This is a genomic window from Collinsella phocaeensis (genome assembly GCF_900119895.1).
GTDB classification, from domain to species: Bacteria; Actinomycetota; Coriobacteriia; order Coriobacteriales; family Coriobacteriaceae; genus Collinsella; species Collinsella phocaeensis.
On the sequence record NZ_FQLR01000003.1, the window covers coordinates 57,672 to 288,357 of the forward strand.

At 66.0% G+C, this 230,686-nt stretch carries 175 protein-coding genes, 8 tRNA genes, 1 pseudogene and 1 riboswitch (1 of these 185 running past the window's edge); of the genes and pseudogenes, 50 read left to right on the forward strand and 134 right to left on the reverse strand.

Annotation, left to right across the window (positions count from 1 at the left end):
* Positions 1–193: 193 nt before the first annotated feature.
* A complete protein-coding gene (gene hisS / locus BQ7355_RS00965; RefSeq protein WP_072414512.1) occupies positions 194–1,510 on the reverse strand; it encodes a histidine--tRNA ligase in 1,317 nt (438 codons plus the stop codon).
* A 102-nt stretch (positions 1,511–1,612) separates the two neighbouring features.
* On the opposite strand from hisS, the gene BQ7355_RS00970 reads away from it, so the two are divergent.
* Positions 1,613–2,674 carry a threonine aldolase family protein gene (locus tag BQ7355_RS00970; protein WP_240307277.1) on the forward strand — a complete coding sequence of 354 codons (1,062 nt, stop codon included), beginning with the start codon at positions 1,613–1,615 and terminating at the stop codon, positions 2,672–2,674.
* A gap of 531 nt (positions 2,675–3,205) precedes the next feature.
* Here the strand turns inward: BQ7355_RS00970 and BQ7355_RS00975 are convergent.
* Positions 3,206–4,255: a DMT family transporter gene (locus BQ7355_RS00975; RefSeq protein ID WP_083581367.1), complete on the reverse strand. Its 1,050-nt coding sequence runs from the start codon at positions 4,253–4,255 to the stop codon at positions 3,206–3,208.
* Positions 4,256–4,478: 223 nt separating this feature from the next.
* Complete coding sequence (locus BQ7355_RS00980; protein ID WP_072414513.1) at positions 4,479–7,100, reverse strand: ATP-dependent Clp protease ATP-binding subunit; 2,622 nt, start codon at positions 7,098–7,100, stop codon at positions 4,479–4,481.
* Between the two features lie 233 nt (positions 7,101–7,333).
* Here BQ7355_RS00980 and BQ7355_RS00985 point away from each other — a divergent pair, with 233 nt between their 5' ends.
* Complete coding sequence (locus BQ7355_RS00985) at positions 7,334–8,476, forward strand: response regulator transcription factor (RefSeq protein WP_205407537.1); 1,143 nt, start codon at positions 7,334–7,336, stop codon at positions 8,474–8,476.
* A 74-nt stretch (positions 8,477–8,550) separates the two neighbouring features.
* On the opposite strand, the gene BQ7355_RS00990 is transcribed toward BQ7355_RS00985, so the two are convergent.
* The 5 genes from BQ7355_RS00990 to BQ7355_RS01010 form a co-directional block, all read right to left on the reverse strand.
* Positions 8,551–9,891, reverse strand: coding sequence for a GntP family permease (locus BQ7355_RS00990; protein ID WP_072414515.1), 1,341 nt, complete (start codon positions 9,889–9,891; stop codon positions 8,551–8,553).
* Between the two features lie 71 nt (positions 9,892–9,962).
* On the reverse strand, positions 9,963–10,880 hold the full coding sequence (gene sucD, locus BQ7355_RS00995) for a succinate--CoA ligase subunit alpha (protein ID WP_072414516.1): 918 nt from the start codon (positions 10,878–10,880) through the stop codon (positions 9,963–9,965).
* A 2-nt stretch (positions 10,881–10,882) separates the two neighbouring features.
* Positions 10,883–12,013, reverse strand: coding sequence for an ATP-grasp domain-containing protein (locus BQ7355_RS01000; RefSeq protein WP_072414517.1), 1,131 nt, complete (start codon positions 12,011–12,013; stop codon positions 10,883–10,885).
* A gap of 90 nt (positions 12,014–12,103) precedes the next feature.
* Positions 12,104–13,480 (reverse strand): aldehyde dehydrogenase family protein, encoded by a 1,377-nt coding sequence (locus tag BQ7355_RS01005; RefSeq protein WP_072414518.1) that lies wholly within the window; start codon positions 13,478–13,480, stop codon positions 12,104–12,106.
* A 122-nt stretch (positions 13,481–13,602) separates the two neighbouring features.
* Complete coding sequence (locus BQ7355_RS01010; protein WP_072414519.1) at positions 13,603–15,015, reverse strand: SLC13 family permease; 1,413 nt, start codon at positions 15,013–15,015, stop codon at positions 13,603–13,605.
* A gap of 477 nt (positions 15,016–15,492) precedes the next feature.
* Between BQ7355_RS01010 and hpfH the strand changes: the two genes are divergently transcribed.
* From hpfH to BQ7355_RS01025, 3 genes are all read left to right on the forward strand, one after another.
* The gene (hpfH, locus tag BQ7355_RS01015; protein WP_072414520.1) at positions 15,493–16,443 is read left to right on the forward strand and encodes a (2S)-3-sulfopropanediol dehydratase activating enzyme; all 951 of its coding nucleotides are present in this window, start codon (positions 15,493–15,495) and stop codon (positions 16,441–16,443) included.
* Positions 16,444–16,490: 47 nt separating this feature from the next.
* The gene (hpfG, locus tag BQ7355_RS01020) at positions 16,491–18,995 is read left to right on the forward strand and encodes a (2S)-3-sulfopropanediol dehydratase (RefSeq protein ID WP_072414521.1); all 2,505 of its coding nucleotides are present in this window, start codon (positions 16,491–16,493) and stop codon (positions 18,993–18,995) included.
* 120 nt (positions 18,996–19,115) lie between these two features.
* Positions 19,116–20,264 (forward strand): iron-containing alcohol dehydrogenase, encoded by a 1,149-nt coding sequence (locus BQ7355_RS01025; RefSeq protein ID WP_072414522.1) that lies wholly within the window; start codon positions 19,116–19,118, stop codon positions 20,262–20,264.
* A gap of 310 nt (positions 20,265–20,574) precedes the next feature.
* Here BQ7355_RS01025 and BQ7355_RS01030 read toward each other — a convergent pair whose 3' ends face one another.
* From BQ7355_RS01030 to BQ7355_RS01050, 5 genes are all read right to left on the reverse strand, one after another.
* Complete coding sequence (locus BQ7355_RS01030; protein ID WP_072414523.1) at positions 20,575–22,032, reverse strand: aminoacyl-histidine dipeptidase; 1,458 nt, start codon at positions 22,030–22,032, stop codon at positions 20,575–20,577.
* 486 nt (positions 22,033–22,518) lie between these two features.
* Positions 22,519–24,516 carry a lysine--tRNA ligase gene (gene lysS, locus BQ7355_RS01035; RefSeq protein ID WP_072414524.1) on the reverse strand — a complete coding sequence of 666 codons (1,998 nt, stop codon included), beginning with the start codon at positions 24,514–24,516 and terminating at the stop codon, positions 22,519–22,521.
* Between the two features lie 136 nt (positions 24,517–24,652).
* The gene (greA, locus tag BQ7355_RS01040; protein WP_072414525.1) at positions 24,653–25,126 is read right to left on the reverse strand and encodes a transcription elongation factor GreA; all 474 of its coding nucleotides are present in this window, start codon (positions 25,124–25,126) and stop codon (positions 24,653–24,655) included.
* A gap of 115 nt (positions 25,127–25,241) precedes the next feature.
* Complete coding sequence (tatA, locus tag BQ7355_RS01045) at positions 25,242–25,496, reverse strand: twin-arginine translocase TatA/TatE family subunit (RefSeq protein ID WP_072414526.1); 255 nt, start codon at positions 25,494–25,496, stop codon at positions 25,242–25,244.
* A gap of 359 nt (positions 25,497–25,855) precedes the next feature.
* On the reverse strand, positions 25,856–27,220 hold the full coding sequence (locus tag BQ7355_RS01050; protein WP_072414527.1) for a D-alanyl-D-alanine carboxypeptidase family protein: 1,365 nt from the start codon (positions 27,218–27,220) through the stop codon (positions 25,856–25,858).
* 801 nt (positions 27,221–28,021) lie between these two features.
* On the opposite strand from BQ7355_RS01050, the gene BQ7355_RS01055 reads away from it, so the two are divergent.
* The 3 genes from BQ7355_RS01055 to BQ7355_RS01065 all read left to right on the forward strand — a co-directional run bounded on the left by BQ7355_RS01055 (position 28,022) and on the right by BQ7355_RS01065 (position 29,327).
* Positions 28,022–28,318, forward strand: a complete 297-nt coding sequence (locus tag BQ7355_RS01055; protein WP_072414528.1) for a Veg family protein — start codon at positions 28,022–28,024, stop codon at positions 28,316–28,318.
* A gap of 3 nt (positions 28,319–28,321) precedes the next feature.
* Complete coding sequence (gene ispE, locus BQ7355_RS01060; protein WP_072414529.1) at positions 28,322–29,212, forward strand: 4-(cytidine 5'-diphospho)-2-C-methyl-D-erythritol kinase; 891 nt, start codon at positions 28,322–28,324, stop codon at positions 29,210–29,212.
* 38 nt (positions 29,213–29,250) lie between these two features.
* Positions 29,251–29,327: transfer RNA gene (locus tag BQ7355_RS01065), tRNA-Pro, on the forward strand.
* A gap of 300 nt (positions 29,328–29,627) precedes the next feature.
* On the opposite strand, the gene BQ7355_RS01070 is transcribed toward BQ7355_RS01065, so the two are convergent.
* The 31 genes from BQ7355_RS01070 to BQ7355_RS01225 all read right to left on the reverse strand — a co-directional run bounded on the left by BQ7355_RS01070 (position 29,628) and on the right by BQ7355_RS01225 (position 61,615).
* Positions 29,628–30,089 (reverse strand): hypothetical protein, encoded by a 462-nt coding sequence (locus tag BQ7355_RS01070; RefSeq protein ID WP_072414530.1) that lies wholly within the window; start codon positions 30,087–30,089, stop codon positions 29,628–29,630.
* Complete coding sequence (locus BQ7355_RS01075) at positions 30,090–31,106, reverse strand: TatD family hydrolase (RefSeq protein ID WP_072414531.1); 1,017 nt, start codon at positions 31,104–31,106, stop codon at positions 30,090–30,092.
* On the reverse strand, positions 31,103–31,990 hold the full coding sequence (gene rsmA, locus BQ7355_RS01080; protein ID WP_072414532.1) for a 16S rRNA (adenine(1518)-N(6)/adenine(1519)-N(6))-dimethyltransferase RsmA: 888 nt from the start codon (positions 31,988–31,990) through the stop codon (positions 31,103–31,105). Before rsmA ends, BQ7355_RS01075 begins: the two co-directional genes overlap by 4 nt.
* Before the next feature lie 356 nt (positions 31,991–32,346).
* On the reverse strand, positions 32,347–33,948 hold the full coding sequence (metG, locus tag BQ7355_RS01085) for a methionine--tRNA ligase (protein WP_072414533.1): 1,602 nt from the start codon (positions 33,946–33,948) through the stop codon (positions 32,347–32,349).
* A gap of 256 nt (positions 33,949–34,204) precedes the next feature.
* Positions 34,205–35,104, reverse strand: a complete 900-nt coding sequence (rsmI, locus tag BQ7355_RS01090; RefSeq protein WP_072414534.1) for a 16S rRNA (cytidine(1402)-2'-O)-methyltransferase — start codon at positions 35,102–35,104, stop codon at positions 34,205–34,207.
* An 11-nt stretch (positions 35,105–35,115) separates the two neighbouring features.
* Entirely contained in the window at positions 35,116–36,180 is a 1,065-nt protein-coding gene (locus BQ7355_RS01095; RefSeq protein WP_072414535.1) for a glycoside hydrolase family 5 protein, read from the reverse strand.
* Positions 36,181–36,257: 77 nt separating this feature from the next.
* Positions 36,258–36,333: transfer RNA gene (locus BQ7355_RS01100), tRNA-Phe, on the reverse strand.
* Between the two features lie 551 nt (positions 36,334–36,884).
* Complete coding sequence (locus BQ7355_RS01110; RefSeq protein WP_072414537.1) at positions 36,885–37,343, reverse strand: hypothetical protein; 459 nt, start codon at positions 37,341–37,343, stop codon at positions 36,885–36,887.
* Entirely contained in the window at positions 37,343–39,370 is a 2,028-nt protein-coding gene (locus BQ7355_RS01115) for a hypothetical protein (RefSeq protein ID WP_072414538.1), read from the reverse strand. Before BQ7355_RS01115 ends, BQ7355_RS01110 begins: the two co-directional genes overlap by 1 nt.
* A 13-nt stretch (positions 39,371–39,383) precedes the next feature.
* Positions 39,384–39,827: a TadE/TadG family type IV pilus assembly protein gene (locus BQ7355_RS01120; RefSeq protein WP_240307278.1), complete on the reverse strand. Its 444-nt coding sequence runs from the start codon at positions 39,825–39,827 to the stop codon at positions 39,384–39,386.
* A 31-nt stretch (positions 39,828–39,858) separates the two neighbouring features.
* On the reverse strand, positions 39,859–40,071 hold the full coding sequence (locus BQ7355_RS01125; RefSeq protein WP_072414540.1) for a hypothetical protein: 213 nt from the start codon (positions 40,069–40,071) through the stop codon (positions 39,859–39,861).
* An 8-nt stretch (positions 40,072–40,079) separates the two neighbouring features.
* A complete protein-coding gene (locus BQ7355_RS09015) occupies positions 40,080–40,355 on the reverse strand; it encodes a hypothetical protein (RefSeq protein ID WP_143761645.1) in 276 nt (91 codons plus the stop codon).
* 198 nt (positions 40,356–40,553) lie between these two features.
* Positions 40,554–40,760 (reverse strand): Flp family type IVb pilin, encoded by a 207-nt coding sequence (locus tag BQ7355_RS01135; protein ID WP_083581444.1) that lies wholly within the window; start codon positions 40,758–40,760, stop codon positions 40,554–40,556.
* Between the two features lie 17 nt (positions 40,761–40,777).
* Positions 40,778–41,326, reverse strand: coding sequence for a type II secretion system F family protein (locus BQ7355_RS01140; RefSeq protein WP_240307279.1), 549 nt, complete (start codon positions 41,324–41,326; stop codon positions 40,778–40,780).
* An 81-nt stretch (positions 41,327–41,407) separates the two neighbouring features.
* On the reverse strand, positions 41,408–42,109 hold the full coding sequence (locus tag BQ7355_RS01145) for a type II secretion system F family protein (protein WP_159430425.1): 702 nt from the start codon (positions 42,107–42,109) through the stop codon (positions 41,408–41,410).
* Positions 42,110–42,312: 203 nt separating this feature from the next.
* Complete coding sequence (locus BQ7355_RS01150) at positions 42,313–43,668, reverse strand: TadA family conjugal transfer-associated ATPase (protein ID WP_072414544.1); 1,356 nt, start codon at positions 43,666–43,668, stop codon at positions 42,313–42,315.
* Positions 43,665–45,266 carry a CpaE/TadZ family protein gene (locus BQ7355_RS01155; protein ID WP_159430426.1) on the reverse strand — a complete coding sequence of 534 codons (1,602 nt, stop codon included), beginning with the start codon at positions 45,264–45,266 and terminating at the stop codon, positions 43,665–43,667. The genes BQ7355_RS01150 and BQ7355_RS01155 overlap by 4 nt, the downstream gene beginning before the upstream one ends.
* Positions 45,266–45,967 (reverse strand): Flp pilus assembly protein CpaB, encoded by a 702-nt coding sequence (gene cpaB / locus BQ7355_RS01160; protein WP_072414546.1) that lies wholly within the window; start codon positions 45,965–45,967, stop codon positions 45,266–45,268. The genes BQ7355_RS01155 and cpaB overlap by 1 nt, the downstream gene beginning before the upstream one ends.
* A gap of 733 nt (positions 45,968–46,700) precedes the next feature.
* Positions 46,701–47,399 (reverse strand): GntR family transcriptional regulator, encoded by a 699-nt coding sequence (locus BQ7355_RS01165; RefSeq protein WP_240307280.1) that lies wholly within the window; start codon positions 47,397–47,399, stop codon positions 46,701–46,703.
* A 279-nt stretch (positions 47,400–47,678) separates the two neighbouring features.
* A complete protein-coding gene (locus tag BQ7355_RS01170; RefSeq protein WP_072414548.1) occupies positions 47,679–48,650 on the reverse strand; it encodes an aldo/keto reductase in 972 nt (323 codons plus the stop codon).
* Positions 48,651–48,656: 6 nt separating this feature from the next.
* Positions 48,657–49,700, reverse strand: coding sequence for a zinc-dependent alcohol dehydrogenase (locus BQ7355_RS01175; RefSeq protein ID WP_072414549.1), 1,044 nt, complete (start codon positions 49,698–49,700; stop codon positions 48,657–48,659).
* Between the two features lie 26 nt (positions 49,701–49,726).
* Complete coding sequence (locus BQ7355_RS01180; RefSeq protein ID WP_072414550.1) at positions 49,727–50,890, reverse strand: mannitol dehydrogenase family protein; 1,164 nt, start codon at positions 50,888–50,890, stop codon at positions 49,727–49,729.
* A 22-nt stretch (positions 50,891–50,912) separates the two neighbouring features.
* Positions 50,913–51,752 (reverse strand): PTS system mannose/fructose/sorbose family transporter subunit IID, encoded by an 840-nt coding sequence (locus tag BQ7355_RS01185; RefSeq protein WP_072414551.1) that lies wholly within the window; start codon positions 51,750–51,752, stop codon positions 50,913–50,915.
* Positions 51,742–52,515, reverse strand: coding sequence for a PTS mannose/fructose/sorbose/N-acetylgalactosamine transporter subunit IIC (locus BQ7355_RS01190; protein ID WP_072414552.1), 774 nt, complete (start codon positions 52,513–52,515; stop codon positions 51,742–51,744). The genes BQ7355_RS01185 and BQ7355_RS01190 overlap by 11 nt, the downstream gene beginning before the upstream one ends.
* Positions 52,515–53,345 (reverse strand): sugar phosphate isomerase/epimerase family protein, encoded by an 831-nt coding sequence (locus BQ7355_RS01195; RefSeq protein WP_072414553.1) that lies wholly within the window; start codon positions 53,343–53,345, stop codon positions 52,515–52,517. Before BQ7355_RS01195 ends, BQ7355_RS01190 begins: the two co-directional genes overlap by 1 nt.
* 13 nt (positions 53,346–53,358) lie before the next feature.
* The gene (locus BQ7355_RS01200) at positions 53,359–54,219 is read right to left on the reverse strand and encodes a class II fructose-bisphosphate aldolase (protein ID WP_240307281.1); all 861 of its coding nucleotides are present in this window, start codon (positions 54,217–54,219) and stop codon (positions 53,359–53,361) included.
* A gap of 39 nt (positions 54,220–54,258) precedes the next feature.
* The gene (locus BQ7355_RS01205) at positions 54,259–54,720 is read right to left on the reverse strand and encodes a PTS sugar transporter subunit IIB (protein WP_072414555.1); all 462 of its coding nucleotides are present in this window, start codon (positions 54,718–54,720) and stop codon (positions 54,259–54,261) included.
* 21 nt (positions 54,721–54,741) lie between these two features.
* Positions 54,742–55,167 (reverse strand): PTS sugar transporter subunit IIA, encoded by a 426-nt coding sequence (locus tag BQ7355_RS01210; RefSeq protein ID WP_072414556.1) that lies wholly within the window; start codon positions 55,165–55,167, stop codon positions 54,742–54,744.
* A 763-nt stretch (positions 55,168–55,930) separates the two neighbouring features.
* The gene (gene rsgA, locus BQ7355_RS01215) at positions 55,931–57,118 is read right to left on the reverse strand and encodes a ribosome small subunit-dependent GTPase A (protein ID WP_072414557.1); all 1,188 of its coding nucleotides are present in this window, start codon (positions 57,116–57,118) and stop codon (positions 55,931–55,933) included.
* 59 nt (positions 57,119–57,177) lie between these two features.
* On the reverse strand, positions 57,178–58,413 hold the full coding sequence (locus BQ7355_RS01220; protein ID WP_072414558.1) for an FAD-dependent oxidoreductase: 1,236 nt from the start codon (positions 58,411–58,413) through the stop codon (positions 57,178–57,180).
* A gap of 523 nt (positions 58,414–58,936) precedes the next feature.
* Positions 58,937–61,615 carry a cation-translocating P-type ATPase gene (locus tag BQ7355_RS01225; protein WP_072414559.1) on the reverse strand — a complete coding sequence of 893 codons (2,679 nt, stop codon included), beginning with the start codon at positions 61,613–61,615 and terminating at the stop codon, positions 58,937–58,939.
* Positions 61,616–62,159: 544 nt separating this feature from the next.
* Between BQ7355_RS01225 and pyk the strand changes: the two genes are divergently transcribed.
* The gene (pyk, locus tag BQ7355_RS01230) at positions 62,160–63,620 is read left to right on the forward strand and encodes a pyruvate kinase (protein WP_072414560.1); all 1,461 of its coding nucleotides are present in this window, start codon (positions 62,160–62,162) and stop codon (positions 63,618–63,620) included.
* 995 nt (positions 63,621–64,615) lie between these two features.
* Here the strand turns inward: pyk and BQ7355_RS01235 are convergent.
* From BQ7355_RS01235 to BQ7355_RS01250, 4 genes are all read right to left on the reverse strand, one after another.
* A complete protein-coding gene (locus BQ7355_RS01235; RefSeq protein ID WP_072414561.1) occupies positions 64,616–65,524 on the reverse strand; it encodes a UTP--glucose-1-phosphate uridylyltransferase in 909 nt (302 codons plus the stop codon).
* 298 nt (positions 65,525–65,822) lie between these two features.
* The gene (gene rplL, locus BQ7355_RS01240) at positions 65,823–66,200 is read right to left on the reverse strand and encodes a 50S ribosomal protein L7/L12 (RefSeq protein ID WP_072414562.1); all 378 of its coding nucleotides are present in this window, start codon (positions 66,198–66,200) and stop codon (positions 65,823–65,825) included.
* Between the two features lie 100 nt (positions 66,201–66,300).
* Entirely contained in the window at positions 66,301–66,822 is a 522-nt protein-coding gene (gene rplJ, locus BQ7355_RS01245) for a 50S ribosomal protein L10 (RefSeq protein ID WP_072414563.1), read from the reverse strand.
* Between the two features lie 451 nt (positions 66,823–67,273).
* Positions 67,274–68,425: a pyridoxal phosphate-dependent aminotransferase gene (locus BQ7355_RS01250; protein ID WP_143761649.1), complete on the reverse strand. Its 1,152-nt coding sequence runs from the start codon at positions 68,423–68,425 to the stop codon at positions 67,274–67,276.
* Between the two features lie 233 nt (positions 68,426–68,658).
* On the opposite strand from BQ7355_RS01250, the gene BQ7355_RS09135 reads away from it, so the two are divergent.
* From BQ7355_RS09135 to BQ7355_RS01265, 3 genes are all read left to right on the forward strand, one after another.
* Positions 68,659–69,378 carry a hypothetical protein gene (locus tag BQ7355_RS09135; RefSeq protein ID WP_159430427.1) on the forward strand — a complete coding sequence of 240 codons (720 nt, stop codon included), beginning with the start codon at positions 68,659–68,661 and terminating at the stop codon, positions 69,376–69,378.
* 117 nt (positions 69,379–69,495) lie between these two features.
* The gene (locus tag BQ7355_RS01260; RefSeq protein WP_072414566.1) at positions 69,496–71,325 is read left to right on the forward strand and encodes a TerB N-terminal domain-containing protein; all 1,830 of its coding nucleotides are present in this window, start codon (positions 69,496–69,498) and stop codon (positions 71,323–71,325) included.
* Positions 71,318–72,613 (forward strand): ATP-binding protein, encoded by a 1,296-nt coding sequence (locus BQ7355_RS01265; RefSeq protein ID WP_072414567.1) that lies wholly within the window; start codon positions 71,318–71,320, stop codon positions 72,611–72,613. The genes BQ7355_RS01260 and BQ7355_RS01265 overlap by 8 nt, the downstream gene beginning before the upstream one ends.
* A gap of 260 nt (positions 72,614–72,873) precedes the next feature.
* Here BQ7355_RS01265 and BQ7355_RS01270 read toward each other — a convergent pair whose 3' ends face one another.
* Entirely contained in the window at positions 72,874–74,478 is a 1,605-nt protein-coding gene (locus BQ7355_RS01270) for a 4Fe-4S dicluster domain-containing protein (protein ID WP_072414568.1), read from the reverse strand.
* 172 nt (positions 74,479–74,650) lie between these two features.
* Between BQ7355_RS01270 and BQ7355_RS01275 the strand changes: the two genes are divergently transcribed.
* Together BQ7355_RS01275 and BQ7355_RS01280 are read left to right on the forward strand one after the other, a co-directional pair.
* Entirely contained in the window at positions 74,651–75,706 is a 1,056-nt protein-coding gene (locus BQ7355_RS01275; protein ID WP_072414569.1) for an ABC transporter substrate-binding protein, read from the forward strand.
* A gap of 21 nt (positions 75,707–75,727) precedes the next feature.
* Complete coding sequence (locus BQ7355_RS01280) at positions 75,728–77,131, forward strand: ATP-binding cassette domain-containing protein (RefSeq protein ID WP_143761651.1); 1,404 nt, start codon at positions 75,728–75,730, stop codon at positions 77,129–77,131.
* A 204-nt stretch (positions 77,132–77,335) separates the two neighbouring features.
* On the opposite strand, the gene ftsX is transcribed toward BQ7355_RS01280, so the two are convergent.
* Both ftsX and ftsE read right to left on the reverse strand, forming a co-directional pair.
* Positions 77,336–78,283 carry a permease-like cell division protein FtsX gene (ftsX, locus tag BQ7355_RS01285; protein WP_072414571.1) on the reverse strand — a complete coding sequence of 316 codons (948 nt, stop codon included), beginning with the start codon at positions 78,281–78,283 and terminating at the stop codon, positions 77,336–77,338.
* Positions 78,270–79,454 carry a cell division ATP-binding protein FtsE gene (gene ftsE, locus BQ7355_RS01290; protein ID WP_072414572.1) on the reverse strand — a complete coding sequence of 395 codons (1,185 nt, stop codon included), beginning with the start codon at positions 79,452–79,454 and terminating at the stop codon, positions 78,270–78,272. The genes ftsX and ftsE overlap by 14 nt, the downstream gene beginning before the upstream one ends.
* 361 nt (positions 79,455–79,815) lie before the next feature.
* On the opposite strand from ftsE, the gene BQ7355_RS01295 reads away from it, so the two are divergent.
* Together BQ7355_RS01295 and BQ7355_RS01300 are read left to right on the forward strand one after the other, a co-directional pair.
* Positions 79,816–79,892, forward strand: a tRNA-Glu gene (locus tag BQ7355_RS01295).
* 321 nt (positions 79,893–80,213) lie between these two features.
* The gene (locus tag BQ7355_RS01300; RefSeq protein WP_072414573.1) at positions 80,214–80,774 is read left to right on the forward strand and encodes a ferritin family protein; all 561 of its coding nucleotides are present in this window, start codon (positions 80,214–80,216) and stop codon (positions 80,772–80,774) included.
* 357 nt (positions 80,775–81,131) lie between these two features.
* On the opposite strand, the gene BQ7355_RS01305 is transcribed toward BQ7355_RS01300, so the two are convergent.
* From BQ7355_RS01305 to murB, 4 genes are all read right to left on the reverse strand, one after another.
* Positions 81,132–82,085 carry a hypothetical protein gene (locus BQ7355_RS01305; RefSeq protein WP_072414574.1) on the reverse strand — a complete coding sequence of 318 codons (954 nt, stop codon included), beginning with the start codon at positions 82,083–82,085 and terminating at the stop codon, positions 81,132–81,134.
* 438 nt (positions 82,086–82,523) lie between these two features.
* On the reverse strand, positions 82,524–83,465 hold the full coding sequence (locus BQ7355_RS01310; protein WP_072414575.1) for a hypothetical protein: 942 nt from the start codon (positions 83,463–83,465) through the stop codon (positions 82,524–82,526).
* A 487-nt stretch (positions 83,466–83,952) separates the two neighbouring features.
* Positions 83,953–85,569, reverse strand: coding sequence for an aminotransferase class I/II-fold pyridoxal phosphate-dependent enzyme (locus BQ7355_RS01315; protein WP_072414576.1), 1,617 nt, complete (start codon positions 85,567–85,569; stop codon positions 83,953–83,955).
* A 399-nt stretch (positions 85,570–85,968) separates the two neighbouring features.
* A complete protein-coding gene (gene murB, locus BQ7355_RS01320; protein ID WP_072414577.1) occupies positions 85,969–86,928 on the reverse strand; it encodes a UDP-N-acetylmuramate dehydrogenase in 960 nt (319 codons plus the stop codon).
* Between the two features lie 516 nt (positions 86,929–87,444).
* A riboswitch (FMN riboswitch) is annotated at positions 87,445–87,582 on the forward strand.
* Positions 87,583–87,591: 9 nt separating this feature from the next.
* Between murB and BQ7355_RS01325 the strand changes: the two genes are divergently transcribed.
* The 6 genes from BQ7355_RS01325 to BQ7355_RS01350 all read left to right on the forward strand — a co-directional run bounded on the left by BQ7355_RS01325 (position 87,592) and on the right by BQ7355_RS01350 (position 95,315).
* Positions 87,592–88,149 (forward strand): ECF transporter S component, encoded by a 558-nt coding sequence (locus BQ7355_RS01325; RefSeq protein WP_072414578.1) that lies wholly within the window; start codon positions 87,592–87,594, stop codon positions 88,147–88,149.
* 33 nt (positions 88,150–88,182) lie between these two features.
* Positions 88,183–90,177, forward strand: a complete 1,995-nt coding sequence (locus tag BQ7355_RS01330) for an ABC transporter ATP-binding protein (protein WP_083581371.1) — start codon at positions 88,183–88,185, stop codon at positions 90,175–90,177.
* Positions 90,161–90,967: an energy-coupling factor transporter transmembrane component T family protein gene (locus BQ7355_RS01335; protein ID WP_072414579.1), complete on the forward strand. Its 807-nt coding sequence runs from the start codon at positions 90,161–90,163 to the stop codon at positions 90,965–90,967. Before BQ7355_RS01330 ends, BQ7355_RS01335 begins: the two co-directional genes overlap by 17 nt.
* A gap of 783 nt (positions 90,968–91,750) precedes the next feature.
* Positions 91,751–92,938 (forward strand): coiled-coil domain-containing protein, encoded by a 1,188-nt coding sequence (locus BQ7355_RS01340; protein WP_083581374.1) that lies wholly within the window; start codon positions 91,751–91,753, stop codon positions 92,936–92,938.
* Between the two features lie 300 nt (positions 92,939–93,238).
* Complete coding sequence (gene galE, locus BQ7355_RS01345; protein WP_072414580.1) at positions 93,239–94,300, forward strand: UDP-glucose 4-epimerase GalE; 1,062 nt, start codon at positions 93,239–93,241, stop codon at positions 94,298–94,300.
* Between the two features lies 1 nt (position 94,301).
* Entirely contained in the window at positions 94,302–95,315 is a 1,014-nt protein-coding gene (locus BQ7355_RS01350; protein WP_072414581.1) for a polyprenyl synthetase family protein, read from the forward strand.
* A gap of 136 nt (positions 95,316–95,451) precedes the next feature.
* On the opposite strand, the gene BQ7355_RS01355 is transcribed toward BQ7355_RS01350, so the two are convergent.
* The 4 genes from BQ7355_RS01355 to BQ7355_RS01370 are packed head-to-tail and all read right to left on the reverse strand — an operon-like array spanning position 95,452 to position 97,624.
* Positions 95,452–96,429 (reverse strand): FHA domain-containing protein, encoded by a 978-nt coding sequence (locus BQ7355_RS01355; RefSeq protein WP_159430428.1) that lies wholly within the window; start codon positions 96,427–96,429, stop codon positions 95,452–95,454.
* Entirely contained in the window at positions 96,419–96,922 is a 504-nt protein-coding gene (locus BQ7355_RS01360; protein WP_143761653.1) for a hypothetical protein, read from the reverse strand. Before BQ7355_RS01360 ends, BQ7355_RS01355 begins: the two co-directional genes overlap by 11 nt.
* Positions 96,871–97,275, reverse strand: a complete 405-nt coding sequence (locus BQ7355_RS01365) for a hypothetical protein (RefSeq protein WP_072414584.1) — start codon at positions 97,273–97,275, stop codon at positions 96,871–96,873. The genes BQ7355_RS01360 and BQ7355_RS01365 overlap by 52 nt, the downstream gene beginning before the upstream one ends.
* Entirely contained in the window at positions 97,265–97,624 is a 360-nt protein-coding gene (locus BQ7355_RS01370; RefSeq protein ID WP_159430429.1) for a protein kinase family protein, read from the reverse strand. Before BQ7355_RS01370 ends, BQ7355_RS01365 begins: the two co-directional genes overlap by 11 nt.
* Between BQ7355_RS01370 and BQ7355_RS01375 the strand changes: the two genes are divergently transcribed.
* Positions 97,614–98,234: a hypothetical protein gene (locus tag BQ7355_RS01375; RefSeq protein ID WP_143761655.1), complete on the forward strand. Its 621-nt coding sequence runs from the start codon at positions 97,614–97,616 to the stop codon at positions 98,232–98,234. The genes BQ7355_RS01370 and BQ7355_RS01375 overlap by 11 nt on opposite strands.
* A 5-nt stretch (positions 98,235–98,239) precedes the next feature.
* Here BQ7355_RS01375 and BQ7355_RS01380 read toward each other — a convergent pair whose 3' ends face one another.
* From BQ7355_RS01380 to BQ7355_RS09450, 3 genes are all read right to left on the reverse strand, one after another.
* Positions 98,240–99,247 (reverse strand): hypothetical protein, encoded by a 1,008-nt coding sequence (locus tag BQ7355_RS01380; RefSeq protein ID WP_072414587.1) that lies wholly within the window; start codon positions 99,245–99,247, stop codon positions 98,240–98,242.
* Between the two features lie 667 nt (positions 99,248–99,914).
* A tRNA-Leu gene (locus tag BQ7355_RS01385) sits at positions 99,915–100,001 on the reverse strand.
* Between the two features lie 87 nt (positions 100,002–100,088).
* Positions 100,089–100,811, reverse strand: coding sequence for a hypothetical protein (locus tag BQ7355_RS09450; RefSeq protein WP_338027638.1), 723 nt, complete (start codon positions 100,809–100,811; stop codon positions 100,089–100,091).
* 136 nt (positions 100,812–100,947) lie between these two features.
* On the opposite strand from BQ7355_RS09450, the gene BQ7355_RS01400 reads away from it, so the two are divergent.
* Both BQ7355_RS01400 and BQ7355_RS01405 read left to right on the forward strand, forming a co-directional pair.
* The gene (locus BQ7355_RS01400; RefSeq protein ID WP_072414588.1) at positions 100,948–101,544 is read left to right on the forward strand and encodes a hypothetical protein; all 597 of its coding nucleotides are present in this window, start codon (positions 100,948–100,950) and stop codon (positions 101,542–101,544) included.
* Positions 101,545–101,601: 57 nt separating this feature from the next.
* Positions 101,602–101,686, forward strand: a tRNA-Leu gene (locus BQ7355_RS01405).
* Between the two features lie 260 nt (positions 101,687–101,946).
* On the opposite strand, the gene BQ7355_RS01410 is transcribed toward BQ7355_RS01405, so the two are convergent.
* The 3 genes from BQ7355_RS01410 to BQ7355_RS01420 form a co-directional block, all read right to left on the reverse strand.
* On the reverse strand, positions 101,947–102,921 hold the full coding sequence (locus BQ7355_RS01410; RefSeq protein WP_240307282.1) for a Ppx/GppA phosphatase family protein: 975 nt from the start codon (positions 102,919–102,921) through the stop codon (positions 101,947–101,949).
* An 18-nt stretch (positions 102,922–102,939) separates the two neighbouring features.
* A complete protein-coding gene (locus tag BQ7355_RS01415; RefSeq protein ID WP_072414723.1) occupies positions 102,940–103,425 on the reverse strand; it encodes an FtsB/FtsL family cell division protein in 486 nt (161 codons plus the stop codon).
* A 435-nt stretch (positions 103,426–103,860) separates the two neighbouring features.
* Positions 103,861–104,433 carry a TetR/AcrR family transcriptional regulator gene (locus BQ7355_RS01420; RefSeq protein WP_072414590.1) on the reverse strand — a complete coding sequence of 191 codons (573 nt, stop codon included), beginning with the start codon at positions 104,431–104,433 and terminating at the stop codon, positions 103,861–103,863.
* A 202-nt stretch (positions 104,434–104,635) separates the two neighbouring features.
* Here BQ7355_RS01420 and BQ7355_RS01425 point away from each other — a divergent pair, with 202 nt between their 5' ends.
* A complete protein-coding gene (locus tag BQ7355_RS01425) occupies positions 104,636–105,124 on the forward strand; it encodes an HsmA family protein (RefSeq protein WP_072414591.1) in 489 nt (162 codons plus the stop codon).
* 60 nt (positions 105,125–105,184) lie between these two features.
* The gene (locus BQ7355_RS01430) at positions 105,185–105,607 is read left to right on the forward strand and encodes a hypothetical protein (RefSeq protein WP_072414592.1); all 423 of its coding nucleotides are present in this window, start codon (positions 105,185–105,187) and stop codon (positions 105,605–105,607) included.
* A gap of 163 nt (positions 105,608–105,770) precedes the next feature.
* Here the strand turns inward: BQ7355_RS01430 and mazG are convergent, their stop codons facing one another.
* From mazG to larB, 4 genes and pseudogenes are all read right to left on the reverse strand, one after another.
* The gene (gene mazG / locus BQ7355_RS01435) at positions 105,771–106,622 is read right to left on the reverse strand and encodes a nucleoside triphosphate pyrophosphohydrolase (RefSeq protein WP_072414724.1); all 852 of its coding nucleotides are present in this window, start codon (positions 106,620–106,622) and stop codon (positions 105,771–105,773) included.
* A 214-nt stretch (positions 106,623–106,836) separates the two neighbouring features.
* Positions 106,837–107,397, reverse strand: a pseudogene (gene yfcE, locus BQ7355_RS01440) (phosphodiesterase); the annotation flags it as partial.
* A gap of 61 nt (positions 107,398–107,458) precedes the next feature.
* Entirely contained in the window at positions 107,459–108,817 is a 1,359-nt protein-coding gene (gene larC / locus BQ7355_RS01445; protein ID WP_143761659.1) for a nickel pincer cofactor biosynthesis protein LarC, read from the reverse strand.
* Positions 108,814–109,587, reverse strand: coding sequence for a nickel pincer cofactor biosynthesis protein LarB (gene larB, locus BQ7355_RS01450; RefSeq protein WP_205407538.1), 774 nt, complete (start codon positions 109,585–109,587; stop codon positions 108,814–108,816). Before larB ends, larC begins: the two co-directional genes overlap by 4 nt.
* 188 nt (positions 109,588–109,775) lie before the next feature.
* Between larB and BQ7355_RS01455 the strand changes: the two genes are divergently transcribed.
* Positions 109,776–110,243 carry a DUF308 domain-containing protein gene (locus BQ7355_RS01455; protein WP_072414594.1) on the forward strand — a complete coding sequence of 156 codons (468 nt, stop codon included), beginning with the start codon at positions 109,776–109,778 and terminating at the stop codon, positions 110,241–110,243.
* A 30-nt stretch (positions 110,244–110,273) separates the two neighbouring features.
* Here the strand turns inward: BQ7355_RS01455 and BQ7355_RS01460 are convergent, their stop codons facing one another.
* The gene (locus BQ7355_RS01460; protein WP_072414595.1) at positions 110,274–110,633 is read right to left on the reverse strand and encodes an arsenate reductase family protein; all 360 of its coding nucleotides are present in this window, start codon (positions 110,631–110,633) and stop codon (positions 110,274–110,276) included.
* Between the two features lie 135 nt (positions 110,634–110,768).
* Between BQ7355_RS01460 and BQ7355_RS01465 the strand changes: the two genes are divergently transcribed.
* Complete coding sequence (locus BQ7355_RS01465) at positions 110,769–111,692, forward strand: PHP domain-containing protein (RefSeq protein WP_240307283.1); 924 nt, start codon at positions 110,769–110,771, stop codon at positions 111,690–111,692.
* Positions 111,693–111,784: 92 nt separating this feature from the next.
* Here BQ7355_RS01465 and hisE read toward each other — a convergent pair whose 3' ends face one another.
* The 9 genes from hisE to hisG all read right to left on the reverse strand — a co-directional run bounded on the left by hisE (position 111,785) and on the right by hisG (position 119,993).
* The gene (gene hisE / locus BQ7355_RS08920; protein ID WP_083581386.1) at positions 111,785–112,102 is read right to left on the reverse strand and encodes a phosphoribosyl-ATP diphosphatase; all 318 of its coding nucleotides are present in this window, start codon (positions 112,100–112,102) and stop codon (positions 111,785–111,787) included.
* 42 nt (positions 112,103–112,144) lie between these two features.
* Positions 112,145–112,465: a phosphoribosyl-AMP cyclohydrolase gene (gene hisI / locus BQ7355_RS08925; protein WP_083581389.1), complete on the reverse strand. Its 321-nt coding sequence runs from the start codon at positions 112,463–112,465 to the stop codon at positions 112,145–112,147.
* A complete protein-coding gene (hisF, locus tag BQ7355_RS01475; RefSeq protein WP_072414597.1) occupies positions 112,462–113,247 on the reverse strand; it encodes an imidazole glycerol phosphate synthase subunit HisF in 786 nt (261 codons plus the stop codon). Before hisF ends, hisI begins: the two co-directional genes overlap by 4 nt.
* 3 nt (positions 113,248–113,250) lie before the next feature.
* On the reverse strand, positions 113,251–113,994 hold the full coding sequence (locus tag BQ7355_RS01480; protein ID WP_072414598.1) for a 1-(5-phosphoribosyl)-5-[(5-phosphoribosylamino)methylideneamino]imidazole-4-carboxamide isomerase: 744 nt from the start codon (positions 113,992–113,994) through the stop codon (positions 113,251–113,253).
* Positions 113,995–114,238: 244 nt separating this feature from the next.
* Positions 114,239–114,967, reverse strand: a complete 729-nt coding sequence (locus tag BQ7355_RS01485; RefSeq protein ID WP_072414599.1) for an imidazole glycerol phosphate synthase subunit HisH — start codon at positions 114,965–114,967, stop codon at positions 114,239–114,241.
* Between the two features lie 124 nt (positions 114,968–115,091).
* Positions 115,092–115,760: an imidazoleglycerol-phosphate dehydratase HisB gene (hisB, locus tag BQ7355_RS01490; protein ID WP_072414600.1), complete on the reverse strand. Its 669-nt coding sequence runs from the start codon at positions 115,758–115,760 to the stop codon at positions 115,092–115,094.
* Between the two features lie 3 nt (positions 115,761–115,763).
* The gene (gene hisC, locus BQ7355_RS01495; RefSeq protein ID WP_072414601.1) at positions 115,764–116,855 is read right to left on the reverse strand and encodes a histidinol-phosphate transaminase; all 1,092 of its coding nucleotides are present in this window, start codon (positions 116,853–116,855) and stop codon (positions 115,764–115,766) included.
* Between the two features lies 1 nt (position 116,856).
* The gene (hisD, locus tag BQ7355_RS01500; RefSeq protein WP_072414726.1) at positions 116,857–118,263 is read right to left on the reverse strand and encodes a histidinol dehydrogenase; all 1,407 of its coding nucleotides are present in this window, start codon (positions 118,261–118,263) and stop codon (positions 116,857–116,859) included.
* Between the two features lie 5 nt (positions 118,264–118,268).
* Positions 118,269–119,993: an ATP phosphoribosyltransferase gene (hisG, locus tag BQ7355_RS01505; RefSeq protein ID WP_072414602.1), complete on the reverse strand. Its 1,725-nt coding sequence runs from the start codon at positions 119,991–119,993 to the stop codon at positions 118,269–118,271.
* A 376-nt stretch (positions 119,994–120,369) separates the two neighbouring features.
* Between hisG and BQ7355_RS01510 the strand changes: the two genes are divergently transcribed.
* A complete protein-coding gene (locus BQ7355_RS01510) occupies positions 120,370–122,868 on the forward strand; it encodes a lectin like domain-containing protein (RefSeq protein WP_072414603.1) in 2,499 nt (832 codons plus the stop codon).
* Between the two features lie 107 nt (positions 122,869–122,975).
* Here the strand turns inward: BQ7355_RS01510 and BQ7355_RS01515 are convergent, their stop codons facing one another.
* The 15 genes from BQ7355_RS01515 to BQ7355_RS01585 all read right to left on the reverse strand — a co-directional run bounded on the left by BQ7355_RS01515 (position 122,976) and on the right by BQ7355_RS01585 (position 153,242).
* Complete coding sequence (locus tag BQ7355_RS01515) at positions 122,976–128,891, reverse strand: beta-N-acetylglucosaminidase domain-containing protein (protein WP_072414604.1); 5,916 nt, start codon at positions 128,889–128,891, stop codon at positions 122,976–122,978.
* A gap of 56 nt (positions 128,892–128,947) precedes the next feature.
* Complete coding sequence (locus BQ7355_RS01520) at positions 128,948–133,858, reverse strand: discoidin domain-containing protein (protein ID WP_083581391.1); 4,911 nt, start codon at positions 133,856–133,858, stop codon at positions 128,948–128,950.
* A gap of 602 nt (positions 133,859–134,460) precedes the next feature.
* Positions 134,461–136,980, reverse strand: a complete 2,520-nt coding sequence (locus BQ7355_RS01525) for a phosphoketolase family protein (RefSeq protein ID WP_072414605.1) — start codon at positions 136,978–136,980, stop codon at positions 134,461–134,463.
* A 411-nt stretch (positions 136,981–137,391) separates the two neighbouring features.
* Positions 137,392–138,411: a LacI family DNA-binding transcriptional regulator gene (locus tag BQ7355_RS01530; RefSeq protein ID WP_072414606.1), complete on the reverse strand. Its 1,020-nt coding sequence runs from the start codon at positions 138,409–138,411 to the stop codon at positions 137,392–137,394.
* 255 nt (positions 138,412–138,666) lie between these two features.
* Positions 138,667–140,574, reverse strand: coding sequence for an ABC transporter ATP-binding protein (locus BQ7355_RS01535; protein ID WP_072414607.1), 1,908 nt, complete (start codon positions 140,572–140,574; stop codon positions 138,667–138,669).
* Between the two features lies 1 nt (position 140,575).
* Positions 140,576–142,306: an ABC transporter ATP-binding protein gene (locus BQ7355_RS01540; protein WP_072414608.1), complete on the reverse strand. Its 1,731-nt coding sequence runs from the start codon at positions 142,304–142,306 to the stop codon at positions 140,576–140,578.
* Entirely contained in the window at positions 142,303–142,779 is a 477-nt protein-coding gene (locus BQ7355_RS01545) for a MarR family winged helix-turn-helix transcriptional regulator (protein ID WP_072414609.1), read from the reverse strand. The genes BQ7355_RS01540 and BQ7355_RS01545 overlap by 4 nt, the downstream gene beginning before the upstream one ends.
* 161 nt (positions 142,780–142,940) lie before the next feature.
* Positions 142,941–143,252, reverse strand: a complete 312-nt coding sequence (locus BQ7355_RS01550; RefSeq protein ID WP_072414610.1) for a CDP-alcohol phosphatidyltransferase — start codon at positions 143,250–143,252, stop codon at positions 142,941–142,943.
* 930 nt (positions 143,253–144,182) lie between these two features.
* The gene (locus tag BQ7355_RS01555; RefSeq protein WP_143761661.1) at positions 144,183–144,902 is read right to left on the reverse strand and encodes an L-ribulose-5-phosphate 4-epimerase; all 720 of its coding nucleotides are present in this window, start codon (positions 144,900–144,902) and stop codon (positions 144,183–144,185) included.
* Positions 144,903–144,999: 97 nt separating this feature from the next.
* Positions 145,000–146,607 (reverse strand): xylulokinase, encoded by a 1,608-nt coding sequence (locus BQ7355_RS01560; protein ID WP_072414611.1) that lies wholly within the window; start codon positions 146,605–146,607, stop codon positions 145,000–145,002.
* A gap of 222 nt (positions 146,608–146,829) precedes the next feature.
* On the reverse strand, positions 146,830–148,326 hold the full coding sequence (gene araA, locus BQ7355_RS01565) for an L-arabinose isomerase (protein WP_072414612.1): 1,497 nt from the start codon (positions 148,324–148,326) through the stop codon (positions 146,830–146,832).
* A 129-nt stretch (positions 148,327–148,455) separates the two neighbouring features.
* The gene (locus BQ7355_RS01570) at positions 148,456–149,421 is read right to left on the reverse strand and encodes an ABC transporter permease (protein WP_072414613.1); all 966 of its coding nucleotides are present in this window, start codon (positions 149,419–149,421) and stop codon (positions 148,456–148,458) included.
* A 15-nt stretch (positions 149,422–149,436) separates the two neighbouring features.
* Positions 149,437–150,939 carry a sugar ABC transporter ATP-binding protein gene (locus BQ7355_RS01575; protein ID WP_072414614.1) on the reverse strand — a complete coding sequence of 501 codons (1,503 nt, stop codon included), beginning with the start codon at positions 150,937–150,939 and terminating at the stop codon, positions 149,437–149,439.
* 14 nt (positions 150,940–150,953) lie between these two features.
* A complete protein-coding gene (locus BQ7355_RS01580) occupies positions 150,954–151,901 on the reverse strand; it encodes an ABC transporter permease (protein ID WP_072414615.1) in 948 nt (315 codons plus the stop codon).
* Between the two features lie 126 nt (positions 151,902–152,027).
* On the reverse strand, positions 152,028–153,242 hold the full coding sequence (locus tag BQ7355_RS01585) for a sugar ABC transporter substrate-binding protein (protein WP_072414616.1): 1,215 nt from the start codon (positions 153,240–153,242) through the stop codon (positions 152,028–152,030).
* 461 nt (positions 153,243–153,703) lie between these two features.
* On the opposite strand from BQ7355_RS01585, the gene BQ7355_RS01590 reads away from it, so the two are divergent.
* On the forward strand, positions 153,704–154,717 hold the full coding sequence (locus BQ7355_RS01590; RefSeq protein ID WP_072414617.1) for a LacI family DNA-binding transcriptional regulator: 1,014 nt from the start codon (positions 153,704–153,706) through the stop codon (positions 154,715–154,717).
* 225 nt (positions 154,718–154,942) lie between these two features.
* Here the strand turns inward: BQ7355_RS01590 and BQ7355_RS01595 are convergent, their stop codons facing one another.
* Positions 154,943–155,914, reverse strand: coding sequence for a DegV family protein (locus tag BQ7355_RS01595; protein ID WP_072414618.1), 972 nt, complete (start codon positions 155,912–155,914; stop codon positions 154,943–154,945).
* A 307-nt stretch (positions 155,915–156,221) separates the two neighbouring features.
* Complete coding sequence (locus BQ7355_RS01600) at positions 156,222–157,280, reverse strand: YeiH family protein (protein WP_072414619.1); 1,059 nt, start codon at positions 157,278–157,280, stop codon at positions 156,222–156,224.
* A gap of 1,229 nt (positions 157,281–158,509) precedes the next feature.
* Between BQ7355_RS01600 and BQ7355_RS01610 the strand changes: the two genes are divergently transcribed.
* Together BQ7355_RS01610 and BQ7355_RS01615 are read left to right on the forward strand one after the other, a co-directional pair.
* The gene (locus BQ7355_RS01610; protein WP_072414621.1) at positions 158,510–159,412 is read left to right on the forward strand and encodes a LysR family transcriptional regulator; all 903 of its coding nucleotides are present in this window, start codon (positions 158,510–158,512) and stop codon (positions 159,410–159,412) included.
* 333 nt (positions 159,413–159,745) lie between these two features.
* Positions 159,746–160,849, forward strand: a complete 1,104-nt coding sequence (locus BQ7355_RS01615; protein ID WP_072414622.1) for an IS110 family RNA-guided transposase — start codon at positions 159,746–159,748, stop codon at positions 160,847–160,849.
* A 352-nt stretch (positions 160,850–161,201) separates the two neighbouring features.
* Here BQ7355_RS01615 and BQ7355_RS01620 read toward each other — a convergent pair.
* The 14 genes from BQ7355_RS01620 to BQ7355_RS01685 form a co-directional block, all read right to left on the reverse strand.
* A tRNA-Ser gene (locus BQ7355_RS01620) sits at positions 161,202–161,292 on the reverse strand.
* A gap of 176 nt (positions 161,293–161,468) precedes the next feature.
* Complete coding sequence (gene rbr, locus BQ7355_RS01625) at positions 161,469–162,008, reverse strand: rubrerythrin (protein WP_072414623.1); 540 nt, start codon at positions 162,006–162,008, stop codon at positions 161,469–161,471.
* Between the two features lie 166 nt (positions 162,009–162,174).
* Positions 162,175–163,092, reverse strand: a complete 918-nt coding sequence (locus tag BQ7355_RS01630) for an HhH-GPD family protein (RefSeq protein WP_072414624.1) — start codon at positions 163,090–163,092, stop codon at positions 162,175–162,177.
* 94 nt (positions 163,093–163,186) lie between these two features.
* Positions 163,187–163,681: an RrF2 family transcriptional regulator gene (locus BQ7355_RS01635; RefSeq protein WP_072414625.1), complete on the reverse strand. Its 495-nt coding sequence runs from the start codon at positions 163,679–163,681 to the stop codon at positions 163,187–163,189.
* A 511-nt stretch (positions 163,682–164,192) separates the two neighbouring features.
* On the reverse strand, positions 164,193–165,251 hold the full coding sequence (locus BQ7355_RS01640; protein ID WP_072414626.1) for a zinc-binding dehydrogenase: 1,059 nt from the start codon (positions 165,249–165,251) through the stop codon (positions 164,193–164,195).
* Positions 165,252–165,449: 198 nt separating this feature from the next.
* Positions 165,450–165,526: transfer RNA gene (locus tag BQ7355_RS01645), tRNA-Asp, on the reverse strand.
* Between the two features lie 253 nt (positions 165,527–165,779).
* Positions 165,780–166,028 carry a helix-turn-helix domain-containing protein gene (locus BQ7355_RS01650; RefSeq protein ID WP_072414729.1) on the reverse strand — a complete coding sequence of 83 codons (249 nt, stop codon included), beginning with the start codon at positions 166,026–166,028 and terminating at the stop codon, positions 165,780–165,782.
* Positions 166,029–166,428: 400 nt separating this feature from the next.
* On the reverse strand, positions 166,429–166,896 hold the full coding sequence (locus tag BQ7355_RS01655; RefSeq protein ID WP_072414627.1) for a metallophosphoesterase family protein: 468 nt from the start codon (positions 166,894–166,896) through the stop codon (positions 166,429–166,431).
* 89 nt (positions 166,897–166,985) lie between these two features.
* Positions 166,986–167,702 (reverse strand): LytR/AlgR family response regulator transcription factor, encoded by a 717-nt coding sequence (locus BQ7355_RS01660; protein ID WP_072414628.1) that lies wholly within the window; start codon positions 167,700–167,702, stop codon positions 166,986–166,988.
* A 70-nt stretch (positions 167,703–167,772) separates the two neighbouring features.
* A complete protein-coding gene (locus BQ7355_RS01665; RefSeq protein ID WP_240307284.1) occupies positions 167,773–169,140 on the reverse strand; it encodes a histidine kinase in 1,368 nt (455 codons plus the stop codon).
* A complete protein-coding gene (locus BQ7355_RS01670; RefSeq protein ID WP_072414629.1) occupies positions 169,130–170,326 on the reverse strand; it encodes a glycosyltransferase in 1,197 nt (398 codons plus the stop codon). The genes BQ7355_RS01665 and BQ7355_RS01670 overlap by 11 nt, the downstream gene beginning before the upstream one ends.
* 59 nt (positions 170,327–170,385) lie before the next feature.
* Complete coding sequence (locus tag BQ7355_RS01675; protein WP_083581398.1) at positions 170,386–171,015, reverse strand: QueT transporter family protein; 630 nt, start codon at positions 171,013–171,015, stop codon at positions 170,386–170,388.
* A 121-nt stretch (positions 171,016–171,136) separates the two neighbouring features.
* Positions 171,137–172,390, reverse strand: coding sequence for an MFS transporter (locus BQ7355_RS01680; RefSeq protein WP_072414630.1), 1,254 nt, complete (start codon positions 172,388–172,390; stop codon positions 171,137–171,139).
* 140 nt (positions 172,391–172,530) lie between these two features.
* Positions 172,531–173,478 carry a zinc dependent phospholipase C family protein gene (locus tag BQ7355_RS01685; protein ID WP_072414631.1) on the reverse strand — a complete coding sequence of 316 codons (948 nt, stop codon included), beginning with the start codon at positions 173,476–173,478 and terminating at the stop codon, positions 172,531–172,533.
* Positions 173,479–173,666: 188 nt separating this feature from the next.
* On the opposite strand from BQ7355_RS01685, the gene BQ7355_RS08930 reads away from it, so the two are divergent.
* A complete protein-coding gene (locus tag BQ7355_RS08930) occupies positions 173,667–174,848 on the forward strand; it encodes a C39 family peptidase (RefSeq protein ID WP_240307285.1) in 1,182 nt (393 codons plus the stop codon).
* A 482-nt stretch (positions 174,849–175,330) separates the two neighbouring features.
* Here the strand turns inward: BQ7355_RS08930 and arcC are convergent, their stop codons facing one another.
* From arcC to BQ7355_RS01720, 6 genes are all read right to left on the reverse strand, one after another.
* Complete coding sequence (gene arcC, locus BQ7355_RS01695; RefSeq protein ID WP_072414632.1) at positions 175,331–176,293, reverse strand: carbamate kinase; 963 nt, start codon at positions 176,291–176,293, stop codon at positions 175,331–175,333.
* Between the two features lie 425 nt (positions 176,294–176,718).
* The gene (locus BQ7355_RS01700) at positions 176,719–178,152 is read right to left on the reverse strand and encodes a MurT ligase domain-containing protein (protein ID WP_072414633.1); all 1,434 of its coding nucleotides are present in this window, start codon (positions 178,150–178,152) and stop codon (positions 176,719–176,721) included.
* 56 nt (positions 178,153–178,208) lie between these two features.
* A complete protein-coding gene (locus tag BQ7355_RS01705; RefSeq protein ID WP_072414634.1) occupies positions 178,209–178,946 on the reverse strand; it encodes a glutamine amidotransferase in 738 nt (245 codons plus the stop codon).
* Between the two features lie 409 nt (positions 178,947–179,355).
* Positions 179,356–182,898 (reverse strand): pyruvate:ferredoxin (flavodoxin) oxidoreductase, encoded by a 3,543-nt coding sequence (gene nifJ, locus BQ7355_RS01710; protein ID WP_072414635.1) that lies wholly within the window; start codon positions 182,896–182,898, stop codon positions 179,356–179,358.
* Between the two features lie 277 nt (positions 182,899–183,175).
* Entirely contained in the window at positions 183,176–183,517 is a 342-nt protein-coding gene (locus BQ7355_RS01715; protein ID WP_072414636.1) for an arsenate reductase family protein, read from the reverse strand.
* A 142-nt stretch (positions 183,518–183,659) separates the two neighbouring features.
* A complete protein-coding gene (locus BQ7355_RS01720) occupies positions 183,660–184,607 on the reverse strand; it encodes an undecaprenyl-diphosphate phosphatase (protein ID WP_072414637.1) in 948 nt (315 codons plus the stop codon).
* A 206-nt stretch (positions 184,608–184,813) separates the two neighbouring features.
* Here BQ7355_RS01720 and BQ7355_RS01725 point away from each other — a divergent pair, with 206 nt between their 5' ends.
* Positions 184,814–185,251, forward strand: coding sequence for a universal stress protein (locus BQ7355_RS01725; protein ID WP_072414638.1), 438 nt, complete (start codon positions 184,814–184,816; stop codon positions 185,249–185,251).
* A 256-nt stretch (positions 185,252–185,507) separates the two neighbouring features.
* Here the strand turns inward: BQ7355_RS01725 and BQ7355_RS01730 are convergent, their stop codons facing one another.
* The 4 genes from BQ7355_RS01730 to purH all read right to left on the reverse strand — a co-directional run bounded on the left by BQ7355_RS01730 (position 185,508) and on the right by purH (position 190,215).
* Complete coding sequence (locus tag BQ7355_RS01730) at positions 185,508–186,584, reverse strand: sensor histidine kinase (protein ID WP_072414639.1); 1,077 nt, start codon at positions 186,582–186,584, stop codon at positions 185,508–185,510.
* Between the two features lie 9 nt (positions 186,585–186,593).
* Positions 186,594–187,259: a response regulator transcription factor gene (locus BQ7355_RS01735; protein ID WP_072414640.1), complete on the reverse strand. Its 666-nt coding sequence runs from the start codon at positions 187,257–187,259 to the stop codon at positions 186,594–186,596.
* A 33-nt stretch (positions 187,260–187,292) separates the two neighbouring features.
* Positions 187,293–187,997, reverse strand: a complete 705-nt coding sequence (locus BQ7355_RS01740) for a hypothetical protein (protein ID WP_143761663.1) — start codon at positions 187,995–187,997, stop codon at positions 187,293–187,295.
* A 580-nt stretch (positions 187,998–188,577) separates the two neighbouring features.
* Positions 188,578–190,215: a bifunctional phosphoribosylaminoimidazolecarboxamide formyltransferase/IMP cyclohydrolase gene (purH, locus tag BQ7355_RS01745; protein ID WP_072414641.1), complete on the reverse strand. Its 1,638-nt coding sequence runs from the start codon at positions 190,213–190,215 to the stop codon at positions 188,578–188,580.
* Positions 190,216–190,467: 252 nt separating this feature from the next.
* Between purH and BQ7355_RS01750 the strand changes: the two genes are divergently transcribed.
* Complete coding sequence (locus BQ7355_RS01750; protein ID WP_072414642.1) at positions 190,468–191,103, forward strand: GNAT family N-acetyltransferase; 636 nt, start codon at positions 190,468–190,470, stop codon at positions 191,101–191,103.
* Between the two features lie 272 nt (positions 191,104–191,375).
* Here BQ7355_RS01750 and BQ7355_RS01755 read toward each other — a convergent pair whose 3' ends face one another.
* A complete protein-coding gene (locus BQ7355_RS01755) occupies positions 191,376–193,271 on the reverse strand; it encodes a DUF2207 domain-containing protein (protein ID WP_072414643.1) in 1,896 nt (631 codons plus the stop codon).
* Positions 193,272–193,577: 306 nt separating this feature from the next.
* Between BQ7355_RS01755 and BQ7355_RS01760 the strand changes: the two genes are divergently transcribed.
* Positions 193,578–194,096 carry a ferritin gene (locus BQ7355_RS01760; RefSeq protein WP_072414644.1) on the forward strand — a complete coding sequence of 173 codons (519 nt, stop codon included), beginning with the start codon at positions 193,578–193,580 and terminating at the stop codon, positions 194,094–194,096.
* Positions 194,097–194,632: 536 nt separating this feature from the next.
* On the opposite strand, the gene BQ7355_RS01765 is transcribed toward BQ7355_RS01760, so the two are convergent.
* Together BQ7355_RS01765 and BQ7355_RS09425 are read right to left on the reverse strand one after the other, a co-directional pair.
* The gene (locus BQ7355_RS01765) at positions 194,633–196,930 is read right to left on the reverse strand and encodes a zinc ribbon domain-containing protein (RefSeq protein ID WP_072414645.1); all 2,298 of its coding nucleotides are present in this window, start codon (positions 196,928–196,930) and stop codon (positions 194,633–194,635) included.
* A gap of 115 nt (positions 196,931–197,045) precedes the next feature.
* Positions 197,046–198,272 (reverse strand): zinc-ribbon domain-containing protein, encoded by a 1,227-nt coding sequence (locus BQ7355_RS09425; RefSeq protein WP_072414646.1) that lies wholly within the window; start codon positions 198,270–198,272, stop codon positions 197,046–197,048.
* A 343-nt stretch (positions 198,273–198,615) separates the two neighbouring features.
* Here BQ7355_RS09425 and gluQRS point away from each other — a divergent pair, with 343 nt between their 5' ends.
* Positions 198,616–199,614: a tRNA glutamyl-Q(34) synthetase GluQRS gene (gene gluQRS / locus BQ7355_RS01775; RefSeq protein ID WP_072414734.1), complete on the forward strand. Its 999-nt coding sequence runs from the start codon at positions 198,616–198,618 to the stop codon at positions 199,612–199,614.
* A gap of 123 nt (positions 199,615–199,737) precedes the next feature.
* Here the strand turns inward: gluQRS and glmS are convergent, their stop codons facing one another.
* Positions 199,738–201,600, reverse strand: a complete 1,863-nt coding sequence (gene glmS / locus BQ7355_RS01780) for a glutamine--fructose-6-phosphate transaminase (isomerizing) (RefSeq protein WP_072414647.1) — start codon at positions 201,598–201,600, stop codon at positions 199,738–199,740.
* Between the two features lie 338 nt (positions 201,601–201,938).
* Here glmS and BQ7355_RS01785 point away from each other — a divergent pair, with 338 nt between their 5' ends.
* Positions 201,939–203,021 carry a LacI family DNA-binding transcriptional regulator gene (locus BQ7355_RS01785; RefSeq protein ID WP_072414648.1) on the forward strand — a complete coding sequence of 361 codons (1,083 nt, stop codon included), beginning with the start codon at positions 201,939–201,941 and terminating at the stop codon, positions 203,019–203,021.
* Positions 203,022–203,153: 132 nt separating this feature from the next.
* Here BQ7355_RS01785 and BQ7355_RS01790 read toward each other — a convergent pair whose 3' ends face one another.
* Positions 203,154–204,056, reverse strand: coding sequence for an aldose 1-epimerase family protein (locus BQ7355_RS01790; RefSeq protein WP_072414649.1), 903 nt, complete (start codon positions 204,054–204,056; stop codon positions 203,154–203,156).
* A 214-nt stretch (positions 204,057–204,270) separates the two neighbouring features.
* Between BQ7355_RS01790 and BQ7355_RS01795 the strand changes: the two genes are divergently transcribed.
* A complete protein-coding gene (locus BQ7355_RS01795) occupies positions 204,271–205,302 on the forward strand; it encodes a DUF1385 domain-containing protein (protein WP_072414650.1) in 1,032 nt (343 codons plus the stop codon).
* Here BQ7355_RS01795 and BQ7355_RS01800 read toward each other — a convergent pair.
* Entirely contained in the window at positions 205,299–206,825 is a 1,527-nt protein-coding gene (locus BQ7355_RS01800) for a zinc ribbon domain-containing protein (protein WP_072414651.1), read from the reverse strand. The genes BQ7355_RS01795 and BQ7355_RS01800 overlap by 4 nt on opposite strands.
* 518 nt (positions 206,826–207,343) lie before the next feature.
* Here BQ7355_RS01800 and BQ7355_RS01805 point away from each other — a divergent pair.
* The 5 genes from BQ7355_RS01805 to fucO all read left to right on the forward strand — a co-directional run bounded on the left by BQ7355_RS01805 (position 207,344) and on the right by fucO (position 215,039).
* Positions 207,344–208,606, forward strand: a complete 1,263-nt coding sequence (locus tag BQ7355_RS01805; protein WP_072414652.1) for a YARHG domain-containing protein — start codon at positions 207,344–207,346, stop codon at positions 208,604–208,606.
* A 303-nt stretch (positions 208,607–208,909) separates the two neighbouring features.
* Positions 208,910–209,365 (forward strand): MarR family winged helix-turn-helix transcriptional regulator, encoded by a 456-nt coding sequence (locus tag BQ7355_RS01810; protein WP_072414653.1) that lies wholly within the window; start codon positions 208,910–208,912, stop codon positions 209,363–209,365.
* Entirely contained in the window at positions 209,358–211,205 is a 1,848-nt protein-coding gene (locus tag BQ7355_RS01815) for an ABC transporter ATP-binding protein (RefSeq protein ID WP_072414654.1), read from the forward strand. Before BQ7355_RS01810 ends, BQ7355_RS01815 begins: the two co-directional genes overlap by 8 nt.
* Positions 211,198–213,114 carry an ABC transporter ATP-binding protein gene (locus BQ7355_RS01820; protein WP_072414655.1) on the forward strand — a complete coding sequence of 639 codons (1,917 nt, stop codon included), beginning with the start codon at positions 211,198–211,200 and terminating at the stop codon, positions 213,112–213,114. The genes BQ7355_RS01815 and BQ7355_RS01820 overlap by 8 nt, the downstream gene beginning before the upstream one ends.
* A gap of 764 nt (positions 213,115–213,878) precedes the next feature.
* Positions 213,879–215,039, forward strand: a complete 1,161-nt coding sequence (fucO, locus tag BQ7355_RS01825; protein ID WP_072414656.1) for a lactaldehyde reductase — start codon at positions 213,879–213,881, stop codon at positions 215,037–215,039.
* Positions 215,040–215,290: 251 nt separating this feature from the next.
* On the opposite strand, the gene BQ7355_RS01830 is transcribed toward fucO, so the two are convergent.
* The 3 genes from BQ7355_RS01830 to BQ7355_RS01840 form a co-directional block, all read right to left on the reverse strand.
* Complete coding sequence (locus tag BQ7355_RS01830; protein WP_072414657.1) at positions 215,291–217,174, reverse strand: VgrG-related protein; 1,884 nt, start codon at positions 217,172–217,174, stop codon at positions 215,291–215,293.
* Positions 217,175–217,564: 390 nt separating this feature from the next.
* Positions 217,565–218,605 (reverse strand): branched-chain amino acid aminotransferase, encoded by a 1,041-nt coding sequence (locus tag BQ7355_RS01835; RefSeq protein WP_072414658.1) that lies wholly within the window; start codon positions 218,603–218,605, stop codon positions 217,565–217,567.
* Between the two features lie 510 nt (positions 218,606–219,115).
* Positions 219,116–219,766, reverse strand: a complete 651-nt coding sequence (locus BQ7355_RS01840) for a DedA family protein (RefSeq protein ID WP_072414659.1) — start codon at positions 219,764–219,766, stop codon at positions 219,116–219,118.
* A gap of 375 nt (positions 219,767–220,141) precedes the next feature.
* On the opposite strand from BQ7355_RS01840, the gene cysE reads away from it, so the two are divergent.
* Positions 220,142–220,852: a serine O-acetyltransferase gene (gene cysE / locus BQ7355_RS01845; protein WP_072414660.1), complete on the forward strand. Its 711-nt coding sequence runs from the start codon at positions 220,142–220,144 to the stop codon at positions 220,850–220,852.
* Positions 220,853–220,961: 109 nt separating this feature from the next.
* Here cysE and BQ7355_RS01850 read toward each other — a convergent pair.
* The 4 genes from BQ7355_RS01850 to hypB all read right to left on the reverse strand — a co-directional run bounded on the left by BQ7355_RS01850 (position 220,962) and on the right by hypB (position 225,411).
* A tRNA-Arg gene (locus tag BQ7355_RS01850) sits at positions 220,962–221,037 on the reverse strand.
* A gap of 13 nt (positions 221,038–221,050) precedes the next feature.
* Complete coding sequence (locus BQ7355_RS01855; RefSeq protein ID WP_083581410.1) at positions 221,051–221,512, reverse strand: hydrogenase maturation nickel metallochaperone HypA; 462 nt, start codon at positions 221,510–221,512, stop codon at positions 221,051–221,053.
* Between the two features lie 242 nt (positions 221,513–221,754).
* The gene (locus tag BQ7355_RS01860; RefSeq protein WP_205407539.1) at positions 221,755–224,550 is read right to left on the reverse strand and encodes an FAD-dependent oxidoreductase; all 2,796 of its coding nucleotides are present in this window, start codon (positions 224,548–224,550) and stop codon (positions 221,755–221,757) included.
* A 174-nt stretch (positions 224,551–224,724) separates the two neighbouring features.
* Entirely contained in the window at positions 224,725–225,411 is a 687-nt protein-coding gene (gene hypB, locus BQ7355_RS01865; RefSeq protein ID WP_072414661.1) for a hydrogenase nickel incorporation protein HypB, read from the reverse strand.
* Positions 225,412–225,538: 127 nt separating this feature from the next.
* Between hypB and BQ7355_RS01870 the strand changes: the two genes are divergently transcribed.
* The 3 genes from BQ7355_RS01870 to BQ7355_RS01880 all read left to right on the forward strand — a co-directional run bounded on the left by BQ7355_RS01870 (position 225,539) and on the right by BQ7355_RS01880 (position 227,942).
* The gene (locus BQ7355_RS01870) at positions 225,539–226,168 is read left to right on the forward strand and encodes a TetR/AcrR family transcriptional regulator (RefSeq protein WP_072414662.1); all 630 of its coding nucleotides are present in this window, start codon (positions 225,539–225,541) and stop codon (positions 226,166–226,168) included.
* A gap of 161 nt (positions 226,169–226,329) precedes the next feature.
* The gene (locus BQ7355_RS01875; protein WP_072414663.1) at positions 226,330–227,304 is read left to right on the forward strand and encodes a DUF5692 family protein; all 975 of its coding nucleotides are present in this window, start codon (positions 226,330–226,332) and stop codon (positions 227,302–227,304) included.
* Between the two features lie 221 nt (positions 227,305–227,525).
* On the forward strand, positions 227,526–227,942 hold the full coding sequence (locus BQ7355_RS01880) for a hypothetical protein (RefSeq protein ID WP_072414664.1): 417 nt from the start codon (positions 227,526–227,528) through the stop codon (positions 227,940–227,942).
* 495 nt (positions 227,943–228,437) lie between these two features.
* On the opposite strand, the gene BQ7355_RS01885 is transcribed toward BQ7355_RS01880, so the two are convergent.
* A complete protein-coding gene (locus tag BQ7355_RS01885) occupies positions 228,438–229,262 on the reverse strand; it encodes an HAD hydrolase family protein (RefSeq protein WP_072414665.1) in 825 nt (274 codons plus the stop codon).
* A gap of 228 nt (positions 229,263–229,490) precedes the next feature.
* Between BQ7355_RS01885 and BQ7355_RS01890 the strand changes: the two genes are divergently transcribed.
* Positions 229,491–230,686, forward strand: the start of a protein-coding gene (locus tag BQ7355_RS01890; RefSeq protein WP_072414666.1) for a THUMP domain-containing protein. Its footprint extends 1,264 nt past the window's final position; 1,196 of the gene's 2,460 nt are visible here — the first part of the coding sequence; its start codon is at positions 229,491–229,493; its stop codon lies beyond the right edge, outside the window.

Below are 230,686 nucleotides of genomic sequence, written 5' to 3' on the forward strand. Positions count from 1 at the left end.
GCAGGCGTCGGCGCGCAAAGGGCGCCGACGTGCCAAAAGGGACGCATCCTCTTGGCACGTCGGTATACAGCGCGCCGCAGGCGACGCTGCCTCTAGACAAAGAGGGCCGCCTCGCCAAGGAGACGAGCCCCCTGGCACGGCGGCGAAAGGCGCCCCATAAGGAGCGCGTCCGCGGCGGGACCGCCGCAACCCCTTACGCCAGCTGCGAGCGGACCGCCCCGACGACGGCGTCGCGGTCGACAAGCGCCTCCTCGTGCGTAACCATGTTGCGGAGCTTGACCTTGCCCGCGGCGAGCTCGTCCCCGCCGATCACGAGAATGAGCGCGGCGCCCAGCTTGTCCGCCTGCTTGAACTGGCCCTTGAGCGAGCGGCCCTGGTAGTCGGCCTCGGTTCGCACGCCCGCGGCGCGCAGCTCGTGCGCGAGCGAAAACACCTCGCCGCGCAACTCCGCGCCGGCGTTGGCGACGTAGACGCACGCGGGCTCCGCATCGGCCATCTCGCCGCCGAACGCCTCGAGCGCAAGCATCGCGCGCTCGAAGCCCACCGCGAAGCCGACGCCCGGCGTGGGCTTGCCGCCCTCGAGCTCGACGAGGCCATCGTAGCGGCCGCCGCCGCCGATGGAGCCGACGCCCGCGCCGGGGGCTTCGACCTCGAAGACGGTGCGCGTGTAGTAGTCGAGGCCGCGCACCAGCGTGGGATCCTCGATGTAGGCGATGCCGGCGGCGTCGAGGTAGCGCTTGACCTGGGCGTAGTGCTCGCCGCACTCATCGCACAGGCAGTCGCGCATGAGCGGGGCGCCCTGCATGACCTCGTGGCAGTGCTCGTTCTTGCAGTCGAAGGCGCGCAGCGGGTTGAGCTCGGCGCGCTCGAGGCACTCCGGGCACATCTCGTCGGCGTGGTCGAGGATGAAGGTGCGCACCGAGTCGCGGTACGCGGGGCGGCATGCGGGGTCGCCCATCGAGTTGATGAGCAGGCGCAGCTGGGACAGGTCGAAGCCCAGGCGTTTGTAGAACTCCATGAGCATGATGATGCACTCGGCGTCCGCCGCGGGGTCGGGCGCGCCCAGCCACTCGATGCCCACCTGGTGGAACTGGCGCAGGCGGCCCTTCTGGGGACGCTCGCCGCGGAACATGGCCTCGGCGTACCAACCCTTGAACGGGGCGGCGCCCTGCGGCACGAGGTTGTTCTCCACCACGGCGCGCACCACGCCCGCCGTGCCCTCGGGGCGAAGCGCCAGGCGCTGCTTTGCCTTGAGCTTGGAGTCGGTGCCCTCCTCCAGCACGCGCGCGAAGTTCGCGCCCGAGAAGACGCGGAACATCTCCTTGCGCACGACGTCGGTCGACTGGCCGATGCCGTGGACGAACACGTCGAGCTGCTCGATCGCCGGGGTCTCGACGGCGTCGAACCCGTACGGGCCGAACACGTCCGCCGCGACGGCCTGCATGCGCTGCCATGCGCGCATGTCGCGGCCGATCAGGTCCTTGGTGCCCTCTGCTCGCTGTGCCTGCATCGATTTCCTCCTCTGGACACGTTTTCGAATCGACGTCCCATTATATGTGACAATGATTGCTGTTTGACGAACCCGTTGCACAAGAAAGGCGGCGCAGGCACGATGAGCACCATCCATCAGTTCCGCAACGATTATTCCGAGGGCGCGGCGCCCGAGATGCTCGAGGCGCTCGTGCGCACGAACGGCGAGCAGACCCCCGGCTACGGCACGGACGCCCGCTGCGAGAGGGCGGCCGGGCTCATCCGCGGGGCGATTCAGCAGCCGGACGCCTTCGTGCAGTTCATCCCCGGCGGCACGGCGGCGAACATCGTGGCGATCAGCGCCCTGACCGATGAGTTCGAGGGCCCCATCCTCGCCGCCGACGCGCACCCAACCGCGCACGAGACCGGCGCGATCGAGGGCTGCGGGCGGCGCATCTTGGCGACCGCCGACCCCTTCGGCATCCTCACGCCCGAAGAGTGCGAGCGCATCTACACCGCGTCGGTCGCCGGCGGATGCCACACCACGCGGCCGGGCATGATCTACTTCTCCAACACGAGCGAGTTCGGCCACGTGTACGCGCGCGCCGAGTTCGACGCCCTGTGCGACTGGGCGGAAGGCCACGAGCTCGCCGTGTACGTCGACGGCGCCCGGATGGCCAGCGCCCTGGCATCCGAGGGCTGCGACCTCACGATGGACCATATCGCCGCGCGCGCCGACGCGTTCACGCTCGGCGGCACGAAGGCGGGGATGCTCTTCGGCGAGGCCCTTGTGGTGAGCCCCCGGACCGCGCGCGGGCGGCGCGCCATCGAGCGCATCCCCTACCTCACCAAGCGCGCGGGCCACATGACCGCCAAGGGCCGCCTCATGGGCGTGCAGTACGAGGCGGCCTTCACGCCAGACGAAGACGGCACCCTTCCCTACCTGCGCCATGCGGCAAACGCGAACGCCTGCGCCGTGAAGCTCGCGGAGGGGCTCGTCGAGGCCGGACTTGAACCCTATGCCGTCACCCCGGGCAACCAGCAGTTCTTCTGGGCGACCCGCCCTGTTGCCAGCGCGATCTCCGACGCCTGCGGAGCGGAGATCTCCTATGTCCAGGGACGTCCCGTCCTGCGCTTCGTGACCAGCTGGGCGACGACGGCGGCGGACGTCGACGAGCTCATCGCCTTCGTGCGCGCCCTCTAGCCGGTCCTCTCGCCAGACACCGACGCATCGCGCGCGCTCTCAGCAAGGGAGCCGCCCTCACGGGCGGCTCCCTTCTCGTTTAGCGAACGGGCAGGCATCCTGAACGCCCGAAACGGGGGTCTCGGGTCGCTTGGAGTGCGCTTCGTGACGCATCGCTAACGTTTTTCGTATTCATAAACGATTGTGCTTAGTACACAAGACAAGTGGCAATTCTTATCCTGCGGTTATTCTGAACCGCCCCGCCTCGCTACTCGCCTCATACGCCAATCCGTACGAAAAACGCTATAGATCGCAATGCGACGACGCCGCCGAAGGTCTTATACCGTATTCCATGCGCCATGGCAGGCGCCAAACCGCTCCGATGCGGAACAAAATGACGTGGAAGCACGCCAAAGCCCTCCAAAAAGCATGTCGATGCCGTCGCCGCGCCCCGACCCGTGCCCAGGGTTCAGTCAAACGGGGCGAGAAACTTGCGAGAGCCTCAAAGAGGCCGGCCGCCTCCAAAAGGGAGAGCGGCCGGCCTGCATACCGTTACTTCTTAGGAAACCATCTCCTCAAGAAGCTGAAATGCGTCTCGGAGAGCACGATGGACAGGAAGATCAGCGCGAAGCCGAAGATAAGCTTGCCCGTGAGCACCTCGCCTGCCATCAACACGGAGAACAGCACACCCGAGGGGCTCTCGAGCGAAAGCAGCAACGAGCCGGTCGCGGGCGGCACATGGGAAAGCGCCTGGTTCTGAAGGAGCAGGCCGACCGTCGTGCAGACCACGGCGAGGAAGACGAGCTGCCCGATGACCTGCGGCGTCCAGTTCTCCATGGGAACGCGGGGCTCGAACACGAGCGTCGCGATCAGCGAGAACAGGCCCACGAAGAAGAACATCCACGAGGTGAGGACGCTCACGTCGCGCGTGCGGCCGATATGGCCGACGACCGCCATATCGATCGCGAAGAACACGGCGCCCACGAGCGTCAGCAGGTCGCCCATCTGGATGCTGAAGTCGTCCAAGGCCACGAAGCCGACGCCGACCAGGCACAGAAGCGCCGAGGCGACATGCCATTTCGTGACGCGCTCGCGGAACAGCACGAGCGCGATGAAGGGAACGAGGATGCAATAGGTGCCCGTGAGGAACGCGTTCTTGCCGGGCGTGGTGTCCACGAGGCCGAGCGTCTGGGCGGCATACGCCGACCAGATGACGCAGCCCATGAGCACGCCGAACCCGAGGTACTCACGGTTGAGGTGCGCCTTGATGCGCTTGTGGAAGATGCAGAACATAATGACCGCCGACAGCAGGAAACGGCAGGCGAGCAGCATGAACGTGGGCACGGTGTCGAGCACGGTCTTCATGGTGAGGAACGAGTAGCCCCAGATAAGGGCCATGACAACGAGCATGAGCTTCCAGAACAGCGGCGAGCGGGCGCCGGCTCCACGCAGGGCTCCCGGCGCGCGGTCCTCAGGCGGGACCGGCACCTCGTCATGCGAATCCGACGTGAGCAGGGACGCCCATGCCTCGGCTTCGTGCTCATCCCTCACGCCCGCGCGGCACGATCCCGCACGGCCCTGGCCCGTCCTCTTCTCCGTCATGGCAGCACCCGTCTCCCCGCAGGCGTGGTGTCCGCGCGGAGCGCCGCCTGTCATCCCCTATGCACTCTGTGACGCCGGACCCCCGGCGTCACAGAAATGTACCATGCTGAGCTGGAGTTTCTCAATCCAGCTGGATAAAGCGGGCAAGGACAAGAAATCCCGCCTGGGTGCGCCGTCATGCGGCAACGCCCGGGCGGGACCCGTCCAAACAACCTGTGGCGCGCTATCGCGTGGCAGCGCCCATCTGAGAGCCGCCGAGGGCCGCGGGGCGAGGAGCGGAGGCGGACGACCGGGGCGCCGCCTCGAAGCTACCGCCGAGCGCGCTGGACGGCCGCGGCGCGGGAATCTCGCCGGTGCCGTGGCTGAAGACGAACTTGCCGTCCGCCACGTCGCACAGCACGGTGTCGCCCGCGCCCCACTCGCCCGCCAGCAGCTCCTCGGACAACGGGTCCTCGATCAGGCGCTGGATGGCGCGGCGCAGCGGACGCGCGCCGTTGGTGAGGTCGGTGCCCTCGGCCACGATCTTCTCGATCGCCGCGTCGGAGAGCTCGATGTTCATCCCGTTGGCGATCAGGCGCTGGCGCAGGTCGTCGACGAGCAGGCCCGCGATCGCGGTGAGCGAGGCGCCGGTGAGCTTCTTGAACACGACGATGTCGTCGATGCGGTTCAGGAACTCCGGGCGGAACAGGCGCTTGAGCTCCCCCATCGCGCGCGTGCGGATCTCGTCGGCGGTGAGGCCCGCCTCCCCGCTCGTGCCGAAGCCCACGCTCGCGTCCTGGGCGATCTCGCGCGCGCCCACGTTGCTCGTCATGATGATCACCGTGTTGCGGAAGTCCACGGTCTTGCCCTGGCCGTCGGTGAGACGCCCCTCGTCGAGCACCTGCAGCAGCACGTTGAAGATGTCCGGGTGCGCCTTCTCGATCTCGTCGAACAGGACGACCGAGTACGGATGCCTGCGGACCGCCTTGGTGAGCTGGCCGCCCTCCTCGTGCCCCACGTAGCCCGGGGGACTGCCGATGAGCTTCGAGACCTCGTACTCGCTGCCGAACTCGGACATGTCGAAGCTGATGAGCGCGTCCTTGCTGCCGAACAGGTACTCGGCGAGCGTCTTGGCGAGCTCGGTCTTGCCCGTGCCCGTGGGGCCCAGGAAGATGAACGAGCCGCCGGGACGGCGCGGGTCCTTGAGCGGACTGCGGCTGCGGCGGATGGCCTTCGCCACGGCGGCGACCGCCTCGTCCTGGCCGATGATGCGGCCCTTGAGCGCGCTCTCGCACGCGAGCAGGCGGCGGCTCTCGCTCTCGGTGAGCGAGCTCACCGGGACGCCGGAGGTCACGGACACGATGTCGGCGATCTGCGCGACGTCGATGGTAAGCGGGCTCGCGGCGGTGTCGGCGTTCCAGGCGGCACGCGCCTCGGCGAGCTCGATCTCGGCCAGGTGCTGGCGGTCCTTGAGCTCGGCGGCGCGGTTCATGTCGTCGTCGCCGGCAGCCTGCTCCACCTCGCCGGCGAGCTCGGCGACACGGGCCTCCGCGGCGCGAACCGACTCCGGCGCGCGCCCCGCGGCGATGCGCGCGCGGGCGCCGGCCTCGTCGATGAGGTCGATGGCCTTGTCGGGCAGGAAGCGATCCTGGATGTAGCGGGACGAGAGGCTCGCGGCGGCCTCCACCGCGGCGGGCGTGTAGCGCACGCGGTGGTGCTCCTCGTAGCGGGGAAGCAGCGCGTTGAGGATCTTGACCGTGTCCTCGACGCTGGGCTCCTCGACGTCGATGGTCTGGAAGCGGCGCTCGAAGGCCGGGTCCTTGGTGAGGTACTTGCGGAACTCCTCGGCCGTGGTGGCGCCGATGATCTGGAAGGACCCGCGCGCGAGGACGGGCTTGAGCATGGAGCTCGCATCGATCGAGCCCTCGGCGGACCCCGCGCCGATGAGGGTGTGCATCTCGTCGATGAACAGAATGATGTCGTCCGCCTTGGTTGCCTCGCTGATCACGCCCTTCAGGCGCTCCTCGAATTCGCCGCGGTACTTGGCGCCCGCCACGAGCCCGGGCAGGTCGAGCGCCCAGACGTTCTGGTTGGCGAGGTTGTCCGGCACGTCGCCCGTGGCGATCCGCTGCGCGAGGCCCTCGACGAGCGCCGTCTTGCCCACGCCCGGGTCGCCCAGGATGAGCGGGTTGTTCTTGGTGCGGCGAGACAGGATCTCCAGCATGCGCGACACCTCGCGCTCGCGCCCGATGACCGGGTCGAGCTTGCCGGCGCGCGCCTGCTCGGTGAGGTTCGTGGCGAACTGCTCGAGCATGCTGTCGCTCTGCTGGGCGCCGCGGCCCGCCTCGCCCGAGAAGAAGGGCGACCCGGCTCCCGGCCTGCCGGCCCCGGCCCCGGCCATGGGGCGGCCGTGCCCCTGGTCCTTCGCCGTGAGCTTGTCCACCGCGGCGTGCACCGAGGCCCCTGAGACGCCCAGGCGCTTCAGGATGTCGGTCGCCATGCCGTTGCCCTCGTCCACGATGGCGAGCAGCAGGTGCTCGGTCGAGACGTACGTCTGGTTGTTCTCGCGCGCCAAGCGGAACGAGCGCTCCATCACCGCGATGACGCGCGGGGTGAAGGCGAGCTTGGCGGCCTCCGCCTCGGGCTGTTCCCCCGGGACCGTGGCGCGCATCTCGGTGAGCTGCGACAGGATGTCCTCGTAGCTGATCTCGAGGTCGCGCAGCGCCTCGGCGGCGATGCCCTCCTGCTCCTTGGCGAGCGCGAGCAGCAGGTGCTCGGTCCCCACCTTCGTGGAATGCTGGGCCAGCGCTTCCTCCTTCGCGAGCGCCATGACCTTGCGCGCGCGGTCGGTGAATCTATCTAACATGCGTCTACCTCGCTGATGCTCGAAACATATCGTATGCAGGTGTACCCAATGGCGCTCAATCATAACCGATTGCACGGACGCGCGCTCAGCGCCCATGGAATAAGCGACACCGCACAGGAATTCGCTTCGAAACCGCATGCGTCATCTCGAAAGACGCGCCGGGCTTCCCCATTTCTACGATACGATTACGAAGTCTTGTAAAAAACGGTACTATTTTCCCGAGGGCACCGAAGATGGGAGAGATTATGGTCGACCGTGCAACAGGCTCAGGCAGCTTTGTGCCCGTCGAGCTTTTATCTAAGCTCACTGACCACCAGCTCTACGCTAGAGAATTCTTCTGTCAATCCCTTCTTGAAGACATCGCCCAATGCTACCAGCCAGATAACATCGCATTTTTCTACTTCAACCGCAACGGAGAGTTTCTCTCCCTACGGACGCCCAATGCCTTTGTGCTCAAATCCGCGGAAGACCCATACACCGCCTTCTCGGGCCTCGACGTCGTCCGTCACACGATTCACCGCGACGCGGTGCACGATGGCCTCACCTACTTCAACACCGTGCCGCGCCTCTACAAGTCAACCGATATCATTTCGGCGTACGCCTACGACGACGCTCCCTATACGCGTTTCATCGAGGACCATTTCGGAGCGCACTACAGCGCCACCATGGCCTTCGGCATGAACGCATACATTCAGGTCGCGTTCTATAAAACTCGCGAGCACGGCGACTTCACCGGGCAGGAAATGGACCTGCTTGAACAGCTTTATGTCTACCTAGCGAGCTCCTATCGCACCTTCAAAAAGTACGAGCAGTCCAACATCATCGCCGAAATAATGAGCAAGATCATCAAGATGGGAGAGCATGCGTTCCTGATCGCCGACGATTATTCTCATATACTCAGCTGCAACGAGCAGGCAGAGGATTATCTCGCCGAGCTCTTGGGAATCCAATCGATCGAGCATCAGAATCCCGAAATCGCTTGTGCATGGCTTCCCTTCCTGCTCAACCCGCGCGGCGAGCAAGTCGGCCCCGAAGGCCATATCAATACCATCAAAGACTATGTATTCAACGTCCGCGCGTACGATCGCACCTACTCCAACGGCATCATCGACCGCTATTACTGGGCGACCATCTCCAAACAATGCGATACGGTCAATGAATATGCCGGAGCCGCGCCACGACTTTCCTACCTCACCCGTTCCGAGCAGAAGGTCGCGCTGCTTCTTGACGCAGGTCTCACCTACCAGGAGATCGCCGAGGAGCTCGTCATCTCGTTCCATACCGTCAAAAAGCACGTGCAGAGCATCTATAAAAAGTGCGGAGTCAACAACCGGATGCAGTTCTCCCGGTGGCTGGAGCAGGCAGACGAGTCCTGACAATCCGGGCTCCCCACGATGTGCCAAATCACGACGTGGAGAGCCCCAGAAACCTCGCGCAGATACCATATCGGCTACAGGAAGAACATCGATGCGAACAGGGTCACGACCAGCGAGTTGAACAGCGGGAAGATGGCCCCAAGGATGAACTCGTGATAGTACGCGTTGCGGTACGTGAGATGCGTATAGTTCAGGCGGTTGATCGCGTTGCCGTTGTACGGCATGGTGTCCAAGCCGTAGCATGAGACGTTCACGATACGGTGGATGACGTCGGGAGAGATGCCCATCGCGAGGAACCGATCGGACAGGGCGCCCAACGCGATGCCCTCGCCGCCGGCGGCCGAACCCGTGATCCCAGCGATAAGGTTCGCCGAGATCCATAGCTGCACCAACGGAGGGCCGGGCATGTTGGCGAGGTTGTCGACGATGAAGGCGAAACCCGGCGTCAGCTCGACCGCCGCCCCGAAACCCACGACGACGGCAACGTTCATGAGCGAGCGAATCGTAGAAAGCGTACCGTCACGCAAGGTGTCGGCCAGGCTCTCGAAATGCGTGAAGTAGAGCGCGAGGCAGACGATGCATCCGTAAATGAGGGCGACATAAGGTTCGACATGGAAGACGTTCATGCTCACGAGCAGGACGATCGAAGGGGAGAGCGCGCGCAGGAGCTGCATGTTGCTGCAGGTCATGGTAAGGATGTTCTCGTCCAAGACGTTCGCATAGCGATCCATCTCCGCACCGGTCTCCAGGTAGCCCTCGCCGCGGCGCTCCGTCTTGCGCACGGCGTACCAGATGTACCACGCGCCAAACACGATGCAGTTCAGCGTGGCGATCATGCCGAGCTCGGGGGCGGCCATGGGCGTGGTCCCCAAATACTCCATGGGGATGAGGTTCTCGATGCACGGGGAGCCCGGCAGCGTCGCCGTCCACATGCATCCGCCGTACACGATGATCGGGATCACGAAATGCCAGGGGATGTCGAACTTCTTGAAGATCTGACGGCAGATCGGCGCGATGGTAAAGACGACGACCGCGCCGCTCACGCCGCCGAGCGACAGCAGCGCGGTGACGATGGACAGGCCCATGACAACCCAGTACTTAACGTGCTTTCCGCCGAAATTCTCAGCAAGGTTACCGAAGTAGACCGCGATATCTCGGGCGGCCCCGCAATCGGCGAGCATCGAGCCCAAGATGCACGCGGGCAGAAACAAGGTGAAGTTGGAGATGATGAAGTCTCCCATGCCCTGCGCGAAGGCGCCGTCGAGCGTCTCGAACACGGGCTGGCCGGCAGACGCGATGACGATCGCGGCCGATACCGGCGCGACCGCGAGGATCGGATATCCCTTCATCGCACCGACGACGAGCACCACGAAGGCGCAGAAGAGGCCGACAAGGCTTGTGATCTCTGGGCTCATGGGGTTACTCCGTGTCGTTTCCTGCCTTGGGCAGACGCGCCGCCCCGCATGCGCAGGGCGGCGTCAAGCGATTAATCTACACGCTCCTCGAGCGATTTCAAGCGCCCTTCGGTCCTGGCGTTGAGCTCGTCGATCTTCTCGACGATGACACCCGGCGTGGGACAGACCTCGACGCCCGCTTCCTTGAGCGCGGCGACCTTCGACGCAACCGTCCCCATGCCGCCGCTCACGATGGCACCGGCATGGCCCATGCGCTTGCCCTCGGGGGCGGACATGCCCGCGATGTAGGCGAAGACCGGTTTTTTGAGCCCGATCTCGCGAATCTTCTGCGCGCAGAGCTCCTCGCTGATGCCACCGATCTCGCCGATGATGACGATGGCGTCCGTGTCCTCGTCCTCGGCGAACAGCTCGATGGCCTCGGCGTGGTTGGTGCCGATGACCGGATCCCCGCCGATGCCGATGCACGTGGACAGGCCGAAGCCCTTGAAGGTGAGATTCGAGGCGGTCTCATGGGTCAGCGTGCCGCTGCGCGAGATGATGCCGATGTGGCCCTTGCCGTAGATGTAGTCCGGCATGATGCCCACCTTGCACTTGCCGGGCGAGATGATGCCGATCGTGTTGGGGCCGACGACGCGCGCGCCCAGCTCGCGAGCGCGGCGAACGACGGCGAGCGAGTCGTGCACCGGCACGAACTCGGTGATCATGACGAGCAGCTTGATGCCCGCCTCGAGCGCATCGAGGGCGGCATCGCGCACGAACTTGGGCGGGACGAGCAGCATGGCCGTCTCGACCTCGGGGAACCGCTCGCGCGCAGCCTTGACGGTATCGAAGACGGGAACGCCTTCGACCTCCTGACCGCCCTTGCCGGGCGCTACCCCGCACATCAGCTTCGTCGGCGTCTCGAGCGTGCGCTTGCAGTGGATGCGCCCCTGCTTGCCCGTGATGCCGATGATCATCATCTGCGTGTCTTCGTTGATGAGGACGCTCATCCTTAAGCCTCCTTCAAAGCCATGAGGGCACGGACCGCTTCGTCGGTGGTGCCGTACTTGACCTGCGTGAAGCCAAGCTCCTCGTACATCTTCCAACCCTGCTCCTGGTTGAACCCGCGACTCTTGACGACGACGGTCTTGCCGCCGACGAACTCGCGGTAGGCACGGGTGATGCCTGCAGCCATGTCGGCGCAGTTGTTGATGCCGCCGAACACGTTGACGAGGACGTACTTTGTCTCGTCGTTGGCGAGCAGGATTCGCATCGCCTGATAGGTCTTCTCCTCGGTCACGCCGCCACCGAGGTCGAGGAAGTTGTTCACGCGGCCACCGTAATGGCGGACGGTGTCCATCGTCGCCATCCCGATGCCGGCGCCCCCGGCCATCGTTCCGATATCGCCCTCGGGGTCGATCTCGATATAGTTGAGGTCGAACTGGCGGGCATCGGCCTCCTGCGGCGACAGCTCGTCCTCGCCGCGGGGCACGATCACGTAGTCGCCCTGGCGGGTCAGCGCGTTGTCGTCGATGACCAGCTTGCAGTCGATGGCGAGCAGGCTTCCGTCCTCGAGGGCGACGAGCGGGTTGATCTCGAGCGTCGTGGCGTCGAGCTCAACGAACGCGCGCATGAGCTTCTCGGCGAACACGATGATGCCCTCGAGGCGGTCGTCGGCCATGTCGAAGCGCGCGCACGCGGCGCGGAACTCCTCGGCGTCGAAGCCGTCGCTGCAGTCGAAGCGGAGCAGCTTCTCCGGCTCGTTCGCGGCGAGGTCCTCGATCTCGGTCCCGCCGAACGGCGTGAACAGCATGAGGATCGAACGGGTGCCGGCGTCGAGCGTGAGGCCCAGATAATATTCCTGCGCGATGGGCAAAAAGCCGCACGCAGCGATGCCCAGCATCTTCTTGCCGTTGATGCTCACATGGCTGATAGCCTCGTACGCGGCCTCCAGTTCCTCCTGCGAGCGAACGACCTTCACGGCGCCGTTCTGCCCGCGATGGCCGGCAAGGATCTGACCCTTGAGAACGCAGGGGAACTCCATCCCCTCGGGCAGCGCCGGGCCGTCCATGAGGGGCGTCTCGTTGACGGGGATACCGAAGCGCTCGAGCTGGCGCTTGCCCTCTATCTCCAGATAATCCATCTCAATCCCTTCAGGAGACGGGGCGGGCGCTGTCGCCCGCCCCATGCATTGCGAGTTCGCCGCGGTCGGCAGGCCGCGACGGGAGCGACCCTATTCCCAGGCAAGGGCCGGATCGGGCAGGTAGGACTTCTCGAGCGGATAGCCCACGCGCGTGATGTTCATCAGGTGGACATAGCTGAAGTTGCCGCTGAAGCTGTTGTTGCCCCAGGAGCCGCAACCGAGCGTGGTGGTCGCCCCGAAGCCGTTGGTCGGGCTGCCGCCGCCGGTGGTACCAGCGGGCTGGTTCACGACGACGCGCGAGACGGAGCACTGGATGGCAGCGTACTCGACGTGCTCGGGCGTATTGGAGTGGACGGCGATGCTGTGGCCCTTGCCCTCGAACTCGAGGTTCTCGACCATGTAGGAGACACCCTGCTCGAACGTCTCGTACGGGTACACGGCGATGACCGGGCAGAGCTTCTCGCGGCACAGGTCGTCCGCGCGACCGATGCCCTCGGCCTTGACGCACAGGACGCGCGTGCCGGCCGGGACCTCGATGCCGAGCTTCTCGGCGACCTCGCACGCGGTGAGGCCCACCACGTCGCGGCTGATCGGGCCGCCCTCGGGGAACAGCCCCTCGCGAATCTTGCCTGCGGTCTCGGGATCGTCGAAGTAGCATCCGCCGTGCTCGACGAGCTGAGACACGAACTCGTCGTAGCTCGCCTGCGGCACGAAGACGGTCTGCTCGCCGAGGCAGATGAGGCCGTTGTCGAAGCTGCGGCCGATGATGACCTTCTCGGCCGCGGCGGCCAGGTCGACGTCCTCGTCGATGATGCACTGGACGTTGCCCTGCCCAACGCCCAGCGAGGGCTTGCCGGAGGAGTACGCGGCCTTCACCATGGCGGGGCCGCCGGTGGCGACCACGATATCGGCCGCGGACATGAGCGCACCGCTGTCCTCGAGGGACACGTGCTCGAGGCCCAGGACCAGGTCGCGCGGAAGGCCGAGCTTCTCGAGCTCATCCTGGAACAACGAAACGATGCGCTTGGTGATCTCAACGCAACGCGGATGCGGCGCGAAGATCACGGAGTTGCGGGTCTTGAGGGCGAAGGCGGCGTTACACATCGGAGTGACCACCGGGTTGGTGGACGGGATGATCGCGGCGACGACACCCATGGGCTTCGCGACCTCGTACATGCCGTGCTCGTCATCGCGGGAGATGACGCCGACCGTCTTCTTGTCCTTGATGCTCTCCCAGATCAGAGAGGACTTATTGCGGCACTTGGCGATCTTGTCCGCGGGATTGCCCATGCGGGACTCCTCGGCGGCCTGAGGGCCGAGAACCTCCGCGTTGTCGTACACGACCTTGCACACGGCACGGGCGGCGGCGTCGGCCTGCTCCTGCGCGGCGAACTCGAACTGCTTCTGAGCGGCCTTGGAACGGGCGACGAGCTCCTCGACGGAAGGATAGGTTTCGATATCGGACATGGGATACATCTCCTTGCATCGGTTCAGGGGGCATCGTGTCCCCTGTTGCGTTTTGCATGCGATTGGCTCGTCGGCTCCGCCTCGAGAGGGACCGCAGGGGAGCCGACATGCGGGGCGAGGGTCTAGAGGGTGAGGAAGGTGGGCCAGACCTGCATGAGCACGAAGCCGAGGACGACGATGATCACGAGGCGGGCGATGAAAAGCGGCATGCCCTTGCTGAGCATGTCCGACGGGCTCAGACCGTAGCTCGCCGGGACGGCGCGGATGCTGACGGGCAGCAGGAACTCCGCGTCGAAGGCCATGACGGTGATGAGCCAGTACGGGATCGGGTTGAGACCGGTCTGGGTGGCGAAGGCGAGTACGATGGGCACGATGCACGCGGCGGACACGGTCGAGCTCGTGAGCTCGGAGATGACCGCAGCGATGAGCACGAACATGATGATCGTGGTGATGCCGCCGTCGAATGCGAAGCCCTGGATGATGGTGGCGATCTGAGCCGTGGCGCCGGAGCCGTTCAGCAGGGTGCCGAGCGCGAGGCCGCCGGCGAAGAGGTACATCATGCCCCACATGACGCCGGACTGCGCCTCAGGCCACGTCATGATCTCCTTGCCCTTGTAGGTGCAGAAGAACGAGAGCATGCCCATGCCGACGAAGATGTAGGCGGGAACGAGCGAGGGAAGGAACGCGGAGAAGAGGGGGCGGCAGAGCGCTCCGAAGAACGCGACCAGGAAGAAGATGCCGCACAGAGCCTCATCGCGCTTGATGGGACCCATCTCGCGATAGCCCTCGGTGAAGAACTCCTTGGAGCCCTTGAGCGGCTCGACCTTACGGAACATGGCCATCATGAGCGCGAAGAACACGACCGCGCAGACCAGGACGTAGGGCAGGAAGCGCACGATCCAGTCCACGTACATGACCTCGATGCCCAGCTGCTCCTGCAGCAGCGAGATGGCGGTCACGTTCATGGCGCCGCCCAGCGGGGTGATGATGCCGCCGAGCACGGTGCCCCAGGCGATGGCCAAAAAGATCGGAGGGCCGGCGGGGCAGTCCGAGAGCCCCTCGTACCCTGCAGCCTTGATCATGGCGAGGGCGACCGGGCAGAACAGCGCCACCACGGCGATGTTGGGAAGGACCGCGGAGAAGAGCATGCTCGCGATGAACCAGACGATGAGCTGGGACGTGAGCGACGTGCCGACAACCGACAGGATCTTGTAGGCGACGCGGCGGTCAAGACCCGTCGCCTTCCAGGGAACCGTGAGCAAGCAGGCGCCGAAAACCAGAACGATGCTCTCAGAGAAGTACTGGGAGATCACGTTGGTCATGGGCACGATGTTGAACAAAGCGTTGATGGGAATGGGAAGCAATGCGGTGACCGTGAGGTCGACGGGCCGCGAGACCCACCAGAACACCATCCACGCCAACGTACCGACCGCAAGCGCACCGGGGCCCGTCAGGGCATCGGCGAAGGCGAACGCGCAGACCGCGAACAGCACGGGGCCGATGATGAGGTAAGCGAGACGCTTCTTGAAGTCCATACTGCTTCGCTCCTTTCACTATGACGAATCTCGTATCCAGCCCCGCGGCGCGCTTGGGCGCCATTCCGCGCACGCGGGTATCGCACCGGGCGGAACGTGCCCGGACCACGATTGAAAAACCGACGGGCCGCCGTACGCGCAAAGGCGCCGGCGACATCTGACGAGGTCTGCGGGCGACGGGGTGCCGGCAAAATGTGCCTCGATTTCGTCGATTTGAGTGTAGTCAGAACGAGCCGCGCTTTTCGGCGGTAAAGAGCAAGATGGGCAACCCCGGCCCCAAGATAAGGAATCCGGCTACCCCCTCACCCGAAAGATGGTCATTCCATCCACTACTCGAACTCCATGTGACCCAGTACTTTACAGATATCGATGCATCGCTGGAAACCGACACCCTCTTGCGATGACACGGGCCGCGCCCGGCGCGGCACAGCTCGCTGGCACCCGACCCGGGCGCCCAATTCCGAAAGGACCGAAGGAATGAGTCAGACGGGCATCGTCTTCAACGTCCAGCGCTACACCATCCACGACGGACCCGGCCTGCGCACGGAGTTCTTCCTCAAAGGCTGTCCTTTGCACTGCGCATGGTGCAGCAACCCCGAGAGCTGGGACCCCAAGATCCAATACGGCGTGTACAGCTCTAAGTGCATCGGCAAAGACGCCTGCGGCGCGTGCCTCGAGGCATGCGAGCACCCCGAGGCGCTCACGTTCAAGAAGGGCAGGCTTGCCCGTATCGACTACTCCCTCGTCACAGACGGCAAGGAGCTCTACGACGCGTGCCCGTCGGACGCGATCAAGCAGTGGGGCTACGAGATGACCGTCGATGAGTGCATGAAGGTCGTCCTCAAGGACAAGGGCTACTACGAGCGCTCCGGCGGCGGGGTCACCGTCTCCGGCGGCGAGCCCCTCCTGCAAAGCGAGTTCGTCGCGGACCTTTTCGCCGCATGCCACGAGGCGGGCGTCCAGACCTGCTGCGAGTCGACCTTCCATGTCGGTTGGGACGCGATCGAGCGCGTCATGCCCGTGACCGACATCTTCATCTCCGACCTGAAGACCATGGACACCGAGATGCACCGGAGCCGTATCGGGGCGGGCAACGAGCTCGTCCTCGACCACCTGCAGCGCGTCGTCGACGCCGGCTGCGACCTCATCTTGCGCATCCCCGTCATCCCCGGCGTCAACGACGGCATGGACAACGTGCGCGCGACCGCCGACTTCATCCTCGACAGGCTCCACGGGCGCATACGCGTCCTCCAGCTCTTGAGCTTCATGCGCCTCGGCGTGGAGAAGTACCAGTCCCTCGGCATGCCCTACGGCATGCGCGGGGTCAAGGTCGAGCGCGAGGCATTTCAGGCCCATGTCGACGAGATCGCCGACTACTTCTGCAGCCGCGGCATCCATTGCGTCGTCGGCACCAAGGAACGTCAATAAGGCGGCGCGCCGAGAAGACCGACGCGCCCACGAGCAAGGAGGCAAACATGAGCCAACTTCCGGCAAGAGAGCACGCGTACCACACCGACGCGCGCGGCACCGAGCCCTTCGACAAGACCTATAGCCTCGGCTATCAGGTCCATCACGAGGACTGGTCGCCCTTCCCGCGCGTCAACCGCCTGCGGCAGACCTTCCTCGACGGCGAGTACTACATCGACGTCGAGCGCCTGCGCCTGGTGACCGAAGCCTACAAGGAGCACGCGGTCGCTCCGCGCAAGCTCCAGTGCGCCTACGCGTTCGAGAAGGTCCTGCGCGAGTGCGAGCTGTTCGTCTACGACGACGACCTGATCGTCGGCGAGATCGCCGCCCCCTCCAAGGCGTCCCCCATCTACCCTGAGTTCTCCGTGGACTGGATCATCCGCGAATCCTATGAGCACCCGACGTTCGAGGAGCGCGAACACGACCAGTTCTACTACCGCAACGAGGACGAGCGCCGCGAGGCCGTCGAGCTCTGCGCCTGGTGGAAGGGAAAGACGGTCGAGGACCTCATCAACTGCCGCCTCGACCACGACCAGCTCAAGGGCTCCGAGGTGGGCGAGAAGATCTTCCAGACCAACCTCTACCACTACGCGGGAACCGGCCATCTGGCCATCGACTACCCGCGCCTCATGAAGCTCGGCTTCGGGGGCCTCATCGATGTCATCCAGGGCAAGCTCGACGCCCTCGACATGCGCGACCCCGAGTACGGCGACAAGCGCGACGAGTACCGCGCCATGATCATCATGTATCGTGCCGCCGAAGCCTACATCGAGCGCTACGCCGCCCTCTGCGAGCAGAAGGCCGCCGAGACGGCAGACGACGCCCGCCGCGAGGAGCTCGCCGCTATGGCCGCCAACCTGCACGAGATCTCCGCGGGCGCCCCGAAGAGCTTCTGGCAGGCCCTCCAGCTCTTCCAGATCGCCACGTCCCTCATCCAGGTCGAAAGCAACGGCCACTCCATCTCCTACGGCCGCATGGACCAGTGGCTCTTCCCGTTCTACGAGGCCGACATTGCCTCCGGCGCCATCTCTAAGGAGTTCGCGCTCGAGCTCATCGAGGTCGAGTACGTCAAGATGAACAACCCGACCAAGCTCAAGGACGCCGGCTCCATGGCCGTCCGCAACGGCCGCGGCTTCGGCGGCGAGAGCCTGACCATCGGCGGCGTCGACAGCGCGGGCAACGATGCGACCAACGACCTCACCATGCTCATGCTCGAGGCGTCCGCCCACACCCGTATGATGAACCCCTGGGTCTGCGTGCGCATGCACGACAAGACCCCGTACGAGCTTGTCGTCAAGACCGTCGAGTGCGTGCGCGCCGGCTACGGCCATCCGAAGATCTTCAACGACGGCCCTGCGGTCAAGGGCATGATGCGCAAGGGCATGCCCGTCGAGGAGGCGCGCGACTACTGCGTCGTCGGCTGCGTAGAGATCGATCTGCCGGGCAAGGAGTACGGCTGGCACGACGCCGCCTACGTGAACACCCCCAAGATGATGGAGATGGTCCTCAACGGCGGCAAGAGCCTCAAAACCGGCGAGCAGCTCGGGCCCGACACCGGCTCCCTCGAGACCTATCAGTCCTTCGAGGAGGTCCTCGAGAGCGTCGACGCCCAGTTCGCATACTGGACCGACCAGATGTGCAGCAGCCTAAACATCATCGACGCGGCGCACCACGACCGCAAGCCCCTGCCCTACGTCTCGGGCTTCTACGAGGACTGCGTCGAGAGCGGCCATGATCTCACCGAGGGCGGCGCCAAATACAACGGCATCGGGCCCCAGGCCTCCGGCATGGGCACCTGCGCCGACTCGCTGTGCACGATCAAGCAGCTCATGTTCGACGAGAAGCGCGTGAGCGGCGCAGAGCTGCTCCAGGCCGTCAAGGACAACTGGGAGGGCCACGAGAAGCTCCATGCGCTCGTGAACAGCTCCAAGGTCCACCACTACGGCAACGACGACGATTACGCCGACGAGCTCTTCCGGTACATGTTCGAGTGCTACTGCCGCCATATCGCCGGTCGCCCCACGCGCCGCGGCGGCCAGTTCAACCCCGGCGTGTACTCGGTCAACGCCAACGTCGCCATGGGTATGAACACCTTCGCGTCGCTCGACGGCCGCAAGGCCGGCGAGGCGATCTCGGACAACATGGCCCCCGTCCACACCGATGCCGGCTCCCACGACATCGAGGGTCCCACAGCCATCGTCAACTCGCTTTCCAAGGTTGATCACAGCCTCGCGTCCAACGGCACCCTCATGAACCTCCGCTTCCCCGAGGACGCCGTCTCCGGCGTTGAGGGCCGCGACAACCTCGTCAGTTTCATCGAGGAGTACATCTCCAAACAGCCGATGCACGCCCAGTTCAACATCATGAGCGCCGCGAAGATGCGCGCCGCCCAGAAGCACCCCGAGGACTACAAGGACATGCTCGTGCGCGTCGCCGGCTACAGCGCGTACTTCGTTGAGCTCGGCAAGCCGTTGCAGAAGGACCTCATCCAGCGCACCGAGCTGCACTTCTAGTCGCTCGCCTCGCGTCAACGCACCAGGGCGGCGCCCAAGTCGCAGCCGAGCGGCCGCATACGACATGCACAGCGGGCCCGCGCAGAGCGCGCGGGCCCGCTATCGAGAACAGGAGCACGCATGAACCCCTACACCTTCAAGATTCCCCAAACCGTCGAGTTCGGAGTCGGGGCGCTCGCGAAGCTGCCCAGCATTCTGGATGAGCTCGGAAGCGAGCACGTCTTTCTCGTCTCCGACCGCATGCTCGAGAGCATCGGCGTCGTCGGAAAGGTGACCTCCATCGTCGAACGAGCGGGCATCGATTGCACCTGCTTCCTTGAGGTCGAGCCCAACCCAACCGTCGCCATCGTCGAGACGGCAGCCGAGGCGTACGCCGCCAGCGGCGCCACCAGCATCATCGCCCTCGGCGGAGGCAGCCCCATGGACGTCGCCAAGGCGGTTGGCGTCCTCGCGACCTTCGGCGGCAATATCACCGACTACGAGGGTGCCAACAAGATCCCCGACCGCATCCTGCCCCTCATCGCCATTCCCACCACCGCGGGCACGGGCAGCGAAGCAACCGCTTCGGCGGTCATCACCGACGTCGAGCGCAACTACAAGTTCTCTGTCGTGAGCTACAACATCCTCCCCGCTTACGCCCTGCTCGATCCGGAGCTCATCATGACCGCTCCCGCAGGCGTCGCGGCGTCTTGCGGCGTCGACGCCTTCATCCATGCGATGGAGGCATACGTCTCGCGCAACGCCTCCCCCTTCACCGATGCCGTCGCAGAAAAAGCCATGCAGCTCATCGGCGCGAACATCCGCAGGTTCGTCGCCTGCCGCCAGGACGCCGAAGCCGCATCCGCGATGATGGTCGGCAGCAACCTGGCGGGCATCGCATTCGCCTGGGCACGCCTGGGCAACATCCACGCCATGAGCCATCCCGTAAGCGCCTATTTCCACGTTGCCCATGGCGTGGCCAACGCGGTTCTCATGCCGACCGTCGTCGAGTACAATGCCCTCGCCGACAATGGGCGCTATCGCGTCATCTTCGACGCCATCCGCGGTTGCAACGATCCGATCGAGCGATTCGAGCCCAGCATGCTCGTCGATGAGCTGCGTCGCCTTAACGCCGATCTTGGGCTTCCCGCCAGCCTTTCGGAGGTCGGCGTCACCGAGGATACCTTTGAGGCCATGGCAGAAGATGCCATGAAGAGCGTCAACGTTCCCGCAAATCCGCGCCAAACCACGAAGCGCGATATCATCGCGCTCTACAAGAAGGCGCTGTAGCCCATTACCGTCACCCGCTACGCGCGCCGCATGCGTGCACGTAGCGGCACCGCACTTCTCTCCCCTCTTCGGCACTCCGCGCAAAAGCCTCCCTCGGTCGCCATATGAGCGGTTTTCCTTTGTTTCCCCGATGCACGCCACGCGAAGGCGCATCAGGACGCCTCTCTCCACCGGTTGTTGGCGGCCCGCGCGGTGCCATACAGAAAGCGGGCAGGACCTCAATCCTGCCCGCTTTTTTGCACATTGCACATCGAGCATGCGGCGCGCCCGCGAATTGGCGCGCGCAGGCCGGACTTCGAAGACTCCCGGCCTACGCGGCCATACGGCGCAGCACGTCGACGAGGAGCGTGTAGAAGTTCTCGAACGAGGCGAGGTCCATGTGCTCGTCGGGCGTGTGGACGTCGTGGAGCTGCGGGCCCACGGCGATGGCGTCGAGCCCGTCGAGGGCATCGGCGAACAGGCCGCACTCGAGGCCGGCATGGATGGACTCGATCTTGAGCTCGGTGCCGAACAGGTCGCGGTAGCTCTCCTGGAACACCTCGCGCACGGGGGAATGCTCGACGTAGCTCCAGCCGGGATACTCGTACTCGAAGATCACGTCGAAACCCAGGACCTCGGCGAGCGTCGCGATGCGGTCCTTGACGTCGTCCTGCAGCGAGGAGATCGAGGAGCGCGGGGACAGCAGGATCTGAATCTGGTCGTCGGTGACCGCGACCACGCCGATGTTTGAGGACACCTCGACGGATCCGTCGGCGGCGACGTTGCGACGCATCACGCCGTTGGGGGCGAGGCGCAGCGCGCGGACGAGGGCGAGCGCGTCGTCCTTCGCCATGGCATCGACCTCCGCGTCGTCGGCGATCTCGATCGCGCAGGCGAAACCGGGGTCGAAGACCTCGAGCTCGGAGGCGATGTCGGCCGCGATCCCCTGGGCGAGTTCGGCGCCCGCCGCCGCGGCGGCATGGTCGGCGTAGACGAGAACCGCCTTGCACTCGCGGTTGATGGCGTTGTCCTTGGTGCCGCCGTTGAAGGTCACGAGCGCCGGGTCGCCGGCGGCCATGAGGCGCTCGACGATGCGGGCCATGAGCAGGTTGCCGTTGCCGCGCTCGAGGTGGATGTCGGCGCCGGAGTGGCCGCCGAGCAGGCCGGAGATCTCGAGCGTGAGGGTGCTGCCGCATGCGTGCTCGCGGGTCACCGGGCGCGTGTAGGTCGCCACGACGCCGCCGGCGCAGCTCACTGTGGCGACGCCCTCCTCCTCGGAGTCGAGGTTGATCATGATGCGGGCGTCGATCTGGGACTTGTCGAGCGTCTCGGCGCCCACGAGGCCGGTCTCCTCGTCCGTGGTGAACACGCACTCGAGGGCGGGATGGACCAGCGCGTCGTCATCGAGGACCGTGAGCATGAGGGCGACCGCGACGCCGTTGTCGGCACCGAGCGTGGTGCCGTTGGCGCTGAGCACGCCGTCCTTCACGACCAGGTCGATGCCCTCGTTCTCGAAATCATGCTCGACGCCGGCGAGCTTGTCGCACACCATGTCGATGTGGCCCTGGAGCATGACCGCGGGAGCGCCCTCCGCTCCGGCGCTTGCCGGCTTCTTGATGATCACGTTGTACACGTCGTCCTGATAGACCCACAGGTCGCGCTCCTTGGCGAACGCGACGAGAAAGTCGCTGATGGCCTTCTCGTTGCGCGAGCCGCGCGGAATCGCGCTGATGTCCTCGAAATAATGGAACAGTTTCTCGGGCTTGTAGCCGCAGATCTTGTACTCCATGAGCTCCTCCTTGGCGCATCTGGAATCAATGTACCCATACGGTTCTTATTTTCCCAAAGATTGCTCATCGAAGTCGCAAGAATACGCCAGCAGCGTAAAAAGCAGCAGGGAACGGCTGTGAAATATACTGCTATCCGATAATTCTATTCAGTTGAGCGGCTGGTCATAGGAACCGGAGGGCAGAGCCGGATCGAAAGGCCGGAAACCCGACGGTTGGGCCCCGACCTCGATGTGGCGCCCGCCCCAAAGCTGAGGCCCCATTCATCTTCTCCGACCACGCATCGCGGATCGAAAAGGGCCTGCAGGCGCCAGCCGGATTTCGAGCAAGGGCCGCTTTCCGCGACCCATCATCAAGATAGAGAAAAGCCACGTTTCCCGAAAAGGAAACGTGGCTTTGCATCGATTGCAGACGGGGCGCGCGGACCGTTGTGCGTTTGCCCCAGCCCCCTTACCTCGATTTAGGGGCTGTCCCTAAATCGAGGCGGCCTAGTAGAGCTTGGCGCCGGCGGGGATGGCGTCGTCCACGATCAGCACGTTGAGGCGCTCGGGGGTCTCCTCCCCCTCCTGCTCGGCGTGGACCGCGGAGATGATCATGCCGCAGCTGGGGATGCCCATCATCTTGCGCGGCGGCAGGTTGGTGATGGCGATGAGCGTCTTGCCGATGAGGTCCTCCGGCTCGTAGTAGTCATGGATGCCGGACAGGATCGTGCGGTCGGTGCCGGTACCGTCATCCAGCGTGAAGTTCAGCAGCTTCTTGGACTTGGGCACGGCAACGCAATCCTTGACCTTAACCGCGCGGAAGTCGCTCTTGGCGAAGGTGTCGAAATCGACGAAGTCCTCGAAGAGCGGCTCGACGACGACCTGGGAGTAGTCGATCGTGGGCTTCATGGGCACAAGGAACGGGCTCGCGGACGCACCGGCCTCGGCCATCTGGGCGGCCTTGGCGGCAGCGGCACCGGACTTGGAGCCCTTCTCGGGCTTCATGTGCGGGAACAGCAGGACGTCGCGGATGGACGTGGAGTTGGTGAGCAGCATGACGACGCGGTCGATGCCGATGCCGATGCCGCCCGCCGGGGGCATGCCGTACTCGAGCGCACGCACGTAGTCCTCGTCGTACTCCATGGCCTCGTCGTCGCCGGAGGCCTTCTCCTCCATCTGCGCGGCGAAGCGCTCGGCCTGGTCGACCGGATCGTTGAGCTCGGAGAACGCGTTGGCGTACTCATGACCGGCGATGACCAGCTCGAATCGGTGCGTGAGGCGCGGGTCGTCCTCATTGCGCTTGGCCAAAGGCGACACCTCGACGGGATAGTCGCATACAAAGGTGGGGTTCACGATGGTGTCCTCGCCCAGCTCGTCATAGAGCTCGGCGACCAGCTTGCCGGCGGTCCACTCGGGCCTGGTCTCGATACCGCGCTCGGCACAGGCGGCGCGCAGCTCCTCGACCGGGGTGTCGAGCGTGATCTCGCGGCCGAGGACCTCGGACACGACGTCGGTCATGGAACGGCTTGCCCACGGGGAGAACAGGTCGATGGCCTGGCCCTGGTAGTCGATCGTGCCCTCGAGGCCGATGGCGCGCGCGGCGGCCTTGATGACGCCCTCGGCGAGCTCCTTCATGCCCTCGAGGTCGGAGTAGGCGCGATAGGCCTCCATGGTGGTGAACTCGGGGTTGTGGGTGAGGTCCATGCCCTCGTTGCGGAAGATGCGGCCGATCTCGAACACCTTCTCGTAGCCGCCCACCAGCAGGCGCTTGAGGTGCAGCTCGGTGGCGATGCGCAGGTAGTTCTCCTGGTTGAGCGCGTTGAAGTGCGTGATGAACGGCTTCGCGGTGGCGCCGCCCTGGATGGACTGCAGGATGGGGGTCTCGACCTCCATGTAGCCGTTGTCCTCCATGTAGCGGCGGAAGGTGGAGATGATCAGCGAGCGCTTGCGGAAGGTCTCGCGCACGTCCTCGTTCACGATGAGGTCGACGTAGCGCTGGCGATAGCGGGTCTCCTTGTCGGAGAGGCCGTGGAACTTCTCCGGCAGCGGGCGCACGGCCTTGGACAGCAGGCGCGCGGTGCGGGGCGCCACGGAGAGCTCGCCGCGCTTGGTGCGCACGACGACGCCGGTGGCCTGGACGATATCGCCCAGGTCCAGGGACTTGAGGACCTCCCAGGAAGCCTCCTTCACGTCGTTCACGCGGCAGAAGAGCTGGATGTCGGCGGAGGGGTCGCGCAGGACGAGGAACATGATCTTGCCCTGGCCGCGCTTCGCCACGATACGGCCGCCCACGGTGACGGGCTCGGCGGCCTCTTCCTCGTTGGCGAGCCCGGCGTAGCGCTCGAGCAGGTCGGCGGCGTGGTCGGTCACGTCGGAGTGCTCGGGATAGGGGTTCTTGCCGGCGGCGTACAGCGCGGCGCGGTCCGCCAGGCGACGGGCGCGCTCGTCGTTCAGGGTGTTGGCGGCCTCGGCCTCGGTCGTCGCGGTCGTGGTGTTCTCGGCCATGGTTTCCTCTCCTATGACGAATCGGCGACAGGGCTCACGGTACCTCCCCGTCGCCCAAACACGGGCGTAAACGAAAACCGCCCCCCAGGGCCGTAGGCCTCGAGGGGCGGGCGAGCGCTAGGATTTCGGCGAAACCCTAGCGCGAGATCTTGGTGATGGTGTAGACGCGGGAAGCGCCGGAGGGCGTCACGACCTCGACGGTCTCGCCGGCGCCGTGACCGATGATGGCGCGGCCGACCGGGGACTCGTTGGAGATCTTGTGCTGCAGGGAGTTGGTCTCGGTGGTGCCCACGAGGGTGACCTCGGTGACCTCGCCGTCGGCATCGACGAGCGCGACGGTGCTGCCGATGGAGACGATCAGATCCTGATCGCTCTCGGAAGCATCCTTCGCGTTGGCCAGGATGGCCTGGATCTCGGCGATACGGGCGGCGTTGCGGGCCTGCTCCTCCTTCGCGGCGTCGTACTCGGCGTTCTCGGAAAGGTCGCCGAACGCGCGGGCTTCCTTGATGTGCTCGACGATCTCACGGCTCTTCTCGCCCTCGCGCCACTCGAGCTCCTCGATGAGCTTCTGGCGGCCTTCGGCGGTCAGTACGATCTCGCTAGCGTCCATGCGGGCTTCTCCTTGCTATCCCCTGCGCGCTTGCGCGCGCTGCTACGTAAACACGGAATGACCGGCCAACCCCTTCGGGGAAGCCGGTCATCGCTCACCCCGTTGCGGGACGAGGTTACTCGGCGTCCTGCGCGGACTCCTTCTTGGCCTTAGCCTCGGCGAGCTTGGCCTCGAGCTCGCGGATCTCGGCGTCCTCAGTGGACTCCTCGATGACCTCGGTCTCCTCGGGAGCGTCATCACCCTCCATGCCCTCACGGATGTTCTTCACCGTCTTGCCGAGCGACTTGCCGAGCTTCGGCAGGTTCTTGGGCCCGAAGATGACCAGCACGACGATGAGGATCAGAATCCATTCCATACCTTTAGGAAACATGGTAGTCCTTCCAGATTGCGGCAACGCGAGCTCGGACACGCGTGCATCCGACGAAGAGCCGGGTGTTCCAGCTCGAACGAGTATACCCCGCTTGCGCTGCGCGAACAACTCCGCCACATTTTCGACCGGACGCGTCCAGGCCGCGGAGCGCCCGCCCCTCAGGCCCGTGCCCACGGCGCGGCGTGCGCGCCCGGAACCCGCCAGAACCGGCGGGCGCGCGGGCCATCTCGTCAAATCAGCAGGTCGGCACCATGGCGGACCCGAGCGGGCGCCGCGGCGCCCATGCACCGCGACGAAGGGCCGCGGGTCACGTTCTCGCACGAGCCCATGCGCGCTCGATACGAAAACCTTGCAGAACCCTAACCGTTCGCAGGCGAAAGCGTCGCGATGTCGGGCGCCGGCCCCACGATCTCGGGCGGCGCGACCGTGGGCTCCCCGGTCACGGTGCGAACCAGGCGGTCGAGCTGCACGAGCAGCCAGCTCAGCGGGTCGGGCGCCGAGACGTCCTCGGCCGCGATGAGGTCGACGCGGGCGACCTCCTCCCCGTCCTGCGTAAGGACGAGGTCCCCCACGTCCTCGCCCACGGCGACGTCCCCGGTGATGTCCTCCGGCTCCACCGAGCGCTCGACGGGCCCGGCCAAGCTGAAGACGCCCACGGCCCCCATGGGGTCGGCGACCGTGGCGTCTACCGTCTTGTCCGTCCAGGCGGCGTGCGGAACGCGGGCGACCAACGCGCTGCCGTCGGGAGCCATCGCCTCGCTCGTCACCAAGGGATAGGCGACCACATGGTCGTAATACCAGTTGGCAAGCGCCAGGGTGTCGGCGAAACGCTGCTCGTCGCCGTCGCTGCCGAGCGTGACCGTGTAGATCTCGCCCCCGTCTTCGCGCGAGAACGCTCCCACGAAGCACTGGAGCGCCTCATAGGTTCCGCCCGTCTTGCCTCCGATGTTTCCGTCGCGTCCGAGGATGGTGTTGCGCTCGATCATGGTGATGTCGCGCTCCGCCCCGTCGGACCCGGTAACGGTGATCACGTTGTTCGTCGTGGAGGTCAGCGCGCGGAAGTCATCGTTTTGCATCGCGTATGCGAACAGCGTCGCCACATCGCGGGCTGATGAGTGCATATCGGCTTCCCAGCCCTCGAAATCGAGGCCATGGGGATTGGTGAAGGCGCTCTTCATCCCCAACTCGGCAGACTTGTCGTTCATCGCCCGGATGAACACGCCGTAGGGATCGTCGCTCGACGGGTCGATCTTGGCGCCGACGGTGGAGGCGATCGCCATCGCCGCATCGTTGCCCGAGGGAACGAGCAGGGCGCGCAGGGCCTCCTCCATCGTGAGGACATCGCCCTCCCTGAGGTCCGCTGACGACTGGCCGACCGTCGCCGCGGCGTGGTCGACGACCACCTCGTCATCGAGGCTCGAGTTCTCGAGCGCGACGATAGCGGTCATCACCTTGGTGATGGAGGCGATCTTCACCTGGGCGTCCGCGTCGCGCTCGAAGTAGACCGTGCCGTCCGACCCCACGACGATGGCATTGCGGGCCTCGATGTCGGGGCGGTCCGACGCGTCGTCGTCCCGTTCTGACTCCGCGATGCCCAAAATGGCGTCGGTATCGAGTTGCGAGGCGAATGCAGGCTGCGGGCATGCAAGGATTTGCGACGCGAGCGCAGCGACGGCGAGCACGGGCAGCGCGGCGCGCGTTGCGCGCGCGGAGAGCTTGGACACAGTAGGACTCCCTCGGGTTCGACTAGATATCACATTTCACAAGATAGCTGCCAGTATAGCGCGCACCGAAGCCTCCACGGCACGAGGCGGCCGGGCAGACGGCGCGGCCGGTGCCCTGCCGGCCCGGCACGCGCTGGGCTTGGACGCGGGGCAGCCGCGCAAAGCCATCGCGCGGCGCGCTGCGCGTCGTCGGAAGGTGTATCCAGGCAGGCGCGACGCCGCGCGGGGCGATGCAATCCGTAACCCACTGTCTTTTTTGCTTGACCCCCTGTTCATCTGGACGAAAATGGCAGATATATAAGCGATCCTGAGCATCAAGCTCGTCGCAACGCCCACAATCCTCCCAAACCGCCCCCGATTTTTCATGCAGACCCCCCCTTTTTCGAGAACCAGAGCGCTGATGCGGCCATCTGTCGGAGCGAGCCGCGGCGGAAGCTTCTGTATCTGCCAATTATGTCCAGAAGAGAAGGGGGTTATGATTAAAATCCACCTCGATCCGCGGTCACTGGCCCTGTACGCACCGCGCGCCGTCGCATTCCGGTCGACGTAACATCGACTGCTTCTCTCGACAACCCGAAACAACGCCCATCGGGGGCACGTGGGCCTCATGGCCGCCATCCCCCACCGAGCGCACAGGTCGAACGGCGCCGTTCGACCGCAACGCCCATCGCGCACTGCGAACCGGGCGCTGGGCGAAGAGATGAAAAAGACCCCGCGCCCTGCTATACTGAATTGGTTTGTTTGCTATGTTGGGACCATTCTGCCTCGCCGAGGCACATCGCACGGTCCCGAGGAGGCGTAATGGAAGAACTCGAAGTCAACCACGTCAACGATATCCACGTCAAGCTCTCTGAAATGCTCGAGCAGCGCGTTCGCGTGAAGGCCAACATGGGCCGCACGCGCATCGTCGAGCGCATGGGCACCATCAAGACCGTCCACCCGTCCGTCTTCATCATCGAGGTCGACGAGCGTCGCGGGCGCAAATCCCGTCAGTCCTACCAGTACGTCGACGTCCTGACCGGCACCGTCGAGCTCTTCGATCCCGAATCGGGCGAGCGCCTCTTCACCCCCATGGGCGACCAGGGCGAGGAGCACTAGGTCATGTCCCGTGAGCTCAAGGTTACCGCGCCGGCAAAGGTGAACCTCCATCTGGGGGTCCACCCCGTCGCCGACGAGCGCGGATACCACCGCGTCGATTCCGTCATGTGCGCCGTGGACCTGCACGACGAGCTCATCATCTCTCCATCCGACCGCCTGAGCGTCGAGATGGAACCGCCCGTCGACCTGCCCATGGAGCAGAATTCCGTCTTCCGCGCCGCCGATGCCCTCAGCCGCGCGCTGGGCCGGGACGCCCGCTTCGCCATCCGCATCGTGAAGCGCATTCCCATCTGCTCGGGCCTGGGCGGGCCGTCCACAGACGCAGCCGCCGCCATCATGGGGCTCTGCCGCCTATGGCATGTACCTCCCACCGACGAGCGCGTCATCGAGGTCGCGCGCGCGATCGGCGCCGACGTCCCGTTCTTTCTCTATGGGCTTCCCTCGTACCTTGCAGGTGCCGGAGACATCCTTGCCGAAAGCTTCCCCGATGTACCGCGCATGCCCGTCGTGATCGTCCGGCCAGAAGGAGACGGCGTGAGCGCGGGAGCCGCCTACAAGCGCTTTGACGCCCGCCCGCAGCCCACCCCCGACATCCAGCCCATGCTCGACGCGCTGCGCGCGGGGGATTGCGACGAGATCTGCCAACGCGCGGTCAACAACCTCGGACCCGCCGCACGCGAGCTCGAACCGGCAATCACCGAGGTGCTCTCCTGGCTCTCCGGGCAGGATGGCGTGCGCTGCTCGCTTGTCTCGGGTTCGGGCTCGGCGTCATTTGCGATCACCGAGACGGCGGAACAGGCTGCCGCCATAGCCCGCGCGGCTTCCGACCAGCTCGGATGGTGGTCCCATGCGGGAAGCACGGAAAACTCCGGTCCGATTGTCAATTTTCTCTAGCGACGGACCGATGTTCTGTGCTAATATAATCTAGCTTTCGGGTTGTGGCTCAGTTTGGTAGAGCACTGCGTTCGGGACGCAGGGGTCGCTGGTTCAAATCCAGTCAACCCGACCATCGTATGTAAAAGCGGTCTCACAGAGTGTGGGGCCGCTTTTCTTTTGCGTGCGCTGCGCGATAAGGGTAGACGCTGTGCAGCGGAGCGAGGCAACCGCCTGAATCGACCCTTCATGCAAGTGACGGACGGAGTGGAACCCAACCGGATCGCCGCCCCGTCGTCATGAGAGCGGTTCATATCGTCCGAACCGCCGTCGGTGCCCACCCGAAACCCGAATCGCGAGTCGCTCATGCGTCGACGCGCGGTCGGCGCCTACCCGCCAAGACGGCCAGCGACGGCCGTGCGCTCCCTGCAAAACACTACTTCTTGCGGCGACGCTTGCGCGCCGCCTTGGCTGCGGCCTTCTCGGCCTTTTCCTTCGCAGCCCGCTCCTCCGCTGCGCGGCGAATCGCGGCGCGCTGGTCGGCGTACTTCTCCTCGGTGAGCACCTTCGCCTGATGCCGCGAGACGAACCAGACGATAAACGTCACGATGAACAGCAGCGCGGTGGCGATGCTGGTGACCGATTCCAGATCGGCGTTGCCGAGATACGCCCCCAAGCGAGATACGGCATATCCGAGCACGGTCAGCGCGAGCAGCGCGTACGCCACGCGGGCGAGCGGGAGGTCGCGGTGGATCTCGTTGTCCACGTTGGGTCCGCCCATGGCGGCCTCGCGGCGCTCGCGGAGTATCTCGGCCGTGGTCTTATCCGGCCGCTCCGAAGAGCCCTTCCCCGCTGCAGCCCGCTCGGCGTCCTTCTCGTCCTTCTCGTTCGTCTCCATCTACCTACGTCCTCCAAAGAGCTGTGTCGAATTGCGCCAGACAGCATACGCTATGTCACGGGGGCCCTCACCCGTACGCGACGAACGGTCAGACGCCAGGGCGCCGACGGTCCACGGAATCATGGCGGGCTCGCACTCGAGGCCCCGCACCGGCTCGGGCGCCATATAGGGACAGTCCGTCTCGAACAACAAGCGGTCGATCGGACAGGCGGCAAATGCCTCGCGCACCGCATCGTTGCGCTTGAAGGTGGCGGAGCCTCCGAACGCGATATGGCATCCGCGCTCAAGAAATTGCTCCATCGTGGCCCGGTCCTCCCCGAAGCAGTGGAGGACGCAGCCCGCGGAAGGGATGCCGACGCGATCGAGAACCGTCAGGGCGTCAGCATGCGCGGCGCGCGCCTCGTCGTCGCAATCGTTGCGCAGGTGCAGCTCGACGGGCACGTCGCGCGCGACGGCGACCTCGAGCTGGCGCGCCATGACCTCCATCTGCAGGTCGTGCGGCGCCGCCTCGATCCCGTCGTCGGCATCGAAATGATAGTCGAGCCCGATCTCGCCCACGCCTATGCAAAGCGGCTGGTCGAGGGCCTCGAGAAAGCGCGCATGCACGGCGACATCGTAATCGGGCGCGCCGTACGGGTGCACGCCCGCCAAGAAGGCGACGTTCCCGAAGAGCTCGAAGGGGTCATCGAGCTCCCGTCCCGATGCGAACGGCAGCACATGGGCGGACCCGTCCTCAATCGATTGGGCGAGCAGGTCGCGGGCGCTCGCGACCCACGCCGCGAGTTGATCCGCATACGCGCGCGCATCGCATGCGTCCGCCGCCGCGTCCCAGATGGTCGTCATCTGGCGGACACCAGCGCATGCAGCGCGAACAAGGACCTCGACGGGATCCTTGTCCCAAAAGCACAAAAGATGGGCATGGGTGTCGGCGATGGGGGCCAACGGGTTCGGAACGGCGTAAATGCGCTTCTTCTTCGCGAACGCAAGGAAGAAGCGGCTTTCCTGATCAGGGATCACAGCGCCCCCTCACGTTCGAGGGCCTGCGCGAGAGAGATGAAATCCTCGACCTGCAGCGACTCGGCGCGCGCTGTCGGAGCGATACCGCTCACCGTGAACGCCGCGTCCAGCGCCTCCTTGCCGAAGCCGTTTGAGCCCATCGAGTTGCGGATGGTCTTGCGGCGCTGCGCGAACGCGGCGTCGATCACACGCGCCACGGACGCGCGGCGCGCTGCGAGCTCATCCCCAGAGAGCCCCGCAAGGGCCGCGGGCACGCGGCGCTCGATGCGCACGACGGCGGAATCGACGTGGGGTGCAGGCATGAAGCAGCGCGGCGGGACCTCGAAGCGACCCGTGACGCATCCATATAGAGCGAGCTTTGCGGTATAGCCGCCATATGCCTTCGTGGAGGGCTGGGCTGCGATGCGGTCGGCCACCTCCTTCTGGACCATCACGACGGCCCGAGTGAGCGCGGGCATGGTCTGGAAGAACTGAAGGATGATGGTCGCCGCCACGTTGTAGGGCAGATTCGCCACGAAGGCGGTGGGCTCCCCTCCGCATGCTCGGACGATGGCCTCGGGGGCGACCTTGAGGGCGTCGCCCATGATGAAGGAGAATCCCTCGTGCTCAGACGCATGCGCATCGAGCACGGGCTCAAGCTCAGAGTCCATCTCGATCGATACGACCCGGGCGGCATCTTGCAGCAGCGCAAGGGTAAGCGTGCCGATACCCGGCCCGACCTCGAGCACGCGCTCGTCGGCACCCAACTCGGCCAGGGCGCAGATGCGCTCGATCACATGGTTGTCGATGAGGAAATTCTGTCCCAAGCGGTGTTTGGTGGCAAGGCCGAACTCCTCGAGCAGGTCGCGCGTCGCAGTCGGATTGGCCAGCGGTGAAATTGTCATGGAGGCGGTCCTTTACACGGTGCGGGCTTCGATCTACAGCTTACCAGCCGACAATCGAGTGAGATGTTTCGAACATGGAGCATCGATACAATTCGAACGATGCGCATCGATAACGTTTTTCGTACTGATTCTCGAAATGACCAAGTAGCGTTCCTCTTCGAGTCAGTAAACCCCAGGTCGCTGATTTGCCTCCACAAGGGTATACAAACCGATTCCGAGAATCCGTACGAAAAACGCAGCCGATGCGTCAATCACATGCAGCGCAACTCCGATCGAGACGAAGCCCGAGAGCTAAAAAGTGAATAAAGGGGCGCCGATCGCGGCGCCCCCTCACTGCGAACTGCAGAGAATGCGATTTACGCCAGGCGCGGGAAGAGCGCCTCGCCCTTCTCGACCGGCAGGCCCGCGGCGAACTGGCCCCACGCGCAGGCGGCAGCCATGTCGTCGGTCGCCGCCTCGCCCTCGCAGCCGATACGGCGCAGGGCCTCGGCGCTCGTGCTCGGCATGAGCGGCATGAGCAGGTGCGCGGAAATGCGGATGGCCTCGAGGAGGTTCCAGATCACGTTGGCGAGCTCGCCCGCCTTCGCGGGATCCTTGGCCAGCGTCCAGGGCTCGGAGTCCTCGATGTAGTGATTGGCTGCGTGGATGAGGCCCATGACCTCGCGGGCGGCGTCGCCATAGGCGAAGGCCTCCATCTTCGCGGCATAGCGCTCGAAGATGCCCTCTGCGGCAGCCGCCAGGGGGTTCTCGGCATAGCCGGCGGCGTCGGCGGCACGCGCGGGCGTGACGCCCTCGAAGTACTTGATGCACATGTTGGTGGAGCGCGAGATCAGGTTGCCCCAGCTGTTGGCCAGGTCGGCGTTGTAAACCTGCTCCATGCGGCCGAAGCTGATGGCGCCGTCGGTGCCCGGGGTGACGTCGGTCATGAAGTAGTAGCGATAGCCCTCGACGCCCAGCTTCTCGATGACCTCGCGCGGGGCGATGGCGTTGCCGCGGGACTTGGACATCTTCTCGGCCTTGCCGGTCTCCTCGTTCTTCACGGTGAGGAAGCCGTGGGCGAAGACGTGCTCGGGCAGGGCCTCGCCCAGCGCCATGAGCATGGCGGGCCAGATCACGCAGTGGAAGCGGATGATGTCCTTGCCCACGATGTGGGCCTGCGCGGGCCAGCGGTAGGCGAAGTCGGCCGCGGCCTCGTCGCCCTCGGCGCCGTAGCCCACGGCGGTCATGTAGTTGGTGAGGGCGTCGAACCACACGTAGGTGACGTGCTCATCGTCGAAGGGCACCTCGATGCCCCAGTCGAAGGAGGTGCGGGAGACGGAGAGGTCGTTCAGGCCGCCCTCGACGAACGAGCGGACCTCGTTCATGCGGAAGTCGGGCTGGACGAAATCGGGATGCTCGTCATAGAGCGCGAGCAGCTTGTCCTGGAACGCGGAGAGCTTGAAGAACCAGCTCTCCTCCTTGACGCGCTCGAGCGGGCGGTCGCAATCGGGGCAGAGGTGGGCACCTTCCGTGCCGCGGGCCTCGTCGGCCTTCTCGACCTGGGTCTCGGTGAAGAAAGTCTCGTCCGGCACGCAGTACCAGCCGTCGTAGCTGCCCTTGTAGATGTAGCCGGCCTCCTGCATGCGCTCCCACAGGTACTGGACGGCGCGCTTCTGGCGGGGCTCGGTGGTGCGGATGAAGTCGTCGTTCGAGATCTCCAGCTCGCTCCACAGCTCATGGAAGTGCGGGGCCTGGGAATCGCACCACTCCTGCGGGGTCATGCCGTGCTTCTCGGCGGCCTCGGCGACCTTCTGGCCGTGCTCGTCCATGCCGGTGAGGAACTTGACGTTGTAGCCGGCAGCGCGACGGTAGCGCGCCTGAACGTCGGCGATGATCGTGGAGTACGCGGTGCCCAGGTGCGGGTCGGCGTTCACGTAGTAGATGGGGGTGGTGATGTAATAGGACGGCTTCGAGCTCATGACGCGCGGCTTCCTTCCTTCTTGGTATTCATGCAATTCTCCATTCTAGCAGGGAGGGCGCGTTTGTTGCGCGGATCAGATGAGTCATTTGGTCCGGTCGGGCAAGCGTGTGAACGTATAGCCCGGCAGCAGCGTCGCACCCTATGGCATGAAGCGCCCCGTCGGCCGTGGAATACCCCATCCCCGGCATACAGCCGTTGAAACTCAAGAACAAAGGCGCCTCCGCAGGGAAAGCCCTCGCGGACCCGTCAGCACCTCACGCGGATGCGCCCTGCGCCTCGAGCACCAAGGCGTACACGTCGCGCTTCTTGCGCGAGTACTTCTGGGAGAGGCGCTTGGCGATCGCGTTGGCGGACTCCCCGGCCGCAAGGGCCTCGGCGATATCCGCGGCAAGCAGGTCGTCGGGGTTCACATCTGCATTCGCAGCACCGCCCGCAGCCAGCGCCGCCTCATGGCGCTCCAGCTCGGCTTCGCTCGGCGGCGCCACCACGAGCACCATCTCGCCGCGCATCTCGCCGCGCTCGCGGACTATCTGCAGGAGTTCGGGCGACGAGGCGCGCAGCACCTCCTCGTGAAGCTTGGTGAGCTCGCGACAGAGCGCGGCATCGCGCTCCGGAAATACCTCGGCGATCGCGGCCAGCGAATCCTCCGCGCGATGCGGGCTCTCGTAGAAGAGCAGCGCACCGGGAATGGCGGCGAGCCGACGCAGGCGACGCACGCGCTCGCCGTGCTTGCGCGGCAGAAAGCCCTCGAAAAAGAAGTGCTCGCAGGAGATACCAGTCGCCACCAGTGCGGTGATGCAGGCGGTGGGCCCGGGGATCACCTCGACGGGCACGCCGGCCGAACGGGCCGCGTCAACCAGGACCTGCCCGGGATCCGAGACGCCGGGCATGCCGGCATCGGACGCGTATGCCAAGACCTCACCGGCAAGCATGCGATCCACGAGCTGCGGGGCGCGCGCCGCGATAACGTTCTCGTCGCAGCGCACGAGCGACCGCGACAGACCAAGATGGGCCAGAAGCTTGGAGGTGACGCGCGTATCCTCGCAGCAGACGGCATCCGCGACCTCGAAGGCGGCGGCGGCGCGGGGGCTCAAGTCGTCCAGGTTGCCGATAGGGGTCCCGACGACGAACAGGCGCCCTTCCTGCGGCTCCATAGCACCCACGGCTAGTCCAGCATGGCGCGCTCGAGGGTGCCGAGCGCGACGCGGGCATCCCATGCGGGGATGCGCTTCTCGGTTTTCCAGGTCTGGAAGAACCAGCCCTCGGCATCCTCGAAGCTCGCAAGCTCGCTCGAGGTGAAGACGCGCTCGTATGCCGAACGGCCCTCGGGGGTCACGCTCGCGCTCGACATGAGCGCAGCCGCGGACCACTCGCCCACCAGCACGGGGAACCCGCACGCGCGCGCCTCCTTGATGGCCTCCCGGTTGCGCTTGACCGCCTGGGAGATGCCCTTCGGGGACGTGATATCCACCGCCCGGTCATCTCGATAGTGGTACAGATGGATATCCATCATCACGTTCTCGTACTTCGACGCGCTCATGAAGCGGCGCCACATATCCGGATAGCCAGAGGCCGAGAAGACGACAGCCTTGTCCGCCGACATGTGCTTCCGCACAAGCGCGTACGCATCGCGGTAATAATTGCGCAGATAGTGACTGGGGATCCCATCGGTCTTTGAGAAGAGCCCCTTCCTGACGCTCATTACGGGAGAATCCAAGAGCTCGATGCCGTACAGGGCAGGCTGGTCCCCGTAGCGGGAGGCGAGACGCTCGAGCACCTCGAGCGCGACGGCGCGGCCCGTGGTCGAGGAGTGCCAATCCGCGACGACATCGGACGCATCGGACCTGTCGTTGGAATCCCCCTGACCGCCAGGGACGGTCGCGAGGTCGAGCAGCACGCGCATGTCGTATTTGGAAGCCCACTCGAACGCACGGTCAACGTAGTCGATGGCGGGAATATGGGCGCAGCTGTCGTTTTGGGAGCCGAAGACGTACCAGGGGACGGGAAGGCGGACCGCATTGAACCCGATCGCCGCCATGCGCTCGAAATCGAACTCGCCGATGAAGGTCTCGTAATGCTGGCGCAGGCGCTCGGTGTACTCGGAGGCGCCCAGGGCCTGCTGAAGCTCCGTCGCATCGGAAGCGCCCGTCGCCGCATACAGCGACGGGGTGACCCACGATTCAGGGATGAACCAACCGGAAAGGTTAACGCCACGCAAACGCTCTGACATTCGAGGTCCCCTTTCAAACGCCGATATACGAAAAGAGCGCCCAACGAAACGACGTCGAGCGCTCTCAATCATACATATGGTGGCTAGAGAGGGAGTCGAACCCCCGACACGAGGATTTTCAGTCCTCTGCTCTACCAACTGAGCTATCTAGCCACAAGGCCTGTCGCGAACGACGGCTTGATTACTATAGCAAATAAGAATTGGCGGTCAACTGAGAATGGGGAACTTTTTTGGAATCCGAGCCTATCCCGAAGCCCGCCTCACGCCAGCCCGTCCCCATCCAGGCCAGCCGATCCATCAAAGCCTCCCATCCCCGCCTCGCTCCCCGACGCGGCCAAGCCCCTCGCCGGGGAGCGAGCGCGCGCTCCGCAGCGGCCCGTCGGGCGCCGCAGGCGCGCCGGCCACGCGTTCCAGCGCGCATGCCGCCCCCGGGCAGGCAAGCACGCGACCGGGACCGACTCCGTCGTGTCGGGCGATGACGCGCCCGTCACGCGCTATGAAGGCGACGTCGATCGGACGGCGCATCGTACACGTATGGACCGAGGTACAGGATGGAAACGCCAGGACCTGCCCGCATTCGCGCAGGCCGACCGCCAGGCCGGCCAAACGGCGCAGAAAGCCCGTCGCGCGCTCCGGCTCCGCATCCCCCCAGCCCAAGGCGCACACAGCCCGCCGGCACCCCTCGCACTCGTCGGGACAGAAGGTCATACGACCGCCCCCGGGCGCCATGGGTCGAGCGGCGTCTCGCGCTCGTGCACGAGCTCGAGAGGAGCACCCAGGCGAACGCCCGCCACGGTAAAGTCACTGGGCCACGGGCGATAGACCATCCGGCACCGATAAGAATCGACCGCACCGACGAGCACCGGCGCGGCGCCTCCCGCCGAATCCCCCGTCGCAAGCTCGACCTCCACCTCCACCCCCGCGCCCATTGCCTCCGAAAGATGCGAGGCGATGACTCCCGACGCATCGGAGGCGTCATCTCCCTCCGGAGCAACCCCATGCGCCAAGACGATATCCGGGGCAACCCGGTCGAAGCGCGCCACCAGAGCGGTAAACCGCATCACGTTATAGGAGATGAGGGCGAGAACGATCAGAACGGGGCACACGACTGCCATCTCCACCGTCGCCTGGGCATCCCTGCCGATCGAATACCGTTCCATCATCATCCAGCCCCTTCCCGCGACGCCGCGACGTCGCGCAGCCTAATCGTCAAAGGAATCGAACCGCCAAAGGGAAGCGGCAGCTCGGCGATAGTGAACTCCGTCTCATCGAGGCGCCGTCCCACCTCATAGCCCACCGCTTCGAGCAGCGCCCCCGGGTCCGTGCTTCCCACGGGCAGCTCTCGAAGCCTCGCCTTGATGTCCGCCAGGCCCGAGAAGTCTGAACGCGCGATCACGTTGGACGAATCCACGAGCACCGGCTTGAGCAAGGTGAGGTCCACGGGCCCGAGCCCGAGCGTCCCCACGATGTCTCCCAGCCGGTCGCGCAACCACCTCGCGATCGGACCGGCACCGAGGGCGCCCAGGCGCCCCGTCAGCTCGTCCACCTTCGCCGAAAGCGCCTCGCCCATATCTCCGTACGCGACGAGCAGGTCGCCCCAAAGCTCCATGACGCCGCCCGCAAGACCGGCAAGCCCCTCCGATCCCACGCGACCCTGGAGACGCGAGAAAAACGACGAGAGCACGTTGGATTCACGCGTCGCGGGGTCGGGAGCAAGCGCGGCCGCGGAGACGGCTCCGCGTCGATCCAGGTCGACCGATCCGGACAGATCGGTATCAAGGCCAGCAGGCGAAGACGCCTCTCCGCCGATAACGAGCGAGACGCAGCCGTATCGCCCCGGAGGCGCGATCTTTGGCCTACGGGCCGCGAGCCGCCCCAACGCATCCTGGAACGCGTCCGCCGCGCTCCCGGCCTCGCCCTTCGCCCTGCCCTCCATCTCCAGTTCTTCATTGCGACATGCCGCATAATCGCGCAGCGCCTCGGTGTACGCACGCAGATGATGTTCGAACCCGTTGGCGATAGAGGTTGAGGCCGCCGGCGTCTTTCCCACATCGCTCACGGTGAAATGGCAGACCGGGCATTCAACCGCATCGGCGCCCACGCTCGACAGCGCAAGGGATCCGGCAGACGGCCCGGTCGCCCCGGGGCAATCGGGACCGAAATGGAGAACCGTGCCGATGCCCTCGTGCGTGGCGGGCCAAATCCGCTCCGTATAGAGCTCCGTGCGCCGCACTTCCTCCTCGTTTCTCGGCAGGAGGGGGACGTCCACCACGACACCCGTATCCCCGTCTTCGACTCGGGCACCCCGCAATTGTCGATATGCATAGCTGTAGAAGGCACGGCGCGAAGCGGAGTCCGCCTTCGCTTCGACTCCCGAGCCCTCGGGCTTGTCATGCTGGGAGCGCCAGCGGTAGTAAGCCCGCGCACGTTTGAGCCCCGCATCGAGCGGCCAGGTGATACTTGAAGCATACCCCGGGTTCTCCGCATCCGACAGCCCGGAGAGCGAGGCGGCGCGCTCGCGCATGCTCGGCTCCTGCCCGCAATCCGCCTTCCACGCCCGCTCGCGCGCCGAGGCTGTGTGCTCGGCGGCGCACTCCAGCTCCCCGGCGGCCTCATCGAGCCGATCTGAAGCCTCCTCGAGCTCGCTCGTATCGATTTCATCTCCCTCCAGCGCCGGAAAGCTCGACGCGCTTTCGCTTGGGACCGCCAGGGCGACGCCCGTGTATGCAACGGATTCCCCGTCCCGTTCCCGGCAGAGGAGCGACGCGTTCGCTCCTACCAGATAGGGCAGCGCCTCCTCGAGTTCGCTGAGACCCCGCGACGCCGAGGCGGCGAGCTCGTTGCGCGCGTCGATCATCCTCATGCCCACGTCCAGCGCTTTGCCGGCGGCCGCGCGCGCACCGGGCACGAGCGTTCCGACCAAGCCCGTCGCAGCCGCAGCCATTCCCGCGAACCCCAAGCTGGCAACTGCTGCGTCGACCACCGTCGCCGCGGTGCAGTACGACGAGACCACGTTGGCACCTGCAAGGGCGGCGGAATCGGCCACCGTCTGGACGTCTCCCGCGCGCGACATGCTCCACACCGCCGTCGCCGAGGAGAAAACGAGCGTCAGGGTGACGAGCATGGCCACGGCGGACGCCACCGTCGTGTACGCCCCGCGCTCCAGGAACAGATCGATCCCGAGGCGCATCCAGGCGGACCGCTCAACCCCAGCGCTCGATCCACGATTCGTAAACCCCCTCGACCCATGCTGGCCTCGCATCATATGCCACCTCGCTCACCAGGCTCATGCCGCCCGTCCCATCCGCTTCCCCCATCGCCGACGCGAAAACACCGATCACCGGCAGCAGGCGAAGCCGTCCTTCGATCCGAACACGCACCGATCCTCCAGACGAGGCCGGAGCAAGCTCTATATCCCATGCCAGCGGACCGCCCTCGTGAAATATCGATACGTCCGGAACGGCCCCGAGGCGACGCAGCGCGAACGCGCGGCACGCATCGAGATCCTCTTCGCCCCACGTCGTCATCAGGCGCGCCGTCTGGGAAGCCGCCGACTCCATCACGGACCTCGTGTACAGCACGCACACCGGCTGCACCGCAAGCGCCACGAGCGCAAGGAACGTCGGGAGCAGAAACGCCGCCTCCACCGTTGCCTGGGCGCGATTTGCGAAGCGTATCTCAGAACAGGGCGATGTCGAGCGTGCCAAGGGCGTCGAGCGCATGCGACGCCGCCTGAGAGACAAGATCTTGAAAGACGCCCCTCTCGCCAGCCCGCCATATCGCGGCGAGGCCGACGACGATCGCCACGACCGCCGATGTGACCAACGCATACTCCACTGTCGCCTGGGCACCACGCCCCAGGCGGCCGCCGCCTTTTCCGCGCCCATCCATTCCATCCCCTAACCGGCACTGCCTTCCTTCGCCCTCGTGCGCACGACGCGCACGAGGGCGGCATCGCCATCCTTGGTCACATACACCGTGTCCACCCATGTCTCACCCTGGACGATCGCACCCCATGCCCCATCCGATATGCCGAGGTATCCACTCAGGACCAGCTGACATCCCCTCTCGTCGGCGTACGCCTCAAGTACTCCACCGGCCGCAGAGGCGACGTCGTCATCCTGCTCCCACAACACCGCCGACGAGGCGGTTGCCGCAGCGGACAGATCGTCCAAAAACCTACCAGGGCCGGAATCCGCGACCTCCCCGGACTCTTGACGCGGCAGCGAACCCCCGGCCGGCGCGCCATCCGATGCGTCCGCGGCACCATCCGACCGCTTCCCACAACATGAAGGGGCGAAAAGCGCCAGACAGGCGATGCCCGCGATCGCAAGGACTGCGCCCCAGCCCCTTCTTCGAGCCACCGTGCGCACCTACAGGCTATTGATTGCGCTGCTGATCGAATCCCACAGCTCGCCCACGCGATCCCTGAAGGCCACGATCGCGATGATCGCGATCACCACCAGAACGCCCACCAGGATGGCGTACTCGGTCGTCCCCTGGGCGCGCTCATCCCGCAACACGCCCCAAAAATCCGAGCCCTTGGAGCCGCACGCCCCACCGCTCCGCGTCACCCTCATATCCATCAGTTCCTCCTTCACACCATGCCGCCCGAAGCGAGCAGCGGACCCACTATCGAAATAAGCAGCGCGGGCAATATGAGCGTCCCTGTCGGAACGAGCATCTTCACCGGCGCCCGCTCGATCGCGCGCTCAACCGAGGCCCGATGGGCGCAGCGGAGCTCCCGCGCCTGCCGCGCCAGCGTCTCTGCCAGAGGCGCCCCCAGCTCATGCGCCTGCCCGACGGCGGAGGCGAAGGCCTCGAGCTGACGGACGCCGACCTCGTCCGCCATGCGCATCAGCCCCTCTTCCCGCGTGCATACCCCCATCTGCCATCTCATCCTCGCCGCGGCCGCCGCGCGCGCGAGCGCGCCCTCCCGGTGCTCGCAGTACAGCGCCAGCGCCGCATCGAACGAGAGCCCCGCCAGCAGGCCGAGCCGCACCGCATCGACCATCTCGCACACCTCGAAGACCGACGCGCCTTCCTGTCGGCGCGAAGCCCGTCGAGCATCCGCGGCGCGCATGAGGGCGACGACCCGCATCCCCGACGCCGCCAAGCGGCGAAACGGATCGCGCAGCCCCTCCATTCCCTCACCTGCAGCGCCCCACGCGCCGCAGGCCGCAAGCACCCCTGCGAGCATCGCGCCCCGCAACCCATCCACTCCGCATCATCCCTCCAGACCCACGCGCATGATGCGCTTGATTGAAAGCCAGGCGACCCCATCCAACACGGCGGCGACCGCGACCGCCGACGCCCCCGCCGGCGTGGCAAGACCCCGGCGAAAGTCCCCCGAGATGACCGACAGCACCGCGACCATGGCCAGGGGCATGGCGGCGACCATCCGCGCCGACATGCGGGCCTGCGACGTCTTGACGTCCAGGCGACGACGTAAATCGAGGCGGTCATCGACCATCGATGCCGCCTCGGCGAGCATCTCATCCAACGGCGCCCCCGTGCGCTTCGATATCTTGAGCGCCAAGACGACCAGATCGAGCGCGGGCGCCCTCAGGCGCCCGAGCATCTCGTCGAGGGCGCGAACCGCCGGGACACCGCACGCGGTCGCCAGGGAGACGCGCATGAACTCCGTGCGCACGGGTTCGCGCGAGCGCTCTCCCACGAACCGCATGGCCTGGGGCAGGGAATGACCCGATCCCAAGGAGATGGCGAGCGCACCGAAGGCCTCCGGCATCCCCTCCTCGAGCGCCAGCGCCTCACGGCGCAGGCGACGCCTTCTTCTCGCAAGCAAGGCGAACACCGGAACGGGTGCGCACGCGGGCGCCGCGAGGATGCCGAACGCGACGCAGCCCACGCATCCTGAGACGGCGCAGGAGAGCAACGTGACGCCCAGGGCCTCATCGTCTCCGGACACACCGCGAGCGGACCCCCGTCTCCCGCACACGCGCAACGCCTCATCCGCCACGGCATGCGCCAGCGACGAGGCCGCACTGTCCGCAAGCGCCCTTCTTGCCACGCCGCCAACCTCGCGCAACCGGCTCCGTACCATTCCGAAAGCGCCCGAGACCGTATCGCCCACCGTGCCATCGCGACGCTGAGAGTCCCCGGTCAATCCCTCTACGCACAGCGCGACAAGGATCCCAACGGCTCCGGGCACAACGACCTCCACCCTTCCACCTCCCCTTCGGTCAAAGCTCCGGAACGGAGCCCCTCCTCGATGAACGGCGGCTCGCACACGAGGCTCCACGTCTCGCTGTCCGGATCGAACGAGACGTACTCCGCGAGCTCGACTCCGCCGTCCGCTCCGCGGGAGACCCCGGTGAACGAGGAGACGAATCTCCTGCCGTCGGGTCGACGCACGGACATCACGATGCCGTCGAGCGCCATGGCTATCTGCTCCTCGATCAACTCGCTCGGAAGGTCGATCCCGTAGCGGGCGAGCAAGGCGAGGCGCACCACGGTCTCGCGCGCACTCCCCGCGTGCAGGGTGGTCAGCGAGCCGTCGTGCCCCGTGTTCATGGCCTGCAGCATATCGACGCACTCCGCCCCTCGAACCTCACCCACCACGATGCGATCGGGCCTCATGCGAAGCGCATTCGTCACCAGGTCGCGAATCGTCACCGCCCCCGTCCCCTCTATCGAGGCCTCGCGCGCCTCCAGGCGCACCACATGCGGATGCCGGGAGAACTTGAGCTCCGCGGAATCCTCTATGGTCACGATCCTCTCGCCCGTATCGATCTCGCAGGAAAGCGCGTTGAGCAAGGTGGTCTTTCCCGAACCGGTGCCGCCCGCCACGGCGAGATCTTGGCGGAGCGCGACGGCGCAGGACAACATCCGGGCGTACCAGTCGGGAATCGACCCCATCTGGACCAGCTGGGCGAGCGAGCAGATGCGGTCCGAGAACTTTCGTATGGTGAGCGTCGCGCCGTCTATGGCGATCGGGGGAATCACGGCGTTGACGCGGTACCCGCTCGGCAAGCGAGCGTTCACGATCGGGCTCCGCTCGTCCACGCGGCGTCCAAGCGGCGAGATGATGCGATCGATGATGATACGGACCTGCTCCTCGCTCTCGAATACGCCCGGGACCGAATGGAGGACGCCCCCTCGCTCGTAGAACACCGAGCCGTATCCGTTCACCATGATCTCGCTCACGCTCTCGTCATCGAGCAAGCCCTGGAGCGGGCCGAGGCCCACCACGTCGTCGAGCACCTCGCGCGCGACGCGCTCGCGCTCCGGCTCGGACATCCCCGAAGGGCATCTCGTGTTCACCACGGCCTCCACCGCGCCACGCAGCTCCTCGCGCGCATGCGCCGCATCGGGCGCCCCGACGATTCGGGCCACCTCCTCCATGCCCACGCGCTCCAGCATCTCTCGCTTCACGACCGCCTTCACGGACCGAACGCGACGATCGCCCTGACGGGCAGCGTCGCCTTCGAACCCCTGCGCCCGGCGCACGCGCTCCCATACGCTCATCGCGCCATCGCCCCCTCTCGCTTCCACGGCAAACGGAGCCTCGGCCTTTCCGCCTCTTGCTCTCCCGCCGAACCGTGCCCCGCATCCCATCCCTGGATCGGGCACCCCAGCTCTCTCAACAGGGTGCACGCGAACGACTTGACGCTTTTCCCGAACGCGCCCGGTGCGACCAGGGCGTCCCCCAAGCGCCCGAACTCGAGCAGCTCGGCCGTCGGCTCTCCCCCGTCGGAGATGCGCACCCTGGACCGCAGCGACACCGCCATCTCGAAGCGCAAGGCGCGCTCCTCCCCGCAACCCCGGGCACCGAACCTGTTGAACACACACGTCATCCGAGTCTTGGGCACGCCGATGCGCGCCGCGAGCCCCACCGCCCGCTGGGCGGACGCCTCGCCCGAAGCGCCGCCCGTGCCCACGACGAGGCACCGGTCGCAGCGAGACACCGCCGATGCCGCCGCATCGCCCCAGAACACCGAGGTGTCGACAAAGACCACGTCCGCCTCGGTACGCAGGGCCTCTATCAGGTCCTCCGTAGCGGAAGAGACGAGCTCGGCCTTCTCGGGCTCCTTGCAGGGCCCCCACAGCGTCAACCCGGGGGCCACGCGCATGGCCGTCGCCTCGACGGACTGAGCGCCCGCGAAGGAGCTATCGTGAGCCCCCGTGATGCCGCAAAGGTCCACCGCCTCCTCGATACCCATCAGGTCATGCAGGTTTCCAAACATCAGGTCCAGGTCGATCAGTGCCGCCTTAAGGCCCATATGGGCAGCCATCCACGCCATCGAGGCCGCGATCGTCGTCTTGCCGACCCCGCCCCTACCGGAAATCAGGGTCACGAGCGGCGCTCGCCTGCCCTCGGGAGCAGGAGGATCCGCCTCATGCCGGCCCGCGCCCCCATCGGGCGCATCGGCGCCATCGCGAACCTGCCCCGCTCTCGCTGCCGCGGGCTCGGAAGATGCCAGCACCTCGAGCACGGTTTCCGTTCGCTTCGGCGCGACCGGGACCGCGGTCCCGGCGGCATCCGCGCACCCCGCCCCGTCATCCGAACGAGAGCTGAGGACCTCGGCGGCCTTGTCGCGCTCGGCGGCCTTGTCGCGCTCGGCGCCGGCGCCCAGGACGGCGCGCATCGGGATCACGTCTCCCACCGTCGGCCCGGCGGCACCCGGCCGGCGGGGCCAAGGGGGCACCCCTTGGTCTCCCCGCGCGGCCACGGATCGCGCACGGGACGCCCGCGAAGACCGACCCTCTTCCGCGCCCACGATATGGGGCGGCTCCCGTGCACGCGGTGCCTGCACGACCTCCGTCGCCCCGGCGTAGAACATACGGGCGGCCACGCCGGCATCAAGCTCATCCACCATCGCGACGATCGACGCGGCTCCCCCGTGCTGAGCGAACGCGCCGATAAGGTCCTCGGCCTCCTCCGTCGCGCCATGCGGGCATATTGCGACCCCGCCCGCGTCGGGTGACAGCAGGTCGCGCATCGCGAGCATGACATCCGGCCCATCGCACCGAACCAGCTGCGACCCCGCATCCCGACCGCAGATCTCCCGGCGAACGGAGGCCATGTCGTCGCTTCCGCACCACGCCAGCCATATCGAACCCATCATGCACCTTCCCCATCTCGTGCGCTTCCCTCTGCCCCGACATCATGCTCGGACCCCTCGGCGCCTTCCGGCGGCGCGGCGGCTCCGGGCACGACGATCGTCACCGTGCCCGCACTCGTCGCAACGAGCACCTCCTTCACCGACGCGGGATCGACCGCCAAGGTCGCCCACGTCAGCTCCGATGACCGTTCAGCCAGCATGCTCGTGTCGAGCACGGAGGCGGCGCAAAGCCGATCGGCGACAGCGTCACGCGAGACGTAGACGTCAACGCGCTCCCCGCGCTCCAACGCTCCGCCGACCGCGTGCTGCGAATCAACCGGCACCGACACCGCGACCTTTCCCGCTGGGACCGCGACGGAGCCGTCGTCTGCCTGGAAGTAAGCGGGACACAGGACGGCGCCTTTCGGCACGCGCGACGTCACCGGCTTCCCTATGACCTCATCGAGGTCGCGTGTTGCATCGGACGGGAGCAGACTCGCGACCCACTCCTCAACCGCCACGTCGGCTTCGCCCAAGCTGTCACCAGGCTCCAGCTCCCGCGTCGCCACGCATACCGACACCAGGTCGCCGCCGTACCGCGCGAGCACCTCCTGCTGCTCTCGCTCGACCTCTGCGCGCACAGATGAGACGCTTCCCATGGAGATGAGCATTGCAGCGATGCCGGCAGCCATGCTGACCAGTAGCCTCTTCTTTCGCTCCATACCGCCCCCCGTCTGTCGCGCAGGCCCATCGCACCGGCCATCCGGCCGATGGGCTCGACTTCATTGTGTGCGGGAATCGGAAGCGTCCGCATATCGAAAAAAGAACCTGATCGCCCATCCAACAAACCGCTTTCACCTGGCAAACGGCTTTGTTTGAGCAGCGCAAGATACATCGCAGCGCCACGCGCCTTCGCGTGCAAAGCGAAACGGGCGCTGCCGCCCGCCCATCTGGACGAACCGCAGCGCCCGCGCGCTCGATATGGGTGGTGGGAGGTTGCTTCGCCTCAACATGAAGCGGGCGCGCCGTGCCAAAAGGGTACGTCCCCTTTGGCACGCCCGCCCTCGTTCATGGCCGACGAGCGGCAAGCTCCTCAATCCCGGCGCATCGGCAACCGCCCGACATGAGAGGGCGCTTTCCCCAGCGAAAGCTGCAATCTCCGCCAAGATGCCCCATGCCACACCATGGGAAACACCCCGATCCCAGGAGCACGAGCCCAGCCACCCGCACAGCATGGGCGCTCGCGCAGGTCAAACCGCATTACAAGACAGGTGCGCTCAGGCAGCAAGTAAAACGCCAGCACAACCGAAAAGCACGCTTGGCAGAGCGCGAATACAAGCCGGCAGCACAAAAAACGGCATCCCATCTATCACGCCCTAGCCAGAAGCGAGCTTTCGAACGGCGCCCGTTAATCAGATCAGCAGCCCCAAAGACATCGCTTGACGGATGCACCGCCTACAAGTCCAGCATGTAGCGCGACCCTATGAAATACTGACGACCGATATAGATGGGTTCATCGTTTTGGTCGAGCGCGTAGGTCGTTATGTAGAGCATCGGCTCTCCCGCCGAGATCTGCAAGCGCATCGCCCGCGTGCTCGATGCCCCCACGGACTCCACGAGCACGCGCGCGTTCTTGACCGGCCGCCTTCCATATAGGCCGTCCATAAGCCCGTAGATCGATTCCTCTCCCAGCTCAAGCGTCGCGAGCTCCTTGTTGGAGGAATAAGGCAGATACATGTTCTCCTCAAACACTGGCTGCCCGTCAGCAGTGCGGACGCGCTGGATGTGCAGAACCAGGTCGTCCTCGCCCAGCCCGAAAAACTCCTTCTCATCTGAACGCGGAACCACGATCTCACGATCAATCAACTTGGCACCGGGGACGCGCCCGCTCTTCTCGCAAATATGGGTGAAACTTTCGGGAAGGCCCCCCTGTAACAACTTGCGACGCATGCGCGGTGCGCACACGAAGGTCCCCAACCCACGTCGCTTAATCAGTATGCCGGCGGTGCTCAGATCCTCGATAGCGCGACGGACCGTGATACGGCTGACCGAGTATCGCTCCGCAAGTTCGACCTCCGTGGGGATCTTGCTTCCCGGCGCATACTCCCCCTCGTCGACGGAGCGCTTGATATCATCGTATATCCGCTGGTACAAAGGGGTTTCCATCAGTCTCACATCCACCCTCGAACAACAGGCCAAAACGAAAGCACGATAGGGCGGCAAGAGCTTTTTGAGACGCCCCCCCCCCGATATCCCTTATCTGGGAGTCTACCACTCGTTTCCCCATCACACAGTACGCCGCTGGGATGGTCGATGGCATGCCCGCACGTGACATTATTTGGTCTATAACCTCATACATTGCGTCACATAAGAAAAGGTGCCGCACAGCCGCAGCCATACGGCACCCCACCGCAACGGCGAACGGAAGCGTCCTTACGCCACCGCCTCGGTGATCTCCAGTCGCTCAAGCTCCGCATCAAGCGTCGCGATATCTTCATCGGAAAGCTGCCAGTCGAAGGCGGCGCAGTTCTCAACCGCCTCTTCGACCTTGCGAACGCCGGTGAGTGCCGTGGTCACGAAACTCTTCTGCGTGCTCCAATTAATAGCAATCTGTGCAAGGGGCTTCCCATACTTCTCGCTGAGCGCGTCCATAGTCTTCAGGAACTCCTGAATCTTGGAGAACATCGGCTCGCGATAGAAGGGATAGAAGGTCGCGCGGAAGTCCTTCTCGTCGAAAACGGGCTTTTCGCGGACAGATCCGGTGAGAATGCCGGCGCCGAGCGAGCCCCAGGTCATGACATCGATGTCATGCTCCTCGCACCACTTGAGATCAGCGATAGCCGACTGATTCACCATGGAAAAAGGAAGCTGGACGATGTCGAGGTCCGCCACAGCGGAGGCACGCTCGATGAGGGCACGATCGGAGTTGCACAGTCCGAGCATCTTTACGGATCCCTGCTCTTTAAGCTTATTGACGCACGCCATGGTGTCCTCGATGGGCGTACCCAGGTCGTCCGGCCAATGCATGAGATACATATCTACGTAATCGGTGCCCAGACGACGCAGAGAGTCGTCAAACTCGCGCAGCACCGAATCGGGACGGCTGCAGTGGACGCCCTTGCCATCCTCAATGTAGGAACCGTACTTCGTGGCAATGAGCACCTGATCTCGGATTCCCTCGACCGCTCGGCCAACAACTTCCTCGGAGTGGCCCTCGCCGTAAATAGGGGCGGTATCGATAAGGTTCACACCGCCTGCGATCATGGCACGAATCGCCTCAACGGACTGGTCGTCATCGATCTCGCCGTAACCGCCCCCCATGCTGTTCTTGCCGCCAATGGCCCATGTACCGACCGTGATCTCGGAAACCTTCTGGCCGGATTTCTTCATAGTCTTGTAACGCATAATCGATTACGCCTCCTGGCACTGGACGCTGATACGGAACATACCGGGCTCGCACGCGCGCTCGAACGCATGCTGAATCTGAGAGAGCGGGAGCTTCTCCTCAACAAGCTCGGAGAAATCGGCCACGCCCATGTTGATCATGGCCGCCGCCTCGCGGAAATCCTGGGCGTCGGCGCCGTAGCTACCCACGATGACCATACGGCGATAGTGGATGGTGTTGGGGTCGAGACTCCACGTGGGCGCAGGGTAGCCCGCCGCGAAGATAAGCAGATGGGCGCGCTTCTCCTTGGCCATCTCGAGCGCCTGGGCGTATGCGCCGGAGGCACCCACCGCGATGATGACGCCGTCGGCGCCCTTGCCGCCGGTGAGCTCCTTGACCTTCTCGACCGGGTCGCAGGCGGAGACGTCGATGGCCTCGAGGCCCAGGCGGCGGGCCGCCTCAAGCTTCTTGGGCATCATCTCAGTGATGAGCACGCGGCAACCATGCGCCTTGGCAACAAGTGCGTTCAAGATGCCCATGGTGCCAGCGCCGATAACCACGACGGTATCGCCATAGCTTACGCCGAAGCGGCGGAAGCCGGCGCAGCAGGTGCCCAGAGGCTCCAGCAGGGCCGCCACGGAAGGATCGATGCCCTCGTCGATCTTGTAGCAGGCGACCTCCTTGGCGACCGCGTAGTTCGCGCAGCCGGCGTTGCCAAAATACCCGTCCGGGTTGGGATGGTCAGCGCTCTGGAGCTTGGTGCACTCACTCGTGCGGCCCTCGCGGCTGGGCTCGGAATACGGGTCGTACTGGTAGCCGCTCGCAACGTAATCGCCCACCTTCACGCTCTCGACCTGGGCGCCGACCTCCATGACGGTTCCGGCCCACTCGTGACCGAACGTCAGGGGAAGCGGGCGCTTGCGGGCCCCGTTGAAGGCTCCGTACTCGGAAGTGCAGATGTTGTTCGCATCCACCTTGACGAGCACGTCGTGGTCGCCGAGCTCGGGAAGCTCGCGATCGATGACCTCGGCCTGCTCAACTGCCGTCAGGACGGCTGTCTTTGCTTTCATAGGTTCCTCATTCCAATCCAAAAGGTTTATCTACGTGCTATATCTGCATACTGCTTGACAACGAGATCGAGCAGAATCCAGTCGTCATCGGTAAGGCCGCACACCTCTTTGGCGAATGCGCAGACGGCGGCGTCTTCGAGCTCCACATCGCGCTCGCGTGCAAGGCACGCGAGACCGTATGCGATACCGCGCGCCAGGTAAAACGGCACGATTCCGTGGTCCAGGCACATGAGCGCCGGCCCGACGAAACGGTTCTCGCGGGAGAGCTTCTCGTCCATCTTCGCGATGACGCGCTCCACCGGGTCGCGAACGTCGGCGTCGAGCTTTGCCGTGATGAAGTCCACCCACTCGGCGTCCTCGTCGGCGTCGTAGTCGTACTCCTGCAGTACCGCCGCGTGTGCCTCCTCGAAGGCACCCACGATGTTCGCGCGAATCCACGGGTCGCGATGGCAGTCGCAGATGTACTCGAGGCCCGCCATGCGGCCCATGAAGCCGGCCATCGCGTGGCGCATGTTGCCGCAGTAGACCTTGCGGTAGATGAGCCCTTGCGCGCCGGCCGCGTACACGACGCCGTCAACCGCAAGCCGCTCCCCCTTCCAGGCATCGGCGTCGATCTCGAGACCGGGATTCGCCGATACCACGACCTGCCACGGGTTCGCTCCCGCCTCGCTGGGGATGCCAGCGGCGAGCACCATGACCTGGCACACGCCCACATGGGCATCGAAGTACGCGGCACCGGCCTCGCCGAGCTCTGAGAGGATAAGGTCCGACACCTTGGCCGGCGCGCCGAGAGCGTTCACGCACAAAAGCACGTTGAGGTCGCGCTCGCAGCCACTCGCCACGCGAGCCTCGATGGCCCGGGCGACGACATGGGCGATGCTCGCAAACGCCCCCTCGTACACACAGCACGCCGCGATGTCGACGTCCTGGAGCAGCTCGACGATCTCGTCGTCTTCCGAGCTGTCAACGATAGAGAAGCCATCGATGCGGTAGCGCTCGTCGACGTCGTGGCCGTCGGTCACGCGCGCTTCGTAGTAGCCCTGTGCCTCAAGCTGCCTCATGCCCTCCATGTACATGTCATACAGGTACAGGCGGTATCCCGCGCGGGAGAAGAGGAGTCCCACGACCCCTCTTCCGATCTTTCCCGCACCGAGGATCGCGACCCGCTTCTCCGAACGATTCGTATCCATAGTCCGATCCTCCTCGCAAACCTTAGGCGATAATGCCGAGCATGCTGAGGGCGACGCCCACGATCAGCAGACCGAGCAGCAGCGGAACGACGTTGACCTTCTTCTTGCCGATCAGCCAGTAGCACAAAAGGACCAGGCAGAGCGGCAGGATCTTGGGGCAAACGGTGTCGAAGAGAGCCTGAACCATAGTGGGGTCGCCACCGGCGGCGTTGGGAATGGTGAGCGCGGTCGTGAGGTTCACGTTGAACGCGGTCATGGCGCCGATGGCGGCGAGTCCGATCACGGAGGCGGCATAGGAGATCTTCTCCATGATGCCGGAGGACTCCGCCTGCTCGAGCAGCTTGGTGCCCATCCGGTAGCCGCTCTTGAGGGTCACCCAGCGGGTGATAAGCTGGGGGATGTTGAAGATCAGCATGAACAGGATGGGGCCGGCGATGTTGCCCGCGGACGCCATGGAGATGACCACGGCGGTGGCGATGACGCGCAGCGTGGCATGGAACACCGTGTCGCCGATGGCGGAGAGCGGTCCCATGAGGGCGGTCTTGATGCCCGTGATGGTCGAGGTGTCGAAGTCGGGATCCTGGGCGTTCTGCTCCTCCATGGCGAGGACGACGCCGAGCGGCAGGCCGCCCACGTACGGGGTCACGTTGAAGTACTCGCTCATGTGGCGGGTATAGGCCTCGACGCGTTTCTCCTTGTTGTCGGCGTAGATCTTCTTGAGGGCGGGGATCATCGCGTAGGTGAAGCCCGCGTGCATCTGGCCGGGATAATCGTTCATGCCGTTGAGGTGGACATAGCGGCCGTAGATCTGACGAAGGTCGGCATCGGTGAGCTTGCCGGTCGTGGTCTCGTTAGAACTCATTGTCATCACCCATATCCACAGTCGAAGCGGCAGAAGTCTTCTCATCGCGGGCAAAGATGATGAGCGCGACGGCGAAGGTCGCCAGAAGCGTTACCGCGATGACGGGGAGCTGCAGGTAGGCAGCAAGAATGAAGCCGATGAAGAACCAGGGGGCAAGCTTCTTGTCCATGATCATCGTGAGCAGGAGCGCGAAGCCCACGGCGGGAAGCAGGTTGCCGCCGGAAGCGAGGCCGTTGATGACCTGCGTGGGGATGGCGGCGACGGCCGCCTCGAGCGCGGAGCTGCCGAAGAAGACGCCCAGAAAGCCGATGAGGAAGTACAGGCCGAAAGTTCCGATCCAGCTGCCGGCCCAGAAGAGCGCACGGGCGGCCTTGTCGTTATCCTTCGCGAGCTGCGCCTTCATGGCCTCGGCGAAAGCGTTGTTGATGAACTTGCAGAGCACGAACGCGAAGCCGCCCAGGAGCGCCAGCGGCACGGCGAACGCGGTACCCACGGCCGCGCCGGCGCCGGTGATGATGGCGAACGCAGTCGAAACGCCCGCAGCGGTACCGCCATCGGGCGAGACGGCCGCCCCGACGGGGAACGAACCCAAAAAGACGATCTCCAGCGTGGCTCCGATGATCGTACCCGTCACGGGATCGCCTAGGACAAGGCCCATGAGGGCGCCTTCGACGATCGGTCGATTGAGCATGTTGTAGCCGAAGAAGTAATCCATCTTCGAGATTCCGACCACGAGGCCGGCAAGCAGAGCTTGAATCAGCATCAACATTCACATCCTCTCAAGGTTGTCAGTGCGCGCGAGAGCACGTCCCGCGGCCTTTCGAAATATGAGGGCTTGGTCATTTCCAGCGCCGCGTCCCCCGTGTAGCCGGCGCATGCAAACCGGCGCAACAGGTCTTGCGGGTCCAGACCGCCCAGCCGGTCCCCCCAGGCCAGATGGGCGAATATGTCGCGGTTGAGGTTCGTGAGGTGCACGTACCCCAACTCGCTACCGAAACGGGACAGGTACGCGTCGATGTCCTCGCCGTTGCGGACGACGGTACCCGTGTCGATGGTTGCGCCAAGATTCGGCTCGCCCACATCCGAAAGCGCGGCACCCAGTGATTCCAAGCTCGTGACCAGGCGGTACGGCTTGTCCACCAGGGTTTCCAAGGCGACGGTCAATCCCTCTTCCGCCGCCGCGCGGCAAATCTTGCCGAGCATGGAGACCATGGCGTCCCACGCGCGATCCCGATCGGCATCGAAGGGAAACCAGCCCGCGTTGAGCGAGATGCGCTCCGCCCCGAGCGTTGCCGCCAGGCGCACGATCTGCCGGTAGTAGCAAAGCGTGAGACGCCGGATCTCCCCGTCTTGAGACGCCACGTTGTAGGCTTTCGGATTGCCCTGCTCGGGCGTGAGCGTCACGGCACGCAGCCCGTGCCGGCGCATGCCCCGCGCAACCTCATCGGCGTTGTACGCCCCGTGGGCGTCGATGTTCACGTGGTTGTTGCACAGCCACAGGTCGACATCGCGCACCCCCAGAGCGCTCACGTCCTCGAGGAACTCCTCGAAGCTCCAGTAGCGCCAAATCTGGTTGGTCGGGAGCATGCGCATGGGAATCGAGCCCCTAGGCCTTGTCGACGCAGCCGAACACGTTCATGTAGTGCATGAGCGCGCTCTTGTAGGCCTCGGCACCGAAGAGGTCGTACTGCCAGGAGCTGATCTTCTTCTTGTCCGGGTCGACGTCCGGCGCGTAATCGGCCTCGATCTGGTCCTTGACGGCCATGTTGGAGGCCTGCGAGAGATCGGTCCAGAGGTTCACCTTCTGGATGCCGCACTCGATGGCATGTGCGATGAGATCGTCGCCGGTGCCGGAGCCGCCATGCAGGACCAGCGGGACGTCGACGCTCTCGGCGATGGTCTTGAGCAGGTCGAACTCCAGGTGCGGAGTCCCCTTGTAGGCGCCATGGCTGGTGCCCACGGCGACCGCCAGGCAATCCACGCCGGTGGCCTCGACGAACGCCGCGGCCTCCTCGGGATGGGTGAGACCGGCATCACGGGTCTCGGCGTACTCGTTGCCCTGACCCACATGCCCAAGCTCGGCCTCGACGGACATGCCCACAGCATGCGCGATCTTGACGACTTCGCAGGACTCCTCGACGTTCTGCTCGTACGGCAGCGTGGAGCGATCGACCATGACCGAGGAGAAGCCGGAACGGACGGCACGGATAATATGCTCAAAAGGACCACCGTGATCGAGGTTCAGCGCAAAGGGAACCTGCGGGAAGCGGCGCTCGTAGAAGCGAGCGAGCTCACCCATCTCCTCGATGCCGAACACGCCGGGAACTCCCAGGATAACTGGCGAATTGAGCTCTGCGGCCGCCTGAAGGCACGCTTCCATGGTGAAACGGCTGTACACGTTGGGGGCGGGAATGCCGTATCCGCCCTTCTTGGCCTCCTGCAAAAGCTCATGCATCGGCTGTAACATAATGAATACCCTCTTCCTGTTATGACGCCCTCGCGTCGCTTATCGGTACAGTTCCTTCTTCTCGGTGGGAACCTGACGAATCTCGAGTTCGATTCCGCGTCCGGCCAGCTCGTGCAGCATTTCCTCTTCCTCGGGAAGCAGGAAAATCGCCTGAGCGACCTGACGGGACCCTTCGCGGTTCTTGATGCCGCCAAGGTTGACGCTCTCGATCTGCGGGCATGCATCGCAGATACGCTTGGCATCGGCAACGCTGCCGGTGACGATGAACAGCTTGTATTTATCGGTGACACCGCTGTTGAGCGCCTTGATGCTGTCGTCGATCGTCTTGATGACGAGCTTCACGCCCTGGGGCTTTGCCAGACGCAGCGTCGTCATCTTGAGGCTGTTCGTGGCGGCATCGTCGTCGGCGACCAGAATGCAGTCCGCGCCGATCGTCTTCGTCCACGAGAAGGCGACCTGACCATGCAGCAAGCGATGGTCGATACGTACGAGCTCGATCACTTTCCGGCTCCTTTCGTTTGCTTAAAACTCTTCCGCTTCGTCCTGCGCCGCACCGTTCGCCAAATCGGTGCAAAGGACGATGTGCTCCTTGGCGCGCTCCACGATGCGGGGAAGCTCTGCCGCCAGGCTCTCAGCCGGGCATGCAGCGACCTCGATTAGAAGAGCGAGATTGAGGCCAGTCACCAAGTGAAAGCTGTACGTGTCCAGCAGGCCCATGAACTCGTTGTTCACCGAGCCACCGAGAACGTCCGTCATAACGACCAGCTCGGAGTTCTCATAATCGTGTTCAGCGACGATCCTCTTGAACTCCTCGGAGTAATCCATCGACGGATCCACGTACGCCGTCACATATTCCACGGGCACCGCATCGCCGAAAATCATGTTGAGCGATGTCTTGATGCCCTTGGAAAACTCGCCATGCGTGGCAATCACAATCCGTTTGTCCAACCTGTTCACCTCCTCAACTGCTCGCCGTCCCCGCGTGGGCAGCCTCGGCTGCTCACGTTTTATCTGTAACGTAATATACGTCTATTACGTCCTAGATGTTTTGTGGTTGTATGCTACGCCGCGAACGGTTGCATCGACTCGCCGAACGGTTCACGACAACTCGCTGGGCTCATTGCGGCGGCATTCGCAAAAGCGCCCGACGGTGAAAACGCGCACAGACAAGATGCCGATGCCCCCGTAAAGGAGGTAACTTCGCTCGAAGCAGTTAACAGAGAGCTCTACTGACACGTCGTCATATGGCGCGATTAACATGGATCCGCATGTGATGCAAAACGGGTGCCGCGGCCCGACCTCGAAGATCGCCCGCGGCACCCGTCTTGCTCAAACATCTAGGGGCGCACATGTGTCATTCGTCTCTGCGCGCCAGAAGAGGCAGCACTTTAGCACGCATCGATGCAAATCTCGTTTATCAAACGCGGCCTACAGCATGCAGCCCTGCAAACTCTTTGACATGCGGACACGTTTTCTATCTGCAAGCCGATTCGACGGCAATTGGCCTAACCACAGGTTCAGGCCAGTCGAGGTAATCGACAGGATCCAGAATCGGTTCTAAATATCGTCAGGGCCACACGGATGCATCGCGATGCAAAGCGGGTCTTTCGCTTGAGGGGATGCGGCAAAATCCTGAAGCGCGCCGTGCCAAAAGGGTACGTCCCCTTTGGCACGGACCTGTCCCCTTTGGCGCGCCCGTAGGCCCGAGACGCTACAGCTGCACGTCCGGGTCGAGGCTTTGCGCGCTCACGCGCATCTCGTTCGCCAGCGCCAGGAACGCGTCGAGGGCGGCCTCGTCCACCGAGCCGTCCGTCACGGCCTCGCGCAGCGCGCAACCCGGCTCATGCGTGTGGGTGCAATCGCGGAACCGGCAGGACCGGGACGCCTCGACGATCGCGGGGAACGTCTGGGCGAGCCCTCGTTCGTGGCCGACGAGCGGCAGGCTCCTCAATCCCGGTGCATCGGCGACCACCCCGCAGGGCGCAGGCAGCGCCACCATGACGCGCGCCACCGTCGTGTGGCGGCCCATGTCGTCGCGCTCGCGCACGCCGCCGGTCTCGAGCGCCTCGTGGCCCAGCAGCGCGTTGAGCAGCGTCGACTTGCCGGCCCCGGATTCCCCCAGGATCATCGCGCAGGACCCGGCGGGAATGCTCGCGCGCACCTCGTCCAAGCCGGAGCCGGTCGCCGCGGACGTCGCGATGATACGGACGCCTTCCCCCACAACGCGCGCCACCTCGCCGCGCAAACGCTCGACCTCCGTCGAGCCCACGCGATCGGACTTGGTGAACACGACGACGGGTTCGGCCCCGCAATCGTTCACGAGCACGAGCGAGCGGGCGATACGGTCGATCATCGGCGCATCGGAACGGTCGGCGCCGAGTGGCTGCACGATGAAGATCGTATCGACGTTCGCCGCGAGGACCTGGCGCTCGCCGCGGTTCTTCCCGCGCCAGCGCGCAAACGAGGTCCGTCGCGGTAGCACGCACTCGATGACCCCCATGTCGTGGCCGTCCGGCACGCGGACCGCCACGGCGTCGCCCACGGCCGGCAGCAGGCGCTCCTCCTCACCGCGCGTCTTCGCGAAGGTCACCGCGTGCTCCGCGCGAAACGTCGCGCCCTCGGTTGCCACCAGGGGGAAGCCTCGATCCAGGCGCACCACGAACCCCATGCAAAGCTCCTCCGCCGAGACGGGGTCGGAAGCGGCCGCCTCCTCGACATACGAGCGAAACGCGGCGCGCTGGCGGTCATCGGACTTGAGGTCCGCAAACGACGGGACATCCTTCAGGGTGTCCAGGCACGGCAGGTCGCGGGCAAGCTCTGAGACGTCGCGCGCGGCGGCGACCTCGCGGCGGCGACGCACCCTCTGCTTCGTCTTGCCCTTTGCCTTGGCCTTTCCCATGCGGACCCCTCTCTGATCAGACGAAGCCCAGTGTAGCGCAAGGAAAGCGCCGGTGCGCTCTAAGCGCCCGCCTCGACCGCCGTGCCCAGCATGTAGTCGGCCATCGCGCGGGCGGTCTCCTTGGCCGCCGCCACAGCATGGACGACCGTGTTCGACCCGGTGACCGCATCGCCCGCTGCAAACACCCCGTCAACCGTCGTCATGCCGCGCTCATCGACCATCAAAAGCCCGTCCTCAGCGCATTCGAGGCCCGGCGTCGTGAGCGCGAGCTTGTTCTTCGGGCCCTGGCTGATGGCGATGACCGTCGAGTCGGCCGGCGCGAGCACGGGCTCCGGACTCGTCCCCAGCACGGCCCCCGCCTCGTCGTACTCCGTCACCTCGAACAGGGGGGCCGCGTCCGTCAGCTCGACTATGCGATGCCCGTAGACGATCTCCGCACCTTCGAGCCGAGCGTAATCGAGCTCCTCGGTGCTCGCGTGCACCTCGCGCGTCCGGGCGTAGAGCCGCACGCGCCGCGCTCCGTGGCGGAGCGCCGTCCGCGCGACATCCATGGCGGTGTTGCCCACGCCGACCACCGCGACCGTCTCCCCCAGCTCGAATGCGTCGGGATTCCCCAGATGGTCCATCGCGAAGTGCACGTTCGCAAGGGGCTCCCCGCGCATGCCGAGCGTGCGCGGGCGCCAGACGCCCGTCCCCACGAAGATCGCCTCGTAGCCGTCCCGCATCAGGTCCCCGATCTCGAGGGCGCCGCCGATCGTGGTGCTTGCGCGGAACTTCACGCCCATCTCCGCAAGCCGGCGGGCGATGCGGTCGAGGACCGTCCGAGGCAGGCGGAACTCGGGGATGCCGTGGCGCATGACGCCGCCGAGCTTATCCTTGGAATCGAAGATCATGACCGCGAATCCCTCGCGAGCCAGCACGGTTGCCACGGCTATTCCTGCGGGACCGCCGCCGATCACCGCCGCGCGGTGTCCGTTCGACGGCCTGCACTCGATCGCCATGCGATCGAGGTAGAGGTCGGACACGAACGACTCGATGCTGCTGAAGTGCACCGGCACATCCTTGATACCGCGCACGCAGTGCCCCTCGCACTGCTTTTCATGGCAGCACACGAGCGAGCAGACCAGCGAAAGCGGGTTGCTGTCGAACAGCATCTTTCCGGCCGTCTCCATATCCCCTTGCTTGAAGAGCCGGATCACCTCGGGGATGTTCGTGGAGATCGGGCAGCCCTCCACGCATCGAGGCCGCTTGCACCCCAGGCACCGATGTGCCTCTTCGACGATATGGACCGCCATCTACGCATCACTCCTTAGAATATCCGGAGCATTTCGACCGTCATTTACTTTCGTATTAGGAAGTGATAGTTGCGAAGCACGAGTGGGCGCCGTACGTTAGCTGTTCTGTCCATCTTGCAGCACGGGCTCATCGGGACCCCGGTCGCTCACCCCATGGATCGTGCGCCCCGCATGCGATACACAAAAAGCTACAAGAAGCGATACATCTCGTCTCGCTGAAGGCTGGGCACAGACGCTCGGCGGGCCTTCAGAGCTGCCCTCTCAAAAAGCATGGCTTGCGGGACGGTTAGGTACCTCAATCTGGTACCTAACCGTCCCGCAAGCCATGCTTTTACATTTTCTATGGGCGCACGGACCTTCGGTGCGCGCCTTTCGTCCTCAACACGAAGACCCGTCCGCAGCCCGAACGTGCACTCGTCGCCAAACGCTTACGTGCCGCATGCCATCGACACGCATAAAGAGAGGGGCACGGATGCACCGTGCCCCTCTCGAAAGACCGTTGCGGCCCTGTCGATGCGAACGCCTACGCGTCCTTCTCGACCTTGCGCATGATGGCCTTGTAAACCTCCATGATCGGGATGATCAGGAACGCCAAGCCCAGAGCGGTCAGCAGCGCGTGGACCGGCAGCGGCATGAAGCCGAAGACCTCAGCCAGGAAGTCGACCTCGACCGGCACGACGGTCAGCGCCAGGGCGAGAGCGGCGGCGCCCCACAGCCACTTGTTCTGCGTCTTCATGGAGAAGATGGAGGCGCGGCGGCTGCGCATGTTGAAGGAGTGGAAGATCTCGACCATGGACAGGGTGATGAAGGCCATGGTGACGCCCTCGGCATCGGCGGTGCCGGCGATCATGTCGGCGATGTCGATGTAGCCCATGTCGAAGTACACGCCGGCGAAGAAGGACGCGAGCACCAGCAGGGTGATGATGACGCCCTGGAACGCGATGTCGAGGCCCATGCCGCCGGCGAAGACGCCGTCGGAGGCGTTACGGGGCTTGCGCTTCATGACGTCGCCCTCGGCCTCCTCCATGCCGAGCGCGAGCGCGGGCAGGGAGTCGGTGATGAGGTTGATCCACAGCAGCTGGACCGGCTGGAAGATGGTGAAGCCGATCAGCGTCGCCACGAACACCGAGAGGACCTCGGCGATGTTGGCGGACAGCAGGAACTGGATGACCTTGCGGATGTTGTCGTAGATACGACGGCCTTCCTCCACCGCGTTGATGATGGTGGCGAAGTTGTCGTCCGCGAGGACCATGTCGGCGACGTTCTTGGTGACGTCGGTGCCGGTGATACCCATGCCCACGCCGATGTCGGCGCGCTTGATGGACGGGGCGTCGTTGACGCCGTCGCCGGTCATGGCGACGATGTTGCCCAGGTTCTTCCAGGCGTCGACGATGCGGGCCTTGTGCTCGGGCTGGACGCGGGCGTAGACGGAGATGTCCTTGACGCGGGTCTTGAACTCCTCGTCGGAAATCTTGTCGAGCTGGGCACCGGTGATTGCCTGGGAGGCGTCGGAAACGATGCCCAGGTCCTTGGCGATTGCCACGGCGGTATCGATGTGGTCGCCGGTGATCATGACGGCGCGAATACCGGCCTCCTTGGCCTCCGCGATAGCAGCGGTGACCTCGGGGCGGACCGGGTCGATCATGCCGGACAGGCCGCAGAACACCAGGTCGTGCTCGAGGGCCTCGGGGCTAAAATCGGTGGGGGCGACGTCATAGGTACGGTTGGCAAGAGCCAAGACGCGCAGGGCCTGGTCGGCCATGGCCTTGTTGGCGGTCAGGATCTCGTTGCGGCGCTCATCGGTCATGGGGACGATCTTATCGCCCTCGAACACGTGAGTGCACAGGCCGATGACGACGTCGGGAGCGCCCTTGGTGAACTGCTCGAAATCGCCATTGACGTCCTTGACCACGACGGACATCATCTTGCGGCCGGAATCGAACGGGGCCTCGCCCACGCGCGGGTGCTCGACGTCGAGCCCCTGCATGCCAGCCTTGGCTGCATCGTTGACCAGGGCGCACTCGGTGGGCTCGCCGACAGCCTCGCCCTTCTCCTCATCCCACTTGGCGTCGCAGCACAGCGCCATGCCGGCGAGGAACTTCTCCTCGGAGGCGGCGAGCTCGTGCTTGACGACGGTCATCTTGTTCTGGGTGAGGGTGCCGGTCTTGTCGGAGCAGATGATCTGGGTGCAGCCGAGGGTCTCGACGGCGGTCATCTTGCGGATGATGGCCTGGCGCTTGGACATCTTGGTGACGCCCATGGACAGCACGATCGTGACGACGGCGACGAGGCCCTCGGGGATGGCGGCGACAGCCAGGGACACAGCGACCATGAAGGTGTCGAGCAGCATGGCCGGGTTGGAGCCCAGCTCGCCGAAGTGGCGGAAGATGTCGACGGCGAAGATGATCACGCAGATGGCGAGGACGAGCTTGGTGAGGATGCCGGAGAGCTCGTTGAGCTTCATCTGGAGCGGGGTGAGCTCCTTCTTGGCGTTGGTGAGCGCCGTGGCGATCTTGCCCATCTCGGTCTTCATGCCGGTGCCCACCACGACGGCGCGGCCGCGGCCGTACACGACGGTGGAACCCATGTAGCACATGTTCTTGCGGTCGCCCAGCGGCACGTCGTCCGCATCGGCGGCAAGCGTGATCTGCTCGGCGTGCTTCTCCACGGGGACGGACTCGCCGGTGAGGGCGGCCTCCTCGATCTTCATGGAGGCACTCTCGATCACGCGGCAGTCCGCCGGGACCGAGTCCCCCGCCTCGAGCAGGACGACGTCGCCGGGAACCAGCTCGGAGCTGGGCAGCTGCACGAGCTTACCGTCGCGGATGACCTTGGACTGGGCGGCGCTCATCTCCTGCAGCGCCTCGAGCGCCTGCTCGGACTTGGCCTCCTGGACCACGCCGAGCACCGAGTTCAGGATGACGACGGACAGGATGATGGCGGCATCGGCCCACTCGGGCTCGCCCTGGATGAAGCCGGTGATGACCGAGATGGCGGCCGCGACGAGCAGCATGATGACCATGGGGTCGGCCATCTGCTCGAAGAAGCGCTTCCACATGGGAGTCTTCTCTTCTTCCTCGAGCTTGTTGGGACCCACGCTGGCGAGACGCGCAGCGGCCTCAGCTGCCGACAATCCCGCCTCGGCGTTCGAGGACTGCGCATCGAGCACGTCCTCGACCGAAGCCAGGTACTCCTTTTCCATAGACAAATCCCTTCTGGAGTATCTCCCCTTGAGATGCGGTGCCCCGCACCCCATTCCAACAGTCTGACACCCGATTATAATTCCCACCTTGGGGCAAGGGCTTGTCACGATGGTATATCGTACCCAACTCGACGTGGGGTTTTCCCGGTATTGGCCAATTTCTTCAGAATCATCCATGACGGTTCGTCATGCCAACGTTTTACTGCAAGCGGCGCGAATCTCGCGACGAGCGGGACATCCCGACCCCTGACCCCATTCGCAGCGGCCGTGAACGGACCCCGTTCGAAACCATTCGTCAACGCTCTTATTTCGGCGCGCGGTAATGCTGTGGAAACAGGGCGCTCTGAAACGGATACTCCACAACGCGGCGCCGCTTCCCTATCATGGTTGTATGTGAACGCTCATCCGAGATGCGGGCGCCCATACGGAGCGCACGCGTGCGCGGATTCACGCCGCACCCCGTTTGAGTTTGCACTATAATCCCAGCAGTAATTCGTTTTACCACCCTGTTCGTCCGTGCCTTAAACAACAGATGGAGGTCTGAATGTACAAGCGCACTAAGATCGTATGCACCATGGGTCCCGCCTGCGACAACGACGAGACGATCCGCGAGATGATCGAGGCGGGTATGAACGTCGCCCGCTTCAACTTCTCGCACGGCTCCTATGAGGAGCACCAGGGTCGCATCGAGCGCGTCCGCCGCATCGCCCGCGAGCTCGGCCGCCCCGTCGGCATCCTGCTCGACACCAAGGGCCCCGAGGTCCGCACCGGCCTGCTCGAGGGCCATCAGAAGGTCACTGTGAACGCCGGCGACAAGATCGTCGTCACCGCCCAACCCACCTCTGAGGACTGGCTCGGCAACGCCTCGCACATCTCCCTCGACTACCTCGACCTTCCGTCCGAGGCCGAGGCCGGCTCCATCATCCTGATCGACGACGGCCTCGTCGGCCTCAAGGTCGAGTCCATCGATGGCCAGGACATGCACTGCGTCGTCATGAACAACGGCGTCATCGGCGAGCGCAAGGGCGTCAACATCCCCAACGTCGACATCTCGCTGCCCGCCGTCACCGAGCGCGACCGCGCCGACATCCTGTTCGGCCTCACCCAGAACATCGACTACATCGCCGCATCCTTCATCCGCAACGGCAAGGCCGTCGACGAGATCCGCGACCTGTGCCGCCTCAACGGCGGCGAGCACGTCTCGATCTTCCCCAAGATCGAGTGCGCCCTCGGCGTCGAGAAGTTCGACGAGATCCTCGAGGCCTCCGACGGCATCATGGTCGCCCGCGGCGACCTGGGCATCGAGATCGCCCCGGAGCTCGTCCCGCATGTCCAGAAGGAGATCATCGCCAAGTGCAACGCGGCCTACAAGCCCGTCATCACCGCGACCCAGATGCTCGACTCCATGCAGCACAACCCGCGCCCGACGCGCGCCGAGGTGGCCGACGTCGCCAACGCCATCTACGACGGCACCGACGCCGTCATGCTCTCCGGTGAGACCGCTGCCGGCAAGTACCCCGTCGAGGCCGTGAAGATGCAGGCCAGCATCGCCGCCGAGACCGAGAAGTACCTTCCCGAGCACGCCCCCCTCAAGATGCCCGAGAACGCGCACGGCACGCGCGTCATCAACAACGTCGTGGGCATGTCCGCGGTGAACATGGCCGCCACGGTGGGCGCCAAGTGCATCACCGTCCCCACCACCACCGGCCGCACCGCGCGCCTGATCTCCCACTTCCGTCCCAAGATGCCCATCCTGGCGTTCTCCCGCCACGACTGGGCCGTCCAGCAGATGATCATGTACTGGGGCGTGGAGCCGCACCTTGCCGCTATCACCCAGGGCACCGTCAACGGCACCATCATGAAGTCCATCGAGACCGCCAAGGGGCTCGGCTTCGTGCAGGAGGGCGACCTCACCGTCGCCACCGCCGGCGATCCCCGCATGTCCGTCCAGCTCGACGGCAAGGCGACCTCCACGAACGTCGCCTACGTGGCCCAGGTTCGCTAGCCGCGACCCGATCGCCCAGGCGCATCCATCCCCGGCCGGCTTGCCCGACCGGGGATTTTTTTGTCTTTCCAAGCATGCACGCAGGCGCCCTGTATTCCCAGATGACGGGGCGTCAACCAGATCGTTCAGGTGCGGCAAGTTGGACAGCCACGGTTTCGCACGCGAGACCGTAGTGAGATGCGGCGCCTGGAGGCGTCAGACCGCCCCTAGCGGCACCGACGGAACGCAGGGGGGCAAGCACCGCGAATCGGCCTGAATAGCACCGCTCGCAGAATCCGCGAAAGCGAGGCCGGGGACGAGCGGCCCGAGCCCGTCCTCCGCAGCCGCCTTGATGCGGTCCGGGGACTTAAACCACGTTCCTCCGGCTCATCTCACCTTTGCATAGGATGGACTTGCTGCAAAATGACGGATATGTTGGCCTCGTTTCGCACAGTGCGCGAAACGGTCAGATTCATCAAAGGGTTATCTGGGGTTTTGTCCGTCCTGGGGAGCTTTTATATGCTAGTCGGTGCATATCATTCTACAAAACCGACATTATGCAGCAATTCAATCAGGCGGGCATCTGTCTGTCCTCGCGATCGCATCAAAAGAAGACGTGCTCGAATGATGTTCTGTTAACGGGATCCTATACACCCTCGTTGGTCTTCCCCGCGTGCTGTTACGCCCCTCGCTCGCCGAGGTCGCGCAACCCGCCGCATCGTGCTGCCTCATAAGCTGCTCGCGTTGACGTGGTCACCCCCCAGCGCACCCGCAAGTCTTGCGTCGTCACCTCGCCCGTGCCCTCATGTCTTCGGGAAACCGCACAGACAGACCTGGCCGCCACCCCGACTGGAAGGCGCATCAAGGAAAAGCTCTTTGGGTGATACAGGCCGTCGCACTCGGGAGCAAACACAACAATCAGCCAGCAAAAGCAATGGGGTCCGCACGGCTCGAAAGAACCGTGCGGACCCCATAATCTGTGATTCAATCCGCGCGCTCTCGCGCGGAAGGATACGCTAGCCGCGCTTGAGCCCGCCGCGCTCGTCGATGGCGGCCCAGAAGTCAGCCGCGAAGCGCGGGTCGGCGGCGGCCATGAGGGCGTTTGTGGCCATCCAGCCGGAGGGCGTACCGGTGTCGAAGCCCTCGAGCGGATCGATGACGACGGCGTACATGGCCTCGCGCTCGAGGCTGCGCGCCATGGCGTCGGTCAGCTGGACCTCGCCACCCTTACCGGGCTCCTGGTCGGCCAGCAGATCCATGACCAGCGGGGAGAGCAGGTAGCGGCCCACGATGTAAAGGTTGGAGGGCGCCTCCTCGGCGGAAGGCTTCTCGACCAGGCCGGAGACTCGCCACACGGCGCCCGGCTCCTCGTCGGCGGCGGACTCGCTGCCGCACAGGGACCCCACGCGCTCGCCGGCGATGACGCCGTAGCGGGAGACGTCCTCGGGCGCGCACGGGGCGACCGCGATCACGGACGCGCCGGCGTGGGCGCGGGAGACCTCGAGCATCTTCGTGCAGATGTCACGGGCCGGGACGACGTAGTCGCCCAGCAGGACGAGGAAGCTCTCGCCGGCCGCGGCGTCGGCGGCGGAGCGGATCGCATGGCCCAGGCCGCGCGGCTCGTACTGGTAGCGGAAGTCAACCGGCATGTCGCCGGCCGCGGCCACCGCGTCGGCGTAGGCGGACTTGCCGCGCTCGCGCAGTAGGCGCTCGAGGGAGCGGTCGGGCTGGAAGTAGGAAAGCAGCTCGGGCTTGCCGGGGGAAGTCACGATGATGGCCTCGTCGACCTCGGCGGGCTCGAGGGCCTCTTCGACGACGTACTGGATGACGGGCTTGTCGAGGACGGGGAGCATCTCTTTAGGGGTGCACTTCGTGGAGGGCAGGAAGCGGGTGCCCAGACCGGCTGCGGGGATGATGGCCTTCATGGGTGAGGATCCTTTCGGCGTTGCGGCGCTGTGGCCGAACTACATGACGACGCCCAGACACGGCGCCAAACATACGGGCAAAACTTTACGGCAAACGTGCGCAAAATGGGCCGTCAGCAGCCAATATGCGTGGGAACTGCGCAATTGCGAACACCGCGTCCGCCCAGACCCTGCGTCGGCGCATCAATCGAAGCGCGTCCGGAATCGCGGCACGAAAAAAAGGCGGGACCCACGAAGGGCCCCGCCTTGCGCACATGCGAAGATGCGAGCAGCCTGCAGGCGATGCGCCTGCGGAGAACTACTTGATGGTGACGGCAGCGCCGGCAGCCTCGAGCTTCTCCTTGGCGGCCTCGGCGTCCTCCTTCTTGACGCCCTCGAGGACGGCCTTGGGAGCGCCCTCGACGACCTCCTTGGCCTCCTTCAGGCCAAGGGAGGTGAGCTCACGGACAACCTTGATGACCTGGATCTTGTTGTCGCCGAAGCCCTCGAGCACGACGTCAAACTCGGTCTTCTCCTCGGCCTCCTCGGCAGCGGCAGCAGGGCCGGCGACGACGGCGGCGGGAGCGGCGGCGGAGACGCCGAAGGTCTCCTCGATGGCCTTGACGAGCTCGGAAGCCTCGAGCAGGGTCATTTCCTTCAGGGCCTCGATGATCTCATCGTTGGTAAGCTTAGCCATTTCTAAGTCCTTTCGGTTTCCCTACCGTACGGCAGGGAGATCACATGAATGAAAGGTGCGGATGCACCGGGGATGCGGCGACGGGCGCCGCGAGCGGCTGCTAGGCAGCCTTCTGCTCGGAGATCTGCTGGACCGTACGAGCAAGACCGCTGGAAACGCCATTGACGCAAACAGCGATGTCGCGGGCGAAGCCGTTGATGAGGCCGGCGATCTGGCCGAGAAGCTGATCCTTGGTGGGCAGCTCGGCGATAGCGTTGACCTCCTCGGCGGAAACCGCCTGACCGTCGGAGATACCGCCCTTGATCTCGAGAACACCCTTGGACTTCTTGGCGAACTCCTTGAGGGCCTTAGCGGCCTCCACGGGCTCGTTCTCGTAGAACACGTAGGCGACGGGACCGACGAGGATGTCGTCGATCTCCGGCTGATCCTGGTTCTTCAGAGCGATGCGGACGAGGTTGTTCTTGTACACCTTCATCTCGGCACCGGCCTCGCGAAGCTGATGACGCAGCTCCTCGGCCTGCTTGACGGTAAGACCGTTGTAGTTGACAACGAACACACCGGCGTTGGCCTCGACGCGAGACTCGATCTCTGCGACCTTGTCGATCTTGTACTGCTGTGGCATGAAATACACCTCCTTGTGTTTCTTCCCGGGCACGGCTCCCCTGCAAGAGTGACGGGGGCATGCCTGAAAAGAAAAGCCCCCGCGCTGCGAAGAGCGACGGGGGCGAGAAGACATATCTGCTCGACCACCTCGGCGGGCGGGTTTCCCCATTAAGCCTTGGGCTTAACGCCCGCAGCGCCTGCTGTCTCCGGCAGCGGATTCGTGCTTGAACCTTCGCCAGTATGCCCGTTGGATCAATACCAGTCAAGCAAGCAGCATTCTCCCCCACGTTTTGCGCACATACCGCGAGGTGCCCCGAGGGCTCAAACGATCGAAGCGGAGCTAAGGGCCCATCCGGGGCGCGTCGCCCATCCGCCGCACGCGCGGGCGCGACGTGCGCCACGCCCCTCGGTCGCAGCCACGAACCGAACGGATCCCGCCCCCGCTGCGCTCGGAGCCGGACCGAAGGTCCTCAGGCGTCCTTGTCGGACAGCCGCGCGACGAACGACGCGAGGCGGCGCAGGCCCTCGTCGAGATCCTCATCGGCCACGCAATACGACAAGCGCACATACCCTTCGCATCCGAAACACGTCCCAGGGACCAGCGCGACGCCCGCCTCCTCGATGGCGCGCTCGCAGAAGGCATCGGAAGGCAGGCCGAAGCGGCCGACGTTCGGAAACGCGTAGAACGCCCCCGCGGGCTCGACGAGCGGAAGCCCCATGTCTCGAAGGGCCGCCATCACACGCTCGCGGCGCGCCCGGTACGCCTCGAGCATCGGGGCGGGGTCGCACGTCAGCGCACACTCAGCCGCAGGCATCTCGAACGCGGGGACGGAGGAGACCGTGAACTGGTGGGCCTTGGCGATCTCCGACGCGACGTCGGCGCACGCGGCGACCCATCCCAAGCGCCACCCCGTCATCGCCCACGGCTTGGAGAAGCTGTCGACCACGACGATGCGGTCGCGCAGCTCGCCGTGGAGCGCCGCGAAGCGCGCGTAGCCCCCTGTGTACACGAGCCGGTTGTACACGTCGTCGCACACCACGTAGATCCCCGTCTCGGAGGCGAGGCGGGCGATCGCGTCCAGGGACCCCGTCGACAGCACGCATCCCGTCGGGTTGCCCGGCGAGCACAGCACGATCGCCTTCGTCGCAGGCGAGATGCGCCGCCGCAGGGCCGCCTCGTCGATTTGGAACCCATGGGGCTCGGTGTCGACCGGGACCGGGACCGCATGGTTCATGAGCGCGAGCGACTCGTACAGGCCGAACGCCGGAGTGAGGATCGCGACCTCGTCGCCCGGATTCAGCAGCGCGGCGAAGGTGGCGGCCAGCGCCTCGGTGGCCCCGCAGGTCACGACGACCTCATCCGGCTCGTACGCCAGGCCCGAAGCGGCCATGTAGCGCGCCAGGGCGCGCCGCAGCTCCGGCGTGCCGGCATTCGGAGGATAGTGGGTGGCACCCGAGGCGAGCGATAGGGCCGCGGCGTCGACGATCGGGGCCGGAGTCCCGAAATCCGGCTCCCCCAGGGCGAGCGCGATGCATCCCGGGCGCTGCGCAGCAAGGGCGTTGATGCGCCTGATGCCGGAGGGCCGAAGCGAGCCCAGCGCCGTGTTGAGTAGTTTTGGCATGTCGTGTCCCCCGCTTCCGCCGCTGTTCGTCGCAAGCAGCATACCGCAGGCGCACGGGCGCCAGGCGCTCTGTAACGCAGGCGAAACCCGGGGCCGGCGCACAAGCGGAACGGCGGCGCGACGCGGAGCCGCCTTAGCCACCGGTCCCGATGCGAGGCGCCCACATGACGGGCCCCACGCCGAGGCCTCGGTGTCCGAGCCCTGGTGTAAGCTGCTGTACGCAGGGTGCATGCATGCAGGAGAGGAAGGCTTGGCGCATGACCGACTCGACGTTCGGGCAAGACTCCGGCGAACAGCGCGTCGTGGCTTACGCCGCGTTCGATGCGGCGGGCGGCGACGCCGCGCGCAGGCTGTCCGAGGACTTCGCGCAGGCGCTTGCCGCCTACGAGGAGCTCTCGCGGCGCCAGCTCCCCCATCCGGCTCCGCGGCTCGCCGCCGAGCGGATCGAGCGCACGGAGGAGGCCGGGCAGACGACGAGCGCGCGGCCTGCGGAGACGCGGCCCCTGGAGCGCCTCGTCGTGATCGCGAGCGACCCCGATACCGCCCTGTCCGATACGGCGGCAGCGCTCACGCTCCTGGGACGGCGCGGCGAGCTGGGCGCCGACGCCCGCGTATGGGGCCTCGTGGCCAGCGAGCGCCATCGCCCCGACGACGCCGCGATCGCCCTCGAGACGCTCGGCGCGTCACTCGGCGGCGGGCGCGGCACGTGGATGGGCGGGGTCGCCCTCGGCGGCGGCCGCCTCGCCCTTCCCGCGGCGGGCAGGCCGCGCATGGGAAGGCTGCGCGAGCGCGCGAGCGTCGCCATCGACGGGCTCATCGGCGCCGTGCGCTGCGGCATCTCGCTCGACGAGGCAGCCCCGCTCTTTGGATTCGAGACCGAGCGCGGCGTGCTGGCCGCACCCATCGGCATCTCCAGAGCCGAGTACCTGGTGCGGGACCGCATGCTCCGCTGATTCCGCCCGTCCCGTGCCGGTAAAGCGTCGAGCCTCCGGTCGCGGACGGAAAATACGAACGCATGTTTGTATTGTGTGGTACGATGGAGGCTGCGACCGCGGGGAGAGGAGGGCGGCATGGCGGACATCCAGGGCATCATCGACCAGATCATGAACGACGAGCGCCTCAAGCGCAGCTCGCACTTCTCCGACACGGTCTTCGGCAGCGAGCCCATCCTCAAGACGGGACGCCAGATGTCGAGCTACCTCCCCGAACGCTACCGCGAGATGCGCGCCATCTCGCGCTGGCAGGAGGGCGCAGGCGGGCGGGCCGGCAGATGGCTCACCGAGGCGGAGCTCTTCGTGCGGCAGGCGGAGTTCATGGCCGATTTCGAGGATGACTGCCCCTATCGGGGCGATTTCGTCGCCTATTTCCCGACATACGGCTCGTTGAACGACCGGCAGCTGCGCGGGTACTTCACCTGGAGGGCACGCGTGCGATCCGGTGACGTTCCGCCTGCGCCCACCTCGTTCGCATATCTCTACCTGTACGAGCTCATCGCAGGCGTCGGCTACGAGGACCCGGCCGACGGGCTGCGCCTCATGCAGAGGTTCTGCGATGCCTTCAGCGCCCACGACCGCGCGATCCTTCGACTCGGCAGCGTCTGGATGCAAGACTTCGCCGTATACCACGCCCTCCCGGCCGATCTTTTGGGCAACACCCGCACCCTGCGGCACGACCGGGCGCTCGTCGAGCTCCGCCGCGCCACCGCCACGGCGCTCGACGCTCGGGCACATGCCGCCCGCGCCCTTGGGCGCAAAGCCCCCAAGGGCCTGCCCCTGCCCGCCCAGCAAGACCTCGAATCCGCGCTCATCGCGGCCCTCGACGAGCTCTCGAGCTATCGAATCTGCTCCGGGAAGCTCTACCGCGAACAACCCGAGGCCGTCGCCCACGTCGCAGGGTCGGTCTGGCTCCGTCTTGCCGACCACTATGCCCGGTCCCGCGCATCGGACGTGATCGAGCGCTTGTTCGGTTCGAGCGCCGAGCTTCCCTACACGATCTTCGCATCCGCCGTCTTCTTCGATCCGCTGCCCCACCCCGACAGCGTATACGAACTCGATCCAGTCCACCGCTACCGATGCCGCAACGGCCTTTGGACCTGCGAGCGCGTGCACGGGGCGGTCGGGCGCAGCTCCAAGCTCGGCAGCGTGCTGCGCGCGGTCGACGGAAGGCTGCGCGCCGCCGTCGGATTCGGCCATCCGCTCAAGGAGGAGAAGGTCCCCAAGTACCTAGCGGCCATCATCGACGCCGAGGCTGCGGCCTGGACCTCGTGGCACGAGGCGCATGCGCCCCGCCGCATCGCCATCGACCTCAGCCGCCTCGCCGGCATCCGGCGGACCGCGGAGGAGACGCGCGAGGCGCTGCTCGTCGATGAGGAACGCGAGGGCGCGGGGTCCATGCTCGACGCGGCCGACCGCGCTGGCGTCTCCTCCGATGGAGACGCGGCCGGACACGAGGCGGCAACGGATCCCGACCGCACGCAAACCGAGCCCACCGCGGCGGAGGGCGCAGACGGCCCGTTCGCGCCCGACGGCCCCGCACCGCTTCCCGCCGGCAGGACGAAGTCGCGCCCCGCCGCAACGGCACGCGACGACGCCGATGCGGCGGGGCGCGCGACCGATGCGCCGGCGTCCCTTGCACCCGCCGGGAATCACCCGCACGGCCCCACGCCGCACGGCCTCGACGGCCCGCAGGCCTCGTTCCTCCGCGCCCTGCTCAAAGGAGACCCGGAGCGCGTCGCCGAATCCGCCCGCGAGGCCGGAACCACGGTCGACCTGCTCGCCGACGCCGTCAACGAGGCGCTGTTCGACGCCCTCGGGGATACCGCCGTCGAGTTCGACGCTAACGGCCCGCATATCGTGGAAGATTACCGAGAAGATATAGAGGAGCTGCTCGCCCATGCCTGACACCGCCGTCACCTCCGGCCCGCGCGTCCCCAAGCGCGTGGCCGCGGTCATCCTCAACTCACTCAAGGGCGGCGTCGTGCCGCGCATCGGCCTGCCCTACATCACGGTCGGGCGCGAGGTCGAGATCCGTGCGTTGCTCACCGACCTCGACCTCATCTCCGAGGGCGGGGCGAGCTTCCGCTTCCTCGTCGGCCGCTACGGCGCGGGCAAGAGCTTCCTGCTGCAGACGATCCGGACCCACGCCATGGGCGAGGGGTTCGTCGTCGCCGACGCCGACCTCTCTCCCGAGCGTCGCCTCCAAGGCGGCCAAGGGCAGGGCCTTGCCACGTATCGGGAGCTCATCCGCAACCTCTCCACCAAAACGAGACCCGAGGGAGGCGCGCTCGGCCTCATCCTGGACCGCTGGGTCGCCTCCGCGCCTGCCGGGGACGAGGCCTCCGCACGGGCCTCCATCGCGCACCTTGAAGAGCTTGTTCACGGGTTCGACTTCGCGCGCATGCTGATGACCTACCGCACCGCCTCGATCGAGGGCGATGGCGAGCGGGCGTCGTGCGCGCTCCGCTGGCTGCGCGGCGAATACCGGACGAAGACCGAGGCGCGCGCCGACCTGGGCACCTCGACGATCATCGACGATGACAGCTGGTACGACTACATCAAGCTGTTCGCCGCGTTCCTCACCGGCGCGGGCTATCGGGGACTGCTCGTGCTGATCGACGAGCTCGTGAACCTGTACAAGATCCCCAACGCGATCACGCGCCAGTACAACTACGAGAAGATTCTCACCATGTACAACGACACCCTTCAAGGGAAGGCGCGGCATCTCGGCATCATCATGGGAGGGACGCCGACCTCCATCGAGGACCGCAGGCGCGGCGTCTTCAGCTACGAGGCGCTACGAAGCCGTCTCACGCAGGGGCGTTTCGCACGCGAGGACATGCGCGACATGCTCGCTCCCATCATCCGCCTGCATCCCTTGACCCATGAGGAGCTGCTCGTGCTCATCGAGAAGCTCGGGCAGATCCATGCCGGCTACTTCGGCTACACGTCGACCGTCACCGAAGAGGACCTTGCGGCGTTCCTGCAGATCGAATTCGGTCGCGTCGGCGCCGACACGCATCTCACGCCGCGCGAGGTGATCCGCGATTTCATCGAACTGCTCGACATCGCTTGCCAAAACCCCGACCTCGATATCTCCAAGCTCTTGCGCGACGAGGGAGCGCTCTCGGCCGGCGCCGACACCAAAGACCCGGACGACCCCGCGACAGCGTACGCGGAGTTCACCATCTAGCCTCAGGCGATACAGCGGGCGCCATGCGCAAGCGGGACCGCGGCGCCGCGACGAACGGCATCGCGCCCTATCGTCGCGTGAGCATCCGGCAAAGCAGCACGTCGCACACACCGCAAGCGCCCTGTCGCGGCCCGCTCGAAACGCCGCGGCGCCCCGCCGCGAACCCCGTGGCCCTGCACGCGAAACGGGGCCGGATGCCCTCTAACGAGCATCCGGCCCCGTCAAGTTCGGTCCGCTTCGAAGCGCCGAGCGGCTACCGCCTACTCCTCTGCGGGCTTCAGCGCCTCGAAGGACTCGGCCACCGCATCGCTCGTGTCGCGCTTGCCGTCCGCATCGCGCTCGAGCTCGTGGATCAGACTGCAATACGAGTTTTCCGGCGCCGTCTCGATGGGAGCCTTCTTGGCGTACACCTTGACCGCGCCCGCGGTCTTGGTGATGCCCTGAAGGGTGCCCGCACCGGCCACGCAACCGCCGGGGCACGCCATGCCCTCGAGCAGGTAACCGTCGTACTTGCCCTTCACGGCCGCCTTCATCATCTTGCGGCACTCGTTCAGGCCCTCCGCGCTGGCGACCTTGACCTCCATATCGGGATGGTCGCGATGGATCGCGTTGACGACGGCGTTCGCCACGCCGCCCGAAACGGCGAAGCCGCGGCCGTCGGCGCTCGCCACGTCGAAGTCGCTCGAGCCCTCACCGGCAAGCTGGGTGTAGTCGATGTCCTTGGCGGCCATCATGCCCGCCATCTCCTCGAAGGTGAGGACGAAATCGACCTCGGACTTCACGCTGCGGCGCATCGCCTCAAGCTTCTTCGCGGCGCACGGCCCGACGAACACGATCTTCGCCTTGGGATGCTGCTTGCGGATGAGGCGGGCGGTGAGCGTCATGGGCGTGAGGGCCATGGAGATGTTCTCGGCATGCTCCGGGAACTCCTTCTTGGCCATGACCGACCAGGCGGGGCAGCACGAGGTTCCCATGAACGGCATCTTCGCCGGAACCTCCTCGAGGAAGTCCTCCGCCTCCTGGACGGCGCAGAGGTCGGCGCCCAGCGCGACTTCCTCCATGCCGGTGAAACCGAGCTCCTTGAACGCCTGGCGCAGCTTGTCGACGTTGCCCTTGCCGCCGAACTGGCCGACGAAAGCCGGGGCGACCTCGGCGATGACCTCGTCCCCCTCGCGAATCGACTTGATCACCTGGAAGATCTGGCTCTTGTCGGCGATGGCGCCGAACGGGCAGTTCACGAGGCACTGGCCGCAGGATACGCACTTGTCGTAGTCGATCTTCGCGCGGCCCTGGTCGTCGGAGCCGATGGCCTTCATGCCGCAGGCCTCGGCGCAAGGGCGCGTGTGATGGTGGATTGCGGAGTACGGGCACACGTTGGCGCAGCGACCGCACTTGATGCACTTGGACTGGTCGATGACGGCGCGGCCGCCCTCGAAGGAGATGGCGCCCTTGGGGCAGATCTCGCGGCAGGGATGGGCAAGACAGCCCTGGCAAGCGTCGCTCACGCGGTAGACGTTGTCCTCGCATGCGTTGCAGGCGAAGTTGATGACGTTGATGAGCGGCGGCTCGTAATACGTCTCCGGCTTCGCGGCCTCGGCGACGCCCTCCGAAAGCTTCGCGGGCTTATCGACGCCCTGCAGCGGAAGGCCCATCGCCAGGCGGATGCGCTCGCCCACGATGGCGCGCTCCAAAAAGACGCTCTCGCGATAGGAGGCGACGTCGCCCTGGATGATCTGGTATGGCAGCTCGTCGACCCAGGAGTAGTCCTCCTCCTGGCATTCGTAAGCGAGGCGAGCGACCTCCTCGAACACGGTCCGGCGGATCTTCGTCACGTTGGTGTAGACGCCGCGCATGGTATTGCTCATGGTTTCTGTCCCCTCTCGGCAGGTATGTGCACCTCCATTCTAATGGCCCCCGGGCGACACGAGCGCTTGCGACGAACCAAGAACAGTAAAAAGATTCGACGTGTTGCGCCCGCGCCGCCGTGCGGGTGTATCGTTCACAATCGATATACCTACAACGCGAACGGGAGTCCTCATGAAGCACGCATCAACCGATTACACCGTCATTTCCCGACGCGGCGTCCTCGCCGCGGGACTCGCCGCCGTGGCGGGCGCCTCCGCGCTCGCGGGCTGCGGGGGCCATGCCGAGGCCGGCTCCGCACCTGCAGGCTCGGCGCCCTCCCATGCCAGCGCAACCGAGGTGCGGGTCGCATCGCTCAAAGGGCCGACCTCCATCGGACTCGTCTCCTTCATGGACCGCGCGAAGGACGCCGACGCGTTTGAGAACGGCTACACCTTCACCGTCGCCACCTCCGCCGACGAGATCCTCCCCTCCATGATCAAGGGCGACCTGGACATCTCACTCATCCCCGCAAACGCCGCATCGGTCCTCTACAACAAGACCGAAGGAGGGGTGCGCTGCCTCGACATCAACACGCTCGGCGTTCTCTCCGTCGTGACCGGCGATGCCTCCCTCACCGATTTCGAGCAGCTCGCGAACCGCACCGTGTACCTCACCGGCAAGGGCACCACGCCCGAGTACGCCATGAACTACCTGCTTGCCGCCGCAGGCATCGCCGACACCGTCACGCTCGAGTTCAAAAGCGAGGCGGCCGAGGTCGTGAGCGTGCTCGCCGCCGACGCCTCCGCCGTGGGCATCCTCCCGCAGCCCTTCGTGACCGCCGCGCTCGTCAAGAACCCCGCACTCTCGGCACCCATCGACCTCACCGACGTCTGGTCCGCCTACTCGGAGGACGGCAGCCGCATGGTGACCGGCGCCACCGTCGTTCGCGCCGCGTTCGCCGACGAGCACCCCGAGGCCGTCGAGGAGTTCCTCAAGGCCCAGAACGCCTCCGTGGACGCCGTGAACGACGATCCGTCCGCGGCGGCCCCGCTCGTCGTCGAGGCGGGCATCGTCGACGCCGAGCCGATCGCCGCCAAAGCGATCCCCGGATGCCACCTCGTCTGCATCACTGGGGATGACATGGCGGCCGCCCTCTCCGGCTACCTGCAGGTGCTGTCCGATGCCGATCCCTCCTCCGTGGGCGGCGCCCTCCCCGGCGAGGACTTCTACCTCGATCTCGACGCCTAGCATAAGGATCTTGTGATAGCCGTGCTCAACAGAACGACGACCGAAGCCCCGTCCTCCGGATCGAGCGCCCTCGCGCGCATCGGGTCCGTCGTGTTCTGGCTCGCCGTATGGCAAGGTGTGAGCATGCTGGTCGGCAGCTCGTTCATCCTGGCCGGCCCGCTCGACACCGCCGCCGCCCTGGCGCACCTCGTGCCCACCGGCTCCTTCTGGTCCCATGTCGCCTTCTCCGCGATGCACATCGTCGCGGGGACGGTGCTCGGCTACCTCGCCGCAAGCGCCTGCGCCTTGGCCGCTCACCGCCTTCACGCGGTCCGCCTCCTTCTGCGTCCCGCCATGGCGGCCATAAAGGGCACGCCCATCGCATGCATCGTCGTCATCCTGCTCATCTGGATCGGGTCGCGCAACGCCAGCACGGCCGCCGTGTTCCTGATGGTGCTTCCGGCGATCTATTTCCCCATGCTGGGTGCCCTGGACTCGGTCGATCCCCGCATGCGGGAGCTTGCCGACGTGTTCGGCATGCGGGGCGCGCGACGTGCGCTCGCCGTCGTCTGGCCCCATGTGCTTCCCTACCTGCGCGCCGCGAGTGAGACGGCGCTGTCCATGAGCTGGAAGGCCGGTGTCGCCGCCGAGCTGATCGGAACCCCCACGGGTTCCATCGGTGAGCGCATCTACCAAGCGAAGCTCCTGCTCGAGACTGCCGACCTCTTCGCATGGACCGTCACCGTCATCGCCGTCGCCTGGCTGCTCGAGCGCGTCGCGCTCATGCTGCTCGACGCGACATGGCCCGCCGCGGGAAGCCTGGCCGTCCGCCTCGCGCGCAGCCGCCGCAGCCTGACCGCGTCTCCCGCCGCCAGCGAGCGCGCGGCCATCCTCTCCACCTCCGAGCTCGTCGTCGGCCACGACGACCTCGCCGCCGCGGGCCCCTTCACCTTCACCGTGCGGGGCGGTGAGACCTTGGTCCTGATGGGTCCGTCCGGAGCAGGCAAGACGACGCTGCTCTCCACTATCGCGCGCCAATGCGAGCCCCGTTCCGGCGTGGTCCAACTCGCTGCCGAGACGAACCTATCCGCCGTCTTCCAGGACGCCCGCCTCATCGATCAGCTGAGCTGCCTGGACAACATACTCCTCGTCGCCCCAGGTTCGGACGCGTGCGCGTTGCTCGCCGAGCTCGGGCTTGCCGAGGTCGCCGGCCGGCCGGCGGACATGCTCTCGGGCGGCCAACGACGTCGCCTCGAACTCGCCCGCGCGCTTGCCGCGCCCGCGCAGCTCACGCTTCTCGATGAGCCGTTTACCGGCCTGGACGAAGGGGCTCGCGACCTCGCGCTCACCTTCCTCGACCGTCACCGAGGCGATCGCGCAATCGTGCTCTCGACGCACAACCCGCGGGACGCCGAGCGGCTTGGCGCTCGCATCCTCCGCATCTAGGCCATCTTGCGACGACGGCCGCGCCGCGGCGGGCGCACCCGTCGTCGCGGCGCGGCCGATGGAAAGGACGCGGCGTTCCGCGCGCCCCGCAGCGAGCGCTTCCAGCGCAAGCGCCGGATGCCCCATATGAAAAGAGGGCCACCCGAAGGGCAGCCCTCTTGCATACGAATGCTTCGCACTCGCGCCGGCGTATCCGCGCGGCGTCTACACCTTGAGGTAGCGACGCATCGCGATGGCGGAACCGAACAGGCCGATGACGACGCCGATGAGAATCAGCGCGCCATACGTCGCCAGGTACATGTTCAGCGGGATGGCGAACGTGAACAGGCTCATGGCGTTGGAAAGCGCGGGCATGCCGAAGTTGCGGATGAGCTCCAGCGCGCCGATGGAAAGCAGGGCACCCAGGAACGCCTGGATGACGCCCTCCGTGATGAAGGGTCCGCGAATGAAGCCGTTCGAAGCGCCCACCAGGCGCATGATGGCGATCTCGCGACGGCGCGCGGTGATGGAGAGTCGGATGGTGTTGTTGATGAAGATGAAAGCGATGAAGGTGAGCAGGGCGACGAGCACCACGGCACCGATGCGCACGTACGAGGTGAACTCGAAGAGGCGCGCGACCTCCTTCTGACCGTACAGGACGCCCGCCTCGACATCGGCGTCGACGTTGTCCTCGTTGACGTTGGCGTCGTCGACGATTTCGCGGAAGTCGGCATCGCTCTTGATCTTGGCGGCCGTGCTCTCGACCTGGGAGGGCTCGTCCATCTCGATCACGAACGAGCGCGGGAGCGGATTCTCGCCATCGAGGGCGGCAAGCGTGGCGTCGGCGTTGTTCGAGATGTTGTCCTTGTAGTCCTTAAGGGCATCGTCTTTCGTCTTGAAGGCGACGCTCTTGACGTTGTCCCAGCCCTCGAGCTTCTCCTGGAAGGCTTCGATGGCCTCGTCGGATGCGTCGTCAGCGATGAACGCCTGGATGGTGACCTGCTGCTCGACGGTACCGATCAGCGAGTTGACCATCGCGGAACCCACGATGAACAAACCGATGATGAACAGCGACAGAAAGATGGTGATGACGGCGCCGAGCGAGGTGCCCAGATTGCGGAAGAAGTGGCTGCCCGCCTCGCGGAGGGAATAGCCGAAGTTAGTGGGTGCCATACAGTCCGTAGCCTCCCCTCTCCTGGTCGCGAATGACGTGACCGGCCTCGAGCGCGATGACGCGGCGATGCATGGAGTCGACCATCTCGCGGTCGTGCGTCGCCACGATGACCGTGGTGCCGGTGCGGTTGATGCGCTCGAGCAGCTTCATGATGCCGAGCGAAATGGCGGGGTCGAGATTGCCCGTGGGCTCGTCGCAGATGAGCAGCGGCGGACGATTGACCATCGCGCGCGCCACGGCGACGCGCTGCTGCTCGCCACCGGAAAGCTGATCCGGCATGGAGTCCATCTGATCGGCGAGACCGACCAGGCGCAGCACCTCGGGAACCTGCGAGCGAATGACCGCGCGGGGCTTGCCGATGCACTCCAGGGCGAAGGCGACGTTCTCGTACGCTGTCTTGTTGGGAAGCAGCTTGAAGTCCTGGAACACGGTGCCGATCTGACGGCGCAGGAACGGGACCTTGCGATTCTTGATGCGCATGAGGTCCTGGCCCGCGACGAGCACGCGGCCGGACGTCGGCTTGACGTCGCGAACCATGGTGGAGAGAAGCGTGGTCTTGCCGGATCCGGAATGACCGACGAGGAAGACGAACTCGCCCGGATAGATCTCCAGGCTCACGTCGTCGAGCGCCGGCTTGTTCGGCTGGGCGGCATAGACCTTGGTGAGATGCTCCATCAGGATGACGGGCTCGACGCCGGCCTCACGCGCCATCTTCGCCCGGGATTCGCCCACCGGGGCGAACACCGAGGTGAAGTCGGGATTCTGCAGCGCGCTCTCGACCGCCTGAACCTGGCGCTGCTCGGATGCATCCGTCGAGGGAACCGCAGGGCCCGCATGCGTCATGAAGACGCCGGTGGTCGACGGCTCGGCGGGAGACGGAATGCTCGAAAGCGGAGAGGGGACCGCGGCGGCGGGGACCGACGCGGTCTCGGACGGGGCCGCGATCGGATCCGCACCAGGTGCGGGCGATGCCTTCGCGGGCGCGGATGCGAACTCATCCGCAGGCGTATAGGCAAAGGGATCGTGTGCATGCTGGGGAGCGGGAGCGAAAGCGCCCGTCTGCGAGGGTGTCTGTCCCTCGATGTCCGGAGCGACGGCATCCGGCGCGGACGCCTGGGGCGCCTGGGGCGCTGCCTGCTCGTCTCCGGGCTTACGGAAGTGGTTACCCACTGGTAGCTCCTTCGAGTCGTGCGTTTGAACTACATATACGCTCTGAATTTTAGCAGGATGATTCCCGCTGCACGAAAGCGACACGGAGCCATCGGGCGGCGCGTTCCGTGGCCCTGTGGACGCACCGAGCCAACGCCACCTCCTATCGATGCTCCACAGGAGCCGGCGGCTGAGGCTCCATCGGCGGCCGCATGCCGCCACGGCGTACGGAATGGCGCGGGAATCGCACGGATCCGACCATGCCCGCGAGCCTACAAAGATGCGACGCGCGATAGTCGCGAGGGGCATCTCGAGCTTTTTTTCATCCAAGACGACGAGTGAGGGAGGGGGACGCTGGTTATCTGCTATACTTTCACGCGCTGTCCCCATCGTCTAGCGGCCAAGGACGCCACCCTTTCAAGGTGGATATCACGGGTTCGAATCCCGTTGGGGGCACCATCGACCGTTCAAGCCCGGGCATCCCCTTGCGGACCCCGGGCTTTTTGCTGCCGCGCGCCGCAGATTCGGACCCGATGGGGTCGCGAGCCGTCAACCTCCCCCATCCCGCACGGACGCCCCGGCGCCCCAGGCAAGCTCCGGGAGATGGTTTTCCTCGAGAAGTTACCTAGATCTTACTTACTGTGAAGGATATTTGAACTTTTAGGAATCGTTCTCAATATGCTGCTTCGTCGCTTTCATTTGAGCATAATGAGGGTGTCACGACGCGGACGCATCCTCAGAAGTGCTACGCGCCAAATGCCATATGATCGGAGGATCAACATGAAGTTCGTTTGCCCCGTTTGCGGTTACGTTGAGGAGTTCGACGGCGAGGAGCTGCCCGCCGATTTCAAGTGCCCCCAGTGCGGCGTCTCTGGTGACCGCTTCACCAAGGTCGTCGAGGGCGAGATGAGCTGGGCCGCCGAGCACATCGTGGGCGTCGCTCACGAGGAGGGCGTGACCGAGGACATCATCGCCGATCTGCGCGCCAACTTCGAGGGCGAGTGCTCCGAGGTCGGTATGTACCTGGCCATGGCTCGCGTTGCCCATCGCGAGGGCTACCCCGAGATCGGCCTGTACTGGGAGAAGGCCGCGTACGAGGAGGCCGAGCATGCTTCCAAGTTCGCAGAGCTCCTGGGTGAGGTCGTGACCACCTCCACCAAGAAGAACCTCGAGATGCGCGTCGAGGCCGAAAACGGCGCCACCGCCGGCAAGTTCGACCTCGCCAAGCGCGCCAAGGCCGCTGGCCTGGACGCCATCCACGACACCGTGCACGAGATGGCTCGCGACGAGGCTCGTCACGGCAAGGCGTTCGCCGGCCTGCTGAAGCGCTACTTCGGCTAAGCCGAACTTGCGCCTTCTTCCTCTAGGCTTTGCAAAACGGGAGGTCTGCATCATGCAGGCCTCCCGTTCTTGTCTTGCCTGCAGTCTTCCCATGTCCCCTCCTGCAGCGAAGACCCCCGGTCTCAGCCTCAAAGATGAGAGGAGCCTCGCGCGTCGAGCACTCCAGATCGGTCAACCAGACTGGTTGACCGCCGATGCGCAGCGATCCCATGCTTACCACCGCGTCCGCCGCGACTCGTCGAGCAGCCTTGATCATTCTCGATAGTGTACAAACGACCCCGATCGCACCCGGTCTACACGGACGAGGGCTCGGCCTTGGTGGAAACCGACGGCAACGGTCCTCCGCCTCGCCGGCTCTCAGCCATCCCCCAGCCGCCCAATCGATCGAATAAGCCTTGCGCGGAGTAGATTCTGGCGCGCCGCAAACGAAGCGCTGCGAATCCTGAGCCGTATGCCCATCGCGCGCACGAGATCTGAAATCAGTTGCTGGAACAGGTGATCCTGAGCAACATCTTCGTACCATACGTTCATGATCGTCATTCCGGTCCCAACAATCTTATTCTGACGACGGTCGTCCCGACCGGCCTGCTCGACAGCATGGAATGCGCGACCTTTGTACTCAAGACCTACGCCAACTTCGGGAAATGCGATATCGACATAACGCTGGCCATCCGCGGTGAGTACGCGATGATTGAGCGACACGGGCCCGAAACCGTATCCGCCCAGCCGCCTGGGAAACGTGAGGAACGCACACAGCACCGTTTCCATCGGGGAGTTTGACCCATCCCGTACAAGAGACAGGGCTTCGCGCGCCCTGCTTACACCAGCGCAGCCGGCCCGACCTTCAATCATGCGCCCGATCTTTGCAACCGACGTCATGCTCTCGGCTGTATTGGTCAGGCCGTCCCATGAATCGTCCAGGATGTAGGTTCCGCACAGCTCGTAACCGAGTACAGCAAGGTCGATCACATCGAAGTCTTCACGGGCGGCAAGGTCGCAGAACAGGAATTCCGGTCCTGTGACGAGCAGGTCGTCATTCACCACGATGAAGGACCGGCGGGGATTCCGCCCCGACCTCCGATGCACGACGACATCGCCTCGATGTCGGCCGCCCGCATCGTTCGCCAGCATCACATGCACGGGCCTCCGCTTCACGCCAGAATGGAGCAAGACGTCGTCGAAAAACGGCAGAGGCGTCAAACCGCAATCGGCAAGGCTACCCGTACGCGGACGTTCGAGCAGCTCGGGAAGCAGACGTCCGCTCGAGCGCAGGAGCTCCAAAGCAGATGTGTCGCAGATGCAAAGCCTCATAGCGTCTCGATTCAGATTCGCGTGGCAAGGTCTGGTCATTTTACACTGATTTCGCGCCGAACAACACTCTATGCCGCTCATCCAGATCAGCTCAAGGAGCCCACCTATCAAGATGAACAGCATCTTGATAGACATTCGTCGCTTATATCGGAGTCGTATTATCTTTCTGTTTATCACATGCACATGACTATATGATGAGCGGCGCGATATTCGATTGTTTTGACCACTACCCACAAAATGAACGGTTTCTATGCCGTCAAAGCCAAACGAATTGCGTAACCTCAAGCTCAGATTTGCGCATTCGACCGTCTTCCCCAGGAATTCGCCTCGTCCGCAAAGGGCGACGTAGAACAAAACAGGGCCCGGAGCATGCTCCGGGCCCTGAACCGATTCACCTGATACGAGACGACGCGCTAAGCCGAGGTGATGGTAAGTGAATTAGTAGCGGTTGCGATTTCCGCTGAAGCCACCACGGCCGCCGCGGTCGCCGCCGCGGTCGAAACCGCCACGACGGTCACGGTCGCCGCCACGGCCACCGAAACCGGAGCGCGGAGCGCCATAGGAGCCGTGGCTGCGGTCGCCGCCGCGGTCGAAGCCGCCACGACCGCCGCGGTCGCCGCCGCGGTCGAAGCCGCCACGCCCGCCGCGGCCGCCGCGGTCGCCGCCGCGGTCGAAGCCGCCACGACCACCACGGTCGAAGCCGCCACGGCCACCACGGTCGCCGCCGCGGTCGAAGCCACCACGGCCGCCGCGCTCGTCACGGCCGCCGCGCGGGCCGCGATCCTCGTCGAGGCCAAGGGCGACGAGCGGCTCGATGACCTGATCGAGCTCATCGAGGAGCTGCTGGGCGGTCTCAGCGGAAAGCTGGGCGACGAGCTTCTTGCGCTTGTTGCCCTGAGCCTCCGCCATCTCGACGGCGTTCTCGCTCGCGAAGACAACGACCTTGCGCATGTCCTCGTCCTCGGGCTCGATACGGCCGACGATGTCGTTCTTCTCGGCTTCCTTCAGGATCTCGTTGAGCTCACGGAGACGCATGCCCATGAGATCGGACATCTCCTTCTGCTCCATCTTGGGCTTGAGCTCGAGGAGCTTGAGCGCGCGGATCAGGATAGCGGTGCGCTCGGCCTCGGCCTCGGCCTCCTTAGCGAGCTGGGCACGGCGGTTGCGCAGCAGGCGGGCAGCGCGGTTCACCTTGTCGAACAGCTGGTCGTCGAGGTCCACGGGGGCCTCGCCCTTCTTCTCTGCTTCGGTCTCGGCGGAGACGGCGGTCTCGCTCGCCTCAACGGCCTCGGCGGCCTCGGTAGCGACCTCGGTCTCGGCTACGTTCTCGATGGTCTCGGTCTCGGTCATGGTCTCTTCGATCTCGCTGTTCTCAAACATGCGTTCCTCCTGCGCCCGCGGCGCTCTTTCGGCGGCGCCCTCACACGTTCACGCGCCGCATCTCACAAAATCGGGCCTTCCGGCCGGACAGTAAGTTTAGGGTCGGATATCCCCGACGACGTGCAGAAACCATGCCTCCATAAAACGTGCGCCAACGAGGGTCGACGAAAAGCGCGACGGAGCGGGGCGTCGAGACCCGATATCGGCCGCGATTGCGGCCCCCGATGTCCCAGCAGACCTCGAAAGGACGCTCGCGGCCGGACTCGAGCCCCCCCCCAGGCGGGCCGGGCATCCCCGTCAACTCCTGGCAGAACGCTCGGGGCAGCCCGGATTCCATTCCGGGTGCGGCCGTCCCAGCGGAGGCATCCTCAAGACCCCCTCCGAGGCTGCAGGCCGCCCCGCAAGAAGACGGCACGGACCTCAAGCCATGACCAGCCGATTGGTAGTCGAGGCTCGGCGCCCGGAGAAGCCGCTCGGGAGGTCCGGCCTAGTGCTGGCGGTAATGGGCGAAGAAATCGGCCAGGTCCTCCATCGACTCCTTGAGCACGCCCATGCGCGGCAGGTACACGATCCGGAAGTGATCGGGTTCGCCCCAGTTGAAGCCGCCGCCGCGCGTGATGAGGATCTTCTTCTCGTGCAGCAGGTCGAGCGCGAACTGCTCGTCATCGGTGATGTTGAACTTCTTGACGTCCATCTTGGGGAAGATGTAGAACGCCGCCTTGGGCTTGACGGCGGTGATGCCATCGATGGCGTTGAGCGCCTCGTACACGTAGTTGCGTTGCTCGTACACGCGGCCGCCGGGACGAATGTACTCGTTGACGCTCTGGTAGCCGCCCAGCGCCGTCTGCACGATGGACTGCGCGGGCACGTTGGAGCACAGGCGCATGTTGGACAGCATGTTGATGCCCAAGATGAAATCGCGCATGCAGCGCTTGTTGCCGGACAGGATCATCCAGCCCACGCGGTAGCCGCAGATCATGTGGCTCTTGGACAGGCCCGAGAACGTGACGCACGGCAGGTCGGGCGCGAGGCTCGCGATAGAGATGTGCTCGTAGTCGTCCATGATGAGACGGTCATAGATCTCGTCGGAGAAGATCATGAGCTGGTGCCTACGGGCGATCTCGGCGACGCCCTCCAAGATCTCCTTGCTGTAGACCGCGCCCGTGGGGTTGTTGGGGTTGATGATGACAAGCGCCTTGGTGCGGCTCGTGATCTTCTTCTCCATGTCCTCCAGGTCGGGGTTCCACTCGTTTTGCTCGTCGCAGAGATAGTGGACGGGGTTGCCGCCCGCAAGCGTGACGCACGCGGTCCACAGCGGATAGTCCGGGCTGGGGATGAGGATCTCGTCGCCGTCCTCGATAAGCGCGTGCATGGCGAGCTGGATGAGCTCGGACACGCCGTTGCCGGTGTAGATGTGCTTCATGTCCACACCGGGGATGTTCCGCAGCTGGGCGTACTGCATGATCGCCTTGCGGGCGGCGAAGAGCCCGCGGGAATCCGAGTAGCCCTCGCACTCCGTGAGCTGCTGGCGCATGTCGAAGACGACCTCGTCGGGCGCGCGGAAGCCGAAGGGCGCAGGATTGCCGATGTTGAGCTTGAGGATGCGGGCGCCGTCCTCCTCCATGCGGTTGGCCTCGTCGACGACGGGGCCGCGGACATCGTAGAGGACGTTATCGAGCTTGGAAGACTTCTTGAACTCGCGCATGGGGACGCTCCTTTGCGTTTCGCAGACGTTGCGGACGATTTCGGCGCCATCGGTCGCGGGCGTCGGGGGAATGGCGGCGGCAGGCCGCCTCGCAGCTCGCTCCTCAGGGGGACGGGGCCGCCCGGAAGCAGGCGCGCCCCGGCGGCCAAGCCCTTCATCGCACGCATCGTGCATCGAGCCCTCGCCAGCCGCGAGCCAGCGCTCGCGCACGTCGAGAACGCGGGCGAGCAACGCCATCACATCGGCACGAGGCAGGGTCTTGCCGCTCACATACTGGCTGACCTGGCTCTTTCCGAGCCTTCCCCCCAGCTCGCCCGCAACCCGGATGACATCGGCCTGCTTGAAGCCGGCATCTGCCATCGCATCTGCGAGTCGCCCCGCAAAGGTATCGTCGGCCATGGCGCTCCACCTCCATAAGTTCAATTTCTGTAAGATATTGAACTACTATCCCTGCTCAAAGGGTTCAAAGTTCAATTTTTGGCAGTCTAGCACAGTTTGAATTGAACTCCATGGAGATTCCGAGCTGTTCGTCGGAAGGGGCGCAGCATGGGTGTGCGCGGCGCGCACCGCCGCCCGAGGCCCAAAAGCGGGCGCGGCGCTCATGTCCCACCGCGCCCGCGTGAGACGGGATCGCCCGCAGCCGCCATGCGCCGGGGCGCCTGCGCCCCGGCATGGTCCCGGCGGCTCGAAACGCGATCGCTCCCCGAGCGGCCACGTGCCCGGGGAGCGATCGTCTTCCACGCCCGCCATGCACCCGCGCGGCAAGCGGGCAGGTGCCGCAACTCGCCGCGCGGGCTCCTAGAACTCGCCGACGCGGCGGACCTCCGTCTCCAAATCGACGCCGAACTGCTGCTTGACCTCGGCCTGGATATGCTCGATGAGGCCGTTGACGTCCGCAGCCGTCGCGCCGTCGGCGTTGACCACGAAGCCACAGTGCTTCTCCGACACCTGGGCACCGCCGACCCGCGCGCCGCGCAGGCCGGCATCCATGATGAGCTTCCCGGCGAAATACCCTTCCGGGCGCTTGAACGTCGAGCCCGCGCTCGGCATCTCGAGCGGCTGCTTCTCCTCACGCCGGCGCTGGAAATCGTCCATCGCCGAACGGATCTGCTCGGGCGCGTCCGGGACCAGCGAGAACGTTGCGGAAAGGACGATCAAGCCATCATCGTGGACGCGGCTTTTGCGGTATCCCATGGACAGCTCTTCGCGCGAGAAGGTCCGGACGCGTCCCGAAGCGCGCGACCCGTCGGGCAGCTCGGGGCCGGGAACGTAAGCCTCGATGGACTCGAGGACGTCGGAGGTCGAGCCGCCGTACGCCCCCGCGTTCATGAAGCACGCGCCGCCGACCGTGGCCGGGATCCCCCAAAGCGGCTCCATGCCGGAAAGGCCGGCGTCGGCCGCGGCGATGGCGACATCGCGGAGCAGCGCGCCCGCCTGAGCGCGCACGCGAGACCCCTCGACCTCGATGGCGGCGAGGTTCTCGCGCAGCAGGACGACGACGCCGCGCACGCCGCGGTCACCCACGAGCAGGTCACTGCCGTTGCCCACCACCAGGACGGGAACCGGGCCCATCGCGCAGACGTCGAGCACGCGCACGAGCGCCTCGGGGGTCTCGGGGGTCACGAGGACATCGGCCGGGCCGCCGATCTTGAAGGTGGTATGCGCCCGCATGGGCTCGCTCATCACCACGTTGTCCTCGCCCGCCGCCATGGCCAGGGCGGAAAGGAGGCTGGGGTCGAAGCTGTCGAACTCGTGCATAGGGCACCGCCTTACATACATAGCGTGTAGATTCGCGTTGACTATACCCCAGACGCCCGCACGGACGCCGCCGACACGCCCCTCTTTGCGATCGGGAGGAATTCTCCCAATTTCGCGATTTGGAACGAACGGCGCAAGAGGAAGCGGGATTCAGGCGGGCAGAATCGGCAGAGACCTGAGCGGGGTCAGCCGCGCCGACGGGAACGGAAGCGGAAGGCACCCTGCCTGCAGAGACGGGGGCGGAGTGGGCCGCGCAGGCCGAAACGCGCTTAACGGCAGGCCGCGTCGGTGGAGGCGGGAGAGGAGACGGCGGACCGGGGGCTGCCGACACGTGCAAGAGCCATCACGGCACCCGCGGGTGCTGACGGCGCCTGCGGGCCATCGGCTTCCCGCCCCTATGCCCCACATGCCGTGGACCGAGCGGCGGGGCGAACGAAGTATGTTGCAGATTTGGTCACATGTTACGAATCGCCGCGCGTCCTTGTTGCGCGGGCGGCCGCGGGTGTATAGTCGAGCTGTATGTTTCATGGTTGGGTGAAATTCCCTACCGGCGGTGATCGATGGCGGAGCCATCGCGAGCCCGCGACCCGCGCAAGCGGCTGATCCGGTGAGAATCCGGAGCCGACGGTACAGTCCGGATGAGAGAAACGCGAGGTTACCCCTATGCACAACCGTATCGACAGCAAGCGCATCGCCCTCACCGCCCTCTTCACGGCGGCTTCCCTCATGGCGAGCTTCATCCAGATCCCCATCTTCCCCGCGGCACCCTGGCTCATGTACGACCCCTCCGGCATCATCTGCCTGATCGCGGGTATGGCCTTCGGACCCAAGCTCGGCTGCGCCGTCGCCGTCATCAGCTGGCTTCCGCGCATCCTGCTCGACCCCATCGGGGCGCCCATGGGCATCCTCTCAACCTGCGCCCTCGTGATTCCCTCCGCGCTCGCCTACCGCGCGCGGCGCACGCGCGCCGCCTCGATCGCCGGCATGGCCATGGGCGCCGTGCTCTCCATCGCGATCGCCTGCGCGATGAATCTCGTGGTCACGCCGTTGTACACGGCCGTAAGCGTCGCCGACGTCGCCGCGATGATCATCCCCGTGCTGCTCCCCTTCAACGCGCTGAAGATGGCCATCAACGTCGCCGCGGGCCAGGTGTTCCTCGCCCCCTGCCTGCGCGTCGTGGACGCGGGCGCGCCGCAGGCCGCCGCCCGCTCGGCACGCTAGGACCCCATTCGCCGCAACGGACCCGGTCCCGCCATGCACGACATCAATCGCCCCCACACAACTCAGGCCGGCCCCAACCGAACGGGCGCCGAAACCCCGCACGGCATCGAACGGCGCCGTCCATTCGCCCCCGGCCCGGATGGACGGCAGGGCGACGCGGACACGCCCCTCATCGAGGTCGCCGATGCCTCCTACTCCTATCCCGGCGCCGACCGTCCCGCGCTTGAGCGCGTGGGCCTGCGCATCATGCCCGGCGAGCGGCTCTGCGTGCTCGGCGGCAACGGGTCGGGTAAATCCACGCTACTCCAACTCATGAACGGCCTGATCGCCCCCGATGCCGGCTGCGTCCGGATCGCGGGCAGCGACATCTCGCACGGCGGGCCCTCCGCGCGCGCCGCGCGTCGCGACGTCGCGCTCGTTCTGCAGAATCCCGAGGACCAGATGGTCACGAGCGTCGTCGAGGACGATGTCGCCTTCGGGCCCGAGAACCTCGGCGTCCCCCGGGCGCAGATCGCGGAACGCGTCGCCGAGGCCCTTGCAGCCGTGGGCATGGCCGCAGAGGCGCGCCGCGACCCCGCCGACCTCTCGGGCGGACAGCGCCAGCGCGTGGCGATCGCGGGAGCCCTGGCGATGCGACCGCGAGCGCTGCTCCTCGATGAGCCCTGCGCCATGCTGGACCCCGCAGGTCGATCCGACGTCATGGCCTGCATCGACGATCTTCGCAAGCGCGGCATCGCCATCGTCCACGTCACGCATTTCATGGACGACGCGCTCGCCGCCGACCGCGTCGTCGTGTTGGAGCACGGCGCCATCGTATGCGAGGGGACGCCGAAGGAGGTGTTCTCGCGCGTCGGCGAGCTGCAGGACCTGGGGCTCGAGCCCCCCTTTGCCCTGAGACTCGCCCGAACCCTGCGCGCGGGCGGGCTCGATATCTGCCCATCGTGCGCCCTCGACGCGCGCGCCCTGGCGCACCGCGTGGCCGAACTCCTGAACGTCCGCCGGGCCGGCGACGATGCGCCCGCCAGCTCCCCCGCAGCCGGCAGGCTCTTTACGACCGGCACGGCACCCGACGATACGAACGCCGACGATACGCCGGCTCCCGCACTCACGTTCCACAACGTCTCGTTCTCCTACGGCGATGCCGCGACAGCGCGCAGGCGGATCTTCCCGCAGGCGCGCCACCGCACCCAGGCGTTGCCGTCGGAGCCCCTCGCCGTCAGCGACCTTTCCGCCGAGATTGCCTTCGGTCACATCACCGCGCTGGTCGGACGCACCGGATCCGGCAAATCCACCACCGCCGAACTCGCCTGCGCGCTCAAGCTCCCCCGCTCTGGCCGCGTTGTCGTCGCGGGCATCGACACCGCTGACCTTGCGCACCGCAGGGACCTGCGAAGATCGGTCGGATATGCGGCGCAGCTTCCCGAGCATCAGCTTTTCGCCGAAACCGTCTTCGACGACGTTGCTTTTGGGCCGCGCAACCTCGGCGCCGACCCTGCATCCATCGACGCGCTCGTCCGAGCTTCGCTCGAGCGCTGCGGCATCGCAGCGGATGATGCGCTGCTGCGCCGCTCCCCGTTCGCCCTGTCCGGTGGTCAGCAACGGCTCGTGGCGCTTGCGGGCGTGCTCGCTATGGACCAGCCCGTGCTCATCCTCGATGAGCCCATGGCAGGGCTCGATCCCGCCGGACGTGCCCACATGCGCAGCTTGCTGCTGCGCCTGCGCGCGGACGGCAAGGCCATCTTGATGATCACGCACGACATGGACGACGCCGCCGAGCTTGCCGACCATATGATCGTGCTTGAGGGCGGCAGCATCGTCGCTCGCGGGTGCCCGCGAGGCGTGTTCGCGGGCGCGCGCGCAACGGGCTTCGAATCCACCGGCAGCCAAAAGGCGCTCGACGCGCTCGGGACCCCGAAGCCGCTTGCGTTCGCGCGCGAGCTCGCGCGGCTCGGCACGCCACTGCCACGCGACCCGATCACTCTTGACGAGCTTGTCGAGGAGGTGATCGGCTATGGCCTTGCGCGCTAGCATCGGGCAATACCTCAACGGGAACTCGCCGCTCCATCGCGCGGATCCGCGCGCCAAGCTCGTCGTCGCCCTCGCCTACATGGCGAGCTGCCTGTTCGTAACCGATTTCGCCTCGCTCGCTCTCGCCGCGGCGCCGATCGCCGCCGCGGCGACCTGCGCGCGCGTGCCGTGGCGCCATCTCGCCGGCAGCCTCAAGCCCATCGCGCTCTTCCTGCTGATCACCTCGCTCGTGAACCTCTTTCTCGTGCAGACCGGGGATCTCGTCTTCGCTCTCGGACCTCTGAGCATCCATACCGACGGCATCACGGCCGCCGCACTTTACACTGCCCGCTTCCTGCTTCTGGTCTGCGCAGGTGGTCTGCTGCTCGCCTGCACCACGCACGTCGAGCTCGCCGACGCCGCCGCGCGCCTCATGTCTCCGCTCGAGCGCATCGGGGTTCCCGTAAGCCAGGCTGCCCTCATCTTCACCATTGCCCTACGGTTCGTGCCCACGCTGCAGCGCGACGCGGCGACGATCATCGCCGCCCAGACCGCTCGCGGGGCCGACCTCGAGCGCAAGAGCGCGCTGGCCCGCGCCCGCGCTTGCCTGCCCGTCGCCGTTCCGCTGTTCGCCGCAGCCGTGCGCCACGCCGACACCCTCGGTCGCGCGATGGACGCCCGCTGCTATACGGGCGGTGAGGGACGCACCCATCTGCACGCCATGCACTTTGACCCGCGCCTCGACGGCGTGCTGGGACTCTGCTGCATCGGCTACCTTATCGCCTTGGCCGCGGTGCGCATCCTGCTCTAGGGAACCGCGTGGCGCGGGGTGCACCCCTCTCGTGCGACGGCCGTCCCCCATCGGGACCAGCTCTAGGGAACCGCATGGTGCGGAGGCGCACCCCCCCCCCGCCGCCGCGAGGGGGCCGATGCACCCATGGGAAACGATGTGCCCCGCACGTTCACGCGGTCATCTCGCTACGATCGGGCTTGCAGACGTCAATTAGTGGGTTTCTTATATATGCATGAGCGTGAAGGTGGCACGAAATGACGTCGAGTCGGTATAATGATAGGTTTGTATTTATAGGCATGCATTGCTTCCCTGCACGTTAAACAACATTTGTCGTACGACGAGCGCCCAGCACGCTCCATCATCCTCAAAAACGGCTGGATGTGCTTATATTTTTAACCCATTCTAGTACCGACTCGGCGTCATTCTGTGCCACTTTCGGCCTTGTGCGCGTTTTTATAACCCACTTTCACGCCGCCCGGCGCTCTGCGTCGGCCCAAAAGCGCCCAATCGGACCCGTTGGCACGAGCGGGAGACGTCTCTGCGCCGCATTCGAGCCGGCTGGCTCCGGCGCGCGTTGTCCGGCTTCGGCACCGGGCGCGGCGCGGTTGCCGCGCGCGAGCGATACCGCGGTCGCGCCGCGCGCGACCCTCGCCCATCCCCATGGCCGCGGGTCTTGGAAATACGAACTCATCCCCTTCGTCAAAATATGGAGCGCGGTAGCCGACGGGCGAGGACGGCCAATCTACGGTATCCTTGATACTCGACGTTGCAGGACATATATACACACTAACTGGAGCCCATATGTCACAGCTTGTCACTTCCACCGATACCTCCGGCGACGCGGGCGCCCGCCGCCCGGCCGCCGTTTCGCGCCGCGACGCGCTCAAGGCCCTCATCGGCATCGCCGGCGCCGTGACCCTCCTGGGATCGCCCCGCCTGGCCCGCGCCGCAGAAGCGAGCAAGGAGACCACCGACGCCCTCGCCAATGCTCAGGCACAGTTCAATCAGGCGCAAAGCGAGCTTGATGCCCTCTCCGCGGAGTTCGAGGCCCTTTCCCGTCAACTCGACGAGACCATGGGAGCCATCGAGAACGTCCAGGGCGACATCGATGACACCCAGGCCCAGATCGACGAGAACCTCGAGAAGCTCGAATCCAAGCAGGAGGTGCTCGCCGATCGCGTCAGCACCAGCTACAAATCCGGCGGCAACTCCGCGCTCTCGTTGCTGCTCTCGTCCGCGTCGTTCGATGAGCTCATCTCGAACGTCTACTACATCGAGAAGGTCAACGCGCGGGACAAGTCCGCCATCGCGGACATCCATGCAATCCAGGACGAGCTCGAAGCGCAGAAAGCCGAACTCGAGCAGCAGAAGAGCGAGCTCGAGGCGCTCAAGAGCGACCAGACCGAGCAGCTTTCCAACATGAAGGCGAAAAAGGACGAGGTCCAGACACTGCTCGACGGCCTCAATTCCGAAGTCCAGCAGCTCATATCCAAACGCGACGCCGAGATCCTCGCCGCCGCCCAAGCCGAGGAGGAGGCGCGCAAGCAGGCCTCCAGCGGCGGCGCCACCTACATCCCCGGCAGCGGCCAGGACTCCATCGCCGCCGGCACCGCGCAGCAGCGTATCGTCCAGGTGGCCAAGACCACTCCCTCCCCTGGCGTGGGCCTCTGCGCCTGGTGGGTGGCCGACGTCTTCGAGCGCGCCGGGTTCGGCAGCGTTCCGGGCAACGCAGACGACATGTACGCCAACTACTGCACGAGCTCCAACAAGGCCAACCTCAAAGTGGGCATGATCATCGCCGTGCCGTCGCACCCCCACACCTCTGCGGGCCGTATCTACGGTCATGTAGGCATCTACGTCGGCGACAACACGGTCATGGACAACATCGGCTACATCCGCAGCATCAGCGTGGACTCGTGGATCGCCTACTACGGCCTCACGTCCACGCCGCGCTGGGGCTGGGCCAAGGGCATCAACCTGGAAGGGTAGGGCACGCCAAGCGTCGGCTGCGCGGACGGGGGCCTTCTCCGACGCGAGCGCGCCGGTAGGCGACCGCTACCCCACCCCCCCCACTCTCGCGGCAAGGGCATGGCGCGCCCCCGGTTGCCGTCGCCGAGCGGCGCGAGCCGAACGCATCCCGATCTCATCCGATCCGCCAATCCCCCTCCATTGTGCGGGCTTTGTTGACACCCGTTGCCCGCGGGGCCCTGGAGCCAGGCCCGCATGTCCCGTAGGCTATACTTCCTTTCGACATGCGCGCACCATCCCCGCGCGCCGAAAGGAGACTCAATGTCCAGCAAACTCGCACCCCAGGATACCTGCGTCCTCGTCACGGGCGGTGCCGGCTTCATCGGCTCCCACACCGTCGTCGAGCTCCTCGAGCGCAACTACCAGGTCGTCATCGTGGACGACCTCTCCAACTCCAGCGAGATCGCCATCGACCGCATCAAGACCATCGTCGGTGACGACGCCGCGGCCAACCTCACCTTCTACGAGGCGAACGTGCTCGACCGCGAGGCCCTGAACCGCATCTTCGACGCTCACGCGATCGACCGCGTCATCCACTTCGCCGGCTTCAAGGCCGTCGGCGAATCCGTGCAGAAGCCCATCGAGTACTACCACAACAACATCGAGAGCACGCTGGTCCTCGTCGACGTCATGCGCCAGCACGGCTGCAAGTCCATCATCTTCTCCAGCTCCGCCACGGTATACGGCGACCCGGACCACCTGCCGGTGCGCGAGTGCGACCCCAAGAAGCCCGCCACCAACCCCTACGGCTGGACCAAGTGGATGATCGAGGAGATGCTCACCGACCTCCACACCGCCGACCCCGAGTGGAACGTCGTCCTGCTCCGCTACTTCAACCCCATCGGCGCCCACAAGAGCGGCCTCATCGGCGAGGACCCCAAGGGCATCCCCAACAACCTCGTCCCCTACGTCGCGCAGGTGGCAGTGGGCAAGCTCGAAGCCGTCCAGGTCTTCGGTGACGACTACGACACCCCCGACGGCACCGGCGTGCGCGACTACATCCACGTCGTCGACCTCGCGCGCGGCCACGTCTCCGCGCTCGACTGGATGAACGGCCGCGAGGGCGTTGAGGTGTTCAACCTCGGCACCGGCCAGGGGACCTCGGTGCTCGAGGTCGTGCGCGCGTTCTCCGCGGCGTGCGGCCGCGACCTGCCCTACAAGATCTGCCCGCGCCGCGGTGGCGACGTGGCGGCCGTGTACGGCGACGCCTCCAAGGCCGAGCGCGAGATGGGCTGGAAGGCCGAGTTCGATATCGAGGATATGTGCCGCGACTCCTGGAACTGGCAGTCCAAGAACCCCGACGGCTTCGCCACCGCCGAGTAGCATGGACGGCCTTTTCGCAACGTTTCTGCGCGAGCACGCCGGCGATCTCGACGCCTACCTGGGTTCGTTCTTCTGCGACCAGACCGATAACGCCGACGTCGAGACCTACCTCTACGCTCCGCTCAAGCGCTACTCCGACAACGCGGGCAAGCGCCATCGCCCGCTCATCTGCATGCTCGCCTGCCGTGCCGTGGGCGGTTCCATGGAGCACGCCCGCTCCGCCGCCGCCGCCATCGAGCACTTCCAGAGCGCCGCGCTCATCCACGACGACATCGCCGACAACGGCCAGCTGCGCCGCGGCAAGCCCTGCCTGCACATCACCGAAGGCGAAGGGCTCGCGATCAACTGCGGCGACCTCGACCTGACGCTCGTGTTCTCGAGCGTCCTGCGCGACCCCGCGCTCGACGACGCCGTGAAGCTCCGCGTCCTGGGCGAGCTGTCCGACATGACCGTCCGCACCATCGAGGGCCAGGCGCTCGACCTGGGCTGGGTCCGCGACGGGCGCTTCGACATCGGCGTCGCGGACTACCTCGCCATGGCCTCGCGCAAGACCGCCTACTACAGCGGAGCGATCCCTTTGGCCTGCGGCGCCATCATCGGCGGCGGCGACGAGACGCAGATCGAGGGCCTGAGGGCGTTCGGCATGGACACCGGTCTTGCGTTCCAGATCCAAGACGACCTGCTCAACCTTCTCGGCGACCCGACCGAGAAGGACTTCCGCACCGACATCACCGAGGGTAAGCGCACCCTCATCGCCGTGCACGCGCTCGAGACGGCCGCCGAAGCGCAGCGCGCCGAGCTGCTCAAGATCCTCACCTCAGGCTCGTCTGAACGGGAGGATCTCGACCGCGCCGTCGCGATCTTCGAGGCCACCGGTTCACTCGACTTCGCGCGCACCTACGCGCATGACCTCACCGAGCGCGCGAAGGCGGGGCTCGCGTCGCTCGACCTGGAAGCTGAAGCCAAGGAGCTGTTCTCCAGCATGGCGGATTTCTTCGTCGACCGCCTGAAGTAAGCAGGTCGCGGGATCGCGGGATCGCGGAAAACGTTAGCCACGGTTGCAAGAAACGCCCGGCCTGCCGCCCAGAACAGCGGCAGGCCGGGCGTCGCCGTGCATCGCATCCGCTCGTCCCCGGCGATATCGCCTCAAGTTAACGGGCTACGCCGGCAGCGCCCTCCACCAAGATGAACGTGGTGCTGGAACCTAAGATGACCTCGTCGCCGGGATGGATCTCGACAGCCGCATCGCCTTCCAGGCGCACGGGTGCTCCGGTGCCGCCGTCGATCACGACGGTCCCGTTGCTCGAGTCGAGGTCGGACAGCAGCCAGCGGCCGGAGCCGGAACCGTCCGACGATCCTCCCCGCTCGTACCACACGCGCGCGTGCCGCGCCGAGACGTCACCCGCCACGTCCGTGATATCCATGGGCCCCGTGACCAGGGCTCCGACCTCGGCACCCTGGCTGTCAGACGACACCCAGTGGGGACCGCTCGAGATGCGCCCGTCCTCCACGCGGACGAAGCCCATGGCGCAGGGCAGCGCCACCTCGACATCCTCGTGGGCAACGGTGAGCGGAACCGGGCACGACGTAGGCGTGCCCAGCCTTCCCCCCATGACGGAGCGGATGTAGCTCGTGGTGTAATCGACCGCCTTGGTGACGCTCGCCGAGCATCCCGCCGCAACGAACAGCACCATGGCCGTCTCGGCTCGCTCGCCGGCGGTGTAGCCCTCGCCATGCCGCATGCGCTCGAGCGCGTTGCGGTACAGGCGGATATCGCCCTGGCATCGCTCGAGCGCCTGGACCATCGTCTCTCCCGGCTCCCCGCAGACCATGCGGAGGATATCGGAGTACGAAGAGGTACCGGCCCGGAAGGCGTGCAGGCGGTCGACGATCCGCCGCGCCGCGACCCCGTAATCCCTGAAATAGCCCTCCTGCACCGCACTCACCGGAGCATGGACGATGGATCGCGACACCCAGGTGCGGTCGGACGCGCGACTCGCCGGGCTGCGCCCATCGAGGAGCGGGCGCTCGGACAAGATCATGGCGGCGAGTTCTTTGTGGCTGACGCCCCCATAGCGCTTGAGCACGTCGAAGAGCGCGCCGCACGGAGTCAACTCGCTAGAGCGCATCAGCTGCATCGGACACCTCACCTTGCATCGATTCGACGGCGGGCGCGGGCGCGCCGCCGACAACATATTGGGCCGCCTCGGGAAGCTCCGGCTGCAGCCGTGATGCCGCACCGGGATCCGAAAGCGTTGCGAGCTCGAGCACCAGCGGGCACCATCCTGCCGCCGCGGCGAAAAACACCGCGGACATCAAGGGCAACCTGCCGCTCTCGCCTGCGAACTCCACGTTCGCCGCTACGGCGAGCAGGGCCGCGGCGACCAGGACCAGTGCGGCCGTCCCGCACGCGAAGCGGCTGCGCGCGTCGCGTCCCAGAGCGCGCGCCGCCAGACCGGACGCTGCCGGCAGCGCGAGGATGCACGCGATCCAACCCATCGTGAGCTCGGCCTCGACGGCAAACGGACCCACCCGCAGCGTCGCGGTCGCGCCGTCGAGCAGAAGGCCCGTCAAGCCGCAGACGGCGAGCAGCGCCACAGCGGAGAGGGCAAGCCCGACCACGCCACCAGACGGTTCACGACCCTCGGGGCAACGGGCAGCCAGCCGTCCGCACCGTCCGCGCACGGGATGAGCGGCTCGCCGCGCAGGGCGTGCAGCGCATTCTGCCCGTACTGGGCGCAAAACGACGACAACCGGTTGCGCAGGAGCTCCGCCGTGGAGCGGTCCCGCTGGGACGGAGCCAGGCCTTCGCGCAAGATGTCCGCGAGCTGCGCATCAACGCGAACGAGGGCGCGGCACAAGTCGGCGACATCATGCTCGTCCCTCATGTCCAGCAGCGCTCCGTCCGCAACCGCGGCGACCTCCGGCTCGGACGCCGTGACCTCGCGCACATCGACCGCAGCCTCATGCGCCATGACGAGCGGCCGCGGCGTCCCCGTCCGTCTTGATGCGGTACGGGGACGCGTCGGCGTGCGCACCCAGGTCATACGGGGCGCTTCCGCCCGCGAGCCCGAAGATGACGCTCGCCGCGGCGTAGACGTCGATCTTCGCGGATTTCCTCAGCTCCGTCAGGTCGGGCAGGTCGACGGTCAGCATCTCCGGCGGGGCGTAATCCGCGGTCGCGCAGCGCATCATGGCGCAGCGCGCGGTATAGCCCGATGCCGTCGGCGGATCGAGGCTCACCGAGGAACCGAAGTCGATCAGACAGAGGTCGAACGTGCCCTCGTCCGCCTGCTCGGCGACGGACAGGTGGTTGGTGCGCACCAAGATGTTCGATGGCGAGATATCGCGATGGACGAACCCCCTCGCCTACGAGTTCGAGACGGGTGAGCAGGCCGAACAGGTCGCGGCCGAGGCGCGCGGCGACAAGCGGGGACAGCCTTCCGTCCTCGTCGACGGCAAGCACGCGCGCCGCCTTGGCGAGCGTCACGCCCTCGACCCATTCCATGACGATCGCAGGGGCTCCCTCGACCTGCGCGAAGCCGAACAGCTTGGAAAAACCCTTGAACCCAGACAGGGTCTCGTACTCCGCGCGGAACGCCGCGCACGCAAGCTCGCAGCGCGCGGCGTACGCGGCGTCGTCTTCGGACTCCGCCCGCTCGGGCATGATGAGCGTCTTGAGCGCACAGGTCTCCCCCATCGCGTTGGAAGCGCGCGTCACGGCGCCCAGGCCGCCGCGGCACGTAGTCGAGTCATCCACGAACAGGGCGGAGAATCGGCGGCGGTACGCCGCGCGCTCACCGGACTCCATGCGGAACGGCTCCTCGAATTCCTCCAGGCGCACCAGGCGCGCACCGCGAGGGAAGCCGTCCGCGGCCGCAGCGATCGACGCCCCGTCACCCGACAGGGGCTCGTCGGCCTGTTGTCCCGATAGCTCACTCACAGCGAAAACCTTCCGTAAACCTGTTGGAATTCCGCCAGCTGGCGGTTGACCCCGTTGACCTCTTCCGCGCGGATGGGAGCCATGAACGCGTCGACGTTCGCCGCGGGGTCCGCGAGCTCCTTGTTGATCCCCCACGCCTCGCGCAGCGTGGCGCAATACTCGGTGAGCAGGCGGTACATGTTGATCAGGTCGCCCTGCGCATCCTTGCAACGCGACGCGTTGGGCACGTCGATGCCATCGCGCACCGCGAGGTACTCGCCCAGCGCCGCATTCATGAGGCCGTCCACCTCGACGTAGCGCTGTCGGCGCAGGTCCTGAGAGGCAAGGCAATCGCTGTTGAAGGACTGGGTCGCTGCGTTGATGCGGGAAACGTAGCCGTCGATGAGGCTCGCCTTCGCATAGAGGGCGCTGTAGACCTCCTGCTCCTTCTCCTCCGTCACAGGAGGCTCCGTGGGAGTTTCGGGTACAGACGGCTCGTCGGGGACGCTGCCGGCTCCGTCGCCGGAACCTCCGCCGTTCGCCATCCCACCGTTACCCGTGCCGCCCGAGTTCGAGCCGCCGGACGCACCGCTGGACGCAGCGTCGCCGCCGGATCCGCTGGAACCCTCAGACGGCTCCCCGTCACCGGCGTCGCCGTCAATCGTGCCCGCAGGGGTCTTGATGCCGCTGAAGGAGGCTCCGCCCAAGGGGCTCTTCGATGTCGATGCGTCCTTGCCTGCGTCCCCATCTTGCTTGGTATCATCACCGGCATCTTTAGACGAGTCTCCGTCAGATCCACCGGAACCCTTCGATCCAATCGAGACGCTGAGCCAGCCGGTCGCGACCGCCTGGAACCTTCCGCCGGATTCGACGCGCTCGGCGATCTCGACCAGCGAGGGCAGCGTCGCGGCATAGCTCGCCATGCCGAGGCCCAGCAAAGAAAAGGAGAAGGTGACGAGCCCGACCAGACGCGGCGTGAGCGCGGTCTTGCGCAACCGGGTGCGAACGGCGCGTGGGGCATACATCACGACTCCTGCCTGCAGAACGTCTCTCGGGGGACCTGCAGAGAGACCGGCGACGCGGTGCCTTCGCCGCACGCGCATAATGTACCCAGGCATCGTACCATGCTGTCGGCAATCGGACGAACACGGGCTGAACGCACACGCCACCTTTTGGACAGCGCATTGCGAGCGGAGCGGTCCCGTTCCGCACTGAGGGCGCATGCGAGTCGATTGACACCGGCGGTACCCGGAGCCGGGAGGTGCCGGGCAGCCTGGATCTTTACCCCGGTTGCCCCGGATCCTTACCTCGGACGGCATGGCCCCGGCACCGAAAGCCGCTGAACCGGCGCCGATAATCTCGGATAAGGCCGCGCGTCCCATACGGAAATATGGACCTGGTCAAAAACCCGGTCGAGAAAGCAGCCAGAACGCATATACACGGTTCGGTTCGGTGCCCGCCCTCTTAGAAAGAGTGTGCTCGGAGACAACTAGATCGATATCTTTCCCGATTTTCGCATTCGGCCGCCCCGAGCCCGCTTCCCAGCCGCACGACCGGGGCTCACCGGCCATCGCGCCGCTCGAGCTGGAAACGGAAACGGCCTCGGGCTGAAAACCCGGACCCACAACATCGTGGTTTTCACAACCGCCCTTTAATGAAAAAGGCTCCATCTCTGGAGCCTTTAACATTCTATGGTGCGGGCGAAAGGACTTGAACCTTCACGGGGTTGCCCCCATATGGACCTGAACCATACGCGTCTGCCAATTCCGCCACGCCCGCGTGCTGTTAAATAATAGCAAACCTTGTGGCCGCCGCAAGGGGTATTTTCAAAATCTTGCAGCGAAGCACGAACACGGTGCCCGGAATCTACTTGTCGGTCGTAAGGTGGATGGCGAAGCCGCCGATCTCCTCCTTGAAGTAGATGAGACGGGGGCTGCCGTCCTCGTTGAGCGTACGCGTCTCCTCGTTGAGCTCGAAACCGCGCTCGGCGAACCAAGCGCCAGCGGCATCGAGGTCGTTCACATGGAACCCGATGTGCCCGTTCGCGCCGCGGCCGTTCTGCTTCATCGTCTCGACCAGCGTGCCCGAGAACACCGATTTCGGGGTATCGCGCGCCTCGAGCCCCATCAGCGTCGCAAAGCGCTCGGCGATGCGGTTCGCATCCGCCGGATCCTCGGCGTTGATGCCGATATGGGCGACATACATATCGAACAGCTCGACCGGGCTCTCTCGCTTGGTATCCGCCATGATGGCTCCCCTCTCTCCTGGCCCGTATTCGTCGGGCCGCTCCTTGTGGACGATTGGCCATGCACCCATGATAGCCAGCACGCGCCGCTCGGCATCCTTCTGTCCCATGCCGGTTAGGAATGAAACGGCGCTCACGTATTCGCACGTCACGCCGATGGGCGCCGGGGTCGTAGCCATGAGCATCGCGGCGTCCGCGCACTCCGAGAGCACGCGCGACATCGGGCAGCGCACGATACGGTACGCCCCCGCAAGGCCCTGCCCGTCCAAAAACGCGGACAGCTTCTCGGCCACCGCCATCGAGGTCGCGACGCCGCTGCCGCATGCCACAACGATCTTTTTCACAGCGTTCCCTTCGCCACGGTGGAGTACTTCGGCCATGGTAGCATGCACGGGGCGCCTTCACGGGGAATACTGCTGGAGCGGCGGTCCGGCATCGCCTACAATATGCCGCACACGTACACCTGCATGCGATGAACCCATGAAGCTTTTCACCCAGATCACCATCGCCCTGTTCGTCATCCTGGCCATCGCATCACTCGCGATTACCGCGCTCAAGCGGCGCCGCTTCATGCAGATGCAGACGCTGCTCAACCAGAAGCGCTTCGACGAGCTGTTCGAGCTGCTCGACTCCAAGCTCGTCCGCTACCTCTTCCCCGAGTACAACCGTGAGTACCTACGCCTCAACGCCTATCTCGTCAAAGGCGACACCAAGGCGGCCGGACGCGTGCTCGACGGGCTGCTCACGCAGAAGGCGAGCCGGGCGCAGCGCATCGACCTTGTGGTCAAGGCGCTCAACATATACGTGAGCGAGGGCAAGACCAAGCGCGCCAAGGCGATGCTCGACGAGATCGAGAGCTGGGATGACAAGAAGCTCGCCGGCAAGCAGCGCGAATGCCGCCAGCTGTACGACGTCGTCCTGCTCAAGCGGGCCTCCCACATCGACGAGATGGAACACGAGCTCCAAACCGCCAAGGGCGCCCGCCGCGGACAGCTTGAGTACCTCCTCGCCCTGCAGTACGAGATGCGCGGCGACATGGAGCGCCGCAACGAACACCTCAAGAACGTGCGCGGCTAGCCTCGTGAACCCGTCCCGACCCCCTTGCGGGCACGGCGTGCTACACTAAACCCTTGCGGGGGCGTGGCGGAATTGGCATACGCAGGAGACTTAAAATCTTCGGCCGAAAGGATTGTGGGTTCGAGTCCCACCACCCCTACCATGTGAAATCGCGGGCCCCGACTAGGGGCCCGCTTCGTTTTCGGGCCTGATGCGCGGAATCGAACCCGAGAGGGCGCGGAGCCGAGGAAACGGCGGAGCCGTTTGCCGGCGGAGCGCGCGAGGGCCCGAGGGGCCCGAAGCGGGGCGCGGGCGGCGCAGCCGCACGCGGAGTCCCACCGCCCCTACCATGTGCAATCGCGGGTCCCGGCAAGGGGCCCGCTTCGCTTTTTCTCGATAGAGGGCGCCGCGGATGCCGCGCGCCTACAGCCTCATGAGATCCGGTGTCCAGCCGACGGCGGCGATCCGGCCATCCAGGATCTCGGCGATCGTCGCCGCCATGCCCGCCAACAGGCTGTTCTCACTGACGGTGAGCTCGCTGTAACCGCCCGCTGCCAGCAGCTCACGCACAATGAGCGCTCCGCCGAGAAGAACCGGGGCACGCTTTGCCTGCACCCCGGGAAGCTCCGCGATCTCCGCCGCGGTCTTGCCCGTCATCAGCGAGATGCAACGGTTCACGTCCGCGGCCGTCAGTGCGTGCAGATGGACGTATGCGGGGTCATAGACCGCAAGGCCGCAGGCCATCGCAACCAGCGTCGTCGCCGTGCCGCCCACCGCCACGAGGCGGCCAGGGCGCGCGGGCACATCGGCAAGCGCCGCGGCCAGCATGGCGTTTGCCCAGCGCGCGGCCTCTCGGATTTCCCCGTCTGCGGGAATGGGAGAGCTGGCGAGAAACCGCTCCGTGATGCGCCGGCACCCCAAATCGAGCGAGACCGCCCGATCAAGAGACAACGGCTCGCCCGGAAGGTACCCTCCCAGCGCAAGCTCGGTCGATCCGCCCCCAGAATCGGCCACCAAGATGCGCTCGCCCGCGAAATCGTGCGCGACGCCGAAAAATGTCAGTCGGGCCTCCGTCTCTCCTGCGATCACACAAGGAGCGAGACCGAGCGCGCGCAGGACGTCCAGCAAATCTTCCCCGTTTTCGGCATCACGTGCCGCGCTGGTAAGGGTCGTCGAGACTACTTTAGCTCCGTAGTCCCGCGCCCTGTCGATAAACTCGGCGCAGGCATCCGCCACGCGCGCCATCGCCCCCGCGGAGAGCCTGCCGGTCGCGTCGACGCCTTCACCAAGATCCGTGATGCGGGTCGTGGTATGCCAGTTCAGAGCGGTGCCGCCCTCAACCTCCCCCAGCAGCAGACGGGAGGACACGGTGCCCAAATCGATCGCCGCGATGCGCACGGGTATCTCCTTTTGCAGTTAGCTGGCGTCGCCTGTCGACGCCACCGATTGTCCGTCCACGCCGGTGAATCCGAAGATGGCGTCGAGCATCTTGAGGTGCCACGGGGCTTCCTGCGCCACCTGGGCCTCGGCCTCATCGGCTTCAGCGGACGTGGACACCCCATCCGAAGCGGCCGCGTCCGAAGCGTCGTCCGTGCCTGTCACCTCGATACGGGTCTCGCCCTCTTTGACCAGGCCGAGATCCCGTCGGGCCGCATCCTCTACGCCCTCATCGGTGAGGTAGGCGTCGACCTCCGACTTGAGGCCGCCGTTGTAGCCCTCGCGAATATCGACCTGTTGCTCCAGGATCCCGCCCGCGCGCCAGGCTACGTAATAGTCGCGTACGGGGCCATACAACCCGACGGCGAGGCATACGACCACGATCGAGATGAACAACGGCTTGGTCGCACCCGTCGTGAACGCGTAGATAGCCTGGACAAGACGGTTGTCCGCGGCGTATTTCATGAAGCTGCTGGGGCGCACCGATGCACGGGAAGCGCCTCCCTGCGCCGCGCGCTTCGCCTTCCCACGCGAGGCCCTTCCGCGAGAGGCCGTGCGCTCCGGGCGCGGCGGCTGCTCCTCGGAGCGGCGGGCGCCCCGCGGTGCACCCGCCTGCGCGAAGTTCGTCGGGCGAGGTTCCCTGTGGGTCCCGGCATCGCTCGAGGTGCCGAAAGAACCCGGGGCACGGCCCGTCGTCGCGGAAGCGAGAGACAAATTGTTGTTGCGGTATGTGCTCATCGATGCGCCTTGCTATGTTTGGAGTGTGTTTGCGCGTTGTTGTGGCCTTAGTTATACCACGCGTGGCGCAGCCAGTTGTGCAGGCTTTGCGCTTCGCGCAGCGCGGCGCGCGACCAGCCCCTCAGCCAGCCGCACGGACAGAGCGAGGCGGCCGTGCTGCCGCTAAGCCCGGTACAGCGCGAGCTCGAGCAGCGAAAAGAGCGTCTCGCACGACCCGTCGCCACACTTGACCCCTTCGAGCAGCGACGCCCATGCATAATCGCCCACCGCGCCCATATCGACGTTGCGCCGAACGTCCTCGGAGATCTTGGGGTCGAGCTCGAACGCGTGGCGCACGTGGCCGCGCAGGTCCTCGAAGCACGCGCGCTCGGCCTCTGCGGCGCGCATCCTGGTCCGCGCGTCCAGGCCCCCCAGGTCGCGCAGCCAGTTATCCCGGAACCCCCGAAGCGTCTGCTCGAGCGCCTCGGAGAGCCTGCGGCAGAACTCCAGGGCGGTCCCCGCATCCCGCGCGCATTCGTCGAGCTTCGCGCCTGCGACGGCACGGCTCCAGAAGCGCTGCAGCACCTCCGTGCGAAGCGCCGCGATATCGACGACATGGTTGTATATGGTCCCCGTCGCCACGCCGCACGCATCCGCGACGGCACGCACCGTCAGCGATCCCAAACCGTTCTCGCGGGCACGCTCGTATGCGACGTCAACAATCTGCGCCTTGGTGATCGACGCCTTGCTTCCCATGGCCTTCCCCTCCCATGCGGCTCGAGCGAGGCCGAATCGCCCGCCTTCGCTCATCTGAACCACGGCGTGGAGCGTTCAGGTTGTTCCGGCTGTATGCCGATTCGCCCTTGTGCGCCGCGAACGGCATCTCTACTATGAACGCCGTTCAGATGAACGATGTTCATTATATACGCACCCACACGGGATCGAAAGGGATAACACCATGTCGCCACTGCTTATGACCGCGAGCCTCGCCATCACGGGGGCCCTCATCCTCTACACCATCGGCGTCTTCAAGGAGCGCGCTGACAGCAGGCTGCGCGGCATCCACCTCGCTTTCTTCTGGCTCGGCCTTGCCTGCGATACCACCGGCACCACGCTTATGACCGTGATAGCGCGCTCGAGCTCCACGGCAGCCCCCGCCATCCATGGGGTCACCGGTCTGGCTGCGATCGTGCTCATGCTCTTCCATGCGCTCTGGGCCACTGTCGTCTTCGTGCAGGGGCGCAACCGCAGCGAGCGCGCTCTCGAGCGCGAGCGCACGTTCCATCGCTTCAGTGCCGCCGTCTGGGTCGTCTGGCTCGTTCCCTATGTCATCGGCATGCTCGTCGGCATCCCGGCCATCAAGCTCGCTTCCCTTCCCGCGACGCTCGCGAGCCTCGTCGTCGCCGGCATCGCCGCCCTCGTCGTCTTTCGTCCCCGCCGCGCATAGGGTCGCCCGATCGCCCGAGCCCTGCGCAAGTCCTCCGTACCGTCAGAAAGGATGTGCACCATGCAGCTTCTCACCGTGCGCAACCGCACCCTGCTCCTGATCGCCGGCATCGTCTGGCTGATCGCCGGCATCAACATCGTTCGCATCGGACTTGAGGCCTACGGCTCCGGCCACCTCAACCTTATCAACATCGGCCTCAGCGTCGTCATCGGCGTCGTGTTCTGGACCTTCGTCTTCGGAAAGCTCGTCTCCAAGCACAGCGACCGCATCGAGGCTTATGGCGATGAGCGGCGGTTCTTCCTCTCGTTCTTCGATGTTCCCTCCTTCGTCATCATGGCGATCATGATGACCGGAGGCATCTCCATCCGCTTCTTCGGCCTCGCCCCCGAGCCCTTCATCGCCGTGTTCTACACCGGCTTGGGAGTCGCCCTCGCCTGCGCCGGCGCCGCCTTCGGACTTCGCTGGATCCGGTTCGAGCGCTAGCATCCGACCCGTCGACCGGATTGCGCGCCGCGCGCTCGCCAGGGCCCGCCGCAGCGCCCACATCCGGTCCTCCCCGCACAGCCGCACCTGTCCGATGCACAAAATCGCCCCGCACGCCGGCAATCGTGGCGTGCGGGGCGATTCGTTTCGATGGGGCGGTCGCCTAGGCGCGCTTGACCTCATCCCATAGCTCGTTGAGCCGCTCGGTGCCCAATCCCTCGAGCGCGATGCCGCGACCGTAGGCCGCATCCTCCATGGCCGCCCAGCGGAAACGGAACTTGGCGGTGCTCGCGCGCAGCGCGCTCTCGGCGTCGATCCCCTCCTTGCGGGCGACGTTCACCAGCGCGAAGAGCAGATCTCCGAACTCCATCTCGCGCTCCGCGCTCCCAGGCTCCTCGGCCTCGAACTCCGCGCGCTCCTCGGCGACCTTGTCCCATACCGCCCCGACGGTATCCCACTCGAATCCGAGCGCGGCGGCCTTGCGGGACACCTTCTGGGCCTGCATGAGCGCCGGCAGCGCACACGGCACGCCGTCGAGCAGCCCCTCGGGACGTGCGCCCGAGGCATCCGCCGCAGCGTCCTTCGCACCCTTCTCGGCGAGCTTCACGGTATCCCAGATCGCCAAGACCTCGTCTGCGGAGCCTGCACCCGCGCGCTCACCGAATACATGGGGATGACGACGGATGAGCTTCTCGTTGATGTCGCGCGCGACGTCGGCCATGGTGAACTCGCCGGCATCGGCAGCTATCTGCGCGTGCAGGACCACCTGCATGAGAACGTCGCCCAGCTCCTCGCGAAGGTGCGCCGGGTCGCCCGCCTCGATGCAGTCGACCGCCTCGTAGGCCTCCTCGATCATGTTCTTGGCAATGCTCGCATGCGTCTGCTCGCGATCCCAAGGACAGCCGTCGGGCTGGCGTAGGCGCCAGATCGTCTCGACGAGCGCTTGGACCTCACGGCACGCATCCGCAAGCGTGCTCTCGTCGCGGCGGGCGGACGCGGCGTCCTCCCCCAGCATCTCCGACAAGCTTCCTGCATTCACATCGCGCATCTTTAGCGCCATCATGCGCTCCCTTCGGATGGGCACCGACCGAACCGGACGGGCCGACAAGCACTTATTGGTTCTCGTAGCGCGCCATGCGCTCGCGATCCGGCATCCCCTTCGTCGCGCATGTGAAATGACGCAGAGCCGAAGAGGTCCTCTCGAGCGTCGAGTCATCCGTTGCGGCCTTTTCGAGGACCACATGGCGGAACGACTCCCCAAGCGCCTTACCGCTCTCGTACACCCCGTAACTGTGCGACCCGTCCTTGGGGATGGAGACGCTTCCGGGGTTGAACAGCCAGATCCCGGGATGATTGACGCTCTCCTCGTTGACCTTGATGTGCGTGTGCCCGTACACGATCGCCGAACCCGCCCTCAGGGCAGGGACACGGTCCACGCTGTTGTGCATGCCCGCGCCGAACACGTGCCCGTGCGTGCAGAAGAGCTCACGGCCGTTTTCGTCGACGATGCTCGCGCTATCCGCCATGCAGGGAAACTCGAGAACCATCTGGTCCACCTCGGCCTCGCAGTTGCCGCGGACGGCGATCAGGCGCGTCGAGGCGGCGAGCTCGTTCAACATCGGGATGACGCGCTTGGGCGCGTAGTCGCGCGGGAGGTCGTTGCGGGGACCGTGGTAGAGCACATCGCCGAGAAGCACCACGGCATCGGGGCGCTCCTCCCCGACGGCCTCTATAAGGCGAGCCGCCCAATACGCGGACCCGTGAATATCGGAAGCGATCAGGACCTTCATGCTGCCTCCTGGATCATAGGATCATAGATGGATGGCGGCGCAGCCGCCCGCGTCCCCGATTCTAGCACCCGGCCTCTGCGGCCCGAAGCGCCGCACGCACCACCTCGCGCAAGGGGACTCCGGACTCCTCGGCGCAACGGGCGCAATCCTCGTACTCCGGCGTAGCGCGCAGACCGCCTCCGGGCAGCACGGCGCGCTTTACCGTCACCGCGCCGTATGGAGTCTCGACGCGCACGAGTTCGCGCGCAAGCACCGTGCGCTCCATGACGCACCTCCGTATGCCCAGGGTGGTCGTCTCCCGGAAGATGACGTCCTCGACCGCGGCAGCGTCGGCGGGATCGCATACGACCTGGAGCTCGAAGCACGCGCGCCCCTTTTTGCCGAAAACCGGAACCCAGTGCACTTCGCGCCCACCTGCCGCGCGGATCCGCTCCGCCGCGTAGGCGAGCACCTCGGGCGTCTCGTCATCGATATCGCACTCGAGCTTCACCACGGCACGGGGCGCTTCCGTCTCACGGGACAGGTCGAGCGGGGCATCAGCGGGCTCGATCAGCATCGCGCGCAGGATCGACGGCACGCCGTAACTGCGCTTACCGGCTCCGCAGCCCACCGCGCGCACGCGGTAGCGCACGGGAAGACTGCCGCCGGGCCGCATCGCGCCCAGCAAGGCGGCGCCCGTCGGCGTCGTGAGCTCGCCCTCAACCGACCCGGGCCGCAGCTCCAGCCCGCAGGCGGCGCATATGTTCACCGTGGCCGGAGCGGGAACCGGGATGATACCGTGCTGGCAGCGCACGGTGCCGCCGCCGGCGGGCAAGGGGCCGGCGACGACGCAGTCGGGCGCGAGCCGGTCGACGAGCACCGAGACGGCAACGATGTCCGCGATCGAGTCGACCGCCCCCACCTCGTGGAAATGCACCTCATCAACGGGGATACCGTGGGCGGAGGCCTCGGCATCGGCGAGGATGCGGAAGGCGTCGAGCGCAAGCGCCCGAGCAGAATCCGTCAGGGCATGCGCGCCCCGGAGCATCCGCTCGATATCTGCGATGCCGCGATGGCCGTGCGCACGGCCGGCGTGCACGTGGATGTGGGAAGACGCGAGATCGTCATGATGCCCCTGGGCATGATGGCGACCGTGCGCATGCGCGCCCTCTTGCCCCTGCCCGTGCAGGTATGCCATATCGTGATCGTGGTTCTCGTGCTCAGCGTCCAACACCACGTCGAAATCGCAACACGCGATGCCCGCACGGGATACATGCGAGATCGCGATCTCGTACCCGTCGACCGGCAGGCTTTCCAGCGCCGCGCGCACCGCCTGCTCGTCGGACTCGTCGCCCAAATCGAGCAGGGCCCCCGCGAGCATATCGCCCGCCACGCCGCCCGCGCACTCCAGGTACAGAACTCGCCCTTGGCCGTCCCTCATGCGCATGCGCCCCTTCCGGCGAGATGATTGATCAGGGATGCCTGGTAAGCCGCCCCGAACCCATTGTCGATATTGACCACGGAGACGCCGCTCGCGCAGCTGTTGACCATGGCGAGCAGCGCCGTGACGCCGCCCAGGTTCGCCCCATAGCCCACGCTCGTGGGCACCGCGATGACCGGGCACGCCGCAAGGCCGGCGACCACGCTCGCAAGAGCGCCCTCCATCCCGGCGACGGCGATGATGACCCGGGCGCGGGCGATGTCGTCCCCGCACGCGAGAAGACGGTGTATCCCGGCGACTCCGACATCCTGCACGAGCTTCACGCGGTTGCCCAGAAATCGAGCGGTCTGGCAGGCCTCCTCGGCCACGGGCGCGTCGCTCGTGCCCGCGCTGAGGACCAAGATGGTCCCGTCGCCGTCGGGCTCGGGCAGGCTGCCGGTATAGGCGATGCGCGCTCCCGGGCGATATGTCAACTCGATGCCAGATGCGCGCACCGCCGCGGCCTTCTGCTCATCCAATCGCGTCACGAGCACGCGCTCCTGGCAGGATTCCGCGAGCGCGCGGAGAATCTCCGCGATCTGCCCGGCGGTCTTCCCCGCCCCGTAGACAACCTCGGCCGCCCCGCAACGCAACGCGCGCTCCCCGTCGAGCCTCGCGCACCCCGCATCCACGATAGCCGCCGCTCGCACACGGGCGACGAGCTCCGCAGGCTCCAACGTGCCCGCAGCGACCGCTTGCGCAAACTCCTCGAGCCTCGTTGCATCGATCATGGGCGCCGCCTCCTCTCATCGATGATTCGCATGCGACCCTAGCACAGGCACCGCACCCGAAAACACCGCCGCCGAGCAGATTTCCATACACACTCCTCATGACCGAAGCGCAAGCTGCTATTCTGCCATGAGAACGCACATGCGGCGGCTCGAGTCCGCCGGACCTCAATTCGCGACAGGAGCCCCTCATGAGCGAACGCGACATCTGCAACGAGACCGAGCCGAGCGCCGAGGAGCGCCCCGAGGTCGAGGATCGATCCGCATCTGCCGACTGCGCGCCGTCCATGGCCGAAGGTGCGGACGGAGCAGCTTCTGCATCCGCCGATAGAGACGAATCCGCCGGCGAGCATGACGGTCCCGATGGCACCGAGGTCCCCGAATCGCAGGATGCGCCCGCATACGGAAACCCCGGACTGCCCGTCGCGTCCGTCATCTTCGGCATCGTCGGCCTCATCTTGGGAGGCTACGTCAGCTGGCTCCTCAGCGTTCTTGCAGGCATCGTGGCCATCGCGCTGTCCATCTTTGCGCGCAAGCAGAACTCCCCATGGCCCGCGGTCGCGCGCGCCGGCCTCGTAATGGGCATCGTCGACATCGTCGCCAGCATCGCGCTCGTGGGCATCGTGCTCTGGCGCCTCTCGAGCATCGGTCTGATCTAACGCTGCGGCCGTACGGGCCCGAGACGCTGCCTAGAGCAGCGCCTCGGTCCACGCCTCCTCGCGAAACCCGACCAGCACGAAGTCGTCGCCGACAACCAGCGGGCGCTTCACCAGCATGCCATCGGTCGCCAGGAGCGCAAACGCGTCCTCGTCGCTCATGCCGGCATCCAGCTGGGCCTTGATGCCGAGCTCGCGGTACTTCATGCCGCTCGTGTTGAAGAAGCGGCGCAGCGGTAGCCCCGAACGCTGCTGCCAGCTGGCGAGCTCCTCTGCGGTGGGGTTGTCCTCCACGATATGACGATCGGTGTAATCCACCCCGTGCTCGTCGAGCCACTTCTTGGCCTTCTTGCAGGTGGTGCACTTGGGGTACTCGATGAACAGGACGGACATAGCCTCTCCTCCATACGGAAGGCGCGCTCCCCGCGCGACCTCGATCGTTTGCGTTCCATCATAATAGAACGTCTGTTCGTGTTTTGCAACTCGGGATGGTCTACAATCTGGAAAATCAACGAACCGAGATCCGGAATGCGAGGACCCATGCACGCGTCGCCCATCGTGGACTGCCATACGCACACGAGCTTCTCTGATGGCGCCTCCACCTTTGAGGAGAACGTCCGCGCCGCTTCGGCGGCCGGTTGCCGCGTGCTCGTCTCCACCGACCACCTCACGCTTCCGGCCAGCATGGATCCAGACTGCGAATGCCAGGTGCGTGAGTCCGAGCTGCGGCTCCATCGCGAGGCGTTCGAGGCCGCGCGTGAGCTCGCCGCGCATATCGCACCCGACCTCGAGTTCGTCTACGGCTTCGAATGCGACTGGTATCCGGGGTGCGAGCCGCTCGTCGACCGCTGGTCCGCCGGGGCGGCCGTGCGCCTGGGCAGCGTGCACTGGATCGGGGATCCCGGATGTATCCGCGGCGGTGCAGCAGGCACCCCTGGAACCGAGGCCGTCGCGCCCGCGGGGGCGCCGGGCTCCGGGTCCGGCTGGATCGACTACTCCGAGAACATGCACGTCTGGCACGAGCTGGGCGCCGACGGCGTGCGGGCCACCTACGTCGACACCTGGTGCCGTGCCTGCGAAAGCCCGCTCGCCTTCGACGTGATGGCCCATCCCGACCTCGCCGAGCGGTTCAGGAATGAGGGCCTTGCGCCGACGTCGCCCCTCGAGCCCCTCTGGGACCAGATGGCCGCCTGCGCGCGCGACACGGGCAGGCGCATCGAGGTCTCGACCGCCGGACTGCGCAAGAGCGTCGGCGGCTACTACCCCGCCCGCGGGCTGCTCGAGCGTTTCGCGCGCGCCGGCGTCCCCATCACGTTCGGGTCGGACGCGCACCGCGCCGTCGACATATGCTGGGGAATCCGCGAGGCGCAGCGTTACGCCCACAGCTGCGGCTACCGCACGTTCGACGTACCGCACGCCGACGGCAGCTGGGAGACGATCGGGCTCGATTGACTCCCCGTGCGAACCTTTCGCCGCCGGACGGCGATCCCGCCCGGCGTGCCAAAAGGGTACGTCCCTTTTGGCACGGGCGCAGCTCCCGCCGCTTAATGCATGCGCGCGTCGAGCTCGCCGGCGAGCTCGTCGAGCCCCACCCCATAGCGCTCCAGCACCACGAGCAGGTGGTAGATCAGATCGCCCGCCTCGTAGCGGATGTGCTCATGATCGTCGTCCTTGCAGGCCATCACGACCTCGCCCGCCTCCTCGACGACCTTCTTGAGCAGGCTGTCCTCCTCGCCCGCAAGCAGGCGCGCGGTGTAGCTCTGCTGCGGGTCGGCGTCGCGGCGGCCGCGAATGGTCCCCGCGAGCCCCTCGAGGGTCGCTCCGATATTCCCGGGCTGCACGTGTTCCGTTCTGACTCCCATGGCGGTATCTCCTTGCCTCATCCCGACGGCCCGCAGCCGCCCTTACGCCTCGACCGTGTTGAAAAAGCAGCTCCGGCTGCCCGTGTGGCACGCCGGCCCGGGCGAATCGACGCGCGCGAGCAGCGTGTCGCCGTCGCAGTCGGCCGCGATCGACACGAGCCTCTGCATGTTGCCGCTCGTCGCCCCCTTGTTCCAAAGCTCTTGGCGGCTGCGGCTCCAGAACCAGGTCGTGCCCGTCTCGAGCGTGAGGCGCAACGACTCGGCGTTCATCCACGCCACCATGAGCACCTCCCCGGTGTCGTGCTGCTGCACCACGCAGGGGACGAGGCCCCGCCCGTCGAAGGAAAGCTCGTCGATGCTCATGCGAAATCCAATCTCACGGGAATGCCCTGGGCCGCCATGTATTCCTTGACCTGGCGGATCGAATAGGTGCCGAAGTGAAAGACGCTCGCGGCGAGCACCGCGTCGGCCTCGCCATCGAGCACGCCCTCGGCGAAGTGCTCGAGCGTGCCCACGCCGCCCGACGCGATCACGGGAATGGACACGGCGCGCGCCACCGCGCGGGTGAGCGCCAGATCGAAGCCCTCCTTGGTGCCGTCGCGATCCATGCTCGTGAGCAGGATCTCGCCCGCGCCCCGCCGCGCCGCCTCCTCCGCCCAGGCGACCGCGTCGATGCCCGTGGGCGTGCGACCGCCGGCGAGATAGACCTCCCAGCGGTCGGCGCCCGGCGCGCCCGGCTCGCCCACGCGCTTGGCGTCGATCGCCACCACCACGGCCTGGCTACCGAACGCACCGGCGGCCTGCGAGATGAGCTCGGGGTCGCGCACGGCGGCGGAATTCACCGAGACCTTGTCGGCACCCGCCGCCACCATGGCGCGCATGCCCGCCAGATCGCGGAACCCGCCGCCCACGGTGTAGGGAATCGCGAGCTCGGCGGCTGCGTGCGCGGCCATGTCGATCGTCGTGGCCCGGTTGTCGCTCGTGGCGGTGATGTCGAGGAACACGACCTCGTCGGCGCCGGCCCGGTCGTAAGCGGACGCGAGCTCGATCGGATCGCCCGCATCGCGCAGGGCGACGAAGTTGACGCCCTTCACCACGCGGCCGTCGCGCACGTCCAGGCAAGGGATGACGCGTTTCGCGAGCATGGGCTACCCCCTCCCTTCCGCCGCCGCCAGCGCGTCCTCCAGCGCGAAGGACCCCTCGTAGAGCGCGCGGCCGGTGATGGCGCCCTCGATGACGCCGTCGCCGGCGGCCGCGAGCCGGCGGATATCGTCGAGCGTCGAGATGCCGCCCGAGGCGACAACGGGAAAGCCGGCGGTCCGGGCGATGGCGCGGTAGGCGCCCACGTCGATGCCCGTCTGCATGCCGTCGCGGGCGATATCGGTGAACACGAGGTGCTTGAACCCCAGCGCCGCAAGCTCGGCGACGAGGTCGAGCGCCTCGCGTTGCACCCCGTCGCGCCAACCGTTGACCTTGACCAGGCCCTCGCGCGCGGCGATGTCGGCGACGAGCAGCTCGCCGAAGCCGCGGGCGGCCACCTCGGCGAACCCGGGTTCGGTCACGAGCACGGTGCCGAGCGCGATGCGGGCGGCACCGGCGGCTGCAAGCTCATCGATGCGGGCGAGCGACCGCACGCCGCCGCCCGCGTCAACCGACAGGCCCTCGATGCCGCAGATCGCCCGGATGGCGCGCAGGTTGGCCGCACGGGCGGGCTCGTCCTCCCCGAACGCTGCGGACAAGTCGACCACGTGCACCCAGCGCGCGCCGGCGTCGGCAAACGAGCGCGCCACGGCGACGGGGTCGTCCGAGTAGACCGTCATGCGGCTCCGGTCGCCCCGCTCGAGGCGCACGACCTTGCCGTCGATGAGGTCGATGGCGGGAAACAGGATCAAGGGGATACCTCCTTCGTAACGGATAGAGAGGAAGAGACGGGCAGGCGGCGCAGGGGCGCTGCCCGGGCGCGAACCCGAGCGGCCCGATACGGCAACGCATCCCAGACCGCTGGACGGACGGTGGACGTGGACCGAAAGGTCGGCGCGCACGGGCCGGACGGCCGGAGGCGCGGGACGGGCGGCAAGCCCGGACCGGAAGGCCGCCGACGGGCGCGCGGCGGAGGCGTCCCGCAGCATGCTCCCCTTACGAGCAGATGCGGACGAAGTTCTCCAGGATGAGGTGCCCGTGGGCGGAGGACTTCTCGGGGTGGAACTGGCAGCCGAACACGTTGCCGCGCCAGACCGCCGAGGCGAAGTTGCGGGCGTAGTGCGTCACGCCGGCGACGTCGGCGGGCTCGACGTCGCCATCGAGCGCATAGGAATGCGTGAAGAACACGTTGGCGCCCTCGGCGAAGCCCTCGAGCAGCGGGCATACCCGGCCCGCCTCGGTAAGGTGCACCTGGTCCCAGCCCACGTGCGGCACCTTCAGGCGGGACGAGACGAGGCGCGTGCAGCTGCCCGGAAGCACGCCGAGGCCGCGCACCCAGCGCGAGCCGTCCGCCTCGAACGCCGCACCCGGCCCCAGGCCGCCGCCGCGCGCGTCGAGCGCGCACGATACCGGGGCATCCGGGGATACGCCCTCGTCTCCGCGCTCGAACAGCAGCTGCAACCCCAGGCAGATGCCCAGAAAGGGCGTGCCCTCTCCGCCCGCGACCGCCTCGACGACCGCGGCGGCCTGGCCGCTTTCCGCCATATAGGCGATGGCGTCGGCAAACGACCCCACGCCGGGCAGCACGATGCCGTCCGCGCGCGTGAGGGCGGCGGGGTCGTCCGAGACCTCGACCGCGGCGCCCGCGCGGGCAAGCCCGCGGGCGACGCTCGAGAGGTTGCCCTTGTGGTAGTCGATCACGACGATCTTGGGCGAAGCCGCCATGGACGTCCGCTCCCTTCCGCTCGCATCCCCGGCCCGCGCACGGCGGGCGGGGGCGTGCACCTCGTTCATCCCCGGCCCGCCCGCCTCGTCGCACGCAACGCGCCGGACGGAACCGAGCCCTGTCTTAGAGCGCGCCCTTCGTGGAGGGCACGCCCGCCACGCGCGGATCGTGCTCGCAGGCACGGCGCATCGCGCGACCCGCGGCCTTGAAGGCCGCCTCGATGATGTGATGGGAATTGCCGCCCGCCAGCTCGCGCACGTGCAGCGTCACGCCGGCGTCGCGCGCGAACGCGTAGAAGAACTCCACCGCGAGCTCGGTGTCGAAGGTGCCCACGCGCTCGGTGGGAACCGGCAGGTCGCAGTAGGCCTGTCCGCGCCCGGAGATGTCCACCGCCGCCATGACGAGGGTCTCGTCCATGGGGATCGCCGCGTCGGCGAAGCGGCCGATGCCCGCCTTGTCGCCCAAGGCCTGCGCGAACGCCTGGCCCAGGACGATGCCCGTGTCCTCCACGGTGTGGTGCGCGTCGACCTCGGTGTCGCCGACGGCGCGGACCGTGAGGTCGAACAGCCCGTGACGGCCGAACGCGTTGAGCATGTGGTCGAAGAAGGGCACCCCGGTCTCGATGTCGCAGGCACCTGCGCCGTCCAGGTTCAGGTCGATCGCGATGTCGGTCTCCCCGGTCGTGCGGGTCACGCGCGCGCGGCGCGCGGGCGCGGAGCCCTCCTCGGTCGACGCCTTGCCGGATGGGGCCACCGCCGCGACGACGGTCGCGGGCTTGCGGTACACGGTCATCTCTCACGCCTCCTCGTCCAGCAGCGCGGACAGCGCCGCCAGGACCTCGTCGTTTTCCTCCGGCGTCCCGACCGTGATGCGCAGGCACCCCTCGAGCCCGGGCGCATAGGAGAAGTCACGCACCAGCATAGAGTACTCGTCGCGCAGCCGCTCGCGGATACGGCTCGCCATCGGCATGCGGACGAGCAGGAAGTTCGCGCGGCTGGGCCACACCTTCACGCGCGGGTCGGCGGAGAGTGCGGCGAACATACGCTCCCGCTCGGCGACGATGCGCTCCACGACCGGCGCGAACTCCGCGCGGGACTCCACGAGCGCGAGCGCCGCCGCCTGGCTCAGCACGTTCACCGAGTAGATCTGGCGCACCGCGGCGAACGCCTCGATCACATCGGGAGCCGCCAGCACGTAGCCGCAACGGATCCCCGCGGCGCCGAACGCCTTGGACAGCGTGCGCAGCACGACCAGGTTGGGATGGCGGTCGAGCAGCTGGGCGGCCGAGGCGTCCTCGCCCGCGAACTCGATATAGGCCTCGTCCACCATCACCAGGCCGCGGCACACGTGGCACAGGCGCTCCACGAAGGACAGCGGGACGAGGCCTCCCGTCGGGTTGTTGGGCGAGGTGACCACCGTGAGCTTCGACCAGTGCGCCGATGCGAGCACCGCCTCTTCGTCCAGCTCGAACGTGCGCGGGTCGCGGCCCGCGCGGCGGACCGGCGTCTGGGCGAGCGAGGCGAAAAACTCGTACTCCGAGAAGCACGGAGGGCAGACGAGCAGCTGGGACGCGCGCCCGCCGAAGGCGAGCAGGTAGTTGTAGAGCAGCTCGTCGCCGCCGTTGCCCACGCAGACGCATGCGGGCGCGACCCCGTGCCGCGCGGCGATCTCGGCGCGCAGGGCATGCGACATCGGGTCGGGGTAGCGGTTGAGCGGCGTGGACGCCAGGGCGGCGTCCACCCGCTCGCGTACCCCGTCGGGCACAGGGTAGGTGTTCTCGTTCGCGGAGAGGTTGATGCGGCAGGGCGTGAAGCTGGGGTCGTACGGCTCGATGTCGGCCAGGTGCGGCTGGACGAGGGCCCGTACGCGATCGGACAGGCGCGCCACGCTAGCCCACCTCCCCGCACGGACGGGCGCCGGCAACGACCGTCGCCGCGTCGTCGACCGGCCACGCGATCTTCCCCAGGTCCACGTCGGCAAGCCCCGTGGCGCTCACCGCCGCCTCGCCCAGCTCGAGCGAGCGACGGCGCAGGCCCACCGAGAGGCCGTGCGCCCACAGCCCTTCAGCGCAGGCCATGCGCTGCGTCGCGGGCGCATCGGCCATAAGACCGGCAGGCGTGTAGCACACCACGGAGGAACGCTTGACGAAGTCCTCGACCGACAGCGGGCTGGAAAACGTCGCCGTGCCGCCGGTCGGCAGGGTGTGGTTGGGGCCCGCGACGTAATCGCCCAGCGGCTCGGAGCTCCAGGCACCCACGAAGATGGCGCCCGCGTTGCGGATCTTGCCCAGAAGGCCGAGCGCATCGGCGCAGTGCAGCTCGAGGTGCTCCGGTGCAACCGTGTTCACGGCGCCCACGGCGGCGTCCATGTCCGCCGCGATCACGACCGTGCCCTCGTTCTCGAGGGACGCGCGGGTGATGTCGGCACGGGGGCTCTGCGCGCAGAGCTGCTCCACGGCCGCCTCGACCTCGCGCGCGAAATCCGCGTCGCAGGTGACGAGGTAGCACGCCGCCAGCGGGTCGTGCTCGGCCTGGGCCATGAGGTCGGCCGCGACCACCATGGGGTTCGCGGTGACGTCCGCCAGCACGCACACCTCGGAGAGGCCGGCCACCATGTCGATGCCCACATCGCCCGAGACCACCTGCTTGGCCGCCGCCACGTAGGCGTTGCCCGGACCCGTGATCTTCTCGACGCGGGGGATGGACTCCGTGCCGTAGGCGAGCGCGGCGACCGCCTGCGCGCCGCCCACCAGGTAGATCTCGTCCACACCGGCCACCTTGGCCGCCGCGAGCGTGACGGCGGAGATGAGGCCGTCGCGCTGCGGGGGCGTCACCATCACCACGCGCTCCACCCCGGCGACCTTCGCGGGGATGGCGTTCATGAGCACCGTGGAGGGGTACTGGGCGCGACCGCCCGGCACGTAGATGCCCGCCGCGGCGAGCGGCGTCACCTTCACGCCGAGCATCGTGCCGTCTTCGCGCGTCGTGAACCACGACTGCGCGACCTCGCGCTCGTGGAAGGCGCGGATCTGGGAAACGGCCTTCTCGAGTGCGGCGACGAAGGCGGCATCGATCGCCTCGAGCGCCGCGTCGACGCGCTCGGCGGGCACATGGAAGCTCTCCAGGTCCACGCCGTCGAATTCCCGGCAGAAGCGGCGCAGGGCGACATCGCCGCCCGCGCGGACCGCGTCCACGATGTCGCGGGCGGCCTCCTGGATACGGGCGGGAAGCACGCCCTTGCGGCTGAGCTGGTCGATGACGAGGCGCTCTCCGGGCGCCAGCGAGATGGTCCTCATGGCCATCACTCCTCTCCTGTTGCGATGAGTCGGCGCACGAGCTCGCGCACGCGCGCGTCGGTGCGGGCGCGCCCCGGGTTGACGAAGAGCCGCGCGGTGCACTCCATCAGCTCCCCCGTCACGACCAGATCGTTCTCGCGCAAGGTCGTGCCCGTGGCGGTGATGTCCACGATGCGGTCGGCCATGCCCACGATCGGCCCGAGCTCGATGTTGCCGTGCAGGGAAACGATCTCGGCGTTGACGCCCCGGCGCTCGTACCAGGCGCGGGCGATGCGCGGGTACTTCGTGGCGACGCGCAGCACCCCGGTGCGGGCGTAGGAGCGCTCCGCACGCTGCGCGCGGACGCTCGCGGCGGGCTCCGCCTCGATGAAGCGGCAGCCGCCGAACCCCAGGTCGGCGAGCTGCAGGACGTCGAGCCCCGCCTCGATGAGCGAGTCCCGGCCGCAGATGCCGCAATCGGCCCCGCCGCAGGCCACGAAGGCGGGGGCGTCCTGGGCGCGCACGATCACGAGCTCGAGGGTCCCCAGGTCGCCCGCGGTGCCGGCCGCCGCGCGGTCGGGCGCCCCCACGATGAGGTGGCGCCCCGCGTCGACGAACGCCGAGGCGTCGAAGCCGGCACCCTCGAGCGCGCGCACGGTGCCCTCCTTGAGCGACCCCTTGGGGACCGCGATGCGCAAGGGTCGCCGCGCGGAAGCGGAAGCGGATGCGGCGGCAGCCGCGGCGGAGGCCGGCTCGGCCCCGACGGATACGGGGCCGCCCGCCTCGCCCAGCGCGCGCTCAAGGCGCTCGAGTGAGAAGGCGAAACCCGCTGCGGGGACGCCCCGGGCGCCGAGAGCGCCGTCGAACACGCGGTCGTACCTGCCGCCGGAACCCACCGGGTCGGACGCGCCGGCCGCATACGCCTTGAAGACGAGGCCCGTGTAGTAATCGAAGGACCCCATGAGCGAGAAGTCGAAGGAGAGCGCGCCGCCCATCGCCGGGTCCGAGCACGCGTCTGCGTGCAGCGCGCGCAGCTCGGCCGTGGCCGAATCGTCCACGCCCGCCTCCTCCAGCAGCGCATCGACCCGGTCGAGCGCCTCGACGCCGCCCGCGACGCGCGGCAGGGCGCAGATCGCGCGGCGCATGGACTCGGGCAGGTCGGCCGCGGCCGCATGCGCGTCCAGGTCCACGAAGTCGTTGGCGTGCACGTCTGCCAGCGCCCGCTCGGCGAGCTCGGCATCGCCGCATGCCTCCAGCAGGGCGCGGAACGGACGGACGCTGCCGCACACGATCCGCCATCCGGGCACGCCGAGCTTCGCGAGCGCGCCCGCCACGAGACGGACCGCCTCCGCATCGCCTTGTTGCGCGCTCACGCCGATCAGCTCGAAGCCGAGCTGCGTGAACTGGCGCGTGGCGCCGGCGTCGCGCGCGGCGGCGCGCACGACGGGCGCCTCGTAGCGCAAGCGCAGCGGAAGGTCTCCCGCAGCCATGCGTGCGCGCACGATGCGAACGATGGGCAGGGTGTTGTCGGGGCGGACGACCAAAAAGCGGCCGTCGTCATCGAAGAGGCGAAACGGCGTGTCGGCCGCACGGCCGCCCGCATAGAGGCCCGCCTGGTCTTCGAGCAGCGGCGTCTCGATGGGTCGGTAGCCGCTGCCCTTGAGATGCTCCCGCACCGCCTGCGCGATGTCCTCGCGCGCCTGCGCCTGGTCGGGCAGTATGTCTCGGAATCCCCATGGTGCGGCGGTCATCTGCGGATGCTCCCCTCTCGTGCGGCCGTGCCCGGGCACGCGCCCCTTCGACGCCGATGCCCGGAAGTCGCTTTAGTTTAGTGGAGTACTTAAAGCCGCCCAGCGCGGCAGCGAACCGTTACAGGGCAGAAACACGCACGCCATACCGCACGCACGGCCGGGGACGTGGCCCGGGGCCCGAAGACCATGATTCGCCGGCAGCGGCACCTCGCCTGTCGCCGTCCGTGCCCCCGGCATTCGTTACCGTATCGCTATCATTCATTCCCATCGTGGGATACCCGCCCTGCATCGGCACCGCACGCGATACCGTAAGTATATCTGGCTGCACACGTGCCCGCTCCAGCGCGAGCCGGCGCGAGACGAACGGGGGGGGACCATGAGCATCTATTCGTCCGGGCGCAAGCCCGGGAGCTATATGGGATGGGCCGCCGCATCCGCCGTCCTGCTCGCGGGCGTCCTCGGCACCCTGGCTGCGGCAGGGGCCGAGACGCTCGCCCAGCGCATCTCGCCCGACTACGTCCCCACCGTCGAGAGCATCGTCTCGGGAGGCGACCCCTTCGCCTGGAGCGCGTCGCCCACCTCGCTCGCCCGCAGCGGCGCGGCGCTGCCCGCCGCCTTCGACCTGCGCGACAACGACATCTACGGCGACACCGTCACGCCCGTGAAGTTCCAGAACCCGTGGGGCACCTGCTGGGCGTTCGGCGTGGTCGCCGCATCCGAGACGAGCATCCTGTCCGAGGCCAGCGCCAAGGGCATCGAGGTGCCCGAGGCCCTCACGGACCTCTCCGAGCGCCAGCTCGCCTGGTTCACCTACCATGCGCTGCCCGAGAACGATGACGCCGACGGGCAGGCCGGCGAGGGCCTCATCTCCCTGCTCGACGACAGCGACGTGCTCAACTCGGGCGGCTTCGCGCTGTACGGCTCGTCGCTCTTCTCCTCCGGCATCGGCCCCACCACCGAGCAGAGCGTCCCCTACCGCGGCAAGCAGGGCATCATCCAGACCATAAAGGACGCCGAGGGCAACGAGATCGACTACTGCCACAGCGCCGACGACGACTGGAGCGTCGACGAGGAGCAGCGCTTCGAGCAGGCCCTCGAGCTCGAAGAGTCCGTGCAGCTCCCCTCCCCCGGCACCTACGCCCTCAACGAGAACTGGGACGCAGTCGATACGGCCAACGAGGCCATCAAGGAACAGCTCTACGCTGGTCGCGCCGTGTGCATCGGCTTCAGTGCGGACAACTCGCAGCCCGGTCAGATCAGCGAGACCGGCTTCATGAACCCGGGTGATAACGAGACCGGCACGTGGGCGCACTACACCTACTACGACGCGGGCGCCAACCACGCGGTCACCATCGTCGGCTGGGACGACACCTACTCCCGCGAGAACTTCGGCAACCCCGACCCCGAAACCGGCGAGGTGAACGAAGCGCACCGTCCCCAGCGCGACGGCGCCTGGATCGTCAAGAACAGCTGGGGCTCGACCGGCGAGTTCCCCAACGGCACGCCGGACGGCTGGGGCACGGACGGCTCGGGCTACTTCTACCTCTCCTACGACGACCCCACGATCTCGGACCCCCAGGCGTTCGACTTCAAGGTCGAGTCGATCGAGAGCACAGACGAGGGGTACTACAACCACCAGTACGACTACATGCCGTCGGGCGATATCCAGACGGTCCGGAGCGAGTCGGAGGTGCGCGTCGCGAACGTGTTCACGGCCGACGAGAACGGCGAGATGATCAGCACGCTGGGATGCGAGACGACCGCCCCCGGCACGGAGGTCACCTTCGAGGTGTACCTGCTCGACGACGATGCGGCGCTTCCCGATGACGGCGAGCTCGTCCGCACCGTCAAGCGCGACTTCGGGTGGGGCGGCTACCACACCGTCGAACTCGAGGACGACTCGCTCATCGTCGAGGGCGGGCAGCGCTTCTCCGTCGTGATAACCCAACAGGACCAAAACGGAATCTACCGCGCATCCTGGGAGGTGGGGACCGGCATGGCCGGGCGCGAGGCGATGCGCCAAAGGTACTACGACTACTACGTGGGCGTGCACTACCGCGCCATCCGCGACCAGTACCTCTACGACAAGCGCGACGAGCTCATCGCCCAGGGCCTCGACGAGGACACGGCGTGGGAGCAGGCGATGGCCTGGGTCGACACGGACGAGGTGCACGACGAGATCTACGGGCTCGCCGAGAAGATGGCGGAGACGACCGCCGAGCGCGCACTGCCCAGCTACTACGCGAACGCCGTGGTCAACGAGGGCGAGAGCTTCCTGTTCTCCGAGGATGAGGAGACCGGGGAGGCGTCCTGGGCCGACTTCGCGCTCGTCTCCGAGGCCGCCGAAGCGAACGGCGTCGAGGCCGACAACCCCTGCATCAAGGCGTACGGCTACGTCCTCCCGGACGGCTACTTCGATGGGGCGGCCGCAGAGCAGATCGCCGAGCTCACCAAGCTCGTGGCGACCGGGACCGAGACGCTCGCCTCGGCCCAGGTGAGCGTCGACGGCACGGACGTGCCCACCTCGGCCCACTGGGTCACCGCCGACATCCGCTCCGCGCTCGCCGACGCGCTCGACGAGGCCGCGACGATGCTCGAGAAGGCACAGGCCGGAAGCGTGACGCAGCACGAGATCGAGGACATGAGCCAGCGCCTGTCCGATGCGAACGAGGCCTTCCTGGAGGCCCGCAAGCCCGGAACCAAGCAGGAGGCGTCCAAGGATCCCGACCCGAAGCCCGAAGAGAGCGAGAAGCCCGCAAAGCAGGACAAGGACGACCTGCCCAAGACGGGCGACGCCGCCCTGGCGGGCATCCTCGCGACCTCGCTCGCCGGCGCCGGAGCGCTCATCGCGGGCCTGAAGCGCCGCCGCAAGTAAGGACGCGGCACCGCACGCCGACATATCCGCAAGGCACGCAAAGGACCCCGGCAGCCGTCAAGCTGCCGGGGTCCTTTCGGTCATATGCGAACCGTCCCGATGCGCACTTACCTGCTGCGGCGGCGCACGATCACGCCCGCGACGATGGCGATCACGGCGACCGCGGCGACGCCGCCCACGACGGCCAGCGTGTTGTCGCCGGTCTGGGCGAGCGTTCCGCCCGTACCGGGCTTGCCGGTGCTGCCGGGCTTGTTGGAGCCGCCGGCGTTACCGGCGTTGCCGGTGTTGCCGGTGTCACCCGAGCCGCCATCGCCAGGCGTGGAGGGACGGGTGAGGCCATCGATCTCCGCGAGGATATCGGCGCGAGCCGCCTCGACCTCATCGGCGGTGCCGCTCTTGAGGAGCGCCTTGCCTGCGGCGACGGCGTCCTTCAGCGCGGCGACGCTCTGATCGGTGTAGACCGAGGTGTCGATGGCTTCGGCGCGAGCGATAGCGTCTTTCAGGGCGACCACGTTCACGAGCTGGGCGCGCGCATCGACGATAGCCTGGGCAAGCTTGCCGTTCTCGCTATCCTCATGCTCGGCCTCGGCCGCCTTGATGGCGGCGTCGAGGGCCTTCCAGCTGTCGGAGGTGTAGTCATCCTCGTCGAGCTTCTTCGCATCCGCCAGGACGCCATCGAGATCGACGGCGACGAGCTTTGCCTGAGCGTCGGCGAGGTTCTGGGCAGCCTCGGCGATCTGCTCGGCGGTGCCGTCCTCGAGCAGCTTCTTGGACGCCTCGTAGGCGGCCTTGTACTGCGCGTAGGAATCAGGCGTGTACGCGCCCTCGGAAATGCCCTCGAACTCCGCCTGGGCAGCGAGGAGCGCCGACACGTCGACGAGACCGTCGCGGGCGGCGAACAGGTTGTCCATCGCAGCATTGAGCTGCGCGGGATCCTTCACGCCGTCATCGACCAGCTTCTGCAGGGCGCTCAGGGTCTCATCATAGGAAGCCTTGGAAGTCGTGGTGAAGTCACCCTCGCCCCACTTCAGCTCTTTTGCATCCTCGAGCACCAGCGCCGCGCGATCGGCAGCGGTGGCATCGAAGACCAGGTTCTCGCGAGCAGCCTTGAGGTTGGCCGCGAGCTCCTCGCCCTGCGTCTCGGAGATGTTGTCCGCATCCTTCAAGGCCTCGGTCGCGGCGGCCAGAGCCTGGCTGTACGCGTCCCACGTGGTCTTGGTGTACGCGGAGCCGTCCTGGATGGCGCCCTCCACGAGCTCGGAGAGCTCGCCTCCGGCGTAGCGGACGACCTTGTTGGCCACGGCGTTCTCCAGACCGGCCTTCAGCGAGGCGGCGGCGTCCGCCGTGATCGCGGACTCGTTCGCCAAAGCCCCCTCGGCAGCGGCGACCGCCGTGTCGAGCGCGGCCTTGCTGTCAGCGGTCCACGTGGAGGTGTCGGCCTTCTTGGCCGCATCGAGCGCGCCGCGCAGAGCGGCGATGCTATCGGTGCTTGCACCGGCGGCCTTGCCCAAGAGGTAGATCTCGGAGATCTGGGGCGCGATGCCCGCGGGCCACTCGATGACGACGTCCTTCACCGCGGTGAAGTTGACGGCGGCACGGGTTGCGGCGATCACGTTGCCGAAGCGGAACTCCTGAGAGTTCTGATCGAGCGTGCCGAGGGTCACGGTCTCGGTCGCGCTGTAGGAACCGTCCGTGTAGAGGACGGCCTTGACGGTCGCGCCGCTGGGGTTGCCGCGAGAAATGATGCGGACGCCCTCATAGGCGGTGCCATCGGCCTTCAGCGGGGTGGAGACGTGATAGGTCAGGGTGCCCGCGGTGTCGCCGGAGGGCGCCCACTGGCTCTCGAGATTCTTGTCGATCATGTTGCTGGGCAGCATGTCGCGCTGCTCGGCGACGGTGCTCTCGAAGTCGCCGCCCGCATAGGTGGAGACGTACGCGCCCTTGTTGATGCGCAGCTCGCCCAGGCAGATCCAGCGGTGACTGTAGGTACCGGTGAAGCGGATGCGCAGGTAGCGACCAGTGGCGTCGAGGTTCTCCGCCTTGGCGGTCATGTTGCCGGGGACCTCGCTGGAGTGCGTGAGCCACGGGGCGCTCTTCGCGGTGTCGTCGTTGAACGCGTCCTCGACGATATCCTCGCTGTTGATGTCGAGGACCTGGGTCCACTGGCCATCGGCAGCGTTGGGATCGCTTGCGACCTCGATCACGCCGTTGCGGATGAAGTCCTTGCTGGTCTCGGGAATGAAGTACTCGAAGGTGTTGATGGTGCGCTCCTGGCCAAGATCGAAGACGACCGTGTCGCCCTCGCTCGGGTAGCCGGCGATGGTGGAGTTGGTGCCGATGTTGCCATCGAAGACCTTCGCCACATCGAAGCTATCGGAGCCGGGAACGTCGCTGGAGACCAGCTTCGGCGCCAGGGAGTCCAGGAATGCGGCCTCATAGCCCTCGAATGCGACGGTGGCGCCGTCGGCGTTGGCCCTGTAGCCCACATAGCGTGCGCTCACGGCCTCGGAACCGAGGGGCTTCCACTCGATACCGTTCATGGAGTAGACCGCGTCCGCCTTGGTGGCAGCGGTCTCGCCGGCGGCAACCGTGACCTCGCGGCGGATGCCGCCCAGGTCGACGGCGACGACGTCGCCGCTTGCGGGCAGCTTCACCGTGGCGTCGGTCGTGGAGGCGCCATCGGTCGTCACGCGACCCTTGAGGCCGGCATCCGGAAGCTCGAACGTGGAATAGATGCTGTCGGCGCTGAACGTGTAGCGTTCGTAGGCCTCGAGCTCGTACAGCTGGAACCAGTTGGAGGTGCCGCTGTTGGATACGAGCTTGATGGCCGTCGCCTCGACGGTTGCGAAGTTCTTGGTCTCGTCGGCAGAACCGGAGAGGTCGCATGCCTTGGTCCAGGCGCCGCCCTCGGCATCGGGGGTCTCATCGACGGTGTAGTACACCGAAGCGGACGAGAACTTGTCGCTCGCGCCCTGCAGAACGCGGACGGTGTCGATCTTGACCGTGCCGCCGAGGGTCATCATGACCCAATCGCCCTGCTGCGTAGCGCGGCTGCTCCAGAACTGCGTGGTCTCGTCGCCGTCGATGGCGCGCGCGATCGCGTTGCCCTGGTACTGGGGCATGTTGGTCGAGATGGTCTTGGCGGCCGTAGCCTCCTCGCCAACGGTGGCGTACAGGTCCGCAACGCGCCACCAGATGTTCTTGCGGGTGTTGTTGACGACCTTGACGGCCTTGGCCTCGACGGTCTTGCCCAGCTTGATGGCCTGCGCGGTCTTGTTGTTGATCGAACCGGCCTCATGCCACTGGCCGTCAGCCGTCTGGTAGTAGGCGGTGCCGTCATCGATGGCGTCGCCGCCGTTGTTGGAGATGGCCTGCTTGAAGACGATCGCATCGATGGACTTCACGCCGTCGAACGTGACGATGACGGCCGCACCGGCCTCGGTGCCGTCGTCCTTCTGGTCGCCGACGCCATGCGTGAGCCACGCCTCGGTGCCGTCCTCGCCGTCGGACGCGTTGCCCAAGGGCTTGCCAGAATCGGCGCTCACCTGGTTCTCAACCGCGACCGTACCGAAATACGCCGCGGACTCGGAAGCGGGACCGTCGACCTTGTTGATCTCGACCTCGTTGATGGTGAGCCAGCAGGCTCCCTCGTTGGCGGCCGTGGCGATCAGGCGGACGCCGAAGACGTCTGTCTGGCCCAGGCCCTTGAAGTCGACGACCTGCTCGCGGTTGTTGTCGAGCGTCGCGCCCTCCACATCGACCCATGCGCGGCCGCCTTCGGTCTCACGCAGGACCTGCAGCTTGCCCGTGCGCAGCGTATCGTTGAGGTGGCCGGCATCGTAGGTGACCGTGAAGCGATCGAGGTCGAACGCGTTGGTCTTCTCCACGCCGAAGAACGTGCCCTCGGCGATGGCCGCCGGGTCCTTGTAGCTCAGGCCGGTGCTAGCTTTGCCGTCGAACAGGACGTCCATGTCGGCAGACGGGCTGTCGGTACGGCTCGTCACGAACTTGGTGAAGTTCGCGTCGGGGTTGGAGGCCAGCTCGGCGCGCTCGGCTACGTAGGTATCGAGCGCGTTGATCGTGGGCACGATGTGCGCCTTGCCGATGCGGGCGTACTCGGTGTGGTCGATGTAGAGATAGCCATGGTTGTTGGCATCGTCGAGCTTTGCGGTGCCCGCGGAGTACTTGGCGATCAGCGTGGACTTGTCGCCCGCCAGGTCGGCCTTGACGGCCTCGAGCTCGAGAAGGGCAGCCTCGGACTGCTCCTCCATCGCGTCGACCCAGGAGCTGATCTGCTCGAGCATATCCTTGTTGCCCGCAGACGCGCGGTAGGACGCGGCGGTCTCCTTCAGCTCGGTGAAGATCGCGGTCATGCTATCCACATCGCCTGCGGTGACCGTGCCCGCGGCGAGCTTGGCGCGGAAGTCGGCCAGCGCATCCTTGATATCGGCAGACTCGCCGTTCTCCCAGGTCGCGCCGCCGCCGTACATGCGGAGCGCATGGCCGGAGAGGGCCTTGAGCGCATCGGAGCCGGCGGTTGCGACCGGAGAGTTGTGGTCCACGTACGTGAAGGAATCGTCCCACGCGGCGTCGGCGTGCTCGGTGGACGTCCACAGGTTCCACGTGAAGTCGGCGTTCATGAAGATCGCCTGCTTGGACGGCTCGGACTGCTGCATGGGGTTGAGCACGACGCCCTCGACCTGGCCCGGCTTGAGGTCGGCGCCCAGGAAGTTGTTGTGGCCGCCCATGTGCAGGGCGTCCTTATCGTTATCGGAGCAGGGCCAGTTGATCCACATGAAGGGTGCGACGCCGGAGTTGTTCTGGAACGTGGTGGCAAACTGGCTGTCGATCTTGCCCCAGATGCGGCCACCGGTGTTGACGACCTGGATGGTATCGGGAAGGTCCTGATACCATGCCTCGCCCTGGCCGTAATAGGCCACGGGGCAGAAGATGATCGTGTCCTTGAGGCCGGGGTACTTGAGCGAACCGTCCTCGTTGGTGGCCCGCTGCTGCTCGCGGACCCATTCCGTCATGTCCTCGCACAGCTTGATGTACAGGTCGGAGCCCTGGTCGGCCGCATCGTCGGCCAGGATGGCGATCTGGCGGACACCGTGGTCCATGACCTGCGTGAACTTCGCCTTCAGAACCTCTACGGACGCATCGTAGTTCGCGTCGGTGATGGGGTTGCTCATGAAGGGGTGCAGCGCGTAGACGAAGCGGCACTTCGACTCGTTGCCGGCCTTTGCCAGCGGGTCGATCTTCTCGGTGAGCTCCTCCTCGGTGTAGAGGGTGCGCCACTGGGCGTTGTGCTTGGGATCGTCCTTCGGGGCGTACACGTAGGCGTTCAGCTTGTAGTAGCCGCCCCACATCATGAGGTTCACGCGGTCCTCGGTGCTCCACGGGTTGCCGTAGTAGCCCTCGATGAAGCCGCGCGTGATGACGTCCGCGTAATCGCACACGGTGAAGGCGCGAAGCTCCGCGCCCTCGGTCTGCTGCAGGATCTGGTACAGCGTGGTGAGGCCGTAGTACGCCGCATCGGTGCTGGCGCCCAGGACGATCACGCGGTCGGGCGTGTCGCCGGTTGCGGGCAGCGACGCGAGCACGTAGGCATCGGTCTTGTCGAACAGACCCTCGGTGATGGCGAGGGTACCGGACTTCACGAGCTCCTCGACCATCGTGTCGACGACGCCGCCGGAGCCCTTCACGCCCACCAGGATGTTGGTGGAGCGCGCTCCGCCGAGCTTGTCGGACTGCTTCGCCTTCATCCCCTTGAGGGCGAGGACCTCGTCGAGGCGGGCCGCGGTATCCGCATCGACGCCGTCCTCGAGCACGACGTTCGCTTCGCCGCGAAGCGTCTGCGCGCCCGCGGCGTACGAGGCCTCATGCGGGGTCGGGTAGATCTGGTATCCATCCTCTGCTGCCCAAGCGGGCGTGACGGCACCGAAGGCCGCCACGCCGCACAGGGTTAGAACGCAGAGGATGAACGACCAGACCGCGCGAATCTTCGTAACGGTTCGGTTCATTCATCCTCCTTCTGGACTATACGGTTTACAGCCGCGCGACCTGTGAGCCTAAACGGCTACTTGGCGCTGCGGCGGCGAAGGGCCACGCCCGCGCAGAGGGCGACCACGGCCGCCGCGGCGACGCCGCCGACGATGGCGAGGCTGTCATCGCCGGTCTGGACGAGCGAGCCGTCCGTGCCGGGCTTGCCGGGCTTGGCGCTCGGATCCTCGGGCTTCTGGGTGGGCTCATCGGTGCCGCCGCCCGGGACCTCGGCGCGGCTCCACTTGGCCGTGAGCACGAGGTCGGAGGTCACGGGGTCATCGAAGCTCCACTTCGCGGTCCAGCCGCCCTCGTGGCCGTCGGTGAACCAGCCCTCGAACTTCCAACCGGAAAGCTCCGGGTCGGCCTGGGCGGGAACCTTCTCGCCCTCTTTGACCTTCAGGACGATGTCCTCATGGCCGGGAACGCGGTCGTCGATGGTGACGGTGAAGGTCTTTCCCTCGGGCTCGGGATCGGGATCGACCGGAGCGCCCTCGAGGCGCAGCGCCATCATGGATGCGGCCAGCTCGCCGCGCAGGGCGTACGCGGAGTTGACGTCGCCGTCCTGCTTAGCCAGGCAGTCCTCGGCCTTCTTGACCTGAGACTGGAAGGCGGACCAGGTCTCGTCGCTGAAGCGGTCGTGATCGCAGGAGCCGTCCTGCTTCACGCCCTCGGCGACGTCGACGAGCTGCTGCAGGGCCTCGTAGTTGGGGGCGGCGGCCGCGTCGAGCAGGCGGAGCTCCGCCGCCGCGGCGTTGCCGTTGGCGCCCTTGACCCACACGAGCTTGACGGCCTTGACGTCGTCCTGGCGGTCGAAGGCGATGGTGATCGGCTCGGTGCCGCTCACCTTGAGGTCGCCCTCGGCGATCTTCTCGAAGGTCTTGCCGTCACGGGAGACCTCGATGCGGTACGTCTGGATGTTGCCGTTGGTGCCGGTCTGGCGCGGGGTGTACACGATGCCCTCGACGCTCATGGATTCCTTCGCCTCGAGGTTGAGCCAGTGCTCGCCCGAGGTGATGTCCCACTTGCTGTGCCACATCGTGTTGGGGTTGCCGTCGAGCACGTTCTTGGGATCCGAGCCGTCGGCCTGGAAATCGGATGCGGTCGCCGCAAGCAGGGCGGGATCGACGAAGCTGAGGTCGCCGCCCTTCTTCAGCTCGAGGGCGTCCAGCGCCCTCACGATGGCGGCCTCGTAGCCGTCGACCGTGGACTGCATGCTCGCGGGCAGGTCCTCGCGCACCTGGGCCCAGGCGGCCTGCACGCGAGCGACCGACTCCTCGGTGAAGAGCTCTGCGAGCGCTGCGGTGGCCTCGTCGCCCTGCAGCTGGGCGTACGCGTCGATGCGGCAGTAATCCGCCACCTCGTAGCCGGGCTTGCCGTCCTCGCCCGCCAGCTTGCCGCGAATCTGAGCGGCCAGCTCGGATACGGCCTCGGCGCTCGGGTCGGCATCGCGGAACAGGTCGTACGCCGCATCGAGCAGATCGCGCAGGCCGGGGACGTCCTGCACGGCGAGCATGCTCTCGGCGGTAAGGACCGCGTAGTCGAGCTCCATGGTGGAGGCGAACTCGGCATCGGTCGAGACGCGGACGTCGTCCACGTAGCCGCGAAACGCCTGCGTCTTGGAGCCGATGCGTGCCAGCGGCAGCATCGTCGTGGCCTTGAGGGCCTTGCCCTCCGCGGCCTTGTCGCCGTCGCCCAGGGTGTCGACGAGCTCGCCGTTCACGTAGAGCTGCGTCTCGGTCATCGTGTTCTTGAACTCGAGCTCGACCCATTCGTCGACGGGCAGCTCGTAGGCGAAGGAGAACCGGTGGTTCTCACGGGTGAACCCGACCTTGCCGGTTCCCTCCTGGACGGCCATGATCTGGCCGTACGCGGACTCGAAGAGCACCTGGGGATCGGTGGAGGCGCTCGTGCGCTTCACCTTGACGCGCAGGTCGTTGCCCAGACCTGCGGTGGAGAGGGCGTCGTCGGCGACGGAAGCGTAGGACTCATCGCCGTCGAACTTGAGGGCGCTGCGGCCGTCCACCTGCTCGAGCCTGGCGTTCTTGCCCTCGGCGAGGTCGCGGCCCATGCCGGATGCGTCGGACATGTCGTCCATGTTCCACTGGGCGATCTGGCCGGAATCGGAGACGGAGACCTCGTAGCCGAAGTTGGTGCTGGGCTCGTCGCCGAGCTCCTGCGAGAGCGCCTTGGCGTCGGCGGTGTTCAGCGCACCGCGGCCCCAGGAGTTGGCGCCGAAGAGGCCCGCCGCCGCGGTGATGCGGTCGTACACGTCGTACTCGGTGATGCCGTTCTCCAGGTAGTCGGTCATATCGTTCCACACCGCGAAGGCGCCGCCGATGACCTGCGGGTCGCCCGCCGGGATGGTAACCTTGTCGATGCTGTTCAGCGGGTCGGTGTAGACGACGTTGTCGTTCAGGTAGTCGTAGTAGTAGCCGGCGTTGGGCACGATGTAGAAGTGGCCGTCGTTGCAGTCGATGAGGTCGAAGCCCATCTCGTACATCTTGTCCATGTTGGCGTAGCCCCAGTTCCAGAGGTTGATCTGGGCGCGGGTGCCGTCCTCGCCGTCCACATGGATGGCGTCGCCCTGGGTGTACTGGGACAGGGAGCCCCAGACGCGCGGCGTCTTGCCGTTCTCGCGCGCGTAGTCGAACATCTCGTTGACGAACTTGCGGTACAGCGGGCCCGACTCCTCCTTGGAGCCGACGTTGTACTCGTCCGCGCCGATGTGGATCACGTCGGTGCCGGCGAAGACCGCGTCCTCGCCGCCGGTCAGGTACTCATCGAAGATGCTCTGGACGAACTCGAGGCTCTGGCCGAACTTCTCGCCGCGCAGATCGAGATGGTCGTTCTGGCGGCCGTCGGTGCCGTAGCGCAGGTCGGGACGGACCTTGGTGAACGCCAGGGAGTGGGCCGGGGTGTCGATCTCGGGGATGATGTTCACGCCGAGCGCGGCGGAGCGCTCGATGTACTCCTTGAAGTCCGCCTTGCTGTACCACACGTCGGTGGAGGTGAGGTCGGCCTGGTTGGCGCCGCCCTTCTTGATGTCGGACTCGAGGCGGAAGCCGGAGTAGGCCTGCATCGCGTCCTCGCCGTTGTTGGTGTAGTGCTCGAGCGGGATGAGGTTGTCGTTCAGGTGGATCTGGAAGTCGTTCAGCTTGAACCAGGCCATCTGCTCGGTCATCTGCTTGAGCCAGTCGAGCGTGAAGGTCTTGCGGCCCACGTCGAGGATGAGTCCGCGCACCCTGTAGAGCGGGTAGTCGCGCGCGGTGCCCACGGGGAAGGAACCCTCGCCCGTCTTCATGCCCTGCAGGATGGTCTTGGCGCCCCAGTTGGCACCGGCGACCTCCTCGGCGATGACGACGACCTTGTCGCCCAGTGCCTCAACGAGGTAGCCCTCGTCCTTGAGGCCGCGGGAGGCGTCGTCGGAGAGGCCGAAGAAGATGTCGCCGGACGTCGCGGCAGTGCCCTTGACGACATCGAGCTTGACGCCGGTCACGGTCGCGAAGTCCGCAGCGAAGTCCTCCGCCATGACCTTGAGGGAGTCGTCCGCGTAGACGGCGCGCTTGGCGGCCGTGGCGGCGAACGAGCCGGTCCCGCCGACCCACTCGCGCAGCTCGGGCAGGATGCGCGGGGCCGCGTTGGCGCCCTCGGCGGCCGTAAGGCTGCCGGGCACCGCCACGTCGAACTCCTTGAACGCGTAGTCGGTGTTGTCGGAATCGTTGACGATCTTGAACGACGCCTTCACCGTCACGTCGGAGATCGGACGGTAGATGGTGCCGTCCAGGTCGATGACCTGCTCGTAGTCGGTGCCGTTATAGGCGATGCTGTACCCCTCGGGTGCCTTGGGCAGCGTGTAGGACAGGGCCTTGGTCTCCGCGGTGACGGGGTCCACGACGATATCGTCCAGGTAGTCGGCCGGCTGCTTCGCAGGGGCCTCCGGAACCTTGTTCCACACCTCGAACTCCATGCAGGAGACGGCCTGCCAGCCCTCAACCTTCGTGACCTCGAGCTTGACGTAACGGCCGGTGACCGGAGACGCGAGCTCGATCTTGCTCACGGCGTCCTTGTTGCCCGTGACGGCGTGCACGGGCTTGCCCCAATCATCGGTGCTCTCGGACACGTAGATGTTGAAGTCGGCGGCGCGGTTCTCCGCGTTCTCCCACATCGCCTCGAGGTACGCGATGCTCTGCGAGGACCCCAGGTCGACGTACAGCCACTGGGTGGGCGCCTCCTCGGTCCTCCAGCGATCGGCCTTGCCGTCCTTCTTCTTGCCGTCGACGGCTCGGGCGCCGTCGGCGTTGTCGTAGTCCGCGCTCGCCTTGGTCGGGCGGCCGAGCGCCAGGTTCTGGGCCTTCTCGCCGGTCTCGGGCGCAGCCTCCTCCTGCTTGTCCGCATAGACCTCGAACTCGAACAGCGAGACGGTGGGATAGGTGTCAACCTTGCCGTCCGGGTCGTCGGACGTGAAGCCGGTCACGTACAGGCGCACGTAGCGCGCCTCGACCGCATCGAAATTGATCGTGCTCTCCGTGGATGCCGGGCGCTCATCCGTCTCGTAGACGTCCTTCCAGCCCCAGGCGGACGCGTCGTCGCCCTTCGCATCCTTGTCTGCCAGGACCTGGACCTTGAAGCCCGTCGCCTTACGGCTCTCCCAGAACGCCTTGACGGAAGAGACCGTCTGATCGCTTCCGAGGTCTACGTACAGCCAGTGCGCGCCGTGGCTGCTGTCCACGCCGCTGCCCCAGCGGGAGCTCTTATCGGTGGTGTTGCCGTCGACCGCGAACTTCGCGGCGACGGAGGGCGCTTCCTCGCTGTCGGCGATGGCGGTCTTGCCGAGCGCCAGGTTTCCCTCGGCGGCGTACGCCGCGGGCGCGGCGCCGACGAAACCCCCAAACGCGAGTGCGCACGCGAGCGTTGGGGCGAGCAGCCCCCGTACTCGTTGCTTCATGCAGCCTCCTTCCTTTCGACCCGACACAGCCCGGGCTATCGTGCATGCATCCCGGATACGGTATCGGAGCTTCGATGCCGTGGTACGGATGCGACGGGGGTCGGTAGGAAGGAACAAGGGCCGACATTGATGCAGAATTCCTTCTACATCGATGGGAAAACGTTCGACCAATCTCCCATCTTTCTTATGAGTATATGCATGATTTCTTAGTAATTATTCATTCTTACTGACGGCATGTCAATCGCTCAACGGCATGCATTTTACGCCAGACGGTTAATCTGCTCATGTTTTAGCACGTAGACGTATTATCAATTGCATACCAGTCAGATGGTATTCATCTAATCCTATAATGCCAATTGGTATCTGATTATACATACCAGAGACATCAATCCGAAAGAAGGACGGACATCGATATCCTATGGTCGCGAAAGCGTCCGCCCACCTGGCACGGCAGGTGCCGTCATGCGGAGACGCGATTCTGGCGCGATGACATAGCGCATGCCCCGTATCACAGGGTCCTGCTGGACAACAACGGGCCCGCAGGCGAGAACCTGCGGGCCCGTCGACGGGCCTCTATGCGCTAAGCGAACCGAGACGCCCGGCTACTCGTTGTCGCCGGCGGTCATCTGGGTCGCGGAGAGCTCGCCGTCCATCGAGGCGGCGGCGTCGGGCCAGACCCACTCGGTGAACGCCGGGTGATCGTAGCCCTCGTCGACCGCGAAGCGGAACGCCTCCTCGCGGAACGCCTCCCACTCGTCCACCTTGGCGGCATGCGCGGCATCGCCGGCAGCGGCGTCCACCAGGCGCAGGGCGTCGGCGGCAAGAGCCCAGCGGTCCATGTTGTTGAGGCGCAGCATGTCGAACGGCGTGGTCGTGGAGCCCTTCTCCTCGTAGCCGTGGACGTGCCAGACGTCGTGGCCCGGGCGGTTCCACACGAGTCGGCGGATGGTGCCCGCGTACGCGTGGAAGCAGAACAGGACGGGCTTCTCGCCGGCACCGAAGAACTCGGTGAAGCGCTCATCGCTGATGGCGAGGTCGTTCTCGCAGACGTTCTGGATCTTCAGCAGGTCGACGACGTTGACGAACCAGACCTTGACACCCTGCTCGCGGAGCAGGTCGACGGCGGCGAGCGCCTCGAGGGTCGGAACGTCGCCGCAGGTGGCGACCACGATGTCGGCCTCCTCGAGGCTGGCAGCGGTGCTCGCCCACTCCCAGGCGGCAAGGCCCTCGGCCAGCTCGGCGCGGGCGTCGTCCACCGTGATGAACGTCGGGGCGGGCTGCTTGCCGCAGAAGATCGCGTTGACGCAGTCGGTGGAGGTGTAGGCGCGCTCGGCCACGGCGAGCGCCATGTTGGCGTCGCACGGATAGTAGGCGTTCACCACATGGGTGTCGTTGGCCTTGTTGAGCAGCAGGTCGATGAAGCCGGGATCCTGGTGGGAGAAGCCGTTGTGGTCCTGGCGCCACACGTGGCTCGTCAGCAAGATGTTGAGGCCGGCGATCGGGGCGCGCCAGGGGATCTCGCGGCGGCAGGCCTCGAGCCACTTGCAGTGCTGGTTGACCATGGAGTCGACCACATGGACGAAGCTCTCGTAGGTGCTCCACACGCCGTGGCGGCCGGTCAGGGTATAAGCCTCGAGGAAGCCCTCGCACTGATGCTCGGAGAGCTGCTCGACAACCTTGCCGGCGGGCGCCAGCAGGTCATCGTTGTCCGCGTCGGCGTAGTAGCCCGCAGTCCACTGCTTCTTGGTGTACTTGTAGGCGTCCTGCAGACGGTTGGACGCGGTCTCGTCCGGACCGAAAATGCGGAAGTCGTCGTTGGCGGCCACCACGTCGGCGGTGTAGGCACCGAAGACGCGCGCGGCCTCGGTGGCGCCCCAGCCATGGCCCTTCTCGGCCACGGGGACCTCGTGCGCATGGATGTCCGGCAGCGTGAGCTCACGGCGAACCTTGCCGCCGTTAGCGTTGGGGTTGGCGCCGATGCGCAGGTCGCCGGTGGGCATGAACGCGGTGACCTCGGGACGGATCTGGCCCTCCGGGGTGAAGAGCTCCTCGGGATGATAGGAGCGCAGCCAGCCGCGCAGCACGCGGAAGTGCTCGTGGGTGTCCTTGGCGCTCGCCAGCGGCACCTGGTGCGCACGCCAGGAGCCCTCGGTCTTCTTGCCGTCGATGTGCTTGGGGCACGTCCAGCCCTTGGGCGTGCGGAAGACGATCATCGGGTAGACAGGACGGGTCTCGTCGCCCGCCTCGGCGTTGGCCTTGATGTCGCAGATCTCGTTGAAGACCTCCTCGAAGAGGTTCGCGAAGCGGCGATGGATCGAGGAGTGGGGCTCGTTGTCGAAGCCGGCGACGAAGAAGTACGGCTTGTAGCCCATGCCCTCGAAGAACTTGGTGAGCTCCTCGTCGGAGATGCGGGAGAGCAGGGTCGGGTTGGCGATCTTGTAGCCGTTGAGGTGCAGGATGGGCAGCACGATGCCGTCGGACTTGGGGTTGACGAGCTTGTTGGACTGCCAGGAGGTGGCCAGCGCGGCCGTCTCGGCCTCGCCGTCGCCCACCACGGCGACCGCGAGCAGGCTCGGGTTGTCCATCACGGCGCCGAAGGCGTGGGACAGGGTGTAGCCCAGCTCGCCGCCCTCGTGGATGGAACCCGGGGTCTCCGGGGCGAAGTGGCTGGGGATGCCGCCGGGATAGGAGAACTGGCGGAAGAACTTCTGGAGACCGGCCTCGTCATCAGTGATGTCGGGGCGGATGTCGCGGTAGGTGCCGTCCAGCAGGGACTGAGCGGTGCCGGCCGGGCCGCCGTGGCCGGGGCCCATCAGGAAGATGGCGTTCTGCTGATGGTCGGCGATGAAGCGGTTGACGTGGCCGAGCAGGAAGTTGATGCCCGGGGTGGTGCCCCAGTGGCCGACGAGGCGGTGCTTGACGTCGGGGCGGCCGAAGTCGCGGGTCTCGCCGGTCTTCTCATCCGTCCAGTCCTTGCGCATGAGCGGGTTGGAGCGCAGGTAGATCTGGCCGACGGACAGGTAGTTGGCGCAGCGCCAGTAGCGCTCGACGCCCTCGAGCTCCTCGACGGGTACGGGGCCGTCGAGCTTCTTCCACGGTGTTCCGAGGACGGGCTGGGTCATGGTTCCTCCTTCTCGACGCCGGTTTCCGGCGATATGGACGCAACGCGCGGGGCGGCCTCTCTCGCCTCCACACCGCGCGCGAATGCCGATGCGCGGCGCGCGGGACATGGTTCCGTGCGCTTATCTGCAGTATAAGCGCTAAAACGTTTTACCTCTACGAAAAAACGTTTTATCTTTCGCGTCTTTCCGCCCGCTTGCGTCATGGTTTCTCCAAACGGTCCGTCGGGGTGCGTCGCGGCGCCCCGACGACGCGCGGCCGCGGCCGGGCCCCTGCCTCCCGAGCCTCTGCCCACGCGCATCGCGTCGCGGCGCCCCTCCGCAAGAAGGCCCCGCGGTCCGGGCGCCCCTATCGCCCGAGACGCGGGGCCGGCTGTCTTCCTCACGCGAGCAGGCGCCCGCCTGCGCCCGAGGCTATTCCCGGTGCAGCGCGACGCTCCCCTGCACCTCGAGGTGCGGGGTGAGCAGGATCTCGATCGGGTCGGCTGCGGGGTCGGCCAGCTGGCGCATCATGAGGCCGATGGCGTGCTCGGCGAGCTCGGCGACGTTCTGGTCGACCGACGTCAGCGCGCTCTCGAACAGCGCGTCCGCGGCGCTGTTGTCGTAGCTCACCACGGAGTAGTCCACGGGGATGCGCAGCCCCGCCTCGTGCAGGCGCTTGAGCAGGCCGAGGGCGATGTTGTCAGAGCTCGCGAAGACGGCGGTGGCGTCACTTGCCAGCACGCCCTCGGCCGCTGCATAGGCACTCGCGATGTAGTACTCGCTCTCGAGCACGAGCACCGGATCGAGCGCGATCCCCGCCTCATCGAGTGCACGGCGATATCCGGCAAGGCGCTTGCGGCCCGTAACCGATTTCGCGGCGTTCACGATGCACGCGATGCGCCGGTGGCCCTGATCGAGCAGGTAGCGCGTCGCCATGTAGCCGCCCTGCTCGTGGTCGAACAACACCTTGTTGCAGTCGAGCTCATCGACGACGCGGTCCACCATGACGTACGGGGTCGGGAGGCGCAGAAGCTCGTCGGCGAGGGCGCCGTTGTCCGAATCGTCGTCCTCGACGACCAGGAACAGGCCGTCGACGCCGCGGGTCACCAGCAGGTTGACCAGGTCCAGGTCGTTTTCGGGGGACCCGTCCGAGTTGGTGATGAACAGGGCGTAGCCCTGGGCGCGACAGCGCTGCTCGAGGTTCTTGGCGAGCGACGAGAAGAAGCGGCTCTCGATGTTGGGCACGATGAGCCCGAACGTCTTGGACTGACGCGTCACCAGGCTGCGGGCGATCTGGTTGGGAATGTAGTGCTCGCGCTTCGCGACCTCCTTGATGCGCCTGCGGTTCTCCTCCGAGATGCGGCAGGGACGGTTGTTGAGGACGAGCGAGACGGATGCCGGCGAGAGACCGACCTCCTGCGCAATCTGCTTGAGCGTCACCTTGTTAGCCACGCGAATACACCTCATAGAGCCACGAAGCGCCCGTGCGCGCTCCCCTGCCGATATGATACCGCCGCTCAGCGTGGGGGTAAATTCTTTTACCATTCGTCGGCGCGCTCGCGCACGAACGGCCGTCCCGAGCCTCTCGCGGGCACGCCCCCCCGCGCCGCGCGACCCGACGCGTGCGGCCCGGTCCATCCGCAACGAAACGAGGCGGCAGGGATCCCGTCCCCGCCGCCCCGCCGGCTGCATCTCCGCCTTCGCGCGCTAGGCGAACTGGCTTCGGTACAGGCTCGCGTACGCGCCGTCGGCCGCGAGCAGCTCCTCGTGCGTGCCCTGCTCGATGATCGTGCCCGCCTCCATCACCAGGATGAGGTCGGCATCCACGATGGTGGACAGGCGATGCGCGATCACGAAGCTCGTGCGCCCGTGCATGAGTGCCTCCATCGCATGCACGATGGCGTGCTCGGTGCGCGTGTCCACGCTCGAGGTCGCCTCGTCCAGGATGAGGATCTTGGGATCGCAGAGCATCGCGCGCGCGATGGTGAGCAGCTGCCGCTGGCCCTGGGAGATGTTCTCCGAGTCGTTGGCGACGTGCGTCTCGTAGCCCTGCGGCATCGTGCGGACGAAGAAATCCACATGGGCGGCACGGGCGGCGCACTCGATCTCCTCGCGCGACGCGTCGGGCTTGCCGTAGGCGATGTTCTCGGCGATGGTACCGTCGAACAGCCACGCATCCTGCAGGACCATGCCGAAGTTGCTGCGCAGCTCGCCGCGGTCCATCTTGCGGGTGTCCACGCCGTCGAGCGTGATGTGGCCGCCGTCGACCTCGTAAAATCGCATGAGCAGATTGATGAGCGTCGTCTTGCCCGCGCCGGTGGCACCCACGATGGCGATCTTCTGCCCGGGCTCGGCCGTGAACGACACGTCGCGCATGAGCGGCTTGTCCGGGGCGTAGCCGAAGCGAACGTGCTGAAACGCGACGCGGCCCTTCACGGGACGGCTCACGTGGGCGGCGACGCCGGGCTCGGGCTCGGGATCGATCTCGGGCTCGTCCAGGATGTCGAAGACGCGCTCCACCGAGGCCAGCGCGCTCTGCAGCGTGTTGATGGTCATCGACATCTGCGTGAGCGGTTCGGACGCTTGGTTGATGTACTGGAAGAACGCCTGGAAGATGCCGACGGTCAGCTCCCCGGCGATAAGCATGCCGCAGCCGATCACCGCGATGACGACCTGCGCGAGGCGCCCGATGAAGCGGATCGCCGGGCCGGTCGCGTTGGTGAGGAAGTCCGCGCGACGGCTCGCGTCGGCAAGCTTCTGCGCGAGGTCGTGGATCTCGGCCGAGCTCTCCCGCTCGCGGTTGAAGGATCGGATGATGATGCGCCCGCTATAAGCCTCCTCGACGGCACCCGTCAGGTGGCCCACCCACTTCTGGCGCTCCGCGGCGAACTCGAGGTTGCGCCTTGCGGTGAGCTTGGTCACCAGCACCGAGAGCACGGAGAAACCGATGAACACGGTGGCGAGCAGCGGGCTGTACACGTACATCATCACGACGGCGCCGGTCACGCCGCCGACCGCCGTGAGCAGGCGCAACAGGCCGGTCTGCAGGACCTCCGACATCTTGTCGAGGTCGTTGGTGGCGCGGCTCACGACCTCGCCCGGGCGGTGCGCATCGAAGAAGGCGAGCGGCAGACGGTTCATCTTCTCCGCGAGCTTGTTGCGCAAAGACAGGTTGAGGCGCTCGGCGAAACCGGCCATCGTGAAGCACTGCAGCGTGTAGAACGCCGCCGCGAGCATCCATACGCACAGGTAGACGGCGATGGCGCGACCGCCGGTCTCCCATCCGACGACGAAGGGCTCGCCCTGGGAGAACGCACGCTGGATGCTCGCCCAGAGCACGTCGATGACGTGCGCCGAGAACGCCGGCGCCGCGACGGAGAACGCGGTGTAGAACGCGATGGAGACGATGACGAGCACGAACCTCCAGTGCTGGTCGCGCGCCTCGCTCCACAGGCGCGCGACGGTGCGCCGGATGTCGCGCGGCACCTCGGCCTCCTCGGCGCCCGGCGCACCCGCTCCGGCAGCGCCCCCCGTCTGCACCGCCTGCTGCACGATGCGCCCCTCCTCGGCCTGGGCCTCGGACATGCCTGCGGTCCTCTCGACCTGCTCCGCCATGCTACTCGCCTCCCTTCATCTGCGACTCCGCGATGGCGCGGTAGACCTCGCAGCTCTCCATGAGCTCCTCGTGGGTGCCCTTCCCTTCGATCCGGCCGTCCTTCAGCACCACGATCTGGTCGGCGTTCAAGATCGTGCTGATGCGCTGGGCGATGATGAGCACCGCGGCATCGCGCGTCTCGGGAACGAGAGCGCGGCGCAAGGCGGCATCCGTCTTGAAATCGAGCGCCGAGAAGCTGTCGTCGAACACGAAGAGCTCCGCGGGCTTCATGAGGGCGCGCGCGATCGACAGGCGCTGGCGCTGGCCGCCGGAGAAGTTGGTGCCGCCCTGGGCGACCGGGGCGTCGAGCCCGTCCTTGAGCCCGAACACGAACTCGCTCTGCGCGACCTCGAGCGCATGGCGCATCCGCGCCTCGTCGGCGCCCTCGTCCCCGTAGCGCAGGTTGCTCGCCACCGTGCCGGAGAAGAGCCATGCCTTCTGCGGCACGTACGCGATGCGGGAGCGCAGGTCGCACTGGGACATCGAGCGGACGTCCCGGCCTTCGAAGCGCACCGCACCGTCCGTCACGTCATGCAGGCGCAGGAGCATCTTCGCGATCGTCGACTTGCCCGAGCCGGTCGGTCCGATGATCGCGGTCGTCTGGCCGCGCCTGCACGTGAAGGTCAGGTCGTGCAGGGTGTCCTCGTCGGCGTCGGCGAAGCGGAACGACGCGTGGTCGAACACCGCCACGTCGTCCTCTCCGTCGGCGTCCGCGGCCGCCGCAAAAGACGCGTCGCCGTCGACGATCTCGGGCACGCGATCGATGACCTCGGCCGCGCGGTCCAGGCACGCCTTGGCGCGCGGCAGCGTGAGGGCGACGATCTGCGCCATCATCACGAAGAAGAGGATGAGCATCGCGTACTCGAGCACGGCCGAGATGCTCGCGATCTGCATGGCGTGCGCGCCGACGCGGTTGCCGCCCACCCAGAGCACCGCCACCTCGGCGATGTTCATGAAGAAGAACGCTGAGCAGTCCAGGCCGGCGAACAGGAGGTTCACCTTGATGGCCCGGTCGGCGTAATCGGTGAAGACCTCGTCGAGGCGACGCTCGGAGTGGCGCTCCTTGTTGAAGGCGCGGATCACGCGAGCGCCCACGATGCTTTCGCGCAGAACGACGTTCATCCGGTCGATGAGCTTCTGCAAGCTCATGAAGATCGGAGCGGCCTTCGTCACCGTGACCACCGCGATGGCGAGCACGATCGCCACGACGAACGCGAGCAGGATGCCCATCTGGTAGTCGATCATGCAGGCCATGATGATGCCCGCCACCGCCAAGAACGGCACGGGCAGCACGAGCTGAATGGTCGCGATGATCGACTGCTGGATCACGTTCGTGTCGTTCAGCGTGCGCGTGATCATCGAGCCCGTGCCGAACTCCTCGAAGTCGCTGCTGGAAAACGCCAGCGATGCGTCGTAGACCGCGTTGCGGATATCGCGCGCGACGTTCGCGGCGAGCTTCGCGGCCAGGTAGGCGCCCGTCATGGCGCCGCCGCTCGCGAGCAGCGACGCCCCGAGCATGGCGAATCCCCCGCTCACGATGTAGTCGAAATCTCCCGTACCGATACCCGTGTTGATCATGTCCGCGAGCATCGTCGGAACCAGCAGCGTACCGACGTTGTCCACCAGCAGGACCAGAAGCGTCACCGCCGTGAGCGCCCGATACGGTTTCATGAACCTCAGCAGCAGCCTCATGCCGCACCCCCGTTTCCCGTTTCGCCTTCCCCGTCTTGGGCCGACATCGCGTCGAGCTCAGCCTCGAGCGCCGCCGTGTACCGGCCGATCAGGCCCAGAAGCTGCTCTCGCTCGCATTCCGCAAGCGTACCGAACGCGCGCCCTTCAGTCTCCATCGCCGGGACGATATCCGCCGCCGCAAACGCACGGCCCGCCGGCGTCAGCACGGCCCGCTTGTTCTTGCGGCTCCCCTCCTCGAACTCGAGGGTGATCAACTCACGTGCCTCCAGGGTCTTGAGCGCCGAATTGATCGTTTGCTTGCTGAACGCCCACGACGCAGCCAGCGTTCGGAGCGATTCCGCGCCTCCGGCGCGCACCAGCGCGTACATCATCCAGTAGGCGCAGCTGGAAAGCCCGCTTCGTCGCGCGAGTCGGCTGTAGAGCCTGTCCACGACGTTGTAGAGGTAGTCGAATTCCATCGCGTTGACCGACATTGTCCCACCCCTCTCATTAATCCGAACTCGGACTATAAAAATGTAGTCCGAGTTCGGATTACCGTCAACAGCCACACGGCTGAAACACAGCGCACCCGCCGGTTGCTCTGCAAATGCCGGCGGGTGCGCTGCGGGAAAGGGATGTGGCGGGGTGTCAGCCGTTATTCGGGCTTCTCCCAGCCGTCCTGGACGGACTCGAAGAACGTCGCCTCCGTGCAGAGGTCGTGGACGCTCTTACCGTCGCGCCACGGGAGCTCGAACAGCTCGGAGAGGGTCGGGACGAGTTCAGAGCAATCCGAGAAGCGGCCCTTCTCGTTCATCTGTGAGCAATCCTGCACGCGCCAATAGCCATCGGTATGGGTGATGTAATACTGGTCCTCATCGATGTCCATGAACACGCGCGTCTTGGAACGCAGGTAACCGAGCAGCTCCTCGGGAGTGAGCTGTATCGTTTCGTCAGCCTTCAATCCCATGATGGCCTCCTCGAACGTCGAGCGCCTCGCGGCGCGGTGGGTAAAAACCGTTACCTTCAGTAAACCCGCTTCAAATGCCACCGATACACTCAAATTGGTGGACGGCGCGCCATATGCGACAAGCGGAAAACCTGTTTCTCCCGAGCAAAGAGAAATACGTTTTATCATTCGCTCGTGCCAAGATCCGACTCTTCGTCTTCCGCTATCCGAACCCAGCAGCCTGGACCGTTAACATGATCCGAGCACGATGGCGCTTATAGTGAGGCCGCACGGCGGGACCGAGCAGACGATACCATGCCCCAAGATCCCATAGCGGTAAGGTTGAGGGGTTGTATTTTGTTATTTTTTACGTGACCCCCTGATTTTCTGGACAAATATGCCAGAAAATGGCGATGACAGAGGGTTGTTATTTGATGAGGAGTCGATGGAATACTCTGGATTGGGGTCCCGGCGCCGCCGATGAGCCTAGTTGGCGTACAGATGATGCTTTATCCCGCTTTACAGAAGTCGAATATGAGGAGCTCTGTTCAATCTTCCGTCACAATCTGGCATATTTGTCCAAAAACGTAGGGGGTTATGATTTATTTCCTATTGTATAACCCACTTCTGAGAAACGGAATCGGGCCGAACCCGCTTTGAGGCGGCGGTGCCCAACGGAAACCGTCTTCATGCGGCGGCCTTCCGCACAACTGGGTGCGGCGAAGGGAGACCTACGCAAGAAACTCGGGCGGCGCGGCGCCTGAGCTCTCAATTCAGTGCCTGTCCCTAAATTGAGGGAGCCACGACACCGACAGCCACGACCCCAGAGTGATCTGACCTGCCGGACCGCCCGGTGCACACGGCCCGCACGCACGACGGGGGCGCCGGCTATGCCGGCGCCACCGTCGCATCCATGCCGGGACCGTGCATCCCGGGCACCATGGACACAAACTAGTGGTTGCCCTGGCCGTAGTAGGCGTTGGGCCCGTGCTTGCGCAGGTAGTGCTTGTCGAGCAAATACTGGGGAGCCGGCTCGACCGCGGGCTTAAGCATCTCGGTGTGCGCCGCCATCTTGGCGACCTCCTCGAGCACGACCGCATGGTACACGGCGGCCGCGGCGTCCTTGCCCCAGGAGAAGGGGCCGTGGTTGCGCACGAGGCATCCGGGCACCGCGACGGGATCGATGCTTGCCTGACCGGTGCCGCCGGTGAACCCCTCGACGATCACCTTGCCGGTGTTGAGCTCGTAGGCCTCTTCGATCTCGGCCTCGGTGAGGCCCCGCATGCAGGGGACCGGCCCGTAGAAGTAATCGGCGTGCGTCGTGCCGTAGCTGGGGATCTCGCGACCGGCCTGCGCCCACGACACGGCCCAGGAGGAATGCGTGTGCACCACGCCGCCGATTTCCTCGCCCCACTTGCGATACAGGTACGCATGGGTCGCGGTATCGGAAGAGGGGTTGAGGTCGCCCTCGACCACGTTGCCGTCGAGGTCGCACACGACCATCGACTCAGGCGAGAGGTCCTCGTAGTCCACGCCGGACGGCTTGATCACGAACAGACCGCTCTCGCGATCGAGCTCGGAGGCATTGCCCCAGGTGAACACGACCAGCCCGTGCTTGGGAAGGTCCATGTTGGCCTCGTAGACCTTCTCGCGCAGCTCCTTCAGCATCATGGGAGCATCCTTTCTCTTCGGCGCCCGCGACCGCACCGCAAGCGCGGAGGCGAGCCGAAGCCGGCAGCGGCACGAACCGCTGCCGGCGAATCAACAGTTACGCGAACGCGCGCTCGCACGCGAGCTCGGCCTCGTTGGCGCGCTTGAACGCAGCGAGGAACGCGCGGTAGCCCTCGACGTCCGCGGCGTCGGGCTCGAGCGTCGTGCCCTCCATGTTGGCGAACACCTTGTCGTTCAGGTAGGCGTCGAGCGCCTCGTCCTCGGCCTTGTGCACCATGTACGAGGCGGCGACGGCCTGACCCCAGGCACCGCCCTCGCCCGCAGTCGCCATCACGGTCACGGGCGCCTCGAGCGCGGCGGCGAGCAGGCTCTGCGCGACCTTCGGGGTCTTGAAGATGCCGCCGTGGCCGTACAGCTTGTCGATCTTGACGTCCTGTGCGCGCAGGGCCTCGTTGCCCGCCGCGAGCGCACCGAAGGCGGCCATGATGTTCATGCGCATGAAGTTCGCGATGGTGAACGCGGAGTTCTGGCCGCGCATCACGAGCGGGTACCCGGTCTGGACGCCCATGACGGTCTCGCCGGAGATGAACGGGATGGAGACGAGGCCGCCGGCGTCCTTGTCGCCGGAGAGCGCGGACTCGAAGAGCTTGCTGAAGACCTCACCGCGGTCGAGGTCGGTCCCCATGAGCTCGGCGAAATCGCACAGCAGCCCTACCCAGCCGTTGATATCGGAGGTGCAGTTGTTGCAGTGGACCATCGCCACGGGGTCGCCCATCGGCGTCGTGACGAGATCGATCTCGGGGCTCGTGGCGTCCTTGAGCGCATGCTCGAGCACGACCATGGAGAACACGGAGGTGCCGGCCGACACGTTGCCCGTGCGCGGCGCGACCGCGTTCGTGGCGATCATGCCGGTCCCCGCGTCGCCCTCGGGCGGACAGACCGGGCAGCCGGGCTCGAGGTCGCCGGCGGGATCGAGAAGCGCCGCGCCCTCGGGGGTGAGGTGACCGGCGACGTCGCCCGCGACGAGCACGCGGGGAAGCAGGTCCTCGACCTTCCAGGCGACGCCCTTGCTCGCGACGAGCTCGTCGAACTTGGCGACCATGTCGGCATCGTAGTCGTGCGTGGTCGAATCGATGGGGAACATGCCGGAGGCGTCGCCGATCGAGAGGACCTTCTCGCCGGTGAGCTTCCAGTGGGCGAAGCCGGAGAGCGTGGTGAAGAAGTCGATCTGGGGGACGTGCTCCTCCCCGTTCAGAACGGCCTGGTAGATATGAGAAACGCTCCAGCGCTCCGGGGTATGGAAGCAGAAGAGCTCGGACAGCTCGCGGGCCGCCTCGGTCGTCGTGGTGTTGCGCCAGGTGCGGAACGGCACGAGCAGATTGCCCTCGGCGTCGAACGGCAGGTAACCGTGCATCATGGCGGAGATGCCGAGCGCGGCGAGCTTGCTCAGCATCACGCCGTACTTCTCGGCGACGTCGGCTTTGAGCGAGGCGTATGCGGCGCGCAGGCCGGCGAAGATCTCCTCCTCGCTGTAGGTCCAGTAGCCGTCGACCAGCGAGTTCTCCCAATCGAACGCACCGACGGCGATCGGCTCGTTGTCGGCATCGACCAGCACGGCCTTGATGCGCGTCGAGCCGTACTCGATTCCGAGCGACGCCTCGCCCGCGGCGATGGAGGCCGCGACCTGCTCGCGAGTCTTACCCATGGTGAATCCCCTATCTCGTAGATCGGTCCTCGTCCCGCCCGCTCCCGGACGCGCGCCCGGCACGGGCACCGAAGGCCACATCGAACAACAAAGGGCCGCACCCCCGATCAGGGGCGCGGCCGTACATACGGGGCGGCGGTGTGTGCGCGCCGCCGCCCCAGCGCTTGCGCTTTCGCGCGCCGGGAAGGTGAGTGTCCGTAACCGCCCGGCGTGCGTCGCGCCTTAGCGGTAGTAGACCTCGCCCAGCTTCAGATCGCGCTTGAAATCGCGGATGTTGGTGTTGGCGTCGATCACCACGGACTCGACGCCCATGGCGTCGGCCCAGTCGACCATCTGGTCGGCGGTCAGGTCGAAGGAGACGGCAGTGTGGTGCGCGCCGCCGGCGTAGATCCAGGCCTCGGCGCCCACCTTGAGGTTGGGGCGCGGGGTCCAGAACATGGTGCCGGTCGGGAGCATCGGCATCGGCTTCTCGACGGTCTTGCAGTCGACGTCCTGGATGATCAGGCGGAAGCGGTTGCCCAGGTCGATCAGGGAGGTCGCGATCGCCGGACCGGTCTTGGAGGTGAAGATCAGGCGCGCCGGGTCCTCACGGTCGCCCATGGAGAGCGGGGTGGCGCGGATGGCGATCTTGCCGTCGGCCATGGAGGGGTCGACCTCGGACATGTGGGACTCGAGGATGCCCTCCTTGCCCGGGACGAGGTTGTAGGTGTAGTCCTCCATGAGGGCGGAGCCCTTGGCGTTCGGGTCGCCGGCGGTCATGACCTTCATGAGGCGCACCATCGCAGGGGTCTTCCAGTCGCCCTCGGGACCGAAGCCGTAGCCCTTCTGCATGAGGCGCTGGATGGCCAGGGACGGAAGCTGCTTCAGGCCGCCCAGGTCGCCGAAGTGGTCGGAGAACGCGTTGTAGCCGTGCTCGACCAGGAAGCGCTCGATGCCGATCTCCTGCTGGGCCTGGACCTCGACGTGGCGGCGGAACTCGTCGGCGTCACGGCCGTCGAGCACCAGGTCGTAGGTGTCGTAATACTCGTCGGTCAGCGCGGCGATCTCGGCGGGGGTGACGGCGTCCACATAGGGGACGAGCTCGTTCACGGGCCAAGCGTCGACGGTCCAGCCGAACTTCTGCTCGGCCTCGATCTTGTCGCCGTCGGTCACCGCGACGTTGCGCATGGTGTCGGCGAAGCGGCAGACGCGGATGTTGCGGCTCTCGTTGATGCCCACCGCGACGCGCTGCCAGGCGCCGAGCTCGGAGAGGACGGCCTCGTCCTTCCAGTAGCCGAAGATGACCTTGTGCTCCCAGCGCATGCGGGCGAAGATGTGGCCCAGCTCGCGCTCACCGTGGGCGGCCTGGTTCTCGTTCATGAAGTCCATGTCGATGGAGTCGTACGGGATCTCCTCGTTGTACTGCGTGGCGAACTGGCACAGCGGCTTGCGCAGGTCCTGCAGACCGTGGATGTAGGACTTGGAGGGCGAGAAGGTGTGGGCCCAGGTGATGATGCCGGCGCACTCGGGGTCCATGTTGGCCTCGTTGAAGGTGGCCTGGATGACGTCGCTCGTGATCAGGTTGGGCTTGAGCACGACCTCGAACGGAACCTTATCGGACGCGTTGAGCGCGGCGACGACCTCGGCGGAGTGCTGCTGGACGTGCTCGAGCACCGCGTCACCGTACAGATCCTGGGTGCAGGGGCAGAAATAGAACTTGTATTTCTTGATCTCTAGCATACGTGGCTCCTTTTGCCTCGCTAGCGGATGTACCGAATATGGAGAGTGGGGCGCGGCGAGAACAGGGGGATGTCCCGCCGCGCCCCGGACCGCCCGGAGAGGAGCGGCCCGAAGGGGGATGGCGATTGGCTACTTGATGACCTGGTTGGCCGAGCGCTCGGAGAACAGCGCGACCATGGCGACGAAGACGACGCCCATGACCAGCTGCTGGATCTCGGTGGTGAGGCCCATCATGACGAGGCCCTTCTGCAGCACGAGGTAGGACAGCACGCCGATCACGATGTTGGAGAAGCGGGCGCGGGCGCCGCCGTTGATGGGCATGCCGCCGAGGACCATGGCGATGAGCAGCTGGGTCTCGAACATGTTGCCCGCGGTGGAGGTGACCGAACCGACCTTGATGGCGTTCACGAAGGCGGCGAAGCCCGTGATGGCGCCGGCGATGACGTACACGAGGACCTTGGTCTTCTGCACCTTGATGCCGGCGAAGCGGGCGGCGCGCTCGTTGGCGCCGATGGCCTTGAGGTTGTGGCCGACCTTGGTGAAGCGGGTCACGAGGTAGGTGACGATGAGCACCGCGATGGTGATGCCCATGAGCAGCGACATGCTGTTGAGCTGGAGCACGGAGGTGTCGGCCATGACCGGCGCCTCGGTGGTGATGAAGGCGCAGACGCCGCGGAGCAGGAACATCATGCAGATCGTGACCACGAAGGACTGGATCTGACGGTTGACGTGGAAGTAGGCGTTGACGGCGCCGATGAGCGCGCCCACCACGATGCCGCCCACGATGGCGAGCGGGATGCTGATGTGGGACAGCGCGCACACCGCGGCGCAGGAGACGCCGAGCATGGAGCCCTGGGAGAAGTCCAGGCAGCCCATCGTCATGATGAGCCACACGCCGCAGGCGGCGATCATGAGCATGTAGCCGCCGGACAGGATGAGCGTAATGTTCTTGGGCGTCAGAATGAGCCCGTGCGTGGTGATGGCGAAGAACGCCACGATAACCACGAAACCGATAAGCGGCAGGAAGTTGCGAATGGCGGAGAAGTCGAAGCCCTTCTTCTCGGCGGTCGCGGCCGCCTCCTTGGTAGTCGTCATATCAGTTTCGCCTCCTTAAACCATCTTGGCGATGAGGTCCTGCTCGCACAGCTCGGGGCTGCGGAGGAGCTCACCGTTGACCTTGCCGTCCTTCATGACCAGGATGCGATCGCACATGCCGATCAGCTCCATGATCTCCTCGGAGATGATGAGGATGGCCTTACCCTGCTTGCGCATGTCCTCCATGAGGGCGTAGATGGCAGCCTTGACCTTGATGTCGATGCCGCGGGTGGGAGAGTCGAGCACCAGGATGTCGGACTGCTTGCCGAGCCAGCGCGCAAGCACGACCTTCTGCTTGTTGCCGCCGGACAGCGCAGAGACGTACTGGTTCACGCCGACCATCTTGGTGGACATGATCTCGGCGTACTTCTGCGCGAAGTCGTGCAGCTTCTTGTCGGAGAGCACGGTGCCCATGTCGCGCATGGAGGGCAGCGTGATGTTGTCCTCGATGGTGTCGTTGATGAGCAGGCTCTCGTGGTCGCGGTCCTTGGAGGCGTACGCGATGGAGTGGTCGATGGCGGTGTTGATGTCGTTGATCTCGGTGCCGTCGCCCAGCTTCACCGTGCCGGTGCGGTCGTAGGACGCGCCGAAGATCGCCTTTCCGACCTCGTGCATGCCGCACTCGGACAGGCCGCCGATACCCAGGATCTCGCCGCGGTGCAGCGTGAGGGAGACCTCGTCGAGCTCACCGGGGACGGAAACGTTCTCCATGCACACGGCGACGTCGCCCGCGGGCTCGTTGGCGTAGTCGGGGTAGTCGGTGCGGTAGTAGTGGTCGCCCATCTCGCGGCCGACCATCAGGGTCTTGAGCTTGTCCTCATCGACCTCGCTCACGTCGACGGTCGTGATGAAGTCGCCGTCGCGCAGGATGGAGATGCGGTCGGACATGTCCATGACCTCGGCCATGTCATGGCTGATGAAGATGACGCAGTGGCCCTTGGCGCGCACGTCGCGCATGACCTCGAACAGCTTGTCGCGACCGGACTGGGACAGCGCCGTGGTGGTCTCGTCGACGACGAGGATCTTCGGATCGAAGTAGGTGGAGCGCACGATCTCGACGAGCTTGCGGTCCTCGAAGTTGTACATGTCGACAGCGCTCGTGGCCTTGATGTAGGACAGGCCGTAGGCGTCGAGCAGCTCCTGGGCCTTCTTGTTCATGGCGCGGGTGTCCTTGAGGCCGTTCTTGATGAACTGGTCCTCATCACCCAGGAACATGTTCTCGGCGACGGTGAGGCCGGACAGGGTGCCCGTCTCCTGGACGACGATGGCGATGCCGTGGTGGTTGGCGTCGACCTGGTTCTTGGGCGCGACCTGCTCGCCGGACAGCGTGAAGGTGCCCGAGCCGATGGGCAGGATGCCCGTGAGCATGTTGGTGAACGTGGACTTGCCGGAACCGTTCTCGCCGATCAGCGCGTGGATCTCGCCCTCGTAGAAATCGAGGGACACCTCCTTGACGGCGTGCGTGGGGCCGAAGCGCTTGTCGATCTTCTCGGCGTGCAGCAGAAGCTTGTTACCCATGGTGTATCCCTCCCTTACTTGACGACGGCGCCCTTGATGCGCTTGGTGGTGATGCAGACGATGATGAGCAGCGTGGCGCCCGTGATGATGTTGTTCACCGTGACGGGCATGCCCAGCGCGACGAAGCCGGCGAACATCATGGCGATGATGAACTCGCCGATGACGACGGAGACGACGGGGTGGCCGTACTTGCGGAACGCCAGGGCGAAGAAGGTGCCCATGAGCGGCTTGAAGTTGAGCGACTGGGACAGCATGCCGGTCATCGGGGTCTGGGCGGTGCCGTAGCCGATGTACAGAATGGCCATGATGCCGACGAACATGGAGCACAGGACGAACGCGAAGAACTTGTACTTGTCGACGTTCACGCCCATGTTCTTGGCGGTGAGCTCGTTGGCGCCGATCGCGTTGACGTAGGTGCCGAGCTTCGTGTACTTGAGGATGAAGGCGCAGAGGCCGAACGCGGCGAGGGCCACGATGAGATTCCAAGGATAGGAGCCGAACATCTTGTAGGCATCCGGAAGACGGGTGCCAGCCCAGTCGGAGGCGAACACCGAGAAGCTCTCGTAGATCAGCGAGAGGCCGACGGTGACGATCAGCGACGGGATGCGCAGCTTGATGTAGGCGGCGCCGTTGGCGACGCCCATGAGGGCGCCCGCGACGATCGGCGCGATGATGAGGCCCGGGTAGCCGAACATCTGCGCGAAGCCGATGGACAGCAGGCAGGCCAGAACGAGCACGGAGCCGATGGAGAAGTCCCACAGGCCCATGACGACGATGAAGTACAGACCGCATCCGCCGACGGCGTAGATGATGCCGGTCTGAAGGTAGGTGAGCAGCTGGTCGGGGGCACCGAAGGTATCGGGGCACAGAACCTTAAAGACAGCCCAGCACAGGACGGTGATGACGAGCAGGAGGCCGACACCGTACCACTGGCTTTTCTTGGCTTTCTCGAGGAATCCCATTGCACACTCCTCTCTCTCGTGCACAGATCTTCCCTTGAAGCGAAGACTCGAAAGCGATTGCTACAGAAGGTCGGGGACGAGTTCCAGCGCGAACTCGCCCCCGACGAAGGTGACTTGGGCCAGCTATTAGGCGTGGCGCTCCTTGACGTCCTCGATGGACAGGGAGGTCGCGGCCTCGTTCAGGGCATCGAAGTCGAGCTCGGCCAGGTCGGCGATCTCGTCATCGGTGTAGGGGGCGTCCTCGACGAAGTACTTCTCGTAATCCTCGTACTCGGCGACGGAGGACACGAAGACGTACGGGAACTTGATCTCGCAGCCGAAGTTGCCCGCGGTCGGGACGAAGCCCTCCTTGCCCTTGATGGCGTTGTAGACCATCAGGAAGGCGTACAGCGGGTCGCAGAAGTGGCCGCCGGACTCGCAGTACATGCCGCCGGTCTCGAGCTGCTCCTTGAGGTCATCCAGGAAGTCGGTGGAAGCGACGCGGATCTTGCCGGTAAGGCCCATGTTCTTGAGCTGGCCCACGGAGCCGACCAGCGGGTCGCCGCCGCCGCCGGCGACGATCAGGGCGTCCATGCTCTTGTCGTTGTTGTAGAACTGCTGGGTGACGTTGGCGCCCTCGGAGGAGGAGGTGTTAGCGTAGACCGGCTCGGACAGGGTCACGGGGTCGTCCGCGTGCTCCTTGTTCCACTTCTCGACACCGGACTTGTAGCCCTTCCAGCGCTCCTGGAAGGTGGCGTCGCCGACGGTCCAGGCCTCGAGCTTGATGTTGCGGGCACCCTTCTGGATGCCCTCGTAGGCCTGGTCATTGTCGGAGCAAAGAAGCTCGACGAGCTTCTCGCCGTTGCCGACCTCGTCCTCGTGGACGGCGCCGACGTAGTACTCGGAGGCCTCGGCGACGGCGTAGACGTCGGCGGAGTTCTCCTTGTTGATCATGCGGTAGAACTGGGCGAGGTAGACGCCGTTCTCGTTGCAGGTGTTGATGGCGGAGGTCATCTCGGAGTCAGCGGAGTTGCAGACGACGATGCCCTGGCAGCCGGCGGCGCAGAGGGTCTCGATGGAAGCGGTGACCTGCTCGGAGACGTGGCCCTGGTCGACCGTGGAGATCTCGACGCCGAGGATGTCGGCGGCCTTCTCGATGATCTCGACGGACAGCTTGCCGAGCGCGTCGGTGGAGCTCCAGATGGAGACGCCGATCTTGATCTTCTCGCCGTCGCCGCCGCCGTTGGAGGCGGAGCCGCTGCCGCTCTCGTTGCCGCCGCAGCCGGTGAGGCCGGCAGCCAGGCCGAGGCCCGCGGTGGCAGCGCTCATCTTGATGAAGTTGCGCCTGCTGACATCTTTCATGGAAAACCCCTTCCATATGATCGCCCGAGGATCTCTCCCATCCCCGGGCTCCGGGCGATATGCCCGATGTCCCTTTTCCGGCATGCGCCGGTTGCTTGTGTCGGGCTTCCGATCGCCATATGTTCAGCCTCTGTATTACTAAACATTTGGTAAACGTTTTGCCTAACGTCGACAAAACATTTATATGTCAATCTACTGATAGTCCAGCGCTTAACTGACGCAAACGGTCGTTGTTTCTCCGTGAACGGCGTTTCATACAAGCGATAGCCAAACAATGGCAAATTAATCGCTTGACCTTTAGGTATTCCATTATCAGACGGGGTTTGTTCTATAACGGAACTTGCAATCTCTCCGTTCAATCAAACATAGTTGCCGTTCACCGGATGCCCTGACTCGCGATGCGATAATGTACATAGACTTAAATTAGTGTTTTGCAATTGTTTAGTCTGTAGGTGTTCAAGATGTCATCCACAAAAGTCAGCGTACGCGACATCAGCCGCAAGACCGGATACTCCCCTGCCACCGTCTCCAACGCCCTCAACGGGAAGCGCGGCGTCAGCGAGGAGACCGCCCGCGCGATCCGTAAGGTCGCAGCCGATCTGGGGTACCGCCGCAGCAGCAAGCTGCACCAGGTGCAGTTCGTGATCGGCCGCAACTCCGGACGCATGATCGACGAGGGATCCTTCCGCCTCGCCGTGGTGAACGGCGTCGAGGACGAAGCTCGCCTCAACGGCCTCACCACCTCCTACGCCACCGTCGAGCTCTCGGAGCCCGAGACCGCGCGCCGCGAGGTCGCCGCGCTGATGAACGACACCAGCGCGGGCATCATCCTGCTGGGCACCGAGATGATCCAGCGCGACTACGATCTGTTCGCCAACCCCAAGGTCCCCCTGGCCATCGTCGACGGCGTGAGCGACAACCACTTCTTCGACTCCATCGTGTTCACCAACGAGGGCTCCGCGCATCGCGCCGTGAGCTACCTCATCAACCGCGGGCACACCAAGATCGGCTATATCGCCGGCAGCCTGCGCATCCGCAACTTCCCCCTGCGCGAGCGCGGCTATGCGCGCGCCCTCACCGAGGCGGGCCTTCCGGTCAACCTACGCTGGCGCGTCTCACTTTCCACCGACTCGATGCAGAATGCCTATCGCGACATGCTCGCATGGCTCGACACCATGCCCGAGATGCCCACGGCGTTTTTCGCCGAGAACGACGCGCTCGCCATCGGCGCCATGAAGGCGCTCGCGGAGCGCGGATTCGACGTCCCGGGCGACGTGTCCATGGTGGGCTTCGACGACGTCGAGTTCGCCTCGATCGCGCACCCCTCGCTCACCACGGTGCACGTCCCCCGCGCCGACATCGGCCGCATGGCCGTGCGCAAGCTCATCGAGCAGGTCGAGCATCCCACGCCCTACACGAGCGTGACCCATCTTTCGACCATGTTCATCGAGCGCGAGAGCGTGCGCTCGCTGTAGCTTCGGCCTCTGCCTGCGCACCGCGCATGGGCAGGGCGCGCCGCCGCCCTCCCGAGAAGCGAGCCGCCCGTCGCCTCCCGAACACCGGGGACGACGGGCGGCTCGTTCGCTGAGCGCAGACGGCTCGGATCCAAGCGAGGCGACGCGCGGGGACCGCAGCGCCCCGAATCCCACGCGAGCCCCGGCACGCGCCGGCGGCGGCGCGCAAGGGCTCGAGCGAGATCCCTACCTGCCGCGGACCTTGCCGGCGATGCGGTCGGAGATCGAGGTCTGCTGGCGCCGGTCCTCGCCCCAGAAGGAAAGGCTGATCATGCCCGGGCCCACATGGCAGCCGATGGTCGGGCCGACATGCGTGCGCAGGAAGAGCGACGTGCGCGTGCTCTTGGCGATGAGCTCGCACAGGCGGTCGGCGTCTTCGTCCGCGTCGGCGGCGCCCACCGCGGCGACCGCGGAGTACATGTCGTCGTTGTGGCCCTTCTCGTAGAACTCCGCCATACGGCGCAGCCCCTTCTTGCGGCCGCGCACGACGCCCACCATGGAGAGGCGACCCTCGATGTCGAAGGTGAGCAGGGGCTTGACGTCGAGCTTGGTGCCCGCCAGGGCGATACTCGCCGGAATGCGCCCGCCGCGCTTCAAGGCGGTGAGATCATCGACCATGAAGAGGGTGTGCACGTAGTAGCGCGCCTCTTCCGCCCAGGCGGCGAGCTCGGAAGCGGCGAGGCCGTTGTTGCGCTGGCGGATGGCCTCGGCGACGAGCAGGCCCTCAGGGGCGGAGCCGAGCTTGAGGTCCACGATGTAGAGGCCGAGGTCCTGCGGGGAGGCGGCGCCGCGCTCCTCGGCGATGCGGTCGGCGGCCATGCAGGCGCCCTCGTAGCAGCCGGACAACCCGCTGGAGAACGCGAGATAGACCGTGTCCCTCCCCGTGTCCAGGGCGGCGCGGAACGCGTCCTCGAACACGAGCTGCGAGGGCTGCGAGGTCATGGGCATGGCGCCCTGGCGCATGTTCTCGTAGAAATCATGCGCGGAGATGCTCTGGAACATATCGTCGACGCCCGTAAGGCCCTGCGGGGTGTCGGCGAGTTCGGGATTGCCCTCGGTGTAGGTGAAGCTCAGGACCGTCAATCCCTCGGCCTCGCACAGCTCCCGCGGCAGCTCGCTGCAGGAATCGATGATCAGGTTGCACACGGAATCCTTCATGGTCCGCCTCCTCAGGCTCAGCAAAACATACGCGCAATCGTAGCATGAGGCACAGAGGGCCGTGGCGCAGACAGCGCAAGGCGGGAATTAATCGCGCATCCGCATGCACGCAAGCGGCAGGAGGGGCGCAGAGGCGTCAAACCCCGCCCCGCCAAAGCTGCATGGCAGCCGACGAAAGCGACTTGTCCGCACAGCAGGGCCCCGCGCCGTGAAGCGCGGGGCCCTGAGAGAGAAGGTGCGGGGCGCGAAGACAGGCGCATGCGCCCCGCCATGGATTTCGCCCGAAGGTGGGAGAGAAAGCGGACTCCTACCAGATGCCGAGCATGTGCTGCATGCCGATGCTCACGCAGGTGATACCGATCCAGCAGCACAGTCCCATGAAGATCGGCTTGCCGCCGGTCTTCACCAGCTTCACGATATCAGTGTTGAAGCCGATCGCCGCCATCGCCATGATGATGAAGAACTTGGAGAGCTCCTTGATCGGCGCGGTCACGGCCGCAGGCAACGCGAAAACCGTCGTGATGATGCTCGCCAGCACGAAGAAGAGAATGAAGAACGGGAAAATCTTCTTGATATCGAAGGTGCCGGATGCCTGACCCGACCCCTCGCCCGCCTCGGCAGCGCGCTTGGCACGGCGCACCTGCCAAAACGCGAGGCCAAGCGTAATGGGGATGATCGCGAGCGTGCGGGTGAGCTTGACGATGGTCGCGTGGTCGAGCGCGTTGGAGCCGGGGTGCATACCATCCCAGGCAGCCGCGGCCGCGGTAACCGAAGAGGTGTCGTTCACGGCCGTGCCGGCGAACAGGCCGAAGCCCTCGTTGCTCATGCCGAGCATGCCCCCGAGCGTGGGGAAGGTGAGCGCGGCGATGATGTTGAAGAGGAAGATGACGCTGATCGCCTGCGCGATCTCCTCGTCATCGGCATCGATGACCGGTGCCGTGGCGGCGATCGCCGAGCCGCCGCAGATCGAGGAACCCACACCCACGAGCGTCGAGATCTTGGACGGAATGTGCATCACGCGGCACAGCACGAAGGCGATCACGAGCGACGTGGTGATGGTGGAGACGATGATCGGCAGCGAGCTTGCCCCCACCTTGGCGATCTGGCCGAGGTTGAGACCGAAACCCAGCAGGATCACCGCGTACTGCAGGATCTTCTTCGATGTGTACTTGATGCCGGCAGAGGTTGCTTCCGCGACGTCGGACCGGCCGCGCAGGCACACGGCCAGCACCATGCCGATGATGATAGCGAATACCGGCCCACCGATAACCTCGAACTGCTTGCCGAGAAACCACGCCGGAACCGCGATCGCCAACGCGAGCGCGACGCCACGCCAGAGATCCTTGAAATCCTTGATGAGCTCCACCTTGCTCCACCTTTCCAGGTCGATACTTGCTCTCGTTCTGCCGAACTAATTCTATGACCTCTGCTTATAACTGGAACTATGGTTTTTGTTATCGATATATCGTGATTTCTTATGCTTCGGCATGAAGCCGTGCACTAGAACCGGCCCGTGACACAGGCCGGCAAGAACCGAGACACCGTCAGGAGCAAGCGAGCTCGCAGAACCGAAAGCATGCGGACACGCACATGCCGCCGTTCAGGGTTGAACGGCGGCATGTGCGTGTCCGCCCACCATCGATGGTCGCGGAGCTTTGATCGCCGTAAGAACGTCGAACCGCCCAAGGCGTCAGGCACGCCTATACGGTGCTGGCGGCACGCTCTGCTCGTGACCAGCAAGGCATCGGGAAGGAAGAACGCCGAAACGGAATGGCTGCCCCCCTCGCAATCGGCTCCATCGATTTTTTGCTTAACCCCTGCATTTTTGGACAAATCTGGCAGTTATATAAGTCGTTTGCGCGGGCACGCGGCACATCGATCCCCGTGATTCATCAGAAGGTGCGCCCAGCCATGAGGACGAGTGATTTTAACCCACTCGCGCGCACCTCGAGCGCGTTTCAGCCGCTCTCATTGGACGATCTCTGTCGGTCAGACCTATATATTTGCCATATTTGTCCAATTCAGCAGGGGGTTATGGATTAATTTGTCTAACCACCCCCCTACCTGTCGTCAAGCCAACATTGGGCCACATGCAGCCTCGCACTTTGCACTGGGGGACTGATCCGCAACGCCATAACGCCATGCGGCAGAGTGCGCCACGCGGCGCGGCGTCACATTCGGATATGGCTTGAAGTCCCCATGGAGGAGGTACGGAATCGACAACCCGAAACGCTGCGAGATCCCGTGCATCCCGCATCCGGCTCTCAGCTTGGCACGCCATCCCCTCTGCACGCAGAGGCGCACTCCCTCGCGGGGCCAACGCGCGCATGCGCATGCGTTCCGATCCCAATTCTCAGATGAGGACTCAAAAACAGGGACGGGGCCCGACGCGGGACGGTGCATATGATGGCGAAGGGACATGTTGGCTCCGTTCCCAAATAAGATGTCGTATCCTCGAGACGATACCTGATATCGAGCCGAACCCGACCAACACCCCCTATACGGGGCGCAAATCGACATTCGTTCCGACCGGATGACGCCGAGGGGCCGCGCCGAATCACCACATGGCCACGGACCCGAAGCTGGAGGAGCCCCGTGCTCGACTATCGAACGCATACCTTTCTCACGGTCTACCGCAAGCGCAGCTTCACGGCCGCAGCGCGCGAACTCAACATCACACAGCCCGCGGTCTCACAGCATATCCGTCAACTCGAAGCCCATTACGGATGCGCGCTGTTCCGCAAGGTCGGCCGCGGCGTCGTCCCGACCGAGGCGGCGGACCTGATCTTCAGTCGACTCGATACCGCCGAGAACGACGACCGGCGTCTCGCCGACGAGGTGCGCGCGCTCGCAGAGCGCGACCTGGGCTCCGTCCCCATGCGGTTCGGCTGCACCCGCACCGTGAGCGACTGCGTGGCGCCCGCCATCCTCACCGGGCACCTCGCCGCGCATCCGCGCGAACGCATCGTCATGCGCAACGGCAACACGCAGGAGCTCATCGAGGAGATCGAGCGGGGCGAGATAGATTTCGCTGTCGTCGAAGGATCCTTCGACCGCTCGTCCTATGACTCCGAAGTCATATCGCGCGAGGAGTTCGTCTGCGTGGCTCGCACGGGAGAGCCGGCGGCGAGCATCCGCGACCTGCTGTCGAGCACCCTCATCGTGCGCGAGGAGGGATCGGGCACGCGCGAGATCCTGGAGAGACACCTTCATGCGCACGACCTTGCGCTTGAAGACTTCCTCGGCTGCCTGGAGCTCGGAAGCATCCCGTCCATCAAAGCGTGCGTCGCCGCGGGAGCCGGCATCTCCTTCATGTACCGCTGCGCCGTCGACGAGGAGCTCGCCGCCGGGTCGCTCGTGGACATCACCCCCGAGGACTTCGCGATCGAGCACGATTTCCGCCTCATCTGGCAGCACGGAAGCGCGTACGCGAAGCGCTATCGCGCGCTCGCCAAGACCTGGCGGGGCATCGTCGCGAAGGCGCGCGGGAACCGCTAGGCACGACCGTCTCGAACCCCAGATCGAGAACCTCAAATTGGAAGCAGGCACGAATGCGGACCGCGGGGCCGCGAACGAAAAGCCGGATCGATCCAGAAGCGCGCACCCGAGGGTACGGGTCTCGACCCCGCACCCTTGCGCGCTGCGCTGGCAAACGGCTTCGCCGTTTCCGCAGCTCCGCGCCCTTTCGGGTTCGAATCCGCGCGCGGGCCACGAGACGATATGAGTTGAACATTGGGAGCCCCTCCCCTTGTAGCTCTATCGTGGGTCGGGCGACAATGGTCGTAACGCCAACCGTGGCCGCGCGCCACATGCGACGGAGAGGGGCCCGCCATGTTCGATTATGTCACAGCCATCGGTCTCGACGTCCACGCGAGGAGCATCTCCGCATGCGCCTTCGACCCCATGACCGGCGAGGTGGTCCGGGCCAGGTTCGGCTACGACCCGGCGTCGGTCGCCGAGTGGGTCCTGGGGTTCGAGTCGCCCAAGGCGGTGTACGAGAGCGGCCCGACCGGCTTCCACCTGTGCCGCGCCCTGCGCGCCCTCGGCCCCGACTGCGCCGTGGGCGCCGTCTCCAAGATGCACCGGCCCGCGGCCGACCGGGGCCGCAAGAACGACCGGCGCGACGCCGAGTGGCTGGCCAGGCTCCTCGCCTGCCGCAACGTCGTCGAGGTGTGGGTGCCCGATGACCGCACCGAGGCCGCCCGGGACCTCTCCCGCGCGCTCGAGGACGCCCGCGACGACCTGCAGCGCGCCAGGCAGCGCATGTCCAAGTTCCTGCTCAGGCACGGCCTGGTGTTCGACGAGACGACGCCGGCCGGGCGCCGCAGGTCGAACTGGACCGAGGCGTACTGGAGGTGGGCGAGGTCGATCGAGTTCGGCGAGGCCGACGACGCGGCCGCCTACGGGCACTACATGGACGCCGTGGAGCGCTGCGCCGAGGCCAAGAGGGAGCTCGAGCGCAAGGTGGAGGAGGCCGCCGCGCGCCCCGGGTGGGCGCCTGTCGTCGACGCGCTCTGCCTGGTGAAGGGCATCGACGTCGCGAGTGCCTTCCTGCTCGCCGCCGAGGCCGGCGACTTCTCGAGGTTCCCGACCGCGCCGTCGTTCGCCTCGTGGTGCGGCCTGGCCCCCCCGGAGCGCTCGAGCGGCGAGACGGAGTCGCGCGGCGGGATCACCCGCGCGGGGAACTCCCACGTGCGGCGCGCGCTGGTCGAGGCGTCCTGGCACGTCCCGATGTCGACGAGGCGCCCCAAGAGGCCGAGGCCGGGCCACGGGGTCGAGCCCGCCGTGTCGAGGCACGCCGCGAAGTGCAACCGCCGCCTGCGGGACAGGCGCGCCGCCATGTCGGAGGCGGGCAAGAGGCCGTGCGTGGCGAACTGCGCGACGGCCCGCGAGATGGCCTGCTGGGTGTGGGCGATAGCGCTCATGGCCCGGTAGCTCCCGCGGTGAGATAGGAGTCCGACCCCGGGGCGCGCCGCGCTCGAGGCCGTTGGGAGGCCGTTCCAGTCCTTTTTCTGGGCGGCGGGAGACCGCCACGCCCGCCTCAAGACTGCGATCGAGCCGGAGGCCCCCAGCCGTAGCAACGAGATGCGGTTCCGACCCGCGGATATTAGAGTGCCGAACGTGCGTCGAGCAGACACGCCCCCCAAGCGGCGCGTCCCCCGGGTGAAGATAGATGGACCCTGCCCTCCGCGGTGGCTCCGCGGAGGGCAGGGCCTTTTTGCCACTTGACAATGTTCAACTCATATTAAAAAAGCGAGCCCCTGGGGACTCGCTTCTTCATTCACACTGGCGGAGAGCTGGGGATTCGAACCCCAGATTCCCTTTTGGGGAATACTCGCTTAGCAGGCGAGCACCTTCGGCCTCTCGGTCAGCTCTCCGTAACAGCCGTGCTATCATACCCCAACTTCCGGCATCCGCACAAGAAGCACGCGCAAACTCTCTAGAACTCGACTGCATGGAGCGCGCATGCGACTGGCGGATGAAACCGCGGCGAGACCCCGGGGCCTCGCCGCAATCCATCAAGCCGGACCGGGCGCAACGACCCCGCCGCTTGCTAGTAGTTGACGACCTGCTGCTCGAAATAGGCCTTGGGATGTGCGCACACGGGGCAGAGCTCGGGAGCCTCGGGGCCGACGTGCAGGTGGCCGCAGTTGAGGCACTTCCACACCTTCACGCCCTCGTGCGTGAAGACCTCGCCCTTCTCGACGCGCTCGGCGAGCTTGAGGTAGCGCTCCTCGTGCGCCTTCTCGACAGCGCCCACGCCGCGGAACTTCGCGGCGATCTCGGTGAAGCCCTCCTCGTCGGCGGTCTTGGCGAACTCGTCGTACATGGTGGTCCACTCGTAGTTCTCGCCCGCGGCGGCATCGCGCAGGTTGTCCAGGGTCTCCGGCACCGCACCGCCATGCAGGTACTTGAACCACAGCTTGGCGTGCTCGGACTCGTTGAGGGCGGTCTCCATGAAGATGTTGGAGATCTGCACGTAGCCGTCCTTCTTGGCCTTGGACGAGTAGTAGCGGTACTTGGTGTGGGCCTGCGACTCACCGGCGAATGCCGTCTCGAGGTTCTTCTTGGTCTGGGAGTTCTCGAAGTCCATGGGGCTCCTCCTTGCATGCGGTGTAACCCATGCCGTGGTGAACCGCGCACCACACGGTTCGGCACCTATCCCGATGCACGACATGGCGCATCTCAGGCAGTTATACCCCGTTGCCCGAGAAGGATTCCCGAACAGACGGGAATCATACCGATAAAAAGACACCGTGTTAGGCGATGTGCCACAACGCTCCGTCAGAAACGGCGAACCCCTCTGCCACCAAGTCCCCCAAAATCGAATCCAGCGTCTTCATATCGACGGGCGGCCGGCCCGCCTCCGCCTCGAACGCGTCCAGCGAGCGACCTATCTCGTCCCGCGACAGCCCTGGGGCGCCATCCGCCTGGGCATCGAGCAGCATGCGCACCACATGCGCGCGCTTCTGCCGCCTCGATCCCTCGAAGCGCGACTGCCTCGTATAGGAGCTTGAGCGCCGGGACGGGTTGGGAACGGTCTTCTTGAGATGGGCGCCGTAATCCAGCAGCGCGTAATACCAGGAGCGCGGCGTGTCGCGCGGGTCCTGGGGGACCGCGAACGGCCCGGGCCCCCGGACCTCCACGCCACCGTCGGACAGGCCGCCAGGACAAGCAGCCTCCACAAGCGGCTTGAGCTCGCGATCGGGCACGCCGGGCACATCGGGAAACAGGTGATGCAGAAACACCGTGCGCACGTTGGTCTCGAGGTAGATGCCGGGCAGGTCGAACGCGAACGATCGGATGCCCTGCGCCGTGGCCGGGCCGATACCCGGCAGGTCGACGAGCTCACGCGTCTCGCGGGGGAATTCGCCGTCATAGGCGCGGACGATCGTTTCGGCGGCTGCCTTGAGCGCCAGGGCGCGACGGTTGTACCCCATGCCCTGCCACGCCGCGAGAACCTCCGAGGTGGGCGCCGCCGCGAGCGCCCGCACATCCGGAAAGCGCTCGAGCCACTCCGGCCAGCGCCCCTCCACCCGCACGACCTGGGTCTGCTGGAGCATCACCTCGGAGAGCCAGATGCGGTACGGGTCGCGCGTGCGCCTCCACGGCAGGTCGCGGTAGAGCCGCTCTCCTTCCACGCGGACGAGGGCGCGAAACGCATCGAGGTTGTTCACGGGGACTCCCCTTCCGGGCGCACAGAGAGAGCGCGGCGACGGACCCGCGCCCGGGCACATCGCCGCGCTCCCGCGCTCTGCAGTCGAAGCGGCTCTACAGGGTTTTATGGCAGCGGCACTCCTGAGCGTTCAGCACGTACTCGGGAAACGCCGCACGGTCGGCGAACTTGGGGTCCACGGCGGGGAACAGAGCGCCGCTCACCACGTCGGCAAGCGAGACGGAGCCCAGATAGCTGTTCATCATCTCCTGTGCACCGATCCAGATGGGGTGGTAGCAGCACTCGCCCATGCGCGGGCAATCCCCCTCCTCGGCGGTGCAGCCGTTCATGATGAGCGGGCCCTGGACGGCCTCGACGATGTCGCGGATGGTGATGTCTTCCGGTGAGACCTTGAGGCGCATGCCGCCGCGCACCCCGCGCAGGCTCTCGACGATGCCCGCCTGGACCAGACCGTGCTGGATGGACCGCGCGAACGAATACGGGACGCCCACCTCTTCGGCGGCGGTTCGCACGGAGAGCAGCTCGTTGTCGTTGGATGCGAGAATGGAAAGCATGCGCAGCGCGTAGTCGGTTTTCCTTGAGATGTCCATGTGTCCTCCCAGGTGCGGAACTGCCGGCCATACCCAAAACGCTAAAACCGTGCACGCGCAACATGGCCGGCGGCCGAATGCGACCTTCGATGGCCGCATCTTCCCTTGAGCATACTTGAAACTGGGTGCGCCGCACAAGCAAATCGCGGCTAGGTTTAGCCCGGCAAATTAAACATGCAGGTCACAGATTGGAGAACGGAATAAAAAGAACCACTGGTATGGCCGGTGCACACCAGCGGCAACGCACGCCCCTCTGCATCCATGGACCTTGAGACGACCCGTGCGTCCGACACGAGAGCCTGCTGCGGCCCGAGGCGAGCCGCAAGCCCCCTTGCAGAGCACCGCGATCGAAGGTGTTCGAGAGCGCACCTCTTGGATGCAAGAAACGACCCCGGCCTCACCAGGAGACCGGGGTCGAGACGCGCTCTTGGCCGAACCGATCACAGGCGACCGGCCTCGCGCCGCTCGCACTCGCGTGGACGCACGAGCGCGAGCGGCGTCGAGGGGGGCGCTACCACTCGATATGGACGATCGGCTTGATCAGGTCGCGCGGCTTCTCGTCCATCACCCTGAAGGCCTCCTCGATCGCATCGAACCCCTCAAAGGTGTAGTTGAGCATCTTGCCGGGATGGATGCGGCCCGCACGGATGACGTTCAGAAGGCGCTCGATGCGGTACGCGCCGCCCGGGCAGAACCCTCCGCGAATCGCGATATCGGACATGCCGAGCCCCCACTGGTACGCGGGCACCTGGAAGGTCTCCGTCACATCGTAGAAGTTGACGGTGGACACCGTGCCGCCCGGACGGGTGAGCGCGAGCGCCTGGTTCATGCTGCCGGCGTTGCCCCCGGCGATGATACAGGCATCGACCTGGCCCTCCATCGCAAGGATCTGCTCGACGATGTCGCCCTCCTTGTAGCTGACGATATCCGTCGCGCCGTACTCGCGCGCCAGCTCGATGCAGTTCGGGCGCGTGCCGATGGCGATGATCCTGCCGGCACCCATGAGCGCGGCGCCCGCGACCGCCATAAGACCCACGGGGCCGATGCCGAACACGACGACGGAATCGCCGAACTTGATATCGGCCATCTCGGCGCCGTAGAAACCGGTGGACATCATGTCCACCGTCATGAGGGCGTCCTCGATGGAAACGTCCTCGGGCATCATGACCAGGTTCGCGTCGGCGTTGTTCACCGTGAAGAACTCGGCGAATACGCCGTCTTTGCTGCCGAGGAACTTGAAGCTGCGCATCAGGCCCGTGTCGTGCGCGTTGGGCGCGCCGCGGCGCTGCAGGCTCGGGACCTCCCAGTCGGGCGTGTTGCAGGGCACCACGACGCGGTCGCCCGGCTTGAAGCCGCGAACGAGCTCGCCGACCTCGACGACCTCGCCGATCGCCTCGTGGCCGAGGATGAGGTTCTCCTTAGGGCCGGAACCGCCGTGCATCGCATGCGTGTCGCTCGAGCACGGGGCAACCGCCACGGGCCGCAGCAAGGCGTCGAGCGGGCCGACCTGGGGCTTCTCCGCCTCGATCCACCCGGGCTTGTTGACTTCGATCATTCCGTAACCGCGCATAGCGCCTCCTTGCCGTAAGCCTGCATCTCTCTCATATCATGCAGGCAGGTAGCACTATGCTAGGACGGACCGAGATTCGGCGGCTTTTTCATTCGGCAGGCGGAAAAGGCGTCTCGCCCAGAGGACGACGGGCGCGCAGCGGCGCACAGGCCCTGCAAATAGCAAAAGACCCCGCCGGAGCAGGGTCCACAATCGCGATGGCGGGAAGTACGGGACTCGAACCCGCGACCTCCGACGTGACAGGCCGGCGCTCTAACCAACTGAGCTAACTCCCCATCAGCACTTTGTGCGAGGAGTATTATACGCAGACAATTCCAAAGTACGCAACAACTTTTTAGAAAAAAGTTTGGCCAAGGCTAAAAAAGTGACTCGGCACCTATCGTCTAGGCTCTCAAGCTGCGGATTTGATAGACAGAAGATATAGATGCAAAGCCTGCGGCCTGACATCAGCCCGCTCCGACGCCGTTCCGATATACAAAACGACGCGCCGTCTCCGGCGCGTCGCGCGTGCGTCCCCAAGCGTGTGCCCTACTCCTGCTCGGGCAGCGACCCGAACGTCTCGATATATTCCTCGTCGTCCATCCAGTCGATAATATCCCCGGGCTTGCAATGCAGCACCTCGCACATGGCCGTGAGCGTCGAGAAGCGGATACCCTTCAAGCGGCCCGTCTTGATGCGCGACACGTTGACCGGGGAGATGCCGATCTGCTCGGCGAGCTCAAGCGATGTCATCTTTCGATCGGCCATGACCCGATCAAGTCTCATGACGATGGGCACGGAACTCACCTGTCTTTCTGTGTGAGCGCTGACTTCAAGGGCGGAACATACCGTACAGAGGATTCGCTGTAAACGCAAAGCCCCTCATGGTGAAAGACGGAGACCGCAGGACAAGCGTCATCAGCATGATTCGAGAGTCGGATGGTGTCCCTTTTTGATTCCCATATAGAATACCCTATTTTCTTGGAAGCAGATGGCGCCCGCCGAACAGCATTATTGCGACGGCCGCCGCAAGGCGGCGGGCCGCGCCACATAGGGGAGGACCGCGAGCATTCCGCAGGGGCGCACACCGCGCGCCCCAGGTTGGCGCTGCAAACGAATCCGCCCCAGGGAGTCAAGATGATCCCTGGGGCGGAACTTCGTCAACCTGCGTCGGCGGCGACGCCACGATGCGCGCCGGCTACCCCAGGCGCACGATATCAACGGACAGGATCTGGCCGTCGCGCACCAGCATGCGGGCCATGCTGGGAACGCTCATGTCCCGCGGATAGGTGGCCGACCCGGGATTCACCACGCAGCAACGCCCGAGGGTCACCACCTTCGCGCGATGCGTGTGCCCGCATACGGCCACGTCGGAGGTGCCCACCGGCAGATCTTCGCGATAATGGGCGACCGAGAACCGCAGCGCCTCGTACTCGAACACGCAAAGCCGATCGACGCCGGGGCCGTAATTGCGGTAGTAGTCGTTGTTTCCCAGCACCGCTCGCACCGGGGCGATGGCGCAGAGCTGCTCGTAATCCATCTCGGACGTCATGTCACCCGCATGCACGATGAGGTCGGCCCCCTCAAGGGCGCAGAGCAGCTCCTCGGACAGATAGCCATGGGTGTCGGACACGATATCGATACGCTTGGCGCCCTCGAGGCTCACAGGCCCTCCCTTCGGTCGCGCGCCCCGCCAAGCCGTCAGGCGCGAGGCGCGTAGCAAAAACGGGGCGCGCCGCGGCACGCCCCGTCACGTTACAGGTTGAGTGCCTTCTTGAGCGGCACCACGCGGCGGCGGCTGACGGGGATCCGATCCTCGACGCCGGCGACGCCCAGTTGGATGGCACCCGAGGCGGCCGTCTCGACGTCCTCGACGTTGGCGAGGTTGACGATATAGCGACGGTGGACGCGGAAGAACCCGAAATCGCCGAGCTTCGACTCGAACTGGGCCAGCGACGTCGTCGACAGGAAGCGGTCATCCTCCGTGAAGATGCAGGAGTAGTCGTCCTTGGCCATGATGTAGCGGATCTGGTCGACGGGGATCAAGACCTTGCGACCGCCCTTCTCGACCGGGATGCGCTCGATGGACACCTTGCTGTCGGACACCGGCTTGACACGCGCCATGACCTTGTTGATGGCCTGGTCCAGGCGCGCCTCCTCGACGGGCTTCATCAGGTAATCCACGGCGTCGACGTCGAACGCCTCGACCGCATGATCGCTGTACGCGGTGACGAAGACCACTGCAGGGGGATTCTTGAGCTTATGCAGGGCCTCAGCGAGCTGGAGACCGGACGCGCCGGGCATAGAGATGTCGAGAAAGACGACGTCGACCCGATTCTCCATCAGCATCTCGATGGCGGAGCGAACGCTCGACGCTTCCGAGATTGAGCCGATCTTGCCCGTCTGCTCCAACAGGAATCGCAGTTCGGAGCGTGCAGGAGCCTCGTCGTCGACGATCATGGCACGTAGCATATCCACGTTATCCCTTCAGGTACAAATCCGTGCTTGCATGCGGCGCCCACACGGCACGCGCGTACAAACCCTATTCTACCCTTCTCTCCGCAAGAATGCTGTTCTGGGGGTCCAGCCGCAGCGAAATGGTCGTGCCCTCGCCGGGCTTCGACGAGACGATCGCCTGGGATCGAGGGCCAAAGAACCGCTCGATGCGCTCGGAGATGTTGCGCATCGCCACGCCGGCGCCGCCACCCTGGGGCGCACTGGCATCCGGAGTTCGCAGCGTCGCATCGAACAGCCGCGCCGCGGTCTCTTCGTCCATGCCGACGCCGTCGTCGACCACTTCGAGCACCACCATTCCGTCGTCATCGGAACGGACCGTGATGTCGATATGCAGCGGGCCCTCGTCGGGCATCGCATGGCGCACCGCGTTTTCGACAAGCGGCTGGATGGTGAACGCAGGGACCAGAACCTCTTCGGCATCCTCGGCGATATCCACATGCACGAGGATGCGGTCCTCCCCGAACCGCGCCTTCTCGAACTTGAGGTAGCGCATGGTCTGGACGACCTCGCGCGTCACGGGGATGAGCGAGCCCGAGTTGTCGAGCGTCGCACGGTAGAACTGCGCGAACTCGCGCAGCAGCTCGCGCGCGCGGAGCGGCTCGGTCCTCGTGAGCGCCGCGATCGTGTTGAGCGTGTTGAAAAGGAAATGCGGGTTGATCTGAGCCTGCAGGGCCCTGACCTCGGCGCGCGCGGTGAGCTCCTCCTGCAGCTCGAGCTCGTGAATCGCGAGCTGCGTCGAGAGCAGCTCGGCAAAGCCCGCCGCCAGGGCGTACTGGGTGCGGTTCACCTGGCGCGAATGCCTGTAGTAGAACTTGAGCGTTCCGATGACCTTGTCGCGCACCTTGAGCGGGGCGATGATGCCCGCGGGGATGGCGCGGTGCGGCGTGCGCTCCGAGGGCACATCCACCGCATGGGTGAACGACTGCGAGATGCCGTGGTCGAGCACGTAGTGCGTCGCGGGCGTGTGGATGGGCGAACCGGGCGGGAAGTCCGCGGCGAGCTCGCCCACGCACGCCAGGACGCACTCGTCGTCGGTGATCGCGATGGCCATGGCGCGCGTCTCCTTCAGCAGGCAGCGGCACACCGCCTCCGCGCTCTCCGGCGTGAGGCCCACCTTGATGATGTCGAGCATCTCGGAAGCGGTCGAGAGCGCCTCCTCCGTGTACTGGGAGCGCAGCGTGTCCGGGCTGATGCACTGATGCGCGAGGACCCCGAGGCACAGGCACGCGAACACGTAGACCACCACGGCAGCCGCGAGGCTCATGCCGTGCGTGACCCCGTAGGCAAACAGGCAGGTCGTGAGCAGCCATCCCGTCGCGGCGGTCACCTTGAAGGGCATCGTCGCGCGCTGGCGCTCGTCCCAGTTGCCGTCCGTCTCTACTTCAGCTGCCATCCTGCTCCCTCTCAAGCATCCGAGCGAGTTCCGCGTCATTCCACAACCCGTTCATGATACTCGGCCAGAAGCTCTGGAACTTCACGTATCTGCCCGCATTGGCGCGGGCATACTCCTCCGCGCGGCCGCGGCCATGCCGCCAGATGTCCCGGTAGCCCGCGTGCTCGCGCGTGAACAGCGCCCGGGCCAGCGCCGTCTTGCGCACGCGCTCGTCGAGCTCGGCGGAGAACCACGGCCCCGGGTACGGCATCAGGGTGGCGGGGGTCACCGGGTTGAGGTCCGGCTGGCGCGCCGCGCGCGCAAGCTTCTCCCGCTCGTAGTACCAGCGATAGACGTCCTGCATGAAGCGGGAGCTGAGGCTTTTCGACGCCGGCGGCAGGTGGTTGACCACCCACTCGTTGTCGAACCAGACGTCGTAGCCGTGCAAGCGCATGTTGAAGAGGTAGTCGAGGTCCTCGCCTCGCGTGATCCAAGGGTCGAAGGCGACGCGGGTGTAGGCGCGCGCATGCAGGGCGAACAGGCCGCCGCACACGTAGTTCGACCGTGAGATGCGCGTGGCGGAAAGCGCCTTGCGCATCCAGCGGTTGAACTCGATGCGCTTGGTCCACCAGCGGTGCGTGATGCCCGCCGACGAGGTGTCCGCCAGCGGCGACCCCTGCTCGTTGTAGAAATAGCCGGTCTTGACGAGGATCGGGAGCCCCTGCCGCGTCTCCGCACCCAACCCGTAGAGCGCGCGCTTCATGAAGTCGGGGGACAGCACCACCTCGTCGTCGTCGAGGAAGATCACGGCATCGTGGCCGAGCACGGCCGAGACCGCGAGGCCCATGTTGCGAATCGCGCCGTAGCCGCGCAGTGAGACGGGCTCCCCGCCGGCTTTGGGCGCAATCTGGGCGACCCGCTCGGCGATACGCGATGCGTGCTCGTTGGTCACGATGCGGATATCCATGGAGGGATGCGCGCCCGCGATGGCGCGCACGCGCTCACCCGCCGCGTGCGTCTGCGTCTGGGGGCTTACGACGAGCACCACGATGCGGCAGAGATCCTGCACCTGCTCGAGCGAGGACAGGCACCGCTCCAGATCCGGGGCGCCGGCGTCAATCGGAGTGCTGTGGTCGTACGTGCCCGGAGCCTGCATATCGGCACCGCTTCCCGACCAGTACGTCGGAATCACGATCGCAGGATTCATACGCCCCTCCCCCACGGCAGCACATGTACACGAAGGGCGCCGTTCAACGCCCTTGCATCCTACTTGCTTGTACCCACCTGGCCGAGCTCGCGCTGCACGAACGGCGTTTTACGAAGCGAGCGGTACAGGGGATATCCCAGCACGTACATGATAACCGCTTCGCCGATTCCGGTGCTCACCAAGCCGAACAGGTACATCGGCATCCATGCCCCGTCGAGCGAAATGTTCGTAAAGGGAATGGTGTAGAAACCGATGCCCTGCAGCAAGAGGGGAAGATACGCCGGCACGATCAGCGCATTCGCCAGCACGGGGCCCATCAGCGCGACGACCGGACGCTTGCGCATCTTCCATGTGAACAGCGCGCCGGCAAACGTCGCCAGCGACCCGAACACGACGTCGAGCATGCCGAGCATCCCCGTTCCCGAAAGCGCGATGTTGGCGACGTTGGCGATGATGCAGCCGAGCGTCAGGCCGGGCACAGCCGCCGGCGTGACCAGCGCGAGCGCGCACAGCGCCTCAGATACGCGAAACTGGACCGGGCCCCACGCCAAGCTGCCCAAAAACAGCATCGCCACGAGCGTGCAGGCGGCGTAGGCCGCGGCGATCACGCCCACGCGGGCGATCGCCCGGGCATCGCGCGATCGCGATGCGGCGGCAGTCGAGCAGGCAACGGATTCGTTCTTCTTCATGTTCTCCACCTTCAAAATAATCGGAGGGCTTTACTGCCGCCGGTAAAACCCTCCGTAAGGTGGTATGTGTTCGCCCGAGCGGCTGCGCGTGAGATGCATGCCGCGGGATGCGGGCCGGCGCCTATGCGCGCGCCGCCTGCATTCGGGAGAGCTTTACTAGCATAACCAGGCCCACGACCAGCAGGATCCCGATGGAAAGCACTCCTAAAGAAGGATTCTGCGTGAGCGAGGTCACGACAGATACTAGCAGAGTTCCCATGACGGAGGCGTAGCGGCCGAAAATGTCGAAGAAACCGTAATACTCGTTGGCGCGCTCCTTGGGGATGAGCTTGCCGAAGTAGCTGCGGGACAGCGCCTGAACCCCGCCCTGGAACATGCCTACGAGGATAGCGAGGATCCAGAACTCCACCGCGGACTTGAGGAAGAACGCGGCGAACAGCACGATGCCCACGTAGGCCGCGACCGCGATGAGGATCATGCGCAGGGTTCCGAACCGGCCGGAAAGCCGACCGTACGCGATAGCGGACGGAAACGCCACGAACTGCGTGACGAGCAGCGCCAGGACGAGCTGGGTCGAGTCGATGCCGAGGCTCGAGCCGTAGCTCGTCGCCATGGAGATGACGGTATGCACGCCGTCGATGTAGAAGAAGAACGCGATCATGAAGACGAGCAGGACGCGATCGCGAGAGATGCTGCGCATGGTGGAGAGCAGCCCGGTGAACGTCTTGGCGATGTTCGCCAAGACCCCGCCGTCCGCATCGCGCTCCTTGCCGTAACGCTGCTTGTAGGTGCGCAGCAGGGGCACGGTGAACGCCAGCCACCACAGGCCGGTGATGATAAAGGTGAGCCGCGTGCAGGTGAGCGTGTCGAGGCCCAGGATGCTCGGCCCGCCGAAGATGAGCGCGATGCAGAGGATGAACGGGACGGTCGAGCCCACGTAACCCCATGCGTAACCCGAGCTGGAGACTGCGTCCATCCGATCGTCGGTGGTGACGTCGGTGAGCATGGCGTCGTAGAACGTCATCGACGAGTTGAGGCCTATCGCGCACAGGACGTAGACCATGAGGAAGATGGTCGCGCTCATGGGGATGGCCTGAGCGAGGCACAGGACGAGGCCGGTGAGGAAGAAGCCGGTGAAGAACTTGATCTTGTTGCCGGCGTAATCGGCGAGGGAGCCCAAGATGGGCATAAGCAGGGCGACGACGAGCGAGGCGATGGTCTGGGCGTTGGCCCAGGCGGTCACGAGCTCGGCCGGATGCGCCCCGGTGTTGATGGCGTTGAAGTAGATGGGGACCACCGAGGTGTTCAACAGCACGAGCGCGGAATTTCCCACATCGTACATGACCCAGTTGCGTTCCATCTTCGTATATTTCATCGCGTGTTCCTTGCTCGGGACCGATACGTAGACGCATCACATGGTACGTCAGCCCGCACGGTCCGGCGCGTCAGGATTCGGTAAAGGTGGAACGAAAAGGCGGCGGGACGGCACCGTCCGCCGTCCCGCCGCCTTGGGCATCAATCCTCCTCGCGGTCGAACTCCTCATCTTCCCCAAGCAGCCGACCGGAATAATTCACATGTCCCGTGACCTGGGCCATGTCGTTCGTCTCGATGAAGCGTGCGGCAGTCGTCGCGTAATCGTCGAGCGCACGGTCGAAGATCTCCGGGAAGCTCTCGTGCGAGACCTCCTGGGTAAACGGGTGCTCCCAGGGCTTGTTGCCCATGTTGCCCGCAGCGGCGGGCCGCTCGCGCGTGACCCGGTGCGCCAGGGACGTGAGCAGGGAGTAATCGGCGACCGCCCCCTCGATCGCGCCGAGCAGGCGCGAGCTCGGCGAGCCGGCGGGCTCGATCGCGCGGTAGCACAGCTGCATATCGGCAACGGCCCCGCCGTACTCCGCCACGGCGACGTCCAGGCCGTACACGCTGCTCGCAACGAAGCTCGTCAACGCGCCGGCGACCTTGTTCACGCGGTCGGTCGTGACCAGCTCCGATACGGGAGGGAACTCATCGACCGTCGCGCCGTCGCGCTTGAGCTGCAACATGAGCACATCGAGGTCGCTTTCGATCACGGCGTGCACGCGGCCGCCCGCGCCCTCCAGGCTGGGGTCCGCGTCCATGATGCCCCGCTGCTGCCAGTAGACGAACGGGTGCGCGTTGCGATCGAGCACGTAATGGGAGAGCAAGCCCAGCACGAAGGCGCGGCCCAGGCCGGCGTCCGCCTTGGGAAGATGGGACACGCCGTCGCGCAGCGCGCCGAACTGCTTGGACATCCTGCTGCGGTGCATGCGGCGCGCGAGCTCCATAGCCTGCGACATATGCAGGGAGCGCACGCGGAAGAAGAACGGGTCGGGACCCTGGTTTGCAAGAAGGAATGCGATGCGCTCCTCCTCCGACGAGATCACGCCGGCGGGCAGGCGATCGATGCTTTCCTCGCCAAACAGGCGGTGGGTGACGAGCGCGGGCATAGCGGTGCCTTTCTGGTAACGGCGCGAAGCGCATGCTGCGCCGATGGATGACGGCTGTCGCCTATTATGCCCCGCGGCGCCGCGCTCCATGCACGACCGGCGGCGCTCGGCCGATACGGCGGTCCTCCCACCATCGTTTCACGATACACTGAAAGCTCGATTGGCCGCACACGAGGAGGGAGGCCCGCATGGAGACGCACGACGATCGCCTTGCGCGCAACGGGCGCACCGGCGAACCCCACGGCCCGCGCGGGACCGCGCGCGACGGGAACGCCGCGGGCCGCAGCGCGCTGCGCCTCGCCTCCTCGCGCTCCGCGCACGCGAGCGCCGAGGCAGCGCCCTCCATGCGCCCGGCGCCCTCGCGCGGCCCAAAGCGCGGCCGGGGCGGCGATACGAACCCGAGTCGTCCGCCCCGGCCTCAGCGCCGCCCCGTCGACGCGCCCCCGTCCGCCCGCGGCGGTCGCCGCGGTCAGGCCGAGGGCGCGCAGCCGCACCTGAACAACACCTTCCGCTCCGGATCCGCCGCAGCCGGCGGCAACACGCTGCGGTCGGCCCACTCCGCCGACGGCCTTCGCCGGCCGCAGGCGCGTCGTCGCCCCGGTTCCGTGATCGGGCTTCCCTTGCGCCATTCGCGAGACGGACGTGGATATGGGCGGCTGCACCATCACGGGCGCACCCGGTCCCGTTTCGCAGCCCGGCCCGAGCGGCGGATCCCCCTGTCCCTACGGATCCTCTTCTCGGTTCTTCTGATCGGCGCCGTCTCAAGCCTATTGGGCCACACGAACGCCGGCGTCGACCCCGCGACGGAGGCCGCATGCCTGGAAGTTGCACCGCTCAACCAGGCAGAGCTCACGCTCTCGACGCCCATCGCCGCATGGAAGCAGGGAACGTTCCCACACCTCTACCAAACCGACCCCGCGTGGGCCTCCAAGCCCTACGGCGGGGGCACTGTCGCGCTCAACGCGTGCGGCCCCACCGTGATGTCGATGCTTTACGTCTACTGCACCGGTAATACCGAAATGGATCCCGGCACCATGGCGGCATGGGCAGATGAACGGACCTTCGCCCCCACCGGAGCCACGGAATGGGCGTTTTTCACCGATGGCGCCGAGCGCCTTGGCTTGACCTCGAAGATGGTCAACCCGGACCGGTCTGCCATCGCCGACGCGCTGCGAGCGGGCCATCCCGTCGTCTGCGTCGTGGGACCGGGCGATTTCACCAGCCTGGGTCACTACATCCTGCTCACGGGCATCGACGAGGCCGGCACGGTATCGATCTGCGACCCCAACAGCCCCCGAACGAGCGCTCGCCGCTGGGACCTCACCCGCGTCCTTCATCAAACCGAAGTCGCCTGGGTCTTCGGGGCATAATTCGCCTCCCCAATAAACGTCTCACCCCCGAAGTGAGTGAAATATTACAAACCGGAGCCTGACCCCGCTTAAAACGTCGTTGTACGCAGCCGTTTTGCCAGATGATTGCTCCGATAAAGTGGCGTGTAGTCCCAGATGCAAATAAATCCACTCACTTCGAGGGGTAGAGCAAGCCTGCTCGCGCGCAGGCGTGTACGGCTGCAATCTCAAGCCGTGCAGAACGCCCCGCATTGGACGGCCTTCACTGACACGACCGGGCATGCGCATGAAAGATTCGGCCAAGAACGTCGCGTACCCCCCAGACTTCCCCCGCCGACGCACGATCGCGTAGCCCGCAACGCGCTTTCACGGCGTGATCTGCTCCCATACAAACAAATTCCGGCAACCACGAAGCGCGGTTGCCGGAATTCGGAGAGAGGATGAGGAGTCGGGGCGCCGCACAAGCGGCGCCCCGTGGAGTAATCGCAGGAACGCGGCTTGAACTAGCCGACGATGCGGGTGCCGGAGAGACCGGCCATGGTCTCGGCGGCCTTGTCGAGGGCGCCGATGATGCAGGTGCGGCCCTTGCGGCTGCGGGCGAACTTGATGGCAGCGCGGACCTTCGGCTCCATGGAGCCCTTGCCGAACTGGCCCTCGTCGGCGAGACGCTCGGCCTCGTCGGCGGTGAGCTCCTCGAGCTCCTCCTGGTTCGGCTTGCCGAAGTTGATCGCGACGTGCTCGACGGCGGTCAGCAGGAACAGGACGTCGGCACCGCAGTCCTCAGCGAGGAGCTCGCCGCCCATGTCCTTGTCGATAACGGCGGCCACGCCCTTGTAGCAGCCCTTGTTGTTGTAGTCGCGAACGACGGGGATGCCGCCGCCACCGCAGGCGATGACGATGAACTCGTTGTCGAGCAGGTTGAGGATGGAATCGGCCTCGACGATCTTCTTGGGCTCGGGGGAGGCGACGACGCGACGCCAGCCGCGGCCGGAGTCCTCGACGAAGGTCATCTCGGGATCCTCAGCCATGATGGCCTTGGCCTGCTCCTCGGTGTAGAACGGGCCGATGGGCTTGGTGGGGTTGGCGAACGCGGGGTCGTCCGGATCGCACTCGATCTGGGTGACGACGGTGGCGGCGTGCCAACGCTTATAGCGCTTGTGCATCTCGCGGCCGATGCCCTGCTGCAGGTGATAGCCGATGTAGCCCTGGGACATGGCACCGCACTCGGGCAGGTCCATGGAAGGGGTGCCGATGGCGTCGTGCGCGGCGGCGAAGGCGTTCTGGATCATACCGACCTGAGGGCCGTTGCCGTGGGTGATGATGATCTCGTTGCCCTGCTCGATGAGGCCCAGGAGGGCGTGAGCGGCGTGGTTGACCTTCTCGATCTGCTCGGCGGGAGTATCGCCGAGGGCGTTGCCGCCGAGGGCGACGACGATGCGATCGGGCTTGCCGAAGGGCTTAGACATGTGCGTACCTCTTTCCTTGAACCGAACTGATTATTCATCAGTTAGCGTACTTTATGCAATATACCCCACTCACCACTATGAGGTGTGACCGAAACAAAGCAGTAGGCAAACGGCTTCTTTTTGACGTTAAACGTAAGCTGACATGGAGATATACCCGCAATAAACTTGACATAGCTTTCGTTAGACCGCGAATCATCCGTGTATACCGCACGCTCATCTGCCGGAGTTATATCCAGTTCTATACATTTTGCTATCCAAATATGCGCCTGCGCTAGCACGGTGCAGTGCGGTATCGGCCGCACGGTAAGCGGGATGTGCGCGTCGGCGCTTCCATGGACCGACCACATCACCAAAGCGATGCCAAACAAATCGCCGCGCGAGCGATAAGCCGGCGCGGCGACACCCGTAAATCTCTTTGATCGCGCTTAGGCCTGCTCGATACGCTGGGCCACCCGGTCGCGAAAACGATCGGCCTGCTCGCCGTTGAAGATGTCGTATGCGCAGAACACGCCATCGATCCCCTCGAGATCGATCAGGTCGGCTGCATCCGTCTCGGTCTCAGCGAGCTTGATCCTCGCGGGATCCACCCCCGCAAGCAGCAGGCGAAGCAGCAGGTCGTCGGAATTCGCGCCCTGAACGACCACCTGCTTCACGTCCTCTCCCGCCAGATGCTCGAAATCCGCTTGGTAGTACCAGCCGATGTACTCGGTCTTCTTGGGGTTCGTGGCCAGATAGTAATCTGCGAGCATGAGCACCACGGCCTTACGGCCAGGCTCCCCGCAGATCGTCGCGAGAGCCGTCGAGGTGGCGGTGCTGTTCTCCCCCTTCGAGGCGGAATTGACCAGCCTCATCTCGCGAGCGGACGTCTCGCTGAAACGAGCGGCGGTGACGTTGACCTTGCCCGAAGCGAGAATGCGCTGCAGTTCCTCGGCTGCGATACCCAGCTCGCGCGCCGTCACCAAAGCTGCAACGAGGTTGTACAGGTTCGTGATGGAGTACGCGCCGATGCGGTACGTGTACTCGGGAGCCTTTCCGTCCCGCGCATGGCAGACCTCGCGTACAGTGAACTCGAGCGCCCGTTTATCCACATGCGTCACGAGGTAATCCGGCTCGGGATTGGTGAACCCGCAGCTCGTGCAGTGCGCATGGCCGAGATGGCGCAGATGGCACCAGTCGTACTCAAGGTGGCCGCCGCACTCGGGGCAGGCGGTGAGGTCGCAGACGATGCCCTCGGGACCCTCGAGGTCGTCGGGTAGCCGATCGATGGAGAAATAGGTTCGCCGATGAGCTTGCGGAGCCAGGCGGCACGAGATGAGGTCATCGGCGTTGAGCACAAGATGCGTGGATGCGGGGACACTTGCATCGATGACGCTGAAGATGTAATCCGGATTAGCGTTGCGCGTGAAGTTATCGCGGTAAAGGTTGACCGCGAGTAGGATGTCCGGAGTCATGTGCGGCAGAACGCGGCGGCAGGACAGCTCGTCCAGCTCCATGCAGGCAACGGAATTCTTGGGTGCGCCGGAGACGGTCGAGCCTTTGATGAGGGAGCTCTCGATACCGGTGATAATGTTTCCGCCTGCTCGGTTGGTAACCAAATCGAGCCCGCTTTCGATCAAGATGTCGTCAAGCAGGTTGGAGGTGGTGGTCTTTCCATTCGTCCCCGTCACGAAGACGACGCGCTCGGGCTTGGGTATGCGCGCGAGAAAATCCGGGCAGATCGCTTCGGCAACCGTACCGGGAACCTGGCCGCCGCGACGGCGCGCCAGCTTCAAGACGGCAGCCGCAGCCTTTCCCGCTGCAAGCGCGAGATAGAAGCGCGGTGTACGGGGCGCGCCGGTTGCTTGTTGCTGAGTGGTCACGTTCGTTTGCTCCTTCAGTGCACCTTGGGTGCGGATAGGGAATCGGGGACGCAGGGCTAGATGTCCATGCCCGGTGTCGCAAAATCCTTGACGCGCTGACGGTACGCGCGCAACGCGACGTCCGCATACGCGAGCTCGGCGTCCGCCTCCCCCATCGTGTCGAGCAGCCAACGCGTGAAAGGAGGATTGACAGGAAGCAGCGGCCCCAAAAACCAGGTGGCGATGAGGTTGCCGCGGCGTAGGCCCTCGAACGAGCTGCGCTCATTCAGACCGAACCCTTGCCTGAGCTTACAGAAGCACACATCGGAATTGTCGCCCTCCATCTGCGTGAACTGCATCTTGAAACCGACGATATCGATCGGGTTGTCCCCAGGCGAAGGTGTGAACGTGCCAAGCCCCACCCCCGTGAAACGCTTGGGTGTGAGCTGGCGCGTGACGATGTCGAAGAGCCCGAGCGCCTCGACCTCGAGGCCATCGGGCCTTACGATCGCGCGACCCAGAAGCTCCGCAGCGTTGCCGGTGAACAGCATCGGGGTCCCGGCGTCCGCAAGGGACGCGATGCGCCCCGCCAGCGGCCGCAGCTCGTCGAGGACGCGCTCCTGCTGACGTTCGGTCATGCCGCACAGCAGCACAAGATCGATATCGTCGCGGGTCGAGAACGCGGGGGCGGAACCGAACGGCGTCTCAATGAACTCCGCCTCGGGCAGGCACGCGCGCAGATACATCGCGTTTCCGTTGTCGCCCGCCTGGTTCCCGAATTCGGGATACAGAACCTCGATCGTTGTCCGTGCCATCCGGCCCTCCCCTTTGGTTCGCTCAATCGATGCAATTATCCAACATGGACGCGCGATCGCCCCTCAACCATATAAAGAGCAGAGCGAAAGCCCGCGCCCGCAGCGCACCATCGCTTTTCCGCGCGCTGGCGGGGGAAACGAAGGGAGGCCCCGAAGGGATTCCCAAGGCAAACATTCCGCAGCGCACCATCACCTTCCCGCGCGCAGGCGGGAGAGATACGAAGAGGCCCCGGGGCTTTCCCTGAGAACATTCCGCAGCGCACCATCATCTTGTAGCGCGCAGGCGGGGGAAACGAAGGGAGGCCCCGAAGGGATTCCCAAGGCAAACATTCCGCAGCGCGAAGCGCGAGGACGTTTGCCGGGGAACCCTTCGGGGCCTCCCGGTGGGACGGATTATCCCAGCCGAAGCTTAGCCGTTGTACAGCGTCTTCAGCTTCAGCAGGTGCTGGTAGCGCTCCATGGCCGCAGCCTCGTTGGCGGCGAAGAGCTTCTCAGCGCGCTCGGGGAACGAGCGGGTGAGCGAGGCATAGCGAGCCTCGTTCATCAGGAACTCCTGGTAGCCGCCCGCGGGCTCCTTGGAGTCGAGGGAGAACTTCTTGCCCTCCTCGGCAACCGGGTTGAAGCGGAACATGTTCCAGTAACCGCACTCGACAGCCTTCTTCATCTCGGCCTGGCAGTTCTGCATGCCGCCCTTCTTGATGGAGTGCATCTCGCAGGGGCTGTAGCCGATGATCAGGGACGGGCCGTCGTAGGCCTCGGCCTCCTGGATGGCCTTGAGGGTCTGGGCGGGGTTAGCGCCCATAGCAACCTGCGCCACGTACACGTAGCCGTAGCTCATCGCGATCTCGGCGAGGCTCTTCTTCTTGACGCCCTTGCCGGACGCGGCGAACTGGGCAACCTGGCCGAGGTTGGAAGCCTTGGAAGCCTGGCCACCGGTGTTGGAGTAGACCTCGGTGTCGAAGACGAAGACATTCACGTCGTTGCCGGAAGCGAGGACGTGGTCGAGGCCGCCGAAGCCGATGTCGTAGGCCCAGCCGTCACCGCCGAAGATCCAGAAGGACTTCTTGGTGAGGTACGCCTTGTCAGCGAGGATCTCGGCAGCCTTCTCACACTCGGACTTCTCGCACTCGGCGATCAGGGCCGCAGCGGCGATCTTGGAAGCCTCGGCGTCGTTGCGGGCATCCATCCAAGCCTTGGCAGCAGCCTTCAGCTCGTCGGAAGCCTTGTCGCAATCCTGGATCTTCTCGCAGTCGGCGACGAGCTTGCCCTGGACGGCCTTGTAGCCAAGCTCCATACCCAGGCCGTGCTCGGCGTTGTCCTCGAACAGGGAGTTGTTCCACGCCGGGCCGTGACCGTCCTTGTTGGTGCAATACGGAGAGGTAGCGGCCGGGTTGCCCCAGATGGAGGAGCAGCCGGTGGCGTTGGAGATGAACATGCGGTCGCCGCAGACCTGCGTGACGAGACGCGCGTACGCGGTCTCGGCGCAGCCGGCGCAGGAGCCGGAGAACTCAAGCAGCGGCTGCTTGAACTGGCTGCCCTTGAGATTCTTGTTGATGAGCTCGGGCTTCTCGGACACGTTGGCGACGCAGTAGTCGAAGGTCTTCTGCTCGACGAGCTCGCCCTCGGCGGGAACCATGGTGAGCGCTTCCTTCGGGCAGACCTTGGCGCAGTTGGTGCAGCCCATGCAGTCGAGCGGGCTGATCGCGATGGCGAACTTGTAGCCCGTATCCTTCGGGATCTTGACGTCGAGGGTGCGCATGGTCTCGGGGCCGGCAGCGACCTCGTCGGCGGTCAGGCCGAACGGACGGATGGTGGCGTGCGGGCAGACGTAGGCGCACTGGTTGCACTGGATGCACTTGGTCTCGTCCCAATGCGGGACCATGACCGCGACGCCGCGCTTCTCGTACGCGGAAGCGCCCAGCTCGAACTGGCCGTCGGCGCAATCCTTGAACGCGGAGACGGGCAGGGAGTCGCCGTCCATGCGGGCGATGGGCTCCATGAGCTCCTTGACCTGCTTGGCGATGGCGCTCTTCTCGTCGTCGCCGAGAACGGAGACGGGAGCCTCGTCGGTGGCATCGGCCCAATCGGCCGGGACGTCGAACTTCACGAAGGCGGTGGCGCCGGCGTCGATGGCCTTGTGGTTGGCCTCGACGATGGCCTCGCCCTTCTTGGCGTAGGACTTGGTGGCGGCGTCCTTCATGTACTGGAGCGCGTCGGCCTGCGGCAGCACGCCGGCGAGAGCGAAGAACGCGGACTGCAGCACGGTGTTGGTGCGCTTGCCCATGCCCACCTTGGCAGCCAGGTCGATGGCGTCGATCAGGTAGACCTTGATGTCGTTCTTGGCGATGTAGCGCTTGGCGTTCGCCGGCATGTGGGAGGCGAACTCCTCGGGCGTCCACTGGCAGTTGACCAGGAAGGTGCCGCCGGGCTTGACGTCGCGGACCATCTTGAAGCCCTTGACGATGTAGCTCGGGTTGTGGCAGGCGACGAAGTCGGCCTTGGTCACGTAGTACGGCGAGCGGATCGGGGAATCGCCGAAGCGCAGGTGCGAGATGGTGACGCCGCCGGTCTTCTTGGAATCGTACTGGAAGTAGGCCTGGACGTACTTGTCGGTATGGTCGCCGATGATCTTGATCGAGTTCTTGTTGGCGCCGACGGTGCCGTCGCCGCCGAGGCCCCAGAACTTGCACTCGATGGTGCCCTCGGCCGCCGTGTTGGGGGCGTCCGGGTCCATGGGCAGGGACAGGTGGGTGAGGTCGTCCTCGATGCCGATGGTGAACTCGCGCTTGGGCGCGTCGGCCTTGAGCTCCTCGTAGACGGCGAAGGCTGCCGCGGGCGGCTCGTCCTTGGAGCCGAGGCCGTAGCGGCCGCCGACCACGACGAGGTCGGAGCGACCGGACTCGTACAGAGCGGAGACGACGTCCTGGTAGAGCGGCTCGCCGATGGAGCCGGGCTCCTTGGTGCGGTCGAGCACGGCGATCTTCTTGACGGTCGCGGGCAGCGCGGCCACGAAGTCCTCGACGGACCACGGACGGTACAGGCGGACCTTCACCAGGCCGACCTTCTCACCGTGGGCGTTGAGGTAGTCGATGACCTCCTCGAGGGTGTCGCAGAAGGAACCCATGCAGACGACCACGCGGTCGGCGTCGTCGGCGCCGTAGTAGTCGAACAGGTGGTAGTTGGTGCCGAGCTTGGCGTTCACCTTGTCCATGTAGGACTGGACGATGGCGGGCAGCGCGTCATAGGTGGCGTTGCAGGCCTCGCGGTGCTGGAAGAAGATGTCGCCGTTCTCGTGGCTGCCGCGAGCGTTGGGGTGCTCGGGGTTGAGGGCGTGGTCGCGGAACGCCTGGACGGCGTCCATGTCGCACATGTCCTTGAGGTCCTCGTAGTCCCACACGGCGACCTTCTGGATCTCGTGCGAGGTGCGGAAGCCGTCGAAGAAGTTGACGAACGGCGTCTTGCCGGTGAGGGCGGCGAGGTGGGCGACGGGCGAAAGGTCCATGACCTCCTGGACGTTGCCCTCGGCGAGCATGGCGAAGCCGGTCTGGCGGCAGGCCATGACGTCGGAGTGATCGCCGAAGATGTTGAGAGCGTGGGAAGCGACGGTACGGGCCGAGACGTGGAAGACGCTCGGCAGGCCCTCGCCCGCGATCTTGTACATGTTCGGGATCATGAGCAGCAGGCCCTGGGAAGCCGTGTAGGTGGTGGTGAGGGCACCAGCACCCAGCGAGCCGTGGACGGCGCCCGCGGCGCCCGCCTCGGACTCCATCTCGACCACGTTGACGGGCGTGCCGAAGATGTTCTTCTTGCCCTGGGCCGCCCACTGGTCGACATGGTCGGCCATCGGGCTGGACGGCGTGATCGGGTAGATACCCGCCACCTCGGTGTACGCGTAGCTTACGTACGCGGCGGCCTCGTTGCCGTCCATAGACTTGAACTTGCGATCTGCCATATACCCCTCTCCTCTCGTATGGGTGTACATGTGGTTCCGGATGCGGATGCTCCCGGAGGGGCCGCGGGCAAGACGCCCCGACTCCATCATGCCCGGCACGGCTGGGCGATCAGACGCGCCGATGATTAGAAAATCTGCATGCGGGTTCATTGTACTCCCAACGGAGCGGGGCCAAGCTGAAACAGGAAGAGCTTTCGCGTGCTTTCGATGCGCTTTCCGTGTTCCGCGCGGCCACCGGGCGCACGAGCAGCCCGAAGTCGAAGACAGGGGGCGAAGCCTACTCCCAACGAGACCAGGCATCGGGGTCGTAGCCCACGGTCGCCGCGCGCCCGTTGCGCACGATGGGCTCGCGCAGGACCTGCTGGTTCTCGAGCAGCTTGTCGAACTTCTGGCTCTCTGCGAGATACGTGATGAGCGCCACGGCGTCCTGGTCCTTGGCCGCGGGGTCGATGAGCCCCTCGATGCCGCCGACCGCGCGCATCACGCTGGTGAGCTCGCCTTTGCTCATGCCCTTTTCCTTGAGGTCGATAAATTGGAAGCGGATGCGACGCTCCTTGAACCAGCGCTGCGCCTTCTTGGTGTCGAAGCTCTTCTTGGTTCCGAATATCTGGATGTTCACGACGAGTCCTTTCCGGTTGCGGACCTGAGGACCGTGCAGCCACGCGCCGACAGCGCCGGCCTCGCACGGCAGCTTGCACGCACATGGCCCCGCCCGCGTCTCTGGGCGCGGGCGGGGCCATGCGATTCCTTGGGCTCCTATGCTAGCCGAGCATCGGCGCGAGCACGAAGAAGTACGCGAGGACGACGATGCCGAGCACGATGCGGTACACGCCGAACGCCTTGAAGTCGTGGCGGCGGACAAAGCCCATGAGCCACTTGATGGCCACGAGCGACACGACGAAGGCCACGGCGCAACCGACCCCGAGGATGGCGATGCCGCTCGCGTCGAACGCACCGCCTTTGAGGAAGAACTTCACGAGCTTGAGGAAGCTCGCGCCGAACATGACGGGGATGGCGAGGAAGAAGGTGAACTTCGACGCCACGGAGCGGGTGCATCCGAGCAGCAGGCCGCCAATGATGGTGGAGCCGGACCGCGAGGTGCCCGGGATCAGGGAGAGCACCTGGAAGCAGCCGATGCCGAGGGCAGTCTTCCAATCGAGGTCCTCGAGCGTGGAGATGGAGCCGAAGTCGCCGTCCGGGGTGGGCTCGACCGCCGCGGCGGGGGCAGCGAAGTGCGCACCGGCGGGGCGCGCCTGGGAGAGGCCCTCGGCGGCAACGCGCGCGGCAAGCTTTTTGGCGCGCCAGTTCTCGATCACGATGAACGCGACGCCGTAGACGATCAGGGCGGCGGCGACCACCGTGGAGCTGTAGAGGTGTTCCTCCATGAAATCGTCGAGCGGGATGCCGATCACCGCGGCCGGGATGCAGCCGAGAACGATCTTGCCCCACAGCGACCAGGTGTTGCGGCGCTCGACGCGGGTCTTGCCAAAACCGAAGGGCAGCAGATCGCGCAAGAAGAGAACGCACACCGCCAGGATGGCGCCGAGCTGGATCACGACGAGGAACATATTCCAGAACTCTTCGGTCACGTTGAGATGCACGAATTCGTCCACGAGAATCATGTGGCCGGTCGAGGAGATGGGCAGCCACTCGGTGATGCCCTCGACGAGGCCCAGGAACGCGGACTTGAGAAGCTCGATGATATCCAAGGAAAGCCTCCGCACGGGTCGTGGTGGAAGGCGGCGCCGGACGCGCCGCGCGCACCCCATTATCGCCGCTTGAGGACGGGTGCAGAAAAAAGCTACGTCATTCACAGAATAATGCGCGACGTGCACACGAACCGCGGGTATAACTGCTCCAAGGCAAGGCAGCCCAGCGGCTCGCACGGGGGAGCCGCGCGCCAAAGGAGGCAATCATGAACGAGGGTTATTCCACAGTTTTCGTTTCTCTTGACGGCACCGAGCAGCAGAATTTCGTGCTTGCGCGCGCCATCAAGGTGGCGGCGAACAACGACGCCAAGCTCATCATCGGCCATGTCATCGATTCCACGGCGCTCGAGAGCGCGGGCTCCTATCCCGTCGACCTCATCAACGGGCTCGAGGAGGCGTTCCGCAACTCGATCGCCGACCAGGTCGCCGAGGCCGAGAAGAACCCGGATATCCCCGAGGTCGAGGTCATCGTGCGCGCAGGGCGCATCCGCGAGACCCTGAAAGACGAGATGCTCGACGTCATCCAGCCCGACCTGGTGCTCTGCGGAGCCCGCGGCCTCTCTTCGATCAAGTACGCGCTGCTCGGCTCCATCTCCACGTTCCTGCTGCGCAACACCGACTGCGACATCCTTGTCGTGAAGTAACCGCCCGCCGTCCTCCCGCCAGAAGGAAGGGTCCGCCGCCCTCGTGCTCCGCGCGCGGGGGCGGCGGCCGTAGTGGTCGCGGCGGGCACGGCAGGGCGATGGGCGCAGCGGACGCGGGCGAACGATCGCATGAAGCGGGAAAACTTCCGGGAATCGCGACGCCCTCCCGCTTTATGCGACCCTTGGGCGCCCCTGCCCCACGTGCGCGGACGCGGGCGAACGGCAGCACGACCCCACTTCGCATGCCGGCTCGGCCTCATTCAAAGAAATGCATCTTGTTGCTGGGAAACGCGATCGTGACCGCAAAGCCCTCCCCCGTCGCAGAGGACGCAGAGACGCGAAGGCCCATCTTTTTGCAGAGCCGCGCCACAAGATAGAGGCCGATGCCCGTCGACCGCTTGCCCGACCTGCCGTTCTCCCCGGTAAACCCTTTGTCGAAGACGCGTGGGACATCCGCTGCCGAGACGCCGCAGCCGTCGTCGGAGACCGTCAACTCGACGCGCTCGTTGGCCAGCCCCTCATCCAGGCGACGCGCCGAGAACCGAATCGCACCGCCGTCGGCATTCGCGTACTTCACGCTGTTTTGGATCAGCTGCCCCAAGATGAACGCCATCCACTTGTCGTCCGTGAAGACATCGAAGTCGAGGTCTTTGCACGTCGGCGCAACATGCGCGGCGATCATCGTGCGCGCATTCGTCTTGATGGCCGAGGTGACGAGCGACCGGAGACTATGGGATCGAATGAGGTAATCGCGGTCGAGGGTCTCGGAACGCGCGAAGAACAGGGCCTGCTCGATGAACCCCTCGACCCGATCGAGTTCGTCGTCGAGCGCCTCGAGCTTGCCCATGAGGGCAGCATCCCGCTGGATCTCCTCATCCCCGCGCGGAAGATGCACGGGCTCCTTGAGGTTTTCGAGCATGAGATGGGCCGCCGCAAGCGGGGACTTCGCCTCGTGCACCCAGGTTTCAACGTACTCGCGATAATCCCTCAGCTGACGCTGAGCCGCCGCGACCCCATCGTTTGCCGACTTGGAGACCGCCTGCAACGCGTCATAGACGACCTCCCCCTCCCAAAACGAGGGACGATCGACCATCTCGGCCGTCCACAGCGGACAGGCCGTCTCGTCCGTGTACTCCTCAAGCTCGGCGTAGAACTCGCGCCTGCGGGCATAGCGCACGACGGTGACCAGGATTTCGACCATCAACCCGATCGCGAGCACGACGCAGATCACCGCCGTGCCCACGCCCGCCGCGGCAAGGACGAACGCGATGAGCGCCGCGCCGAAGCCCGCGACGGCCCATTCCCACACCATGGACCTGAGGTACGCTCGCATGGCGATCTCCTACACCGAGTAACCGCGCCCGCGGTGCGTGCGCAGGTAGTCCGTCACGCCGATCTTCTTGAGCGCGGCGCGCAGGCGGTTGATGTTCACGGTGAGTGTGTTGTCGTCCACGAATGCGTCCGAATCCCACAGGTCGCGCATGATGGCCTCGCGGCTGACGATACCGCCCGCATGGTTGATGAGCAGGGTCAGGATGCGCAGCTCGTTCTTGGTGAGCTCGACGGAAGCGCCCTGCGCGCTCGCGACGGAGCGGGCAAGGTCGACCTCGACGCCATTGTGGGACAGGACGCTGCGGTCGGGAGCCGCCTGGGCGCGGCGCAGCAGCGCCTGGATGCGCGCCATGAGGACGCGCGCGCTGTAGGGCTTGGGGATGAAATCGTCCGCGCCCATGGTCATGCTCATGACCTCATCAATCTCGGTGGTACGCGAGGTGAGCACGATGATGGGAACCTCGGACTGCTGGCGGAGCTCGCGGCACACGAACTGCCCGTCCGTGCCCGGCAGCGTGAGGTCGAGCAGCACGAGATCGGGATTCGCCCGCAGGATGTCCTCGACAACGCGGTCGAACACGAGGCAGTAGGCAACCTCGAACCCCTGGCGCTCCAGCGCCTCGATGAGCTCGTTGCGAATCGCGGTGTCGTCCTCGACGACGTAGATGAGCGGCATGCTCCCCCCCTTCGATACGTACGGCGTCGCCCCTCACGAGAAGAGCTTCGCCGTGCCCTCCTGGAGCGCGCGCACGATACGCGCATCCTCGGATGCGTCGGAGAGGACCCCCTCCGCGGGAACCACGCCGTGCTCGTCGGAGATGAGCAGCAGGGCCCCCGCCAGGGACGCCGGGTCGGCACCGCGCTCAACGGCGTGCCCGCACGTCGCAGCGAGCTGCTCCACGAGCGTCATCGCACCGCACACATGCTCGTCGGGCGCGGCCGCGACCCTCAGCGCGCCGCCCTCGACCGCACAGAGCACTTCCGGCGCGACCCCCGTCTCGGCCTGCTCGGCGCGAGCCGCGCAGGCCCGCTCCCCGAGCGCGGACGCGGAGACGTCCGCGAGGGGGGCATAGGAGCCCACCGTCATCGCAGCGTTGCCGTTCACGTCGATGACCAGCATGAGGACGCCGCTGGGATCGTCGTAGGAACCCTCGGCGAGCGACCATTCGACGTGCTGCTTCACCCAGGAGAGCATGTTGTGCGTGAGCGGGCTGCCCTGGACGACGCGCTCGGAGAGCGCTCGGATATGACGGTTGAGCAAGGGGACCTGCCGGTCGTGCATGCGCCAGCGGCACACGAGCGCCGGGCGGTCGAGCTGAAAGCGCTCGGCCGCCTCTTGCTGCGCGCAGAACTCCTCGTATGCGCGCTGCTCTTCGGCGTCATCGAACAGCGACGCCAGTCCGGCATCCACCATGGCATTCCTTCCGACGTGAGGTGTCCGGACGGGCGCGACGGGCGCCCGTCCGGACTGCAGAGATGCATCCGTTATACCCATTCGCCCCGTGGGGCGGAAGCGCGATCTGCCTCCGCGGCCGACGCGAAGGGGGCATGCGCGCCCCGATGGCAGCGCATGCCCCCTCGTGGAACAAGACGGCCGAACGGGCGGCCGCCCCGCGAGCCCGCCGAGCGACCCGACTGGATGATGGCGGTCGGCGGACAGCGCGCGGATCCAATGGCGACCGCTGAGCGACCCCGTTGCCCCCGAGGCTTTCCCAGGTGCCCGAGGTTGCCGTGGAAGAGGGCGTGCGCGCACCTTGAGGGTGGCGATGGCAACCGCCCGAACAGCCCGTTACCCCAAAGGCTTTCCCGGGTGCCGCAGGTTGCCGTGAAAACGGCGGGGCGCACGCCTAGCGTGCGGCGCCCCATGGCCCGAACAGCCCGTTATCCCCAAAGGCTTCCCCAGGTGCCGCAGATCGCCTTGAAAGAGGGGGAGGACGCCTTAAGGGCGCCGATCGACGATTGAAAGGCGAGGTGCGGCACCTGGGGAAGCCGAACTAGTGGCGGAAGTGGCGGGTGCCAGTGAACACCATCGCGATGCCGTGCTCGTTGCAGGCGTCGATGGACTCCTCGTCGCGCACCGAGCCGCCGGGCTGGATGATGGCGGTCACGCCATGGGCCGCCAGCGTGTCCACGTTATCGCGGAACGGGAAGAAGGCGTCGGAGGCGCAAGCGTAGCCGCCGGCCTCCTGACCCAGGCGCTCGCACACCTCGTCGGCGCGCTGGCAGGCCAGCAGGGCGGAATCGACGCGGTTCGGCTGCCCGGGGCCCATGCCGATGCCCATCTCGTTCTTGGCGATGAGGATGGCGTTGGACTTGACGGTCTTGCAGACCTTCCAGGCGAACATGAGGTCGCGCATCTCGGTGTCCGTAGGCTTGCGCTCCGTGGGGAACGTGAAGGTCGCGGGATCCTCGTCCACCGTGTCGACGCGCTGGACAAGCATGCCGCCGTCCACGGTGCGCATCTCGAGCTTGGCGTGGCCGGAAGCCGCACCGGTCGCGAGAACGCGCAGGTTGGGGCGCTTGGCCAGGCGCTCGAGAGCCTCAGGCGCGAAGCTCGGGGCGATCAGCACCTCGACGAAGAGCTTGTCGCGGTCGGCGAAATGCTCGACGAGGGACAGCGGGACCTCGCGGTTGACGGCGACGATGCCGCCGAAGGCGCTCTTGGGGTCGCAGGCGAAGGCGCGGTCATAGGCCACGGTCACGTCGCCCGCCACGGCGGAGCCGCAGGGGTTCTGGTGCTTGAGGATGATCACGCCGGGCTCGTCGAACTCGCGCACGGCGTTCCACGCCGCCTCGGCGTCGAGGAAGTTGTTGTAGGAAAGGGGCTTGCCCTGCAGCTGCTCGGCGCCCACGAGCGGAGCGGCGGAGGAGAACAGCGGGGCGTTGGCGGCATCGAAGCGATACACCGCGGCGGCCTGCTGCGGATTCTCTCCATAGCGCAGGTCCTGCACCTTCTCGAGCTTCATGCCCATGGTGGCGGGGGCGGCGAACTCGCCGTCGGCGGTGAGCGCCGCGTCCGCGGAGCCGGAGGCCTGCGCGGCGAGCCAGGTGGAGATGGCGCCGTCGTAGGCGGCGGTGGTGGTGTAGACCTTCACCTGCAGACGACGACGGGTCTCGAGCGTGGTGGCGCCGTCATGCTCGGCCATCTCGGCAAGGATCACCTCGTAATCGGACGGGTCGGAGACCACGGTCACGGAGTCGGCGTTCTTGGCGGCGGAACGGAGCATGGAGGGACCGCCGATGTCGATATGCTCGATGGCGTCCGCGAAGGTGACGTCGGGCTTGGCGACGGTCTTCTCGAACTCATACAGGTTCACGACGACCATGTCGATCATGCCGATGCCGTGCTCGGCGGCCTCGGCCATGTGCCTCTCGGAGTCGCGGCGGGCCAGCAGGCCGCCGTGAACCTTGGGGTGCAGGGTCTTGACGCGACCGTCCATCATCTCGGGGAACCCGGTGTACTCCTCGATGGGGACAACGGTGACGCCGCCCTCCTCGAGGGCACGGGCCGTTCCGCCGGTGGAGATGATCTCCACGCCATAGGTGTCCTGCAGCGAACGTGCGAACTCGACCACACCGGTCTTGTCCGTCACCGAGATCAGCGCTCGCGCGATCTTCGCCTCGTTTGCCATGCCGCCTCCCTTTTCCATACGTGCGCGCCGGCACGACGCCCGCGCGCGTAGCATCGCTCTTGTAAATGTAGCGCATGCAGACGCGGCCGCACGCGGCCCGTCACCCTAATTTGTAGAAAATGCCGAGAGTCGGTGATGCTTTGGCGTAGATACCGCGCGGGATTCATGGTGACACGAAGGCGTCATATATCGAATGGCCTCGGGTGGTAGAAGTGAGGTAGAGCAGAGACAGGAGCGCGAAAGGAGGCGCACGTGGTATCGAGGGTCCTGTACCGCCCGTTCGAAGACGGCGATTTCGACTCGGTCGCCCAGATTCTCAAGCAGGCCTGGCACCAGGACACTGCCGACGATGCGTACAACGACCTCGAGGCCGCAAGCGACCTTGCCTATTCCCTCTCCATCTCAACGTTCTCGCAGGTCGCGCTCATCGACGGGGTGCCCAGCGGCATCATTCTCGCTCGATCCGACAACGACACGGCGCCCGACGCCGAGCGTTGGTCCCAGATGGAGCAGGACATCATCGGCCGCATGCGCACGGTCAACGAGCGTGCCTGCGAGAACCGTCTCAGCTTCATCAAGTCCGAGGTGCGCGTGAACAACCGCCTGCTCGAGCAGAGCGGATTCACGAGCGGCAACGAGGTCACGCTGCTCGCGGTCGCCGCGAGCGCGCGGGGCCTCGGCATCGGCGGCGTCCTGTTCGATGCTGCGGCATCGTACCTCGCCTCCACGGGCGCCACCCACCTGCACCTCTACACCGACTCGGACTGCACGTGGAAGTTCTACGAGCGCCGCGGCCTCAAACGGGCGGCGACGCACCGCGCATCCCACCGCGAGCGCAAGCTGCTCGCGCGCGAGATGTATCTGTACGGCCTCGATCTTTCCGCCTGACATGCGGGGCCCGGCGTCATGAGGGCAGCTTGACGCCGCAAGCCGCGTCTGTCGGGATTCGAACAGGTATATGTATGGGCGCTTCGGCACGCATACGAGATGTGCTCCGCCATCCACCCCACGGAGAACATCGACGAAGGGGACCCCGCCTGAACGCGGGGTCCCCTTCGTCGTACCTCGCCCTGCCCCGGCGGACAAAGGAGGCGCAAAGGCCCGGCGCGCGCCACGGCAGTGCAGCCGCAGGCATGCGTCGGGGCCGTGAGCGGGACCGGCTAGAACGTACCGCCGCCCGAGCTATCGGAGCTCGATGCAAGCTGGGCGACCGACTCGCGGTACGCGCCCCCCGTCGCCCCCGTCGGCGATCCCAGGCGGCCATGCGGGTAGCACCACCAGTACACCGGATAGCGGTACCCCATGTCCTCGGTGCCGCGCAGGTCCCGCGGAACGGCGTCGGCCAGACGGCGCAGCACCTCGTCGGACACGCCGAAGGCCACGGCGAGCACGAGCAGCTTGTTCCACAGGATGAGATCGGACGGCGCCGCCTCATCGAGGTTCGTGAAGTCCTCGAGCCAGCGCTTGAGACCATCGCAGCGGCTCTTTAACTCGATCGCCTCGAGGGGGTAGCACTTCGTGGTGCCCACGACCAGCGCGACGGCGACGCACATCGCCAGTGACGCGATCAGAACCAGAACGCTTGCGAAATCGAGGAAGAAGGCCAGGAAGACCGAGATGACGCCGGAGACGACCGCAGCGGCGAACATGCCGGCCGTGTACGCCGTGGGCACCGTGCTCGAAAGGCTGCGCTCCTCGAGCGCCGCCATGACGGACGCCCTGAACTCCTCGAGCGGGCCCTCATCGTCCTCGTCGCCGACGGCGTCCGGCAACGAATCGATAGGCACCGCGTCGCCGTCGTGCGCCCGCTCGCCGAAGTACAGCGCGAGCGCATCCCGGTCGATCGGATCGGTCGCGCGGGCCCGATCCAGCAGCGTGAGCATGTAGACCTCGACATCTTTCGTGCCGAACAGCCGGCGCTTCTCCTGCGTCTCGGGCCTTAGGGACACCACCCCGTCGTCGGTGAGCTTCATGAGCGTCGCGATGAAGGCGCGGTCCTCCACCGAACCGCCCGACATGAATGCCGAGAGCACGGCAGGATGGTCGGCCGAGGGAACGTCGCGGAAATAGGTCTCGCGGAACACGGGGTCGGGGTTGCGATACTTCGCGAACTTGCCCCAGAGGGCTATCGCGAGCAGGGCCGCCGGGATCGCCAGCTGCGCGACGGAGGCGATGAGGACCAAGGTCCGCGCCCGCTCGCGACGGGCGTTCGCCTCATCTGCCCACGCCTGCTCCTCGGACAGGATCGTATCGAGGCGCGCATCCGCCGAGGCGGCGAGGCCCGGCACCCAAGAGGCCGGGAACGCGATGCGGGCCTCGGCGAACTCGCCGGACGCCACCTCCGGGACCTCGAAGGTCACGATGGGGTTCGATGCGTCGTCCGCGTTCAGGGACACCGTGCCGTCGAGCGGGCCATGGGCCCACGCACGTAAGCTCTCCCCCACCGCGGGCGCGTCCGAGGAGGCTGCACCCTGGAAGGAGACGGTGAGGTGCACGTCGCGGGACGCCTCCGCCCATTCCGGGCCCACGAACTTCCAGTAGAGCTCGGCCGTGTCCGACCATGCCATCACGGCCCCGGTCATCACGTACTCCACCCCGATCTCGACGGTGTCGCTGTCGTAGCTGGGCGCGAACACCTTGATGCGGTCACCGGAAGCCGTCGACTCGACCGTGTAGACGCCGTCGTCGCCGCTGGAGGCGTAGTCGACGGGGCGAAACGCCTGGGGCTCCGCGTCGCCGCGCGCGACGGAGACCCCCGCGACCGACAGGCTCGTCTGGCTTCCCTGCTGGTTCTCGCCAGCCGGTATTTCGAGGAAGACACCGTTGACGTCGTCATCGAACTCAAAGGTGCGCCGCTCGGTCACGCGGATGCTGCCGTCCGGACGCACCGCGGCGGCGATATCGACCCGCGGCATCTCGTAGCCGTCGGCGTACGCGCGCGCCGGAACCGATGCGAGCAGCAGGGCCAGCATCGTGACGAATGCGAGCACGGCGCCGCGGAGACGCCCGCGGCGCGCAGCCGTCGCATCGAGGGAGATTGTTTGAGCCGTATGCATACCGCGCCTTTCGAACGGATTCAGATGTGCACATTGTACCTGCAACGCAGCGCGCTCCGTCCGAGCCCGGCGGGCGGCTCGACGCCCGGGCGACCCGCCTCCGGCCGCCCCGCCATCGTCGACCGGTGGCCCGGATCCCCGGCTGCCCACGATCACTCGTCGAGCGCGGCGCCCGCGGGGCGCGATCGCCGAGGAGCGTGAACATCCCCTGTTCCCCTTTTGCGCGACCCCCTGAATCGGCGCGAGGCGCACGTATACTGTAACCATAGCCCGACAGAGGGGCCATGCTTTACGAGAGGAGCGCATATGGCCATCAACCAGCAGGTCGCAGAGGCGCTAGAAGAGCAGATCAACAAAGAGTTCTACTCCGCATACCTCTATCTCACGTTCGCCGACTACTACGAGGAGCGCGGTCTCAAGGGCTTCGCCAACTGGTATGAGATCCAAGCCAAGGAGGAGATGGACCACGGCATGGCCATCCGCCGCTATCTGCTCGACAACGACTACAAGCCCGTCATGAAGGCCATCGACCAGCCGCACGTCGAGTTCTCAAGCGACCTCGAGCCGCTCGAGGCGGGGCTGGCGCACGAGGAATACGTGACGAGCCTGATTCACCACTGCTACGAGGTCGCCCACAGCGTTCACGATATCCGCGCCATGCAGATGCTTGACTACTTCGTCAAAGAGCAGGGCGAGGAGGAGGCGAACGCCCGCGACATGATCTCCAACATGAAGCTGTTCGGGTGCGACCCCAAGGGTCTGTACGACCTCGACCGCGAATACCGCGGCCGCGTGTACACGCAGATGACCGCGCTGCCGCTCTAAGCACGCGCCAAAGAGCACCTGAAGCCCTCGCGCTTACGCCCCGCCTCGGCATCCCCTGAATGCCGAGGCGGGGCACCTTCATGCGCCGGAGCGCGCATCCCCAGTCCTTCCGCGACTTCCAGCGGGGCAGAACCGAGCTCCGCAATCGGGCAAAAGGGTGTTTGTATTTTACATTTTTACTTAACCCCCTGCTTTTTTGGACAAATATGCCAGATAATGACGATTACAGAGGGTCTTTATTTTGTGGTGCGTTGAGTCTCCGACTCGAATCGACGAACTCTACCCGCTATCGGCGCGATATAACGTACAAACGATGCCGTACTTCGCTTCCTAGGAGCGAGACGGGCAGAAGGGCGAGCAGACCGTCGTCATTATCTGGCAGATTTGTCCAGATTATCAGGGGGTTAACAGAAATTCGCATTTCACTGACCCCTCTACGGTTGGACCGGCAAGAAAACGGGCCTCCGCACGCGTCTCGATGCGCGCGGAGGCCCTGCTCACGCGAACGGATCGCGTGCCAACGATTCACCCGGAGATCACGCTTCGAACGAGAGCACCGTAACCATTCCGCGGCCGTCGGCATAGGAATGCCCGAAAGCGTAATGGGGAATCGACAGCTCGATGCCCTCTTCGGTGAGGATATAGCCGCCACCCTCGATGATGTCGGAGAGCTCGGAGCGCAGCTCCTCGTCCGTCGGCGCGGAGACGGGAGACGGCATGGACTGCTCGCGCTCGATAACCGCGTCGTACGCCAGCTCGAACAGCTCGTCTTCAGACGCACCGGCGATATCCCACGCATCGAGCTCGTCGCCCGTCGCGACATCGTAGATCTCGCCCGTATACGACACCATGTCATGAGCTCCCCAACCCGTGACGGCCTGCTGGGTCGATACGCCCAAAACGCCGTCAAGCGCATACGTGCACGCCTGGTCGTACGAGATGGTCATCTCGGCGTCACCGGAATCCGGCGTCCAGGATTCAGTCGCGTCCCGCAGGTCCTCCGCACGGCTCTTGAACTCCTCGGTCAGATCGGCCGCGGCGCTGTTAGCGTCGTCGGACTCGACCGAGAGATACGTCCAGATGCTATCGGCGCTGCCGTCCGGCGCCTCGAAGCCCGAGTAATACGTATCGTACGTGACGGGGACCTCCTTCGGCTCGGCGGTGAAGTCAACCGCCTCGCCCTGGGAAGCATCCTTCGACGCGCAGCGTTCCTCGAGCTCATCCAGCGTGTCGTTCGTGATGGCGATGATCTCTGCGGGGCACACGACCTCGACGTTTTCGGAATCGTATGCGCCCCCGTCGCTCGAAAGCGCCTCGGCCTCCTTCTCCGACTCGCCGGTCATCGACCACCAGAACGTGCGGTAGGGAGACTTCGGACCGCCTACGCCATCCATGCGGAACAGCGAGGAGAAGGTGCTCTGGTCCATCTCGCCTTCGAACGTCGGGGCGTCTCCGGCGTTTCCGGACAGATCGAACGAGACGGTGCAGAGCTCGCCGAACTCCCCGTCCTCATCGAGGCCGTAGACCTGGACCTCGTCGAACATGCCGCCGTTGCCCACGTAGTTCTCGAACACGAGGTAGCGCGCGCCGTCCTCGGCCTCGGCGATCGAGAGCTGGCGGTCGCTTAAGAGGTCATCGTCCTCTTTATTGACGAATTCGATCGGATCGCAGGAGCGCACGATCTCGGAAGACTCCTCGTCGTACTCCCACACCTCGAGCGCGTACGTCGCGCCCCCGTTCGAGCTCATCATGTCGGGCATGCCGTCGTCGACGATATAGGCGACGACCAGTCGCTCGAGGCCGTCGCCGAAGTCGATGAGCTCCGTGTAGGCCAGCCCGTCGGCGCGGACCTGCCATGCCGCCATCGGATTGCCCTCAAGCTCCTGATAGGAGAGCTCGGGGTCTCCATGCTCGTCGATGAGCCCTTCGAGCTTGGAGAGGAACAGGCGCGCAGCGGACGGCGTCTCTTCATCGGGTGCGGAGACACCCCCGCCATCAGACTCCGGCGTGATCTGGACCGTGTCGTCCGGCCCGTCGTCGGTCACCTCGATCGGCGGCAGCGGGCGCACGACGCCATCCTCGTCTTCGACCTCGAACCAGTACGTGCCGTCGGGAAGGTCCTCGCCCAGCAGGGAATCCATGGTGAACCCGGACGAACCGCTCACGGTGAACGTCGGCGCGTCGGCCAGGTCGATGGAGTCGTCGAAGGCGTCCGTCGCGAATGCGATGCTGACGGTGTAGCGGTCGAGCGGCTCGCCCTCGTCATCGGTCGGAACGATCAGCGCCACGCGCGAGACCGTCACGACCGCATCGGACCCGTAATGGATGTCCGACGGGCGCTTGCCCAGCATCCCGCGAACCAGGAACACGGCGATGACGGCAAGCACGACGACGCCGGCTGCGACAGCGATGGCGATCCCACGGCGCCGGGCGGGCGAAGGGGACGGGGCGGTCGAGGTGCCAGAGGCGGCATCGGGCTCCGGCGCCGGGGACGCAAACGGAAGCGGGGTGGTCTGGGCGCAGGGAAGGGGATCGGGCGCGGAAACCTCATCCGGAAACGACGCGGGACCGTCCACCGAGGGGGTCGCGGGGCATCCGCCTTCCACCGGGGCATCGGATGGGAAGGGATCGACCGCGGACTCCGCCGCGCCCTCGATCTCGGCGCGTTCCGAGCCGTCGGGCTCGAGTCGCGCCGCGCAGGCATCATCGCCCGCGGAGGCGTCGGGCGCGCCGTCAAAAGCGGGCTCGGGAACGAGCGGGGCGACGGGATGGCCGCACGCCTCGCAGAACCGCGCGCCTTCCGGCAACTTCGCGCCGCATTCCTCGCAGAACATCTCGATTTCGTCCTTTCTGTCGAACCATGCGCCCCGCGGGGGCGGCGGCCCGCCGGCACGGGGCAAAAGGCCCGGCAGCGCTCTCTCGCAGCCGGGCCGTCTCATCAGGATACGGTTAGAGCGTCTTGCTCGCCTGATAATACGCGTTCTGCTGGTACTCAGGCCAGGAAGCGGGCTGGAAGTCCTGCATCCAATACCCGAGCGCGCGCATGGAGACGAGCTCGGCGGCGACACCGCAGAAGAACAGCGCGAACAGCAGCGGCACCCACATCAGAAGCAGCGCGGGCAGCATGCCCAGGAACATGGAGATCCCGGCGAACGGGCCGTAATAGGAATACATGGAAGAATATCCCCAGCTCTGAGAGCCGATGCTTCCCACCATGCTCACAGCGAACACGAAAACCCACACGATGACCAGCAGGATGCCGATACCGATCACGACGAGCGACGGAACGATGATCGCCGTGAGCAACTTGCCCGTCTTTCCCTGGGAAGTAAGCATCTTCCAAGCGCGGGACACGTTGAGGCCGTCGCGCAGGCGCCCGCAGAGCGCCGAGACCATCTTCATGATCGCGAAGAGGGGCAGGCTGAGGAGGCTGAGCACCATGGCAATCAAGAGCCCGAGCCCCGAAAGCCTGATGGTGTCGAACAGGGCGCCGACCAGCAGGTTGACGAGGAACAGAGCGGCCCCGCAAATAAGGGCGGTGCCGTAGGCGTACAGACCCGAGTCGAGCACGCCGGGACGGATGAGCTTGGGATCCATCGGGTTGGAGCGGCCAAGCGCCACCTCGCGACCCCAGGAGATGGCGTAGCCACTGGTCACAAGCCCGCCGACGCCGGGAACGAGTTGGAAGAGCGCCATCTTGGCCACGATCTTCCACTTGCCCTGCGATGCCTTCCAATCGCTCCACGCGCGGGACAGCGGCGTCGGCTGGGACGCGACCATGATGGGAGCAGGCGCAGGCTGCGGGCCAGGCGCGGACTGGGGAGCGGGATTCGCCTCAGGCTGCGAAGCGGAGGCGGCGGGAGCAGCCGGGGCGGCGGGCTGAGGCTCGGGAGTGGGCCCGGAAGCCGGTTCGGGAGCAGGAGCCGGTTCGGGCTTCGGTGCGGGAGCGGGAACCGGGTCGGCAACGGGCTCGGGCTTCGGTGCGGGAGCGGGATGCTGCTCCGGCTCGGAAATAGGAGCCGGGGCAGGAGCCGGTTCGGGCGCAGGGGCCGGAGCCGGCGCGGGCTCGGGAGCAGGTGCCGGCGCAGGTGTCGTCTCGGGCTGACGGCCCCCGCAGTACGGACAGAACTTCGCGGTGTCGCTGATCTGCTTGCCGCAGGCGATGCAGTAAGCCATGGTCTCCCCTTCCTCTTTGACGCCAAGGCGTCACGGGAACATAATTCCAACACAATCAGCATACCTATATGGCGCGCACACCGGGCGCGCCATATCAAAAAAAACCCAAACGGTTACGCGGCCTTGATTTCCAGCTCGAGCGAACCGTTTCCAAGACCTCGCAAGCTGTGTGGCGATGGGTCCGGAAGGCGCCCCGAAGCATGAAGCCCCGAGACCCCGGACGCCCGGCGCCCGCCGGGCATACATCGACGGCCAGGTCGCGACGACGCGTTCCGGCGCCCTGAGCCGCCGCAGCCGGGGATGCTGCTGCACGCGTATACTCGACACCATGATGAACGACCTCATGCACAGCACCACCGCCGCCAAGTCGGCCGATCGGCCCGCCACGCCTGCGGGCGCCTCGCGGCCCGTCGTCGGCCGCTTCGCCCCCAGCCCTTCAGGCCGGATGCACCTCGGCAACGCCTTCTCATCCCTCGTGTCCTGGCTTTCCGCGCGAAGCCAGCAGGGCAGCATCGTCATGCGCATCGAGGACCTCGACCCGCGCACCCAAAGCGGACCCTGGACCCAGCTCGTCCTCGACGACCTCGCCTGGCTGGGCCTCTACTGGGACGAAGGGCCTTTCTACCAGCGCGAACGCACCGACCTCTACCGCACGGCGCTCGAGACGCTGCAACGCGAGGCCGAGGTCTACCCCTGCTTCTGCACCCGCGCCGAGCTGCACGCCGCCAGCGCCCCGCACGCAAGTGACGGAACCCCGCTCTATGCAGGGACCTGCCGCGACCTTCCCGCCGACGAGGTCCGGGCACGCTCGCTCGCGCGCCCGCCCGCGCTGCGCCTGCGCGTGCCGGGCGCCACGGAGGCGCGGGGCTCCTATTCGTTTGTCGATGAGGGATTCGGCCCCGTCCGCGAGACGCTCGCGGAGGAGTGCGGGGACTTCCTCGTCCGACGGAGCGACGGGGTCTACGCCTACCAGCTCGCCGTCGTGGTCGATGACGGCGACATGGGTGTCACCGAGGTCGTGCGCGGATGCGACCTGCTCGGGTCCACCGCGCGCCAGATGTACCTCCAGGACCTGCTCGGCTACGAGCATCCGCGCTACGGGCACGTACCCCTCATAGTCGCCGAAGACGGCAGGCGCCTGTCCAAACGCGATCGCGACCTTGACATGGGGGAGCTCCGCGCGCGCTTCGGCACGCCCGAGAGGCTTCTGGGCTGGCTCGCGCACGCCTGCGGGCTCGCGCCCGACGACGCGCCGCGCAGCGCCGAGCAGCTCGCCGATATCTTCGACTGGTCCCTCGTCCGCGGGCGGACAGCGATCTGCCCGCCCGCCCCGCCCCGCTAGGGACGGCGTACCCGCAGCGGGCGCGCCGCGCGTTTCTCCAAAAACCGGGAACGTCCGCGCCGCCGCCTGGCGTGCCCTCAGGCCGAGGCGACGGCCGGCGGGCACGCGGAAACCGGAAGCCCGCTACTCCACCGTCACGCTCTTTGCAAGGTTGCGCGGCTGGTCCACGTCGCAACCGCGCATGATCGCGACCTCGCGCGCGAGCAGCTGCAGCGGCACCGAAGCCGTGATGGCGGAGAAGGCGTCGCGCACGCGCGGCACGTAGATGACGTAGTCGGCGATTTGCTTGATGTCCTCGTCGCCCTCGGTCGCGAGCGCGATGATCTTCGCGCCGCGCGCCTCGCATTCCTTGAGGTTCGACACGACCTTGTCGTAGGTGGGGCTCTTCGTGGCCACGGCGATGACCGGGAAGCCCGGGTCGATCAGCGCGATGGGGCCGTGCTTCATCTCGCCCGCCGCGTACGCCTCGGCGTGCAGGTAGCTGACCTCTTTGAGCTTGAGCGCACCCTCGTACGAGATGGCCGCGCCCATGCCGCGGCCCACGAACAGCGCAGACTGCGCCGGCACGCAGGCCTCCGCCGCCTCGCGCACCGCATCGGCCTGCGTATCCAGGATCCACTGGATCTGCTCGGCCGTGTCGCCCAGCTCGTGGAACAGCATACGTGCCTGGCGCACCGTGATCTTGCCCTTTACCTGCGCGAGCAACAGGGCAAGCAGCGTCAGGCTCACGATCTGGCCGATGAAGCTCTTGGTGGACGCCACCGCGATCTCCTTGTTCGCCTTCGTGTAGATGACGCCGTCGCTCTCGCGCGCCACCGGGCTGCCCACGACGTTGGTGATTCCGAACACCTTGGCGCCCTTGATGCGCGCATCGCGGATCGCGGCGAGCGTATCGGCCGTCTCGCCGGACTGCGACACGGCGACCACCAGGGTGGACGGGGTGATGATCGGGTTGCGGTAGCGGAACTCGCTCGCCGCCTCGACCTCGCACGGAATGCGCGCCCAACCCTCGATGAGGTTCTTGGCGACGAGGCCGGCGTGATAGCTCGTGCCGCATGCGATCACGTAGACGCGGTCGATGAGGTTGAGCTCCTCGAACGAAAGCCCGAGCTCGTCGATATCGAGCTCGCCCGTGGCGCTCATGCGGCCCACGAGCGTATCGCGCACGACGCGGGGCTGCTCGCAGATCTCCTTGAGCATGAAGTCGGGATAGCCGCCCTTCTCCGCCATGTCCACGTCCCAGTCGACGTGCGTCACCGTGGGCTCGATGGCGCGGCCCTGCTCGTCGGTATACGTGATGCCCTCCGGGGCGAGGCGGGCGAACTGGCCATCCTCGAGCACGACCACGTCGCGCGTCGCATCGATAAGCGCGATGACGTCGGAGGCGACGTAGCTGCCCCGCTCCCCGCGCCCGATGACGATGGGGCTGTCCTTGCGAGCGACCGCGATCACGCCGGGCTCGTCCGCGCAGACCGCCGCGACGCCGTAGGCGCCCACGATGTGCGTGCAGGCCTCGCGCAGGGCGTCGACGATGTCGCGCTCACCCTCCGCGGCGGCATATGCCTCCTCGACGAGATGCGCGATGACCTCGGTGTCGGTATCGCTTCGGAACTGATGGCCGCGCCCCTCGAGTTCCTCGCGCAGCTCGGCGAAGTTCTCGATGATGCCGTTGTGCACGACGGCGATCCTGCCGTCGCAGCTCACGTGCGGGTGCGCGTTCGCCACGCTCGGCTGCCCGTGCGTCGCCCAACGCGTATGACCGATACCGCAGGTCGCGGCGTCATCGCGACCCGCGAGCTCGCTCTTGAGGCCATCGACCTTGCCCACGCGGCGCACCACGTCGAGGCGTGCCGCACCCGTGCCGGCGTCGCGGTTCTCCAACGCCACGCCGGCCGAATCGTACCCGCGGTACTCGAGGCGCTTGAGCCCCGTGAGCAGGATGTCCTTGGCCGTATCAGATCCGGTGTATCCGACGATTCCGCACATATGCGCTACCCTTTCGATCTGCGCGCGAAGACGCGTCCGCGCAGCGTCCGTCATGCCTGCGGCAGCGTCAGCGGCCGCCGCGCGCCCCGCGCCCGGACCGGACGACGAGGCATCGGCTGCCTATTGTAACGAGGGAACGGGGCACACCGCCCCGTCTGGTATCTCTTTTTTGATACCACATCGAGCGTTAACGAAAACGCCATCGCGAAACCACAGGACATGAATGCCCGCCGGCCCCATCCCCTTCAAAAGTTGAAGCGCTTTAACGATGGCCTTGAGACAGGTACAATCGAGGCGGACAACGCATGGCGGCGATGCCGCACGGTACAGGAGGTTCCATGGGCAAGGTGACGATCGGGGACGTGGCTCGCGAAGCGGGCGTCGCGCTGGGCACGGTCTCAAACGCCCTCAACCACCCCGAAAAGGTGCGCCCGGAGACGCTCAAGCTGGTCAACGCCGCCATCGGCAAACTCGGATACGCACCGAACCAGAGCGCGCGCCTGCTCGCGGGCGGCAAGAACCCCACGATCGGCCTCGTCATCCCGCGGCTCGACCACGGCCTATCCCTGCAGGTCGCCCACGGCGCCGGCGTCGAGGCGGAACGGGCCGGATACGGCCTGGTGCTCGCATCGGCCGAGGGCGACATCGAGCGCGAGGCGTCGTACGCCCGGTACTTCGCCGGCACGCAGCTCTCCGGAATCCTGATCCAGCATGTCGCGCAGGGCGACGGCCCCCTGCCCGCCCAGCATGGCTCGACCCCCATCGCCTACGTCAACGTTCGCTCCGACGCACCGGGTCACTTCGTCGCCACCGACAACGCCGCGCAGGGGGCGCTCATCGCCGAGCACGCGGCACTGCGCGGGGCCCGTCGGGTCGCCGTCATCGGCGCACTTCAGACGCCCCAGATGCGCGAGAGGCTCGAAGGCCTGACGCGCACGATGGAGAAATACCCGGACATCGCGCTCGATGTGCTCGAGAAGGGCGACGGGTCCTCGGCCGGCGACGGCTATGGGCTCGCGCGGACGCTGGTCGACCGCAGCGCGTCCCGGCCCGATTTCATCGTGGGGCTCACCGACGTCCTGGCGGTGGGCGCCGTCGCAGGCGTGCAGGCCTGCGGCCTCGCGGTCCCCGGCGACATCGCCGTCTCGGGATGCGACGGAAACCCGCTCGCCTGGGGCGGCACGGTCCCGCTCACCAGCTGCGCCCCGACCGGATACGAGATGGGGCGACGCGGCGTGAAGCTCCTCATCGAGCAGATCGAGCTCGCGCGCGGCGACGCGGCCGCGCTCGCCCGGGAGCTCGCCGAGAACCATCAGGAGCTTGTCCGGCCCTTCATGCTGATGCGGGCGAGCACCCTCGGGGCGGACGCACCGGTCAGCGCGATGGATATATCCAGCCTCAACCTGGGCGCCTATCTATAACCGCCGCCGACGTCCCCCACGGCCGACCGGCAGGCCCGCGCCCCGCCTCTCGCCGTGGGGAAGACGGGGCGCGGCACATGGATCTGGAACGCGATCGGCGGGCACGCACGGGCAGCTCCCGCGACCAGAAGCCTACATCAGCGTCATCGTGAACGTTCGCTCGCAGGTCTCGCCGGGCTGCAGAATGATGACGTCGCGCTTGTGCTCGAACACGTCGTCCTCCGTCGTGAGCGTGGCATGGCCGGTCCAAGGCTCCAAAGCCACGAACGGGGCGTCCCCGAGCGCCGACCAGATGCCGATATGGTTGAATCCCGGGAAGCTCATCCGCACGCCGCGGCCGGTCTTGGTGCCCACCAAGGTGACGGTGCTGTCCGGCACACGGGAGAGCACCACTGCGTCGCGGTCGAACAGACCGTGCGTGAGCGGCAGCTCGTCGGCCTCGTCGAGCACGGTGTACGCATGCTCGTAGTCGAGCAGGCCGCCCTCGGCGATCACCGGCGCCTCGCAGGTCCACGGCCGGGTGAAGCGCACGACGCACTCCTCGAACGTCTCACCGGCCGCGTCGCCCGGGCCCGCCGGAGCCGGCACGTTGAAGGCCGGGTGTCCGCCCACCGCGAAGGGCATCGGGACGTCTCCGGCGTTGACCACCGTGAACGTCTGCGCGAGCGTGTCCTCCGCGACCACCGCATAGGTCATGCGCAGCACGAACGGATACGGATACGCCGCCAGGGTCTCGGCATCGCTCGAAAGCTCGAACGTCACCGAGGAGCCGTCGGGGGCGACCTCGGCGACGGCGTGCTCGCGGATGCGCGCCAGGCCGTGGCGCGGCATGCGGCAGGGCCCCTGCGCGCTCATCGCGGCGTCGCCGCGGAGCGACCCCACGATGGGGAACAGGATCGGCGCGTGCTTGCCCCACCAGGCGGGGTCGGCCTGCCAAAGGTACTCGCGCCCGTCCAGGGAGAGGCTGGTGAGCTGCGCTCCCATGCTGTCGATGCGCGCGCTGACGCGCCCGGCGGAAATGGTGGTCAAAGACATCTCGACTCCTTCCGAGAACATGCGTGCAAGGCGGATGCGCCCGCCCCGTCGCGGACCGAAGCGAGCCCAAGCGCCCGATTCGGTTTCCAGCTGATTCCATTATGCCCCTTCCCCCTGCGCGCGGCGCGCGATGGTACATTGGTGGGCACCGCCGCGCGAGCGCGCCGTTGCCGGATCCCGCGGCACCGGACGCGCAGAAGGATGAGGAGATCGCATGAAACGAATAGGCGCCGACGACATCGGCGAGGAGGGCGAGCTGTTCGCCACGCATATCGGCGGCGCGGCGACGATCGAGGGCGTGATGATGCGCGGCCGCCTCAGCTGGGCGGTCGCCGTGCGCCGCCCGGACGGCGACATATACGTCGAAGAGCACGACCTCGCCCCCGCGTGCGACCGACCCGCCTGGACGCGCCTGCCCATCGTGCGCGGCTGCGCCTCCTTCGTCGAATCGATGCTGCTCTCCTACCGGGCGCTCGATATCGCCTCGGCCCACGCATACGAGGACGAGGACTCCGAAGCGTCCGTGGAACGCGGCGAGGCCGCGTCGCAGGCAGGATTCTCGGGCGGTGAATTCGCCCTCTCGGTCGGCATAGGGCTCGTCGTGGGCGTCGGACTGTTCGTCGGGCTGCCCGTGCTCGCCGCGACCGCCGCGCTCGGCCCCATGACCGCCGAGAACAGCCTGGGATGGAACCTCATCGAAGCCGCGGTGCGCATCGCCCTGCTCATCGCCTACGTGGGCGGTGTCGGCCTCATCCCCGACATGGCGCGCCTGTACGGCTACCACGGCGCCGAGCACCAGGCGATCCACTGCTTCGAGCACGGTCTCCCGCTCACGCCCGAGAACGCCGCGCGCTTCTCCCGCCTCCACGTGCGCTGCGGCACCGCGTTCCTGGTGATGACCGTCGCCGTGGCGCTCATCGTCCACGCCGTCGTCCCCGTGGGAGCGGCCACCGACTCCCTCGGGCTCTCCGGCATCTGGCGCAACCTGTTCGTGCTCGCATCCCGCATCGCGATGGTCCCGCTCGTGGCGGGCGCATCCTACGAGGTGACGGTCAAGTGGGCCGGCGCGCACCCGGATAGCCCGCTGGTCAAGATCGCGCTCTGGCCCGGCATGCAGATGCAGCGCCTCACCACCCGCAAGGCAGAGGGCGGCATGCTCGAGTGCGCCATCGCCGCCCTGCAGCGCGTCGACGCACGCGAGCGGGCGGTCCTTGGCGACCGGAAGGATGAAGCCGACGCAGCCTAGAGCGGCTCGATCGTCGGGACGAGCTCGGAGGCCAGGAAGCTCTGGATAGCCTGGGCGCCGTCACGGCCGCCACCGTCGCTGCGGGCCTCGAGAACCTCGTCGTACGTGCAGGCGCCACCGGTCTGCAGGTCCACGATCTCGCGGGCCTCCTCCATCGTGAAGAAGTCGTCCGGATCCGACGAGCCCTCCAGGTTGTAGCCGGCGATCTTCCAGCCCCAGTTGGTCACGTAGACCGTCGCGTAATGCCCCTGGCCGACGGAGACCGACGGGCTCACGGTGAACGCGGAGACGTCACCCAAGCCGCCCGCGTCACCGCGCGCCACCTCGACGCGGCACACCTCGAGGCGCGGGCAGACGCGGGAGTACACCCGCACCACGCCGGCCTCGACCTGCACCGTCACGCGGCCCTCCCAGGAGGCGGGAAGGGTGAGGCGGTATCCGGCGGCCTCCACGCCCCGCGCAGCCTGCTCCTGCTCGGCGTCGTGCTCCTGCACGGCAGCGTCGCGGCGCGCGAGGGCGGCGTCTTTCAGGCCGGCGGCGTCGACGCCCGCCGCGTCCTCGTCCTGAAGCGCGGCGTCGTAGGCATCCGAGACCACGTCGTCGGTCACGTCGAGCGCATCGATGGCCGTGAGGCTGAAGCCGCCCTGACTCGTCGCGTCGATGAGTTCCGTCGCGTCGTCCGAGGTGAAGGAGAGCTCGATGGTCTCACCCGAAACCTCGTAGACGGTGCCGTCCGCCGCGATCGGGGAAGCCTCGACCGAAAGCTCGTACGACCCCTGGGCGAGCTCGATGCCCTCTCCGCCGCTGTCGACGAACTGCAGCTCGTCGACGGTCTCGCCGGATTTCCCGGTGCCCGTGACGCGCACCGGGAGGCGCGATGCCCCCTTCTCGGTGTCCCAGCCGGGCGCGGACGCCCCGATCAGCACCGGGTGCAGCGCCGTCGCGATACGCTCCGCCTCGGCCTCGGCGGCTTCCCGCGCACGATGCTGGGACTCGAAATACCACCACGTGCCGCCGCCGGCGAGCGCGACCGCCGCGACGACGCCGAGCGCGATGGCGACCGTGCGCCCGCGACGGGCGGGGCCGGATTTCGTCGGGGCGGCCGAGGCGGACTCAGCGGGCGAAACCGGAACGGCGCGGGTCGCGTCGAGAGCGGGATCGGAATGGGAACTCGCCGGGTCCGGGCTCGAGGAGTCCGAAACCTCGAATCCCACGAGCGCCTCCTCCGGATACGCCGGCTCCACATATGCGAAGGGGTCGGGCTGGGACGCACCTGCCCCGCCTTGGGCGGGCGACGGGGGCGTCGTCGCCCCGTGCTCCGCATCAGGCCCGACGGATCCCTCCGCCACGGCGCCAACATCCGCCCGGGCCCCGCACGACGAGCAGAATTGGCTATCCGGCTCGAGCTCGGCACCGCACTCCGAGCAGTACCTCGGCACGGGCGCGCTCGGGATGCGCGCGCCGCACGCGGGACAGAACGCAGCGCCCTCGGGCACCTCGGCATGGCATGCATGACAGAACATGGGGCCTCCCCTCCCACGCGGCGCACACGCGGCCGCACGCAGCATCGTTCGCTCCATTATCCCTCAGCTTCGCACAGAGGGACCGAGCCTTTTGCCGCGCCGCGGATGGGCCCTCAGAAAGGGGACAGGCACCGAATTGAGGCGGGGCTGCAGCTCGCGCGCGAGCGCCGGGTGGCGCCAAATTGGCAACGAGTCGCAGCCCCGTGCGCAGTCGTTGGCGGCCTGGGGTCGGAAGCCCCGGTCTCCAAGATTCCTGCCGCACGTCCGATTCCGAATGTTCTCCGACTTGTGCTGCCGTCGGCCTCCTGCGGGGCGGCAGCGCTTGCAGAGCCAACGGCGCCGCCGGATCGGCCGCGGCCCCGCTTCTCGTACACGACGCTCGTCCCCCTCTCAAATAAGTGCCTGTCCCCAAATTGAGAGTCTCGAATTGAGAGGCCCGCGCCTCAAATTGGTGCCTGTCCCTAAATTGAGGTGGGGTCGCTGCGCTGAGGTGCTGTACCCTCAAGGAGGTCTGAACGATGCGCGGGGAGGGAGACCCGATGTTTTGCGAACGCTGTGGCAGAGAGCTTGAGGACGGAGCCCGGTTCTGCGCCGCCTGCGGCGCGCCGACGGCATCCGGAGCCGGAGATCCGGAACCGATGATCCCCGAGGCGACCACCGCCGCCCAGGACGCCCCCGAGCCGGCGGAGAGCGCCGCCCCGGTCGACGAGACCCAGGCGATGCCGCAGCCCGCATGCGCGCCAGAGCCCGGTCCAAACGATGACGGCGCGAACGCAGGCCCCGCGGAGGCCGCCCCGGCCGCGGGCGATGCCCCCGAGTCCGCCAAGCGCGCGCCGAAGCCCGCCGTGATCGCCGGCGTCGCCATCGCCGCCGCGGCCCTCATCGGCGGCGGCATCTTCGCCGCCACGCAGCTGGCGCCCAAGCCCGAAGCGGCCAGCGTCGAGCAGAAGAAGGACGACAAGCAGGACGACAAGAAGGCGGACAAGAAAGCGGACGCAAAGGACGACGCGGAGAGCAGGGACGAAGACCCCGCCGCAGCGGAACCCACCCCCCAGGAGAACCCGCTCGTGACCGAGGCCCGAGCCGCCGGCCTTGCCGTCTACACGGGCACGCTCCGCATCTTCGAGACCGACGCCGAGCTGGCGGAGTACCAGGGGCGCACCGATCTTCTTCCCGACCTCGGCGCCGACTGCGGCCCGTACGCCATCCTCCTTCTGGACGACGCCCTCGAAACCACCATCACCAGCGGTGACGGACGCGATACGTTCACCGCTACCATCCACCTCATCGGTTTGGCGCAAGGCGATGAGGGTGTCGCCGCGTGGCGCCCGTTCGCCGGCGAGCGCATAAGCGTCACGTGCGACAGACTCTACGGGCAAAGCGACGTGAGCCTGCCGTGGGATGAACCGCGCACCCATGACGCCCGCGCGCTCGACGAGCGCTGGACCGGCGAGACGGGGCAATCCGGCAGCCAGGGCGACAGCTCGGCCAGCACCCCTGCCGGCGGAAGCTACATCCTTCCCGAATCCGCCACGCGCGTCTACAGCACCGGCGAGCTCTCCTCCCTTTCTAGCTGGGACCTCATGCTCGCACGCAACGAGATCTACGCCCGCCACGGCCGCGGCTTCAACGACGCCGACGTGCGCAGCTACTTCCAGAGCCAGCCCTGGTACACGCAGCGCTACACCGCCGAGGAGTTCGACGCGATCGCGAACAGCGTGCTGAGCTCCACCGAGCAGGCGAACATCGCCAACATCATCGAGGTCGAGAACTCCCGCTAACCGGTACGCTCCCAAGGGCGGGCCCCGGCCGCGGTTCAGCTTGCATCCCGCAGCCGGGGCCCGATCCCGCTTTCGCCAGGGCGCCCCGGGGACACCCATGCCCGCAGCCTCCGACGCCGGCTTCGAAGCGGCGCCGAGACCATGCGGGCCGCATCGAGAACCGCCCCCCAGCAAGGCGAACGCGCCGCTCAACCCCGCGCCACAGCCTCACGAAATTAATTTGCAACCTAATAATTTGGTACCTTGACTTTGATGTGCAGGGGTGTAGACTTCTTGCGTTCAAACGCAAGAAAGGAGTATATCGTGTGCGATGACGTCATCGTCGAGACCGTCGACACACCCGAGGAGGCACGTGCCCGGCACCTGCTCACCGACCTCGGGTTCTGCGGTCATTACCTGCACTTTCACAGCGGAGGCCGTTCGGGCAAGGCCCCCATTCTCTGCCTGCTCGCCAAAAACGGCGGCACCATGTCCCAGCAGGAGCTGGGGAGTCATTTTGAGCTCAAGCCCGGGTCGCTTTCCGAGGTGCTCGCGAAACTCGAGACCTGCGGGCTGATCGAGCGCACCCGCAATCCCGACGACCGGCGCCAGCTCTTCATCCACCTCACCGACACCGGTCGCACCGAGGCGGAGCGCGAGCAGCGCGTCCGCATCGATTTCCGCCGCCGCGCCTTCACCTGCCTGACGGACGAGGAGCAGCTGCAGCTCATCGAGATGCTCGACAAGGTACGCGTCCACTGGGAGGAGCTCAATGATTAAAACCCTTGCCGCATCCATCCGCGACTACCTCAAGCCCACCATCGCGACGCCGATCCTCGTCTTGTGCGAGGTCGCGTGCGAGATGACCATCCCGTTCGTTACAGCCAACCTCATCGACACCATCAAGGAGGGCGCGTCCGTCGCCCAGATCCTTCCGACCGCAGGCGTCCTCGTCGCGCTCGCCGTGGTGTCGCTGTTCTTCGGCGCCGCCGCGGGCATCACCTGCAGCCATGCGAGCTGCGGCTTCGCCAAGAACCTGCGGCACGACCTGTTCTACCGGATCCAGACCTTCTCGTTCGCCAACATCGACGCCTTCTCGAGCTCCTCGCTCGTGACGCGCCTCACCACCGACATCACCAACGTGCAGCAAGCGTTCATGCTCATCATCCGCATCGCCGTGCGCGCGCCGCTCGTGCTCGTGTTCGCGTTCGTGATGGCCTACGCGATGGGCGGGTACATCTCCTTCGTCTACCTGGCGATGATCCCGCTGCTCGGCATCGGTCTCGGCCTCATCATCCACAAGGCGACGCCGATCTTCACCCGCGTCTTCCATAAGTACGATGCGCTCAACGAGTCCGTCGAGGAGAACGTCACCGGCATGCGCGTGGTGAAGAGCTACGTGCGCGAGGACTACGAGAAGCAGAAGTTTGCCACCGCCGCCCAGGACGTCTGCGCCGACTTCACCCGCGCCGAAAAGCTGCTCGCGTTCAACAACCCGATGATGAACTTCTGCGTCAACGGAGCGTTCGTCGTCATCATCTACCTGGGCTCCAAGCTCATCATCACCAGCCAGGCGACCGCGTTCGACGTGGGCCAGCTCTCGTCGACCTTCACCTATGGCTTCCAGATCCTCATGAGCCTCATGCAGCTCTCCATGATCTTCGTCATGGTCACCATGGCGGAGGAGAGCGCGCGCCGCATCTGCGAGGTCCTGCAGGCAGAGCCCACCATCGCCAACCCGGCGGAGCCGGTGCGCGAGGTGGCCGACGGCTCGATCGACTTCGACCACGTGAGCTTCAAGTACTCCGCACACGCCGAGCGCCAGGCCCTCGATGACATCGACCTGCACATCGCCAGCGGCGAGACCATCGGCATCATCGGCGGTACCGGCTCGGCAAAATCTACGCTGGTGAACCTCATCGCCCGCCTCTACGACGCGAGCGAGGGCACCGTGCGCGTGGGCGGCGTGGACGTCCGCGACTACGACCTCGACGCCCTGCGCCACCAGGTCGCCATGGTCCTGCAGAAAAACGTACTGTTCAGCGGCACCATCGCCGACAACCTGCGCTGGGGAGACGCCGACGCCACCGACGAGGAGATCCGTGAGGCCGCTCACCTCGCCTGCGCCGACGAGTTCGTCGACGGGTTCCCGAAGGGTTACGACACCTGGATCGAGCAGGGCGGCTCCAACGTCTCCGGCGGTCAGAAGCAGCGCCTGTGCATCGCGCGCGCCCTGCTGCGCCGGCCCAAGGTGCTGATCCTCGACGACTCCACGAGCGCTGTCGACACCAAGACCGATGCCAAGATCCGCGCCGGCCTCGCATCGTACCTACCCGATACGACCAAGCTCATCATCGCCCAGCGCGTCTCCAGCGTGCAGGATGCCGACCGCATCATCGTGATGGAGGGCGGGCGCATCGCGAGCATCGGCACCCACGAGGAACTGCTCGAGACGTCCGAGATCTACCGAGAGACCTTCACCTCGCAAAACAAGATGACCGAAGAGGCTGAGGCGGTCGAAGCCGCCGCGCGCGAGCTCGAGAGCGCCGACGCCGAAGACCCCGCCGTAGCAACCGCCGCGGATGGCTACGCCCTGAAGGGAGGCGAGGCACATGAGTAAGCCCGCTACCGCGCGCAAGGGGGCGCGCAGGTCCGGCACCCTGGTGCGCCTCATCAAGCTGCTGTTCTCGTTCTATCCCGTCCTGCTGCCGCTGGTCATGGCCGGCGTGCTGCTGTGCGGTCTCATCAACTCCATCGGCTCCGTCTTCCTGCAAAGCGCGCTGCAGGTCATCTCGACCTCATGGCAGACGGGCGACTGGTCGGCCGCCCAGCCCAAGATCCTGCAGATCGTGCTCACCCTCGGCACCATCTACATCATCGGCAACCTCTCCTCGCTGTTTTGGAACCGCTACATGGCGGTCGTCACCCAGGGCTCGCTTGAGAAGCTGCGCGAGAAGATGTTCAACCGCATGCAGGACCTGCCCATCCGCTACTTCGATACGAACCAGCGCGGCGACATCATGTCGCACTACACCAACGACATCGACACCCTGCGCCAGATGATCTCGCAGTCGCTTCCCAACCTGCTGCAGACCATCATCGTGCTGGGCACGGTGCTCTTCATCATGCTGTACTTCTCCGTCTGGATGTGCCTGGTGATCATCGCCGGCATCGTGTGCATGGTCTTCCTCACCAAGATGCTCGGCTCGAACTCCGCGCGCTTCTTCCTCGCGCAGCAGCGCGAGCTCGGCGTCGTCGAGGGCCATATCGAGGAGGTCATGAACGGCCAGAAGGTCGTGAAGGCGTTCTGCCACGAAGCGGCCGCGGAAGCCGATTTCGACGAGCGCAACGAGAGACTCTTCGAGGTTTCCCAGAAGGCGAACATGTACGCCAACATCCTCATGCCCGTCCTGATGAACCTCGGCAACCTCATCTACGTCGTGGTCGCGCTCGCCGGCGGCATCTTCCTGGCGCTGAACGTTCCCAACCTGTCCATCTCGGGCATGCCGCTCTCGATCGCCGTGGTGGTGCCGTTCCTCAACATGACCAAGCAGTTCTGCGGACAGATCGGCCAGGTCTCCCAGCAGATCAACGCCGTGGTGATGGGCCTCGCCGGCGCCGAGCGAATCTTCGATCTCCTCGACGAGGAACCCGAGGCCGACGAAGGCTACGTCACGCTGGTGAACGCCCGCGTGAACCCGAAGACCTGGGAGCTCGAGGAGACCGATGAGCGCACCGGCCTGTGGGCGTGGAAGCATCCGCATCGCGCCGACGGCACGGTGACCTACGAGCCGCTGCGCGGCGACGTGCGCATGGTGGACGTCGACTTCGGCTACACCCCCGACCATGAGGTGCTGCACGGCGTGTCCGTCTATGCGAAGCCCGGCCAGAAGGTTGCCTTCGTGGGTGCGACGGGCGCCGGCAAGACGACGATCACCAACCTCATCAACCGCTTCTACGACATCGCTGACGGCAAGATCCGCTACGACGGCATCAACGTGAACAAGATCCGCAAGTCCGATCTGCGCCGCTCGCTGGGCGTCGTGCTGCAGGATGTGAACCTGTTCACCGGCACCGTGATGGACAACATCCGCTACGGCAACCTCGACGCGACCGACGAGGAGTGCATCAAGGCCGCCAAGCTGGCCGGTGCGGATGATTTCATCAGCCGCTTGCCAGAAGGGTACGACACCATGCTCACCGGCAACGGCTCGCAGCTCAGCCAAGGTCAGCGCCAGCTGCTCTCCATCGCCCGCGCCGCCGTGGCCGACCCGCCGGCGATGATCCTAGACGAGGCGACCTCGAGCATCGATACCCGCACCGAAGCCATCGTGCAGCGCGGCATGGACGCCCTCATGCAGGGCCGCACCACGTTCGTGATCGCACACCGGCTCTCCACCGTGCGCAACTCCGACGTGATCATCTGCCTGGATCACGGACGCATCATCGAGCGCGGCACGCACGACGAGCTCATCGCCAAGAAGGGCTACTACTATCAGCTCTACACCGGCGCCTTCGAGCTGGAGTAAGTGCGAGGACAGGCCGGCGTCGGCTTTGCGTGCTACGCGGCTCATTTGCGCCAGAAGCCCCTCTGGGATGCGGTTTGAACTGCATCCCAGAGGGGCTTCTCGTTTCCCGAGCCGATCACCTGTTTTCCGGGCGGCCCGTACCGCGAGACGCCCTCGACTGCCGCGCATCTCGAATCGTCAAAGCATGCCGCGGACCGACTGACTGCATCGACGCCTCAGCTGCGCGGCACACGCCGGATCATGGTACGTGCAGGCCGCAATTCTCCGCGGTCGAAAGCGCACCACGGCCTCTCGACCCCCTGAAGGAGGGTCCGTAGTTTTTATTTTTAGGTAACCCCCTGTGTTTTTGGACAAATCTGCCAGATAATGACGATGGCCTGAGCGCGTTCGGCCTAATTAGTGGGTCTGTATTTTGCAATCAGCCCATTCTCGGCCCTTCAATGCAGTCGAATCCGGTTTTGTCGAGGGTGCTTTATATGTACCAACCCCCTACATTCGTCATTATCTGGCAGATTTGTCCAAAAACACAGGGGGTCATGTAAAATACTCTAATTACCGACCCCTATCAGGTCCTTTTCTTGATGCGCACCGCTTCCGTATGGCCAGACTCCATCTATTCAGTTGATTGATAAAACGTTTATGCAGCGCTCGGTCCCATTCGCAGAATCGGCGGGCCCGATTTCGGCTCGATGCGGTACAACGTAATCGAGTAAACCCGCTATCGAAAGGCGCTGCGCTGACGCCTTTCGGGAAGAGAGGTAATCATGGCCAATCGTATCGTTCTCAACACCATCTCCTACCATGGCGCCGGCGCCATCAAGGAGATCCCCGGCGAGCTCGCCCGCCGCGGCTACAAGAAGGTCTTCGTCTGCACCGACCCCGATCTGGTGAAGTTCGGCGTCGCCGCCAAGGTCACCGACCTGCTCGATGAGGCCGGCATCGCCTACGGCGTCTACTCCGACATCAAGCCCAACCCCACCATCCAGAACGTCACCGACGGCGTGGAGGCGTTTAAGGCCGCCGAGGCGGACTCCATCGTGACCATCGGCGGCGGCTCCGCCATGGACACCGCCAAGGCCATCGGCGTCATCATCACCAACCCCGAGTTCGCCGACGTGCGCAGCCTCGAGGGCGTCGCCCCCACCAAGAACCACGCCGTGTTCACCATCGCCGTGCCCACCACCGCCGGCACCGCGGCCGAGGTCACCATCAACTACGTCATCACCGACGTCGAGAAGGTCCGCAAGTTCGTCTGCGTCGACACCAACGACGCCCCCGAGGTCGCCGTCGTCGACCCCGAGATGATGGCCACCATGCCCGCCGGCCTCACTGCCAGCACCGGCATGGACGCCCTCACCCACGCCATCGAGGGCTACACCACCAAGGGCGCCTGGGAGATGTCCGACATGTTCCACCTCAAGGCCATCGAGCTCATCGCCAAGAACCTGCGCGACGCCGTGGCCGAGGCCAAGAGCGGCGTTTCCGGCTCCGGCCGTGAAGGCATGGCGCTCGCCCAGTACATCGCCGGCATGGGCTTCTCCAACGTCGGCCTGGGCGTCGACCACTCCATGGCGCACACCCTCTCAGCGCACTTCGACACCCCGCACGGCGTCGCCTGCGCCATGCTGCTGCCCATCGCGATGGAGTTCAACAAGCCCGTCGTGACCGAGCGCCTGGCCAAGGTCGCCGAGGCCATGGGCGTGGACACCACCGGCATGAGCACCGACGAGGCCGCCGACGCCGCCATCGCCGCCGTCAAGCAGCTCTCCGTCGACGTGAACATCCCCACCGTGTGCGAGGCCATCACCGAGGACGAGCTCGACACGCTCACCCGCGACGCCATGGCCGACGCCTGCTTCCCGGGCAACCCCCGCGAGGCGACCTACGACGACGTCATGGGCATGTTCCGCCAGATCATGAAGTAGTCCTGCAGCGATACCGGCCGCAGCGGAGCCCGGGGATGCGCACGCGTCCCCGGGCTCTTGCATGTATGCGACACGCGGTGAGCCCAAACCCGCGAGCCGCGCAGAAATCGCGCGCGGCAATCCCAGACACGCCGTCGCTTGCCGCCATGCAGGCTTAAGAGCAGCCATTACGGAAGGCCGCCTCTATGCAAAAGCGCGCGGGAGCCCGTGCCCCCGCGCGCTTTCTTGTGCACATTCCATCCGACGAGCGGCTACTCGCGGAAACCGTCCTCGAACGGAATCTTCTTGCCGCCGAGGCGCTTGCCCGCCACCGCCACCGCGGTGCCCACGGCGGACATGCCGGCGGAGACGACCATCGCGATGCTCGCGGCATCGGCAGTCGCCGGCAGGCGCTCGGGTTCGGTGCTCGATCCGGGAAGCTTCTCGGTGTTCGCATCACCCGACTTGGAGTCGCCGCCCTTGCCTTCCCTATCGTCCGAGGTCTTGTCGTCCCCGCCCTTCCGGTCGCCCGACCCGGTGTCGCCGCCCGTCGTCGTGTCGCCCTCATCCTTGGACTCGGATCCGCTCTGACCCGCATCGGAGGTGGGCTGGTTCTGCTGGGAGCTGGACGTCGAGCCATCTTGGCTACTATTCGAGTTGCCGCCGGTGGCGTCCGAAGAAGGCGGCAGGACGTTCTCGCCTGTCGCGCCGTTGCCCGTGTTCACCTTGTCGTCGGCGTCATCCGAGCCGCTCGAAGAGGAATCGCCCTGGCTCGCATCCCCGTTGGAAGGGGGAACGGGGGTCGGCGCGGTTTGGCCGCTGCTCGAGCCCTGGTCGGAACCGGACGCGTCCCCAGCACCGGAGTCGGGCTCCGCCTCGCTGCCGGAGCCTTCGCCGTCGGCCGCATGGTCCCCGTCGGGCGCGGCGGTCGTATCGTCGCCCGCGGAACCGGAGTCCCCGGCCCCGTCGTCCTCCGACGGGGCATCGGCGCTGCCGCCATCGGACTGGGCGTCATCATCGGCAGCCCCGCCGTTGCTCGGTGCATCGGGCACGACCACGTCGTCCGAAGGCGTGTCCGCGGGCGCGTCGCCGTCCGCGGAATCGCCCTGCTCGTCGGACTGGTCGCCTGGCTGGGTCTCCGGCTGGGTCGCGGCGTCGCCATCCTGCTCGGCCTCTGCGTCATGCTGGTCGAGATAGGCAAGGCACGTCGCGCGCTCGCGCTCGTAGCGGTTGCGGTAGCTCTGGGCATACGTCCCGCCGACGTTCTTCACCACGGCGTCGCACAGGGCGTTCACGACCTCGCGGTCGCTCATGTCCTCGGAAAGGTTCGCCAGGCGGAAGTACTTCTGGCAGCCGCCGGATCCGAACAGGTTGCACATGCCCCACGCGAGGCCCTTCACGCAGTCGGCGCGGCCCGAGATGTCGAGCCCGAAACTGTTGCGCAGGATGCGCTCGACGGGCAGATAGTACGCCTGGTAGCCGTAGTTGTCCTGCAACGCGGAGAACTCGGCGGGATCCTGGTCGTACGCCGCGTACCAGGCGCCCTGGGCGAGCTGGCCGATCTCGGTCAAGCGCTTGGCGGAACGATCGTAGATCTCTCCGGTCCTGAGCTCATCGGCACGCGCGATGACCGGGGCGAACATGGCGTACTTGGACGAATCGTAGTCATAGCATGCCTGCATGAAGTCGACCAGCGAGTACCGGCGGTCGAACTGGTAGAAGCCCATCGCGTTGTAGCCGTCGCCGTAGCTGAAGCCCAGGCGGTAGTTGGAACCGCTCTCGTTCTGGGCGAAGTACTTCATCTCGGAGGAAAGCGCGGTGGGCGCGATGCGCGTAGAGGAGCGGCTGGAGAGCAGGGAGTTGAGCGAGAGCATCATGATGGAGCCGGTGTCCGCCGGCGCGCTCTCGTAGTTATCCGCGCGGTCCCAACCGGAAGGCGCGGGAAGCTCCGCGGCTGCCGTCGTATCGCCCATGTCGCCCGTGTCATCAGATGGCGAGCCCTCGCCCGTCCCCTCGCCGGAAGCGGAGGCGGCCGATGCGTCCTGAACGGCTTCTCCGGTTGATGCGGTTGCAAAGGCGGTTGCCGGGGCGACGGCGGCGCCGAACGCCAACGACAGGGCAAGTCCGGCCGCGATGGCCTGATGTCTCGACTCCATGGAGCCTCCTCGGTTCTGGGTCTCCCGCGGGAGATGGTGTGGTTGAGCTACGTTTGCGCCAGAGCGCGTAAGGATGGTCCCAGTATGACGGATAGGCATCGCGGCAACAACAGAAACCGCGGCGGAATCACGGCGCCTCAACAAACGAACAGGAGGGACAGGAAAGAACGGCCCCACGGGAAACCCCTCGGAATGCGGACCCATAGCGCCCGGTCGGGCCGCAGGGAAGACCGGGCCCGCTTCGCGCGACCTCGTCCCGTGCGGCACGCCGGAGGCGCACGCAACGGGCCCCGGCAGCAAAAACGGGTAAGCCGCAAAGCCCACCCGTCTCAGGCAAAGCGCCGCCTGCCCGCGGCGCGCGACGTCGTTTCCGGACGAGCCCGTCGTCCTTTAGCAGATCTTGCAGACCCAGCCGTGCTTATCCTCGACGGAACCGCCCTGGATGCCCGTGAGGGTCTCGCGCAGGCGCTTCATGACCGGACCGGAGGTCTCGTGGCCGTCGGGGAAGACCACGACCGTCTCGCCGTCGTGAATCTCGCCCACCGGGGAGATGACCGCGGCGGTGCCGCACAGGCCGCACTCGACGAAGGCGCCCGAGGTGACCTCGGACCACTCGACGGGCCGCTCGTCCACCGTGATGCCCAGGTCCTGAGCGACCTGCACGAGCGAGCGGCGGGTGATGGAGGGCAGGATCGAGTCGGTGTGGGACTTGGGCACCACGAGCGTGCCGTCCTTGGCGACGAACAGCACGTTGGCGCCGCCGGTCTCCTCCACGTAGGTGCGGGACTCGGAGTCGAGGTAGAGGTTCTCGGCATAGCCCGCGGCGTGCGCGTCCATGCCGGCCTTGAGGCTCATGGCGTAGTTGAGGCCAGCCTTGATGTTGCCGGTGCCGTGGGGCGCGGCGCGGTCGTACTTGGAGACGCAGAGCTTGACGGCCGTGTCGCCGCCCTTGAAGTACGGGCCGACCGGCGTGACGAGGATGCGGAACTGATACTCGTCCGCGGGCTTGACGCCGATGACGTCGCCGGTGGCGATCATGAGCGGTCGCACGTAGAGCGTGGCGCCCGAGCCGAACGGCGGCACCCACGCGGCGTTGGCCTCGACGACCCGCTTGACGGCCTCGACGAAGCGATCCTGCGGGAAGGCGGGCATCACGAGGCGCTCGGCGGAGTCCGCCATGCGCTGTGCGTTCATGTCGGGGCGGAAGCAGACGATGGAGCCGTCCTCGGTGGTATACGCCTTGAGGCCCTCGAAGACCTCCTGGCAGTAATGGAAGATGCCCGCGCACTCGGACAGCGTGATGCTGTGATCGGTGGTGAGGCAGCCCTCGTCCCACGCGCCGTCCTTGTAGTTGGACACATAGCTGTAATCCGTCTTGCGGTAGCTGAAGTCCAGGTTGCCCCAGTCCAGATCCTTCTTCTCGATACCCATGACCGCTCCTATCGGTTCGCCGCAGAATCAATCGCCCGAAACGAGAAACCGAGCTCGCGACGCGGCTCGGCTCCTTCTCGAGTTCTACGATTGTACTCCGCTGCAGTGGAGCGGTCGGGCGATTTAACGGACGGGAAACGTGGCGGGGACCCGGCGATGATCCGACGGGAACAACGGGGCGGAAGGCGCCCGGCGGGGCTTGGGGTGCTCGGCGCGGGCGGCCTCTCCGCTCAAGCGACCTCGTCGCGCAGGACCCGCCGCGTAGGGCCGCCGAGCAGGCGCCGCAGCTCAGGTCTGCAGCTCAGCCCGCGCCGTTCAGGCCCCGCGGCGCGGGCGCCATCGTTCAGGCGACCGGACGGTAGCACAGCTGGCAAAAACTTCGCCCAAACCTGAAGTTTTGCCAGCTGTGCTACCGTCCGAAGCGAGGGGACGCCCGCTGCGCGGGGCAGGACGCCCCCGTGCAGCGTGGAAGCGCCCACCATGCGGCGCCAGACAGCCCTTGCGCGGAGCCTACTTGCCCTGCTGCTCGCGGCGCTTCTGCTCGGCGCGGGCGGGAAGGATGCGGAACTTGATCCACCACGCCACGACGCCCACGGCCACCACGATGATGACGACCTTCACGATGTCGGACACCCACTCCGCCTGCGCGGTGATCTGCTCCCAGGCGCCGCCGGCCCAGAAGCCCAGCGCGCACAGGATCGCATTCCACGCGAGCGAGCCCACCAGGGTGTAGATCGCGAAGCGGACCATGTTCATCTTGGCGGTGCCAGCAGGGATGGAGATAAGGCTTCGCACCACAGGGATGCAGCGGCAGATGAGCACCGTGATCTGGCCCTTGCGATCGAACCAGCCGATCGCCTTTGCCACGTCGTCGGAATGGAAGCCCAGCATGCGCATGGGCTTGGTATCGAAGAAGCCCTCCAGGCGCTCCTGGGACAGCAGGCGCCCGATGCCGTAGAGGAAATACGCGCCCACGACCGAGCCGACCGTGGCGGCGGCGATGACGCCCGGGAGCGTCATCGCGGTCTGGGTGGCGAGGAATCCCGAGAGCGGGAGGATGAGCTCACTGGGAATGGGCGGGAACACGTTCTCGAAAAGGATGAGGCCCGCGACCGCGAGGTAACCGAACTGGCTGATGAAGTCGAAGAATGCTTCCTGCACGTCGACGCCTTTCTGAAGGGGTGCATCGTTACGAGCATCTATGGTAGCCGCTACCCGGTGCATGCCTCCAAGCTGCACCGAAAGCGCAAAGACCCCGCACGGGGAAGGTCCGCGCCGAAGGGGACGAGGCCCTTTTGGCGTGACCGGAGCCTCCGCCGCGCCATCTATTCGAGCCCTTGCGCCAAAAGGGTACGTCCCTTTTAGCGCAAGGGCCTGTCCCTTTTGGCACGTTTTCGGACGCCCTCTCGGACGCGGAGGCGCGACGGACGCGGCGACGCACGCTTCGTAACAACCTTGAGACATCTGCCGCACGGGCGCTGTAATCCCTAGCGAAACGCTATACTTAACGGACTCAAACGATCGAAAGGCGACGTCGTGAGCTTCATCACCACCATACGCGAGGACATCCGCCGTGTTCAGGAGCAGGACCCTGCCGCGCAGAGCGGCCCGATCATCTTCCTCACCTACCCCGGGCTTCACGCAAAATGGATGCACACCCCCGAGCACTGGCTGTGGGAGCACGGCCTGCGCGGACTCGCGCGCGTGCTCTCCCAGACCACGCGCTTCTTCACCGGCGTCGAGATCCATCCTGCCGCCCAGCTGGGCCGCCGCTTCTTCATCGACCACGCCATGGGCGTAGTCATCGGCGAGACGACCATCGTGGGCGACGATTGCGTCCTCTACCAGGGCGTCACGCTCGGAGGCACCGGCAACGAGTGCGGAAAGCGCCACCCCACGCTCGGCAACAACGTCACCGTCGGGACGGGCGCCAAGGTGCTCGGCAACATCACGATCGGCGACAACGTGCGCATCGGCGGAAACTCCGTCGTGGTGAAAGACGTTCCGAGCGATTCCACCGTCGTGGGCATCCCGGGCCGCGTGGTGAGGCGCAACGGGTGCCGCGTGATGGAGGAGGAGTTCGATGCGCGCCGGCATCGCGAGAGCATGCCGGATCCCGTGCACGAGGCCTCGATGATCAACCGCGAGGGCATCGCCGACAATCTGCGCCGCATCGAAGAGCTCGAGGGCCAGGTCGCCGAGCTGGGCGCGCTCGTGCGGGAGCTGACGGAGCGCGGGGGCGCGTAGGCAGCCGCTGGGCGCGGTTTTCCCCTCTTTCGCCCGCATCGCATGGCGCAGCACCGCCCATACGAGTGCAGGCCAGAGGCTGTAAAGCCCCTGGCCTGCTGTTTTTTGATGGTGCCCCCGGGCGGATTCGAACCGTCGACACCCGCTTTAGGAGAGCGGTGCTCTATCCCCTGAGCTACGGAGGCAATCTCGAAGATTCTAGCACACCGGAGCCGCATCGGCGCTCTCGGAAGGCGCGGGCGCGCGGTTCGCACGCGCACACGCCCGCGCGTCCGCGCGCACGTCGTCCGCGCCCCCGCCTCCATCCGGCCCCTCGTCCGGCGTGGCGATCTCCTTGATGGTCGTCTCGTTGCCCTGAAGCAGATATGTCCGCTCGCTTCCGCAGTGGGGGCACGTGCGGCCGTGCTCGACCGTCCCATAGGTCTCCCCGCACACCTCGCAGAACGTGACCGCCGGAATCTCCTCTATGGCCAGCTCTGCCCCTCGCATGAGGTCGTTTTTCGAGCACGCCCAGTTCCAGCAGTCGGTCAGGTAGCTCGGGATGATGCCCGAGACCTCGCCCAGCTCGAGCGTGACGCTCGACACGCTGCGCAGGCCGTTCTGCTCCGCCACGCTCTCGACGCTGCGGATGATATGGAAGACGATACCGAGCTCGTGCATGCAGCACCTCCTTATCGAAACCCTCAAATAAGGGACAGGCACCGATTTGAGGTCGACGGATCGGCCGGGAACGGAGCCGCGAACAAGCCGGGCCGGGTGCTCCGGCGTCACCCCTCTCCAAAAAGGCGCACGCCCCCACTTGAGCACAGGGCCGCCGGGGCGGCCCCGCGTTTCGCCCGCAGCCCCTTCGAGCCCCGCCTCAAAAAGGTGCCTGTCCCCTTTTTGAGGCGGGGCGGAATGGGCTACTTCGATCCCTTGTTCCCGAAGCGAATCTTGATCTCGCGCTTGAGCGCGTACTTCGCCAGGCTCGGGATCTTCTTCTCGTACTTCACCATCGTGGAGCACTCCGGATGCTCGCGATGCAGGTGGATCGCATCGAACGCGCACTTGGTGGTGCACAGGCCGCAGCCGATGCACTTGTTTTCGTCCACGATGGACGCACCGCAGCCCAGGCAGCGCGCCGTCTCGGCGCGCACCTGCTCCTCGGTGAAGGTCTCGGCGCACTCGCGGAACGGCTCGGCCTCCTCGCGGGCATAGTTGCGCACGGCGTCGCCGCGGCTCGCGGTGTCGTAGCTGCCGAAATCGACATCATCACGGTTGAGCTCGCGGTAGGCGCGCGGATTTCGGCCGATGGTGAGCGTCGCGTCCTGCACGAAGCGGTGGATGGACACAGCGGCCTCGTGGCCCGCCGCGATGGCGTCGATCGCGAACTTCGGACCGGTGTAGACGTCGCCGCCCACGAAGATGTCGGGCTGAGCGGTCTGGTAGGTCTTGGGGTCGGCGACGGCGCCCTGGCCGCGCCCGAGCTCTACGGCCTCGCCGTCCAGCAGGCCGCCCCACTCGATCGCCTGGCCGATGGAGAACACCACGCGGTCGGCAGCGACCGTGCGGGTCTCGCTCTCGTCGTAGGTCGGGTCGAAGCGACCCTCGTTGTTGAAGACGCGCAGGCAGCGCTTGAAGGTGATCTCGCGCACGCGGCCCTCCTCGTCGGCGACGACCGAGACCGGGCCCCAGCCGCAGGAGATGTGCACGCCGTCCTCGTTGGCCTCCGTGACCTCCTCGGCGCTCGCAGGCATGTCCTCGGCGCTCTCGAGGCAGAACATCTCGACGTGCTCGCTGCCCAGGCGCGCGGCGGTGCGGGCAACGTCGATGGCGACGTTGCCTCCGCCCACCACGATGGTCCTGCCGTGCATGGCGGCCGCCTCGCCGCCGTTCTCCTGCTGCTCGGCAACGCGGCGCAGGAAGTCGACGGCCACGGACACGCCCTCGGCGTCCTGGCCCGGGATGCCGGGCAGACGGCCGCCCTGGCAACCGATCGCCACGTAGAAGGCCTTGAAACCCTGATCGCGCAGCTCGGCCAGGGTCAGGTCGCGACCGACCTCCACGCCGTAGCGGATCTCGACGCCCATCTCCTCGATGATGGCGACCTCGGCCTCGATGACCTCCTTCTCGAGCTTGTAGCGCGGGATGCCGTAGGTGAGCATGCCGCCGGGGCGAGCGCTCTTCTCGAAGATGACCGGCTTGTAGCCCTTCTCGGCCAGGTAGAACGCACAGGACAGGCCGGCGGGACCGGCGCCGATCACCGCGATCTTGTCGTCGAAGCCGCCCGTGCGCGTGGGCGTCACGACCTCGGGCACGTAGCGGTTCTCCGCCACGAGGTCCTGGTCGGCGATGAACTTCTTCACCTCGTCGATGGCCACCGCGGCGTCGACGCGGCCGCGGGTGCAGGCGTCCTCGCAGCGGCGGTTGCAGATGCGGCCGCAGATCGCGGGCAGCGGGTTCTCGCGCTTGATGAGGGCGAGCGCGTCGCGATAGCGACCCTGCGCGGCGAGCTTGAGGTAGCCCTGGACGGCGATGTGCGCCGGGCAGGCGGTCTTGCACGGAGAGGTGCCGGTGTCGTAGGTCTCGATGCGGTTCTTGTTGCGGTAGTCGGGGCTCCACTTCTCCGGACCCCACTTCACGGCATCCGGAAGCTCCTGCTTGGGATACTCCGGCACCTTGCCCGTGCTGGCGGCGCAGAGCTTCTGGCCGAGCTTGACGGCGCCGGCGGGGCACACCTCGACGCAGCGCCCGCAGGCAACGCACTTGTCGGTCTCGGTGCGCGCCACATAGGCGGAGCGGGAGAGGTTCGGCGTGTTGAACAGCTGGGAGGTGCGCAGCGCGTAGCAGACGTTCACGTTGCAGTTGCAGATCGCGAAGATCTTGTCCTCGCCGTCGATGTTGGTGATCTGGTGCACGAAGCCGTTGGCCTCGGCCTGGCGCAGCGTGTCGTACACCTCCTCGCGCGTGATGTAGCGGCCGCGGTCGGTCTCCACCACGTAGTCGGCCATGTCTCCCACGGCGATGCACCAGTCGTTCGGGTCGTCGCCGCAGCCCTCGCCCAGCTTCGCGCGGCTCATGCGGCAGCTGCACGCGCTCGCGGCGTACTTGCCGTCGTACTTGTCGAGCCAATGCTCGATGTGCTCGATCGAGACCGAGCGATCCTCCATCTCGATGGCCTTCTCGACGGGGATGACGTGCATGCCGATGCCGGCGCCTCCGGGCGGGACCATCGGGGTGGCGCGGGCGAGCGCCCCCTTGGACGCCTGCTCGAAGAACTTCGCGACGGCCGGATGCTCGTCGATCTGCGACTGGCGCATGTTGAGGAACTCGGCGGAGCCCGGCACGAGCATGGGCAGGACCCACTGCTTTGCGCGGTCGGGATTCTCCCAGTTGTACTCGATGAGGCCGATGTAGCTCATCTCGTCGAGCAGCTTCTCGAGGTCGGCCTCCGGCAGGCCGGTCGCCTTGACGAGCTCCGGCAGCGTGTAGGGGCGGCGCATCTTCATCTTGAGCAGGACGTCGGCCATCTCATCGGTCGTGACCTCGGCGAACGCCCAGTACTCGAAGGACTTCAGCTCTTTTTTGCCCAGCAGGCGGTTGGTGCAGTGCTCGCACAGCGCCACGATCTTGGGGCGCGGGTTCTCGGGGATGGGGGGCACGAACTCCGCGCCGATGTCGGGCTCGGTGAAGGAAATGCCGGGGCCGTTCACGATCATGTTCGGTTTCCTTTCGCTCTTGCGAGGCCGTGTGTTCAGGAGGTGCCATCGCGCCTCAAAAGGGGGACAGGCACCAATTTGAGGTTCTGGACAGGGGCGCATCCCCAACGGCACGCCACCGCAGCTGACGGGCCTCAAATTGGTGCCTGTCCCCCTTTTGAGGCGCGGAAGGCGCTAGGCGATCTTCCACTCCGCTATGCGCGTGCGGAGCCAATCCGCCCACGCGTCGACGCCCTCCCCGGTCTTGGCGCTGATGGGGATGATCGTCGCGTTCGGGTTGCGCATGAGGATGTTCTCGCGCACGCGCTCCATGCTGAACGCGTCGAACACCGGCAGGGCGTCGATCTTGTTGATGAGCACGACGTCGCAGATGCTGAACATGAGCGGGTACTTGAGCGGCTTGTCGTCGCCCTCGGGCACCGACAGGATCATCGCGTTGGCCGAAGCGCCCGTGTCGAACTCCGCGGGGCACACTAGGTTGCCCACGTTCTCCAGGATCGCCAGGTCGATCGGCTCGCCGCCGCCCTCGGCCAACAGGCCCTCCAGGCCCTGCTCGGTCATGTAGGCGTCGAGGTGGCACATGCCGCCCGTGTGCAGCTGGATGGCGCGCACGCCGGTCTCGGCCATGGTGCGGGCGTCGACGTCCGAGTCGATATCGGCCTCCATCACCGCGATGGCCATCTCCCCGCGCAGCACCTCGACGGTGCGCCGAAGCGTCGTCGTCTTGCCCGACCCGGGGCTCGACATAAGATTGAGCAGGAACGTCCCCTGCTCGCGCAAGCGTGCGCGAAGCTCGTCCGCCTTGCGGTCGTTGTCCGCGAACACGCTCTGCTTGACCTCGATCACTCGAACGTCGTCCATGGCGATCCCTCCCCTGCCGTTTACGGCATACCTCATGACAATTTGTCATGTTTAGTGTTGACGAAACGTCAACAAAGTTCAAGACTATATTCGCCAGAACGGCCGATTGAGCGCCGAAGGGAGCAGCATGGCGGTCGAGACTTCAAGACATCACGAGCGCCTTCCGCACGACGAGCGCCGCGGCGAGATCCTCGCAGCGGTCCGCGCCATCTGCTCGGAGCGAGGGCTCTCCCGCCTGTCCATCTCCGCCGTGACCGAGCGTGCCGGATGCACGCGCTCGCTGTTCTACCACTACTTCCCCACCAAGGAAGACGCGCTCGAAGCGGCGCTGGACGAGAGCATCGACCGGTTCCTCGAGCAGCTCGAGGCCTGGAACGGCGCGCGCGAGCTCGGCGACATCGAGGGTGCGCTCGACAGCGTCTCCGCCATGCTGAAAGACATGATCCTCGGGGACGACGACCTGCCGCGCTCGCTCGCCTCGGGCGGGAACGCCTCGATCTACACCGCGTTCGTGAACCGCGTCGCCGACCGCTGCGCGCGGTATCTCTGCGAGACGACCGCCACAGACTTCGCCGCGCATCACGAGGTGCGTATCGACCACGTCTACGAGACGTTCTACGTTCTCATCTGCGGGCTCATCATGTTCGTCCGCACGCATCCCGACGCACCGGCGTCCACCGTGAAGGACATCATCGCCAGCACCCTGCACATCGAGGGCTACACCGATAAATATCCCGAACGGCGGCCGACGCGCTGACCGACGCGCTCGCCGCGCTCCCGACGTGGGGACGGCCCCGTGTCGGGAGCGGCGTGCAGGACGGTGTCTGCGCGCGCCACAGGCTCTCGGGACCGGTGCGCCGAAAGTATTGACGTTTTGTCAACTAGCCCGGGTACGGGCTGAGATAGAAAGGGGAACCTATGTTGTTCCAGGTCTATGGCGAGAACGCCATGTTCCAGTGGTTGGGCTGGGTGATGGTCTTCGTCGGCCTCATCCTTGCCAACGAGATCGCCCGTCGCTCCAAGATCGGCGGCATCGTGTGCTTCCTCGGCCTTCCGGCGGTACTCACGGTCTACTTCATCGCCATCTACGTGTGCGCCGGGATGGGACAGGAGTGGGCGCTCAACAACCCCACGTACGTGCACATGAACAGCTGGTTCCACTACGCGAAGCTCTACGCCGCCACCGCGGGGTGCATCGGCTTCATGATGCTCAAGTACGGCTGGGGCAGCATCGGCCGCTCCCACTGGTTCAAGGCCTTCCCCTTCGCGATCGTCGCGATCAACATCCTGATCGCCGTCGTCTCCGATTTCGAGAGCGCCGTCCGCGCGTTCGGCACCACGTGGGTCTCCTCCGAGGGCGTCACGCTCATGGGAGGCTGGCACAACGTGTTCAACGGCATCGCCGGCCTGATCAACATCTTCTGCATGACCGGCTGGTGGGGCATCTACACCTCCAAGAAGAAGGACGACATGCTCTGGCCCGACATGACTTGGGTCTTCATCGTCGCCTACGACCTCTGGAACTTCTGCTACACCTACAACTGCCTCCCCACGCACGCCTGGTACTGCGGTCTCGCCCTTCTGCTGGCGCCGACCGTCGCCAACGCGCTTTGGAACAAGGGCGGCTGGATCCAGAACCGCGCGAACACCCTCGCCCTTTGGTGCATGTTCGCCCAGGTATTCCCCATGTTCCAGGACTACAGCGTCTTCTCCACGCAGTCCGTCAACAACCCGCAGGTCAACCTGGTCGTCTCCATCATCGCGCTCGTCGCCAACATCGCGGCGCTCTGCTACATCGTCTATCGCGCGAAGAAGCTCGGCGTGAACCCCTACAAGCACGAGGTCTTCCACGGCACGCGCGACTACGAGCTCGCTATGGACCGCGCCGAGTAGCGCACCTGCGCGCAAGCTCGACGCACCTCGGTTCGCACGACCCTCCCCGCGCCCGCGTCGGCATGGGGAGGGCTTTTCATATCGCTGCCCCATCGCCGGCACGCGCGGCGGGGCTACCGTGCGGGCCGCGCACGAGACCCGCGCTTCGCAAAATGGGTATCATGGAGAGGCCCCTTCTTGGGGGGCCTTCGTTGTCCATTCGCCGCAATCGAGGAGTCGAGATGTCCCAGAACCGCAAGATGCTCAAGATCTTCAGTCTGATCCAGGTACCGATCGCGCTCGCCGCGCTCGTCATGGGCGCACTCACCCTCGCGGGCAGCTCCGCAGCGAGCGGAAACGCCTCGGTCCTCGGAATCGAGCTTGCGGTATCGCTCTGGCAGACGATTCTCGGAGCCGCCGCCATCGCCGGCGGCGTGCTTGCACTCGTCTCCGCGTCCTTCGGGATCCGCGGCGCGAACCGACCGAGCTCTCTCGGCAGCCACCTGCCCGTCTCCGTCCTGAGCGCCATCGCCGGCGTCCTCGCCGCGCTCGGCTGCACGGCGGGCCTGAACGCAGGCGTCGCAGGAGCCGCGCTCGCGATCTGCGCGATTCTCGCATGCGTCTACGACCGCAAGGTGGTCAAGGAGCTCGATCGCTAGGCCGCGGCCGCAGCGCACCTCGCACGCAAGCCGCCCGGGCCCGCCGCGGCCCAGGAACGCCTATCGATGCGGCATCCGCGCCCGCACGCCAACAGTGCCCCCCCGATTAGGGGAGGCGCTGTTTTTATGATTGTTTTATTTGCATATTAGTATTGTTATATTCGTGTTTCTGAATATGTGTTTCAGCAGCGACAAGACATGGCAGCACGGAATTCCGAGTGTGGCACGAAACCCCGTCGAGTCGGTACGGCATTCCCTCGAATGCCGATATCGCGGCGCCTCATCAACACCATGTCGCCCCTTAACGACGGCCACATACGCATGAAGCTGCGGGCACATAGCTCAAAACGCCTATGCACGCATGCACCGCACATCCCGAATACCGACTCGACGGGGTTTCGTGCCATCTTCGCGATTCGGCGCAGATTAAGAGCAGGATCGCCCGTTTTTCTGGTCTCCGAGAGCCTCGATGGGGCAGCGACGCCCAGGCCTCGCCTAGATCAGCCCGAAGTGCGCGAGGGCCGTCGCCACGCCGTCGTCCTCGACGGAATCCGTCACGTACGCGGCAGCCTCCTTCACGGAGGGCATCGCGTTTCCCATCGCGACCGGCACGTCCACGGCGGCGAGCATCGCCAGGTCGTTCTCGGAGTCGCCGAACCCGTAGGTGAGCTCGGGCGCGTACGGGAGCGTCTCGACCGCGCGCTTCACGCCCGTCCCTTTGTCCACCCCGCGCACATTCGCCTCGTACATGCCGAGCCCCAGGTTGCTGAGCACGAACCGCCCCTCGAGCTCGGGCCACACCGCATGGGCGCGCTCATATGAAGACTCCTCGAAACAGAATTTCGTGAACCCCATGCCCTCGGTCTTCTTCAAAAATGTCTCCGCGTCCGCATACGTGGGAAGGGACTCGAAACCGTTGTAGTGCTCGCCCTCGGGGGCAGCGACGATGCAGGTCTCGGAACCCTCGTACATGACCGTCGCCCCGGCGTCGAGCAGGGTTCCCACCGTTTTCGCGAGCAGCTCCCGCTCGATCACGTCCTCATGCACGATGCAGCCGTCGATGGAGACCGTCGCCCCGGCGCTCGAGACGATACCCGTCGGCTTGAGCGCGAGCAGATCCCCGGACACCGTGCACAGGGGGCGACCCGTGCAGATGAACGTCTGGTAGCCCCGCTCGCGAAGGCGCAGGAAGGCCGAGACGACCGCATCGCTCGGACGGCCGTTGGCGATGTTGTCGGCGATGCTCAGTCCGGGCCGGTGCCAGACGATCGTGCCGTCGACGTCGAAGAACAGGGCGGCGGTTGCAGGGACGCGCTCCATGGGTCTCCTCTCGTAGATTGCCTGCAGGCTACTGTAGCACGGTGCCCCGCGGCGAAACGCGGAGCGTATGCAATCCGCGCACGCCCCGAGGCACCCCGGCATGCTCCCCGTATAATGGTGCACACGATACCGAACTCCGCGCTGCGCCGCGGGCATGCGCCCCGACACGCGCGGCGCCCGCGGCGCATACCCCAAGGCGCACGGCGCCCACCCCGAAAGAGGCTCACTATGGAATTCTTCGCAAGCTGCCCCGAAGGCTTCGAGAGCGCGCTCGCGCAAGAGCTGCGCCGCATCGGCCTCGCGCAGGTGCGCAAGCTCAAGGGGCGCGTCGGCTTCACCGGCGACGTCATCGACGCCGAGCGCGCATGCCTGTGGTCCCGCCTCTCGAGCCGCATCTTCGCGGTCATCGCGCGCTTCGAATGCGGCGATGCGGACGACCTGTACGACGGCACGTTCGCCATCGCCTGGGAAGACATCCTCCGACCGGGTGCCACGGTCGCCGTCACCGCCCGCGGCACCACCGATGCGCTCAGGAACTCGCATTTCTCGGCCCTCCGGGTCAAAGACGCGCTCTGCGACCGACTCATCCAGCAGACCGGCAAGCGTCCCGACGTGGACACCGAGCACCCGGATACCCGCATCGCGCTCTCCCTGCGCGGCCCCCGCGCGAGCCTGCATCTTGACCTCTCGGGCGAGCCGCTGTTCCGCCGCCTGCCCCGCGAGGCCACGCATGCGGGCGCGGCGCACGTGCTTCGCCCCGACTACGCCGCGCTCGCGCTCTCCGAGGCGGGCTGGTTCGACCTCTGCGGGCAGGAAGCCGAGGACGCCGGCGTCCCGATGCTCGTCGATGCCTGCTGCGCGGGCGGCGGCATCGTGCTCGAAGGCGCCCAGGCCCTGCTCGACCGCGCCCCCGGACTCACCCGCGCCCACTGGGGATTCGAGGGCTGGGCGCACCACGACCCCGACGCCTGGGCCGCCCTGCTCGAGGAGGCGGACGCCCGCGCCGAGGTCGGGGCGAGCCCGCGCGGCCGGATCATCGCGACGGACGTCTCCGGGGACGCGACGTCGTACGCGCGCCGCGTGCTGAAGGCCGCGGGCGTCGCCCGGTGCGTCACGTTCGCCCAGCCCGACGTCGACAAGATCCTGCCCAAGCTCGGTCTCGCCGACGACGCCGAACCGCAGCGCGCGGCGCTGGTCGCCGACACAACGGAATGCCCCCTCTCGAAACTCAACCGCGTGCTCGGCCTGGTGAGCGAACTTCGCGGCACCACGTCGCTCGGCTCCTCGAGCGTCGTCGCCCTCTGCCGCGACGAGCTGCTCGAGCGCGCGCTCGGGCCCGCAAACGACGCGTACACCGTCAAGCCCAACAACGAGGACGCGACCCTCGCCGTATGGCGCGCCGGCCAGGCGTCGCCGGCGGAGCC

Excerpts from the sequence above, each read along its gene's own strand:
- hisS (WP_072414512.1), bottom strand. The coding sequence starts at position 1,510 with ATGCAGGCACAGCGAGCAGAGGGCACCAAGGACCTGATCGGCCGCGAC.
- BQ7355_RS00970 (WP_240307277.1), top strand. The coding sequence starts at position 1,613 with ATGAGCACCATCCATCAGTTCCGCAACGATTATTCCGAGGGCGCGGCG.
- BQ7355_RS00975 (WP_083581367.1), bottom strand. The coding sequence starts at position 4,255 with ATGACGGAGAAGAGGACGGGCCAGGGCCGTGCGGGATCGTGCCGCGCG.
- BQ7355_RS00980 (WP_072414513.1), bottom strand. The coding sequence starts at position 7,100 with ATGTTAGATAGATTCACCGACCGCGCGCGCAAGGTCATGGCGCTCGCG.
- BQ7355_RS00985 (WP_205407537.1), top strand. The coding sequence starts at position 7,334 with ATGGGAGAGATTATGGTCGACCGTGCAACAGGCTCAGGCAGCTTTGTG.
- BQ7355_RS00990 (WP_072414515.1), bottom strand. The coding sequence starts at position 9,891 with ATGAGCCCAGAGATCACAAGCCTTGTCGGCCTCTTCTGCGCCTTCGTG.
- sucD (WP_072414516.1), bottom strand. The coding sequence starts at position 10,880 with ATGAGCGTCCTCATCAACGAAGACACGCAGATGATGATCATCGGCATC.
- BQ7355_RS01000 (WP_072414517.1), bottom strand. The coding sequence starts at position 12,013 with ATGGATTATCTGGAGATAGAGGGCAAGCGCCAGCTCGAGCGCTTCGGT.
- BQ7355_RS01005 (WP_072414518.1), bottom strand. The coding sequence starts at position 13,480 with ATGTCCGATATCGAAACCTATCCTTCCGTCGAGGAGCTCGTCGCCCGT.
- BQ7355_RS01010 (WP_072414519.1), bottom strand. The coding sequence starts at position 15,015 with ATGGACTTCAAGAAGCGTCTCGCTTACCTCATCATCGGCCCCGTGCTG.
- hpfH (WP_072414520.1), top strand. The coding sequence starts at position 15,493 with ATGAGTCAGACGGGCATCGTCTTCAACGTCCAGCGCTACACCATCCAC.
- hpfG (WP_072414521.1), top strand. The coding sequence starts at position 16,491 with ATGAGCCAACTTCCGGCAAGAGAGCACGCGTACCACACCGACGCGCGC.
- BQ7355_RS01025 (WP_072414522.1), top strand. The coding sequence starts at position 19,116 with ATGAACCCCTACACCTTCAAGATTCCCCAAACCGTCGAGTTCGGAGTC.
- BQ7355_RS01030 (WP_072414523.1), bottom strand. The coding sequence starts at position 22,032 with ATGGAGTACAAGATCTGCGGCTACAAGCCCGAGAAACTGTTCCATTAT.
- lysS (WP_072414524.1), bottom strand. The coding sequence starts at position 24,516 with ATGGCCGAGAACACCACGACCGCGACGACCGAGGCCGAGGCCGCCAAC.
- greA (WP_072414525.1), bottom strand. The coding sequence starts at position 25,126 with ATGGACGCTAGCGAGATCGTACTGACCGCCGAAGGCCGCCAGAAGCTC.
- tatA (WP_072414526.1), bottom strand. The coding sequence starts at position 25,496 with ATGTTTCCTAAAGGTATGGAATGGATTCTGATCCTCATCGTCGTGCTG.
- BQ7355_RS01055 (WP_072414528.1), top strand. The coding sequence starts at position 28,022 with ATGGAAGAACTCGAAGTCAACCACGTCAACGATATCCACGTCAAGCTC.
- ispE (WP_072414529.1), top strand. The coding sequence starts at position 28,322 with ATGTCCCGTGAGCTCAAGGTTACCGCGCCGGCAAAGGTGAACCTCCAT.
- BQ7355_RS01070 (WP_072414530.1), bottom strand. The coding sequence starts at position 30,089 with ATGGAGACGAACGAGAAGGACGAGAAGGACGCCGAGCGGGCTGCAGCG.
- rsmA (WP_072414532.1), bottom strand. The coding sequence starts at position 31,990 with ATGACAATTTCACCGCTGGCCAATCCGACTGCGACGCGCGACCTGCTC.
- metG (WP_072414533.1), bottom strand. The coding sequence starts at position 33,948 with ATGAGCTCGAAGCCGTCCTATTACATCACCACCCCCATCTACTACGTG.
- rsmI (WP_072414534.1), bottom strand. The coding sequence starts at position 35,104 with ATGGAGCCGCAGGAAGGGCGCCTGTTCGTCGTCGGGACCCCTATCGGC.
- BQ7355_RS01095 (WP_072414535.1), bottom strand. The coding sequence starts at position 36,180 with ATGTCAGAGCGTTTGCGTGGCGTTAACCTTTCCGGTTGGTTCATCCCT.
- BQ7355_RS01110 (WP_072414537.1), bottom strand. The coding sequence starts at position 37,343 with ATGATGGAACGGTATTCGATCGGCAGGGATGCCCAGGCGACGGTGGAG.
- BQ7355_RS01115 (WP_072414538.1), bottom strand. The coding sequence starts at position 39,370 with ATGCGCCTCGGGATCGATCTGTTCCTGGAGCGCGGGGCGTACACGACG.
- BQ7355_RS01125 (WP_072414540.1), bottom strand. The coding sequence starts at position 40,071 with ATGGATGGGCGCGGAAAAGGCGGCGGCCGCCTGGGGCGTGGTGCCCAG.
- BQ7355_RS01135 (WP_083581444.1), bottom strand. The coding sequence starts at position 40,760 with ATGAGGGTGACGCGGAGCGGTGGGGCGTGCGGCTCCAAGGGCTCGGAT.
- BQ7355_RS01140 (WP_240307279.1), bottom strand. The coding sequence starts at position 41,326 with ATGGAGGGGCTGCGCGATCCGTTTCGCCGCTTGGCGGCGTCGGGGATG.
- BQ7355_RS01150 (WP_072414544.1), bottom strand. The coding sequence starts at position 43,668 with ATGAGCGTATGGGAGCGCGTGCGCCGGGCGCAGGGGTTCGAAGGCGAC.
- BQ7355_RS01155 (WP_159430426.1), bottom strand. The coding sequence starts at position 45,266 with ATGGGTTCGATATGGCTGGCGTGGTGCGGAAGCGACGACATGGCCTCC.
- cpaB (WP_072414546.1), bottom strand. The coding sequence starts at position 45,967 with ATGGAGCGAAAGAAGAGGCTACTGGTCAGCATGGCTGCCGGCATCGCT.
- BQ7355_RS01170 (WP_072414548.1), bottom strand. The coding sequence starts at position 48,650 with ATGCGTTACAAGACTATGAAGAAATCCGGCCAGAAGGTTTCCGAGATC.
- BQ7355_RS01175 (WP_072414549.1), bottom strand. The coding sequence starts at position 49,700 with ATGAAAGCAAAGACAGCCGTCCTGACGGCAGTTGAGCAGGCCGAGGTC.
- BQ7355_RS01180 (WP_072414550.1), bottom strand. The coding sequence starts at position 50,890 with ATGGATACGAATCGTTCGGAGAAGCGGGTCGCGATCCTCGGTGCGGGA.
- BQ7355_RS01185 (WP_072414551.1), bottom strand. The coding sequence starts at position 51,752 with ATGAGTTCTAACGAGACCACGACCGGCAAGCTCACCGATGCCGACCTT.
- BQ7355_RS01190 (WP_072414552.1), bottom strand. The coding sequence starts at position 52,515 with ATGCTGATTCAAGCTCTGCTTGCCGGCCTCGTGGTCGGAATCTCGAAG.
- BQ7355_RS01195 (WP_072414553.1), bottom strand. The coding sequence starts at position 53,345 with ATGCGCATGCTCCCGACCAACCAGATTTGGCGCTACTGGAGCTTCGAG.
- BQ7355_RS01200 (WP_240307281.1), bottom strand. The coding sequence starts at position 54,219 with ATGTTACAGCCGATGCATGAGCTTTTGCAGGAGGCCAAGAAGGGCGGA.
- rsgA (WP_072414557.1), bottom strand. The coding sequence starts at position 57,118 with ATGGGAAAGGCCAAGGCAAAGGGCAAGACGAAGCAGAGGGTGCGTCGC.
- BQ7355_RS01220 (WP_072414558.1), bottom strand. The coding sequence starts at position 58,413 with ATGGCGGTCCATATCGTCGAAGAGGCACATCGGTGCCTGGGGTGCAAG.
- BQ7355_RS01225 (WP_072414559.1), bottom strand. The coding sequence starts at position 61,615 with ATGGAAAAGGAGTACCTGGCTTCGGTCGAGGACGTGCTCGATGCGCAG.
- pyk (WP_072414560.1), top strand. The coding sequence starts at position 62,160 with ATGTACAAGCGCACTAAGATCGTATGCACCATGGGTCCCGCCTGCGAC.
- BQ7355_RS01235 (WP_072414561.1), bottom strand. The coding sequence starts at position 65,524 with ATGAAGGCCATCATCCCCGCAGCCGGTCTGGGCACCCGCTTCCTGCCC.
- rplL (WP_072414562.1), bottom strand. The coding sequence starts at position 66,200 with ATGGCTAAGCTTACCAACGATGAGATCATCGAGGCCCTGAAGGAAATG.
- rplJ (WP_072414563.1), bottom strand. The coding sequence starts at position 66,822 with ATGCCACAGCAGTACAAGATCGACAAGGTCGCAGAGATCGAGTCTCGC.
- BQ7355_RS01250 (WP_143761649.1), bottom strand. The coding sequence starts at position 68,425 with ATGCCAAAACTACTCAACACGGCGCTGGGCTCGCTTCGGCCCTCCGGC.
- BQ7355_RS09135 (WP_159430427.1), top strand. The coding sequence starts at position 68,659 with ATGCAGGAGAGGAAGGCTTGGCGCATGACCGACTCGACGTTCGGGCAA.
- BQ7355_RS01260 (WP_072414566.1), top strand. The coding sequence starts at position 69,496 with ATGGCGGACATCCAGGGCATCATCGACCAGATCATGAACGACGAGCGC.
- BQ7355_RS01265 (WP_072414567.1), top strand. The coding sequence starts at position 71,318 with ATGCCTGACACCGCCGTCACCTCCGGCCCGCGCGTCCCCAAGCGCGTG.
- BQ7355_RS01270 (WP_072414568.1), bottom strand. The coding sequence starts at position 74,478 with ATGAGCAATACCATGCGCGGCGTCTACACCAACGTGACGAAGATCCGC.
- BQ7355_RS01275 (WP_072414569.1), top strand. The coding sequence starts at position 74,651 with ATGAAGCACGCATCAACCGATTACACCGTCATTTCCCGACGCGGCGTC.
- ftsX (WP_072414571.1), bottom strand. The coding sequence starts at position 78,283 with ATGGCACCCACTAACTTCGGCTATTCCCTCCGCGAGGCGGGCAGCCAC.
- BQ7355_RS01300 (WP_072414573.1), top strand. The coding sequence starts at position 80,214 with ATGAAGTTCGTTTGCCCCGTTTGCGGTTACGTTGAGGAGTTCGACGGC.
- BQ7355_RS01305 (WP_072414574.1), bottom strand. The coding sequence starts at position 82,085 with ATGAGGCTTTGCATCTGCGACACATCTGCTTTGGAGCTCCTGCGCTCG.
- BQ7355_RS01310 (WP_072414575.1), bottom strand. The coding sequence starts at position 83,465 with ATGTTTGAGAACAGCGAGATCGAAGAGACCATGACCGAGACCGAGACC.
- BQ7355_RS01315 (WP_072414576.1), bottom strand. The coding sequence starts at position 85,569 with ATGGCCGACGATACCTTTGCGGGGCGACTCGCAGATGCGATGGCAGAT.
- murB (WP_072414577.1), bottom strand. The coding sequence starts at position 86,928 with ATGCACGAGTTCGACAGCTTCGACCCCAGCCTCCTTTCCGCCCTGGCC.
- BQ7355_RS01325 (WP_072414578.1), top strand. The coding sequence starts at position 87,592 with ATGCACAACCGTATCGACAGCAAGCGCATCGCCCTCACCGCCCTCTTC.
- BQ7355_RS01330 (WP_083581371.1), top strand. The coding sequence starts at position 88,183 with ATGCACGACATCAATCGCCCCCACACAACTCAGGCCGGCCCCAACCGA.
- BQ7355_RS01335 (WP_072414579.1), top strand. The coding sequence starts at position 90,161 with ATGGCCTTGCGCGCTAGCATCGGGCAATACCTCAACGGGAACTCGCCG.
- BQ7355_RS01340 (WP_083581374.1), top strand. The coding sequence starts at position 91,751 with ATGTCACAGCTTGTCACTTCCACCGATACCTCCGGCGACGCGGGCGCC.
- galE (WP_072414580.1), top strand. The coding sequence starts at position 93,239 with ATGTCCAGCAAACTCGCACCCCAGGATACCTGCGTCCTCGTCACGGGC.
- BQ7355_RS01350 (WP_072414581.1), top strand. The coding sequence starts at position 94,302 with ATGGACGGCCTTTTCGCAACGTTTCTGCGCGAGCACGCCGGCGATCTC.
- BQ7355_RS01355 (WP_159430428.1), bottom strand. The coding sequence starts at position 96,429 with ATGCGCTCTAGCGAGTTGACTCCGTGCGGCGCGCTCTTCGACGTGCTC.
- BQ7355_RS01365 (WP_072414584.1), bottom strand. The coding sequence starts at position 97,275 with ATGGCGCATGAGGCTGCGGTCGATGTGCGCGAGGTCACGGCGTCCGAG.
- BQ7355_RS01380 (WP_072414587.1), bottom strand. The coding sequence starts at position 99,247 with ATGTATGCCCCACGCGCCGTTCGCACCCGGTTGCGCAAGACCGCGCTC.
- BQ7355_RS01400 (WP_072414588.1), top strand. The coding sequence starts at position 100,948 with ATGAAGCTTTTCACCCAGATCACCATCGCCCTGTTCGTCATCCTGGCC.
- BQ7355_RS01415 (WP_072414723.1), bottom strand. The coding sequence starts at position 103,425 with ATGAAATACGCCGCGGACAACCGTCTTGTCCAGGCTATCTACGCGTTC.
- BQ7355_RS01420 (WP_072414590.1), bottom strand. The coding sequence starts at position 104,433 with ATGGGAAGCAAGGCGTCGATCACCAAGGCGCAGATTGTTGACGTCGCA.
- BQ7355_RS01425 (WP_072414591.1), top strand. The coding sequence starts at position 104,636 with ATGTCGCCACTGCTTATGACCGCGAGCCTCGCCATCACGGGGGCCCTC.
- BQ7355_RS01430 (WP_072414592.1), top strand. The coding sequence starts at position 105,185 with ATGCAGCTTCTCACCGTGCGCAACCGCACCCTGCTCCTGATCGCCGGC.
- mazG (WP_072414724.1), bottom strand. The coding sequence starts at position 106,622 with ATGCTGGGGGAGGACGCCGCGTCCGCCCGCCGCGACGAGAGCACGCTT.
- larC (WP_143761659.1), bottom strand. The coding sequence starts at position 108,817 with ATGAGGGACGGCCAAGGGCGAGTTCTGTACCTGGAGTGCGCGGGCGGC.
- larB (WP_205407538.1), bottom strand. The coding sequence starts at position 109,587 with ATGATCGATGCAACGAGGCTCGAGGAGTTTGCGCAAGCGGTCGCTGCG.
- BQ7355_RS01455 (WP_072414594.1), top strand. The coding sequence starts at position 109,776 with ATGAGCGAACGCGACATCTGCAACGAGACCGAGCCGAGCGCCGAGGAG.
- BQ7355_RS01460 (WP_072414595.1), bottom strand. The coding sequence starts at position 110,633 with ATGTCCGTCCTGTTCATCGAGTACCCCAAGTGCACCACCTGCAAGAAG.
- BQ7355_RS01465 (WP_240307283.1), top strand. The coding sequence starts at position 110,769 with ATGCGAGGACCCATGCACGCGTCGCCCATCGTGGACTGCCATACGCAC.
- hisE (WP_083581386.1), bottom strand. The coding sequence starts at position 112,102 with ATGGGAGTCAGAACGGAACACGTGCAGCCCGGGAATATCGGAGCGACC.
- hisI (WP_083581389.1), bottom strand. The coding sequence starts at position 112,465 with ATGAGCATCGACGAGCTTTCCTTCGACGGGCGGGGCCTCGTCCCCTGC.
- hisF (WP_072414597.1), bottom strand. The coding sequence starts at position 113,247 with ATGCTCGCGAAACGCGTCATCCCTTGCCTGGACGTGCGCGACGGCCGC.
- BQ7355_RS01485 (WP_072414599.1), bottom strand. The coding sequence starts at position 114,967 with ATGGCGGCTTCGCCCAAGATCGTCGTGATCGACTACCACAAGGGCAAC.
- hisB (WP_072414600.1), bottom strand. The coding sequence starts at position 115,760 with ATGACCGTGTACCGCAAGCCCGCGACCGTCGTCGCGGCGGTGGCCCCA.
- hisD (WP_072414726.1), bottom strand. The coding sequence starts at position 118,263 with ATGAGGACCATCTCGCTGGCGCCCGGAGAGCGCCTCGTCATCGACCAG.
- hisG (WP_072414602.1), bottom strand. The coding sequence starts at position 119,993 with ATGACCGCCGCACCATGGGGATTCCGAGACATACTGCCCGACCAGGCG.
- BQ7355_RS01510 (WP_072414603.1), top strand. The coding sequence starts at position 120,370 with ATGAGCATCTATTCGTCCGGGCGCAAGCCCGGGAGCTATATGGGATGG.
- BQ7355_RS01515 (WP_072414604.1), bottom strand. The coding sequence starts at position 128,891 with ATGAACCGAACCGTTACGAAGATTCGCGCGGTCTGGTCGTTCATCCTC.
- BQ7355_RS01520 (WP_083581391.1), bottom strand. The coding sequence starts at position 133,858 with ATGAAGCAACGAGTACGGGGGCTGCTCGCCCCAACGCTCGCGTGCGCA.
- BQ7355_RS01525 (WP_072414605.1), bottom strand. The coding sequence starts at position 136,980 with ATGACCCAGCCCGTCCTCGGAACACCGTGGAAGAAGCTCGACGGCCCC.
- BQ7355_RS01535 (WP_072414607.1), bottom strand. The coding sequence starts at position 140,574 with ATGGCGGAGCAGGTCGAGAGGACCGCAGGCATGTCCGAGGCCCAGGCC.
- BQ7355_RS01540 (WP_072414608.1), bottom strand. The coding sequence starts at position 142,306 with ATGAGGCTGCTGCTGAGGTTCATGAAACCGTATCGGGCGCTCACGGCG.
- BQ7355_RS01545 (WP_072414609.1), bottom strand. The coding sequence starts at position 142,779 with ATGTCGGTCAACGCGATGGAATTCGACTACCTCTACAACGTCGTGGAC.
- BQ7355_RS01550 (WP_072414610.1), bottom strand. The coding sequence starts at position 143,252 with ATGGGATTGAAGGCTGACGAAACGATACAGCTCACTCCCGAGGAGCTG.
- BQ7355_RS01555 (WP_143761661.1), bottom strand. The coding sequence starts at position 144,902 with ATGATGCTGAAGGAGCTGCGCGAGAAGGTCTACGAGGCCAACATGGAC.
- BQ7355_RS01560 (WP_072414611.1), bottom strand. The coding sequence starts at position 146,607 with ATGGGTAAGACTCGCGAGCAGGTCGCGGCCTCCATCGCCGCGGGCGAG.
- araA (WP_072414612.1), bottom strand. The coding sequence starts at position 148,326 with ATGCTAGAGATCAAGAAATACAAGTTCTATTTCTGCCCCTGCACCCAG.
- BQ7355_RS01570 (WP_072414613.1), bottom strand. The coding sequence starts at position 149,421 with ATGACGACTACCAAGGAGGCGGCCGCGACCGCCGAGAAGAAGGGCTTC.
- BQ7355_RS01575 (WP_072414614.1), bottom strand. The coding sequence starts at position 150,939 with ATGGGTAACAAGCTTCTGCTGCACGCCGAGAAGATCGACAAGCGCTTC.
- BQ7355_RS01580 (WP_072414615.1), bottom strand. The coding sequence starts at position 151,901 with ATGGGATTCCTCGAGAAAGCCAAGAAAAGCCAGTGGTACGGTGTCGGC.
- BQ7355_RS01585 (WP_072414616.1), bottom strand. The coding sequence starts at position 153,242 with ATGAAAGATGTCAGCAGGCGCAACTTCATCAAGATGAGCGCTGCCACC.
- BQ7355_RS01590 (WP_072414617.1), top strand. The coding sequence starts at position 153,704 with ATGTCATCCACAAAAGTCAGCGTACGCGACATCAGCCGCAAGACCGGA.
- BQ7355_RS01595 (WP_072414618.1), bottom strand. The coding sequence starts at position 155,914 with ATGAAGGATTCCGTGTGCAACCTGATCATCGATTCCTGCAGCGAGCTG.
- BQ7355_RS01615 (WP_072414622.1), top strand. The coding sequence starts at position 159,746 with ATGTTCGATTATGTCACAGCCATCGGTCTCGACGTCCACGCGAGGAGC.
- rbr (WP_072414623.1), bottom strand. The coding sequence starts at position 162,008 with ATGGACTTCGAGAACTCCCAGACCAAGAAGAACCTCGAGACGGCATTC.
- BQ7355_RS01635 (WP_072414625.1), bottom strand. The coding sequence starts at position 163,681 with ATGGACATCTCAAGGAAAACCGACTACGCGCTGCGCATGCTTTCCATT.
- BQ7355_RS01640 (WP_072414626.1), bottom strand. The coding sequence starts at position 165,251 with ATGCGCGGTTACGGAATGATCGAAGTCAACAAGCCCGGGTGGATCGAG.
- BQ7355_RS01660 (WP_072414628.1), bottom strand. The coding sequence starts at position 167,702 with ATGCTACGTGCCATGATCGTCGACGACGAGGCTCCTGCACGCTCCGAA.
- BQ7355_RS01665 (WP_240307284.1), bottom strand. The coding sequence starts at position 169,140 with ATGGCAGCTGAAGTAGAGACGGACGGCAACTGGGACGAGCGCCAGCGC.
- BQ7355_RS01670 (WP_072414629.1), bottom strand. The coding sequence starts at position 170,326 with ATGAATCCTGCGATCGTGATTCCGACGTACTGGTCGGGAAGCGGTGCC.
- BQ7355_RS01675 (WP_083581398.1), bottom strand. The coding sequence starts at position 171,015 with ATGAAGAAGAACGAATCCGTTGCCTGCTCGACTGCCGCCGCATCGCGA.
- BQ7355_RS01680 (WP_072414630.1), bottom strand. The coding sequence starts at position 172,390 with ATGAAATATACGAAGATGGAACGCAACTGGGTCATGTACGATGTGGGA.
- BQ7355_RS01685 (WP_072414631.1), bottom strand. The coding sequence starts at position 173,478 with ATGCCCGCGCTCGTCACCCACCGCCTGTTTGGCGAGGAAAGCATCGAT.
- BQ7355_RS08930 (WP_240307285.1), top strand. The coding sequence starts at position 173,667 with ATGGAGACGCACGACGATCGCCTTGCGCGCAACGGGCGCACCGGCGAA.
- arcC (WP_072414632.1), bottom strand. The coding sequence starts at position 176,293 with ATGTCTAAGCCCTTCGGCAAGCCCGATCGCATCGTCGTCGCCCTCGGC.
- BQ7355_RS01705 (WP_072414634.1), bottom strand. The coding sequence starts at position 178,946 with ATGGCACGGACAACGATCGAGGTTCTGTATCCCGAATTCGGGAACCAG.
- nifJ (WP_072414635.1), bottom strand. The coding sequence starts at position 182,898 with ATGGCAGATCGCAAGTTCAAGTCTATGGACGGCAACGAGGCCGCCGCG.
- BQ7355_RS01725 (WP_072414638.1), top strand. The coding sequence starts at position 184,814 with ATGAACGAGGGTTATTCCACAGTTTTCGTTTCTCTTGACGGCACCGAG.
- BQ7355_RS01730 (WP_072414639.1), bottom strand. The coding sequence starts at position 186,584 with ATGCGAGCGTACCTCAGGTCCATGGTGTGGGAATGGGCCGTCGCGGGC.
- BQ7355_RS01735 (WP_072414640.1), bottom strand. The coding sequence starts at position 187,259 with ATGCCGCTCATCTACGTCGTCGAGGACGACACCGCGATTCGCAACGAG.
- BQ7355_RS01740 (WP_143761663.1), bottom strand. The coding sequence starts at position 187,997 with ATGGTGGATGCCGGACTGGCGTCGCTGTTCGATGACGCCGAAGAGCAG.
- purH (WP_072414641.1), bottom strand. The coding sequence starts at position 190,215 with ATGGCAAACGAGGCGAAGATCGCGCGAGCGCTGATCTCGGTGACGGAC.
- BQ7355_RS01755 (WP_072414643.1), bottom strand. The coding sequence starts at position 193,271 with ATGCATACGGCTCAAACAATCTCCCTCGATGCGACGGCTGCGCGCCGC.
- BQ7355_RS01760 (WP_072414644.1), top strand. The coding sequence starts at position 193,578 with ATGGCCATCAACCAGCAGGTCGCAGAGGCGCTAGAAGAGCAGATCAAC.
- BQ7355_RS01765 (WP_072414645.1), bottom strand. The coding sequence starts at position 196,930 with ATGTTCTGCGAGGAATGCGGCGCGAAGTTGCCGGAAGGCGCGCGGTTC.
- BQ7355_RS09425 (WP_072414646.1), bottom strand. The coding sequence starts at position 198,272 with ATGGCTTACTGCATCGCCTGCGGCAAGCAGATCAGCGACACCGCGAAG.
- gluQRS (WP_072414734.1), top strand. The coding sequence starts at position 198,616 with ATGCACAGCACCACCGCCGCCAAGTCGGCCGATCGGCCCGCCACGCCT.
- glmS (WP_072414647.1), bottom strand. The coding sequence starts at position 201,600 with ATGTGCGGAATCGTCGGATACACCGGATCTGATACGGCCAAGGACATC.
- BQ7355_RS01785 (WP_072414648.1), top strand. The coding sequence starts at position 201,939 with ATGGGCAAGGTGACGATCGGGGACGTGGCTCGCGAAGCGGGCGTCGCG.
- BQ7355_RS01790 (WP_072414649.1), bottom strand. The coding sequence starts at position 204,056 with ATGTCTTTGACCACCATTTCCGCCGGGCGCGTCAGCGCGCGCATCGAC.
- BQ7355_RS01795 (WP_072414650.1), top strand. The coding sequence starts at position 204,271 with ATGAAACGAATAGGCGCCGACGACATCGGCGAGGAGGGCGAGCTGTTC.
- BQ7355_RS01800 (WP_072414651.1), bottom strand. The coding sequence starts at position 206,825 with ATGTTCTGTCATGCATGCCATGCCGAGGTGCCCGAGGGCGCTGCGTTC.
- BQ7355_RS01805 (WP_072414652.1), top strand. The coding sequence starts at position 207,344 with ATGCGCGGGGAGGGAGACCCGATGTTTTGCGAACGCTGTGGCAGAGAG.
- BQ7355_RS01815 (WP_072414654.1), top strand. The coding sequence starts at position 209,358 with ATGATTAAAACCCTTGCCGCATCCATCCGCGACTACCTCAAGCCCACC.
- BQ7355_RS01820 (WP_072414655.1), top strand. The coding sequence starts at position 211,198 with ATGAGTAAGCCCGCTACCGCGCGCAAGGGGGCGCGCAGGTCCGGCACC.
- fucO (WP_072414656.1), top strand. The coding sequence starts at position 213,879 with ATGGCCAATCGTATCGTTCTCAACACCATCTCCTACCATGGCGCCGGC.
- BQ7355_RS01830 (WP_072414657.1), bottom strand. The coding sequence starts at position 217,174 with ATGGAGTCGAGACATCAGGCCATCGCGGCCGGACTTGCCCTGTCGTTG.
- BQ7355_RS01835 (WP_072414658.1), bottom strand. The coding sequence starts at position 218,605 with ATGGGTATCGAGAAGAAGGATCTGGACTGGGGCAACCTGGACTTCAGC.
- BQ7355_RS01855 (WP_083581410.1), bottom strand. The coding sequence starts at position 221,512 with ATGCACGAGCTCGGTATCGTCTTCCATATCATCCGCAGCGTCGAGAGC.
- BQ7355_RS01860 (WP_205407539.1), bottom strand. The coding sequence starts at position 224,550 with ATGATCGTGAACGGCCCCGGCATTTCCTTCACCGAGCCCGACATCGGC.
- hypB (WP_072414661.1), bottom strand. The coding sequence starts at position 225,411 with ATGGACGACGTTCGAGTGATCGAGGTCAAGCAGAGCGTGTTCGCGGAC.
- BQ7355_RS01870 (WP_072414662.1), top strand. The coding sequence starts at position 225,539 with ATGGCGGTCGAGACTTCAAGACATCACGAGCGCCTTCCGCACGACGAG.
- BQ7355_RS01875 (WP_072414663.1), top strand. The coding sequence starts at position 226,330 with ATGTTGTTCCAGGTCTATGGCGAGAACGCCATGTTCCAGTGGTTGGGC.
- BQ7355_RS01880 (WP_072414664.1), top strand. The coding sequence starts at position 227,526 with ATGTCCCAGAACCGCAAGATGCTCAAGATCTTCAGTCTGATCCAGGTA.
- BQ7355_RS01885 (WP_072414665.1), bottom strand. The coding sequence starts at position 229,262 with ATGGAGCGCGTCCCTGCAACCGCCGCCCTGTTCTTCGACGTCGACGGC.